We start from the raw sequence: 219973 nt of genomic DNA, 5'->3' as shown, positions 1-219973 counted from the left end.
GCCTCGGCACCTTTTGCATCGGCCTGCTGCCTACCTATGAGCAGATCGGCATCTGGGCGCCGATCGCGCTGATCTTTATCCGCGTGCTGCAGGGCTTCGGCGTCGGCGGCGAACAGGCCGGCGCGGTGCTGATGACCGCCGAATACGCGCCGCCGCCGCGGCGCGGTTTCTACGCCAGCTGGGTGCAGATAGGCGCGCCGGCCGGTTTCCTGCTGCCGTCCGGGCTGTTCGCGCTGCTGACCGCCGTGCTGTCGCCGTCGCAGATGCTGGACTGGGGCTGGCGCATTCCGTTCCTGCTCAGCCTGCTGCTGGTGCTGGTCGGGCTGTTTATTCGCCTGAAGATCGACGAGTCGCCGGTGTTTGCCCAAATCCGCGCCACCAAAGCGGTGGAGAGCCGGCCGGTGGTGGAAGTGGCCCGCCGCTATCCCGGCCTTATCGCCAAAGGGGTGTGCGCCAAGCTGATCGAAGCCTGCGCCTTCGCCATGTTCACCGTGATCGTGCTGGCCTACGGCAAGGCCAACCACCTCAACGAAAGCATTTTGCTGGAGGCGATGATCGTGGCGGTGCTGCTGGAGATTTTCGCCATTCCGCTGATGGGCCGCCTCTCCGATCGGCTGGGGCGCAAACCGGTTTACATCGCCGGCGCGCTGCTGCAGGTGGTGTGCATCGTGCCGTTCTTTATGGCGATCAACCTCGATAATTTCTGGGTGACGCAGATCGCCATGATCGTGGTGCTGACCTTCGGCCACAGCATGTGCTACGCGCCGCAGGCCTCCTACTTCCCGGAGCTGTTCCCCACCCGCGTGCGCTGCAGCGGCATCGCGCTGATCTGGCAGATCGGCTCGCTGATCGGCAGCGGCATTCTCGGGCTGCTGGCGGTGAAGATCCTGCAGGTGACCGGCGGCCATTACTACGGGCTGGCCGGTTACATGATGGTGCTGGGCGTGGTGTCGGCCCTCGGCCTGAGCCTGATGCCGGAAACCGCGCCAGAGCGGCGCAAGCAGGAATATCAGGATTGGCATCACTGAGTTCCCCTGCCTGGCGGGTGGATTTATCCCCCCGCCCTCAACCAATAATCTGCTAGTATGGTGGCATTCGAACTCCAGCCAGATGCCTGATTGTCGCCATGTCTGAAACGTACAGTCTCACCAACAACGTCCCGGTCAACCAGCAGATCTATCGCTTTCTGCGCAAAGATATCGTCGATTGCACCATCCCCCCCGGCACCCTGCTGTCCGAGAAAGAGATCTCCACCCGCTTCAACGTTTCGCGCCAGCCGGTGCGCGAAGCCTTCATCAAGCTGGCGGAGGCCGGCCTGGTGCAGATCCTGCCGCAGCGCGGCACCTTCGTGATGAAGATTTCCGCCAAACGCGTGGCCGACGGGCGCTTTATCCGTCAGGCGGTGGAATGCGCCATCGTGCGCCGCGCGGCCGAGCGCGCCACTCCGGCGCAGCTGATGACGCTGGAGCATAACCTGCACCGTCAAGAGCTGGCGGCGCAGAACGGGCAAACGCGCGAATTTTTGGCGCTGGACGACGAGTTCCACCAGCTGCTGACCCTGTTTGCCGACTGCCCGCTGGCGTGGGAGACCATCGAAACCATCAAGGCCACCATGGATCGGGTGCGTTTCCTCAGCCTGAGCGAAGTCTCGCCGCCGGAGAGCCTGATCAAGCAGCACTACCGCATCTACGAAGCGCTGAAAGCGCGCGATGCCGAGGCGGCGGAGCGCGCCATCCACGATCATCTGCAGGAGATGATCTACTCCATCACCCCGATCGCCCAACAGAATACCGCGTGGTTCGAGATCGAATAATCAATCGCTTAGCGCGCCGGGGGCGATCGCCCCCGCGTATTTGGCCACGCAAATGGCATTTCCTCTCAATCGCATCTATTGTTTGTCCTTGCCGGAGCAAGTTCGGTAGCATCGCTTTACAGCTTCAATCACCGCTTTTTACTGCGCCGGTGGTCAAAAACCCTTGCATTGCCGGTGTATGAAGAAGCTTAATCGGGAGTGAATCATGACTGATATTGTGCAGTTGCTAGGAAAGGAAGCGGAAGATCTGCTGCAACACCGCTGTACCACTATCCCCGCCGAGAATCTCTACCTGCCGGGCGCCGACTTCGTCGACCGTGTAATGATCGATAACAACCGCCCCAACAGCGTGCTGCGTTCGATGCAAACCCTGTTCAACCACGGCCGCCTGGGCGGCACCGGTTATCTGTCTATCCTGCCGGTCGACCAGGGCATCGAGCACTCCGCCGCCGCCTCGTTCGCCGCCAACCCGCTGTATTTCGATCCGAAGAACATCGTCGAGCTGGCGATTGAAGCCGGCTGTAACTGCGTCGCCTCCACCTACGGCGTGCTGGCGTCGGTATCGCGCCGCTATGCGCATAAAATTCCGTTCCTGGTCAAACTCAACCACAACGAAACGCTGAGCTATCCGACCCAGTACGACCAGACCCTGTACGCCAGCGTCGAGCAGGCGTTCAACATGGGGGCAGTGGCGGTCGGCGCCACCATTTACTTTGGTTCAGAGCAGTCGCGCCGCCAGATCGAAGAGATCTCGATCGCCTTCGAGCGCGCGCATGAGCTGGGCATGGTCACCGTGCTGTGGGCCTATCTGCGCAACCCGGCGTTCAACAAAGACGGCGTGGACTACCATTCCAGCGCCGATCTGACCGGCCAGGCCAACCACATCGCCGCCACCATCGGCGCCGACATCGTCAAACAGAAAATGGCGGAAAACAACGGCGGCTACCGCGCGGTGAAATTCGGCTATACCGACGACCGCGTCTACACCAAGCTGACCACCGATCACCCGATCGATCTGGTGCGCTACCAGCTGGCCAACTGCTACATGGGCCGCGCCGGGCTGATCAACTCCGGCGGCGCCGCCGGTGAGAACGATCTGCAGGAATCGGTGCGCACCGCGGTGATCAACAAACGCGCCGGCGGCATGGGCCTGATCCTGGGGCGTAAAGCCTTCAAGAAATCGATGAAAGACGGCGTGGCGCTGATCAACGCCGTGCAAGATGCCTATCTGGACAAGAAGGTCACCATCGCCTGATGTGACGGACCGCCTGTCCCAAAGCCCGGTTCGCCGGGCTTTTTTGTGCCCGTTCCCCTTAACCCGACGCTGCCAACCTTCTCTTTCTTTCACTTTAAACTTTCAAAATAAAATATTTATCTTTCAAATTGTGATCCATTTAAAACAAATAGCCCAACAAAGTGACTACTGTAAGGCCCATGGCGACAGAGCCGCCGTTCGCTCCAGGCCATAACAGTCCATTACAGGAGAACATAATGATTGAGCTAATCACCCACGGCGCCGAGTGGTTTATCGGCCTGTTTCAGAAAGGCGGTGAAGTGTTTGTCGGCATGGTGACCGGCATTTTGCCTTTGTTGATCAGCCTGTTGGTTATCATGAACGCGCTGATCAAATTTGTTGGCCAGGAACGTATCGAACGATTGGCGCAGCGCTGCGCGGGCAACCCCGTTTCGCGTTATCTGCTGCTGCCGCTGATCGGCACCTTTGTCTTCTGCAACCCGATGACCCTCAGCCTGGGGCGCTTCATGCCGGAGAAATACAAGCCGAGCTACTACGCGGCGGCCTCCTACAGCTGCCACTCGATGAACGGCCTGTTTCCACATATCAACCCCGGCGAGCTGTTCGTTTACCTCGGCATCGCCAGCGGCCTGACCACCCTCGGCCTGCCGCTCGGCCCGCTGGCAGTGAGCTATTTCCTGGTGGGGCTGTTCACCAACTTCTTCCGCGGCTGGGTCACCGATCTGACCACCAGCCTGTTCGAACGCAAGATGGGCATCCGTCTGGATCGCCAGGTGCAACTTTAATTCGTGGAGTGCAGCATGAGTGCTTATATCCGTATTGAAAAAGGCGCCAGCGGCTGGGGTGGCCCTTTGGAACTGCCGATCGAACCCGGCAAAAAAGTGGTGTACATCACCGCCGGCACCCGGCCTTCCATCGTCGATCGCCTCAGCGAATTGACCGGCTGGCCCGCCGTCGACGGTTTCAAAGAGGGCGAACCGCCGGCGGAAGAGATCGGCGTGGCGGTGATCGACTGCGGCGGCACCCTGCGCTGCGGCCTGTACCCGAAACGCCGCATTCCGACGGTCAATATCCATGCCACCGGTCAGTCCGGCCCGCTGGCGCAGTTTATCCTCGAAGACATCTATGTCTCCGGCGTGCGCGACCACAACATCAACCGAATCGAAGCGGCAGATAGCCAACCCGCCGCCGCCGTTGCCGCGCCGCCCAAGGCGCGCGACTACGACACCAGCAAGAAGATCACCGAGCAAAGCGACGGGCTGCTGGCGAAGGTCGGCATGGGCATGGGATCGGTGGTGGCGGTGTTCTTCCAGGCCGGGCGCGACACTATCGACACCGTGCTGAAGACCATTCTGCCGTTTATGGCATTCGTCTCGGCCTTGATCGGCATCATCATGGCCTCCGGCCTCGGGGACTTTATCGCTCACGGCCTGACGCCGCTGGCCAACAGCCCGATCGGCCTGGTGACGCTGGCGCTGATCTGTTCATTCCCGCTGCTGTCGCCGTTCCTCGGCCCCGGCGCGGTCATCGCCCAGGTGATCGGCGTGCTGGTCGGGGTGCAGATCGGCCTTGGCCATATTCCGCCGCAGCTGGCGCTGCCCGCGCTGTTCGCCATCAACGCGCAGGCCGCCTGCGACTTTATTCCGGTCGGCCTGTCGCTGGCGGAAGCCAAACAGGACACCGTGCGGGTCGGCGTGCCTTCAGTGCTGGTTGGCCGCTTCCTGACCGGCGCGCCGACGGTCCTGATCGCCTGGGCCGCCTCGGCCTTCATTTATCAATAATGTGATCCCCAGGGAGACGTTTATGCACACCATTTTTCACACCACCATCACGCAGATCGGCGGCTGCGCCCGCGACGCGTTGCTGGACAACATGCTGATCACCTTCCGTGAAGGCGCCCCGGCGGATATCGAAGAGTTCTGCTTCATCCACCGCCACGGCGCAACCGCCGGCGAGCTGCAGGTGGGCGGCGTGATGGAACTGGCGCAGCGGCGCTACGCCATCACCGCCGTCGGCAGCGTCGCCACGCAGAATCTGCGCGAGCTGGGCCATATCACCGTGCGCTTCGACGGCGAAGCCGAAGCCGAATTTCCCGGCTCGATCCACGTATCCGGCCCGACGCCGACCGATATCCCGTTGGGCAGCACGCTGTCATTTATCGCATAAGGAGTAGACCATGTCTGAAGTAGCTGTAGTGATTGGCGGCGGCCAAACGTTAGGCGCCTTTTTGAGCCACGGGCTGGCGCAGGCCGGTTATCGGGTGGCGGTGGCCGATCTGAACGCCGACAACGCCAGTCTGGTGGCACAGCAGATCAACGAAGAGTACGGCACAGGCAGCGCCTGCGGTTTTCAGGCCGACGCCACCGACGAGCAGAGCGTGATCGCGCTGGCGGCGGCGGTTGACCGGGCGTTTGGCCAGGCTAATTTGCTGGTGTACAGTGCCGGCATCGCCAAGGCGGCGCCGATCACCGATTTCCCGCTGGGCGACTTCGACCGCTCGCTGCAGGTGAACCTGGTGGGCTATTTCCTCTGCGCCCGCGAGTTCTCGCGCCTGATGATCCGCGACGGCATCGCCGGGCGCATCATCCAGATCAACTCCAAGTCCGGCAAGGTCGGCAGCAAGCACAACTCCGGCTACAGCGCCGCCAAGTTCGGCGGCGTGGGGCTGACGCAGTCGCTGGCGCTCGATCTGGCGGAGTACGGCATCACCGTGCATTCGCTGATGCTCGGCAACCTGCTGAAGTCGCCGATGTTCCAGTCGCTGCTGCCGCAGTACGCGCAAAAACTGGGCATCGCGCCGGATCAGGTGGAGCAGTACTACATCGACAAGGTGCCGCTGAAGCGCGGCTGCGACTACCAGGATGTGCTGAACACCCTGCTGTTCTACGCCAGCGACAAGGCCTCTTACTGCACCGGCCAATCGATCAACATCACCGGCGGCCAGGTGATGTTCTGACGCCAATCGATGCCCCCTTCAGCAGAGGGGGCTAAGGAGAACGCCATGACACAAGCTTTGATCGCCTTCGCGCTGCTGGCCTGGCTGCTGCAAATCGCCTTCGGCTGGTGGCAACTGCAACGTTTCAACCGCGCCTTCGATGGTTTATGCCAGCTGGGCGCCGTGGGCGTCGGCCGTTCCGGCGGCCGTTTTCGCCCGCGAGTGGTGCTAGCGCTGGCCTTCGACGCCGACCGGCGGGTGTGCGGCAGCCTGTTGCTGCGCGGCCTGACCGTTTTCGCCCGGCCACGCCCGCTGCCTCATTTACACGGGTTGCATCAGCGGGATTTGCGCCCGGATGTGATCTTCCCCGAGGATCGCGCATGCCAGTCTGCACTATCGTTAGCGATTGAACCCAAATCGTGATATTTTCACATTAAAAGACATTACCTTTCATAGTGAATTATTCAGCGAGGGGAAATGCCCAACTCTTGTGAACGGGAATCGCGATGAAACCAAAGCAGCGGCAGGCCGCTATCCTTGAATATCTGCAGCGACATGGCAAAACGGCAGTGGACGCCCTGGCCGAGCATTTCTCCACTACCGGCACCACCATCCGCAAGGACCTCACCCTGCTGGAAGAAGAAGGCGAGGTGATCCGCACCTACGGCGGCGTGGTGCTCAGCCGCGACGACGGCGATCAGCCGATCGACCGCAAAACCCATATCAACACCGAGAAAAAACGCCAGATCGCCAGCGCCGCCGTGGCGCTGATCGCCGACGGCGACTCGCTGATCTTCGACGCCGGCAGCACGGTGCTGCAGATGGTGCCGCACCTGGCACAGTTCAACAACATCACGGTGATGACCAACAGCCTGACCATCGTCAACGCGCTGGTGGAGCTGGACAACGATCAGACCATCCTGATGCCCGGCGGCACCTACCGCAAGAAGTCGGCCTCGTTCCACGGCAGCCTGGCGGAATCGGCGTTTCAGCAATTCAGCTTCGACAAGCTGTTTATCGGCGCGGACGGCGTCGATCTCAACGCCGGCGTCACCACCTTCAACGAAGTGCACAACGTCAGCAAGGCGATGTGCGAAGCCGCCAGCCGCATTATTCTGTTGGTAGACTCCTCGAAATTCGGCCGCAAGAGCCCGAACGTGGTGTGCGAGCTCAGCGCCGTCGATACGCTGATCACCGACCGAGACATCAACCCCGATTATCTCGCCGCCCTGCAGGCGAAAGGCATCAATATTATTCTGGTAGGAGACCCCGATGAGTAACGCCAACGCCCTGCTCGCCTTTGCCCGCGAAACGCTGGAGATCGAGCTGACCGAAGCGCAGCGCCTGCTGGCGCGCCTGGATGACAACTTCGTCTGCGCCTGCGAGCTGCTGCTGAACTGCCGCGGCAAAGCGGTGATTTCCGGCATCGGCAAGTCCGGCCATATCGGCAAGAAGATCGCCGCGTCGCTGGCCAGCACCGGCACGCCGTCGTTCTTCGTGCATCCGGCGGAGGCGCTGCACGGCGATCTCGGCATGATCGGCGCCGACGACGTGGTGGTGTTCATCTCCTATTCCGGCCGCGCCAAAGAGCTGGATCTGATCCTGCCGCTGCTGGCGGAGAACGGCATTCCGGTGATCGCCATCACCGGCGGCAAAGAGTCGCCGCTGGCGCTGGCCGCCGCCTGCGTGCTGGATATCGGCGTCGAGCGCGAAGCCTGTCCGATGGGGCTGGCGCCGACCTCCAGCGCGGTCAACACCCTGATGATGGGCGACGCCCTGGCGATGGCGCTGATGCGCCAGCGCGGTTTCAACGCGGAAGACTTCGCCCGCTCGCACCCGGGCGGCAGCCTGGGGGCGCGCCTGCTGAACCGCGTGCATCACCTGATGCGCACCGGCGATCGCCTGCCGCGCGTGAGCGAAAGCGCCAACGTGATGGAAGCGATGCTGGAACTGAGCCGCACCGGGCTGGGGTTAGTGGCGGTCTGCGACGCGCAGCAGCGGGTGGTGGGCGTATTTACCGACGGCGACCTGCGCCGCTGGCTGGTGAAGGGCAATAGCCTGCAGGATCCGCTCAGCCCGGCGATCACCCGCCCCGGCTATCGGCTGCCGGAGCAGTGGCGCGCCGGAGAGGCGCTGGAAGCGCTGCACGAACAGCACATCAGCGCGGCCCCGGTGGTCGATATGGACGGCGTGCTGGTGGGGGCGCTCAACCTGCACGATCTGCATCAGGCCGGCATCGGCTGATCAACGCCGGGGGCGCCGGCAGCGGCGCCCCCGGTCAGATTATTTCCAGTCGGGATTGTTCTCGAACTGCTGCTTCAGCAGCGCCTTCATGTCTTCATCCGGCTTGCCGAGCCACTGGTACTTAGCATATTTCTTCGGATGATCGACGGCTTCCGGCCGATCTTCCACCTCGACCCGCACGCCCCAGGCCTGGGATTTATCCGCGCTGAACGCCACGATCAAAAAGTTGTTGCCGCAGTCGTGCGGTTTGCACAGATTGCCAACCAGATACTCTTTGCCCTTCCAGCTCAGATTTTGCGCCGGTGTAGAGGTGCCAACGCCCTTGCGCGCCCAGCCCGGCATCCGCGCCTGGCCTTTGACCATGTTTTGCCAGCTGGCCTGATACCCCGGCTGCTGAATCAAATCCGACGTGGTGACGATCTGCTGGGCAAAGCTGCCCGCGCTGAAGCTGAGCAGTGCGCCGAAGAGGGCGCAACGCAGCGCCTGGTGTCCCGTCATAGTCCTTCTCCCTAGGTTAAATCAGGTTTCGCCCATAAAACCGGGCCTGAACTAGTCAGACCACGGTTGCGGCAAAAAGTTGGCTCACCACCAGGCGTGAAAATGATGCACCGGCCCAATGCCGTGCCCCACTTCCAGCGTATCCGCCTGTTGCAGCGCTTGTTGCAGGTAGTCCTTGGCGGCGGCCACCGTAGCCGCCCAGTCGGCATGGCGCGGGCGCAGCGCCGCCAGCGCGGCCGAGAGCGTGCAGCCGGTGCCGTGGGTATGGCGGGTGGCGACGCGCGGCGCGGTAAAGCGCTGCTCGCCTTCGGCGGTAAACAGCCAGTCCGGGCTCTCGCTTTCGCTCAGGTGGCCGCCCTTCATCAGCACCGCCTGGCAGCCCATCGCCAGCAGCGCCCGCCCCTGCTCGCGCATCTGCGCTTCATCTTCCGCCGGCGCGCACGCCAGCAGCGCCGCCGCTTCCGGCAGGTTCGGCGTAATGATCGACACCAGCGGCAACAGCTCGCGCCGGATAGACTCTACCGCCTCCGGCGCCAACAGCGGATCGCCGCTTTTCGCCAGCATCACGGTATCCAGCACCACAAATTCCGGCCGGTAATGGCGCAGACGTTCGGCCACCGCCTGCACGATGTCGGCATTGGCCAGCATGCCGATCTTGACGCTGTCGATGCGCACGTCGCTGAACACCGAGTCCAGCTGCGCGGCGACGAACGCCGGATCGATGTAATACACCGACTGCACGCCGCGGGTATTCTGCGCTACCAGCGCGGTGATCACCGAAGTGCCGTAGGCGCCAAGCGCCGAGAAAGCTTTCAGATCGGCCTGAATGCCGGCGCCGCCGCTGGGATCGGTGCCGGCGATGGTCAGCGCGTTAATACGTTTCATCACAGATCCTCCCCGCGCAGTTGATACAGGGCGTCGAGGAACGCCGGCGTAAAGCTGCCCGGCCCGGCGGCCTGCCTGGCCGCGAGGCCGCCGCAGTGTGACATCACCCGACAGGCGGTCGCCACGTTGTCCAGGCGATCGCCCGGCAGGGCGCAAAACGCCGCCGCCACCGCCGACAGCGCGCAGCCGGTGCCCACCACCCGCGTCATCAGCGGGGAGCCGCCTTCGATCGCCCAGTCGCGTTGGCCGTCGGTGACGTAATCCACCGCGCCGGTGACCGCCACCACCGCGCCGCTGCGCCGCGCCAGCTCACGCGCGGCGGGCAATGCCGCCAAGGAATCGTCGCCGCTGTCCACGCCGCGGCCGCTGGCCAGCAACCCGTTGAGCGCCATGATTTCCGAGGCGTTGCCGCGTATCGCCGCCGGTTGCTCGTCCAGCAGCTGTTTAGCGAAGGCGGTGCGGTAGGAGAGCGCGCCGACCGCCACCGGATCTAGCGTCCAGGGCTTGCCGGCCTGATTGGCGGCGGCCACCGCCGCCCGCATCGATTCGGCGCGCAGCGCATTGAGGGTGCCGACGTTGATCAGCAGGCCGTCGGCCAGCGCGCTGAACTGCGCCGCCTCTTGCGGCTCCACCACCATCGCCGGGGAGGCGCCGAGCGCCAGCAGCACGTTGGCGGTCAGCGATTGCACCACTTCGTTGGTCAGGCAGTGGATCAGCGGAGGCCGCTGTTGGAATTGGGTCAGGCAGGCCGCGGCGCGAGCGCCGGGTAGTGCATCAGGTCGAGCGATCATATTCCTCCCAACCGGCGTTCAAGAAGGCGGCGCCGGCTGGGCGGCCGTGACTTCCCTACGCTGGCATTATCCAGATCAGGTAATACGGGTATTTCTCAGCCTTCACGCAGAAGGGCACCCCGAGTCATGAAAATCAATAGGTTGTGATCAACGTTGCGTTAATCCCTGAGCGGGATCATGCCAGCGCCGGCGCGGACAAACAAGCGATTAAATTGGCTCGCGCCTAAGCGATGCTTCCCTCTTTTCCCGCCAGATACAGGCTCAGCACGCCGGGCAGCTCCGCCAGGGTGAACGCCACGCTCTGCGGCGCCGTTTTGAAGATGTGGTGCAAGGTGCCGGCCACCAGGCTTTGCAACAGCCGGGTTTGCTGCAGGATCTCCGCTTCGGCGGTCTCGGGGCGGCGCAGCTGCAGCACTCGGGCGATCAGCGCCAGGAAGCTGGACTTTTCATCCGGCAGGTTCATTTCCCGCATCACCGGCAGGTAGTCGGCGTGCTCGCGCAGGTACTGCGCATAGGGAGAAAACAGTCGCTGGATCACCTCTTCAGCGGAGAGGCGCCTCCACTCGTCGTCGCTGGCCAACGCCATGTCGCGCACCAGCGCCTCGATCGATTCGGTGTGCCGATCCGCCAGCGCCTTGATCACCACGTGGCGATCGGGAAAAAAGTGATACATCGAGCCGATGGAGGTTCTGGCGTGCTTGGCGAGCCGCTGCATGCTGAGCGCCGCCAGCCCGTCCTGCGCCACGATCGCCGCCGCCGAATCCAGAATGGTTTGTACGCGTTGCCGCCCTCTTTCCTGCTGCGGCTCTCGCCCGGTGATGTGTTCGTCGATTTGCATATTCGTTTCTGCCCGCTGTCATCAACGTATTATACCCATTTGCCGCCGCGAAGGCAGGGTGACACAAAAAACTAGATTAATCCCTCTAGTTTAGAGTAGAGTATTTATTCTAGTTTCTCCTTGCGCAAGCGTAGGGAAGACAAACAGTGACCTCACTCACTGAAAAAGAGTCATTCCATTCGGCCCGTCGACCAAGCCAATCGCCAGAGAAAGCCCTATGCCCGACAAAAAACTGCTTATCACCTGCCTGACCGTGCTGCTGCTCACCGGGTGCTCACCGGCACCGTCCATGGTGGTGTTCGGCGCTTCGTTCCCCGACTGGCTGTTTTGCCTGTGCGGCGGCGTGGCGGGCATGGTGGCGATCCACCTGCTGCTGCGCACCCCGGAAAAACGCGCCTGGCTGGCGCCGCAGCTGCTGACGTATCCGGCGCTGACCGCGCTGATCGCCATGCTGACCTGGTTACTGGTTTTCCCCCACTGAGACTGACGCCATGACCCAACCACAAACCTCCAACAAGCGCAGACTGCTGGTGCTTACCATCCTGGCGTTGACGCTCATCGTGGCCGCCGTCGTCGTCTGGCGGGTGGAAAACGCCCCCACTACCGACGATGCCTACGCCTATGCCGACACCATCGACGTAGTGCCGGAGGTGAACGGCCGCATCGTCGAGATGCCGATCCGCGACAACCAGGAAGTGCGGCAAGGCGATCTGCTGTTCCGCATCGATCCGCGCCCTTACCAGGACGCGCTGGCGGCCAGCGAAGCGCGCCTGATCACGCTGAATGAACAGATCAAACTGACGCAGCGTTCGGTCAACGCGCAGCAGTACAACGCCGAATCGATGAACGCCATCGTCAAACGCTCGCAGGCGCTGGTGGCGCAGGCGACCGACACCCTCAACCGCCGGCAGAAGCTGCTCGGCAAGAACTACGTTTCGGCGGAAGAAGTGGAAACCGCCCGCACCTCCCAGCGCTCGGCGCAGGCGGAACTGCAGGCCGCATTGCTGCAGGCGAAACAGGCGGAAGCCGCCGTCAGCGGCGTCGAAGCCCTGGTCGCGCAGCGCGCCGAAGTGCAGGCCGACATCGCCATCGCCAAGCTGAATCTGGAATTTACCGAGGTGCGAGCGCCGTTCGACGGCCGCATCGCCTCCCTGAAAACCACCGTCGGCCAATATGCCTCCAGCGCCAAACCGGTGTTCACGCTGATCGACACCCGCCACTGGTACGTGGTCGCCAACTTCCGCGAAACCGATCTGAAAGGCGTGCATCCCGGCGTGCCGGCCACGCTGTATTTAATGAGCGACGCCGGCCAGACCTTCAGCGGCAAGGTGGAGTCGGTCAGCTACGGCGTGCAGCCCGACGACGGCGGCAGCGTGCTGGGCGGGCTGCCCAACGTGTCGCGCAACATCAACTGGGTGCACGTTTCTCAGCGCTTCCCGGTCAAGATCGCGGTAGAGGCTCCCAACCCGGCGCTGTTCCGCGTGGGCGCTTCGGCGGTGGCCAAGCTGAACCTGCGCCATGAAGAATAAAACGATGTCTCGCGGCTGGCTGTCCCAGTTGATCGACGAGCTGCGCCCTTCGGACAGCCGCATAAACCTGGTGATCCGCGCCCTGCTCTCCAGCGCGATCGCCATCGTGATCTCGCAGACGCTGCAGGTACCGTGGCTGGCGCTGTCGCTGATCGCTGTCTTCTTTATCACGCAGTCCAATATCGTGATCACCCGCGCGATCGGTATCCTGTTTTTCGTCAGCTCCACGCTGGCGATCGGCGCCGCTATCCTGGTGCTGAAGTTCACCTACGACTACCCGATGCTGCGCATCTTGCTCTCCAGCGCGCTGTTTTTCCTCAGCGTGTTCCTGATGCGGGTGACCAAGGTTGGGGTGCTGTTCTTCCTGATGGCGCTGGTGGTGATCTACACGCAAAGCTTTGTCGATCTCACTCCGCAGGCGGAAGTGGTGATACGACTGGTGCTGTGGGTATGGGTGGCGATCAACTACGCCATCCTGCTCACCCTGATCGTTAATACCCTGCTGCTGCCGGCCGAACCGCTGAAACAGCTAAAGGGTCGGATGAACGCGGTGTTGGACGAAACCCGCGCTATGTTGACCAACGGCGGCGAGACGCGCGATCTGAGCGCCATCTCCCAGCACGCCACCGAGCTGCATAAGCTGCTGCGCTTTTCGGTGATGCGCAGCGATCGCTGCCGCGCCAACGAGCCCGGTTATCTGGCGCTGATCACCCTGGTGTTGCAGCTCAATATCCTGGCCTACCAGCTGCCGCCGGCTTTCGGCGCGGCCGCGCGTCAATTGGCGCAAGAGATAGATGCCGCCTGCCGCGCACTGCAAACCGCGATAAGCCACGAAAGCGCACTGCGATTTTCCGTCGCGATCGCCGGCAGCGACGATCCGCAGGTGCCGGCGCCGCTCAATGAAATGGCCAGCCTCCTGCAGGTCTACGCCAACCGCAGCGACTACGCCGACGCCCTGCAGGCCGCACCGCCGCCGAAAGTGCCCTTCTTTACCCCCGACGCCCTGACCAACCCGGTTTACATCCAGTTTTCGTTGAAAACGCTGCTGACCGTACTGGTCGCCTACGTGTTTTATACCGCCGTCGATTGGTCCGGCATTCATACCATCATGCTGAGCTGCCTGATCGTGGCGCAGCCCAGCCTCGGCGCCACACAGCGGCGGGCGCGGCTGCGTCTCGGCGGCGCGGCGATCGGCAGCCTGCTGGCGCTGATCTCGGTGGTGTGGATCATGCCTCACCTCGACAGCCTCGTCGGCTTGCTGCTGCTGACGCTGCCGGTGATCGCCCTCTCCGCCTGGATCGCCGCCGGCTCCGAGAAAATAAGCTATGCCGGGGTACAGATCCTGTTCACCTTTTCCCTGGCGCTGCTGGAAAGCTTCGGCCCGGTCACCGGGCTGACCGAGATCCGCGATCGCCTGATCGGCATCGTGCTGGGGGTAGGGTTCGCCACCTTCATTCACGCCACGCTGTGGCCGGAATACGAAGGGGAGTCACTGCGGCAGCAGGTTGCCAACGTGCTGCGGGAACTGTCGCGCTTCCTCGGCGGCGAGAACACAAACGCCATCGGCATCTGGCAAAAGATCGAGGGCTGCGAAGCGGTAGTGGCCCGGGTGACGCTGGAGCCCACCTGGCAGCTGGCGGACGATAACCATGAAAGCTTCACCCGGCATATCCAACTGATCTTTAACCAGACGCGCAGCCTGTTGCTGACCAGCGAAAAGCTCAACACCTATCTGGCAGGCAGTGGCGCGGCGCTGTCCGCGCAGGAACGCCAGGCGCTGTTCGAGGTGCAACGTCAGGGCGGGCGCGTTCTCGCCGAGTATGCGGCGCAGCTTTCCCGTGCGCCGCAAGCGTTGCGGGCGCCCGACTTTCATCCACCGTTGGCCGCCCTGCACGCCGACACCGTGCGCCACCTGGCTCAGGAGCTGAGCGACGGGGTCAATCGCCTGCCCGCCTGGGGCGACGCCTAGCATTTTCCGTTTGCGGCCATGCACGCCCGGCGCCATGCGCTATAGTGAGCAAAAACCACCGGGAGATGCCATGCAAATAAGACCTTACCAAGAGGCCGATCGCCCCTTCCTGCGCACGCTGTACCTGGCGTCGCGCAAGGCGGCGTTCGGTTGGCGCGATACCTCGAACTATCAGTTGGAAGATTTCGACCGCGCGACGCTGGGCGAAGCGATTTGGGTGGCGGAAGACGGCGGCGTGCTGCTGGGATTCGTCTCCATCTACCGCGAAGACAACTTCATTCATAACCTGTATGTCGAGCCCCATCAGCCGCCGCGCGGCGTCGGCAGTGCGCTGCTGCAAGCGGCGCAAGCCACCTTCACCGCCACCGGCTCGCTGAAATGCCTGGTGAAGAATGAAAAGGCGTTGACGTTCTACCGCAAACACGGTTGGCGCATCATCTCCACCGGCAACGACGGCGAAGAAGATTATTACCTGATGCACTCACCGGCACGCTAGCTCTTACCCGCGGCATCCGGCATGCCGCGCAGCGTCAGCCGCCAAAACAGCAGTGCGCTCAGGCTGACGCCCGCCCCCAGCCAGCAGACGCCGCTCCAGCCCGCCCAGGCGTACATATGGGTGCCGGCAAAGGCGCCCAGCCCGCTGCCGACGGCGTAAAACAGCATGTAGCAGCCCACCAGGCGACTGTGCGACTGCGGGTGGGCGCTGAAGATCATGCTCTGGTTCAGCACGTGGATCGCCTGGCCCGCCAGATCCAGCAGCACAATGCCCGCCACCAGCCAAACCAGGCCGCTGCCGAGCAAACCGAGCGGTAGCCAGGCCAGCGTCAACAGCAGCAGACACGCGCCGCTGGCCACCTGCCCCAGCCCGCGATCCGCCAGATGCCCGGCGCGCACCGCCGCCAGCGCGCCCACCGCGCCGACCAGGCCGAACGCTCCCACCGCGGCATGGGTGAAGTTGAACGGCGGCCGGCTCAGCGGCAACACCAGCGAACTCCAAAAGAGGCTGAAAGCGCCGAACATCAGCAGCGCCAACATGCCGCGAATTTGCAGCGTGCGGTCACGCCGCAACAGGCTCAGCATTGAACGCAGCAGCGCGAGATAACTCAGCGTGCTGGGTGCGGTGCGCGGCGCAGGCAGCAGGCGCGACAGGATCGGCAGCAATACCAGCGTCACTCCGGCTGAGAAGAAGTACACCGTGCGCCAGCCGCCGACGTCCGCCAGCGCGCCGGAGAGAGTGCGCGCCAGCAACAGCCCCAGCACCACCCCGCCCTGCGCCGCGCCGACCACCCGCCCGCGCTCCTGCGGCGCCGCCAGGGCCGCGGCGAATGCGATCAGCCCCTGCGTCATGGCGGTGCCCAGTAGCCCCACCAGCAACATCCCCGCCAGCAGCCAGGGCGCGCTGTGCGCCCAGCCCACCAATAGCAGCGCGCCGATCAGCCCCAGCTGTTGCCCCGCCAGCAATCGATGCCGGTTCAACCGATCCCCCAGCGGCACCACCAACAGCAACGCCAGCGCGCAGCCCAACTGAGTCACGGTGATCACCATGCCGACCGCCGCCAGGCTGATGGAAAAATCGCGGGCGATGGCGTCCAGCAGCGGCTGCGCATAGTAAACGTTGGCCACGCTAAAGGCGCTGGCACCGGCCAACAGCAGCACCAGGGCGGCCGGCAGACGCCCCAGCGCCGCACAGGGAGGATCCAGCAGTTTGTCGCTCATCGCACACCTCAATCTGGTTTCATAATTAAACCCAATGAACTTTAGATGCGGAGGTTTTATAATGCAACCAGAATATGTCGCTGGAGATAAACGCCGTGAAACGTAAAAGCCTGGAAGACGCGCCCTGCCCGGTGGCGCGCACGCTGGATGTGATTGGCGACTGGTGGTCGCTGCTGATCGTGCGCGACGCCTTCGACGGCGTCACCCGTTTCAGCGAGTTTCAAAAAGGACTGGGGATGGCGAAGAACATTCTTGCCACCCGGCTGCGCGCCCTGGTGACGCACGGCGTGCTGGAGATCGTGCCCGCCGCGGACGGCAGCGCCTATCAGGAATATGTGCTGACCGAGAAAGGCCGCGCGCTGTTTCCGGTGATCGTCGGCCTGCGCCAGTGGGGAGAGGATCATTTGTTCGCCGAGGGAGAGGCGCATTCGACGCTGGTGGAAAGCGACAGCGGCCGCCCCGTGCCGCGCCTGACGCCGACCGGCAGCGCCGGGCAGACGCTCACCCCGCTGAATACCCGAGTGGTGAAGGTGGGGGAACGGTGATGAGAGTTAGTGGCGGAGCCCGCAGCTCACCCGCTGAAAAACCTGGCGGATAAAGAGCCATTCCAGACACCCGGCCAGCAGATAAACCGCGCCAAAAACGAGCGCACCAAACCATTCCGTATCGTTAAAATGGAAAAAACCACTGGCGTCAATCAGCCAAGCGGTTTGATTCTGGTTTAGCCTAGGTACAGGAAAAAGCTTTATTGTCAGCACAGCCAGCCCAACAACAGCCAATACGTTAGCGAGCAACAGGGCAAATTTTTTCATAGCCTTTCATTCTACAACCTAACGAAGTCCAACAAACTGAACCTAAGAACATGCGTTAATGGTTAACCCTCAGGTTGCCCCGTTCGTCGGAGACAACCATGAATGCGGCGGTAATCAAATGCGAACCTTCGGGTGTCTGTATATCGTAGGCGACGGAATAGCGCTTCCCTGGCCGAAAAGCATAGTCGAATACCGGCATGCACCTCCCCGGCTCAATGAAGAAAACGTCATTATCGATAACTTTAATGAGCTTATCGCCTGATTCGCTATAAATCTGAACGAAGCGGATATTATCCCCCGCCTTCATAGAAGAAAGAATGCAGACATGGTTATCTTTGGCTGTGACGACAGCGGGGAAGCGCGGAGTCAGCTTATCGCCAGGCCCCGGACAGCCGACCAGGAAGCAGGCCGTGAATAGAACCACATATTTTTTCATGCTCCCTCTCATCCCTTAATAATTTTTTGATAAAGTGCATGAATGTCACGCAAACTATCGGTTCCCCTGTACTTACCTACTCGTCCAGGACGTTGATAATAACGCCACGTTTCAATACCATAAACCAACAGCAGCCAGTAATCAGCAAAAATCGAAGCTTGTTGCTCCAGCGAGTAATCAGTAATTTTATTCTTATCAAGACGATAGTTGTACTCAGCCGCCCAACTAAACAACCCACGCATTCTTACCCATTGTCCATGCTGATGCTGCCATACATGCCCCAACTCATGGATGAAAAGATGTTTTTCTTCTATCAGAACCGTGTTATCAGAAAAATCGTCTTTATAGAGTTCCCTCCGTAACCATAACTCGCCATTAGGTGCCATGGCATAACTTCTGTTTTGTAAGCCAAACGGGAAATAGCTATCACAGTGTATCCATACACGACCATATATAATTGAGCTTCCATATATATGGCGAGCCAATTTAATTTCCCCCATGGTCATACGTCGTAACGTCCCTTCCTCGACTAATGCGTTCATTTATCCCTCCTTGAATTTATCAATATCCTAATGCTTTTCTAAAATGAATCTATACATGAACGCTTAAATGGTTTAATTTGGCACAATCCATTTATAACTTGAATAATTTGCAGAAAAACCCTCATCGATTTTCTATAATTAATTAAACGAAAAAAACATATTGCAAATACCTTTGTAGTAGCCGCGGTCAGGATACCCTTATCCAGCTCCCCCTGCATGATTCGCTTCGCAGCGTCATCCGGGTAATGTATAGTCCGCGTTTTACGGAGAACCCATGCTGACTAACTCATCCATTCGTCTGAACAAATACATTAGCGAGAGCGGCATCTGCTCACGCCGCGACGCCGATCGATACATCGAACAGGGCAACGTTTTCATCAACGGTAAACGCGCCACCGTTGGCGCCCAGGTATTTGCCGGCGATGTCGTGAAGGTTAACGGTCAGCTGATCGAACCGCGCAATGAAGAAGATCTGGTGCTGATCGCGCTGAACAAACCGGTCGGCATCGTCACCACCACCGAAGACGGCGAGCGCGACAACATCGCCGACTTCGTCAACCACAGCAAACGCATCTTCCCGATCGGCCGCCTGGACAAGGATTCGCAGGGGCTGATCTTTCTGACCAACCACGGTGACCTGGTCAACAAGATCCTGCGCGCCGGCAACAATCACGAGAAAGAGTATCTGGTGACGGTCAACAAACCGGTGACCGACGAGTTTATTCGCGGCATGGGCGCCGGCGTGCCGATGCTGGGCACCGTGACCAAAAAGTGCAAGGTGAAGAAAGAGGCGCCGTTCGTGTTCCGCATCACGCTGGTGCAGGGGCTGAATCGCCAGATCCGCCGCATGTGCGAACACTTCGGCTATGAGGTCACCAAGCTGGAACGCACGCGCATCATGAACGTCAGCCTGAAAGGGTTGCCGCTGGGCGAGTGGCGCGATCTGACCGATGACGAGCTGATTGAACTGTTCAAGCTGATTGAAGGCTCCTCGTCCGAGGCCAAGCCGGCGAAGAAGGCCCCGGCCAAATCCGCTGCGGCGAAAAAGCCGAGCGCCGGCGGGCCGAAAAGCGCCGACAAAGCCGCTGCGCCGGCCGGCCGCAAGCGCTTTACCCAGCCGGGGCGCAAGAAAAAAGGGCGTTAAACGCCTTCCCCCGTTCAGCCCGCCGTTGCGCGGGCTTTTTTATCGTGAAAGTCAGCCACAGGCCGCCACTGAGTTCTCACCATAAAAAAGGCCCGCATCATGCGGGCCCGTCGGTACCAGAGAAGTCTAGAGGGAAAATCAGAACGACCAGCGCAGGTTGGCGTTGACCGAATTAACGCGGGTATCGGCGCCGAATTGCCCCTGATAGCCGACATCCAGCGTCGCAGCGCGCGACAGCTTCACGCTCACGCCGATATCGCCCACCATCACGTTGTCATCCACGGCCTGGCCCTGCGTGACGAACGCGTCGCTGCCGGCAAACGCCATGCGCGATGAGGTGTTCTTATCGCCGTAGGCATGTTGCCAGCCGAGCGAGCCGTAAAGGCTGACGTTCTTCGGCAGTTCGGTCACGCCGCGCACCCCGAGCGTGGAGTAGAAGGTGTTCATCGTTTCATTGCGCACGCTCAGCGCTGCCGCGCCACCCGACTCCTGGAAGCTGTCGGTATGCAGTCGGATGTAGCTCAGGTTGATGAACGGTTCGACGTTCATCTCCGGCTGGCCGAAACGGTAACCCGCTTCGGTGAACGCCAGCAGCGAGTTGGCGTCGTAATCCGACTTCAGCCGATCCGAGAAGCCGCTGAAATCGACGTTGCGCTTGCCTTCAATCTTGTGCCAGGTGTAACCCAACGCGCCGCGCAGCGAGAACGCATCCTGCTGCCCGGCCGCATACAGGCCAAGGTGGTAGTTGTCGGTATCGGCTTTGGAGCGGCGGCTGTCGACATCATAGTCGCCGCGGCTGTAACCGAAGTAGCCGCCGATGCGCACGTTATGGTCCGCCAGTTTGCGATCCGCCCCCAACAGGAAGCCGGTGGTGTTGCCATCCAGCTTGCCCACGTTGCCGTTGCCGCTGTTTCGGCCCCAGGAACTGAAGGTCTGCCCCCAGACGCCGCTGTTTTGCGCCGGCGCCGGTTGCACCAGCGACATCGCCAACGGCGGTACCGGCAGACTGTCGTTGTCGAACAGGCGCAGCATGCGCTGGTTCAGCACATTGAACAGCTGGGTGCTGCCGGCGATCAGGTTAGACTGCATCGACGGATAGACTTCGCCGGATAGCTGATTGAACGCCTCGCGCGCTTCCGGCGCGCTCAGCAGCAGCAGCGAGTTGTACAGCGCCAGCGAAGGTCCGCTCTGCGTCAGCGTCGAGAGCGCGCCAGCGGTATTCCACTGGTTGCCGCTCTCGGCCACCGTTTGGAAAATGCCCGGCTTGCCGCTGCCTGGATTCTCGCCCCCCGGATTTTCCCCGCCTGGGTTTTCTCCGCCCGGGTTCTCGCCCCCAGGATTCTCACCGCCCGGGTTTTCTCCGCCCGGGTTCTCGCCCCCAGGATTCTCACCGCCCGGGTTTTCCCCGCCCGGATTCTCGCCTCCTGGATTCTCACCACCCGGATTTTCACCGCCCGTATCTTTCTGCGCGATGGTCAGATCCACGGCGTTGGCGCTGTGGTTCAGCGCCACATCGAGGAAGGCAGACTTGGAGACCGCCGACGCGAACTGGCCGTCAATGCCGCCGTCCGAGGTCAGAATGCGGTAGCTTTGGCCGGTTTTATAGCTGGTTTGCGGATCCAGCGCCGTCACCTGCACTTTGGCCCGATCGCTGATGGTGGTTTTGCCCGCCACCAGCAGCTGGTCGCTGCGGCCGTCGCCGGCGATATCAACGTCGTAGAAGGATTCGCCGATAAAGTTCAGGTAGCGTTTCAGCGTCAATGTGCCGATATTGCCGTCGCCGGGCGAGATATGACCGCCGGACTGGATCTCGGTCTGGCCCAGCGTGCCGTTGCCGCCCAGCGTGCCGCCGGCCTTGATCGAGGCGGCGCTGCTGTAACCCTGCCCGTTATTGACGTCGGAACCCGCCGTCGCGTTCAGGATCAGCGTGCCGCCGTTCTCGGCGCCGAGGGTTTGGATCTCGAAGATGTCGTCTTCTTTCTGGGTATTGATGTCGCTGGCGATGATGAGCTTGCCGCCGCGCGCGGTGACGTTCGCCTGCAACTCAGAGAGATCGCCGTTCAGCGTCGTGTGCCCGGCGCTGTTGATCACCTCGCCTTCGCCGCTCATCTTGTTGCTGAAAACGTAATTGCCGTCGGTATGGTTAAAGTACACATAGCTGCGGAACAATCCGCCCCGCAGGGCGATCGCCGTCTGGGCATCGATGGCTCCAGCAGCGCCCGCCGCGCCGAGCGTCGGCTCGGTCAACCCGGTGCCGGTGTCCATATTGCCGCGGCTGCCGATAATCAGCGCGCCGCGGTTCGAGCCGGAACCGGTCTCGCCCAGCACCACTTCGTTGCCGCCGGCGGAGAATGTCCCGCCGTCCATGACCGCCAACACGCCGTTGCCGTAATCGCCGACGTTGACGCTGCTGCCGCTGGTAAAGCGCGAGCCGTTGCCGGCGACCACCAGCTCAGCGGTTTTACGCGCGCCCGAGACACCCGCCACCTGGATGTTGCCGACGTTGACCGCAGCGCCGTTCAGCACGTCCAGATCGCCGTAGAGCGTGAGCGCGCGGCCGACGTTCCACTGGGAATTGGCCCCGGTGACCGTGGCTTTCGGGCTCAGCGTATCAGTCTCACCCGGTCCGCTGCCATTGCCGATGCGCGCGTCAAAGGCGGTGTTCAGCACCGCGCCGTCTTCGATCGCCAGCGTGGATCGTGCCCCTAAATCGGTGCCGACACTGAGAAAATTGCTGGTGACGCGAGAACCGGCGCCGGTGGCGATCAGGTGGCTGTCGTAGCCACGGGTGGTGCCGACCACGATCTCTTTCGCGCTGGCCAGCGCGCCGTCTTCAACCCGCAGGGTGCCCCGCCCCAGATTCAGGCCGCCGCGCAGCACGAACTGATCGTTCACCGCGTTCAGCTCGGCGTTCGGCCCGCGAACCGTGACCACGCTGTCGTGAATTTGGCCGTTGAACATCCGGCCGATATTGATGTTATAGGCGCTGATCTTGCCATTCTCGATCAGCAGGTTGCCGCTTTGATTACGGCCGACGTAAACGTCCCCGGTGTAGGCCAATGATTCGGTAATTTTTGAGTCGCCGTCAAAAATGGCATCGTCTGCGCGAGCGAGATCGGCGGGCGCCAGCATCAACAACGGCGCGGAAAATAGAGCGAGGTAAAGTTTGGAAAGCGGTGTTCTAACCGCTAAAGGGTGCGATGTTTTGTCATTCACGGGCTATCTCCGTACTCGTTAGCGTGATGTCGCGAAATTTATTGTTATAGGGAACTCAATACACTAGAGGAGAAGTGAGGCGTTATTTCGCGCACGCCGGTTTAGTGATCGTCGAAGCAAAAGCTTATTGCCCCCCGGCGCTGACGCTCCGACGATGAAAAACCAGGAAGCGGTAATACCGCCCCCAAAGCGAATTATTTATGCGTGACCACCGGTGTACAGGTCGGCGCGCTCAGCGACGGCGAGGAACCTAAAATTCCCGGCATCATCAGCGACGAGCAATCGAAAATGCGGCCTTTTTCCGTGGTGGCGCGATATGAAAGTTTTTGGCCGCCCAGCGCATCCGGCTGTGCGCCATTGACGTTGGTCACGGTAATTTCGTCCGACGATCCCAGCCCCAGCATTTTGGCGGTTTCCGCCTGCAGTAATGGAATGGCCTGATCGGTTTTCAGGGTGGAACAACCGGCTAGCATCATCGTAACGGTTAAAGCGATAAGTGGTTTCTTCATAAATTATCCTTTATAACCAATCAGTTAAAATTACCAATTGGCTTTATGTTTTCTCTTATCCAAATCCTCGAATAATATATTTCCCTTTCCTAAACGAAAAAACCCTCCTAAAGTAGGGAGGGTTGATAATAATTCATCAGACCTATCTGATATTTGAAGGCGAAAGGAGAATCCTTTGGGGCAGGATTATGCGTTGGTCGTTGATGACCATCCATTGGTAGCAAGCGGCATCGCCAATTTTCTCAGCACGCATTGCCGATTCAAACAGGCGCATGTGGTGACCAATGAAGAAAATTGCTACCGCCATATTAGGGAAAATGGCCCACCGCGTTTACTGGTGATCGATTTTTGGCTTTCTTCCGGTACAGCGTTGAAATTACTCAAAGAAGTAAAGCAACTTTACCCTCAGGTGCGGATCTTGGTGGTCAGCGGCGACGAGAATAACGATATCTGGCAGAAAGTGCACACTGCCGGCGGGCATGGATTTGTATTAAAAAACGAACCACCTGAATTATTCGCCAGGGCGGTTTTTGCGTTGAATAATAATCAGGATTGGTTCCCTGACGGTAATGAAACCTGCATTAAAAGCCATCATGAGCACTTAAATAAGTTCAATTTAACGCCGAGGCAAATCGACGTATTAACTATGATGCTGCGCGGCCTGCCAAATAAAAGAATTGCGACGCAACTGTCTATTTCCGAACCCACCGTCAAAGAACATATCAGCAATATATTGAAAAAGATCGGCGTCAACAGCCGGGTGGAAGCCATCACGCTGTTGCACGGCAAACGGGATCCGTCGTCATGAGGTTTTTCCAGCATTTACAAAATGATGGCATCTCCCCACGCGCGCAGATCCGCCTGCTGGACAACACCTTCATGCGGCTGGTGTTCAGCTTTACCGCCGTGCCTTTCGTCGGCATCCCTTTCGCCATCTGGATTTATTTGCTGGGTGATGAACTCGGCCCAACCATTGCCTGGATCATGGTTTACCTGCTATGCGCCGTGGCGATCCGAATATGGCACCGTCGCTACCTGCATGAGGCCAAAGAAAATGATGAAGACACCGTGCTGCGCCGCTGGCTGCCGCGCATTAATAAGGTGGCGTTTATTCACGGGCTGGGGATCTCATCACTCTATTTAATTACGCCGCAGACCCATAACTTTGACTTTTTTCTGCTGCTCAATATCAGCATCGCCGCGATCGTCGCCGCCAACGCAACGCACCTGACGCCGGTCATCAGCACCTTTACCCGCTTTTTCTTCGCCTCCTGGGGGCTGCTGAACCTCGGCATCATCTGGCGGCTGGAAGACGTGATGTTCATCGTGCTGATGCTGAACTTGCTGTACGGCTTCGCCATTTACCGCCACGCGTTAACCTCGCATGCGTTCTTTATTCAGCAGGCGCTGCTCGAAGAACAAAGCTCGCGCCTGGCGGAGCAGTTCCGTCAGGCCAAAGAAGAGGCGGAACAGGCGCTGCTGGATAAGAACCAATTCCTGACCACCGCCAGCCACGATCTGCGTCAGCCGGTGCACGCCATGGGTTTTCTGATCGAGGCCATCATCCACAAAAACCGCGACGACAGCCTGACGCCGCAGCTGCTGGATCTGCAGCAGAGCGTGCGTTCGGTGCATTTGATGTTCAATTCGCTGCTCGATCTCAGCAAGATCGAATCCGGCAACGTGCGCACCGCCGCCACCCATGTGGATATCGGCGCCCTGCTCGACTCGGTGGTCACCCTGTTCCGCGAAGAGGCCAACAGCCGCGCCCTGGCGCTGCGCACCTGGCGCCCCAGACGGCGTATCAGCGTGATGGGCGATCCGCTGCTGGTGCGGCAATCGCTGATCAACCTGATCCAGAACGCCCTGCGCTACACGCAACGGGGGGGCGTGCTGATCGCCATCCGCCCGCGCGGCGCCGAGTGCCTGGTGGAAGTGTGGGACACCGGCGTGGGCATCGCCGACGAAGAGAAAAGCAAAATCTTCTCCCCTTACTACCGCCCCGAGCTGGCGTGGAAAATCGACAGCGCCGGCCACGGGCTGGGGCTGGCGGTGGTGGCGCGCTGCGCCAAGCTGATGAAGGTGAAGTACGGCATGCACTCCGTCGAAGGCAAAGGCTCACGCTTCTGGATGCGCTTCACGCAATACATCGGCGAAGATAAAGCGCCGGAAACCGCCGCCGCCTACGACAACACCGCCACGCCTACCCGCTATGCACCGCTGCGCGGCGCCTGCCTGGTGGTGGACGACGATCCCTTGGTGACCTCCGCCTGGGAGAGCCTGATGAGCACCTGGGGCATCACCGTGCGCTGCGCGGCCTCCGCCGAGGAAGCCTTCGCCATTGTCGACGGCGGCTTCACGCCGTTCGCCGTGCTGTGCGACCAGCGCCTGCGTTCCGGCGAGAGCGGCTTCGACATCCTGCAGGCGCTGTTCGAACGCCTGCCGGACGTGAGCGGCGCGATGGTCAGCGGCGAGTTCAATTCGCAAATATTGCAAGAGGCCGAGCAGGAAGGCTATCTGGTGCTGCGCAAGCCGCTGGAGCCGGCCAGGCTGCATGCGCTGCTGACGCAGTGGGGGGCCGGCTAGCGCATATTGAGGGCTATCAGGCCATGATTAAACGCTTAAACAGCAGCTGCTGGATATCCGGCCGATGTGACAATGGAGTCAATACAGCGCCTTACGGTACGCGTGTACTCCAAGGCCACCCGCTGTTCCATTGCAATCCCTTAATGCTGAGCACTGTAGTGCTTAAAGCCCATCCAACAGCGGTTCCTTCGAGAATACGCGCCCTTCCGCTTTATCCTTCTCTGACAGCGTCAGCAATTTCAGCAGAGCAATGGCGTTCTCTCGCTCCTGCTGCTCATAGGATTCTATAACGTAGTTGATGGTCTCTACTTTCATTATGCCCCCTGGTGCTACCAATCATACCAAGGTCCGAACATAGGCCATATTTAGACCACAAACAATAATCTGCTTTACCCATGACTGGAACCAGGCGGAAAAGATATGGCCATATAAAGAAAAACCCTCTGTAAAAACAGAGGGCTTTAGTCACTAAGGCCTGGTTACTAACAGGCTGCAGGAAGTGTTAAATCACTCCCACTCAATTATTTACAACAACAATAAGCTATTGATTTTATTGATTGATGTAATGGTATTTAAATCTTCATACCGACTTTAATACCGTCACCAGAAAAACCAGCTCAGTTTTTGCACGCCTCATTGGCAGCTACCAGCTCTCTTTCGTAGCCTATCCTCTGGTGTCGCTCAGCACGCAGCGCTCGCATCTGGACGTCGATAGTAGCACCGATAGGCAACTGGTCAACAGCGAACGCCGGGCGCGCAACGTCTGCCGTTTTGCACGGCACGGCGATCGGGACTTTTACTTCAACATATGACGGCGCCGGCGGCACGTTCGAGCAGCCGGCCAATGCCAGGGCGGAAACCATGAACAGACTCTTCATTGTGCACGTTCCCGGCGCAGCTCTGCGTCAAACGCAGCAGACGCCGCTGCACACACCTCGCCAGTGGTTCGCTCTGCCATCACCGCATTGGCCTTTTCATAATCGCCACGGGCCTGCTCGCGGGCTTTTTCCTGATCAGCCTTGGCCTTGGCCTCTCTCTCGGCTTGTTCACGCTGCAGTGCCGTTATGCCAGCGTTCTGGCTGTCGATCGTCGCCGCCTGCTGCCTGCCGGTATCGCGGCATTGCGTCAGCGCATCGTTGAGCCGGTCAATCGTTGGCTGGTAGTGTCGAGCTGCCAGCCAGGCGCCAGCGCCGGCAATGGCTGCCAGCGCCAGCAGGATCACCACCGCAGATGTTATTTTGCCAGACATAACGTGCGCTCCTTGTCACGGCGGATTACCAGGCCGTTGAGCTTTACGCCGCCGGCGTATACCCAGCGCGGGAACTGATCGCAGGCGGCCACAGTTTCCCCCTGGCGGAACAGCCGGAACATCGTCGATTTCTGCATCGTCGCGCAACCAGCATTAAACGTGATGCTCACCGCCGCATCGAATGCACCCTGCCGCAGCTTGTCACCGGCGGCGTAGCGAGTAACACACCGCTCAGCCACAAGGATGTTCTTTTGCCAGTCCTCGGCGATCTGCTGCTCTGTCTTGCGCACGCCTTGTTTAACGCTGTGCGTGTTGCCGATGCCATCCGTCCACACATCAGCGGGACATTTGTACGGGTCTCGGCGGCAGCCCTCTGCATTGCCGATCAGCTCAAGCCCAGCGTGGCTGGTCTTCACTTCGCCACTCGACAGCACCAGGCCGATGATTACCGCTACAGAACAGACGGCACCGGCGGCACCGGTTTTATTCAGCTTGCTCATCGGCAATCCTCCCCATGCGTTCGCGGCGGCGATCCTCGCGAATCTTGAAATACAGGTTCATTAGCCAGGTAAGAAATGCGAAAAACAATCCGCCCAAAACTCCAATCGCGGCCCATTGCTCAGGCGAGTATCCATCAAGCAGCTTGGTAAACCAGAATGCAGCGCCACCACCGGAGGCGCCATAAGAAATACCTGTCGTGATTTTATCCATTTTCATGGCTCCACCCCGCTTTCGCGGTAAATTAATTACCGTCGGTAATGTAAGCCCAGTGAGATAACTGCTCTCTACCTTCATCGCTGAGCGCCCACTCCACCGTGGCTGTTGGGGTTTCTTCATATGCGATCAGCATTTTGTATTTCACATAAATTTTTTCTGGCTTCCCATTTTCAACAGTGGGGAGTTTGTCAGAAAACGAAATCCAATCACGGTTGTCAGTCGCGCTAATATCTGAATATTCAGTCATGATTAATCCTGTTAATAAAAACGATTAGATGTCGTTACAGCGTTTAGCGTCGCCCCGCCTTGTGCCAGCGGAATCGCCCCCTCACAGCCCACCCACGTTGATATTGCACCGCCTGAAGATGGTTCAGCGTAAACAGTCGGCTGCCCAGTCGACGAGTTATTCAATATGTAGTAGTTGGAGCATGCAGACTGGTTTGAAGAAATCTGCATGACGGGCCGGGTCGCAGTGGACAGATTTGATAAATGAGCAGAAGACGGAGCACGGCCGCCAGGGCGAACCCAAACAGCCATTCCGTTGATGTTGTTACAGGTTATAAATCGAATGGCGCTTTTTGCGCGCTGTTCAACAAAAACCCCCGATCCTGAGCTAGAGCCTGAACCATTTATGCGGATCTCGCCGATTGACGCATTAGCATTTCGAATCTGGCACGCTGTATTCCCAAGTGGGATATTGGCGTTATTGAAAATAATCCTGTTGATAGAGCAGCCGGCACCAGGCTCGATATACATGCCGACGTGAAGTGAGTTGTTCACAACAAAATCGCCAACCGTTGAGCCAACGGTATTAATGTTTAAACTCAACTGCTCTTTGTGACAGTTGTTTAGCTCTGCATAATCTAACGTGTGGCGCTCTCCACGGATAAACAGAACACCGTAGGCGGATTTTTTTGATGTGATTCGACCAATGTGATTTCCATTGCCGTTGTATATGGCGACATACGGCTTGTTTCCCTGCACCAGCGGGCTATCGTCTTCAAAAATACTCTCGCCCAGCTCGATCTCACCAACGCTGCAGTTATCCCCAGAGAAGCCGACACCCAACGAAGACCACTGATCTGCCTTGTAGTATCCAACCCGGTTATTGCTGCCGAGTGGGTCACCGTCAACCGGCGCACCGAATATGACGCACCCACCGCAGATGTATCCTGGCTCTGGGTTGCTCCCAGGCAAACCCGCCTTTTTAGCATGGCACCATTCGACGCTGTTATAGTTCCCCTTCATCAGCAATGTGTCACCGCCAGAGTGGCCAATGTTCACTCGCCCGATTTGGTTGTACAGGCCATACGTCGCCACAGGGTTATCGCGGACGTTGTCAAAGAACAGATCTCCACCGTGCCCTGCGTACCCCCAGAACTGGGTGCCGTCGCATGAGATATCCGTCATCTCAATGTTGTAAATGCTGCTGTGATCGCCGGCAGGGAATCCAACGAAGTTTTTCCCCTGCTCATATACAGTGTCCACGCTGCCAATGCTGCGAATTTTCCCCGGGCCGACAATGTGGTAATACGAAATTGCTGGCGACTCGAGCGGCGCCGGCGATCGGAATACCGGCTGCATGTGATTTGCGAAAATAGTTGCGCCGTTGAAAACGAATTTCAGGCGCTGCATGTTGTTCGAAGGCATGTAGATCGTACCGTCGCAGCGATACTCCTTTCCGGCCATCAAATGGACTTCGCGCATTGTCGCCACGGCGGCGGTAATCTGTGGAGTCCAGTCCCCGTCATCAGGCACGCCAAACATTTCAGGGGTCACGTAGCCGATTACATCGCGCACGGTGCTCTGCCCCATGCCAATGCGGTCAGCGCCATCTGCACCAGCCAGCACAATCAGAACGTCTGATGCTGAACCGGATTCAGGCAGCACGGTAATAGGGTTTCCGAAGTCATCAAACGCCAGGAGCTGGCGCCTGCGGCTGCCGATTGCAGGGATAACACGAACGTAATTTTCAGGAACCCGTAGCGTGCGCTTAAAATACCCATCGCCAACCGCATCAACATAACCCTTTGTGGCAGCATCCTGCTGGCCAATAGGATCGGCCATGTTTGCAATGCGATTCCCTTTCGCGTCGTAATATTTTGCCAGCCAGTTAGGCTTCCTGAGCGCCAATCCAAATTTACTAAGTGCCTGCTGGATCAGCATGGTCAGCTTATCCCATGCATCCTCATGCACTTCAGGGAAGAAGTTGCCCTGGTTGCGAACGTCAGCTTCTTGGGTGACAGGAAGCTCTCGCTCGATGCTGATCTGCCAGTTGCTGGCCAGCGCACTGACAAGCTTTACCTTGCCTCCGTTACGACTGCCGGCGCCGGCAACCGTGTAATCGGTATTTAGCACCAGTGTGCGGATGTTTTCTGTTGTGTCCGCGACAGTAACAACAAGCTCATCCGCAGAAAACACACGGAAGCGATAGTCAAAATCTGTCGTCACCCCGTTGCCGGTGTATTCCTCTCGGCTTACCTCTGTTGATACGGTCATCTCTCTAATCCCATTTGCTCACATAAAGAGCATTCTAGCGCCTACCAATCCATACATGAATTTAATTATGTGTTATATTTAATTTTGTTACCTTAATGGTAATTCAAGTTACGCATATTGCTAAACTAATCATTTTTATATATGGTTATTTATACAGTAGTTACAGGCTGAGCGAGGTGCATTAAGCAATGAAGAAGTACAGCTACCCGGCCAGCAGGATGCTGGAGAAAAGCGTTAATACGCGCGAAGGGATCGCGGGATTAGCTAAGGCTTCACTACTGGAAACGCTGCTGAAGGAACTCGATGATGACGGTTCAGAGATCGGCGGTGCTATGCTGGAACTGAATGCCCTAGTGAACTATGTCACACAAAATGAAAAAATGAAGGAACAAATCAAAACACATTCGCAATTTATTACTCACCAGTTGTGCTTGTAAAAAAGCCCCTTAAGGGGGCTTTTAAATATCATCATTCCTCTTTACCAATCCAATCAATAATCTATATATTCTTTTTGCGGGCGTTATTATCAAATATACCAGAGCCATAGAAAAAACAAAAAAAGCAAGTTGTAATACAAAGAAAACGCAACGAACAATAGACTTTAACAAAGAAAACGCATCACCAAGCAACGTCCTGTCACTGTAGACAAGGTCCTTAGTAATTGCATCTGAAATCAGGTTCGTTCCAATTGCCGTCGATATGAATGGGAATATATATAAAAACGCTGCACCTTTTAATGAGAAAGTTTTGACAAACCCTTCATCTAGCTGGATTGTTTTAGCCTCAACAACAGTATCATTAAATGAGTTAATCAAATAAAAAAGACAAAGTGAATTGGCAATAAGCATAACCCCAGAAAAAATCACAGAGTATCTTGACGAACTCTTACGCACGCCAAGAAGTACAATCGCAGTGAATATTACAGATGCAATAATTAAAAAATCTTGCATGGCAGAAATGCCAGCCTGAAAGCTCTCTTTATCCATGTTTTAATACCAAAAATACATTAACTAGATTAATGATATATCATCCTTACAAATTAAAAAATAACCAAACAGGTAATGACACGATGGCATTATTGATAACTAGTTACCTTAATGGTACATTTACATCTTCGCTAAACTGCGCCATAGTGATAGCGCATCAGCAAAATCTGATGCCGGGATTGGCGTCCCGAAACCTACTAAACGGCGCACATGACACGCGCACAGCGTGTTTTTTTGTTTGTGCGGCACGGCTACACCCTTCAATGGTGGGCTGGGCAGGGGCATCGAAAGATGCGCCGGTATCCGTTTAGGCCGGTACGCCAACCTTGTTCAGCTCACCACCAGGCAATTGGCGTTGCCGGCGGTGATTACACTACTAAACGGAGTAATCGCTATGACCATCACACTTCCAACCTCTGCCCCTGAAATTTCTGTTATCCACGGTAAACCAGTTACTACCTCCATGGGCGTATCCTCATTCTTCGGCAAACGCCACGACAACGTTTTGCGCAGCATCGATAACCTGGAATGCTCAGGTAATTTTCGCGCCCTCAATTTTGAGGAGACATCAATATCCGTCTCACAGCCGCGTGGCGGCAACCGTGAAGTGCAAGCATTCAACATGACCAAGAACGGCTTCGTCTTCCTGGTGATGGGCTTCACCGGCAAGAAGGCGGCGCAGTTCAAGGAAGCGTATATCGCGGAGTTCGACCGGATGGAGAGCGAGTTAGCCAGCCAGCACTATGGCCACAACACGCTTGGCGATCTGACCGGCACCGCTAACCTGTCTGCCCTGGTCGACAAGCTGCAGCAGATCATCCATGAAGGCGAGTTCATCCCCGCGGGCAAGCGGCCGAACTACAGCCTGCCGGCGAACCGGAAGCACGAAGCGACAATCATCCGCGACTTCCTGAGCAAAGATGACAGCAGCACCCTGCTCACTCTGCTGGAATGGCTGCGCGCCGATGGTTTCGATGTGTCGGCAGCCGATCGGGAGCTGAACATTATCCGCGGTTACGTCGGCGGTATGCGCCGCGCGCTGGGTGACATCCAGACCCACGCCCGCTACATCGACCACGCGATCGGGAAGATGTGAACCACGCCGCGCCGGTGCTCTGCCGGCGCTCAAACGCTCGCTTTCCCGTTGTTGTGTCAGATACCTCAAGGTATGAATTCGCGTTGCATATTTATCGCTCAGGCTATACAGTAGTAGTATTCGATTACCTTTTTGGTAATGCGATTTTGAAAAGATGTAACTATACAAGAGGTTTACCATGGCTACTCTCAAAGCAAGAGCTACGAGAAATCAAGAAGATGCGATTAAATGCTGGGATGAAATCGGCAGCGTTATCCTTGGTCGTGCCAATAAAGATTCTGCTGGCGATATGGCATACCGTCCTGGTACGTCGTTTGACGACTTTAAGGCTGCCTTTCGCTCAAAGAGGTAACAACCTTAAGGGGTAGCATTGAAGTTCAAGGCAAAAATCGCTGAAGGGTTCAAGCACGGAAACAGCAACACTGATTTTGCAGTAGACGGTCCACACCTTACTGATGATGAAATCAGAGTAATTCAGAAATTCATGGAAGATATTGCCCAAGGAAACCCATTAAGAGGCAAGAACAAACCTTCATGGGTTGATGATGATCATAACTTCATTCCTGGTACCGAAGGTTACAGAGAAGAAAACTACTGGCATTATCACTGCGGCCCAGCTTGGAAGAAGTTTACATTCAGGGGTTTTACATATGATCTGAAATTTAACCCTGGTGGTGAACACTCAAAAGAGTGCATCCATTATGCGAAAATATCTGAAGACCAGATTAGTATAGTTGGTTATTCAAGGGATCATCTACCATTCAAGCTTTCAAGACACAAAGATAATCCATTCTTCTCAGAAGAAGATGATGATGAATAAGCCCGCGTTGCGGGCTTTTTTTGTTGCCTATTGAATTATTTCAGGATGAATAAATGGCCGCCTCATTATTAGAATTAGTTATTCCTGCATCGGTATCTGTCGTTGTTGCATGCGGAACTGTTATATGGACGGTAAAATCAAATAGAAAATTAGAAAATGAAAAGCATTTAAAACAAAAAAAGGAAGAGTTATTTACATTTTATCTTGACTCTTTATCTATCGCTTATGATTTATATCAAGCCTGCCATGACGAGACGAAAGTAACCTCCATTGCTAATGGTGTAAGAGAGACTTTAAAAAACAACTTATTGAAAATTAAAACCCTGTCAACTCTGTATTTCCCATCGCTGGATGGGATTGTTCTTCAGGACGCATCAACATATACCCATCGCTTGATAAAAGACATATGCGAAGGCAGATCGCCAGAAGAAAAAAGATACAATGAAGTATTGCGCTATATGAACAAGTTACATGAAAAAATACTTTCTTTAAAATGGTGATAAGATGGACAGCACACTTCTCGGGGCGTTGATTGCTGCTACAATTGCGGCATTGGTATCGTGTGGGGTTGCATTATGGACTTCAAAACAAAACAGGGATCTAGAGAATAAAAAAATTCTAGCCATTAAAAAAGAAGAGCTATATAGAGCATGCATTGATTTTCATCACTCCATGCTATTATATCTAAATGCCACTCTATCTCCTTTGCACAGAGAAAGGTCTCTGTATGATAAGGCGGGTGCCCTTAAAGAAGAATCAAACGGAAAGATTGAAATAATTATCAATATTTATTTTAATTCAATTGATATATCTACAGTGAAAAAACTGGCAGCTGAATTCGAAGGAAGATATGTATCCCTTGCCAGAAGGCATTTTGAAGAGAAAAATAAAGATAAAGACACTCCTGACAACCCGTTATTAAATGATATTAAATTTTACGACAACGCATCCAATGCTTATGATAAGCTGGCGGAATCAATAAAAATATTAAAAAAATCAGTTAGAGAAATAAAAATATTTTAATTTCCCATTTAACAAGCCCCCTAGCGGGGCTTGGTGGGTTAGTTATTCAGACAGCTCATTATACTTGGCATCGTCATAGCTCTTACCGAATTTTGACCAGCAGTATGAGTTCAAACTTTCTTTGTACTTAGCTGCTTTTCTTGCATTTAAAATCCAATTCACCCCACAACCTAGCAAAGCTAAGATTATGAAAACAGTTTCAAAATCAATAAAAAAACCAACAAAAACCATGTAAGCGACAAGCCCAACGGCAACTAAAACTGTTATTGACCTTCCATTTCTTGCTGACGTTTCCACTCGATTTAATTCCGAGTTAAATAATTTTGCTTGTTCTATATCCATATGCGCCTACTTTAGTTGTTCTTCTACCCGGTTCAAAAGCGGGGATATGTAAAACAGGTTTTGATATGGTAGCAACTTCCTGACCGCATGTGTCTGCTTGTCGTCAAATTCTCCGTTGAGCACACCATTGGCGATCACTGCCCCATCGCCGGCCATGTCGAACGTTGGCCCCAACAGAGCGCCGATTGCGTTACGACTCTGGAAGCGGGATACCGGCGGCGCGCCAAACATGGCGCCAAGGCCGAACCGGCCGCCGCTGAGATTCTCCACGGCGTTCAGCGGTTCTGACAGCCAGCCGATCATGCCGGCGCGGTCGACACCCTCTTTCACCAGGTTGTTAGGGCTGTAGTCGATATCACGGCCGCTAAGCTTTTGCTTCATAACGTAGACCATTGCGCCGAGCGCTATAGTCCCCATGGCGCCGAGATAGAACGATGCATCGCCCTGCTGGATGCCGGAGGCAATCACGCGGTTGTGCTGCGCGAAAATGAACGTCTTGAACTGCAGGATCATCTTGCCTACTTCATTGCTCATCATCAACGGCGTATCGCCAACGCCTGGCGTTACAACGGTAGAATCAACATCTTTCAAAACGGCAGACTGGAAAGCCTCACGCACTGCTCGATCGTCCCACAGGTGGCTATGGCCAGTCAGAAGCCCATCCATATCCTCACCATGTTTCGCAAACTGATCACCAATACGGCGCAACATGCTCTGATCGATGCCAACTTGGGCCATCTTTCTGATTTCCTTCTGCGGAACTTCCTTCCCAGTTGCCAACAGCTGTGCATTGTCCAGGATACGGGACTGAACGATAAGGCCGGACCATGACTTCAGGACGCTATTCCACTGGTTCATCAGCGTCCAGTTACCAAATTTCTGCGTCCCCCAGTTAAGCCCACGCTCAAAAGCAGAGCGCCGGCTGTATGGATCAGTGAGATCAGCAATGGCCTTCGTTCTGGTAGACAACACATAATCCAGGCCGACAGCCATTTCACGCAGGTCTTTGGTTGCCACTTTCACCGCGGCCATGTTTCGGAGCATGGCGCCCATTGGCCGAAGTGATTTGCTTAAACCGTGCTGCATGACAGGACGCATCAAATCGGTGGCGGCCGATATTGTCATTCCACCCAGCAGGCGCAGGAAGTTGACGTTTCGCGCGACACGGCCAGCACGAACAAAGAAGCTTCGCGGGTCCTTTGGCGCCCCATACGTACCGATCAACCTGTCTCGCATTGCCTCAATGTCGCGAAGGTCAGCTTCACGTTGCTTCTCCAGTTTCGCACGTTCCTTCGGCGTCTTGGCATCTTTGATCAGTTGAGTGTATTCCTCAGATACCTGTCGGATCTGCTCACCCATATCCTTGCTACCGAATTGCGCGGTTAGTTCGATCTCCGGACCAACCTGGCGCAGATAGCTTTCCATGACGTGGTTGATGTCAGACTCCAAAAAGTCCTCAATCCGTTCGTCTGGGATAAGCAGGCTTCGGCTCTTAGTGAAGCCAGCTCGGCCGATTATTTTTTCAGGCAGCAGCTGAGCGGGAACCAGGCCAGAAGGAGCGCCAATAATCTTGTTGACGATTTCATCTGCGGCATCCTCTGCTTCCTCTCGTGAAAGAGGCTCCATTGCCTTCAGCGCGCGCTCACGGCTTGCATTCAGTCTGGTCGTGGAGTTGGCCTTCTTTTGCAGCTTGCGCAGCTCTGAGCGGTGCTTGCGTGGATTATCCAGCAACTCAAGATGGCGCTGCAGGGTTGGAAGCTCCTCCTTTGCCCTGGCAACGTCATCCAGCTTGGTGCGCAAGTCAGAAACCTCTTTGTTAATCCGGGTGATCAGCTTCTGATTTCTGGCTGTGGCCAGTTGCGCCTGTTGCTTCTCCAGCCTGGCTGTTAAGTCCTGCTCCTGGCCGATCAATTTAGTCCTGTTGCCAACCTCATCCATAAGTTCAGTTTTACGGCCAGACCATGACTCTGCCGCGGCAATTTCATCAGCCAATGCTTTTGCGCGCGGCTCGGCTTCTGCAGCAGCAGACAGACCTGAATCGATCTTCTCAATGCGCGCGCCGGCAGCATCCGCACCTTTTGCACTGATGCCCTGAATCCAGTTGGCAATGCGCCCTCGGAACTCAGTGCGATCAGAGAGAATTTTGTCGAACTTATAAATGCGAGGCAGGTAGCTTTGCGCCGTTGATACGTCGACATCCTCAGGCAGAATGCCAAGTTCCTGCATGCGAACCTTTGTCGCTTCGAACATTGGCCGAATCTGAGCAGCAGCCTGTGCCACTTCAGGAATGTCACTCTGATCGCCGCGGCGCATCGCCATGCCAACGGCCTCGTTGAAATCAACAAAGTTCATTCGCTTACCGCCGGCGGCGCGGATGTTTTTGCTGTATGCCTGATATGCGTCCTTGGTAGACTCCATCTGCTTATACAGCATGGCATCATATTGCTTGATCTTAGTTTCTGCCGCGGTGAACGTTGCCAACCCTTCATCGTTCTTCGCAAAGAAATAGTTGTTCTCTGCCAGTTGCTGATTGATTGCCCGCGACGCGCGGGATGGCGATTGAGCCAGGCGGCCGCTAGGATTAACACTCAACGTTTTGTTGATTAACCCAACACCTGCAAGCTGTTCCTGATCCAGCGTTGTGTTGAAAACCTGCGCCGCGCCGATGCTCTGCGGCGAATCATTACCACGTAGGTTACTGGAAACCGCTTGAAATACCGCGGTACGCTGTCCGGCACCGGCAAGCAACTGCGCCCCAGCCCCGAGTATTCCGCCAACCATAGCGTCAACGGCAACGTTAGCTGCGCTCTCATCCAATGTCCGAGTTTCCTGGGTGGCGCTAAGCGCAGCCTCGGACGCGATACCGCCGACGGCATTGGCAAGGGCAAACCTACCTGCAGTAGCCGCAACCTCACCGCCGCGCACCACCGCGCCGGCAGGGACAAACATCGACGCCAGGTTGATAGGATCGATAAGCCCCATCGCCAAGCTTGATATTGTCCCGGCTCCGCCAGTTTCTGAAAGGTATTGCCTGTCCTGCATCTGCTGATCGATACGCTGCTTTATAGCGCGCGTCTCGTCAGGAGAGCCGGCATCAATGAATGAGTCTGCGTAATCCTCATATCCTTTAATATCGGCCGCATTATTGTCGAAAGGGTTATACCCATCAACCTTGTCAAACTGGCTGAATGGCGCAGTGGCAATGAAACTTCCCAGGGAGTTATCAATTCGGAAGGCCGCATCACGACCGCGCTGAACCTGCTGATTATCGGTGAATGGATTCAACGCAGAAAGCAATGACGGCGTTTCCATATATGCAGAACTATCATCAGGCTGAGGTATGCTCTGTACATCAGCAGACAGCAGATCATCAGGCTTCATCTCATACGTTGGCATTACTGACCTCCTGCGGTGATGTTGCTCGGCAGTTGGTTGGCAATGCCGGCGCCAAATGGTTTAGTAAAATCAGGCGGTGTATATCCTTGCTGGCTTGTGAATGCCGGCTGTTTTTCTTCCTGCCGAGCAGCGCGCGCCGCATCAACCCTATGTTGCTGGATATCTATAGTTTGCTTGTACATAGGCGAGGTTTTTTGCTCTGGCCTGAATCGCAACGGCATGCCATTTTCGCCGTAGTACGGGCGAACATCGTCATAGCCTTCTGCGTTCTTCTGGCGAACCATAACGCTGTAACTCTGATCGCGTGGCGTAACAGCATCGGGAACCAAAACCAAATCGGTATCATCGCGCGCGCCGCCAAACGCGGAACTTTTCAAAGCTTTTTTCTCTTCCTCCCACTGGCCTTTGATCCAGTTACCTGAACCGTTAGTCACACCATAAACAGCTTCGGGCGCATACTTCATTATTTCTTGCTGCCCATTGATGGTAGAAACCGCCCATACCTTACCAATCATGGCATTAGTCATGGCTTTGGCTTGATCTGCATCACCGCCGGTTTGTGCAAAATTCGCATCGTAAATGGCTAAGTAGTCACGCTGGTAAAGCTGGTTGGCTTTTCCTGGATCAGTTAATGTTGGCGCGCCTATGCCTTGCCAATTTGGAGACATGTTATCGATATTGTCCTGTGCAGCTTTGGCTCGGTTCTTGATGTAATCTTTGTCCCGCACCTGTTGGCTAATCATCTGCTTCAAGCGATCGTCCTGTTGATAGACCTGGTTGTAGGCCATATCGACCGCTTTATCTGCAGGCACGCCGGCGCGGTCATAGGCATAAACTTTCGAGTAAAACGCCATCGCGCCTTTATCAACTCCTGTGGCCGCAGCCGGATTGTTGTCAAAAATCTGTCCGTACATCTTGGCCATAGGAACAACGACAGCAGGATCGCGCGATGTTGCCCCAGCGGTGAGCATCGTCTTGATCTGCGTCGGCAGCATGCCAGATTTAGTCGTTATCTCTGCAACCTGGTTCAAGCTGTCGGCGTTGTTGATATTGAAACCGGGGGCAACCTTTTGATCAAAGTAATGATCAGCTGCTGCCTGATTGTTTTTGTCGTTCGGGTCAAGGGGGAAATTATTTTGCAAGGATGAAGAGAATCGCGCGCTCCCCTGGTTCTTTTCCCATTCCGCATCGAGCTGCTTAAACTTCGCCTGCATCTTGTCCCAGCGCTGCTGGTTTGCTGCAAAATTCGATGCATTCGGATCCGTTGGTCGCAATTGCTGAAGCAGGTCATCACGCGCGCCAGGAGTCATGTTTTTAGCAGCGGCAATCGCAGCGCCATAGCGCAACTGATCCTGCATGTCCTGCCACTTACGCAGTCCAACCTCAGGGGTCTTTGCCGAATTGATAAAAGCCTGCTGACTTGGGACGTAATCCGGCTGCAAGCCCTCGTCAGTTGCGGAATAAATATTTTTTACCTGTTGGTCAAGCGCATCAGATTGCTGCGCCCGGTATTGATTCTGCATTGCCTGCATCTGGCTAAGGTAGGATGCTTGATCGGCAGGACTTGAAATATCGAACGCCAGATCACCAGTGCGTCGCTTTGAGTTCGGAAGAGCCGTGATGCCGATAGCGGCACGGACTCCGGCACCAATTTGTTCGTCGGTATAAGGTTGGCTGCCGTTCTCATGATTCACAATGCCGGCACAAAGCGCTGCCAAGGTGCGTGGGTTGGTAACATCTATTTGCTGGTCTGCAGCAACGCCGAGCTGATCACAAATGGCTTTAATATAAGCATCCGTTTTGTTCTCCTTTGGGGGCGCCCAGCGGGTAATAATTTCGCCAACAGTATCTAATCCGTGTTTCTGGTAATAAGTAAGAAGGTTCTTACCCAGCGCCCTGATCCCATGCTCCGGCGTCTCAAACTTGGCAAAGCGTCCATCGCTGCCTGTCTGCCCTTCCCATGGATTTTTATCACTGGCCTCAATGTTGCCAGGGTTGTTATTTCGCAGACCTCGCGCAGCAGATGAACTTCCATGCGCAGTGAATCGAGACACACCGCCAAGGTCTGACGGCTCCCCATTACGATCAAGGTATTGTTGGAACTTTCCAGAAGCTACACGCGCACGAAGAACTCCACGCCCCAACCCTTCACGATATTCATTCCAGTTGGCTTCAATCTCTTCCGGGCTTTGCCCATGGGCCTGTCCGTAAGAAACTATCTGATTGCCACCAAGAGTTAACGAACTACCGATAATCTCCTGATTGTCATAATTATCACTGCCCTGCCTTTGCAGATTAGACAGCATTCCAGTCTGCTGATTTGCCTCAAACTGCTGTCGTTGCCCTACTTCGTATTGCCGAGCGCGATTAGCCAGAGGCTGGCCAGCTATTTGGAACTGATTTCTGAATCGCTCTTTAACCGGGCCGTTTGGAATCGAGTCAAAGGCAGCGCTGGCCATCTGGCTTAGTTGTGCGGCCACCTGCTCACCCTGCCCAATAGCATTAGCGCCCTGCTTAGTGATCAGTCCGGTCTGTGGGTTATTGATCAGGTCATCAGCATCTTGCTGATACTTCAACATGGCATCTTGCGCGAACGCTAGATCCTCACGCTCACGCTGCTGCTGATAAACATCCAGGGCATTGGCGCCTACATCTGCCAACGCTGTAAAAGCGTTGTCTTTGGGGATACGCAAATCTTGCGTGTTAACTGGCGCCGCTTGAGATTGCGATTGGCGCTGATATACCGGTACTGTAGGCATCATTCCCCCTTAAAACGTGAATGCGTTAGAGCCGTAGCGACTGCTGCGGGCATTGCTAAACATGTTGTTGCTGGAACCACTACCGGCTTTGGTAGCTGGCTTATCAAGCGCGCCAGAAGATTTATAAGCACCATATGCGGTAAGTGAGGAATTCAGGATTGTCGTTGCCGCGCCAAGGTTTGCCGCGTTGCGGTCGATCTGCCCCTGGGCGCGACTAACACCAGCCTGGAAGTTAAGGCCAGCAGCCTGGCGCTCTGCGTTATTGACGGTGGTCAGAGCATCAAGCTGGCCGCCGGCCGCTGTATCGCCGAAGATATTCAGCGCACTTCCGCTGGTCATGTCAGTTCCGCCGGCGCCGAAGGCTGCAGCCTGCTGCCCCTGTAGCTGGCGTGTCTGCTGGCGCTGCTGTGCAGCCTCCGCATTGCCCGCATTAATCGTGTCGCGCGCGGCGATCTCTTGCGCATCTGCGTTGGCGTTGGCGATCTTGGCCTGCTGCCGTCCCTGCTGAACTTGCCCGTATGCACTCACTGCCGCCAAGGCAAGAGAGGCACCTGCGATAATCGTGGTTGGCTCACACATGATCACCTCGTCTCATTTCAAATCTGTGGAATGGAAGCCCGGCGCGGCCAACGGGCTGCGCTTCATGGATGGAGAACCCTAGCCAGTGCAGCCAGCATTTAGCCGTGGTGTTGCGCGCGTCGACGTAGTTTTCCAGCTCTGGATAATGCTGCAGGAAAAGACGCAGAACTGGCCGGCACCGGCGGAGGAAAGTGGCCTGGTATCGTTCAATCAGGTCAGAACCCACCAGCCACGGAACCCCAGAGCCGGTAATCATTGACCGCGGTGCCACGCCGAAGATGGTCACCACCTCGCCATTGATCAGCCCAGCGAAGGCAAATGCCGAAGTGCGCAGCGCCAGCTCAAGAACCTGCGCCGGCGTCTTGCCGCTCATCGCCTCGAACTCATCAGCGTCAGCCTGGCGAACGTGCGGCAGAAGTGCCGCAACGTGTTCAATAGTGGCCTCGACAACTTCAACATTGCGCACTAAATTCCTCCTACGGTTACGCGCGGGATAACTGCGAGAATGGTCATCGGCAGCGGGTCGTTCTGTTCCACAATCAGCCGGCCGTTCTTGCTCCAGTTGGCATCCAATTGTAATTCAATGGTTCCCGTCTTCGGTTCGACCGGGTCATCATAAAATTCGTCATAGCGCTGGGCGTATTCGTACATATCGCCGCCTGGAGTACCGGCAAACACACCGCGCGATTCATTCACCAGCAACGATGCGGCCGTGAAGAGTTTCTTCTTATCCAGCAGTGTTTCGTTGCCGTTAAGGTTAACGTCTAGCGTTTCAATGACCGCGGCGATCGGCAGTCCTGCATGCACTACAGCGCCAGCCTTCTCCAGCGTAATGGCGCCAGCATTGACAACCTTCTGCGGCTCAACGTTGGCATCTGACAAAATGCTCACGGCCTGGCCTTCGAGATGGTCAAGCCCTAAGAATGACGCGCGCGCCATGCTCCAGTCGCTGACCGGGACACCACGGAACTGCGGAGGCACATTTCGGTTACTGGTAACGGTTGCCTGGTTTCCACTTGCGACCGAACGGATCAGTAACTTCAGCACCTTGCTTACATCATCCTCGACATAAGGCATGTGGATTTCACTGCCAACATCACCTGCCATGAAGTAACTGGCGCCGGCCACCGTCAGCGTCATCTCTTCGTCGTATGGCCAGTCACCTGCACCACCGGTCAGAGTCATAGTTTTGCTGGCATCACGGTTCCTGCCGTCATATGTCAGGCCACAGTCAACGAAAAAGGCATCGTCCATAACATCGTATAGGCGGCTCTGCATGCGCTCGATATAGCGTCGTTGTTGGCCATTGATGGTGCGATCAACCACGCAATAGAGCGCGTCTTCGTTTCCTTCGGCAATGCTGCACACTGATTCATAGCGGCCGGCGCCCGGGTGTAAGTGCCATGCTGCTACCTGCTGATCGCGGAGGTAGGTTAATCCCAACAGCGCGCCGTCATTGCGCGTACACCAAACTATCGACATAGGCGTGATGGAGAACGCCCAATCGGTAATCTGGTATCCGATAAAGAAGTGGTTAGCGAGGATAGTCAGGTCAGAACCCTGGAATCCGTCGACGTCGAACGAGTAGGCCAGGTCGCGCACCGCGCCGCCCTTCTGCTGGATGAATAGCGCGACGTTGCTGATCGCAATAGGCTGCACGTGGCTGGCGCCATTCTGCCCCTGGCTGGAAAACTGGAATGCCGACGGGGTTAGCGTTCCTTGCTGGTTGCCGTTCACCTTGTACTCGCCACCGCTGGTTAGCGCGACGAGGGATCCGACATCGATCAGATGACGAATTTGGTTGAGCTGGCGCCCGGCGTAGGTATAGGTGATCGCATCATCATCAACGGTTGGATTTGATGTACCGAAATCCTTATAGTCGCCGCTGCGGCTGGTCCACACGGTTTGCGGTTGACTGCGTGAACCGGCAAACATCAAGCGCTGCTGGAAGTACACGACGGTGCCAGGGTAGCCGGCGTCACCATTCCAGGCATAATGCGCCCACTTGTATGTTGCTGACTCGGCGCCCACCACCTGACCAGGTAATTCAATCTCTCCATCCTTACGGATCACTACTTCAGCGGTGGCGGTCATCCCGTCGCCGCTTACGGAAGTAATTCGGCAAATGCCTCGGCCGGAATGCAAGTAACGCCATTTGACGCCATAGGCATCAGAACCGGCTACAGCCCAGCCGTCCCAGCTATCACCAGTTGTATGAGTTGGCGCCACCGGGCCAGTATGTCCTCGCTCGCCAGCATCAACGCAACGATAATAGTTCTCCTGGTATCGGCAGATATTCCCAACGCTAACCTGCTCACCGGTAACCCAGCGTCCGACCGTGTCGACATTCTTCTGCTCCATGTAGAACAGCTTGCCAACATGCCAGCTTTTGAAGATCGATGCACTGGCTGTAAGGTCTACCGTTCCGCTTGTCGCGCTGGCATAGACAGTGATCGACTCGTCAATGTTCACGTTAGCGAACGGACCGCTGACTGTGGCCACCTCTGCAGTGCGCCAGTCATCGTGCGCATAGCGTTGGATTTCCATGGGTGGGTAGTTCGGGTGGCAAACTGTCATCACGTCTGCACTCTGCGTATACTTCAGCAGATCGATATCTGCAGCGGCCCACGGCGTCGTTACGTCGACAGGCTGGCCGGCACTGGCGCCGGATGAGTAGACAACCTGCGCGCCATCCATAAACACGCGGAAGTAATGATCGCCGACCTCGAGCACATAGGTCTGCTCAGTGTTGAACTGGAACGGGATCAGGCGACACTTGCGATCGGGAAACTTTGCCGGCGCCACATAGCGAGTTCCCGGCCGGTTCTCAACGCCGCCATATTGGCGCACGATGAAGTTACGGCAGCGGCGCAGTGAAGTCTGATATTTCTCCAGGTCGACGCGGCCGTAAAGGCTTGGCGATACCTCGCCACCGGCAAAGGACGGTTGAATTAGGCTGGTTGTCATTATGATGCCCTCGCGTCGGAAACCTCAGACCACGGCGCCGGCGGCTCCTGGGTTTCATTCATGCTCAGCGTTGAAGCAGATGAAATAGTGAGTTGGTATTTCTGCTCGGCACGATTACCGAGACTGGCATCGCCAGTGATCTGCATGTTGATTTCGGCGGCCAGGCGCCAGCTAAGTGCGTCGCGGAACTCTGCGTCAAACATGTTGGGGTCGGTGACGCGTGTCACGTAGCGCAGCCATGCTTTTGGCAGGTCAGTCAATATCAAACGGCCAGTGCCATTCTCATCAGAACCAACTTCATACGGCACGCGCTTTTCTGGCGTAATAAAGCGCGTGCCGTCTGGAGAGACGATCGCAACAATGCGCAGGCAGTCCACTGGGTAGCGGTAGCTGAATTGCCAATCAGGCTGTTCGATATCCAGATCGGCGAGCGCCACGCGCTTTGTGGCGAACCTCCACGGAAAATCAGCCAGCACCGCATCGCGGCAGTCTTCATAAAACAGCGAGCATACCGCCGCTTCTTTGCTCTTTTCCGTCAAGCTGGCAATAACTCGGCTGTTGCCAAGCCGACCAAGCGCCACGTTGCAGATCTGGATAACGGATGCCATCACTCGCCTCCCGCATCGCCATAAAGTGTGTCAGCAGCAGAACGCTGCGGCGCGGCCGCCGGCTCGATGCCAATATCGGTGAACTGCAGATCAACACTGCTTTCCGCTTTATCACCTTCTGTGCGGGTGGAAACAGACAGCACTTTAGCCAGGCCGCCAATTGTCAGTGATTCGCCAACCTTTGGCAGTGGGATCCCCAGCTTTTCCAATGTGTCATTGTTCAGCGTGAAGCGAAGCCCCCACGGATATTCGTCGCGAGTCTCCGGCTTTCCGCCTTCGCTTTCGTATGTGTCTGTGCCGATCTTGAGGTTTACGGTTTTCATGCGAGGACTCCAGGAAAGAAAGGGGCCGAAGCCCCTTTTTTAGTTGATGCCTAACTCTTTGCGCTTGGCTTCAATTTCTTCTGACAATTTGGCGATACCCGCTTTGTGGTGCGGCTTGGTGCCAAAGATTTCTTCATACTGCTGCTGCAGCGCGGCCAGCTTAGCGCTGTCGTCGCTGTCGCCGCCGCCCTCTTCCAGCAGATTGCCATCACCATCGATCAGCTGCAGGTTGTCGCCAGCCCTGCCGCCGTATTCGATTGTGTCGCCCTCTTCCAGCAGATGCCCGTTGATGAATGACTTCCGTGTGACGCGGTACATTTTCAGTTGTGACATGTCACACCCCGTTAAACAGTGATGTTGAAGGCGCTTGCATAGTTGCGTTGTGCATCAGCATCCAGAAGCAGGCCAGCAGTGAAAGTACCTGCGGTCAACGGGCCAGTAGCCACGGTGTAGTTGACGCGCAGATAACGCTGCACACCATGTGGAACAGTGGCCACATAACGATAACCAACCTTCAGATCAGCAACTGCGATTGCACCGGTCTGCAGCAACGTGGTTGCACTGGCGAAATCGCTGGTCTTGGAGGTTTGCAGACTGATCGTTACGGTTGCGGAACCGCCAGCCGCGGCAGTTGAAGCCACCTGGGCGATAAACTCAACCGGGTAGCCAGGGCCGATATCGCGCACATCATTGCCGGCATACAGCGGGCCGAGGTCGATTACGTCAGTAGAAGGCGCGGTTGCCGTAACAGCCTGCGCCTGCGAGAACATATTCAGATAGTCGAGGATCATTTTGTCTCTCCATCAGTAAGAAAGGAGAGCCGCACCCGGCGGCTCAGCCGGGATTATTGAACCTGAGATTCGGTGCTCAGCAGAGCATCGCATGTACGCACTGGCACGCCGCGGAACGAAGTCCACCACACGCCTTCGGTTTCTTTAACGCTGATCGCCAGAGAAGCTTTTTCAGTTGCCTGAATGTCCAGGTATTCAGCCGCATCGCGGTTCATATAGAACACAGCCTTACCCATCTGCAGGTTAGGGATGCGATGCAAAGCCTGCACCATCAGCTTGGCCAGATTCGGGCCGTCGTCGGCGCCCAGCTTGGTGGTATCGATGTTGGCAATGCGAACGGCATAACGCCAGTCGCGAACAGTCAGGCCATTGTCCCACTTGTAATGGGTTCGATAGCCTTGATACTGACCGCCATTCGGATCTTTCAGGGTTTGCTCGCCAAGGTCTTGATGGTTAAGACCTGCTTTCTGCCCTTTGGGGAAAATTCCATGAACGGTATTGCTACCCCAAACCACCAGCCATACAGAGGTCAGGTTTGACCCGGTGCCGCCGGCATCAACGATGTTTTGCGCGTTCTTGGCAGACTTGTCGTTATAACGTGCCGACAGGCCGGTGAATCGCTGAGGGTTAATACGGGTGTCACCGTAGAAGATGGTTTCTGCCATCGTCTGATTCATTGCCTCCAGGAAGGCATTATCTTCAGACAGGCGAAACTCTGCCGTATTGCCATTCAGATCAGCTAGGGCTTTATCGATCTCAGCATAGGTTTCCAGCATGCCAGTGCTGTCTGTTACCTGTGCCGTGGTGGATTTGCTGGATGGAACGCCGTAGTTAAGCAGGCGCCAGGTTGCTGCAGGCAGACCGGTGCGCACGGTGGTACGGTGGCCAGTTGGAAGGTTGCCTTCAACAAACAGCATATCGGTCAACACAGGGTTGGTTTGCGACAGCAGTTCTACGATGGTTGGCACTTTACCATCAGGATCAGTGCGCTTTGCCCAGTCTGCCAGCGTCAGCGCGTTGGTGCTTTTAATAGCCATTCGGTGTTACTCCTTCTTGCCGTAGAGAATGTCGGCCGCGCTACGCTGACCGCCTTGATTTGGCACGACGAAGGTATCTTCAGCCATCGCCTTGCCGACTTTTGCACAGAAGCGAACCAGTGCCGGGTGATTACCCAGGCCGCTCGCATTCAGGTATTCGCGCAACTCTGGGTTGCCGAACTGATCCAGCGCGCGCTGCGCGGCGCCTACACTGGCGTTGAACTTGTCGCCGCCGATTTCTTTGTCGGCCTTGACCTGCTCACCCCAATCAGCAACTTGCTTGCTCCAGGCTTCCGCCTGCTGATGCTGGATCTGCGGATAGATGTCGACCAGCTTTTGCGCCTGCTCTTGGCTCAATCCCAGCTCTTTGGCGATCGGCTCAAACACAGCCAGAGCATTGGCGTCCAGTTCCTGGCCTTCCGGCGAAGTGAACTCGTATTTCTCAGGCGCTGCAGGTTTCTTTTCCTTCTCCGCTTTTTCCGCAGCTTCCTTATCGGCTTTCTCTTTCGCTTCTTTTTCTGCCGCGAGTTCTTCGGCCGTCTTGCTGCCTTCCTGTTTTCCTTCGCCTTCCGGGTTATCACCTTCCCCCGGATTCGGATTAGCAGCATTGTCAGCTGCTGCCGGGTTATCGCCGGTTGCTGCAGGAGCTGCGCCACCATCACCACCTTCCGGCGGAGCTTCAGAGCACAGGCGGCGATACATCAAACGTTCGAACAAGTTCATGCGTTGCCTCTTAAGCCACGATCCCCGCGGCCTTCAACTTGGCCAGCAGAGCGTTAAAGTCAGTTACCAACCCAGCCACATCTGTTGCGGTTGAGTTAGCTTGTGTTGCAGCCTGCTTGACGCCGCCGACTACCGAAGCGGTTGCCGCCGGCGGTGCAAATGTGGTTGGTTTACCGGTGATATCACCCCATGCAACGGAGGAACCGCCGCCGCTCAGAACCTTAACGACTTGCACGCCGCCGTCATTCCGGATCACTTTCTGGCGTTGTGTTGCCATGATTAGCCTCTCTGTCTTTCTCGGCCTCGGCGGCCATCTTTAAATACAAGTCCGGGCAGATGCCGAACACGTCATTGAACAAAGCCAGTCCTGCGTTACGATTACCTTCAAGAAACATCGTGGTGTTTGTGTCTGTACGGAACGTGGTTTGAAACACGCCGGCTTGTTCAAGAAGCCCCCACACAAAACGGCGGCCACTCTCTGTTGCCATCACCTTCTTTACGTCGTCAGCGTGGCGTTGCTGAAGCTGCTCGCGAGTCATCATTGCTGCGCCCCCTGGCCTTGCTGCATAGCCTGCTGAATGCTGGTCAGTAAGTTAGGGTCTGCTGTTCCTGATTGACTGAGAGTCTTCGCGATATCCGCGGCACCGGCTCCCATCTGCAGGCTCTGTGCTGCCTGCTGCTGCTGCGCGCGCTGCTCGCGCTCTGCCTGCACCTGCTCGTCGGACTTGGTGATCGTCGTAGGAACGCCAAGCATGTCGCCGTACTCATCGATCGCCTGGTCAACGTCAAGTTTGTCAGCGGCCTGCTGGAACCCTGCTGCAGCCATATTCCCGATGAAACCGACAAAGCGCTCAATAGAGCCGATGCCAACAGACTTCTGCGCCTGCGCCATCACGCTGGTGTATTCCACACGCAGAGGCTGCCCCTGCAGTTCATCCGGTGGCGGTGGCAACATGCCTCGGCGCATCATGATGTTGAAAATCCGATCGATAGCCGGGTCCAGTAGTTCATCATTCAGGCGGTCGAGCACCGGCCCGATCTGCAGCATCTTCTCGTCGCGCATCTCGTTGACCGCTTCGATCGGCATGCTGCGGGTGTTTACGTTGCTGAACATGTTGAACAACGGAACGAAGTAGCACTCATTAACAAGCTGACGCCCGTCTTGAATGCTGCCGAGCAGTTCCTGAATGCGGGGGTTAATCTCGTAAACCGGTTTGAATCCTGCCGTATCGCCGGCGCCGTTGTAGTAGGAAACATCGCCAGGCAGCAGCGACAGGCGTTCATTCTTCATCGAACTTGGCGCCATCATTGGTGGATTAACCAGCTTGTCGATCGCCTGGTCTTTACGCTTCTGCTGAAGCTGCAACGCTTTAACGCCGCCCAACGCAAGAATGCCAGGGCATGATGAGCCATATGCATCCTCGCCGTTGATGTCCCAGCGCGGCACCAAGATAGGCATTTCATCGAAACCAGACTCGCTCAGCAGCTTGTCTCCGGAGCCGCCTGGTTCGTAATAAATCGAGCTGAAACGCTTGTTCTTCGCGTTCAGTTTTCCAGTGTCCCGGTTGGTGTTCGGCAATACGGCATGCACGACTTCGAACCACGTTTCAAACGAACCGTTATCCCAGGCGGATGCCACGGCATCGCTCACGTTCTCCTTTCCAAACTTGGTCACCAGCTGGCGGCAGGTCATGGAGAATTTGCGGAATACAGTGTCGACCTGCAGGCGATCGCTGTTCGAGATGTAGTAGCTGCCGATTGGCAGCACGTGCGTGCGGATCACATCCTCTTCATCTTCCAGGATGGAAATCGCACCAGTGGCAAACGTGCCAAGGTAGCGATAGAGAACGGTCAGGGACTGATACCAGTTGGATTTGTTCATCACGTCGTTCATCAATTCGACGACCTGAGATAGCCACATCTTGACTGGCCAGCTATCCATCAACTGTTTGTTCGGAGTGTTCAGTGAGAACCACGGGCGCGTCGGGCTGGTGATGCCTGACAACATGCCAGATTCAAGAGTGCGCGATGCAAGCCCGCCGGTAGGGTCAACAACCTTGGTGTTGCGCTTGTTGCGGCCAGCATCGGTTGTAAGGAATCGCCCGCAGTTTGGCAGGATGAAATCGCTCAGCTCTTTCCAATGCGAGTCATACGACGCCCGCGCGGTTACGAGTTGAGACAGCTGCTTTTCCAGAAACTGCTTGCGGGATTCCTGCTCAGCCATGATCAGCCACCCAACAGAGTTTTGCCGGTGGTGCTGGCTTGGCCGGTGGCGCCCTGCGCACCAGTAAGGATTGTCGACTGTTGGCCAGCGGCTGCACGGCGTCGAGCCTTATCCTTGTCGGCAGCATCAATCACTGCAGCATCCTGCGCTTGCGGCGCTGCCTGTGGCTGCGGTGGCGTTGAAACCTTCGGCGTACTCATGCACATGCGCGTAACCCCCAAATAATTACCAATTAAACCACATGAGAATTATTTTGACTAATTTGTTGACGTTAAAATCAAAACAAATTACCTTTATGGTAATTATTGAGAGCGTAAGCCGGGCCAGCTTCTATCACTCTACACAGAGTAAAACTGGTATCGGTGCTCTCGATGAGCTATCGCGAAGCATCATCCGAACTTAATCAGGTGCAAACACTTGTAGGGGGTGTCGGAACTTGGTGGATGGTGTTTCACGATAGCCGCGACCGTTATCACCCTGGAATGCTGTGTGTAGGATTTAGCCCGCCTTGAGCGGGCATTTTTTTATGTACAAAAACATATTGTTACCTATAATCATGCGCACACACAGTTAACTAAAAATGATAACCATGCTTGATTTTATCAAAGACATACTTTCCGCTTTTAGACAATCCTCTATTGAGAGAATAAAGAATCCATTTGTAGGTGCATTTGTTTTCTCTTGGCTTGGGTTCAACTGGCAAGTTCTTGCAATAATTCTATTCAGTAAAAAAGATGTTATAGAACGAGTTGACTACATCAAAGAACACTATGATGTTGGACACTTCATTTTAGCCCCTGCGCTAACAACGATAGTTATATGCATCATATTGCCTTTGGCAAATAAAGTATTTACAAAATTTCAAAGCAAGCCAATTAGTGAAACCACTGATATTCTCATGCAGTCAAAAATAGACATAGCAGAAAAACAACTACAGATAGCTGACATCGAGGCAAAAAAAAAGCTAGCCATAAAAAGAGAGGAAAAATATATAGAGCAAAACATATATGAGATAAGAGATAAACACTCAAGATTAGAGAGAACAGCAGAAGAAATGACAATTGAACTAAAGAAGGTTAAGGGTGCCCTAGCGGCTTCAGTAAACGAAAACGCCCAAATAAAAACCGAAAATTCGTCATTAAAAGAGGTTTATAAAATTAGAGAAACATCGCTTAACGAGCAAATTGAATCCCTTAGAAAAAGCATCTTATCACTAGAGAAAAAAGAAAAAGACTTACATAATAAAATAAAAAAATCTAGGGAAAAGAATGACGAGTACGATAAGTTTATTTCCGAAAACCCTGACATACTTAATAGATTCTTCCAGTTTGGGCTGGTAACACAGCCCAACCTACACGCAAGCAAATTAAGAGAAGCAAATAATTATAATAATAATGATGAGGAATCACTTTAATAAACAAACCCTCTATTTAATTTAGCTGTGACGCCTCCAATTTTTGGAGGCATTCAATCAAATTGAATACGGGTCATATTCAGTAACAACCCCACCGCGCTTCTCCCCCGGCAATGCGTGCTGTCGTTTCGTCACCGGATAGGCGAACGTGAGCACGAAGGCATCACCACAACCCGGGGAGCGACCGAGTCGCTCCTTAATGTCTTCCTTCGGCTCCAGCACTATCTTGCCATCCGTCCTAACTTTGTACTCGGCCGCAGACAAATCCTCTGCCGTCTCGCGCTCATCCAGCGCCCCACCAAGCTTAAGCCAGGTCTTAGCGTTGTTGTACATCTCACCGCGCTTATTCAGCATCTGCGGGTCGCTCGATGCGCTACCAAATGGCACCAGTGTCCATGAGCGCCCCCAGCCGCTACCGATTGAGTGCAGGCCAGTACCATAGCCAAAGTCGATATGCACAGCATCGGCGTGATACTGGTCTTCGAAGTCGGCAATGCGTTTGGCCATGATCAGGTCATCGGTAGTTTTATTGCCACGCCAGAGAAGCTTTGCATGCAGCCCGCGACGCATGTAGATCACCGCGTCGTCGGCGCCGGAGTATGCCGGGTCGACACCGATGATTGTCGGCGCGTGCGCCACATCGCGCTCGGTAACCACCCGCGCCAACGCTGCATCAGTGAGTCCGGTGGGGATAAACTGCGTCTCCGAGGCATCCGGGAATATCCCGCGCACGCGCACTTTGAAGAAGTCGCTATCCTCGCCGTTGTCCTCTTCCCATTTGGCGATCTGCTCTTTGTTAGTGCCTTCGACGGTGCGGCTATCAATTTGCTTACCCTTCCAGCGGTGGCGATACTTGCGGAAGCACTCACGGAATCGCCCCATGTTGCGCGTCGGGTTCCCGAACGCTACCCAGATAATCTCTGTTCCTTCATCGGTCAGCGCACCCTCAGCAACCTCCCACACCAGATCTGCAATGTTGGATGCTTCATCGAAAATCAGGATGATGCGCTTGCCTTTGTTGTGCAGGCCGGCGAATGCCTCGGTATTGTTCTCTGACCACGGCACAGCATCAGCGCGCCACGATTTCGCGTGCGCTGGGTCATTGGCATAGATAGCGGTAGCAGTGCAGTTAAACCAGTCGCTGGTGATAGATAGGCGTTGCCATTTGGCGATCTCCGGCCAGGTCTTGGTGCGTAACTGGTTCTCGGTGTTTGCGGTCACCACTACCTTGCAGTCTTCGCAGGTGTCCATGCCCCACTTCACCAGCATTGAGATCCAGGCAGACTTGCCGATGCCATGGCCTGAAGCGCGGCAGATTAGCAGAGGTTGGTGCCTGGTAGCTGGGTTTTGAAGGTGGGCGCCGATCTCTTCAAATGCCTCACCCTGCCATTGACGCGGCCCGGCGGAGTCGTGCAGCTCTGTTCCCTCCTCTCCCCACGGGAAAGCATAGAGCGCGTATCCGTGAGGGTCATGTGTGAAGCTGGCGATATCCTCAACAAGCTGCTGCTCGAGTAACTCTTCGTCATCACTCACTTGGTGTTTTTCTCCAGTGCGCGCCGGCGGGCGTTGGCCATACGATCGGCCAGGGTCACGTTAACATTGACGTCCACCCGGTCTTTGAATGCCTGCACATCGACATGCTTACCGATCAGTTCGAGGTTCTTCACCTTGTCAGGCCATTTAACTTTCTGCAGGGTAGATTCAATATCGTCGTCCCCATCTTTACCTGCCATGCGGATACGGTTGATATCCATTGCGCTTAATGATGTTCGCCAAACCTTTGGCCAATCACTGATAGGCTTAAGTCCGCCGTCATCATTCAGTATGTCCAGCACGTCCATCTGATCGATTTCAATCAGCCGGTTAAGCACATAGTCAGCGCTGATCTTCGTTCGCTTGTTGCGTTGCTTCATCAGCTCCGCGATGCGTTCTTGCACCTTCGGGTTATCCATATTGCGCGACGCCGACACGGCCGCATTCTTATAGCCGGCAGCCGCCGCCGCGGCGGTCTGGTTGTTAGGGTTCTTGATGTATTCCTGGCAGAAGCGTTCCATCTGCGCGTTAAGCTTACCGTCTCTCGCCATAAAAATTACCTCCTGGGTAACATCATAACACGCAGTGAAAAACCGCCAAGCGGCGGTTTTATCGTGTGTGACCTTGTTTCATTGTCACGCTTTATTGTGTGACACGTCACACCAGCTCGAAGTCATCATCAAATGTCGGCGAGTTGCGCTCTATCGCCATTATCACAAGGATAAACTGGATGCCCTCGTTAAGCGAAACCGGCCGCTCATACTCGATCATGAAGACATTCTCGTATGTCCTGCCAAGCCAATAGCCACCGCCATATTCGATATTACGTTGAAAGAAAACCCATCCACCTGGAACAAATTTCTGCAGCCACTCTCCCCTGTAGACCACCTGATAAATGTCTGCTTTCTTGCTCATAACCCACCTGCAAATACTGTATGCATGAACAGTAATATTTTAGACCAGATGAGTCAAATTTTCCGCTGCCGGTTACAGCGTCTTGAGCATCAGCTCTCGCCAGATCTGTGTCTAACCGCACGCCGCTTCTCCGTTGCGGTAACATCCGCCGGCAGGTCCAGGCATGGATTCACCGCACTGGCATTTATGGCTGGCCAGTTCCGCAAGCTGGCGCTTCAGTTGATTGATGTCCTGCACCGCCAGTAGTTCGAAATATTCATCAACGCTATACGGATCTTTGCCAGGACGCCGTGCCACGCAGTTAGCCTTGATCTGCTCGAAGATATGATCGCTAACCTCGAACGTAATCCGGCGCCGGCCGCTTACAGCGGCGCTGCTCGCCGCTTCTCTTTCGCGTTGACGCTGGGCGCGCTTGCGGTCGCGCGCGTCAGCCTTGCGTTGTTCGTCGCTCTTAGCTATTCCCACCCTCCGGCGCTGCTGCCAGCATTGCGCGATACGCTTTCGCGCTATAAACCCCAGACTCACGATATGCGGCTCGCAGCATTTCGTCCGTCGGCTCGATCGGAACCAACTTGTAACTATCTGAAATAATTGGGATGCTGCTTGTAGCGGCTACGCTTTCCAGCATTGCGGCGCGGCAGGCGTTCCAACCATTCATAAACCCAAGGTCGAACACATCAGCATCCGGGATCCACACGTAACACAAAAGAATGTCTACCAGAGGATATAGCGCTATAACATTCTATTAATCTGCTCAAAGTTTGTATGTGCTATTTTTTTTATCATCCACAGGCATACAAGCTGAACTCCAAGTACAAATTTTTCTTTGCTTGAATAGTTTCGCTCCATCAACCTAGGGGCCCTGAAGTAGGGTCTAAAATATTTATCCGTCAAAAAAACATACTCATCGCTACTAATTTCTCGCCCAGTAGAATGTTTTATTGGCTCTGATTCTTCTAAATCAATAACTTCGAGTATATCGAACTCTTTAACAATTTCCTTCACATTAAATATTTCATTTAATTTAATATTCCCTATTTTTGAGCGAGCATCCTCATTGTCAAAGTTGAAGTCCTGAATACAATGAGCTGATGTATTCCTGATATTCCCTATATTTGCCACAGCCAGTGACACACACTCCTTCATCATTCCCAATGACAAAGACAGCAGTCTTTTCCTGTCAAAATCCAATTTCAACTCATTCACATGGCTAACAAAATCACGATTTCCATTAATTTTTCCCAATGCAGCTTCAATGCTCATATCAACACAGATTTCTACATAAGCAGCACCAAGAATTGCAACCTCTCTATCTGGGTATTCTCCTAACAAATCTAACTGCTCAGATAACTTCAATAAATTCACATCTTGACGAATTAAAGTTTTCTTTTTCATCCAAACCTCAACAAGCTCAGCCTTACTATATAATAATGCACATTATTATACTTTACTCACAGCTTAACGTTAATTTTTAATATTCATTAGGTAACAGCGCGCCACCTATTCGTATTTTGGCCAGCATCGACCAGCTAATGAACCGACAGCACCGGCGATGCACACTGCTGAACCGCTATTAGCCAAATGCTCATAATGCTTTCTCCTGGGCCTCGGCCCGCTGCTTAATCCGCTGGCTTTCTTCCCCGGCTTCAAATGCGGCCTTTAAATCGATGCGAAGGCGGTCAGATGGAAATCGGTTTTCTGATTCAAGCCATTGATCGAACGTAAGAGGCTGCGGTCTGTTGCTCTTACGCTTACCCACGCTCCACCTCCATAGCGCTGCCACTGGCCAGTTTCGGGGGCCCGTCATAAACCTCTGACAGATGTCCCCGTATCTGCATGCGGCGCAGTGCGCTGTACATGTAATCGCACTCAGCCTGCTTGTTGGCGCGGAACGGCTTGTTCTTGTTGGTGCACCACATCGCGTTACCCGGCCAGCCCCAGACCTTAAAGACGCGACCGCCTTTGACGTTCAGCAATCCCCAGCCTTCAGGCAGCTCCTCGATGCGGATCAGCCCCGGTTCGCAGATGAAGAAGCGCCAATCCCCCATGCCGAGCTCAGGTTGAATGCGGAACCGCTTTTTCCGGTCTGCAAGGAAGTCACTGCGTGAGCACTTGGCTTCGATCAAGCAGGATGCCAGATTACGGAAGCCGATTGCGTCAGGCTGTTCGCCGGTGGAGACAGCGGCAACAAAGCGATCATGGAAAGCGACTGAGAAACCGTTATTGCGCAGGAACCGCTCGGCAATCAGGCAAAGTTCGCTGTGTGTCAGCGCGGGCTTCAGTTCATTTGCTGGCATCACGCACCTCTCCATGAACAACCAGCGTCCAAACGATGTTATTGCCATGGTTATTTTTTGATTTCAGTAATCCGCGCAACATCATCCCACGAAGGTGATCGCGAATTTCTTTCGTTACGATGTGGAACCCTGGATATGCAGCTTTGACGAAGTTCTTTATTCGCCAGGTTGCCATGCTAAAGTTGCCGTTCCAGTCCTGGTGGTAGTCGCTCGATATGGCATCAAGCATGTTGTTGTCCGTGGGAGTGAATTTTACAATCACTGGGCGCTCTTTCATTTGGCCTCCCGGAGCGTGCTGGCGAAGTGACGAGCAAGGCCAACTTCGTTCTGATAGCAGTGCTGTCCGTCGATCGGTGAATCAAGGAAGTCTGCGAACTTCTCCACTCCCCGAGCTTCGATAGCTGCAAGTGCTGCGGAGGTGGCTGGGGTTTCGCCTTCGTCTTCAATAATCTCCGCTACAACGTCATCGTGGTATGTGTCGATGTCACACCAATGGACATCAACGAAATACCCATCAACGGTGGATTCATGCCCCCGCAGATAGCCAAGATTGAACAGTTTTATACTGCGAGCCTTCAGCGCCGCATTCTCCACAGCCAGCGCATTAACTCGCTGCAATGCTTCCTGCTCACCCCAGATGGCATTTCCAAGATTTTGAGCCAGCATCTCAACCCGTTGTGCCAGCGCATCACGCTCAGCCTTCAGCGCCTCATAACTCATAGGCAACGGCTTATCAGTTTTTATACCTTGATTTTCAACGATATTTTTCATTATCAAATCCTTACCTGTGTGTACGCTGGTTCAGTTCTTCCAGCTCTTTGCAGTCGATGCAGAGCCGGACGCCTGGCACGGTTCTGCGCCGTGCTTCTGGGATTTCTTCGCCGCACGCGTCGCATTCATGCGCCGCCGGCAGTGATGACTTTTTGGTTACTGCATCGATCTGCGCCTGCAGGTATGTGGCTGCGCGCTCGTTTGCATCGTCGATGTTGTCCATGGTTACTCTCCGATTCCGTGGCGGGCGATGAGCAGCGCGTCGGCTACGGCCTGGCCTTTTGCTTTCTGGTCGAGGATCCGCAGTGACGGGTAAAGCTGAATTGCCCGGCTGCGCGCCGCGTCCTTGTCGCTACCGATCAGGCCGGCTGTTTTCTTCCAGGCTTGCGGGGTTACCAAGCTGTATGGAATAAACAGCCCCTGCAGGATCCCTTCGACTACGCCAGCGGCGTGGCCAAACGTGAACATGCTGCTAACTCCCTGGCCAGGCATGGCGCCGACTTGTTCTAAAAAAGCCTTTGATTCAGTTAGGTCAAACGAACGCAGAAACGACGCTATGGCAGCTCCGTTAACGCGTGACTTAGTGCCAACCTTGACCGTTGGCATGCAAATCGAGTCCTGATACACGCCGCAGTCATCCAGAACTACAATCGCTCCTGAACACCCTGGGTCTATACCGATGATTACGTTGCTCACTGCCCGCTCCTTAAATCACCATTCAGGTAATCACTACCAATTAGGTAATTATTTGAAACTAAAAAATAGCGATTACTCTCACAAATCGCACATGCGCTAAAACTCTCTGTACGGGCCTACAATCGATTTTATTGCCTAACCCATCTCGTTACATGCCATTAAGGCACTTAACGCAATCTACCCACCGTAGCCGCAGGAATTTCAGAATTTCAATTCGTATTCGGTTTTCCGCTTCGCAATCTTGCCAACATTTCCATCGCTGCTGAATGGCCAGCACCAGGTGCGCCGCGTTTCCGCGAGGATGCTTTTTCAGAGAGCAGTGGAACCGGATCAGGGATCGATTCTCCAGCCTGCACTTTGGCGCCCCAAGCATTCAGTTTTTTCTTTGCCAATTTCTCCAGCTCTCCGCTGGTTAGGTTTTTTTGGATCATCTCAGAACGAAGGTCACAGCATATCCAGTAGAAAACCGGATGCTTCCACGGATATGTTTCAGCGCAGCTGTAGCGGCTTCGGTTCTTGCAGTAGGCGTTAAACTCCTGCATCACCTCGTCGACGTCGATTCCAAGGCCATGCTTTGTGCTGCTGACGTATGCCAAGAAGTCGGACAGGTCCGGTGCGAACTTATTTCCTTCAACCAGACACTGCCTCATGCACTCACCTATGCCAGCTTTGATCTGAGCGTCAGACAGCTTTCCAATCGCGTTGATCCAGAGTGATGACGGGGTCAGTCCGTTCCGTCTGGTCCATTTGTCCGAATACAGTTCCACCATGCGATCCCAAATCCTGATTGTTCTGTCCAGGGCTTGTGAGTCCGTATTGCTCTCGCATCCTGGCTGTTGCTGCGTGAACTGCTTCGACTGCGTTGCCTTTGTAATCAGGTCCCGCACCATATCGCCCGCCTGTCTCATGGTTGCCTCCGGTCTTAAGTTCAAATAACCCATGCCAACTATTGGCCATACTTTGCTTGATGATTTCTGCCTGCACCTGCAGATCTCCACCTGACAGCTTCAACAGATTCGTGATTGCCGCCCCTTCGCTTCTTGGCGTTGGTGCATACGCCTTGATCTTCAAATCACGTCGATACTGCTTCCACTCCTCCCAGGCGGATACGTTCAATCCTTCCGGATAGGGATAAGCTTGTTTTTGCTTTGGGGGAGTAAGAGGGGGATCTTTATCTTTTAGATCTTCTCTTCTCTTCTCTTCTCTGGTCGTCATTTTGTCCGCTTGCGATGCGGACATTTTGCGGACGCTTCTTTTTCTCGCTGCATCCTGCGCGCGACGCTTGGCAGACTGCCCGTTATGCTCGTCAAATCTGGGCATTACGAGGTTTTCGCCGTCAACTTCCAGCCAGCCAACAGCCATCATTGCGCGAGAAAATCCAGGAAATCCGATCATGTCGTCGAGCGTTTCAGGACTGTAACCGTCAAGGAATCCGTCAACAGAATGGACATCAAAAAGACACCATGCGGAATGTAGTCCGCCAACAATCCGAAGTCTGTCCGCTTTCAATGCGGACGCCATGCGGACAATTTTCGGATGCGTGTGAAGGTCAGAACGCATTTTTATCCAGTCGCCGGCCATCAGCTCACCTCCGCTACTTTTGCCCTGGCGTCGTGGATCAGTTTCTTGATGTGCTTGCGGTAAGCGGATGAGTGTTGCGCGGAACATTCCACGCAAACGCCGTTACTCGTAAAGCGCTCAGAGTAGTGACCATTACGGCAAGGCTTGCCGGTATAGAACCGGAGTTGACCGAGATTTATGGCCTCGGCCCGGGTAACAATTTTCATTCATAGGCCTCTTTTACTGTCTACTGTCGTCAGTGATGTAAGAATGCATGCAAAGCAAAAATAGATCAACCATAAATAGATTTTTATTACCCAGAACCATGGGGCAATAAAAAAGGGCCGCATGAGCGACCCTTGATATGGTGGTGTTAATCAGTAGAAGAACAGCACTAGCTCCTGCTTTGTTAACTCCGGCTTTCTTTTCTTGCACGCCTTAAACAGCTGATCAATTAACTTTTTCTTCGGCATTCGCGTCTTCCTTTGCGTATGCGTCATGATGTAAAGCGCGGTGGTGCCGGCTTCTTCTGCAAACGCATCACGCTCATCTTTGCTCATCCCCAGCCAGAATTGTTTGAAGTTAAACGGCTCCATATCCTGCCTCATTTCAATGTTTGATCGTGCAGATAATTACCTAAATGGTGCCATTTCGCAAGTTTGTTACCTTTCCGGTTCGTTTACCATTTAGGTAATTTTGTTTTAAATACATGCAACAACCTATTCAAGGGACTGTGAAACCACTATGAAAAGCATTAACGACATCCGCCGCGAGAACCTCCGCGACATCATCAACCGTGATTTCGATGGCCGACAAGTACGCCTGGCGGAACGGCTGGAGATTAATGCCAACGTGATCAGCCGTTGGCTGAAGCCGGCGACAGACAAAAACCACAAGACGATCGGCGACTCAGTGGCGCGCAAGCTCGAGATTGCAGCGAATAAGCCTAAGTTTTGGTTGGACCGCGATCACATGATGGCAATGGCCGCTGGCGCCGAAGCAGTGCAAGAGGAAACCGAAGTCGGAGCCATTGTGGCGAGCAATCTGGAATTGTGGATGAGCAACAACCGCGAGCTTTCCAGCCAGGCTAAAGTTGGCGCCGCCGCCGGCGTTGGCCAGTCTACTGTTAACCGGGTGCTGAGCCGTGAAGGCAATATCACTATCAACAGCCTGGAAGCGATCGCCGGTGCGTTCGGGCGCCGCGGATATGAGCTGCTGCTGAAGCCAAAAGACCCCACCCTGATTAATTATGATCGATCACAATACGCGCAGTTGCCGGCCGAAGATAAAGCCAAGATAGAATCATTCATTGAGTTCGTAATGCAGCAGGCGCGAATCTAACAAGAAAATCCCATTTCATGACAAAAAGTTACCGCCACGCGGCGGTTTCTCACGCCAACAATAATTACCTTATTGGTAATTTTTTCTATTACTGACTATTGACAGCAACCCTTTTACGGTCGATTATCACCCCAAGAAGTTACCAATCTGGTAATGATGCTCTTTAACAATCAGGCAGGAATTGAGGCACCGCGATGATGCGGTGAAACAGCACGGATTCCGTGCATTCCTTCGACCTTAATAGTTACCAAATAGGTAACCTAAAGAGATAGGGATGATTTCTCAAACCATCAACGGGATTTTCTGCGTGACCGTCTGCGGCTGTGTCAGTTGGCGGTTTGCAGATTTCAATGAAGCCCTGCACTGGGCATTTACAACACGGTTAGCGATCGATACTGCCAACCGGATCGGAGCGTAACTATGAACACACAACAGGCTATCGATATTGAAAAGATCGTTGCCGGCTTCACGGAGCATGACAACGAAGCAGTTTATGCAGAGGTTGAAACGCTGGATAAGAAGGTGCCGATCCACGGCTTCACCGCTTTTATCAGCAAGTACCTACCGCAGGACTTTGACCAAGAGGCTTTAGCCCTTGGCACCGACTCAACCGAGTATCAGGAGCTGGCAGGCGCGGCAATTTGGGATTGCATAACGGAGCTGGTGAAGCGACAGCGCGCAATGGAGATCTACCGCCGGCGCCACCAGTTCGATGAGGTGGCGTGATGAATCAAGGTATCTACAACGACATTTCAAATGAGGATTACCACGCCGGCGACGGCGTGAGTAAGTCGCAATTGGATATGGTCGCCAAGAACCCGGCTCTGCTGCAGTGGATCAAGTCGGCACCGGTCGACACTGAAAAGCTGAAGGCGCTGGACATGGGAACGGCGCTGCATTGCAAGTTGCTTGAGCCGGACGAATTCAGCAAGCGGTTCATCATCGCGCCGGAATTTAACCGGCGCACCACGGCAGGCAAAGAAGCGGAGGTGGCATTCCTGAAGGATTGCGAGCATACAGGGAAAACGGTCATGGACGCTGAGCAAGGCCGGAAACTTAACCTGATGCACGATAGCGCGATGGCCCACCCGGCGGCGCGGTGGTTGCTGGAAGCAGAAGGCCATTGCGAATCATCGTTCTACTGGACTGACCCGGAAACAGGTGAGTTATGCCGGTGCCGGCCGGACAGGTACCTGAGTGATCACCCAGTGATTGTGGACCTTAAAAAGGTTGCAGATATGGACCGGTTCGCACGCCACCTCGAGGAATTCCGCTATCACGTCCAGGATGCCATGTACCGCGATGGATTCCAGCAGGTCACCGGCGAAACTCCCGGATTTTTCTTCTTGGCTGTCAGCGAGACGATCGACTGCGGCCGCTACCCGGTACGCGTTTTTGAACTCGACGCAGCAGACGTAGACGAGGGTCACCGACTCTACCGCCGGGATCTAAATACCTATCACCAGTGCCGCATCACCAATGAATGGGGCGGCGTCGAAAAAATCCAGCGCCCGGCATGGGCCAGAAAACAGGATCAATATGCATGAGCAACGAACTAATTGAAGTAAACAACCAGCCATCAACCATGACCGCCAGCAACGCGGTATTTAACCCTCAGGCGCTGGGCCAATTGACATCCTTTGCCAACCTGATGGCGGATTCAGTTGTGAGTGTCCCCACGCACTTTGTTGGTAAACCAGCCGATTGCATGGCCGTGGTAATGCAAGCGATGCAATGGGGCATGAACCCATACGCTGTGGCCCAGAAAACGCACATTGTAAACGGCACCCTTGGTTATGAGGCTCAACTTGTTAATGCCGTCGTTACCAGCTCAAACGCTGTTCGCGGCCGATTCCATTACGAGTACACCGGGGACTGGTCAAAATGTACCACCTCTAAAGAGGTCACCGTTAAAAAACCCGCCAAAGGGGGCGGAACTTACGACAAGGTTGAACGTGTTAGGGGGTGGGGTGATCAAGATGAAGTTGGATTAAGCATCCGCGTTGGCGCGGTATTACGGGGAGAAGAAGAAATAACCTGGGGTGAGCCGGTTTATCTTTCAAGCGTTGCAATTCGAAACTCACCTCTGTGGGCGACAAATCCAAAACAGCAGATCGCCTATCTGGCAGTTAAATACTGGGCGCGCCTGTACTGCCCAGAAGTGATTCTCGGTGTGTACACGCCGGATGAATTCGACGCGCCGCAACCACGCGTTGAACGCGACGTAACTCCACCCGCAACCAGCGCCGCCGGCGTAAATAACCTGATCAACGGCAAGAAGCCGGAAAAAGAGATCAAGGCCGTGAACCAAGATGAGCGGTCGCCTGACGATCTGCTGGCTGCATTTACCGAAGCGGCAAACAAAGCCGCAAACGTGGAAGAACTGGACAAAGCCTATAAATACGGCGCCCACGTTCTGGCGCCACATGAAGAACAGTTACAGGCAGCTACCGACGTCTACAACATCCGTCGCGATGAGTTGAACGAAGTCCCTATGTAACCAAACGCCGCGGGGCTACTGCCCCGCCAAAGGAGAAGCAATGAAAGCAGCAATTCGAAAAACACAACTCCTGGCGATGGTTCCCATGTCGGAATCACAGATCACCAAACTGGAAAAGGCAGGAGAGTTCCCGCAGCGATTTGCACTTACCAACCGCACCGTGGCCTGGAACTTGGATGAAGTAGAAGCCTGGCTCGATAAGCAACAGGCCGAAAACACCGGCCGCACGCCGGATTATTCCCCAGATGTCCGCAAACGAGTAACCCGTCCGATGTTATCTGTCCGATAGTATTATCTCGTCACTAAATCAATCAAGAAGTTTCTTCATTTCATGAAGAAACTTATCACTCTCTCCGGAAAAATTTTCAAAGTCACTCTCGATTTTTTTTGCTTGTAAAGCATACGAGGCCAATACAGATAATGCCATTGCTTTTGACTCTAAGTCAGAGGCTGCGAATGAAGTGTCAATAAAACGCCTATATTTCTTTTTCAGGCCTTCTGTGATTGCGGGTCTTCCATTTTGAAGTTTATAATGAATTTCCCTAATTCTTAGAAGCTCATTCGAACTAAATTCAATGGTCAAAAAATCCTCATCAATAACTTTTTCAAGTCCACTATTTATGTATATAAGAGACATAACACCATAAGCTCTACCTAATTTTTTATCGCCAAAAAAATCATCCAAAAAAGAATTAACCCCCGCCACGCAATGCATAACCCGTGGCAATCTCTTATCATACCAATCACTAGTCGGGATAAAAAGAGTACTTGCTGATTTAAATAAGCTTTTGCCAATATTTTGGGTTACTCTTTTAATGTTTTTTGACTCATCGGAGAAACCAAGAGCTTCACACAACAAGCCAACCCTTTCCGAGAAGGCTAACAAGCAAAGCATTATCTTCATACTGCACCTATCAGCCCAAGCCTCTAATAATCTGTAATCATTTACATCACCATTTGGAATGTAATTGTGATGATTTACATAATGGGCTAATTCATGACTTACGATAGATGAAATAAATATGAAATCTTCAAAATTATTTATTTTCATATCACAAAATTCCGGGCTAAATCTTAGATAGCATAGATCACCCCTTCCTTTTATTGAGGCATGCATAGCACTGTTCGTATTATAAAGTTCATATCTAACTTTGAAATTGTATTTTTCATCGTAGAACTGTTCAAACTCTTCTACTAAAATTTTTGTCAATTCACCAGAATTCACTTTAAATGTTCCTTTTTAATCCATCTATCGACCATATTTGCCCACTGCTGCAGCATATCACGCCGTTGTTCAGCATACTCAGCCTTGTTATATACCGCACGCACGCCGCGTTGCTCGTGGGCCAAACACTTCTCAATCCAGTCTGTATTAAATCCCTCTTCATGCAACAGCGTGCTGGCAGTTCTGCGCAGATCGTGAACTGTGAAGTGCGCTATTTCTTTTCCTTCTTCCCTGATTTTTTCGTTTGTCGTATTGATCACCCGGTTAAGCGCTGAATTGGACATAGATTTTCGTGGATTATATCTGGCCGGAAGGATGTAATCGGAACCACACGCTGCCACTTGGAGAGCAACCATAATGTCAATCGCCTGCTGGGACAGATAAACAACATGCGGACGCCCAGCCTTCATCCGCTCTGCTGGTATCGTCCAGCGCGCTGAAGAAAAGTCGACTTCCTTCCAAGTAGCATCTGTCAGCTCCCCCTTGCGCACCATCGTGATCAGTATCAGCTTCAAAGCCAGCTTTAGTGAAGATGCGGCACCGGTAGAGTTAAGTGCATTGAAGAACAGCCCGATCTCATAAGGTTCAAGCGCGCGATCGCGTTCTTCGAATGTGGCAATGCTGGAAGCTTTGATATTTGCCGCCGGGTTTGGCACTGCGTGGCCACGGTCAATAGCATGGGTGAAAACGGCACTGACAATTTCCCGCACCTGGATCGCCGTCGCCCTGGCGCCGCGGTCGACTATCTTGTCGCACAGTGTGCGGAGCATTGGCGTTGTGATTTCATGCAGAAGCTTTTTGCCCAGCGTTGGTAGGATGTCTCTGTCGATCACTGCCTGTTTCATAGCCCGAGTGCTATCCGCTAGGCGGACGTGTTTCATATAGGCGACGGTATAATCAGAGAAATTTTCCGCCCCCTTTATTTGCATGATACCGTCGCGCTTTGCTGCAGCCGGCGACTGGCCTGTATCCACCATCTTTTTGGCGGTATTGAGTTGTTCGCGCGCTTCAGCCAGTGTGATACCGTCAGAACCATACCGGCCGATAGTCAGCGTCTCACGCCGGCCATTAATTCGATAGTCATATCGGAAGGAGACTGATCCGCTTGGTTGCACGACAACATAGAGGCCATCGCGATCGGTGACCTTGTATAATTTCTCTCTTGGCTTCAGGTTTTTAAGTTTTGTATCTGTGAGCATGCCGGCTACTCTCTGCTGTGGTTGATACCGTCAATATTTACCAAAAAGGTGGTGAACGGATTAGGCCGAGAGTACAGCGGAAATGGATATACCGTCAAAGATACCGTCAAAAATTGAATGCTTTCACGAATAGTAATTGATAGTCAGAAAGAGAAAACCCCCGGACAGCAGAGCCATAACGGGGGTTTTTAAATAATCACTGATAGTCAGTAATTAGCTGTTCATCATTCCCACTCAATCGTCGCCGGCGGCTTGCCGCTGATGTCGTACACCACGCGGGAGATGCCGTCCACTTCGTTGATGATGCGGTTGGAGACGCGGCCGAGGAAGTCATACGGCAGGTGCGCCCAGTGCGCGGTCATGAAGTCGATGGTTTCTACCGCACGCAGGGAGACCACCCAGTCGTATTTGCGGCCGTCGCCCATCACGCCGACCGAACGCACCGGCAGGAACACGGTGAACGCCTGGCTGACTTTGTTGTACAGATCGGCTTTGTGCAGCTCTTCGATGAAGATGGCGTCGGCGCGGCGCAGCAGATCGCAGTACTCTTTCTTCACTTCGCCCAGCACGCGCACGCCCAGACCCGGGCCCGGGAACGGGTGACGGTACAGCATGTCGTACGGCAGGCCCAGTTCCAGGCCAATTTTGCGCACTTCGTCTTTGAACAGCTCTTTCAGCGGCTCGACCAGGCCCAGCTTCATCTCTTTCGGCAGGCCGCCCACGTTGTGGTGCGATTTGATCACGTGCGCTTTGCCGGTGGCGGAAGCGGCGGATTCGATCACGTCCGGGTAGATGGTGCCCTGCGCCAGCCATTTCACCTGCTCTTGCTTGCAGGCTTCTTCGTCGAACACTTCAACGAACACGCGGCCGATGATTTTACGCTTGGCTTCCGGCTCGTCGACGCCCGCCAGCGCGGTCAGGAAGCGGTTTTCCGCCTCGACGTGCACGATGTTCAGGCCGAAGTGGTCGCCGAACATTTCCATCACCTGCTTGGCTTCGTTCAAGCGCAGCAGGCCGTTGTCGACGAACACGCAGGTCAGGCGTTTGCCGATGGCGCGGTGCAGCAGCATCGCGGTGACGGAGGAGTCAACGCCGCCGGACAGGCCGAGGATCACGTGGTCCTCACCCACCTGCTCGCGGATGCGCTCAACTGCATCTTCAATAATGGTGGCCGGCGTCCACAGGGCTTCACACTGGCAGATGTCCAGTACGAAGCGCTCCAGCATGCGCTGGCCCTGACGGGTGTGGGTCACTTCCGGGTGGAACTGCACGCCGTAGAAGCGTTTTTCTTCGTTGGCCATAATGGCGAACGGGCAGGTGTCGGTGCTGGCGACGGTCACGAAGTCGGACGGGATCGCGGTCACTTTGTCGCCGTGGCTCATCCACACGTCCAGCAGCGGTTTGCCGGCCGGGCTGATGGCGTCTTCGATGTCGCGCAGCAGCGCGCTCTCGTTGACGATTTCCACCTGCGCGTAGCCGAACTCGCGTTCGTTGGAGCCCTGCACATGGCCGCCCAGCTGCATCGCCATGGTCTGCATGCCGTAGCACACGCCCAGCACCGGCACGCCGGCGTTGAACACGTAGTCCGGGGCGCGCGGGCTGCCGGCTTCGGTGGTGCTTTCCGGGCCGCCGGACAGGATGATGCCGCTTGGGTTGAATTCGCGGATCTGCGCTTCGCTAACGTCCCAGGCCCACAGTTCGCAGTAAACGCCGATTTCGCGCACGCGGCGGGCGACCAGTTGGGTGTATTGCGAACCGAAGTCCAGTATCAGGATGCGATGCTTATGGATATTTTGTGTCATGTGAGGCGAATTCCAGCAACAAGAGAAAAAGAGCGAAAATGTGTGTTTCGGGATGGGGCTTGGCGCCCCACCCCGGCCTCTCACTCAGGAGAGGTTAAGGCATTAGCCCATGCGGTAGTTCGGTGACTCTTTGGTGATGGTCACGTCGTGCACGTGGCTTTCCTGAATGCCGGCGCCGCTGATGCGCACGAACTCCGCCTTGGTGCGCAGATCGTCGATGGTGGCGCAGCCGGTCAGGCCCATGCAGGAGCGCAGGCCGCCCATCTGCTGGTGCACGATGGCTTTCAGCATGCCTTTATAGGCCACGCGGCCTTCGATACCTTCCGGCACCAGTTTGTCCGCGGCGTTATCGGTCTGGAAGTAACGGTCGGAAGAGCCTTTGGACATCGCGCCCAACGAGCCCATGCCGCGGTAAGATTTGAACGAACGGCCCTGATACAGCTCGATTTCGCCCGGAGATTCTTCGGTGCCCGCCAGCATGGAGCCAACCATCACGCAAGAGGCGCCCGCGGCGATCGCTTTGGCGATATCGCCGGAGAAGCGGATGCCGCCGTCGGCGATAACCGGAATGCCGGTGCCTTCCAGTGCTTCCACCGCGTCGGCGATGGCGGTGATCTGCGGCACGCCCACGCCGGTCACGATGCGGGTGGTGCAGATGGAGCCAGGGCCGATACCCACTTTCACCGCGCTCACGCCGGCTTCAGCCAGCGCTTTGGCGCCCGCGGCGGTCGCGACGTTGCCGCCGACGATCTGCAGATCCGGGTATTTGGCGCGGGTTTCGCGAATGCGCTGCAACACGCCTTCGGAGTGGCCGTGCGAGGAGTCGATCAGCAGCACGTCAACGCCTGCCGCCACCAACGCGTCGACGCGCTCTTCGTTGCCGGCGCCGGCGCCGACCGCCGCGCCCACGCGCAGACGGCCGTGCTCGTCTTTACAGGCGTTCGGCTTACGTTCCGCTTTCTGGAAGTCTTTAACGGTGATCATGCCCAGCAGGTGGAAGCTGTCGTCCACCACCAGCGCTTTTTCTACGCGCTTTTCGTGCATCTTCTGCAGCACCACGTCGCGCGCTTCACCTTCTTTCACGGTGACCAGGCGATCTTTCGGCGTCATCACCGCAGTGACCGGCTGGGTCAGATCGGTCACGAAACGCACGTCGCGGCCGGTGATGATGCCGACCAGCTCGTTGTCTTCGGTAACGACCGGATAACCGGCGAAGCCGTTGCGCGCGGTCAGCTCTTTCACTTCCTGCAGCGTGGTGGCCGGAGTAACGGTCTGCGGGTCGGTGACTACGCCGCTTTCATGTTTCTTCACGCGGCTGACTTCTTCAGCCTGGCGCTCGATGGACATGTTTTTGTGGATGAAGCCCAGGCCGCCTTCCTGCGCCAGCGCGATGGCCAGGCCGGATTCGGTAACGGTATCCATGGCTGCGGACAGCATAGGGATGTTCAGGCGGATGGTTTTGGTCAGTTGAGTGCCGAGCTCTGCGGTGTTAGGCAGAACCGTGGAGTGGGCTGGAACCAGGAGGACGTCGTCAAACGTCAGAGCTTCTTTAGCGATACGTAGCATGGGCAATATCTCACCAGGGTGGGCTGTGAAAAAGATAAAATATTGCCGCGGCATTATACAGAGCGGAATCGGTTGCCTCCAGCACTTTCTTACAAAAAGTCTTGATTACCTTTTTCAGCCATGTAGTATCGACCAATTAAGTGATTGTTTTGAAATTTGATCTGGGTCACATGTCGCTACCTGTTTCGCCTTCCATTTTTACCGTAAGCCGCCTCAATCAGACGGTTCGCCAACTGCTGGAAAGGGAAATGGGGCAGATTTGGCTCTCCGCCGAGATCTCCAACCTCTCCCAGCCCGCCTCCGGCCACTGGTATTTCACGCTGAAAGACGATCGCGCCCAGGTGCGCTGCGCGATGTTCCGCAACAGCAACCGCCGCGTCACCTTCCGGCCGCAAAACGGCCAACAGGTCCTGGTGCGCGCCAGCATCACTCTGTATGAACCGCGCGGCGACTACCAGCTGATCGCCGAGAGCATGCAGCCCGCCGGCGACGGCCTGCTGCAGCAACAGTTCGAGCAGCTGAAACAGCGCCTGAGCGCCGAAGGGCTGTTCGATCAGCAGTTCAAGCAGCCGCTGCCCGCGCCGGCCAAACGCGTCGGGGTGATCACCTCCGCCAGCGGCGCGGCGCTGCACGATATTCTGCAGGTGTTGCAGCGGCGCGATCCGTCGCTGCCGATCGTCATCTACCCCACCTCGGTGCAGGGCGCCGAAGCGCCGATGCAGATCGTGCGCGCCATCGAGGCCGCCAACCGCCGCGATGAATGCGACGTGCTGATCGTCGGCCGCGGCGGCGGTTCGCTGGAGGATCTGTGGAGCTTCAACGACGAACGCGTGGCGCGAGCGATCTTCGCCAGCCGCATTCCGATCGTCAGCGCCGTCGGCCATGAAACCGACGTCACCATCGCCGACTTCGTTGCCGACCTGCGCGCGCCGACCCCATCCGCCGCCGCCGAACTGGTGAGCCGCAATCAGCTTGAGCTGTTGCGCCAGCTGCAGTCGCAGCAGCAGCGGCTGGAGATGGCGATGGATTACTACCTGGCGCAGCGCCAGCAGCAGTTCACCCGCATTCACCACCGTTTACAGCAGCAGCATCCGCATCTGCGCCTGGCGCGTCAGCAGACGCTGCTGTTCAAGCTGCAGCGCCGGATGGAAGACGGCATGCAGCAACAGCTGCGCCTGGCCGCCCGCCGCAGCGAGCGCGCCCAGCAGCGGCTGGCGCAGGTGCAGCCGCAGGGCCGCATTCACCGCTACCAACAGCGCGTGCAGCAGCAGGAATACCGTCTGCAGCAGGCGATGGAGCGGCAGCTCAACGCCTACCGCCAGCGCTTCGGCGTGGCCTGCAGCCAGCTGGAGACCGTCAGCCCGCTGGCGACGCTGGCACGCGGCTACAGCGTGACGCAAACTCCGCGCGGCGAGCTGCTGAAAACCACCAAGCAGGCGCAGGTCGGCGAACTGCTGAAAACCCGCCTGCAGGATGGTTGGGTGGAAAGCGAGGTGAAAACCATCACCGTCGCTAAAAAGCCGCGCAAGAAGCGCGCGGCCGAGTAAGCCCTACTCCAGCGTAAAACGCTCGCCCGGTTCGCCGTTCACCCACAGCGCGCGCGTTTCGCCTTCCGGCAGGCTGAGCGTCAGCGTGCGCCAGGCCGGACGAAAACGCCCTTCCGTCGCGATGTCCAGCATGATGCGCTGATGGTCGCAGCGCATTTCCCAGCGCAGCCACAGCGCATCGCCCTGCCGCCAACCGTCGCTTTCGCCGTCGTCCTCAAACAACAGCCCGCTGCTCACGCCGCCCCCCTTGAGCGGAAACAGCCGCAGCTCGCGCCGATCGTCGGCGGCCACGTCCACATGCGCCAGCCGCTGCGACAGCGGCAGCGCCGCCCCGGCGCGCACCAGCAGCGGCAGACGCTCCAACGGCGCCGCCAGCGTCACCGTCTGCCCGCCGCCGAACCACTGGCCGCTGTAGAAGCAGTACCAGCCTTCGCCATTATCCGGCAGATATACCGAACGGCGACGTTGCCCCGGCTCCACCACGCTGGCCACCAGCAGATCGCGGCCGATCAGAAAATCGTCGTTTTCGCCAAAGGTGCGCGCATCCTGTTCGTGATCGAGAAAAGTCGGGCGCAGCATCGGCTCGTCGTCGGCGCAGGCCTGCCACAACAGGGTGTAGAAATACGGCAGCAGCCGGTAACGCAGGTTGATCGCCTCGCGCACCGCCGGGGTAGCGGCCGGGTACATCCAGGGCTCATTGACCGTGGCGTCGTCGTTCCAGGAGTGAATGGTGAAACGCGGATGCATCACGCCGTTTTGTACCCAGCGCACCAGCAGCTCCGCGTCCGGCTTGTCGCCGGAGAAGCCGCCGACGTCGTGACCGAGGTTATACAAGCCGGACAGGCTCATGCCCAGCCCCATGCGAATGTTGTAGCGCAGCGTCTGCCAACTGGTGCGGTTGTCGCCGCTCCAGGTCTGCACATAGCGCTGCATGCCGGCGCAGCCGGAGCGCGAGATCAGGTACGGGCGTTTCTGCGGCGCGAAGCGCTGCTGGGCCTCCATCGAGGCGCGCATCATCAGCAGCGGCATCACCGGGCGGATATGCTTGATGGCGATCGGCCACCCGAAGCCGTGACAGCGCGCTTCGCCATCCCACACTTCGTACTCGTTGTTGTCGTTCCAGGTGGAATCGATGCCCATCTCCAGCAGCTGTTGCGTGACGCCCTGCTGCCACCAGCGTACCGTCGCCGGGTTGGTGAAGTCGAGGTGCGATCCTTCATCGTCCCAGAAGCTGGAGCGTTCCGGCGCGTCGCTTTGCGAATCGCGGATAAACAGCCCCTGCGCCGCCACCTCTTGATACTGCGGATGATCCTGCAGCAGGCACGGCTTGATGTTGGCCGCCAGCCTGAGGCCGGCGTCGTGAAACGCCTGGCTGAGCAGCTTGGGCTGCGGCACCTTGTCGTAGTTCCAGTTGAACACGTAGCGTTTGTGGTTGATCGAGGTGTAGCCCGACGACAGCTGGAAGGAGTCGCAGGGAATGGCGTGCTGGCGGCACAGCGCAATGAACTGCTGCAGCTGCTGCTGGGCGTCCGGCGCGTCGGTATAATGCATGGTCGAGCCGCTGTAGCCCAGGCTCCACTTCGGCCCGAAGTGGGTGCGGCCGGTCAGGCGCGCGAAGGCCTTGGTGACGTCCAAAACCTTCGGCCCGAGGAACAGGTAGTAATCCAGATCGCCCGCTTCGGCCTGATAGCGGCGATAGGCCGCGTGGTAATTGTCGATCTCGTTGCCCAGATCCAGCCAGCAGCTGCTCAGGTTGTCATAGAACAGGCCGAAGCTCGCCTCCGGCCCGCGGGTGATGGTGAACGGAATGTGTTTGTACAGCGGATCGGTGCTGGCGGCGTTGTACCCCATGGCGTCCAGGTTGCGCATCTCGAAGCGGCGGCCGGTGCGTTCCAGATCGCCGGCTTTCTCCCCCAGGCCGTAATAGCGCTCATCGGCAAAACGCCGCTGGTAGTGCGCCACGCCGTCGCCGTGCGCATTGAGCAGGTAGGCGCTGGTCGGCCGATCCGCCGCCAGCGGCCGCCACTCGCCGGCGGCATTGCAATGCTCCCATTCCAACCACAGCGGCTGATGCACCGTCACGCGCAGCAGCGGCGTGCTGACCACCAGCCGATCGCTCTCCTGGCGCAGCTGATAGCCCGGCAGGCTGAAACCGGCGACGCTGAGCCGATCGCGCCCCTCCCAGGGCACATCCTCCTGCGGCGCGATGCTCCAGGTGCGATCCAGCGCCAGCTCGCCCTCACGTTTGATCAACACGCGGAACAGACCGTCTTCCAGCACGTACAGGCAGAAACGGTGGCGTTCATCGACCAGCAGCTCGACGTGGTGGGCATGCTGCGCCGCCAGCGTCCAATTTTTCAAGGTTTTCATACATATTCCACTTAGCTGTGTGAAGGGGTTTTCTTACCGCCGCGCTCGGCGATCAGGGCAATCAGGAACACAGCGCCGATCAGATCGAAGAAGCCCATGGCAATAAACAGCGGGTTGAAGCCGATGGTGTCGGATACCGCGCCGATCAGCAGCGTGAACAGGAAGCTGGCGATCCAGGCGCTGGAGCCGCGCATGCCGTTGACCGTCGCCATCTGGTTTTTATCGAACGACTCCACCACCAGCGCGCTGAGCATGCAGGAGATCACCTGATGGCCGAAACCGCCGATCGAGATCAGCGCGATCGCCACATAGGGATCTTGGGTGATCGCCACGAACGCCAGCGACACCATCAGGAAAGCGCCGGTCACCGAGCTGGCGACCACCGAGTTGACGCGGCTGCAGCCGAACCATTTGCGGTACAGAGTGGTGAGATAGCCGCTGGCGACGCTGCCGATATCCGCCGCCAGGAACGGCAGCCAGGCGAACATCGCGATCTGCTTCAGATCCATGCCGCGTTCGGTGGCCAGGTACAGCGGCACCCAGAAACTGAAGACCGCCCAGGCCGGCTCGGCGAGAAAGGCCGGGATGGCGATGCCGTAAAACTTCTTGTTCTTGCACAGGCTGGCCAGCGAAGTGAAAAACGGCAGCTTCGGCAACACCGGCTCGTTGTCTTCGCGGATCAGATCCAGCTCTTGCTGGCTGAGGTTCGGGTGCTGCTGCGGGGAGTGGTAGAACAGCCACCACAGCACGACCCAGATCAGCGCCAGCCCGCCGGAGAACAGGAACGCCCCCTGCCAGCCGAAGGAGACGTGAGCGATGACGATGATCGGCGGCGCCAGCATGGCGCCGATGGAGAAACCGACGCCCGCCCAGCCGGCGGCGATCGGCCGCTCCTTTTTCGGGAACCAGTCGGAGATCGCCTTGGCGTTGGCCGGGGTGGCCGCCGCCTCCGCGCCCCCCATGAAGAAGCGCAGAATGGCCAGTTGCAGCCAGCTGCCGGCGCCGGCGTGCAGCATGCATACCACCGCCCAAATGCCGGCGCAGATCAGAAAGCCCATCTTCAGGCCGATGACGTCGATCAGCCAGCCGCAGATCGGCTGGAACACCGTGTAGGCCAGCTGGAACGACGCCACCACCCAGGCATATTGCTCAGTGCTCATGTTCAGGCTGGTTTTCAGCTCCGGCGCCAGAATGCCCAGCGAGTTGCGGGTAATGTAGTTGACCGTGACGCCCAGCAAGAACAGCGCCAGCATCCACCAGCGCAGCGATTTGAACTTGCGTCGGCCGCTCTGCGCGACCGCCTGATTGATCTCCACACTCATCAGTTCTCTCCCCGCGGCCGCCTGTGACAGCGACGCGCGCATTGGTAAGGTACGTTGCGCTATCAAAAGGGGACGGTGAACACAGGCCAACGCTCGCATAACAGACCGGCAGTCCATCACAACCCCATGATTTATTTTTTGTTTTCTTTTTCGCACACCGTTAAAATTGGACTGACATGTCCCAAAATTGGTGTACCAATGCAGACTACTCAGCGATAGCGCACAGCGAAACGGGGTTTTTTGCAAAGATTTTCACAAGCGGGTGAAAAAATAGTCATAATGGCCGATAAATCCGGTCAAGACGCTGAAAATCCGCAGTGAAAATATTCTCATGGACGAATTTGAAGGAGATCACAAAATGAACGGAAAGCTGAAAATCCAGGAGATCGCCCGCCAAACCGGGCTGTCGATCAGCACCGTTTCCCGCGTGCTGGCCGGCAAGGCCAACACCAGCGCCGAGGCGCGCCGCAAGGTGCTGGACTGTGCGCAGCAAAACGGCATTCTGCAGGGCATTTCCAGCGGCCGGCTGATGCTGAACAACGTGATGGTGTTCGCGCCGCAGCGCGCGTTCGACGTGCGCACCGATATCTTCTACTACAAGGTCATTCAGGGCATTGCCGCCACGCTGATGGAGCACGAGGTGCGCATCCGCTACTGCGGGCTGGAAGAGCAGCGCAGCGACGGCGCGCTGTTTCTGGAAAAGATGAGCGATCCGCACACCGAAGCGGCGCTGATCATCGGCATCGACGACGAGCATATCCACACCCTGGCGGCCGATCTGCACAAACCTTGCGTGCTGATCAACTGCAGCGATCGGCAGATGCGGCTGGACAGCGTCTCGCCGGATCATCAGTTGATCGGTGATTACTCCGCCAGCTACCTGTTCCAGCAGGGGCACAGCCATATTCTCAACCTGCAGTGTCTGCGCCGCCACACCATGGAGCTGCGGCTGGCGGGCATCCGGCAAGCCTACGCCCGGCATCATCTGCCGTTCGACGACAGCCGACATCTGGTCACCACCTCCGGCTTCGGCAGCGAAGAGGCCGAGCAGGCGCTGACCACCTATCTCGATGGCATCCACGGCCACGCCCCGCTGCCGACGGCGATCCTGGCCGGCGGCGATTACATGGCGGTCGGGGCGGTCAAGGCGCTCAACAAGCGAGGGCTGAACGTGCCGGGCGACGTGTCGGTGATGAGCACCGACGGCTTCAACCTGGCGGAAATCCATGACGTGCCGCTGACCTCGGTGCAGGTGCCGCGCGACGAACTGGGTTACGAGGCGATCCAACTGCTGCAGCGGCGCATGCTGCGCGCCGACGCGCCGCCGTGCAATCTGCTGCTGCACGGCCGGCTGGCGGTACGCGCCTCGGTGCGGCGCATCAGCCCGCACAAGACTGCGCCGGCGGTGAGCACGCATGACCACAGGCTTTATGACGAGTAGGCTACACTTAGGCACAGTGCATTCATTCGATGAGGTAAAATTTTTGCCTAAGGAGAGCCACTATGCCAGCCCAGCGCATGCGTTCCGTCATTCCTCCCTACATGCTGCGCCGCATCATTGAACACGGCAACGCCCCGCAGCGCGACTGCGCGCTGCACACCCTGAACCACGTGCAAAGCCTGCTCGGCAACAAGCCGCTACGTTCACCGACCGAGAAAAACGCCCGAGCCGGCGAAGCGCTCCGCGATATCTACGACGCCCAGAACGGCACCCAACTGCCCGGCAAACAGGTGCGTAAAGAGGGCCAGCCCAGCAACCACGACGTGGCGGTGGACGAAGCCTACGACTACCTCGGCGTCACCTACGATTTCTTCTGGCAGGCCTACCGCCGCAACTCACTGGATAACCAGGGGCTGCCGCTGGTCGGCAGCGTACACTACGGCAAGGAGTACCAGAACGCTTTCTGGAACGGCCAGCAGATGGTGTTCGGCGACGGCGACGGCGAGATTTTCAACCGTTTCACCATCGCCATCGACGTGGTCGGCCACGAGCTGGCGCACGGCGTGACCGAGAGCGAAGCCGGGCTGATCTACTACCAGCAGTCCGGCGCGCTCAACGAATCGCTGTCCGACGTGTTCGGTTCGCTGGTCAAGCAGTTCCACCTGCAGCAAACCGCCGATAAAGCCGACTGGCTGATCGGCGCCGGGCTGCTTGCCGAGGGCATCAAAGGCAAAGGGCTGCGCTCGATGTCGGCGCCCGGCACCGCCTACGATGACCCGCTGCTGGGTAAAGACCCGCAGCCCGCCAGCATGCAGGATTATATCCAGACCAAGGAAGACAACGGCGGCGTGCACCTCAACTCCGGCATCCCCAACCGCGCCTTCTACCTGGCGGCGACGGCGCTGGGCGGCTTCGCCTGGGAGAAAGCCGGCTACGTCTGGTATGACACGGTATGCGACAAAGCGCTGCCGCAAAATGCCGATTTCGCCACCTTCGCCCGCGCCACGGTGAAACATGCGCAAGCGCGTTTCGACCAGAGCGTGGCGGACAAGGTGCAGCAAGCCTGGCATCAGGTGGGGGTGGAATAATGAAACCGCTGCCGACGCTCAATCAGGATACGGTCATTGAGCTGGCGCGCGAGGGAGGCTTCGCCTACATTCCCAAACTGGCGGGCCAGCGCCGCATCGCGCTGGCCGATATCACGCCGGAGCAGCGGCAGCGCCTGAATCAGCTGCTGAACCAGACGCTGCCTTATGCGCAGGAAGAAGGCCAGCCCAACTCCCCCGGCTGCGGCGACCAGCGCTACTACCGCATACAGATCAACTACACCAGCCCCACCCTGAGCACCGAGATCGTGCTGTTAATCCCGGAAAGCAGCGCGCCGCAGGCGCTGGTGGATCTGTGGAAAACCGGCCAGGTGGATGAGTGAGGGCTTACAGCGGCTGATAGCTGAAATTCACCCGCTTTTTGGAGATCAGCCCGTGCCCGTTCTGGCACAGGTAATCCACCGCCCCGCAGGCTTTCAATTCTTGCAGCGGCTGCCCGCACTCCGGGCAGCTCGCCAGCTGCCGATAATCGCGCTGACAGGCGGCACAATGGTAGTGACCCGCTACCCAATTCATGGTCTGACGACAGTGCGGACAGTGCGCGTCCATAACGACTCCCAGGTTAAATCGCGCCCCATGAGCGCAAAAAATAGATCCCCAACGCGGTGGTGAAGAACGAACCGACGGTGGTGATGGCGATAATATTGGCCGCCAGCGTGGCGTTGCCGCCCATGGCGCGCGTCATCACATAGCTGCCCGAAGCGGTCGGCGTGGCGGAAAACAGGAAGATAATGCCCAGCGCCGCGCCCTGGAACCCGCACAGCCAGCCGGCCAGCGTCATCAGGCACGGCACCAGAAACAGCTTGGCCGCCGACGACAGCGCCGCCACGTTGGACGAACGGAACATGGCGCGAAAATCCAGGCTGGCTCCGGTGCAAAGCAGCGCCAGCGGCAGCGACAGCGCGGAGATATAGCTGCCGGTTTGGCGGATCACGGCCGGGATCCCCAGCCCGGTTTGCGCATACGCCAGCCCGCACACCAGACCGATGATCAGCGGGTTGGTGACGATGCTGCGCAGCAGCGACAGGTGGCTGATTTTCTTGCCCTGCCCGCCCTGCAGACTGCGCGTGAGGGTGATGACCGACAGTATGTTGAACAGGATCACCGTCACCGTCAGGTACAGCGAGGCGAGCGCAATGCCTTCGCTGCCATAGGCGGTCATGGCGTAGGCCAGGCCGACGATGGCGGTATTGGCGCGGAAGCCGCCCTGCACGAACACCCCGCGCTCACGCGGTTCTTTCACCAACCACTTGGCCGCCAGCTCCAAAAGCAGGAAGGTCGCCAGCGTGCCGACCGCGCCGAACAGCACCAGCGGCAGGTTGCCGAGCAGCTGCGGATGGTTGGTGGCAATGCTGAAAAACAGCAGGCATGGCAGCGCCAGATTGAACACCAGGCGGGTCGCACCGTCGACGAAGCGGTCATCCATCAGGCGCCAATGGCGCAGCAGGATCCCCAGCAGCATCATCAGCAGATTCGGCACGGTGACGTTAAACGCAAAACTCCAGGTTTCCCAGGACATGGTGTTCCTTCAGGCAGGCGAGGTAATCTTCAGATAATAAAACGATTTCGGGCCAATAAAAAAGGGCGCGGCATCACTGCCGCGCCCCTCATAAGCGATTACTTGCTCTTTTTCAGGTGGCTCATCAGGCGCTTGCGCTTACGCATCTGGGTTGGCGTCAGCAGATTGCGTTTGCCGGCGAACGGGTTGTCACCCTCTTTGAACTGGATGCGGATCGGCGTCCCCATCACATTCAGCGAGCGGCGGAAGTAGTTCATCAGATAGCGTTTGTACGAATCGGCCAGATCGCTGACCTGGTTGCCGTGGATCACCACGATCGGCGGGTTGTAACCGCCGGCATGGGCATATTTCAGCTTCACGCGGCGGCCGCGCACCAACGGCGGCTGGTGATCGTCAACCGCCATCTGCATGATTTTGGTCAGCATCGAGGTGTTTACGCGGCGGGTTGCGCACTCGTAGGCTTCCTGTACCGATTCGAACAGGTTGCCGACGCCGCTGCCGTGCAGGGCGGAAATGAAGTGCACGCGCGCGAAGTCGACGAAGCCCAGACGCAGATCGAGCATCTCTTTCACGTGCTCGCGATCTTCTTCGCTCATGCCGTCCCACTTGTTGACCGCAATCACCAGTGAGCGCCCACTATTGAGGATAAAGCCGAGCAGAGAGAGATCCTGATCGGAAATGCCTTCACGCGCGTCGATCACCAGCAGCACCACGTTGGCGTCTTCAATCGCCTGCAGGGTCTTGATCACCGAGAATTTCTCGACGGTTTCGGTCACCTTGCCGCGTTTGCGCACCCCGGCGGTGTCGATCAGCACGTATTCGCGTTCGTCGCGCACCATCGGAATGTAGATGCTGTCGCGGGTGGTGCCCGGCATGTCATACACCACCACGCGCTCCTCGCCGAGGATGCGGTTAGTGAGCGTAGACTTACCGACGTTCGGGCGGCCGACGATCGCCAGCTTGATCGGCAGATCCTGCGGATTGAACGCTTCTTCCGGCTCTTCGTCTTCTTCGCCTTCCAGCGTTTCGCCGTTTTGCTCGGCCCAGTAAGCGGCGTTGGCCTCTTCCTCGGTCAGCTCGACGTCTTCCGGTTTTTCCGGCACGAACGGCACCAGCACGTGTTCAATCAGCTGGGTCACGCCGCGGCCGTGAGAAGCGGCGATAGCGAACACTTCACCCAGACCGAGCGAGTAGAAATCGGCGGTGGCGGTGTCCGGATCCAGACCGTCGGTTTTGTTGGCCACCAGGAAGGTCGCCTTCTGGCGGCTGCGCAGGTGCTGGGCAATGCCCTGATCCGCCGGCATCAGGCCGGCGCGGGCGTCGACCATGAACAGCACGATGTCCGCTTCTTCGATCGCCAGCAGCGACTGACCGGCCATGCGCGTTTCGACGCCGTCTTCGGTGCCGTCAATGCCGCCGGTATCGACGATGATGAATTCATTGCCTTCGATTTCAGCACGACCATACTTGCGGTCACGCGTCAGCCCCGGGAAATCCGCCACCAGCGCATCACGCGTATGGGTTAAACGGTTGAACAAGGTGGATTTACCCACATTCGGGCGCCCGACCAGCGCGACGACAGGTATCATTGTTGAAGCCTCATTACTTAATAATCAATGCGTTACTGCACTGTGGATAGACACCAGCGGTGCAGCTTATAAAATACGAAACGGCCCCTGAACACTCAGGAGCCGTTTTCCCCTTCATCTTTCGCGCCACAGCGGCGTTGTCTGCGCACCCTCGCCTCGGTCACTCAGTTCACTGAGCTCCCGAGGACTCATGCGCTTGCCGCCTGGCTGCAACCCGAAAGCTTTCGGGTGCAAGAAGGGTCACGACGAGCGGCGTTAGCGGGTGAAAGCGTAAACTTTCCCGCCGCGAGCCTGGATGATCAGCTTGTCGCTGGCCACCATCGGCGCAGACAGGAAGCCGGAGCTGTCCACTTCCTGCTGGGCGACAAAACGGCCATCGGTGGTGTTGATCCAGTGCAGATAACCTTCGGCGTCACCGGTCACCAGATAACCATTATACATCACCGGCGGCGTCAGGTTACGGTGCAGCAGATCGCTCTGCGTCCACACGGTCACGCCGCCTTCGGTGCTGAGCGCCACTACGCGGTCGTTCTGATCGATCAGGTAGATGCGGCCCGCGTCGACGATGAAATCATTCACCGAACCCAGCTCGCGTTTCCAGATAATCTGGCCGGAACGCAGATCCAGCGCCGTCAGGTTGCCGTTGTAACCCAGCGCGTAGACCACGCCGTCAACGATCACCGGCGTGGTGTCCACGTCGTTCAGACGATCGATTTCGGTCGCGCCGCTCGGCTGAGAAATACGCTGTTGCCAGATAATCTGGCCCTGCTGCATCAGCACCGCACTGACGCGGCCGTTGTCACCGCCGACGATGGCGGCGCCAAAAGCGACGGCCGGCGCGGATTCACCGCGCAGCGACAGCGAAGGCATGTCCAGGTTAACCGTCCACTTCACCGCGCCGTCGGCTTCGTTCAGCGCCTGCAGCATGCCGTTGGAGGTGTGCACCAACACCATGCCGTCGCTGACAACCGGACGGGAGATCGCTTCGCCGGCCACTTTGGTCTGCCAGGCGATGGCGCCGTCGGCGGTGTTCAATGCGTAAACCACCGCTTTTTCGCTGCCGACGTAAACCTTGTCGCCCGCAACCGTCAGGCCGCCCGACAGCAGCGCAGACAGGTTGCTGGAGAAGAAGCCGGTCTTCTCGGAGAGATTGACCTTCCACTTCTCGTTGCCGCTGTCGGCGTCCATCGCTTTCACGATGCCAAAGCGATCGGCGGCGTAAATGGTGCTGTCCTGATAGGCCGGGCGCAGGTGGGAGTAATACTCACCGATACCGTCGCCCACCGAGGTGCTCCACGCCTTGCTCGGCGTAAACTGATTTTCAACTTTCGGCAACGGCGACATGGTAACCACGTCTTCTTCGCTGTTAAACAGCGAGCAACCACTCAGCAAGGCAGCGGAAACCAGTCCGACCAAGAGTGTTTTACGCAATTGCATGGGAATTCCCCTTAGCTGGACAAGTTATTCAATTTCATGCGCAGCAGAACCTGCAGCGCCTGAGAAGCATTGGACTCAATGCCTTTGCTGTAAGCTTCGCGCGCGCCCTTGGCGTCGCCCTTGGCCAGCAATACATCGCCGCGCACATCCTGCATCATCGCCGCCCAGCCTTCGCCTTTCACGCCATCCAGCGTTTTCAGCGCTTCATCCAGCTTTTTCTCCTGCAGCTGGACGCGCGCCAGACGCAGGTTGATCATCGCCAACAGGTTGTCGTCTTTGGTCTGGCCCTGCGCCAGCGCCAGCTGCTGCTGCGCCTTGGCGAAATCATTCTGTTCGACAAAGTGCTTGGCCAACTGCAGCGCGGCCAGTACGCCGTAGCTGTTGCCGTTGGCCTGGACAAATTTCTCTGCGGCAGCCACGTCATCCGGCTTGCCGGCCGCCAGACGATCGCTGGCTTCCTGATAGGATTGCGATGCCGCCATCATGTTGGAGTTTTCATGGCTCTGCCAATAACGCCAGCCAACCAGGGCACCAATTCCGAGCACCACGCCCACCGCCAGCGCTTTGCCGTTCTCGGCAAAGAACCGACGCAGTGCGTCGACTTGTTCGTTTTCAGTGGTATAGACTTCCACGGTGTCCTTCTCCTTAACCTAACATCAAAGCCAGACGCGCAGCGACTTCGCTTTGCGCCAGCGTTTCTTGTTCACCACTGCGCAGGTCTTTCACCACCACCTGCTGCGCCGCCACTTCGCTCTCACCCAGGATCAGCGCGATGCGCGCGCCCCATTTGTCCGCACGGGTGATCTGCTTCTTGAAGTTGCCGCCGCCGTAATTGGTCATCAGCTTCAGCTGCGGCGCCGCGTCGCGCACCTGTTCAGCCAGCCGCATTGCCGCACTCTGGGTGCCCGCGCCGGAAGAAATGACGTACACGTCGATAGCCGACGGCGCCTTGAATTCCGGGTTGACCGCCTGCACCAGCAGCACCAGACGCTCCAGGCCCATGGCGAAACCGACCGCCGGGGTGGCGCGGCCGCCCAGTTGCTCGACCAGGCCGTCGTAACGGCCGCCCGCGCAGACGGTGCCCTGCGCGCCCAGGCTGGTGGTCACCCACTCAAACACGGTGCGGTTGTAGTAATCCAGACCGCGCACCAGGCGCTCGTTAACGGTATATGGGATACCTGCCTGCGCCAAAAGTTCACACAGACCGGCGAAGTGAGCACGGGATTCTTCATCCAGGTACTCGGACAGGCGCGGCGCGTCGTTCAGCAGCGCCTGCACCTCAGGATTTTTGGAGTCCAGCACGCGCAGCGGGTTGCTGTACATGCGGCGTTTGCAGTCTTCGTCCAGCACCTCGACGTGCTGCTCCAGGAACGCCACCAGCGCGTCGCGGTAGTTGGCGCGCGCCTCCAGCGAACCGATGGAGTTCAGCTCCAGCGTGACGTGCTCGGCGATGCCCAGCGCTTTCCACCAGCGGGCGGTCAGCAGGATCAGCTCGGCGTCGATATCCGGGCCTTGCAGGCCGAACACTTCCGCGCCCAGCTGATGGAACTGACGGTAACGCCCCTTCTGCGGGCGCTCGTAGCGGAACATCGGGCCGATGTACCACAGACGCTGTTCCTGATTGTACAGCAGACCATGTTCGATGCCGGCGCGCACGCAGCCGGCCGTCCCTTCCGGACGCAGCGTCAGGCTTTCGCCGTTGCGGTCTTCGAAGGTATACATCTCTTTTTCCACGACGTCGGTCACTTCGCCGATCGCGCGTTTGAATAACGGGGTCTGCTCTACAATCGGCAACCGGATTTCGCTGTAACCGTAGCCGCCCAGCACCTGCTTGAGGGTGCCTTCAATACGCTGCCATAATGCCGTTTCTTCCGGCAGGTAGTCGTTCATGCCGCGAATGGCTTGAATGTTCTTTGCCACGTGAGTTCTCTGTCCGTTGTCTGTAAAAATGAACCCGATTATAGGGACTTTGCCGCCCGGTATTCAACGCGGATGCGGTTTTCTGCCCTTCAGGCTCATAAACAAGCGGGCCAACAGGCCCGCCGTGTAGCGATAACGCTTATTTTTCCAGCAGGTTGACCGTGATGCGTTTGCTTTCGTCCATCATCGCGGCCTTGGCGCGAATTTTCGCTTCCAGCTGGTCGATCATCTGTTCGTTGTCGAAACGCTCTTTCTGGCGCACGCCGTCTTCATAGAAGCCGCTCTTCTTGTGGCCGCCGGTTACGCCCATGGTGGACACCAGCGCTTCGCCCGGGCCGTTCACCACGCAGCCGATGATCGAAACGTCCATCGGCGTGATGATGTCTTCCAGGCGCTGCTCCAGCGCGTTCACCGTGCCGATCACGTCGAACTCCTGACGCGAGCAGGTCGGGCAGGCGATGAAGTTGATGCCGCGCGCGCGGATGCGCAGCGACTTCAGGATGTCGAAACCGACCTTCACCTCTTCGACCGGATCCGCCGCCAGCGAGATGCGCAGGGTATCGCCGATGCCTTCAGACAGCAGCATGCCCAGGCCGATGGCCGATTTGACCGACCCGCTGCGCGCGCCGCCGGCTTCGGTGATGCCCAGGTGCAGCGGCTGATCGATGCGCGACGCCAGCAAGCGGTAGGATTGCACCGCCAGGAACACGTCCGACGCCTTGACGCTGACCTTAAACTGGTCGAAGTTGAGGCGATCGAGGATGTCGACGTGGCGCATGGCGGATTCCAGCAGCGCTTCCGGCGTAGGTTCGCCGTACTTTTCCTGCAGGTCTTTTTCCAGCGAGCCGCCGTTGACGCCGATGCGAATCGGGATGTTCTTGTCACGGGCGCAGTCCACCACCGAGCGAATGCGCGATTCGTTGCCGATGTTGCCCGGGTTGATGCGCAGGCAGTCTACGCCATATTCGGCCACCTGCAGTGCGATGCGATAATCGAAGTGGATATCGGCGACCAGCGGCACGTTGACCTGCTGCTTGATCAGTTTGAACGCCTCGGCGGCGTCCATGGTTGGAACCGAAACGCGGACGATGTCGACGCCCACGCGCTCCAGCGCTTTGATCTGATTAACCGTTGCTTCAACATCGGTGGTACGGGTGTTGGTCATCGACTGCACGGCAATCGGCGCGCCATCACCAATAGGCACCTTGCCGACGTAAATGCGTGTAGATTTTCGACGGTTGATGGGCGCTTGGTTATGCATTACTTACTCTCCATTGCTGCTCTGACATCACGACCGGTGCCGCGCGATTACTGCGCGGCGACGGTCAGGCGAGCAACACGGTTTGACTTAACGAACCGGCTTAAATCAACCGGTTTACCCTGATACTGGATCTGAACTGCCGCCGGCGCACCGATGGTCAGTTTATACGGCGCAGTGCCGGTCAGGTTCAGCTTGCCGCCTTGCTTCTGGGTGCCGCTGAACAGCGTTTTACCGCTCGCGTCGGTCACCTGCAGCCAGCAGTCGGCGGAGAAATCCATCACCAGCGCGTTCGGATCGGCCGCCGGCGCAGCCACGCCCGCATCGGCGGTCGGCAACGGCGCTTGCGCCGCCGGCGCGGTTTCCGGCAGGGTGGTCTGGCTTGGCGACACCACGGCAGGCTGCTGCTGAGCCGCGCTCGGCGCCTGGGCGGTCGCCGCCGGCGCCTGAGCCGCTGCGCCGGTATCGGCCGGCGCGGCGCTGTTGTCGGTCAACGGCACGTTGGTGCCGGCGTCGGCATTGCCGTCGGTCAGCGGCACGGACTGCCCTTCGTTATTCTGTGAAAGCTGCGCCGAGGATTGATCGGCCATGGTGGCGATCTCTTCCTGCTGCGCCTTGTGGTTTTGCCACCACCAGGCGCCGGTAAGGCCGATCACCACGAACACGATAAGCCAGGTGAAGCTCATCAGCCAGCCGTCGCGTTTCTTGCGACGCTTGCCCAGCGAGAAACTTTGCATCGGCGCCACTTTCGCCATCTTCAACGGCGCCTGCTTGGCCAACATCGGCAGCAGTTCGTCTTCCGGCAGATGCACCAGCTTGGCGTAGGAACGGATGTAGCCGCGCACGAAGGTGGACGCGAGGTCAGCGGACACGCTGTCTTCCTCGATATCGCGCACGGTGGACATTTTGAGACACAGGCGTTCTGCAACGGTCTGTTGGCTCAGCCCGAGTTGCTCACGGGCCTGACGCAGGCGCTGGCCCGTCGTCATGGATACGGTTTTATCTTGGGAGGCTTCAGTATTCATTAGCTAAGAACTGCTGGTACTGTTTGGATTGTGGAAAACTTCGCGCTAGCTGCTTGCCATAGCGTTGAACGCTATCCTGGCGGCCGGCTAACGCGGCGAAACGAATCTGTAACCATAAGCTGCTGGCGCTGGCCGGCAGAACATGCTGATAAACATCCAATAAAAGTTGCGACTGGGCGCGCTTCCCTTCTCCAAATTGCTTTTCGGCCTCCGCCAGCAGCGGAGTGCCTTTGTCCGGATCGACTTTCAGCGCGCGGCTCAACAGCGTGCGCGCTTCGTCGTTTTGTCCGGCCTTGAGAAAACAGTAACCTGCGTTTTCCAGGCTGTCGGCGACCTGGCCATAATCGGGCGCCAGCGCCGCAGCGCTAAACTGCTGTTGCGCCGGTACATACTGCCCTAAACCGCAAAGAAACGCACCGTAATTATTCAGTACGGTGCCATTGCCCGGCGCAAGTTTGAGCGCTTGCCGATAACGCTGTTCGGCCTCGGCGTTTTCACCGCTGCGCTGCGCGTAGAGCGCCATGCCCAACTGCGTGCGGTAATCCTGCGGGGCCGCGTCCAGCGCCTTTTCCAGGTTCTGGCGCGCGGCGTCCATGTCGCCTTGCTGCAGGTACTCCAGCCCCAGCTGCAGGCGCGTCTGGCCCGCCTCAGAGACCTGTGCTTCCTTTTCCGGCGCTGAACCGGAACACCCGGCCAACAACCCGGCCGCCAGCCACATACCCCACAGTTTCAGCTTCATGCCCGCATTCATTTCCTTATCGGCCGTCAGCTAACGCCCGCCAGCGACACGCTTTCGCATAACAGGCTGTTAGATAACAAAAAATGGTGCTATAGGATTCAGACCGCCCGTACGTTGATAGGTTCCCCGGCCATTTTCTTCTTCAGGGTACGCTTGGTACGGTCGATCACTTCACCCGCCAGTTGCCCGCAGGCGGCGTCGATATCGTCACCACGGGTTTTACGAACAATAGTCGTAAAGCCGTATTCCATCAACACCTTGGAGAAACGATCCACCCGGCTGTTGGAGCTGCGGCCGTACGGAGCGCCCGGGAACGGGTTCCATGGGATCAGGTTGATCTTGCACGGCGTATCTTTCAGCACTTCCGCCAGCTGATGCGCGTCGTCGGTGCTGTCGTTGATATGATCCAGCATCACGTACTCGACGGTAACGCGGCCCTGGTTGGCGTTGGATTTCTCCAGGTAGCGACGCACCGCGGACAGGAAGGTCTCGATGTTGTACTTGCGGTTGATCGGCACGATCTCATCGCGGATGGTGTCGTTCGGTGCGTGCAGCGAAATGGCCAGCGCCACGTCGATCATGTCGCCCAGCTTGTCCAGCGCCGGCACCACGCCGGAGGTAGACAGGGTCACGCGGCGTTTGGACAGGCCAAAGCCGAAATCGTCCAGCATGATTTCCATCGCCGGCACCACGTTGTTCAGGTTGAGCAGCGGCTCGCCCATGCCCATCATCACCACGTTGGTGATCGGGCGTTGGCCGGTCACCTTCAGCGCGCCGATGATCTTCGCCGCGCGCCACACCTGGCCGATGATTTCCGACACGCGCAGGTTGCGGTTGAAGCCCTGCTGCGCCGTCGAACAGAATTTGCACTCCAGCGCGCAGCCTACCTGCGAGGAGACGCACAGCGTCGCGCGGTCGGCTTCCGGGATATACACGGTTTCGACCTGCTGATCGCCCACCTTGATCGCCCACTTGATGGTGCCGTCGGCCGAACGCTGTTCTTCCGCCACTTCCGGCGCGCGGATTTCCGCTACGCGCTGCAGCTTGCCGCGCAGGACTTTGTTGATGTCGGTCATCTGCTCGAAATCGTCGCAGCAGTAGTGGTAAATCCACTTCATCACCTGATCGGCGCGGAACGGTTTTTCGCCCATTTCGGCGAAGAACTCGCGCATTTGCTGGCGGTTCAGATCCAGCAGGTTGATTTTGGCCGCAGCCGGTTGCTCCACGTTAACGGAGGGGGTAGTCAGCGAATTATTTTCAGACACGGTGTGCTCGGACGTGATGGGTTCTAACATAATGATCTCTGGCCTCGTTATTACACGTTATGGCGCTAAAGAATGGAAAGTAAGTTGTGCATTTCAGCCCGCATGATTCGGGTGGCGGCACTAAAAACACGCCCCTGACAAGTCGTCTTATCAGGGGCGCGGCATTGTACAAATTTTAGTAGCGGGTTTCTATGGCTGAAAGGCATTCAGGGCATTTTTATTGTTTCAGCCGGTGAATACCTGGTTATCAGCAACGGCACGATTAACGTGCGCAGATTTCGCTTTCGTTGAAGAAGTAAGCGATTTCACGCTGTGCGGATTCAACGGAGTCGGAACCGTGAACGGCGTTAGCGGTGAAGCTGTCCGCGTAGTCGGCGCGCAGGGTGCCGGCCAGTGCGTTGTCCGGGTTGGTTGCGCCCATGATGTCGCGGTTGCGCTGCACGGCGTTTTCAGATTCCAGAACCTGCACCATGATTGGGCCGGAGGTCATGAACTCAACCAGACCGTCGAAGAATGGGCGGCCTTTGTGCTCAGCGTAGAAGCCTTCAGCTTGCTCGCGAGTCAGACGCAGCATTTTAGCGGCGATGATTTTGAAACCGGCGCGCTCGAAACGCGCGTAGATAGCGCCGATGTCGTTGTTGGCTACAGCGTTTGGTTTAACGATGGAAAAGGTACGTTCTACGGTCATGATGGCCTCTGTATGACTTCCAAAACAGGCCGGTCTGCAATGTTGCCGGCCTTCTCAAGTGGCGCAGATTATATGTGCGCCGTTAACGCTTGCCTACGGGAAAATCAACATTTCATTAAAAAAATATGATCTTCATTCGCCACTTTCAGCGGCGCACCGACGTTATTGGGTCTTGTCGGTAGACGGGATCACATTGCGCAGCCAACTGCCCCAGCGGCGCTGATAAAACGGCTGCGTATGGGCGATCAGGTAGTGGCTGATGCCCCGCTCTTTCTCCGATACCAGGCAGAAATCCACCGGTTCGTCATTCGGCGCCGTTTCGCTGGCGACGCTGCCGGCCTCGTTGATCAACGCCTCGATCTCCGCCGGCTCGGCATCCACTTCCAGCCCGATCAGCAGATTCGGCTTCTCGTCCGCCGCCTGGTCGTGCATCAGCGCCAGAAACGCGCGGCGCACCGGCTTGCGCTGGCTGAACAGCGTGGTCAGCGCATCCACCATCGCCGACGGATACTCTTCGGGCTGCCCCAGCAGGATTTGGGTCTCTTTGTCGACGTAATGCTCCACCGGTTTGACAACGCCGCCGGTCGCCAGCAGCATCGCCACCTCTTCCGGGTAGAACTCTTTGCCGTATTCCGCCTTCGGGTTGAGGAACAGATCCGCGCCCTGGGTGATTTCAAACAGCACCCGCGCCGGCATGGCGATGAACGGCTGTTCATCCTCAACGGCCTTCTGCAGCGCTTCCAGCGAGGTGAAGAACGGAATAATGCTGCCGCCGTCCTGTTTTTCCCAATGCTGGATATTGACCGGCGTATCCGCGTTCAGCGTAATGTCGCCGTCCTGCTGCACCTGCTCGCTGTCGCCGAGGATCAGCACCGTGGCCTCGAGCAGTTCACGGAAGAACGCCGGGCGGTGGGCCGGCTCCGTCACCGCCAGCTTCAACAGGCGTTCAAGTTCGTTCTCGCTCGGGGCGGCATCGTGATGATGGGCACTCATGGCAAACTCCAGGGATCAAATAGCGAGGCCCAGCATGCTGGGCCCCGAAGATAATGCGCATTCTAGCGCCCGACGCGGCGGGCGTTCAATTATTTGGCTTTGCTCAGCAACAGGTTGGCCAGGGTGCGCACGCCCAAACCGGTCGCGCCGGCCGACCACTGATCCACCGCGCCTTTGCGGTAGGTGGCGGAGCAGTCGATGTGCAGCCAGCCCTGTTGGTAATTCTTGACGAAGTGCGACAGGAAGGCCGCCGCAGTGCTGGCGCCGGCGGTGTAGGCCGGGCCGGCCACGTTGTTCAGCTCGGCGAAGTTGGACGGCAGCTGGCTGCGATGGAACTCGGCCAGCGGCAGACGCCAGAACGGCTCTTGCTCGGCGGCGGCGCTGCTCAGCAGCTCCTGCGCCAGCGCATCGTCGAAGCTGAACAGCGCGTGGTAGTCGTTGCCTACCGCCGTTTTCGCCGCGCCGGTCAGGGTGGCGCAGTCGATAATCAGCTGCGGGTTCTGCTCAGAAGCGTCGATCAGGCCGTCGGCCAGCACCAGGCGCCCTTCCGCATCGGTGTTCATCACCTCAACGGTTTTGCCGTTGCGGTAGCGAATGATGTCACCCAGTTTGAAGGCGTTGCCGCTGACCATGTTGTCGGCGCAGCACAGGTACAGCTTCACGCGCTGCTTCAGGCCGCGCGCCGCCGCCAGCGCCAGGGCGCCGGTGATAGTGGCCGCGCCGCCCATGTCGGATTTCATCGAATCCATAAAGGCGCTTTGCTTCAGGCTGTAGCCGCCGCTGTCGAAGGTGATGCCCTTGCCGACCAGGCATGCGAACACCGGCGCATCCGGGTTGCCGGTCGGGTTGAAGTCCAATGCCAGCAGCACCGGCGGGCGCTCGGAGCCGCGGCCGACGGTGTGGATGCCGGCATAGTTCTGCTCGCGCAGATCTTCGCCCTTGGTGATGCGGTAGCTGACGGCATCGCAGCCGACGTCGCACATCAGATCGACGGCGCGGGTCGCCAATTGCTCCGGCCCCAGCTCTTCCGCCGGCATGTTGATGGTGTCGCGCACCCAGTCGACGATCTTCAGGCGCTTATCCAGTTCCTGACGCGCGGCTTCCGGCAGCTCGGCCCATTCGACGTTGCGCTGCCCTTTCGGCCCGCGATAGCCTTGCCAGAACGCCCAGCTGTTTTCCAAATCCCAACCGTCGCCGGCCAGCTTGACGTTTTTGATGCCCTGGCCATCAATTTTGCGGCCCGCGCGCTGGATCGCGCCCAGCTTGTCGGCGCCGGTCAGGTGAATGGTCATCCCTTCGCCGTTGGTGCTCAGCAGCGCTTTCTCGCCCCAGCGGGCGTCGGCAGGTTGTTGCGACAGCGTGACCTGCATGAATTCTGTTGTCATAGCCTTCTTACTCCGGATTATTCTTTTATTAATCTTGTCGGATACAAAATAAACGGGCCGCCCATGGCAGCCCGTTACGCTATTTACTCCGCTTCATCTAACCAGACCAGCAGGATCGCTTCCAGTATTTTTTCGTTGGAAGCCTGCGGATCGTCATCGAACTCTTCCAGATCGCAGATCCACTGATGCATGTCGGTAAAACGCACGGTTTTCGGATCGGTGTCCGGGTATTGGTCGTACAGGGCTTCGCCGATTTCACGGCTGTCGGTCCACTTCAGTCCCATTATGATCTCCGGGTTGACGCTGCGGCTAACAATTAATGCTCACGCGCGTGATTGACGGTGTAGCGCGGCATTTCGACCACCAGATCTTCGTCGGCGACCAGCGCCTGGCAGCTCAGACGGCTTTCCGGCTCCAGCCCCCACGCTTTGTCCAGCATGTCGTCTTCCAGCTCGCTGCTCTCTTCCAGCGAATCGAAGCCTTCACGCACGATGCAGTGGCAGGTGGTGCAGGCGCAGGATTTCTCGCAGGCGTGCTCGATTTCAATGCCGTTGCGCAGCGCAACGTTGAGGATCGACTCCCCTTTTTCGGCTTCCAGAACCGCCCCTTCCGGGCAAAGATCTTGATGGGGCAGGAAAACAATTTTAGGCATGGTTAAACCTCATCCACAGAATGGCCAGCCAGCGCGCGGCGAATGGAAGCGTCCATGCGGCGCGCGGCAAAATCTTGCGTTTGTGCATCTAATGTTTTGATGGCGTCTTCGATAGCGGCGGGATCTTCACCCTGCGCCGCCAGCTGCAACGCCTGGGTCGCGGCGGCGATCGCCTGGCTTTCCGCCTCGCTCAGCAGCGCGGCGTCGGTGGCCAGCGCGCCCTGCAGGCTTTCCAGCACCCGCGCAGCTTCCACGCGTTGCTCCGCCAGCTTGCGCGCGCCCACGTCGCTTTGCGCATTGGCCATCGAATCCTTGATCATGCCGGCGATTTCACTGTCCGACAGGCCATACGACGGCTTGACCTGGATCGAGGCTTCAACGCCGGTGGATTTCTCCATCGCGGTGACGCTCAGCAGGCCGTCGGCATCCACCTGGAAGGTGACGCGAATGTGCGCGCCCCCGGCAGGCAGCGGCGGCAGGCCGCGCAGCGTAAAGCGCGCCAGCGAACGGCAATCCTGCACCAGCTCGCGCTCGCCCTGCAGCACGTGGATCATCATCGCGCTCTGGCCGTCTTTAAAGGTGGTGAACTCCTGCGCGCGCGCCACCGGGATAGTGGTGTTGCGCGGGATCACTTTCTCCACCAGGCCGCCCATGGTTTCGAGGCCCAGCGACAGCGGGATCACGTCCAGCAGCAGCATATCGCTGTCCGGCTTGTTGCCCACCAGGATGTCGGCCTGGATCGCGGCGCCGATGGCGACCACTTTATCCGGATCGATCGACGTCAGCGGCGTGCGGCCGAAGAAGGCGCCCACTTGCTCACGCACCAACGGCACGCGGGTGGAACCGCCGACCATCACCACTTCCAGCACCTCGTCGGCGGCGACGCCGGCGTCTTTCAGCGCCCGGCGGCAAGCCATCAGCGTGCGTTTCACCAACGGAGCGATCAGCGCTTCAAACTGGGCGCGGGTCACCTCGCCCTGCCAGCCGGCCACCTCGACGCGCACGCTGTCGGCATCGCTCAACGCGATTTTGGCGGCGATGGCGGCATCCAGCAGTTGACGCTGCACGCCGTGGTCGCTGCGATCGGCCACGCCGGCCTGCTCGCGCAGCCAGTCGGCCAACAGATGATCGAAGTCGTCGCCGCCCAGCGCGGAATCGCCGCCGGTGGCCAGCACTTCGAACACGCCGCGGCTGAGGCGCAGAATGGAGATATCAAAGGTGCCGCCGCCCAGATCGTAAACCGCGATCACCCCTTCCTGGCCGGAATCCAGCCCGTAGGCGATCGCCGCCGCGGTCGGTTCGTTCAACAGGCGCAGAACGTGCAAGCCGGCCAGACGCGCTGCGTCTTTGGTGCCCTGGCGCTGCGCGTCGTCGAAGTAGGCGGGAACGGTGATCACCACGCCATCCAGCTCGCCTTCCAGCGCCGCTTGCGCGCGCGCGGACAGGGCCCGCAGGATATCAGCGGAGACACCGACCGGGTTAACCGGGCCGGCGGCGGTGACGATCAGCGGCAGGCCGTTGTCGCTGGCCTGAAATTGATACGGCAGGTTCGGGTAACGTTGCTGCACATCCGCCAACGAGCGGCCCATCATGCGTTTGATGGAGCTGACGGTATTGGCCGGATCCTGCGCCGCCTGTTGGCGCGCCTCCCAGCCGACGCGCTGCGCGTCCGCCTGATAATGCACCACCGAAGGCAGCAAATGGCGCCCCTGTTCGTCGGCCAGCGTTTCCGCCTGCCCGCTGCGCACCGTGGCGACCAACGAGTTGGTGGTGCCTAAGTCGATGCCGGCGGCCAAGCGTCGCTGGTGCGGCGCGGCGCTGAGGCCAGGCTCACTAATTTGTAATAAGGCCATGTTGAAGCTTCCACAATCAGAATCAGAAGGTGTTACTCAAAACCCAGCAGTTTTTCTTCGAGTTGTTCAACCTGTTGCTGGAGTTTGTCCAAAAAGCGCAGCTTGCGCACGGTGTCGGCGGCGTCCGCCCACTGCTCACTGTCCAACTGCTGCAGCATCAGCGCGCTGCGCTGTTTGATGGAGACGGCCAGCCGCGCGCCGAAATCGGCCAGCAGGCTTTCCGCCTCCGGCTTGCGCTCAATGGCGTCGAGCTCTTCGCGCAGTTCCAGCTGTTCCATCAGGAACGCGGTGTCGCGCATCGTATGCTGTTCGTTGCCCAGATCGAAGCCGTGCAAAGATAGCATATACTCCGCGCGTTTTAACGGGTGCTTCAGCGCCTGGTAGGCTTCGTTGATGGTCGCCGCCTGCTGCAACGCCATCAGGCGTTCGCGCTCCGGCTGGTTGGCGAAACGATCGGGGTGGAATTGGCGTTGCAGATCCTGGAAGCGGGACGCAAGCAGGCTGCCGTCCACGGTGTAGCGAACTGGCAGCCCGAATAAAGTAAAGTAATCCATAGCGTGCTCTGGGCGTTAGCGGATGAAGTTCCCCCGCCGAAACGGGGGAGCACGATGGACTGTCAGACGTTGAAACTCTCGCCGCAGCCGCACTCGCTTGAGACGTTCGGGTTGTTGAACTTGAAGCCTTCGTTCAGGCCTTCCTTAACGAAATCAAGCTCGGTGCCGTCAAGGTAGACCAGGCTCTTGCCGTCGATGATCACCTTGATGCCTTTGTCTTCAAACACGATGTCGTCATCGTTGGCTTCGTCAACAAATTCCAGCACGTACGCCATCCCGGAGCAGCCGGAAGTTCGCACTCCCAGACGCAGGCCGAGACCTTTGCCGCGGTTCGTCAAAAACGCCTGAACACGCTGCGCAGCGCTGTCGCTCATGGTAATAGACATCACAACCTCACACTTCACATCAAAGCCCGGCGCGGCCGGGCCGACTCAGACAAATTACTTGGCGCTATGCTTGCTCTTATAGTCGGCAATCGCTGCTTTGATGGCGTCTTCAGCCAGGATCGAGCAGTGAATTTTGACCGGCGGCAATTCCAGCTCTTCGGCGATCTGGGTGTTTTTGATCGCTTCAGCCTGATCCAGCGACTTGCCTTTCATCCATTCGGTCACCAGCGAGCTGGAGGCGATGGCGGAACCGCAGCCGTAAGTTTTAAAGCGCGCGTCTTCGATGATGCCTTCATCGTTAACCTTGATTTGCAGCTTCATCACGTCGCCGCAAGCCGGCGCCCCTACCATGCCGCTGCCGACGGTAGGATCTTCGTTGTCGAAAGAACCCACGTTGCGCGGGTTTTCATAATGATCGATTACTTTTTCGCTGTAAGCCATGACCTTGCTCCTGAAACCTGAGAATTAATGATGCGCCCATTCGATGCTGTTGATGTCCACGCCCTGCTTGAACATCTCCCACAGCGGGGACAGATCGCGCAGACGGCCGATGGATTTACGCACCAGTTGAATGGTGTAGTCGATCTCTTCTTCCGTGGTGAAACGCCCCAGGGAGAAACGGATCGAGCTGTGCGCCAATTCATCGCTCATGCCCAGCGCGCGCAACACGTAGGACGGCTCGAGGCTGGCGGAGGTACAGGCTGAACCGGAAGAAACTGCCAGGTCTTTCAGCGCCATGATCAGCGACTCGCCTTCAACGTAGTTGAAGCTGACGTTCAGGATGTTCGGTGCGCCGTGCTCCAGATCGCCGTTCAGATACACTTCTTCCATATCTTTCACGCCGTTCCACAGACGGTCACGCAGGGTGCGCAGACGCGCCATCTCTTCGGTCATCTCTTCTTTGGCGATGCGATAAGCTTCGCCCATGCCGACGATCTGGTGGACAGGCAAGGTGCCGGAACGCATGCCGCGCTCGTGACCGCCGCCGTGTACCTGCGCTTCGATGCGGATGCGCGGCTTGCGACGCACGTACAGCGCGCCGATGCCTTTCGGGCCATAGATTTTGTGGCCGGAGAACGACATCAGGTCGACTTTCAGCTTGCTCAGATCGATAGGCAGTTTGCCCACGCTCTGGGTGGCGTCAACGTGGTAGATGATACCGCGCGCGCGGCACATTTCGCCGATCGCTTCGATGTCCTGCACCACGCCGATTTCGTTGTTGACGTGCATGATGGAGACCAGAATGGTGTCATCGCGCATCGCGGCTTCGAGATCCTGCAGGCTGATGATGCCGTTGCTCTGCGGCGCCAGGTAGGTCACTTCAAACCCTTCGCGCTCCAGCTGACGGCAGGTGTCGAGCACGGCTTTGTGTTCGGTTTTGCTGGTGATGATGTGCTTGCCTTTTTTCTGGTAGAAATTGGCAGCGCCTTTGATCGCCAGGTTGTCGGATTCGGTCGCCCCGGAGGTGAAGACGATTTCGCGCGGGTCAGCACCCACCAGTTCGGCGATTTGGTTACGGGCGATGTCTACCGCCTCTTCCGCCTGCCAACCGAAACGGTGGGAACGGGAAGCCGGGTTGCCGAAAGTGCCGTCCAGGGTCAAAAACTGCATCATCTTCTCAGCAACGCGCGGGTCAACCGGCGTCGTTGCTGAGTAATCCAGATAAATCGGTAATTTCATTGCTCTTGTGCTCCGTACATCACTTCCAAAAACTAAAATAATTTCGCCAGCTGCTTATGCGCGCAGATTAACGTTGATAGTTTCTTGCGGACGGCCGTTGGCCGTGCGGCGCGTATCGTTGTTTTGACGATCCGCCACCACCAGCACTTCCTGGTTGTTGACCAGTTCTGCCAGCGTAATATTGTTCAGGAACCCGCTGATGCGCTCGCTCAGATCGCGCCACAGGGCGTGGGTCAAGCAGCGATCGCCGCCCTGACAGCCTTCTTTGCCCTGGCAACGGGTTGCATCTACCGATTCATCGACAGCAGTAATGACAGCGCCAACGGCGATCTCACCCGCGTCTTTACCCAGCAGATAACCACCGCCCGGACCGCGCACGCTGGCCACCAGGCCATTCTTGCGCAGACGGGAGAATAATTGTTCCAGATAAGAGAGCGAAATACCCTGGCGTTCGGAAATGTCCGCCAGTGGCACCGGCCCTTCCTGAGAATGCAGCGCTACGTCGAGCATAGCGGTTACGGCATAACGGCCTTTGGATGTCAGTCTCATAGCTCAATGGTTACCTGTTGGTCAAATATGGCCGAAAGTCTGACATTCCCGAGTAAAACAGTCAACTATTTAACCCAGTAATTAACTCAAGTATTAGCACGTTTTGAACTTAGCAAGAACAAAGGTATATAAAATACATGTTATAACCTTTGGATAACTAATACTATTGTCGCCCACCGTGATGCCACATCAATTAATTACCTTGATGTTTATCCTGTTTCTCGATCGACGTCAGCATGCCGCGCAGGATATTCAGCTCCTGCCCTTCCGGGCGCGCGCGGGTGAACAGCCGACGCAGACGGTTCATCACCTGGCCCGGATGCGACGGGCGAATGAAACCGGTGCGCTGCAGCGTCTGCTCCAGATGCTGATAGAAACGCTCGAGGTCGTCCACCAGCGGATACGGTGTCTCTTCCAACTGCGGCGCGCCCGCCTGTTGGCGATCGAGGTAAGCCACGCGCACTTCGTACGCCAGGATCTGCACCGCCATCGCCAGGTTCAGCGAGCTGTAGTCCGGGTTGGCCGGAATGGCAACGTGGTAGTGGCACTTTTGCAATTCATCGTTGGTCAGCCCGACGCGTTCGCGGCCGAACACCAGCGCCACCGGCGCGTGCTCGCCTTCGTGCACCGCGCGCACGCCGCATTCGCGCGGCTCCAGCATCGGCCACGGCAAGGTGCGAGAACGTGCGCTGGTACCCACCACCAGGCTGCAGCCGGCGATGGCGTCATCGAGGGTATCGACGATAGTGGCGTTGCCGATCACGTCGCTGGCGCCGGCGGCCAGGGCGATGGCCTGAGAATCGGGTTTGATCAGCGGATTAACCAGATAAAGGTTGGTTAAACCCATGGTTTTCATGGCTCTGGCGGTCGAGCCCATGTTGCCGGTATGTGAAGTCTCTACCAGAACAATGCGGATATTGTGCAGCATACAAACTCTGAGCGTGGCGGAAAATCGCAGCATCTTAACACAGCCGTAGGCAATTTGCCGAACAGCTGCTATACTTCGCGCCGTTTCCTGTTCTTTAACATCCTAGTTGGAAGATACCCATGCATCCGATGCTGACTATCGCCGTGCGCGCTGCGCGCAAGGCCGGTAACCTGATTGCCAAAAACTACGAAACCCCGGACGCTGTAGAAGCGAGCCAGAAAGGGACCAATGACTTCGTCACCAACGTCGATCGCGATGCAGAGCATCTGATCATCGACGTCATCCGCAAGTCTTATCCGCAACACAGTATCGTGAGCGAAGAACGCGGTGAGCTGATCGGCGAAGATCGCGATGTGCAATGGGTGATCGATCCACTGGATGGCACTGCAAACTTCATCAAACGCTTCCCTCATTTCTCCGTTTCCATCGCCGTACGCATCAAAGGCCGTACTGAAGTGGCCGTGGTTTACGATCCAATGCGCAACGAACTGTTCACCGCCACGCGCGGCCAGGGCGCACAGCTCAACGGTTACCGTCTGCGCGGCACCAACGCCAAAGATCTGGATGGCACCATCCTGGCGACCGGCTTCCCGTTCAAAGTCAAACAGCACGCCACGCCTTACATCAACATCGTCGGCAAACTGTTCACCCAGTGCGCGGACTTCCGCCGCACCGGTTCCGCTGCGCTGGATCTGGCCTATGTCGCCGCCGGCCGCGTGGACGGTTTCTTCGAAATCGGCCTGAAGCCGTGGGACTTCGCTGCGGGCGAACTGCTGGTGCGTGAAGCCGGCGGCCTGGTCACCGACTTCGTCGGCGGCCACAACCACTTCAGCTCCGGCAACGTGGTCGCAGGCAACCCGCGCGTGGTGAAAGCCATGCTGGCCACCATGCGTGAAGAACTGAGCGAAGCGCTGAAGCGTTAATCGCCAGAAGCGAACCGAAAAAAAAGCGCTGCCGATGCAGCGCTTTTTTTATGCCCGTTAGCGGGAGAAGGGGCGGATGCCGCCGCCGAATTCCGGCTGCGCGCTGACGTACAATAGCAGCCCGGCGGCCAGCAGGATCAAGCCACCGGCCAGCGCCAACGCCCCCCAGGCCACCGCGCTCCAGGCGGCGGGCGCGCGCGAACGGCTGAGGCGCACCGCCAGCCGGCGGCTGTAATGCACCAGCAGCGCCAGCATGGAGATGGTCAACGAGGTGCCGAACGCCATCGCCAGCGCGGAGATCACGCCCCAGCCAAACACGCCTATCACCTTGGAGAACAGCAGCACCAAAATCGCCCCCGAACAGGGACGCATGCCCATCGCCAGCACGATGGCGGCCTGAGTGCGCCAATCGCTTCCCGCCTGCAGCTCGCTGTCGCTCGGCAGATGCCGGTGGCCGCAGCCGCAATTGGCGCTGTGGACATGATCCGCCGCCAGCGGCGTCAGGCTGTTGATGCGCAGCGCCGGTGCCGGGCGCATCGCCTTGATCGCCGCAAACAGACGTTTCAGCGCGCGCCAACTCAGCAGTACGCCAAGCAGCATCACCAGAATAAAACTGCCTTTCTCCAGCCAAAAGCTGCTTTGGTGCAGCTGGCGCGAAGAGAGCTGCAACACCACCAGCACCAACGTGACCAGCGCGATCGCCACCAGCCCCTGCACCAGTGACGCGGCGAAGGTCAGCTTCAGGCTGCTTTTCAGCCGCGCCGGGTGGGTAGCCAGATAGGTGGCGATCACCACTTTACCGTGGCCGGGCCCAAGCGCATGCAAAACGCCATAACCGAGGCTGAACAGCATCAGCGCCAGCCCGGCCTGCTGCGGCGCGGCCTTCACCTGCTGCAACAGCCCCGCCATCTGTTGATGCAGCGCTTTTTGCCATACCACGCTCTGCATCAGCAGCTGCGGCCAGTAGTGCCACGCCAGCAGCGCGGCGGCCGCCAGCACCAGCGTGAACGGCAGCAGCGGCCACAGGCCAAAGGCCCAGTGGCGTCGGCTTGTCGTCGGTGGCGAGAAATTTAGCGACATTGCAGCGTCACCCGCTGGGCAAACTGTTGCCCCAGCGCCAGGTCTTCGCCGGGCGAGTCGTTCTTGTCGAGCGACAGCGCATAGGCCTGCAGCGACGCATTCGGCTTCGGCGTCATCAGCTTGTAGCTGCACAGCTGCGCCATCTCCGGCGGCAGATGCAGCGCATTTTGGTCTTTATAGGTCATATCCACGAAATAAGTCGGATCGTAAGTAGAAAGCTCGAACGGCTTGCCCGCCAGCGGCTGCGGCTCGGCCAACGGCAGCACGAACTCCAGCACCGCCTGGTTGCCCTGGCGCGACAGGTGATATTCGCTGGGCAAGTTCAGGTATTTCACCGGCTTGCCGTCGCGGTAAAGATCGGTGAAATAGTGCTGCCCCAGCACGTTGGCCATCACTTCCGCCGCCAGCTTTTTCCACACTTCCGAATCGCTCTTGGCGTTTTTCGCATCGTAGAGCAGATCCGCCGAGGTGATTTCATCCATCACCCACACCATTTTCAGGCCAACCAGCCGCTGGTCTTTGGCGACGAAGGTGGTGTTCATGTCGATAAAGCTGTGCGGATGAGCGGCCGCTCCAGCGCTGAACACGGCGCCGAGGGCAGCCAAAAGACGACGTAACTTCATCATTATCCTGTCTTACCTGCATTTGTTATAACGTAACACAAATAACTACCGAACGGCCCGCCTCTCCCGGCGATATTTGTGACGAAAGTTGTAAGCCGAAGTAAAAGCCACGCTGTCATCCTGACGTTACAAAGCCTTTTGCTATGCTTAGGCATAATCGCAACCCTTATGCCGGAAGGTGATAATGAGCCTGGACACCTCTCCCGTGCCCGAGCTCTCCGGACAACAACGGCGCTGTCATCTGCTGCTGATGCTGTACACGCCGGAGCCCGAGTTACAGCTGGAGACCTTAAGCCGAATCAATGGCGTCGCCCCCCCGATAACCCGGCAAGATATAGCCGAGGTGGCCAGTGAAATCCAGCGTTTCCACCATCTGGAGATCGCCGTCGATCCCGACCATGGCTACCAACTGCGGGGCAGCGCGCTCGACCAACGCCTGTGCCTGATCCATTGGCTGCGGCGGGCCCTGCGCTGCAGCCCGCAGTTCGTCGAAAGCGACTTCGCCCCGCGCCTGCGGCTGGCGCTGGCGGCCGATGCCGGGTCGGCGTCGCAGCTGGCTCAAGTGATAGATGCTTGCGAGCCGCTGCTCAACCACCACTTCGACGCGCGCGACCGCCAATTCCTGCAGCATTATCTGCTCTACTGCGCCTGGCAAAATCGCCTGCAGCGCCATCCGCGTTTCGACGCCGTTCAGCGCGACTGGCTGCGGCAAAAGCCGGAACAGCAAGCCGCCGCCTGGCTGCATCAGGCCTGCAACCGGCTGTTTAACCAGCCGCCGCAGGCGGACGAGCGCGATTTTTTAGCGCTGACCTTCACCCTGTTGAAAAATCACAGCTACCACAGCAATGACTCGGCGCAAGAGCAGAGATTGATGGCGGCGATCGGCAGCATGGTCGAGCGTTTCCAGCAACTTTCCGGCATGGCCTTCAGCAGCAAGGCCGAGCTGGTCAGCCAGCTGTTCGCCCACCTGGCGCCGGCGCTGGAGCGCTGCCGTTTCGCCATCGGCATCGACAATATGCTGCTGGAAGACGTGGTGCGCAAATACCCGCGGCTGATGCGCACCACACAGGAAGCGCTGATACCGCTGGAGCAGGAGTACGGCGTGCATTTTTCCAACGAGGAGGCGGGCCTGGTGGCCATCAGCTTCGGCGCCTGGCTGATGCAGGACAACGCGCTGCAGGAAAAACAGGTGCTGCTGCTGACGCTGGACAATCCGCAGCTGGAAGAGGAAGTGGAATATCAGATCCGCGAGCTCACGCTGCTGCCGCTGAACATCAAGTATCTGCCGCTGAGCGACTATCTGTGCGGCGGCGCGCCGCAGGGCGTCACGCTGGTGATCACCCCCTACGCGGCGGTGCACAGCGCTCCGCACCCGCCGCTGATCTATACCGAACTGCCGCTGGAAAACCGCCAGCGCCAGGCCATCCGCGCGCTGCTGGAAGCCCCTTAATCACCGGCTGACGCTGACCGCCGGCGGCCGGATGAACAAGGCCGGCACCGCGACCGCCGCCATCACCCAGAACACCCCGCCCTGCCAATGTTCGAACAGGAACCCGGCAATGACCGTCATGACGGCGATACCGCCGCCCATCGCCAGCGCCGAATACACCGCCTGCAGTTGGATCACCTCTTGCCCCTGGCGCGCGGCGATAAAGCGCATCGCCGCCAGATGGCAGACGGTGAAGGTGCCGCAGTGCAGGGTCTGGATCAGCAGCAGCCAACCCAGCTCGGTGCTGTAGGCCATCAGGCTCCAGCGCAACACGCCGCAGCAGGCGGAAAGCAGCAGCAGGTTGCGCGCATTCCAGCGGCGGAACAGCACGTTGCTGCTGGCGAAAATAATCACTTCCGCCACCACGCCCAGCGACCACAGATAACCGATGGTCGAGGCCGAATAGCCCGCCTCCTGCCAGTAAATGGAGCCGAAGCTGTAGTAACCGGCGTGCGCCCCCTGCAGCAGCGTGACGCACAGCAGGAAGCGCCAGACCGGCCCTTCTTTCAACAGCGCCCACAGCGAACGTTCGGCCCCGCCGTGCGTACGCGCTTCGCCCTGCGGCATCACGCTCGGCTTCAGCAGCATGCCCAGCAGCATCGCCAGCACGCTGAAGATCAGGCTGTAGAGAATGGCGTTATGGCCCCACACCGCCACCAGTTGCCCGGTCAGCGCCGAGCCGATGACGAACGCCAGCGAGCCCCACAGCCGCACCCGGCCATAGTCCATGCGGATCTGCTTTTGCCAGGTGGCGGCCAGCGCGTCGGTCAGCGGCACCAGCGGTGAGAAGAACAGGTTGAAGCCCGCTATCACCAGCATCAGCCAGCCCCAGCCGTTGCCGAAGCAGAAGCCAACCGCGAAAGCCAGGGTCAGCAGCGCCAGCAGGCGCAGCGCGGAAACCAGATGAGAGGGATCTTTAACGCGGGGAGCAATCAGTAAACTGCCGAGGAAGCGGGCCACCAAACCGGCGCCGAGCAATATGCCGATGGTTTCGGGCGCGATGCCCTCGCCTTTCAGCCACACGCCCCAGAACGGTAAGAAGATGCCGTAGGAAAAGAAGTAGGTGAAATAACTGAGCGCGAGCCAACGCGTGGATTGCAGAACCATGATCCCTCCGGTGTGAGGGCAATACTTTGACAGAGCTCACACCGGCCCGCAATCTTCATTCCACTTCAATGCGTTAGAGTGCCAGGCAGCTCACAGTTTGCCGCAAGCGGCCATAAAAAAACCCGCCGCAGCGGGTTTTGTCAGGCGAAAGCGGGATTAGGCGTAAACCGGCAGGCGGGCGCAGATATCCAGCACTTTCTTCTTGGTGCGTTCGATGGTGGCTTCATCGTTGATGTTGTCCAGCACATCACAGATCCAACCGGCCAGTTCGCGCACGTCGGCTTCTTTGAAGCCGCGACGGGTCACGGCCGGGGTGCCGATACGCACGCCGGAGGTAACGAACGGGCTCTTCGGATCGTTCGGCACGCTGTTTTTGTTGACGGTGATGTTGGCGCGGCCCAGGGCGGCGTCAGCTTCTTTACCGGTCAGGTTCTTGTCGACCAGATCCAGCAGGAACAGGTGGTTATGGGTGCCGCCGGAGACCACTTTATAGCCGCGCTGCAGGAACACTTCCACCATCGCCTTGGCGTTGACCGCCACTTGCTGCTGGTAAACCTTGAACTCAGGCTCCATCGCTTCTTTCAGCGCCACCGCCTTGCCGGCGATCACGTGCATCAGCGGGCCGCCCTGGCCGCCAGGGAACACGGCGGAGTTCAGCTTCTTGTACAGCTCTTCGTCGCCGCCCTTCGCCAGGATCAGGCCGCCGCGCGGGCCCGCCAGGGTTTTGTGGGTGGTAGTGGTGACGATGTGCGCGTGCGGCACCGGGTTCGGGTACACGCCGGCGGCGATCAGGCCGGCCACGTGCGCCATGTCGACGAACAGATAAGCGCCGATGCTGTCGGCGATTTCGCGCATTTTGGCCCAGTCAACCACGCCGGAGTAGGCGGAGAAGCCGCCGATGATCATTTTCGGCTTGTGGGTTTGCGCCTGTTTGGCCAGATCGTCATAGTCGATTTGACCTTTGTCGTCGATGCCGTAAGGCACCACGTTATACAGTTTGCCGGACAGGTTAACCGGGGAACCGTGGGTCAGGTGGCCGCCGTGCGCCAGGTTCATGCCCAGAATGGTGTCGCCCGGCTGCAGCAGCGCGGTGTACACGGCGAAGTTAGCCTGGGAGCCGGAGTGCGGCTGCACGTTGGCGTAATCGGCGCCGAACAATTCTTTGGCGCGGTCGATAGCCAGCTGCTCAACGATATCCACGTATTCGCAGCCGCCGTAGTAACGCTTGCCCGGATAGCCTTCAGCGTATTTGTTGGTCAGCTGGGAACCCTGAGCCTGCATTACGCGCGGGCTGGTGTAGTTCTCAGACGCGATCAGCTCGATGTGCTCTTCCTGACGCACCACTTCCTGCTCCATGGCACGCCACAGTTCCGCATCGTAATCGGCAATGTTCATTTCACGCTTTAACATCCGGCATCTCCTGACTTAAATCAGCTAACTAAAAAATCACCAAATAACTACCCGTTTGGGGTCTGGGCCACAGTGTAAACCGTTTCGCCCTACCGAAGATAGGTCTTGACAGAGGTTTTTACGCAAACGATTGGCATAAGGCGGCGCAAGGCTTTGATCCGCGAAACGCTGCCGTTTATCAACGGACATTTCCTCATGCGAACAATGCGCTTTTTTCATGTTCTGTGAGCGCGATCGACGCTCGAAGAACACCGCAACGAAAACAAGGGTATTTACAAGCGGCGCGGAACCCAATAAGATGCATTTAAAATGCATCATTAAAATTCTCGTCAAGATCCCAACCCAAGGAGCGCTCCCATGCTGGATAGCCAAACCATCGCCACCGTGAAATCCACCATCCCCCTGCTGGCAGCAACCGGGCCGAAGCTGACCGCCCACTTTTACGATCGCATGTTCGCCCACAACCCGGAATTGAAAGACATTTTCAATATGAGCAATCAGCGCAACGGCGATCAGCGTCAGGCGCTGTTCGACGCCATCTGCGCCTATGCCGCCAACATCGAGAACCTGGCGGCGCTGCTGCCGGCGGTGGAGCGCATCGCGCAGAAGCACACCAGCTTCAATATCCAGCCGGAGCAGTACAACATCGTCGGCGGCCACCTGCTGGCGACGCTGGACGAAATGTTCAGCCCGGGTCAGGAAGTGTTGGACGCCTGGGGCAAAGCCTACGGCGTGCTGGCCAACGTGTTTATTCAGCGTGAAGAGCAGATTTATCAGCAGAGCGAAACCGACAACGGCGGCTGGCGCGATCTGCGCGCATTCCGCATTCTGAAGAAGCAGCCGCAGAGCGACGTGATCTGCAGCTTCGTGCTGGCGCCGGTGGACGGCGGCCGGGTGGCGGACTTCAAACCGGGGCAATACCTGGCGGTCTACATCAAGCACGACAGCCTGGAACATCAGGAAATTCGCCAGTACTCGCTGACCACCTCGCCGAACGGCGAGTTCTACCGCATCGCGGTGAAGCGTGAAGATCAGGGTAAAGTGTCCAACTACCTGCACCAGCAGGCGCAGGAAGGCGACGTGATTGACATCGCCCCGCCGCACGGCGACTTCTTCCTCGACGTGACGCCGACCACGCCGGTGGCGCTGATCTCCGCCGGCGTCGGCCAAACCCCAATGCTCGGCATGCTCAACAGCCTGCACGACAGCCAACATCAGGCGCAGGTCCACTGGCTGCACGCGGCGGAAAACGGCAGCGTGCACGCCTTTGCCGATGAAGTGGCGGATATTGCCGGGCGCATGCCGAATCTGAGCCGCCATGTGTGGTACCGCGAGCCGGGCGCCGATGACGTGGAAGGCCGCGACTACCACAGCCGCGGATTGATGGATTTGAGCGCGCTGCAAGGCAGCCTGGCCGATCCGCAAATGCACTATTACTTCTGCGGCCCGGTGGCCTTCATGCAGTTCGTGGGCAAACAGCTGTTGGAGATGGGCGTAGAGGCCGAACGCATCCACTACGAATGCTTCGGCCCGCATAAGGTGCTGTAATGCGTGCGGAGCGCGGCCGTCAGACCGCGCTCCCCCTTCATTTCTCCTGCAGTTGGCGCGCGTCCTGCACCTGCTGCACCGTCACCGGCGCCGCCTGGTTGCCCCAGCTTCCCCGCAGATAGCTCATCAGATCGGCCGCTTGACGATCGTTCAACGCCCAGCCATAAGCCGGCATGTCGAACGCCATCGCCTGCTGCGTGATCGGCGTATGCGCCCCTTCCAGCACCACCCGCAGCGCGGTCAGCGGATTATCCGCCGTTACCGTGGCATTGCCCGCCAGCGCCGGAATGGCGAAGTCGGTGCCTTCACCTTGATTGCCGTGACAGGTCGAGCAGTACATCGCATAGGTCGCCTTGCCGCCCGAATTATCCGCCTGCGCAGCAGATGAGGCAGGTTTGGCGGCGGTGTCCGGCGCCAGGCTGCGCAGGTACACCGCGATGGCGTTCAGATCGCCGTCGCTGAGGTACTGCGTGCTGTGGGTCACCACCTCGCTCATTGGCCCGGCGACCGCCGCATGGCGGCTGCGGCCGGTTTTCAGCAGCGCCGTCACCTCTTCCGGCGGCAGGCCGCGCAGATTGGAGGCGTACCAGCCGTCCAGCTCGGCGCCGCTCAGGAACACCGGCTCCTTACCGTCCAGGCCCTTCTCCTGCATCGCCCAGCCGCGCGGCGTGTGGCAGCTGCCGCAATGGCCTGCGCCTTGCACCAGATAGGCGCCGCGGTTCCACTCGGCGCTTTGCTGCGGATCCGCCTGATACGGCTGGTCGTCGTGGAACAGCTGATTCCACACCGCCAGCGGCCAGCGCATCGACAGCGGCCAAGTGATGTCGCTGTCGCGGTTGGCGACGTTCTGCGCCGGCACCTCGTTCATCAGATAGTCATACAGCGCGCGCATGTCTTCCGTGCTCATTTTGGCGTACGAGGTGTACGGCATCGCCGGATAAAGCCGGTGACCGTCTTTGGCGATCCCCTGACGCATGGCGCGATCGAACTCTTCGAATGAGTAAGCGCCGATGCCGTGCAACTTGTCCGGCGTGATGTTGGTGGCGTAGATAGCCCCGAGCGGCGTCGGGAACTTCATGCCGCCCGCCAATTCGGCGCCGCCCGGCGCGGTATGGCAGGCGGTGCAGTCACCGGCTTTGGCGACGTATTCCCCGGTCGACATCGCCTGGGCCGAGCCGCCGGCGGCCAACAGGCTCAACAGGTACAGCGAACGCAGACTCATGCTCCCTCCTTGGCGGCAACCTTGCCGTAGGCCAGTTCGTTAACCGCGCGCCACGCCTGATCGATCGCCGAGTTGGCGTACGGGCTCCAGTCGGCATCGGAGTTGGCGATAGCGATCTTGCCGATCGGCTGCCGCGCCGTTTCGATGATTTTCTTGGCTTCGTCTTCGTCGTCAAACAGCCCGTTGAGGAAGTAGGAGTAACCGTGCGACCAGCGGTTGACGGTGATCGCCTGAATGTCGCGCTGATGATCGAAACCGGCCTCGCCCAGCATGCCCTGCAGCTGTTCGCGGATCATCTGTTCGTGCACTTCGAACGGCGTGCCCAGCAGCAGCGCGCGCCCTTTACGCGACTGTTCGCGCGTGCTGAGGCCGCTGCCCGGCAGCGTCGGCACATACACCATATGCAGGCCGATCGGCCGATCCGGATCGCGCGGGTGCTGATAGCCGCCCATGCTCACCGGATAGTCCAGCTTCACGCGGCTGTACGGCGCGGCCGGCGAATAAACCTCGTGCACGCCCAGCTTGATGAACGGCTGCCAGTTGCGGATCACCACCTTGCTGTACACCAGCGGCGCCTTGACGTTCTGCTTCAGCGCCTCCTGCTGCTCGTGCGCCATCTCCGGCACCAGATACGGGATCATCATGTTGTAGCCGGCCATCACCACCTGCCCGGCGCGCACTTTGGTCATCTTCTCGCCGGTCATGTAGGTGACTTCCACCTTGTCGCCGACGTTGGCCGCGTGCAGCCCGGTGCTGTTCAAACGCAGCTTCACCGGCGACTCCGGCCGATCGAGCTGGCTGTAGTCGAATTTAGCCAGCACCACATCGTTCATGTCCTTGCCGGCCGGCGCCACCGCCGGGATCAGCTGGCGCACCATCAGGCGCGCCAGCGTGGCGTTGCCGTCCGGGAAGTGGAACACGTAAGGATCGTCGAGATCCGCCTGCGACTCTTCGTCCAGCGGCGGCAGATTCATGCCGTCAAGGCCCGGCAGATCGCAGATGCGCGCATCGCTGCACGAGGTGCCGTCGATGCCCACCGCCTGGAAGTCGTTGGTGGTCTGCTGGAAATAGCGGATCGCCAGTTCGCTCAGGCCCACCTTCTCGCGCAGGAACTGGGTATAGCTGTGGGTATCGAGCCATTCGACCTTCTGCTCCAGCGTCATCTCCGGCAGATAATCCTTCTCCACCGTGTGCAGCGCGATCAGCGCCTGGCGATCGCTTTCCGGCAGCGGGAAATCGCCGATGAACGCTTCATAAGAGCGGCCGTTGAGGCGATCGCGCGGAATGTCGTCCGCCACCGTGCGCCCCGGATCGCCGCTCACCACCTTGTCGACGCCGAAGTTTTTGCGATCGAAGTAAACGCCGCGGCTCAAATTCAAATCCGGGTAGAAGGTGGTGTCGAAAGCCTGTTCCAGTTGGTCGATATCGACGCCGAGCTTGCGCAGCAGCCCCATCGCCACCGGGCTGAAGTTGGAACGCGGCGACTGCAACGATTCGCTGCCGCCGTAGCCGAGCAGCATGCCGTCGTCGCTGTTGAACTCGTTGCGCTTGGCATGGCCGCCGAAGTCGTCGTGGTTGTCGATCAAAAGAATGCGCTGCCGCTCGCCTTTCAGCTGCTGCCAGAAACAGGCGGCCGCCAGCCCGCTGATGCCGGCGCCGACCACCACCAGATCGAACTCTTCAACGGCGGGCACGCTGCCGAAATCAAAGGTTTTGCCGTCGCGCCCCAGCTGGTGCGCATGCTCGAACGAGCCCGGATGGTTACCCCGCAGCCCGGTCAGCGCCGGCGGGTAGTACAGGGTTTGATTGGCGGTTTGCGGTGACGCGCGCAGAATTTGCAGCGGCGTCAACCCGGCGGCGATGGTGATCGCCACCCCGTTGAGAAAATCGCGTCTGGTGATACCCATATAGGCTTCCTTTCAATTTTTATTATCATCGGCCGGCCGGGGCCGGCCCAAAGGCCGCGCTATTGTGCGGATAATTATTGTAAAATCAATGTTTGAACATCACATGACGAATGGCCGTGTAATCCTCCAGCCCGTACATCGACATATCCTTGCCGTAGCCGGACAGTTTCTGGCCGCCGTGCGGCATCTCGCTTACCAGCATGAAGTGGGTGTTCACCCAGGTGCAGCCGTATTGCAGGCGGGCGCTTAAGCGATGCGCACGGCCCACGTCGCGGGTCCACACGGACGAGGCTAATCCGTAGTTGGATTCGTTCGCCCAGGCCAGCACCTGCTCTTCGTCGTCGAACGGCGTCACCGTCACCACCGGGCCGAACACTTCGCGCTGCACGATCTCATCGTCCTGGCGCGCGCCGGCCAGCAGCGTCGGCTGGAAATAGTAGCCCGGCCCCTTCACCTTCTCGCCGCCGGTGACCACCTGCACATGCGGCAACGCTTTGGCTCGCTCGACAAAACCGGCCACCCGCTCCAGATGCTGGGCGGTAATCAACGGCCCCAGCTCGGTGCTCTCGTCGTCCGGCGCGCCGATCTTCAGGCTGGCCACCGCCTCGCCCAGCCGCTTCACCAGCTCGGGATAAATGCTTTTCTGCGCGTAGATGCGGCAGGCGGCGGTGCAATCCTGGCCGGCGTTGTAGAACCCAAAACCGCGAATGCCGTCCACCACCTGCTGCAGATCGGCGTCGTCGAACACCAGCACCGGCGCCTTGCCGCCCAGCTCCATATGGGTGCGTTTAATGCCGGCGGCGGTGTGGGCGATGATGTGCTCGCCGGTGGCGATCGACCCGGTCAGCGACACCATGCGCACCTTGTCATGCCCGGTCAGCCGATCGCCGACGCTGGCGCCGCGCCCGAACAGCACATTGAGCACGCCCGGCGGGAACAGCCCGGCGGCCAGTTCGGCCAGTTTGAAGGTGGTCAGCGGCGTCTGCTCCGAAGGCTTGATCACCACGCAGTTGCCCGCCGCCAGCGCCGGCGCCAGTTTCCAGGCCGCCATCATCAGCGGGTAGTTCCACGGCGCGATCGAGGCCACCACGCCGAGCGGATCGCGGCGGATCATCGAGGTGTGTCCGGCCAGATACTCACCGGCCGCCATGCCGGTCAGGCAGCGGCTGGCGCCGGCGAAGAAGCGAAATACGTCGGCCACCGCCGGCAGCTCGTCGTTCAGCACGCAGTGATAAGGCTTGCCGCAGTTGAGCGACTCCAGCCTGGCGAAGGTCTCGGCATGCTCGTCGATCAGATCCGCCAGCTTGAGCAGATGCTCGGCGCGCTCCTTCGGCGTGGTTTGCCCCCAGGCGGCGAACGCGGCGTCCGCCGCCAGCACCGCACGATCGACCTGCTCCGGGCTGGCCTCCGCCACCTGCGCGATCACTTCGCCGGTCGCCGGGTTATACACCGGCTGGGTCGCGCCCTGGCCATTCACCAGTTGGCCGTCAATCAACAGTTGGCTTTGCATAGGGTTATCCTTTTGTCAGAGGTCGGGTAAGGAAATTATTTGCCGCTGCCGGCGACGCTTTCCCCACCTTTGGTCAGGTAGTAAGCGCCGAGGATCGGCAGCATGGTCAACAGCATCACCGACAGCGCCACCACGTTGGTGATCGGCACGTCGCGCGGGCGACCGAGCTGGTTCAGCAGCCACAGCGGCAGCGTGCGCTCGTGGCCGGCGGTAAAGGTGGTCACGATGATTTCATCGAACGACAGTGCGAACGCCAGCATGCCGCCGGCCAGCAGCGCCGAGCCGAGGTTCGGCAAGATCACGTAACGGAAGGTTTGCCAGCCGTCGGCGCCGAGATCCATCGAAGCCTCGATCAGGCTGTACGAGGTGCGGCGGAATCGGGCGATGACGTTGTTGAACACGATCACCACGCAGAACGTCGCATGGCCGACGACGATGGTCAGGATGCCCGGCTCGATGTTCAGCGCCTTGAACGCCGCCAGCAGCGCCAGGCCGGTGACGATCCCCGGCAGCGCGATCGGCAGCAGCAGCAACAGCGAAATGCTGTCTTTGCCGAAGAAATCGCGCCGATACAGCGCCGCCGCCGCCAGGGTGCCGAGCACCAGCGCGATGGCGGTCGCCAGGCAGGCGATCTGCGCCGACAGCAGCACCGCATCGAGGATGTCCTGCCGCCCGGCGGCAACGTTGAACCAGTGCAGCGTAAAGCCCTTCGGCGGGAAGCTGAAGGCCGCGTCCTCGGTGTTGAAGGCATAGATGGCGATGATCGCCAACGGGAAATGCAGGAAGACAAGTCCGCCCCAGGCGGCCAGCTTCAGCCCTAAGGGCGCGCGTTCAGAGTGCATCGAAAGCCCCCAGACGTTTGACGATGGAAAGGTAGATGGCGATCAGGACGATCGGCACCAGCGTAAAGGCCGCGGCCATCGGCATATTGCCGATCGCGCCCTGCTGGGCGTAGACCATGCTGCCGATGAAATAGCCCGGCGGCCCCACCAGCTGCGGCACGATAAAGTCGCCCAGCGTCAGCGAAAAGGTGAAGATCGATCCGGCGGCGATGCCCGGCACCGCCAGCGGCAAAATGACGTGGCGGAAGGTCTGCGCCGGCCGGGCGCCCAGATCCGCCGAAGCGTGCAGCAGCGAAGGCGGCAGGCGCTCCAGCGCCGCCTGGATCGGCAGGATCATGAACGGCAGCCAGATATAAACGAACACCAGAAAACGCCCCAGCCCCGAGGTCGACAGCGTGTTGCCGCCGACGCCGGGCACCGTCAGCAGCGAAGCCAACAGCGGCTCCAGCCCCAGGTGCTGCAGGAACCACTGCGCCACGCCGTCTTTCGCCAGCAGCAGGGTCCAGGCATAGGCTTTGACGATATAGCTGGCCCACATCGGCATCATCACCGCGATGTAAAAGAACGCCTTGACGCGGCCGCTGGTATAACGCGCCATGTAATAGGCGATCGGGAACGCCAGTACCGCGCTGGCCAGCGACACCAGCACCGCCATGGTCAGCGTGCGCAGGATGATGTCGTAGTTGGCCGGGTTGAACAGCGCCGCCAGGTTGGCGAAGGTCAGATCCGGCGTCACCGCCATGGTGAAATCGTCGAAGGTGTAGAACCCCTGCCACAGCAGCGTCAGCAGCGAGCCGAGGTACACCGCGCCGAACCACAGCAGCGGCGGCACCAGCAGTAACAGCAGATACAGCGTCGGCCGGCGATAGAGCCAGGTCGACAGCGCGCGCACGCTACCGCCGCGCGCCGGGGGGGAATCGATGCTCATGTCCATCTCACCTCTCCTCCAGCAGCGGCACCATCGCCGCGCGCGGCCAGCAGGCGACGATCGGCTGGCCGATCTGACGCTGTTGCCCTGCGGCGATCCACTGTGGATTGGCCTGGCTGACCAGCAGCTTTTCGCCGCCGTTCAGCGCGATCTCATAGCGCGTGGCCGCGCCCTGGTAGTGGATTTCCTGCAGCGTGCCCTGCACCTGGATTTCGTCCTGCGCCGCGCCGCCTTGCTCCAGCAGGCGGATATGTTCCGGCCGGATCGAGAAGGTTCGGCTTTCGCCAAGCAGGCGCTGCGCCAGCTCGCTGCGCACCACGTTGGAGGTGCCGACGAACTCGGCGACGAACGGCGTCTTCGGCCGCATGTAAAGCTCGCGCGGCGTATCCACCTGCTCGATGCGGCCGTTATTGAACACCGCCACCCGATCGGACATCGACAGCGCTTCGCTTTGATCGTGGGTGACGAAGATAAAGGTGATGCCCAACTGACGCTGCAGCTTCTTCAGCTCGCCCTGCATCTGCTCGCGCAGCTTGAGATCCAGCGCGCCGAGCGGCTCGTCCAGCAGCAGCACCCGCGGCCGATTGACCAGCGCGCGCGCCAGCGCCACGCGCTGCCGCTGGCCGCCCGACAGGTGCGCCGGTTTGCGTTCGGCGACGAAACCGAGCGCCACGCTCTCCAGCGCCTCTTGCGCCCGCGCCAGCCGCTCGCGTTTGGCGACGCCCTTCACCATCAGGCCGTAGGCGACGTTTTCCAGCACCGACATGTGCGGGAACAGCGCGTAATCCTGAAACACGGTGTTCACGTCGCGCTGGTACGGCGGCAGGTTGGCGGCTTCCTGGCCGTGAATGCGAATAGAGCCGGAAGTCAGCTGTTCAAAGCCGGCGATCAGGCGCAGGCAGGTGGTTTTGCCCGAGCCGGACGGCCCGAGCATGGAGAAGAATTCCCCGTCCTGAATGTCGATGGATACCCGATCCACGGCGCGAACATCGCCGAAAGTCCGCGAAACATCGATGAATTGCACGGCAATGGTCATTTTCTGTGCTCCATTCTGATGTAATTCGGGCGCAGCGGGCTGCGCCCCGCGGCTTAGCGGCCGCCCATGATGGCGATGTAATCCTGGGTCCAGCGGCTGTACGGCACGAACTTGCCGCCCTGCGCCTGCGGCGTTTTCCAGAAGGCGATTTTGTCGAACTGGTTGAAACCGTTGGTTTCGCAACCCTTCTCACCCAGCAGCGCGCTGGCCTTGCAGCCCGCCGGTGAAGCCGGCACCGACCCGAACCAGGCCGCCACGTCGCCCTGCACCTTCGGCTCCAGCGACCAGTTCATCCACTGGTAGGCGCAGCTCGGGTGTTTGGCATCGGCATGCAGCATGGTGGTGTCCGCCCAGCCGGTCACGCCCTCTTTCGGGAACACGGTGGCGATCGGCTGTCCTTCGCCCTTCAGGGCGTTGGCCTGATACGGCCAGGCGCTGGAGGCCACCACGCCTTCGTTTTTAAAGTCGCTCATCTGCACCGAGGTATCGTGCCAGTAGCGGTGGATCAGCGCGTGCTGGCTACGCAGCAGCTTCAGCGCCGCCTGATACTGCTCTTCGTTGAGCTGGTAAGGATCGCTGATGCCGAGCTGCGGCTGGGTGGCCTTCAGGAACAGCGCCGCGTCGGCGATGTAGATCGGGCCGTCGTAAGCCTGCACCCGCCCCTGGTTGCTCTTACCGTCCGGCAGGTTCTGCTGCTGGAAGATCACCGCCCAGCTGTCCGGCGGCGTCGGGAAGGTTTTGGTGTTGTACATCAGCAGGTTCGGTCCCCACTGGTACGGCGTGCCGTAAGTTTTGCCGTCCACGGTATACCAGGCGCCGTTCAGCAGGCGCGGATCGATGTTCTTCCAGTTCGGGATCAGCGCGGTGTTGATCGGCTGCACCCGCTTGCCGAAGATCAGGCGTAGCGAGGCGTCGCCGGAGGCGGTCACCAGATCGTAGCCGCCCTTGGCCATCAGGCTGACCATTTCATCGGAGGTGGCGGCGGTCTTCACGTTCACCGCACAGCCGGTTTGCTTTTCAAACTGGGTGACCCAGTCGTAGTTTTTGTCGGACTGGCCGCGTTCGATGTAGCCGGGCCAGGCGATGATGTCCAGCCGGCCTTCGCCTTTGCCCAGCGACTGCGGCAGATCGGCCGCCTGGGCCAGGCCGCACAGCACGGTGAGACAGAGCGCGGAGACGGTGGTGGTGACTGCGGTAGTTTTTCCCATCGTAATTACCCCTGTGTTGCTTATCGGTATGCGGCAGGGAACGGCTGCCGCCTGATTTTTCTTGATATAACCGTTAGAAGCTGGCTTTGAACTTCGCCATTACGTGCCTGACAACGCTGTAATCCTGCAGCGAATCGCTGGACAGATCCTTGCCGTAGCCGGAGCGTTTCAGGCCGCCGTGCGGCATTTCGCTCGCCAAGGTGAAATGAGTGTTGATCCAGGTGCTGCCGTACTGCAGATGGGCGGCAATGTGCAGCGCCCGATCGATATTTTGCGTCCACACCGACGAGGCCAGCCCGTATTCCGAGTCGTTGGCCCAGGCGACCGCCTGCTCCAGGTGTTCGAAGCGCGTGACGCTGACCACCGGGCCAAACACCTCACGCTGCACGATCTCGTCGCTTTGCAGGCAACCCGCCAGCAAGGTCGGCTGGTAGTAGAACCCCGGCCCGGAGTGCGCCGCGGCACCGGTGATCAATTCGATATGCGGTTGGCTGAGCGCCCGCTCGACAAAACTGGCGACGCGATCGCGCTGGCGGGCACTTATCAACGGGCCGATCTCGTTGTCCTGATCGCGCTTGCGGGCGAAGCGCAGGCTGGCGACCGCTTCGCCCAGCGCGTCCACCAGTTTGGGATAGATGCCGGCCTGCGCGTAGATGCGGCAGGCGGCGGTGCAGTCCTGGCCGGCGTTGTAATAGCCGTAGGTGCGAATGCCGTTGACCACCTCGTCGAGATCGGCGTCGTCGCAAACGATCACCGGCGCCTTGCCCCCCAGCTCCAGATGGGTGCGCTTGACGCTTTTAGCCGCCGCCTGGAGGATTTTTTGCCCGGTGACGATATCGCCGGTGACCGACACCAGCCGCACCTGCGGGTGCCCCACCAGCTGGCTGCCGACCCCTTCACCGCCGCCATAGACGATGTTCAGCACGCCCGGCGGCAGGATCTCTTGCAGCGCAGGCACCAACGCCAGAATGGTCAGCGGCGTATGTTCGGAGGGTTTAAACACCACGGTATTGCCCGCCGCCAACGCCGGCGCGATCTTCCACGCCGCCATCATCAGCGGATAGTTCCAGGGGGCGATCGAGGCCACCACGCCAATGGGATCGCGGCGGATCATCGAGGTGTGGCCCGGCACATACTCACCGGCCAGTTGCCCTTGCTGCGTGCGCACCGCGCCGGCAAAGAAGCGGAACACGTCGACCGCCGCCGGCAGATCGTCATTGAGCGCCTGATGCAGCGGTTTGCCGCAGTTGAGGGCCTCCAGCTGCGCCAGCTGCGGCGCCTGCCGCTCAATGGCGTCGGCGATACGCAGCAACAGCGTGGCGCGCTGGGCCGGCGTAGTGCGCGACCAATGGCCAAACGCCTGCTGCGCGGCTTTCACCGCGCTGCCGACCTGTGCCGCAGAGGCTTCGGTCAGGGCGATCAGCGTCTCGCCGTTGGCCGGATTGACGATGCACTCCTGCTGGCCTTCGCCGTCGATAAGCTGACCGTTAATGAACTGCTGACAGGACAAACCTGAGAGAACCTGCACATCCGCCATCGCCTGACGCCCCTAAGTGACAAAAACGTTAACCAAATGTGAATAAGTTAGTTTTAATCAGCCTAAGCGAGCCTCTGGCGGGCAACAAATTCTAAATACTGAACGACGCGTTCGATTAAATCGAATGCTTAAGCCCGGCGGCATGTTTGCTGCCGTTCTCGCGCGCGATGGTGAGGAACGGCGTCACCAGCTCCGGCCGCGCGCTGCCGCGCCGCCATGCCAACCCGATATCCAGCGGCTCCAGCAGATCGTCCAGCTTGCGCGCCTCGATCATGTTGCCCTCCAGCGACCAGGCGCGGTACGCCATATCCGGCTGGATGGAGACTCCCATCCCCGCCGCCACCAGGCTGCGCACCGCCTCGGTCGAGGCGGTCTTCATGGCGATCTCCGGCTTCAGCCCGGCGCGCGCCCAGATGCGCCGCGCGTGCACGTCCATTTCATCGGCGTTGAGCTGGATCAGCGGCTGTTTGGCCACGTCCGCCAGGCTGATGCTCTCGTGCTCCAGCAGCGGGTGCAGCGGCGGCAGCCACAGGCGATACGGCGAGTGCATCAGCACCTCGGTCTGCAGCGCGTCGCGGTCCTCGATGTTCGACAAGATCAGCACGCCGATGTCGATCTCGCCGCTGACCAGCAGATGCTCGATGTACGGGCGTTCGTCTTCAACCACCTGCACGGTGACATTGGGATAAGCCGATTTAAAGCGCGTGAGCAGTTCCACCAGGAAGTAACCGGCCACCAGGCTGGTGACGCCGATGGTCAGCTTGCCGGTCAGGCTTTCGGTGCCGATCTGCAGGCTGCGCTTGGCGTTGTCCACCGTCGCCAGGATCAGATACGACTGGCGCAAGAATTGGTGCCCCTGATGGGTCAGCGTCATGCCCTTGGCGTGGCGATCGAACAGCCGCACGCCGATCTCGGTTTCCAGCTGCTGGATCGCCAGCGTCAGCGAAGACTGGGAGACAAACACCGCCTGGGCGCCGGCGGAGATCGACCCGGTTTCCGCCACGGCGATGAAGTGGCGGATTTGGCGTAACGTCATCATGGGGGTGATTCCTCAAGCAAAAACATTGCGTTGAGTGTAGACGCCAGCCGTGAAGCGATCGGGAAAAGTGTCAAAAACGCGATAGCGTTCGCTTTTTTAGAATGCCCGCAGGCAAAAATGGGGGAAACGGCGAGGCGAAGAAGTGTGATGTACGGGGAGCAGAAATGACAAGGGCGCAGCATGCTGCGCCCTCCTGATGGCCGATGAACCTGCGGAGGATCAGATCGCTTCTTCGTCCTGCTCGCCGGTACGGATACGCACCACGCGCGCCACGTCGAAGACGAAGATTTTGCCGTCGCCGATCTTGCCGGTCTGCGCGGTTTGCATAATGGTTTCCACGCAGGTGTCGACGATGTCGTCGGCAACCACGATCTCGATCTTCACCTTAGGCAGAAAATCGACCATGTATTCGGCGCCGCGGTACAGCTCGGTGTGGCCCTTCTGGCGGCCGAAGCCTTTGACTTCGGTGACCGTCATGCCGGTGATGCCCACTTCGGCCAGCGCTTCGCGGACGTCATCCAGTTTGAACGGCTTGATAATCGCGTCGATCTTTTTCATCTTCTTTCCTTTTACCAATTTTTGCGGCCAAAACCGGATGTGATGGGGTAGCGGCGGTCTTTGCCGAAGTTACGGGCGGTGATGCGCGGCCCGACGGCGGCCTGACGCCGCTTGTATTCGTTGATGTCCACTAGGCGGATCACCTTGCGCACGATCGCTTCGTCGAACCCTTCGGCCACCAGATCGGCGACCGACTTGTCGCGCTCGACGTAGCCTTCCAGGATCGCATCCAGGATATCGTACGGCGGCAGGCTGTCCTGATCGACCTGATCCGGCGCCAGCTCGGCGGACGGCGGGCGATCGATCACCCGCTGCGGGATCACGTAGGAGACGGTGTTACGGTATTCAGACAGCTTGAACACCAGCGTTTTCGGCACGTCCTTCAGCACGTCGAAACCGCCGGCCATATCGCCGTACAGCGTGGCGTAACCGACCGCCATTTCGCTCTTGTTGCCGGTGGTCAGCACGATGCTGCGGCGCTTGTTGGACAGCGCCATCAGCACCACCCCGCGGCAACGCGCCTGCAGGTTCTCTTCGGTGGTGTCGCGCTCGGTGCCGGCGAACATCGGCGACAGCTGGCCCATAAAGGCGTCGAACATCGGTTCGATGGAGACGATATCGAACTCCACGCCGAGGATTTCCGCCTCTTCCTTGGCGTCGGCGATGCTGATATCCGCGGTGTAGCGGAATGGCATCATCAGCGCCTGCACCTTGTCTTTGCCCAACGCATCCACGGCGATCGCCAGCGTCAGCGCCGAGTCGATGCCGCCGGACAGCCCCAGCACCGCGCCTTTAAAGCCGTTTTTGGTCACGTAGTCGCGCACCGCCAGCACCAGCGCCTGATACACCTGCGCCAGCTGCGGCAGTTCGGCGGCCGGATCGGCCATCGGCACCACATCCAGCTCGTTGAATGCCACGCGAGTGACCTGCTCGTCGAAGGCCGCCAGACGGTGAGTCATGGTGCCGGCGGCGTCGAAGACCTTGGAGCAGCCGTCGAAGATCAGCTCATCCTGGCCGCCGACCTGGTTGAGGTACACCAGCGGCAGCTGGGTGCGCTGGCAGTGGCCGGCCATCAGCGTTTTGCGGATATACGGTTTTTCGCGATTATACGGCGAGGCGTTGATCGACAGGATAATCTCCGCGCCGGCCGCCTTGGCGGCGTCGATCGGCTCAGGGAACCACAGATCTTCGCAGATCAGCAGCCCCAGACGGTAGCCTTTCAATTGCACCACGCAGGTGTCGTTGCCGGCGTGGAAATAGCGCTTCTCATCGAACACGCCGTAGTTCGGCAGCTGCTGCTTGAAGTAGCGGGTCAGCAGGCGGCCTTCGGCGAACAGCGACAGCGCGTTGTACAGCTTGTCGCCTTCGCGCCACGGGTGGCCGACCAGGATCGCCGTCTCGGCGGAGGCCTGCTGCAGGCGCAGCAGCTGCGCATCGCAGCGCTGATAGAAATCATTGCGGTACAGCAGGTCTTCCGGCGGGTAGCCGGACAGCGCCAGTTCGCTGAACATGACCAGATCGGCTCCCGCCTTCTGCTGCTCCTGCACGATTTGCAACATGCGTTCGGTGTTGCCTTCAATGTCGCCGACCAGCAGGTTCAGCTGGGCCAGGGCGATGGAAAGTGATCTGCTCATTTGTGTACGATCCCGCTTAATACGTTCCATGGTGCTCTACGCCGGGGCGCGCCGCGGCAAAGAGAACGGAGTGTAAATCATTCCGCCGGATTTGTTGAGAACCTGCGTGGCAGGCGCCGGCGGGAAACTGTCATTCTTTAAAATCGTTGGCGTCCAGCTCGTGGCGCGACAGCAATTTGTAAAACTCGGTGCGGTTGCGGCCCGCCATGCGCGCGGCCTGGGTCACGTTGCCCTTGGTGATCTGCAGCAGCTTGCGCAGGTAATGCAACTCGAACTGGTTGCGCGCTTCGGCAAAGGTCGGCAGCGCGGTATTTTCCCCTTCCAGCGCCTGCTCCACCAACGCTTCGCTGATCACCGGCGCAGAGGTCAGCGCCACGCACTGCTCGATGACGTTGACCAACTGACGCACGTTGCCCGGCCAGCTGGCGGTCATCAGCCGCTTCATGGCGTCGGTCGAGAAGCTGCGCACGAACGGCTTGTGCCGCTGAGCCGCTTCGCGCAACAGGTGATTGGCCAGCAGCGGGATATCTTCGGCGCGCTCGTTGAGCGCCGGGATCTTGAGGTTCACCACGTTGAGGCGGTAGTAGAGATCCTCGCGGAACTCGTTCTTCGCCATCGCCTTTTGCAGATCGCGGTGGGTGGCGGAGATGATGCGTACGTCAATGTCCAGATCGCGATTGCTGCCGAGCGGCCGCACCTTGCGCTCCTGCAGCACGCGCAGCAACTTCACCTGCAGCGACAGCGGCATATCGCCGATCTCGTCAAGGAACAGCGTGCCGCCCGCCGCCGCCTGGAACAGCCCTTCGCGGCTGCTGACCGCACCGGTAAAGGCGCCCTTGGCGTGGCCGAACAGTTCGGACTCCAGCAGCTGCTCCGGCAGCGCGCCGCAGTTGATGGCGATGAACGCCTTGCTGGCGCGCGGGCTGGCCGCGTGGATCGCCTGCGCCACCACCTCTTTACCGGTGCCGCTCTGGCCGTTGATCAATACGCTGACGTCCGACTGCGCCACCATTTTCACCTGCTCCAGCAGGCGCAGCATCAACGGGCTGCGGGTGACGATGTCTTCCCGCCAGGCATCGTCGCCGGCCGGGCTGGCCGACAGCGCGAGCGCCTCGTCGATGGCCTTGTACAGCGCATCGCGATCCACCGGCTTGGTGAGAAAGCTGAACACCCCCTGCTGGGTGGCGGCCACCGCATCGGGAATCGAACCGTGCGCGGTGAGAATGATCACCGGCATGCCCGGCTGATGTTTTTGGATCTCGGCGAACAGCGCCATGCCGTCCATCTCATCCATGCGCAGATCGCTGATCACCAGATCGATCTGTTCGCGCGCCAGCAGGCGCAGCGCTTCCTGGCCGCTTTCGGCGGTGGTGACGTGAAAACCTTCGCTGGTCAGGCGCATGCCCAGCAGCTTCAGCAGGCTGGGATCGTCGTCAACCAATAACAGGTTGGCCGGTTTGCGTGCGGTCATTGCGCGTGGGACTCCTTATTGGCAGGGTGCGGCGTATAGGTGTCTTCCGGTTCAACCGGCAGCGCAGTGCCCTTTTCCGGCTCGTCCTGCGGCTCAGCCCCTTTCGCGGCCGCGCCGTTTTTACCGGCGGCTTCGCCCTTTTGCGAGCCTGTGCCGTTGTCCGGTATTTCCCCTTGCAGCTGCTTGCGCGATGAGAGCTGGCGCTCGATGTCGGTCAGGTTTTCCAGCTTGCGCGAGGTGTCCTGCAGCTGCGATTGCAAGCGCGCCTGGCTCTGGCGCAGCGAATCGATCTGGCTGTCGCTGCTTTCCTGCAGATGCTGATAACGCGCTTTCTCATCGAACAGCGTGATCTGCAGCATCTGCTGCTGGCGCCACAGCTGCGTCAGTGGACGCAGCGAACCGGGAAACTCCATCCGGTAGCTGTTGATCCTGTCGATCATCTGGCGGCGTTCGCCGGAGGTCGGCTGTGCGCTCCCCAGCAGGATGCTCTGTTTGAAAACGCCGGACCAGCTGTCGCCAGGCACCGTTTTCGCCAGCGCGCGCGCCTGGGTTGAGCCGATGCGATCGGCGCAGTCCATCGCACGCAGCCAGTAGAGCGCGTTATCCAGCGCGTCCTTGTCGTCCAACTGCCACAGGGTATCGCAGGCCGCGGTGCGGTAATCGATCACCTTGGTATCCGGGATCGCTTCTTGCTGCTGAGCGCTCAGGCCGCCGCTGACCGCGCGATCGACGCAGCCCGCCAGCAACAGCGGCATAAAGAAAACGGCGCCCAACCAGCTGATCGGGCGTTTGCCGAGCGGCGCTCTGTGCGTGGCACGCGGTGAACGTTCGGTCTGCGAAAGACGAAGGCGTTTAGACCATGTGTACATTATTTATTCATTCTCGGCGGTTAACGGCAGTTCAATGCGGAAGCAGACGTCTGCACCGGCGACCGTCGCCAGTTGCAGCTCACCGCGCATGCGACGGATACAGTCCTGAGCGATGCTCAACCCCAGTCCGCTTCCTTTTACCGCCCCTTTTCGCTGGTGACTACCCTGGAAAAAAGGCTCGAAAATCATGGCTCTTTCAGCCTCGGGGATCGGCGTGCCGGTATTGGCGACGTCGATTTGCACCCGTTGTCCAACCTGACGGCTGCGGATCCAAATGTTACCGGATTCCTTGCCGTAGTGCACCGCATTGGAGTAGAGATTATCCAGCACGCGCATTAATAGCGTAGGCTCTGCCCAGCAGATTTCCGCCTCCAGCGCGATTTCGGTGGAAATCATCTTCGCCCGCGCCGGCAAACTGTGCGCGGCGACCACCAAATCGACCATCTCGCGCAGCTCGACGTTCTCGTGTTCCGCCGGGCCGTCGGCCAGTTTGCGGTTGTAATCCAGCAGTTGTTCAATCAGCTGCTGCAGGTGGCGACTGCTGTTGTCGAGGATCGCCACCACCTCTTTTTGATCGGAGGTCAGCGGCCCCGCCACTTCGTCGGCCAGCAGTTCGGTGCCTTCACGCATGCTGGCCAGCGGCGTTTTCAACTCGTGCGAGATATGGCGCAAGAACTCGTGGCGCTGCGATTCCAGCCACGCCAGCCGCTCGCTCAGCCAAATGATGCGCTGCGCCAGCGAACGCAGCTCGCGCGGCCCTTTGAACGACGCGGTGCTGCCCAGCGCGCGCCCTTCCCCCAGGCGATTGATCATCCGTTCCACGGCCTTGACCGGCCCGATGATCATGCGGGTGAACAGCACCACCAGCAGCACGCTGACCAGGAACAACAGCAGCGCCTGCCAGCCGAAGAACTGGCCGCGCTCGGCGATGGCTTGCTGCAGCTGCTGGCCGCGCGAGAACACCACCGCGCGCGTGGCCTGCACCATTTCGGCGTTGGAACGGGAGAACGATTCGAGCAGGGCCGAAGCCTCTTGGTCCGGCCCGCTGTTATGGCATTTGATCGCCGCCAGCTGGGTCAGCAACTGACGCAGCGTTTGGTAGTAGCGCTCGTCCGGCAGGATCGGCGCGTGGGCGTCCAGCATCTGCGAATACTGTTTGCGCTGGTTCTGGTACAGCTTCTGCAGCGTAGGATCGACCAGCACGCAGTACTGACGATAGCTGCGCTCCATCTCCAGCGCCACGCTGGTCATCGCCTCGCTGCGCCGCGCGTCCACCAGCGTGGTGCGGTTGATGTCCGCCGCCTGCGCGCTGAGGTGATCCAGGCTCTGGTAGGCTTGATAGGCCAGCACCAACAGCGGCAGCAGCACCAACAGGAAGGCCAGCAGCACCAATTGCCGCAGCGAACGGGGGAATAAACGCCATTTTTTCAACGAAATCATCTCATTCTCTCAGCTCTGTCACGATGCTAACTGACTCGCCGGAAAGAGAAAAGCCCGGCAGGGGAGAATCCTGAACGCGCAAGGAAAAAGCCGCGGGATCGGCGAAGCGCGCCCATGGGCCTGGCCTGCCGACGGCATGCGGCCCCGGTAACATCAACCGGCGCGAAAACGAGAGTGTGGGGATAGCGTCTGCGTTCGAGGGCATAGGCAACGAAACGGGCATAGCGCAGCGTTGAGAATTGACATCGGGGCAAGAAACTTGCCCCAACGCAAGGAAAGTGTGGATGCCCTTAAACCTCGTCCCCAGGGTGATGTAGCGCAGCGGCTGGCATCGAACAGGACGAATAGCATCCGTAAGTATCCAGGATTGATGAACCCTTCATCACAGTTGGATACAGGCGGTGCCTCACTCCACGTGTCGCCCGATGCTTGATAAAGCCGCTTGCGCGGTCTGTTATCGGTTTGGTTGGACGATAGGCACCATTTCTTTGGCATCATTCGGAGGCTTATGAGGCGATTTGCCGTCTAATTACGGCGCCGTCATAAAAAGGTGAATGAGCAGCCGCCAAGAATAATGCACGTAGCGTGCCAACTTTGCAATAAAAATAATAACACAATGATTTTATTTAAAAATAAAATTACATCAGCAAATTCCCCCACCCATTACGCACTGATGAGCGATGAAAAAAACGCCGTGCTGTCGCCAAATGCAGACAACTAAAGTCAAACCTGCTTACCTACAATAAAATCAATTAGTTAAACGTCTCCATTTGGCGACAGGGGAAATAGCGCTTGTCGCAAAATGCAGACACTGCCGCCAGACGGCGAACGCCGGCCATAAAAAAGGGCGCAATTGCTTGCGCCCTCTGTACGGTGGTGACCGTTTTTAGCCCAGCTGCTTACGGGCGTTGCGGAACATACGCATCCACGGGCTGTCCTCGCCCCACTCTTCCGGGTGCCAGGAGTTGCTGACGGTGCGGAACACGCGCTCCGGGTGCGGCATCATCACCGTGGCGCGCCCGCTGGCGCTGGTCACTGCGGTAATGCCGTTCGGCGAGCCGTTCGGGTTGGCCGGATAAGCTTCCGTCACCTGACCGGCGTTGTTGACGAAACGCAGCGCCACCAGGCCGTGGCTTTCCAACGCCGCCAGATGCGCCGCATCGCGCACTTCGACGTGCCCTTCACCGTGGGAAACGGCGATCGGCATGCGCGAGCCGGTCATGCCCTGCATGAACAGCGACGGGCTGGCCGCCACTTCCACCAGGCTGAAGCGCGCCTCGAAGCGATCCGACAGGTTGCGCACGAAGCGCGGCCAGTGTTCGGCGCCCGGGATCAGCTCACGCAGGTTGGACATCATCTGGCAGCCGTTGCACACGCCCAGCGCCAGCGTCTGCGGACGGTGGAAGAACGCTTCAAACTCGTCGCGCACCCGCTCGTTGAACAGGATAGACTTCGCCCAGCCTTCGCCGGCGCCCAGGACGTCGCCGTAAGAGAAGCCGCCGCAGGCCACCAGCGTGTGGAAGTCCTGCAGATCGCGGCGCCCGGCCAGCAGATCGCTCATGTGCACGTCCACGGCGTCAAAGCCGGCGCGGTGGAACGCCGCCGCCATTTCAACGTGGGAGTTCACCCCCTGCTCGCGCAGCACCGCCACTTTCGGGCGAGCGCCCTTGGCGATGTACGGCGCAGCGATGTCTTCCTCAGGTGCGAAGGTCAGCTTCACGTTCAGGCCGGGATCTTGTTCATCCTGCTTGGCCTGATGTTCCTGATCGGCGCACGCCGGGTTGTCGCGCAGGCGCTGCATCTGCCAGGTGGTTTCCGCCCACCAGGTGCGCAGCGTATTGCGGCTTTCGCTGTACAACACCTTGCCATGTTGGTTGATGACGAAACGATCGCCGGCCTGCGCGCTGCCGATCTGATGCACGTTGTCGGTCAGCCCATGCTGAGCGAACGCCTGCTTCACCTCGTCGAGACGTTCGGCGCTCACCTGGATCACCGCGCCCAGCTCTTCGTTGAACAGCACCGCCAGCGCATCGTCGCCGAGGCCATCGAGGTTAACCTCTACGCCGCAGTGACCGGCAAAGGCCATCTCCGCCAGCGTCACCAGCAGGCCGCCGTCGGCGCGGTCGTGATAAGCCAGCAGCGCGCGATCGGCCACCAGCTGCTGCATGGCGTTGAAGAAGCCCGCCAGCTGCGCGACATCGCGCACATCGGCCGGTTTGTCGCCCAGTTGGCGATAAACCTGCGCCAGCGCGGTAGCGCCCAGCGCGTTATGGCCGTTGCCCAGATCGATCAACAGCAGCGCGCTGTCGCCCTTATCGGTGCGCAATTGCGGCGTCACGGTGTGGCGCACGTCTTCCACGCGGGCAAAGGCGGTGATGACCAGCGACAGCGGCGAGGTCATTTCGCGCTGTTCGTCGCCTTCCTGCCAGCGGGTTTTCATCGACATGGAGTCTTTGCCCACCGGAATGGTGATGCCCAGCGCCGGGCACAGCTCTTCGCCCACCGCTTTCACCGCTTCGTACAGGCCGGCGTCTTCGCCCGGGTGGCCGGCGGCGGCCATCCAGTTGGCGGACAGCTTCACGCGCTTCAGGCTGCCGATTTCCGTGGCAGCCAGGTTGGTCAGCGCTTCCCCGACCGCCAGGCGGCCGGAGGCGGCGAAGTCCAGCAGCGCCACCGGCGCGCGTTCGCCGATCGACATCGCCTCGCCGTAATAGCTGTCCAGGCTGGCGGTGGTGACCGCGCAGTCGGCCACCGGGATCTGCCACGGGCCGACCATTTGGTCACGCGCCACCATGCCGGTGACGGTGCGGTCGCCGATGGTGATCAGGAAGGTTTTCTCCGCGACGGCCGGCAGATGCAGCACGCGCTTCACCGCGTCGGCCAGCGTGATGTCCCCACGCTGCACCGCCTGGCCCTGCGCCTGCAGACGGGTGACGTCGCGGGTCATCTTCGGCGTTTTGCCGAGCAGCACGTCCAGCGGCATGTCGATCGGTTGGTTGTCGAAGTGGCGGTCGTTCAGCGTCAGGTGCTGCTCTTCGGTCGCTTCACCGATCACCGCATAAGGCGCGCGCTCGCGGCGGCAGATCTCGTCGAACTGCGCCATCTGCGCCGGGGCGATCGCCATCACGTAACGTTCCTGCGATTCGTTGCACCACACTTCCAGCGGGCTCATGCCCGGCTCGTCGTTGAGGATGTCGCGCAGTTCGAAGCGGCCGCCGCGGCCGCCGTCGCTCACCAGCTCCGGCATGGCGTTGGACAGGCCGCCGGCGCCGACGTCATGGATAAACAGGATCGGGTTCTGGTCGCCCAGCTGCCAGCAGCGGTCGATCACTTCCTGACAGCGGCGTTCCATTTCCGGGTTGTCGCGCTGCACCGACGCGAAGTCCAGATCGGCATCGGACTGGCCGGACGCCATCGAGGACGCCGCGCCGCCGCCCAGGCCGATATTCATCGCCGGGCCGCCCAGCACCACCAGCTTGGCGCCGACGGTGATTTCCCCTTTCTGCACGTGATCGGCGCGGATGTTGCCGATGCCGCCCGCCAGCATGATCGGTTTGTGGTAGCCGCGCAGCTCGACGCCGTTATGGCTGTTGACGCGCTCTTCATAGGTGCGGAAGTAGCCCAGCAGCGCCGGACGGCCGAATTCGTTGTTGAACGCCGCGCCGCCCAGCGGGCCTTCGGTCATGATGTCCAGCGCGGTGACGATGCGTTCCGGTTTGCCGAAGTCCTGCTCCCACGGCTGTTCAAAGCCGGGAATGCGCAGGTTGGACACCGAGAAGCCCACCAGGCCGGCCTTCGGCTTGGCGCCGCGGCCGGTGGCGCCCTCGTCGCGGATCTCGCCGCCGGAGCCGGTCGCGGCGCCCGGCCACGGCGAAATCGCCGTCGGGTGGTTGTGAGTTTCCACCTTCATCAGGATGTGCGCGTCTTCCTGATGATAATCGTACGTGCCGTTCTCCGGCGCGGCGAAGAAGCGGCCGACCTGCGAACCTTCCATCACGGCGGCGTTGTCTTTATACGCCGACAGCACGTAGTCCGGCGTCTGCTCATAGGTGTTTTTGATCATCTTGAACAGCGATTTAGGCTGCTGCTCGCCGTCGATGATCCAGTCGGCGTTGAAAATCTTGTGGCGGCAGTGCTCAGAGTTGGCCTGCGCGAACATATAGAGTTCGATATCCGTCGGGTTGCGCCCCAAACCGGTAAAGGCATTCAGCAGGTAGTCGATCTCGTCCTGCGCCAGCGCCAGGCCGAGCCGGACGTTGGCTTGCTCCAGCGCAGCGCGCCCTGCGCCCAGCACGTCGACCGACTGATACGGCGCCGGCTGATGGTGCGCGAACAGCTGTTCAGCCTGTTGCAGCTCGCTGAAGACGGTTTCCATCATGCGATCGTGCAACAGTGCGGCGAGCTGGCGCCACTGGGTTTCCGTCAGCTCGGGCGCCTTGACGTAGAACGCCAGGCCGCGCTCCAGGCGCAGCACCTGTTGCAAGCCGCAGTTGCGGGCGATGTCGGTGGCTTTGGAAGACCAGGGAGAAATGGTGCCCGGACGCGGCGTAACCAGCAACAACCGGCCTTCGGGAGCGTGTTCGGCGAGAGAAGGACCGTACTTGAGCAGACGCTGAAGCTTGGCGTGTTCTTCGGCACTTAGCGGTGCGCTGACATCGGCAAAGTGGACGTACTCGGCGTAGATATCACTGACGGGCAGGTGAGCGTCCTGGCAGCGGGACAGCAGTTTGGTAATGCGAAAAGCCGATAAAGCGGGCGAACCACGCAGAATTTCCATAATCAAAGTTCTCTCGTCTTCGAAGCGAAGGATAAGACGCTTCATTGGGCGCAACAGGGGAAAACGCGCGTCATTATAGAGAATCCTCGGCGCCGACGAAACCGTTTGCGTAGGGATTATTGATAAAAGCATGCCGCACCGTCGAATTGTCATAACGTGTCAATAAAGTTGCACACTGGCGTTTTGTTGCGCAAAATGCCCCCCGCACTGGTGATTTAACCATGAGAAAAGTCGCGGTTGTCGTCGCCGGTGTACCTGTGCCACCACTGGATAACTATTTGAAACGTCTTAAAATAAACTACATCCTCATCGGCGTTGTCACTCTGCTTCTGGCTCTCGCGCTGTGGCCCAACATCACCTGGCGCAGCGGCCAGGGCGGGCAACTCCAGGAGATCATTTCCCGCGGCGAGTTGCGTATCAGCACGCTGAATTCACCGCTGACCTATTTCAACACCAAGCAAGGGCCGGGTGGGCTCGACTATGAACTGGCCAAGCGCTTCGCCAACTACCTCGGGGTGAAGCTGGTGGTGATCCCCCATCAGAACATCAATGACCTGTTCGACGATCTGGACGACGACGACGCCGACCTGCTGGCGGCGGGCCTGATCTACAACCAGGAGCGCCTCAGCCGCGCGCGCACCGGCCCGGCCTACTACTCCGTTTCCCAACAGCTGGTGTACCGGCTGGGCACCCCGCGGCCGAAAAGCTTCGCCGACATCAAAGGCAAGCTGGCGGTCGCCTCCGGTTCCGCGCACGTCAGCACGCTAAAACAGCTCAAGCAGGATAAATACCCGGATCTCGCCTGGGAGTCCTCCAGCGATCTCACCTCCAAAGAGCTGCTGGAACGGGTTGCCGACGGCAAGCTGGATTACACCCTCGGCGATTCGGTGACCATCGCGCTGCTGCAGCGCATCCATCCGCAGCTGGCGGTGGCGTTCGACGTCACCGACGAAGAGCCGGTCACCTGGTACCTGAAACGCGACGGCGACGACAGCCTGTACGCGGCGATGCTGGATTTCTACAGCCAGATGGTGGACGACGGCACCCTGGCGCGGCTGGAAGAGAAATACCTCGGCCACGTCGGCAGCTTCGACTATGTGGACACCAAAACCTTCCTGTCGGCCATCGATTCGGTGCTGCCCAACTTCCGCCCGCTGTTCGAGAAGCACGCCAACGAGATCGACTGGAAGCTGCTGGCGGCCATCGCCTATCAGGAATCGCACTGGAATCCGCAGGCCACCTCACCCACCGGCGTGCGCGGCCTGATGATGCTGACCCGCGCCACCGCCGACGGCCTGGGGGTCAACGATCGCCTCGATCCGGAAGAGAGCATTCAGGGCGGCGCCCTTTACCTGCAGCGGCTGATGGCCAAGGTGCCGGACAGCGTGCCGGAAGACGAGCGCATCTGGTTCTCGCTGGCGGCCTACAACATGGGATGGGGCCATATGCTGGACGCGCGCAAGCTGACCAAGACGCAAAAAGGCAACCCGGACAGCTGGGTCGACGTCAAACAACGCCTGCCGATGCTCAGCCAAAAGCGCTACTACCCGCAGCTGACCTACGGCTATGCGCGCGGGCGTGAAGCCTACAACTATGTAGAAAACATCCGCCGCTATCAGGTCAGCCTGGTGGGCTATCTGCAGGAAAAAGAGAGAAAGGCGGCGCAGGCGGCCGCCGAGCAGGAAGCGTTGGGGAAAGGCTACCCGACGGTGATGCCGGAACTGGCGCTCAACTACTGATTATTCCGGCTTATCCGCCGCCCGCTGCGCCAGCCTGAGCGCTTTTTTCTGTTCGCGGCGCAGGCGGAAGAAATTGCTCAGGGTGGCGGCGCATTCGTCCGCCAGCACGCCTGAGACGATCTCCACCTGATGATTCATGCCCGGATGGCGCAGAATGTCCACCAGCGAACCGGCCGCGCCGGTTTTCTCGTCGGCGGCGCCGTACACCAACCGGCGGATGCGGCTGTGCACCATCGCGCCGGCGCACATCACGCAGGGCTCCAGCGTGACGTACAGCGTGGCGTTCAGCAGGCGATAGTTTTGCAGCACCGCGCCGCCCTGGCGCAGCGCCATGATCTCGGCGTGCGCGGTAGGATCGTGGCGGCCGATCGGCCGGTTCCAGCCCTCGCCGATGACCTGATTGTCCAGCACCAGCAGCGCACCCACCGGCACCTCGCCCTCTTCCTGCGCGCGCAGGGCCAGCTGCAATGCCTGACGCATCCAGTACTCATCGTTATATTCAGTCATCGCATAATTCCTCGTGCGCTTTTGCGGCGGGCATTATACACACTAGCCTCCCTTTGTCGTAGCCGCCCGCCAATGGCTATACTGGCCGAATCAGCATGTGATTCAGGGACAAGAAGCATGAAGCTCAGTAAAAAGAACGCCGTCGTGGTGCGCAAGGCGCTGGACGGCTGGGTTGGGGAAGGCGCCATGACGCCCGAACAACGGCAGCAACTGCTGCAGCATGTGGACGTGCAACCTTTCGACTGGCGGCGGCTGGCGCGCTATGCGTTTCTCGCCGCGCTGGCCTCGCTGCTGATCGCCGTCACCAGCCTGTTCGCCGACAGCGAACTGCTTGCATGGCTGAGCGGACTGTTCCGCTTCGACGCGCCGGTGCGCATGGCGATCGCCGGCGTACTCGCGGCGCTGGCCTATGTCTGGGCGCTGCGCCGCCGCCAACGGCACCCGGAAAAACGTTACGGCAACGAGGCGGCATTGTTTGTCGCCGTGTTGCTTACCGCCTGCGCCTTATGGCAGCTGGGGATCTGGCTGGATAACGGCAGCGGCCGGGTTTCCGTGCTGCTGCTGGTCGCCGCGCTGCTGTACGGCGCGATCGGCTGGTTCAGCCGATCCGGGCTGGTGTGGTGGTTCGCCCTGCTGTCGCTCGGCAATGCCTTCGGCGCCGAGACCGGCTACCTGTCCGGCTGGGGCGCCTACTGGCTCGGCATGAGTTATCCGATTCGCTTTATCGCCTTTGGCGCGGTGCTGATCGCCGCCGCATTGCTGCTGCGGCCGCTCTTGGCGCAGCGCGGCCTGCAGCGGGTGTCGCTGGCGATGGGGCTGCTGTACCTGTTCATCGCCCTGTGGCTGCTGTCTATCTTCGGCAACTACGGCGATCTCGACAGCTGGTACCGCGCGCGCCAGATCGAGCTGTTCCACTGGAGCCTGCTGTTCGGGCTGGCCGCCCTCGCCGCCATCTGGCTGGGGCTGAAGCATGACGACGCCATGCTGCGCGGTTTCGGGCTGACCTTCCTCGGCATCAACCTGTATACCCGTTTGTTCGAGTTTTTCTGGGACAGCATGCCGAAGACGATTTTCTTCGCGCTGCTCGGGCTGAGCCTGTGGGCGTTGGGGCACTATGCAGAAAAGATTTGGCAGCTGGGGCGCAAGCCGCACGACGTGAGCGACGACTGATCGCGGTACCGATAAAAGCAACCAAGGGCGGAATTCTCCGCCCTTGGCTTATTCCAGCTGCTGCAGCTCGCCCTGCTTGCTCACCCGCCAGCGGTGCTCGCAAAAGAACAGCAGCGGATTATCCTGCTTGCTATCGCTGTAACCGCTGTACAGCTTCAGCGGCGCGCCGAGCCGCTGTTCCAGCTGCACCACTTTCTGCGCCCCCAGGCAGCGCAGGGTCAAGACCCAACCGCCGCAGCGGCGCGTGATGCGGCTGCCGATCAACCGCACCCGCGGCAGAAACGCCGAATCCCGATACACCTGCTCCACCAGTTGCTCCGGCGAGCCGGTAATCAGCCACACTTCGGCATCGTGCTCCTCCAGATACTGCCGCAGCCGCATTTGCACCACCGGAAACGCGGTCACCTTCTGGCGGAAAGCCTCGATAAACTGCCGCTCCAGCGCCTTCAGCGTCGCTTCAGAACGCCCGAAAGTAATCGCCCACAGCAGCTGGCTCATCGGCCAGCGCGCGGCGCGCCCCAGCAGCAGCAGCGCCAACCCGATCGGCGGCAGCAGCGGTATTACCAGCAGCAGGTTCAGCGGTAGGCGGCGCAGCAGAAAGCGCAAGAAACTGCCGAACATATCCTCCTGATGCAGAGTGCCGTCCAGATCGAAAAAGACCACGCGGCGCCCTGCTGCGGCCGACGGTTGCTGCTTGTCGTTCAAACGCTACTCCTCGGGATCGTCGAACCCCATCATCCAGGTGAAGAGAAAACCGGCGATAATCGTAATCAGCATCCCCGCCAGATACAACATCACCTTACCTGAGACGATGGTCAACGCCAAAGGCAGCCCCGAAATGCCGAAGGTGATGACCGTCGCCACCTTCCAGTAGCTGATCAGCGCGCCGCCTACCGCGCCGCCGAGGCAGGCGCCGATAAACGGCCGGCCCAGCGGCAGCGTCACCCCGAAGATCAGCGGCTCGCCGATGCCGAGAATGCCGACCGGCAACGCCCCTTTGATCACCTTCTTCAGCCGCGCGTTGCGGGTTTTCAGCAGCACCGCCAGCGCCGCCCCCACCTGACCGACGCCGGCCATCGCCAGGATCGGCAACAGCGGATTGGAACCGTGCGCCTGCACCAGCTCGACGTGGATCGGCACCAGCCCCTGGTGCAAGCCGGAGAGCACCAGCGGCAGGAACAGCCCGGAGAGCAGCGCCCCCACCAGCAGCCCGCCCTTGTCGATCGCCAGATTGGCGCCGTGGGCGATGGCATCGGAAATGGCGCCACCGATCGGCTGCAGGATCAGGATCGCCAACGAGGCGGTGACCAGCGTGGTCAGCAGCGGATTGAGGATCAGTTCGACCGACTCCGGCAGCAGCGTGCGCAGGCGTTTCTCCACCCAGCACATCAACGCCACCACCAGCAGCACGGCGATCACCCCGCCGCGCCCCGGCTGCAGCGCCTCGCCGAACAGGGTGATCTGCGCCAGCGCCGGACTGGAAAGAATGCCGGCCATCACGCCGCCCATCGCCTGTGAGCCGCCGAATACCCGCGCGGCGTTCACCCCGACCAGAATGTTCATAATGGCGAATACCGCGCTGCCGAAGATCGCCAGCAGCCCCAGCGCGTTCGGGTAGTCCAACGCCAGCTGTCCGGCGATGTCGGGCCGCTTCAGCAGGTTGATGATGCCGGTGATCAGCCCCGAGGCGATAAACGCCGGGATCAGCGGAATAAAAACGTCGGCCAGCTTTTTCAGCGCGCCGCTCATCGGCGCAGCGTATTTTTGCTTGGCCTGCGCCTTGGTGCGGGCGGCGTCACCGACGGCGGCAACGGGCTGCGCATCACCGCTCAACAGCCCGCGCATGGCGTCCACCACCTTGGCGGCGGCGCCCGGGCCGACGATAAACTGATGCTGTTCACCCTGCTTGATATAGCCCTTCACCCCCGGCAGCTGCTTGAGGGCGGCCAGATCCAGGCGCTGCTCATCGCTGACCTCGACGCGCACCCGCGTCATGCAGTTTTCCAGTTTGAGGATATTGCCCTCGCCCCCCACGCCCGCCAGGATCTGTGTCGCCAATGCCGTTGTCTTGTCCATCGCCGCCCCCACCGTGAATTAACGCGCCAGCGCCGCGCGCAGGTAGCCATCGTGCCGCTGCAGCCGCTGCTGCGCCTCATCGGCGCTGACGCCGGCTAAAATCATCAGGATCGCCGGTTTAACCTCAAAACCGGTCTGCGCCAGCGCCGCCTCCGCCTGAGCGCGTTCGGCGCCGGTGGCCTCCATCACGATGCGGCAGGCGCGATCCACCAGTTTGACGTTGGTGGCCTTCACGTCCACCATCAGGTTCTGGTAGACCTTGCCCAGTTTGACCATCGCACCGGTCGACAGCATGTTGAGTACCAGTTTCTGCGCGGTGCCGGATTTCAGGCGCGTTGAGCCGGTCAGCGCCTCCGGCCCCACCACCGGCGAAATCGCCACCTGTGCTTCGTGCGCAATCGGCGAATCCGGGTTGCAGGAGATGGCCGCCGTCGGGCAGCCCAGCCCGCGCGCATAGCGCAGTGCGCCGATCACGTAGGGCGTACGCCCCGAGGCCGCCAGCCCCACCACCATATCAACGGCGGTGAGGTTCAGCGCCCGGAGATCGGCTTCACCCAGGGCCTCGTCATCTTCCGCCCCCTCCACCGCTTTGAGCAGCGCGCCCGGCCCGCCGGCGATTAGCCCCACCACCACGCCGTGCGGCACGCCGAAGGTCGGCGGACACTCGGAGGCGTCCAATACGCCCAGGCGGCCGCTGGTGCCGGCGCCCAAATAAATCAACCGCCCACCGGCCTTCAGCGCCGCCGCGGCCAAATCGACCGCCTGCGCGATCGCCGGCAACACCTGTTCAATCGCCTCCGGCACCTTGCGATCTTCCTGGTTAAAGCAACGGACCATGTCCAGCGTCGACATTTCATCCAGCCCCATGGTGGCCGGGTTGCGGGTTTCCGATACCAGTGCGCCTAAGTTCATCTGTTCACCTTTGAATTTTTAATTCACAAAATTAAATCAATATTTGAATATTTTATTCAACAAAGCGAGCGCTATTTGCTATTTTAACGGTGAGCTCACAAAAATTTTCACCGCGCGTTTTCGCCCTCTGCATGGCAAAATGGCCGCTGGTTTCCAGGGAAAGAACAATGAGTACCCTTCTGCGCATTCGCCAGATGTATCCGACACTGGCGCAAAACGACCGCAAGCTGGCGGACTTTCTGCTGAATAACGCCGAGCAGGCGCGCCATCTCAGCTCGCAAAAGCTGGCTCAGTTGGCCGGCATCAGCCAGTCGAGCGTGGTGAAGTTCGCCCAAAAGCTGGGCTATAAAGGCTTTCCAGCGCTGAAGCTGGCGCTGAGCGAGACGCTGGCCCAACCGCAGGCCGAGCCAGTGGTGACCGTTCACAACCACATTCTCAGCAGCGATACGCTGAAAATCGTCGGTGAAAAGCTGCTGGCGGAAAAGCAGGCGGCGCTGCGCGCGACGCTCGACATCAACAGCGAAGAGCGGCTGCACCAGGCGCTGGACATGCTGCGCCAGGCGCGCCGGGTGATGCTGATCGGCATCGGCGCCTCCGGGCTGGTGGCCAAGGATTTTTCCTTCAAGCTGCTGAAAATTGGCGTGATGGCGGTGGCCGAAGCGGATATGCACGTCCAGCTGGCGGCGGTGCAGGCGCTGGACAAACGCGATCTGCTGCTGGCTATCTCCTTCAGCGGCGAGCGGCGTGAAATCAATCTGGCGGCGGAAGAAGCGCGCCAGGCCGGCGCCAGGGTGCTGGCGCTGACCAGCTTCTCGCCCAACGGCCTGCAGCAACGCGCGGACCACTGCCTCTATACCATCGCCGAAGAACCCCACACCCGCAGCGCGGCCATCTCCTCCAGCACGGCCCAGTTCGCCCTTACCGACCTGCTGTTTATGGCGCTGATCCAGCACGACCTTGATCATGCCCGCGATCGCATCAAACACAGCGAACAATTGATGAAAAAGTTGGTTTAACCGGTATAATCGCCGCTGCGAAAAATACCCCTGTTAATAATGAGAGATACGTCATGGCCCTGCTAATCACACGCAAATGCATCAACTGCGACATGTGCGAGCCGGAATGCCCGAACCAGGCAATTTCGATGGGCGATGAGATCTACCAGATCGATACCGAGCGCTGCACCGAGTGCGTTGGCCATTACGATACGCCGACCTGTCAGCAGGTCTGCCCCATCGACAACACCATCATCACCGATCCGCAGCATCGCGAGACTAATGAGCAGCTGTGGGACAAGTTCGTGGTGTTGCACCACGCCGATCGCATTTAATCCGCCGCAGGACTGACAAGGGCGCCATAGGCGCCCTTTCTATTTTCAGCTTTCGACGATCACCGTCGCACAGGCATAGCGCCGTTCGTCGGCCAGCGAAACGTGGATCGCGGTGACCCTCATCTCCCCCGCCAGCTCGGCGGCGCGGCCGTGCAAACGAATATTCGGCTTGCCCAATGCATCGTTGAACACCTCAAACTGGTTGAACGCCAGGCCGTTGCGAATGCCGGTGCCGAACGCCTTGGCGGCGGCCTCTTTCACCGCGAAACGTTTGGCCAGAAAGCGAATCGGCTGCTGGTGCTGCTGATACAGCGCCCATTCGGCGTCGCTCAGCACGCGGCGCGCCAGACGATCGCCGCTGCGCTCCACCACCGCTTCGATACGCGCCATCTCGACGATGTCGGTACCCAGCCCGAGCACCGCCATTACCGGCGCGCTTCCCGCATCAGCACTTTCATGTCGGCAACCGCGGCCGGCAGCCCGCTCATCACCGCCTGGCCGATAATCGCATGGCCGATGTTCAGCTCGTGCATTTCCGGCAGCGCGGCGATCGGCTGCACGTTATGGTAGGTCAGGCCGTGGCCGGCGTTGACCTTCAGCCCCTTCTCGGCCGCGTAGGCGGCGGCGACCGCGATGCGGTGCAGCTCGGCCTGTACCGCCAGCTCGCCCTGCGCTTCGGCGTAGGCGCCGGTGTGGATTTCGATATAAGGGGCGCCCACCGCCACCGCCGCGTCGATCTGGCGATGATCGGGATCGATGAACAGCGAAACCAGAATGCCCGCCTGCGCCAGGCGCTCGACCGCCACGCTCATTTTGTCCAGCTGGCCGGCGACGTCCAGGCCGCCTTCGGTGGTCACTTCCTCGCGTTTTTCCGGTACCAGGCAGCAAAAATGCGGCTGCAGCTCAATGGCGATGTCCAGCATCTCGTCGGTCACCGCCATCTCCAGGTTCATGCGCGTCTGGATGGTCTGGCGCAGCAAGCGCACGTCGCGGTCGGTGATGTGGCGGCGATCTTCGCGCAGATGCACGGTAATGCCGTCGGCCCCCGCCTGTTCGGCAATGAATGCCGCCTGAACCGGATCCGGGTATTGGGTTCCGCGCGCGTTACGTAACGTGGCGATGTGATCGATATTGACGCCCAGCAGCAAATCAGCCATGACAACCTCTAAATACGATTTTCAGTGCCAGCAGTTTACACGCGGGCGCAGGGCGGCAAAAGGGGAAAAGGTCAGGCGTCGTCAACCGGCGTATTCGGCTGTTTGCGCACGAACTGGCGGAACAGTTCGCGGCTCTTCAACGGTTTGCCGCCGAGGTAGGGTTTCAGCGCCATGCGGGTGAAACGCTTGGCGGCGCGCAGCGTCTCGGCATCGGGAAACTGCCGCTCCGCCAGCGCGCGCAGTTCACGCCCGGTGAAGCTGTAGTGATCCACCACCAGGCTGGCGATAAAGCCTTTCTCTTCGCGGTAACGGTAGGTCATGGCGTCATCCACCGGCAGGCCGCTGCCGGCGCAGTGCAGGAAATCGAGGCCGTAACCCAGGTGCTGCAACAAGGCCAGCTCGAACTGACGCAGCGCCTGTTCCGGCGAGCTGTCTTCCGCCGCCAGCGCCTGCAGGCATTGCAGGTAGTCGAAGAACAGCACCGAGTAGTTGGTTTCCTGCTCCAGCACGCGCGCCAGCAGTTCGTTCACGTACAGGCCGCTGTAAAGCATCATGCCGCTGAGGGGTAAACCGAGAGAGACCGCTTCGGCGTTGCGCAGCGTTTTCACTTCGCCGCGGCCGCCCCAGCGCACTAACAGGGGGGTAAAGGGCTGCAGGCAACCCTTCAGATTGGAGCGGCGGCTGCGCGCGCCTTTCGCCAGCAAGCGCACCCGCCCATGACCTTCGGTAAACAGATCCAGCATCAGACTGGTTTCACTGTACGGCCGCCCATGCAGGACGAAAGCGCGCTCCCAGCCGTCCACGGATCGTTACTTCAGATCGTCAACATAGCCCAGGCTGCGCAGCGCACGTTCGTCGTCCGCCCAACCGGATTTCACTTTCACCCACAGCTCGAGATGCACTTTGGCGTCGAACATCTGTTCCATGTCCTGACGCGCTTCGATGCCGATGGTTTTGATCTTGGCGCCCTTGTTGCCGATGACCATTTTCTTCTGGCCTTCGCGCTCGACCAGGATCAGGCCGTGCACATCGTAGCCGCCGCGATCGTTAGCCACGAACTGTTCGATTTCCACCGTCACTGAGTACGGCAGCTCTTCGCCCAGGAAACGCATCAGCTTCTCGCGGATGATCTCGGATGCCATAAAGCGCTGGGAGCGATCGGTGATGTAATCTTCCGGGAAGTGGTGTTCCGCTTCCGGCAGCAGCTTGCGCACGATGCCGGCGATGGTGTCGACGTTCATCCCTTTCTCGGCGGAGATAGGCACCACGTCGAGGAAGTTCATCTGCTGGCTGAGGAACGCGATGTGCGGCAACAGCTTGGATTTGTCGGTAACGTTATCGACCTTGTTGATCGCCAGCAATACCGGGCAACGCAGGCTGCGCAGCTTGTTGACCACCATTTCGTCGTCGGCGGTCCAGTTGGTGCCTTCGACCACGAAGATCACCAGCTCAACGTCGCCGATCGAGCTGCTGGCCGCACGGTTCATCAAACGGTTGATGGCGCGTTTTTCTTCGATGTGCAGCCCGGGGGTATCGACGTAGATCGCCTGATAGGCGCCATCGGTGTCGATGCCCATGATGCGGTGACGGGTCGTCTGCGGCTTACGCGACGTAATGGAAACCTTCTGCCCCAGCAGTTGGTTCAGCAACGTCGATTTGCCCACGTTCGGGCGGCCGACGATGGCGATAAACCCGCAGTGTTGTTTTACTTCGCTCATTCAAGCTCCAGCTTTTTCAGCGCTTGTTCCGCTGCCGCCTGCTCGGCTTTACGGCGGCTCGAGCCGGTGCCCACCACGGGCTCGCTCAAACCACTCACCTGGCAGTGGATGGTAAACTCCTGGTCGTGCGCTTCACCGCGAACCTGCACCACCAAATAAGAAGGCAACGGCAGATGACGCCCCTGCAAAAATTCCTGCAAACGGGTTTTCGGGTCTTTCTGCTTATCACCGGGGCTGATTTCGTCCAACCGGCTGCGATACCAGTCCAAAATCAGACGCTCGACGGTCTGGATGTCGCTGTCCAGGAACACGCCGCCGATCAATGCCTCCACCGTATCCGCCAGGATTGACTCGCGGCGGAACCCACCACTTTTCAATTCGCCCGGCCCAAGCCGCAGACATTCGCCCAGGTCAAACTCGCGCGCCATCTCCGCCAGCGTGTTGCCGCGCACCAGCGTGGCGCGCATGCGGCTCATGTCGCCCTCGTCTACGCGAGGAAAACGGTGATAGAGCGCATTGGCGATGACAAAGCTCAGAATCGAGTCACCCAGAAACTCAAGACGTTCATTGTGTTTACTGCTGGCGCTGCGGTGAGTCAAAGCCTGCAGTAAAAGCTCCTGCTGTTGAAAAGTGTAGCCCAGCTTCCGCTGCAGCCTGTTTATTACGATGGGGTTCATGAGTTACCAATAGATCAAGAATGCGTCAAAAACTTGCAGCACACGGAACAGGCCTGCTTCGCCGAAAGCCGATCCAAAGCTGTTTCGTTTGCAGTGGCTCCCAGCAGGAGCCAACTTTTATCGCTCGAGAAGGTATTCTACAACGAGTGGAAACATAATGCTGTGTTTATATCCTCTTAATCTTTCACGCCGCAGTAGGCTGCGGCGTGAAATTGACAGGGAATAAATCAGCGATTAATGAATGCCGCCGATCCGGCTGAAACGCACGCCGGTAGGCCACTCGCCTTCCTGTTTTTCAAAGCTCATCCAGATGGCCGTGGCTTTGCCCACCAGATTCTTCTCCGGCACAAAGCCCCAGTAACGGCTGTCCGCGCTGTTGTCACGGTTGTCGCCCATCATGAAGTAATGCCCGGCCGGCACCACCCACTCCGCCAACGGTTTGCCCGGCTGTTGGTAGTAAGCGCCCACCCGATCCTGCGCGTCCGGCACGGTCAGGATGCGGTGCGTGACGTTGCCGAGGCTTTCCTGGCGCTCACGCATGCGAATGCCGCCCGACGGCACGCTATCGTTCAGCGGGATCTGGTAGAAGCCGTTGCTGGCCTCGCCCATGCCGCTGCGGCTGAACAGCTGCACGAAGTCGCTCGGCTGCGCATCGGCGTAGGTCACGGCCAGCGCGGTATCACAGGACTGCCCGCTGTTGCAGGACGGCTGCACCGTGACGCGCTTATTCACCGGATCGTAAGTAATACGGTCGCCCGGCAGGCCAATCACGCGCTTGATATAATCCAGTTTCGGATCCAGCGGATATTTAAATACCGCAATATCACCACGCTTCGGATGGCCGGTTTCAATGAGCGTCGTCTGGGTAATCGGATCTTTAATGCCGTAGGCATATTTCTCCACCAGAATGAAATCGCCAATCAACAGCGTCGGCATCATTGAGCCGGACGGGATCTGGAACGGTTCGTAAATAAACGAACGCACCACAAACACCAGCAGCAACACCGGGAAGACCGATGCGCCGGTCTCCACCCAGCCTGGCTGCTTCGCCACTTTCGCCAGCGTTTTATCGTCTACGGCGCCCGCGGTCTGCTCGTTGACCGCCGCAATCTTCGCGCGGCGGGCCGGCGCCCATTTAAAGCGCTCGAAGCACCAGATGATCCCGGTGACCAGGGTGGCCAACGCCAGGATCAGGGCAAACATATTCGCCATGCAAACTCCCTCGTTTCGCGAACTCGTCGCGGTTACTTGCCGTCTTTACCGACGTGCAGAATGGCCAGGAACGCTTCCTGCGGCAGCTCGACGTTGCCGACCTGCTTCATGCGCTTCTTACCGTCTTTCTGCTTCTGCAGCAGCTTTTTCTTACGGCTGACGTCACCGCCGTAGCATTTCGCCAGCACGTTTTTACGCAGCTGCTTCACGGTGGAGCGCGCGATGATGTGCGTGCCGATCGCCGCCTGAATCGCGATGTCGAACTGCTGACGCGGGATCAGATCTTTCATCTTCTCCACCAATTCACGGCCGCGGTACTGCGAGTTGTCGCGGTGAGTGATCAACGCCAGCGCATCCACGCGCTCGTTGTTGATCAGCACGTCCACGCGCACCATGTCGGAGGCCTGGAAGCGCTTGAAGTTGTAATCCAGCGACGCATAACCGCGCGACGTGGACTTCAGGCGGTCGAAGAAGTCGAGCACCACTTCCGCCATCGGGATTTCATAAGTCAGCGCCACCTGGTTGCCGTGGTAGACCATGTTGGTCTGCACGCCGCGCTTCTCAACGCACAGGGTGATGACGTTGCCCAGGTATTCCTGCGGCATCAGCATGTGACATTCGGCGATCGGCTCGCGCAGTTCCTGGATGTTGTTCAACGGCGGCAGCTTGGATGGGCTGTCGACGTAGATCACTTCCTTGCCGGTGGTTTCCACTTCATAGACTACCGTCGGCGCGGTGGTGATCAGATCCAGATCGTATTCACGCTCCAGACGCTCCTGAATGATCTCCATGTGCAGCAGACCGAGGAAGCCGCAGCGGAAGCCGAAGCCCAACGCGGTGGAGCTTTCCGGTTCGTAGAACAGGGAGGCGTCGTTAAGGCTCAGCTTGCCCAACGCATCGCGGAAAGATTCATAGTCGTCGGAGCTGATCGGGAACAGACCGGCGTACACCTGCGGCTTCACTTTCTTGAAGCCCGGCAACGCTTTATCCGCCGGCTGACGCGCCTGCGTCAGGGTATCGCCCACCGGCGCACCGAGGATGTCTTTGATCGCACAGACCAGCCAGCCCACTTCGCCGCAGTTCAGCACGTCGCGATCGACCTGCTTCGGCGTGAAGATGCCCAAACGATCGGCGTTATACACCTGGCCGGTGCTCATGACCTTGATCTTGTCGCCCTTGCGCAGCGTGCCGTTCTTGACGCGCACCAGCGACACGACGCCCAGGTAGTTATCGAACCAGGAGTCGATGATCAGCGCCTGCAGCGGCGCATCCGGATCGCCCTGCGGCGCAGGAATGTCGCGCACCAGGCGCTCCAGCACGTCGGGCACGCCGACGCCAGTTTTGGCCGAGCAGCGCACCGCATCGGTGGCGTCGATGCCGACGATGTCTTCAATTTCCTGCGCGGCGCGATCCGGATCGGCGGCCGGCAGGTCGATTTTGTTCAACACCGGCACCACTTCCAGATCCATTTCGATCGCGGTGTAGCAGTTGGCCAGCGTCTGGGCTTCTACGCCCTGGCCGGCATCCACCACCAGCAGCGCGCCTTCGCAGGCCGCCAGCGAGCGGGAAACTTCATAGGAGAAGTCAACGTGGCCGGGAGTGTCGATAAAGTTAAGCTGATAGGTCTGCCCATCCTGCGCTTTATAATCCAGCGTCACGCTCTGCGCCTTGATGGTGATGCCGCGCTCGCGCTCCAGATCCATGGAATCGAGCACCTGCGCAGCCATTTCACGGTCGGTCAAGCCACCGCAGATTTGGATAATGCGGTCAGACAGCGTCGACTTACCGTGGTCAATATGGGCAATAATGGAGAAATTTCGTATATGCTTCATTATAAAAGTTTTTCTGCCTTGGTATTTCTGAATTACTCGCCTATAGAAACCCGCATGGACCTAAAGCGACAGTGAATGGGTGAGGCCGTCTTGCACCTGAATCGCTGCATTCTACATGCCACACCACTGAAAACCTAGCGATCGGTGCAGTGAAGGCATTCTATTATGCGCCGCTAAATGTTACAGGGCGCCCCGGCGGGTGAAAACAGATGTTAACGCGGACGATGCGGCCTGAACCCAAGGCTTGCCGGTGCTTCGTGGCCGTCAAACTTCGGCGCTAATACATAACCGGCCACAGCGCAATAAACCCTCTCCGAAATTATAAAAAAAGAATATTTGGATCAACCTCTTAGAATTCCATTTTGCCCCACTTCCTTTAGGAAAAACCCCATATACGCCACCACCGTCCCTCGGATAGAAAGGGCATGAGCTCCGCGACAAAACATTATTCAGGGCACTACATCGGCAGCCCACCGGGGTTCACCAGCATATCTGCGTACGTTGATTGGAAGGTGCATTATGATCGATAAAGGGCAAATGCTGAGCCGGCACGATTTTTCAAAGGTCAACTGGGGCATACTGGCGGCGGCGGCGCTGCTGTTTAGCGTGGGGGCGGCGCTGTTGGTGCTGCCGCTGCTGAGCAGCATTGACGAGAGCCAGGTCATCACGCTGTTGCAAGCCGGCGCGGGCACGATTTTACTCGGCTGTACGCTGCTGGCGCTGCGGCATTATCTGCGTCCGACGCTGACCTATCGTCTGTACGAGCACGGCGTGCGGGTCTTTGACAGCCACCATCACAAAGAGCGTTTTATCCCGTTTGAGAAGATCGGCGACATCTATCGCTTTCGCGGCGGCCAGGCTTTTGGCGGGCTGTTTGACGTTACGGCGTTCCGCGCCGGTGCAGATCAGCCCTGGTGCACGGTTTTCAGCAACGTCGCCCACTCGTGGCGATTGGCGGACGTGATCGTCGACCAACAGCTGCAGCAGCGCGGGCCGCTGGCGCTGAATGCGCTCTATCAGGGGGGAACGGTGTCGTTTCACACCATAGAGGGCGACGCGCGCTGGCTGTGGCAGTTGCTGCTCGGCAAGCAGCAAGGCACGCCAACCGAAACGCTGCGGCTGAGCGCCACCCTGCTGACGACGGAACGGGGAAACGTGCCTATCGAACAGATCCGCGCGTTGGAAAATCATCCGCAGCGCGGCATCCGCTTATTCGACGGCCAGGGAAATGTGCTGTTCGCAATTAACTACGATTCGCTGCTCAGCGCCGATCTATTCATCGCGCTGTTGGAGCATATGATCCACAACCGCATCCCCGCCTATCACAACCCGGCGATGACGCGGCCATCGGTTTAAATCAGCGGGGAGTTTTCCGCCTGCATGCGCATCGCGGTAGGCGGCAACCCAATTTGCAGCACCACCGGCTGGTAATCGGCCTGCTCGCCCAGACGTCGGGCCAAGCGGCGAGCCAGCATAAAGGCTGCACCGCCGCCCAACACGGCGCCGACTGCCGCCGAGGCGTCGCTGCCGAAACAATATTGCAGCAGCGTGCCGCCCACCATCATACCCAGCAGCGGCGTCAGGTAAACCAGCATGGCGGAGCGCAGCAGGCTGCCTTCCGCGATGCCGACCTCGACGCGCTGCCCCGGTTCAAGCGGCTGATCGATATGTACCTGCAGCTGATGCTCGGTTTCCGGCACCAGCTCGTTCAGCGCACGCGCGCCACAGCCGGAGCGCGCGGTGCAGCTGCCGCAGCCGGCCTTGGGTTCACAGCGCAGCAGCGCTACGCCCTGTTGCCACGAAACCACCGTGGCCCACTCTTTCATCATTACGGCGATACCTTGAAAGAAATGCTGTCGGCGATGCGCTTGGCCGTCGCCGGCGGCAATTCGCCCACAATCGTGATTTCGTTGCCCGCACGCACTTCGGTCTGAATGGTGCGGCGCCCCTGACGGTAGTACTGCTGCCCGGCGCCGCTGCCCGCCGGGCTGACGTTGACCGAGAAGCTGAACAGGCCGTCGCTGTAGAGCCGGGATTCCACCGGCACGGCGACGTTCGGCAATTTGCGGCGATTGCGCGCCACCTCGTCCACGCCGGCCGGCAGCCAGCCGGTGCTCCAGCTGAGCTGGACATTTTCCACCGCCGGCAGCGACAGCAGCGGCGGCAGGTTGGCCTTGAGCAGCCCCTGCATCGCGCCCTGCACCTCGGCGCCGACCGCGAAGGAGATCACCCGATATTGCTCCAGCGTTTCGCCGTCGCGATCGAGCAAATCCACCCGCAGCGGCAGCTTGGTGTCTTCGTCCATCCAGACGATGTAGCTGTAGCGGGAACCGTCGCGCGCCACCACGCGCAGCACTTCACACGGCCGATCGGCGATGCGGGTGCTGCCCACGGAGATGAAGTCGTAATACTTCGCCAGACGGGTGAAATCGGCATAAACGATCGCCGGCAGCGCGTCGACGATGTGATCGCCAGTGAGCGTGAACGGCTCCAGACCGGGTTCGAAGTAGCTGATCCCGCCGCCGCGCTGCAACACTTCGCGGCGCGGGCCATCCATATGCAGCAGCTGGCCGAGCGGCACGTTGCCGATCACCGCATGGCGATAGCGCAACGACTCGATTCCCTGCTTGCTGACGCTGATGTAGGCGAGCTCGTAATTGAGAGAACGGCTGGCGCTGCTCATCTGTTGCAATAACGCCCCGGACGCAGTTGGCTGCGCCGGGGCGATGCTGGAATAGAGCAGGCTGCCCGTCAATAAACAAACGGAGAACCAGATTTGCTTCATTACTGCTGTTGCATTCCTAAAGACTGAGTTCCGGGAACCTGAATGGCAGCCTGTTGCGGGTTGCCTTGCTCAAGCTGCAGCTGATCCGAATGCAGGCGACGTTGCAGTTCATAGTCCTGCAGCATGGCGTTGATACGCTTGCGCTGTTCCTGCACCTGCTGCTGTTGGCCGCTGCCGGTGGAGAAACTGTCGGCAGGAACGCCCAGGCTGACCGGCGAGGCCTGCCCCATGATCGGCAGCGTGGTGAAGGCCGGCGATTCGGACGCGTTCGATGTCGCAGAAGGCTGGTTGTAGTGCTGCACGCCGACGATCACCGCCAGCGACACGCAGGCCGCCATGCCGATTTGCGTAATCTGGCTCGCCCAAGGACGCACTTTGTCCCAGAACGGCATTTTCTGCCAGGTGTGAGGCTGCGGCTGAGATTCCTGAACGGCGGAAGGCACCAGCCGGGCGGGTTCTTTCTCAAGTGCAGCGGCGACGCGATCGGCGATGTCGAGATGCATCACTTGTCCGACATCACCTCGCAGTGTGTCACGTATCAGGTGATAGCTCTGCCAGCTTTGTTGAAGCGTTCGATCTTGCGACAGAGAACTCAACAGCTCGCTGTCGAACGATTCACCATCCATCAGAGCGGAAAGCTTTTCTTTCTGCATGCCTAAGTACCCTTCCTGTGCCCGCCATTGCTAACGCTGGATCAGCGGTTGAACTTTATTATCGATAGCTTCCCGGGCGCGGAAAATACGCGAACGTACGGTTCCGACCGGGCAATCCATGATGGCGGCTATTTCTTCGTAGCTTAGACCATCCAACTCCCGTAGGGTAATCGCCATGCGAAGATCCTCAGGGAGAGACTCAATGGTACGGAAAACTATCTGTCTCAGCTCTTCTGACAACATTAAGTTCTCAGGGTTCGAAATTTCTTTCAGTGCGCCCGCACTTTCGTAATTTTCCGCATCGTTGGCGTCCACATCACTGGATGGCGGACGGCGCCCCTGAGCAACCAGATAATTCTTTGCCGTGTTCACGGCGATTCGATACAACCAGGTATAAAAAGCGCTGTCGCCACGGAACGATTCCAGTGCGCGATAGGCCTTGATAAACGACTCCTGCACCACATCGGGCACATCGCCCTGCGGCACATAGCGGGAAACGAGACTCGCCACTTTATGCTGATAGCGCACTACCAGTAGGTTAAACGACTTCTGGTCGCCCTTTTGGACCCGCTCGACCAGAACTTGATCCGTTAACTGCTCGCTCATCCGAGGTAAACTCTCCCCAAATCCGTCTCCACGCGTAAAATTGTACTGCCAGCCATACATTATTTTCCTGAGCAAGCACTCGCTTGGAGTTCATATAGAACACGAAGTTCCATATCGCCATTGTTTTTTCTGTTGATGTCACCCTATCCGTGGCTTTTGCCCGGACAGTTAGGCTAACATGAAATTCACTCTTCTTCTGCACACATCATACGTTATGCAACCATCATCTGAACATGTTAGCGATGTACTGATCGTCGGCAGCGGCGCTGCGGGCCTGTCACTGGCGCTGCGCCTGGCGCAGCATTGCAAGGTTACCGTTCTCAGCAAGGGGCCGCTCAGCGAGGGAGCCACCTTTTACGCCCAGGGCGGGATCGCCGCGGTGTTCGATGAGACGGACAGCATTGCCTCACACGTTGATGACACTTTGATTGCCGGTGCCGGCCTGTGCGACAAAGAGGCCGTCGAATTCATCGCCGGCAACGCGCGCCACTGCGTGCAATGGCTGATCGATCAGGGCGTGCTGTTCGACACCGAGGTCAACGCGCAGGGCGAGGAGCATTATCACCTCACGCGCGAAGGCGGCCACAGCCATCGCCGCATCCTGCACGCCGCAGACGCTACCGGTAAGGAAGTAGAGACCACGCTGGTAGGGAAAGCAAGCGCTCACCCCAATATTTGCGTGATGGAACGCCGCAACGCGGTTGACCTTATTACCTCGAACAAAATCGGCCTGCCGGGCACCCGCCGAGTGGTGGGCGCTTACGTCTGGAACCGCGAGCTGGAGCGGGTGGAAACCTTCCGCGCCAAAACGGTGGTGCTGGCCACCGGCGGCGCGGCCAAGGTATACCAATACACCACCAACCCGGACATCTCCTCCGGCGACGGCATCGCCATGGCCTGGCGCGCCGGCTGCCGGGTCGCCAACCTGGAGTTCAACCAGTTCCACCCGACCTGCCTGTTTCACCCGCAGGCGCGCAACTTCCTGCTGACCGAAGCGCTGCGCGGCGAAGGCGCCTACCTGAAACGCCCGGACGGCAGCCGCTTTATGCCGGATTTCGACCCGCGCGGCGAACTGGCCCCGCGCGATATCGTCGCCCGCGCCATCGACCATGAAATGAAGCGCCTGGGCGCCGACTGCATGTACCTGGACATCAGCCACAAGCCGGCGGCGTTCATCACCCAGCACTTCCCGATGATCCACGAAAAGCTGCTGACGCTGGGCTTCGATCTGACCCGGCAACCGATCCCTATCGTCCCGGCGGCGCACTACACCTGCGGCGGCGTGATGGTCGATCAGCACGGCCGCACCGATCTCGACGGGCTGTACGCCATCGGCGAGGTCAGCTACACCGGCCTGCACGGCGCCAATCGCATGGCGTCGAATTCGCTGCTGGAGTGCCTGGTTTACGGTTGGTCGGCGGCGGAAGACATTCTGCAGCGCCTGCCCTTCATCCGGCAGGCCAAACAGGTGCCGCACTGGGATGAAAGCCGGGTGGACGATGCGGACGAACGGGTGGTGATCCAGCACAACTGGCACGAGCTACGGCTGTTCATGTGGGATTACGTCGGCATCGTGCGCACCACCAAGCGCCTTGAGCGCGCCCTGCGCCGCATCAATACGCTGCAGGCGGAAATCGACGAGTACTACGCTCACTTCCGCATCTCCAACAACCTGCTGGAGCTGCGCAATCTGGTGCAGGTGGCCGAGCTTATCGTGCGCAGCGCCATGGCGCGCAAAGAGAGCCGCGGCCTGCACTACACGCTGGACTACCCGGATTTGCTGCCGGAAGCGCTGCCGACCATTTTGCAGCCTTAAACTCTGCGACAGGGCGCCTTATCGGCGCCCTTTTCTTTTTAGTAGAACAGGTAGAAGTCGGTGATCAACCGGCGGAAATCGTCGGTATAGCTGCCGTCGGCCTGTTTGATCGCCAGCGCCTGCTCCCGCAGCGGCGTTTCCTTACGCGTCAGCGCCAGCAACACCCGGTGCCGCGGCGTATCGGCCCGATCGCTGACGTTCACTTTCGCCGCCGTGTGCCAACCGCTTTGCTGCGCCAGGCGTTCGAATTCGGTGCCGATGTCGTGCGGCAGCACCACGCAGAACGTACCCTGTTCCGCCAGCAGCTGTACTGCACAGGCTAACAGCGCCTCGTGCGTCAGGGTTTCGGTGTAGCGCGCGTTGTGGCGCGCCCGATCGCGGCAGGCCACCGCCGGCTCAAAATAAGGCGGATTGCTGACGATCAGATCATACTCAGCGGCATGCTGCTGCGCATAATGATGAATATCCTGCGCATGCACGCGGATGCGCTGCGGCCACGGCGATTCCGCCGCGTTTTCGCGCGCCTGGCCGGCGGCGGCTTCGTCCAGTTCCACCGCGTCGACGGTCACCTCGTCGCCGCTGCGCTGCGCCAGCATCAGCGCGATCAGCCCGCTGCCGCTGCCGATGTCCAGCACCCGGCGCGCCTGCCCCAGCGGCGCCCAAGCGCCGAGCAACACCCCGTCGGTGCCCACTTTCATGGCGCAACGATCGTGGGCGACAAAGAATTGTTTAAAGGTAAACCCCCCGCGGCGCGGGGTAAAATCGGCTTTCGATCGCTTGCTCACACTCACCACCTGGCTATAAAACTGGCGTAGCATAAGGCAATCTGATCGGCGGGAAAAGAGCGGCTTTCCGCTTAAATAGGTGAAGATCGCGGCCAACCCGTCTATAATCGGCGCCCCAAGTAGAGGTAGACCATGACAGCAACCACTTTTTCCGAACTCGAACTCGATGATCGCCTGATCGACGCGCTGCGCGACAAAGGCTACGATCGCCCCACTGCCATTCAGGCCGCTGCGATCCCGCCGGCGATGGACGGGCGCGACGTCTTAGGTTCGGCTCCGACCGGCACCGGCAAAACCGCCGCCTTCCTGCTGCCCGTGTTGCAGCACCTGCTGGACTTTCCACGCAAGAAATCCGGCCCGCCGCGCGTGCTGATCCTGACGCCAACGCGTGAACTGGCGATACAGGTCGCCGACCAGGCGCGTGAATTGGCTGCTCATACCTCGCTGGATATCGCCACCATCACCGGCGGCGTCGCTTACATGAACCACGCGGAAGTGTTCAGCGAAAACCAGGACGTGGTGGTCGCCACCACCGGCCGTTTGCTGCAATACATTAAAGAAGAGAACTTCGACTGCCGCGCGGTGGAAACCCTGATCCTCGACGAAGCCGACCGCATGCTCGACATGGGCTTCGCGCAGGACATCGAAACCATCTCCGCCGAAACCCGCTGGCGCAACCAAACGCTGCTGTTCTCCGCCACGCTGGAAGGCGAAGCGATCCGCGAATTCGCCGAGCGCATCCTGAAAGAGCCGGTGGAAGTGGAAGCCGACCCGTCGCGCCGCGAACGCAAAAAGATCCTGCAGTGGTACTACCGCGCCGATGACGTGCAGCACAAAACCGCGCTGCTGATCCACCTGCTGAAACAGCCGGACGTGCAAAAATCGGTGATCTTCGTGCGCAAGCGCGAGCGCGTGCACGAACTGGCCACCTGGCTGCGCGAAGCGGGCATCAACACCTGCTATCTCGAAGGCGAAATGGTGCAGGCCAAACGCAACGAAGCGGTCAAACGCATGATGGATGGCCGGGTTAACGTGCTGGTGGCCACCGACGTTGCCGCGCGCGGCCTGGATATCCTCGATATCACCCACGTATTCAACTTCGACATGCCGCGCACGGCGGATACCTACCTGCACCGTATCGGCCGTACCGGCCGCGCCGGGCGCAAAGGCACCGCCATTTCGCTGGTGGAAGCGCACGATCATCTGCTGCTGGGCAAAGTGGGCCGTTACCTGAACGAACCGCTGAAAGCGCGCGTGATCGACGAACTGCGGCCGAAAACCAAGGTGCCAAACGAGAAGAGCAACGGTAAACCGTCGAAGAAAGTGCTGGCAAAACGCGCGGAAGAAAAAGCGAAAAGCAAAGAAAAAGCCAACAAGGTGAAAGTGCGCCATCGCGACGCCAAAAACGTCGGCAAACGCCGTCAGGCGAAGGCCAAACCGGCCGGCGACGCGCAATAACCGCCACTGTTCAAGAAAAAACCGCCTTTACAGGCGGTTTTTTTATGGGCGTTTACTGCTGCGCGTAATGCGTGGCCAGGCGGTGCCCCTGCAGCCATTTATCCAGCTCGCGGAACTGCGCCTTCAGCTCATCATTCTGCAAATGCGCCGGCGTTTGCGAGAAATAAAACTGGAACGCAAAACCCTGCTGATTGCGCGCCCGGGCATCGGCCCCGGCCTGCAACAGCAACAGCGCCAGATGCGGCGCATTAATCTTCGCCGCCAGATGCAGCGGGGTATCCCCCAGCCGATCGCTCAGGGTGGTGTCCGCCCCGGCCGCCAGCAGCAGCCGCAGCTGCTCCTCACGCCCGGCCAGCACCGCCGCCGCAAGCGGTGTGGCGCCGGTAACAGCATTGCGCACGTTCACCTGCTTAACCTTGGCCAGCAGCAACCGCAGGTACTGCGCATCGTGCAATATCGCTGCGGTGTGCAGCGCACTGTTGCCGTCCAGCCCCGCCGCCGCCGCATCGGCGCCGAGATCCAGCAACGCCTGCACGCTGGCCGGCTGCTGAGAAAGCACCGCCCACTGCAACAGCGTGACCTGCCGATCGCCCCGTTCGCGCAAACGATCCTGCGTAGCCTGCGCATGGATACCCTGCGTATCGCCGCGCGCCACCGCCTGAGCCAGCGCCAGATTGCTGCAGCCGTCAAACGGTGAAATCTCCTGCCCCATCTGTTGCTCCTTAGCCATCATCAGTAAACCGGTCACCGCGACCAGCGCCAGTAAGGCTATCGCCAGCGCCCGCCGCAAGCGACGCCCTTCAGGCATTGGCCTTCGCCTCCCACGGCTTTTGTTCCGCCATCGAGCTTATCACCTTGTCGATGCCGTGCGCCGTCAGGCTGCGATCGAGATGTTTGCTCGGCCGCCAGTCATCGATACCGGTCAGGGTATCGCTGTTGGCCAGGGTGATGTTGTGGCCAATGGCGTCCGGGATCAGCGAAGTCGACTCCTGGGTGCTGGTCAGCATGTCATATTGCTCGCTGTAGCGACGGATGCCGCCGGCTTCGGCATCTTTCTTCGCCGCCGCCGGATCGATACCCAGGCGATTCAGGGTGTAATCCGACACCCCGGCCGCATTGAAGGTGACCGCGACGGTGCCGGTCGCCAGCGCCGCCGTGGCCGCCAGACCGCCGCCGAGCGAATGGCCGGCGATCACCAGCGCATCGCCGAAGGCCGCCTTGGCGCTTTTGGCGGCGGCAACCGCCTGATTGTACTGCACATCATCATAACCCGTCGCCTGCCGCACGTTGCTCAGCCAGTCGCGCCAGTCGTTGGTGCCGGCGAACGCCAACACATACTGCTTGTCGTTACTGTAAACCCCGGCCTGGAAACCGCTCCCCGCGTCGTGCAGGCTGGCGGGATCGATGCCGAAACCGAGCAGTGCGTTGTCGCTCAGACGGTTGAACCCGGCGGCGCCCTGGCCGTTCAGCGAGTAAACGTCCTTGGCCAACAGCGCCAACGCATAATCGCCCTCTTGCGATTGCTGCCCCCGGGTCACGCCCGGCGCAACCGCCGTCGGCGCCGCCGCGGAGATATCGCCGACCAGCGTATTCAACAGATTCTGCGCGTTCAGCGTATTCTGAGAAGGGGTGGCCACCGGCGCCGGATTTGCCGGCGCTGCCGCAGGCTGCGACGCCGTCGCCGTTTCGGCAGCGGCGCGAGGTGTAGGGATCGCGGCCACCGGGGATACTGCAGAGGTAAAACTTAAAGGCATACTCATGCCGACTCCTTGTCGATAGTCTTTTTATTCAGCACCTGAATAGGTGCTGACTTAGCTATCGGCAGGTCGGATGAGTTCTGTATAAGGAATGCTTATCTTTGTGCAGAATGTGATCCGCATTCCGTTTTCGGCCGCCAAACACAAAAAAGGGAGCCGAAGCTCCCTCATTACTACGATTGCGCCGCCGATTACAGACTTTCGGTAAAGGTGCGGGCGATAACGTCGCGCTGCTGTTCCGGCGTCAGGGAATTGAAACGCACCGCATAGCCGGACACGCGGATGGTCAGCTGCGGGTATTTTTCCGGATGCTTGACCGCGTCTTCCAGTGTTTCACGGCGCAGCACGTTGACGTTCAGGTGCTGACCGCCTTCCACACGCACGGTCGGCTGCATTTCCAACGGCACTTCACGGTATTCGATCTGACCCAGGTCGCTCACCGCGACAACCTGATCTTCCGCGTAGTTAGCCTTGGCGCACACGCAGCGGGCTTCCGCTTTTTCATCGTCCAGCAGCCAGAAAGAATTCACCAGCGCCTGGTCGTTCGCTTTGGTAATTTGAATACCGGTAATCATTATGATGCCTCCGTACAAGGGCGTAAAAATTCACATCGTGAGAAAACCCAATTCTGGTTTCGGCCATTTGGTAAAACCATTGTTGTCTTGTTGTTCTGTATACCAGCCTGACCGGGCCAGTTCTTTGATTAAAGTCAATTTTTACCGGGTAGGCACAAGGCATGAAGGGGCAAATTTATGTTTTATATCAATTTTCCCGTCGCGCTAAAAAACAATTATTTTTGTAAATTTTCAAAAATAATTGCATTGCAAACGGCGGCGAGAAATGAAAAGCGGGTTTCGCTGCGCGGGCCGACACGGTAAGCTATAGCCCATGAATTGCTAAAGAAAACAAAGGAGAGCGTTTATGGCCACCTCCCTCACCTGGCATGACGTGATCGGCAAAGAGAAAGAGCAGCCCTATTTTGTTGAAACGCTCGCCTTTGTTGCCGCTGAGCGCCAGGCCGGTAAGACCATTTATCCACCGCAGAAAGACGTGTTCAACGCGTTCCGCTTTACCGAGCTGGCGGACGTCAAAGTCGTCATCCTCGGCCAGGATCCGTATCACGGGCCCAATCAGGCGCACGGTCTCTCTTTCTCGGTGCGCCCCGGCGTGCCGGCGCCGCCGTCGCTGGTGAATATGTATAAAGAGCTGGCAACCGACATTCCCGGTTTCGAACGCCCGGATCACGGCTACCTGCAAAGCTGGGCCGAACAGGGGGTGCTGCTGCTCAACACCGTGCTAACGGTGGAAGGCGGCCGCGCGCACTCGCACGCCAATTTGGGCTGGGAAACCTTTACCGATAAAGTGATCGCCGCCCTGAACGAGAACCGCGAAGGCGTGGTGTTCCTGCTGTGGGGCTCGCACGCGCAGAAGAAAGGCAACTTTATCGACCGCAACCGCCACCATGTGCTGAAAGCGCCACACCCATCGCCGCTTTCCGCCCACCGCGGTTTCCTCGGCTGCCGCCACTTCTCGCAGGCCAATCAGCTGCTGGAGCAGCAAGGGCTCACGCCGATCGACTGGATGCCGCGCCTGCCACAGGCGTAGCCCAGAGACAAAAAAGGCACCCTTGGGTGCCTTTCTTTATATCGTTGCCGGGGCGATTACGCCTTGGCCTTGGAGACCGCGACCATCGCCGGGCGCAGCAGGCGGCCGTTCAGCGTATAGCCTTTCTGCATCACCATCATCACGTGGTTCGGCTGGTGATCGGCGGATTCCATCATGCTCATCGCCTGATGCACTTCCGGGTTGAACGGCACGTTGACGTCGCCGACGATTTCGATGCCATACTTGCGCACCACGTCCAGCAGCGATTTCAGCGTCAGCTCGATGCCTTCAATCATCGCGGCCAGTTCCGGATTGTTTTTATCCGCCAGATCCAGCGCGCGCTCCAGGTTGTCGATCACCGGCAGCAGATCGCCAGAGAATTTCTCCAGGGCGAATTTGTGCGCTTTCTCAACATCCAGTTCGGCGCGGCGACGGATGTTTTCCGCTTCCGCTTTGGCGCGCAGCAGGCTGTCGCGCTCGTGCTGCTGAGCTTCCGCCAGTTGGGCTTCCAGTTCGGCGATACGCGCATCGCGCAGATCGACGCCTTCCGCCGCTTCCGGCAGCGTATCCTCGTGATGAGCGTGTTGTTCCATTTCTTCCGAGACTTGCTCGTTTGGCGTCTTCTGTTCTTTACTACTCATGAATATCTCCGCGTTTTAGCATTAATCTCGCAACTTGGCTTATTATGGGGATCAAAACCGGGGTTTCAAGTCAACCGGTCACAATGTGGGGCATAAACGGATCCCGGTGAGGAAAATCACAGCAAATGAATAAAAAATTCACCTGTATTGGCATTGTTGGCCACCCGCGTCACCCTTCAGCGCTGGCAACCCACGAGATGCTGTTCCACTGGCTGGTCGCCCGCGGCTATTCGGTGATGGTCGAACGCCAAATCGCCCATGATTTGGGGCTGAAAGACGCCGTGACCGGCAGCCTGGCGGATATCGGCCAGCGGGCCGACCTGGCGGTGGTGGTCGGCGGCGACGGTAACATGCTCGGCGCCGCGCGCGTGCTGGCGCGCTACGACATCAAGGTGATCGGAGTCAACCGCGGCAACCTCGGCTTCCTCACCGATCTCGATCCCGACAACGCCCTGCAGCAGCTGGCGGACGTGCTGGAAGGCGAGTACATTGACGAACAGCGTTTCCTGTTGGAAACCATCGTGCATAAAGAGCACCAGCAGTGCCGCATCAGCACCGCCATCAACGAAGTGGTGCTGCACCCCGGCAAAGTGGCGCACATGATCGAATTCGAGGTGTACATCGACGATCGCTTCGCCTTCTCGCAGCGCTCCGACGGCCTGATCATCGCCACCCCGACCGGCTCCACCGCCTACTCGCTCTCCGCCGGCGGGCCGATCCTCACCCCGTCGCTGGAGGCGATCGCGCTGGTGCCGATGTTCCCGCACACCCTTTCCGCCCGGCCGCTGGTGATCAACGGCGACAGCACCATCCGCCTGAAATTCTCGCAGATCGGCAGCGATCTGGAGATCAGCTGCGACAGCCAGATCGCGCTGCCGATCCAGGAAGGCGAAGAAGTGCTGATCCGCCGCAGCGATTTCCACCTGAATCTGATCCATCCGAAGGACTACAGCTATTTCAACACGTTAAGCACCAAGTTGGGCTGGTCGAAAAAATTGTTCTAAAATCTGCGCCGGCCACTTTACTGTATATAAAACCAGTTTATACTGTATGAAACTACAGTTATGTGTTTATACACAGGAAGGTTCCCATGCTGGCGCAATTAACCATCAGCAACTTTGCTATCGTTCGTGAGTTGGAAATCGATTTTCAACCGGGCATGACGGCGATCACCGGTGAAACCGGCGCCGGCAAATCCATCGCTATCGATGCGCTGGGGCTGTGCCTCGGCAACCGCGCCGACGGCAACGTGGTGCGCCTGGGAGCGGCCCGCGCCGACATCTGCGCCCGCTTCTCGCTGGCGGATACCCCGTCCGCGCGCGAATGGCTGGAGCAGAACCAGCTGGACGACAGCAACGAGTGCCTGCTGCGGCGGGTGATCAACGCCGACGGCCGTTCGCGCGGCTTTATCAACGGCACCGCCGTGCCGCTGTCGCAGCTGCGCGAGCTGGGGCAACGCCTGATTCAAATCCACGGTCAACACGCCCATCAGTTGCTGCTCAAGCCGGAGCACCAAAAAGCGCTGCTCGACGCCTACGCCGACGAACCCGCCCTGCTGGCGGCGATGAGCCAGGCCTACCAACGCTGGCACCAGAGCTGCCGCGAGCTGGCGCACCATCAGCAGCAGTCCATCGAGCGCGAAGCGCGCAAGCAGCTGCTGCAATACCAATTGAAAGAGCTGAACGAATTCGCGCCGCAGGCCGGCGAGTTCGAGCAGACCGACGCCGAGTACAAGCGCCTGGCCAACAGCGGCCAGCTGCTGACCCTCAGCCAGCAGACGCTGCAGCTGCTGGCCGACAGCGACGAGAACAACATGCTCAGCCATCTTTACAGCGCCAAACACCTGCTGCTTGAGCTGGCCGGGTTGGACGATAAGCTCAGCGGCCTGCTGGACATGCTGGAAGAGGCCTCTATCCAGATCAGCGAAGCCAGCGACGAGCTGCGCCATTACGCCGATCGCATGGATCTCGATCCCAACCGCCTGCACGAGCTGGAACAACGCCTGTCGCGCCAAATCAGCCTGGCGCGCAAACATCAGGTCGCGCCGGAGGAGCTGCCGCAGCTGCATCAGCAGTTGCTGGATGAACAGCAGCTGCTGTCTCAGCAGGAAAGCGACCATGAACACCTGAACGAGGCGGTCACCCTGCATCACCAGCAGGCGCTGGCGCTGGCGGAAGAGCTGCACCAGAAACGCCTGCACTACGCCGCCGAGCTGACCACGCTCATTACCGACAGCATGCAGGCGCTCTCCATGCCGCACGGCAAATTCAACATCGACGTGCGCTTCAAACCGCAGCATCTGAGCGCCGAAGGGGCCAGCCGTACCGAGTTCTGCGTCTCCACCAACCCGGGGCAACCGCTGCAACCGCTGGCGAAGGTCGCCTCCGGCGGCGAGCTGTCGCGCATCGCGCTGGCCATTCAGGTGATCACCGCCCGCAAGATGGAAACCCCGGCGCTGATCTTCGATGAGGTGGACGTGGGCATCAGCGGCCCGACCGCCGCCATCGTCGGCCGCCTGCTGCGCCAGCTCGGCGAATCCACCCAGGTGATGTGCGTCACCCACCTGCCGCAGGTGGCCGGATGCGGGCATCAGCACCTGTTCGTCAGCAAGCAGACCGACGGCACGGTTACCGAAACCCAGATGGCGCCGCTGGATAAACGCGCCCGGCTGCAGGAGCTGGCGCGCCTGCTCGGCGGCAGCGAAGTCACCCGCAATACGCTGGCCAACGCCAAAGAACTGCTGGCCGCATAAAAAAGCTCAACTTTTTCACTTTCCTGCGGTCTGACAGTGACGCTGTTGGCCCGAGAAATATCTAAAGTGCGGCGCGGCGGTGATCCAAAGCCATCTCAACGGCCTGAAAAAGGCCAAGCGCTTGAGGTGCTAAAGGAAAGCCAATGCGTCGCAACGTGAAAGATGAAGGGTATAAAGGTTTCCAACTGCCGCAAGGTCTATTATCATCGGCATCCTATGCCCTAAAGGAATGTGATTACTATGCGCTGTAAAACGCTGACTGCCGCCGCTGTAGTTCTTGTGATGCTGACTGCAGGCTGTTCTACTTTTGAAAAGGTGGTTTATCGTCCTGACATCAACCAGGGGAACTACCTGACGTCGACCGACGTGGCGAAAATCCAGAAAGGGATGACCCAACAACAGGTCGCTTACACATTGGGCACCCCAATGCTGCAAGACCCGTTCGGGACTCAGACGTGGTTCTATGTGTTCCGTCAGCAGCCTGGCCATGAAGACATAACCCAGCAGACGCTGACGCTGACCTTCGACAGCGCAGGCGTGTTGACCGATATCCAGAACAAACCGGCGCTGACCAAGTAATTGGTGCCGCCCGCTCTTCCGGCCCATGAGGGGGCATGATGTTCCTCATGACAGTCGCAGGCTGCAACGCGGAAGAAAAAGTCAGCTTCAGATAAAAAAATAAGGCGCTATAAGCGCCTTATTTTTTTGCCTTTTCTGCCCGTTGCCGGCGCAGCTCTTTCGGATCGGCTATCAAGGGCCGGTAGATCTCCACCCGGTCGCCGTCGTTCAGCGTATCGCCCAGCTTGGCCGGGCGGCTGTAGATGCCGATTTTGTTGCTCTTGAGATCGATATCCTGGCGCAGCTCCAGCAGGCCCGAAGCCTGGATCGCCTGCTCGACGCTGCTGCCCTCGGCCAGCTTCACCTTGCGCAGGTACTGCCGCTCCGGCAAGGCGTACACCACCTCGACCTGGATGTCAGACACTGTAGACCTCTTTCGCCCGCTGGGTGAATGCCTGCACCATGCTGCCCGCCAGCTCTTTGAACACCTTGCCGAACGCCAGCTCAATCAGTTTGTTGGTGAACTCGAAGTCCAGGTGCAGCTCCACCTTGCAGGCCTCTTCGCTCAGCGGTGTGAACTGCCAGCCGCCCATCAGCTTGCGGAACGGGCCATCAACCAGCTGCATATTGATGCTCTGGTTATCCAGCAGCGTATTGCGCGTGGTGAAGGTCTTGCTGATACCGGCCTTGGCGACGTCCACCGCGGCGGTCATCTCGTTGGAGGTAGCGTTAAGCACCCGGCTGCCGGTGCAGCCTGGCAGAAAATCGGGGTAAGAATGAACATCGTTAACCAACTGATACATCTGCTCGGCGCTGAACGGCACTAATGCAGACCGACTGATCTGGGGCATATCATTTCCTGTAAGACATAAAACGTACAGATAATACCATTTATCTGGCGGCAAACAAAAAATCTGCTCAGGGATGAGGGCACCAAAAATGCGAAAAATTGCGCAGGTGCTGAACGGGAAAGGATTTCTTTCGCTGAAGCATCCAGTATAATGAACGCACTATGACAAAGAAAAAAGCACACAAACCCGGTTCCGCCACCATTGCCCAAAACAAGCGCGCACGTTTCGAATACTTCATTGAAGAAGAGTTCGAGGCGGGCCTGTCGCTGCAAGGGTGGGAAGTTAAATCGCTGCGTGCAGGCAAAGCCAACCTCAGCGACAGCTACGTGACGTTCCGTGACGGTGAAGCCTACCTGTTTGGCGCCACCATCACCCCGCTCAACGTGGCTTCGTCGCATGTGGTGTGCGATCCGACGCGTACCCGTAAACTGCTGCTGAACCGGCGCGAGCTGGACACCCTGCTCGGCCGCGTCAACCGCGAAGGTTACACCGTGGTGGCCTTGTCTCTGTATTGGAAAAATGCCTGGAGCAAGATCAAGATCGGCGTAGCCAAAGGCAAGAAAGAGCACGACAAACGCGATGACATCAAAGATCGCGAATGGCAGACGGCGAAAGCCCGTATCATGAAGCACGCCAATCGTTAAGCCGCTGGCTTATCGAGGTAAACTTCTGGTATACTGCACAAAGTTACTTGGGGCTGATTCTGGATTCGACGGGATTTGCGAAGCCCTAGGAGCATGCCGAGGGGCGGTTGGCCTCGTAAAAAGCCGCAAAAAAATAGTCGCAAACGACGAAAACTACGCTTTAGCAGCTTAATACCCTGCTTAGAGCCCTCTCTCCCTAGCCTCCGCTCTTAGGACGGGGATCAAGAGAGGTCAAACCCAAAAGAGATCGCGTGGACGTCCTGCCTGGGGCCGAAGCGTTAAACTCAATCAGGCTAGTCTGTCAGTAGCGTGTCCATCCGCAGCTGGCCGGCGAATGTAAAGATTGGACTAAGCATGTAGTGCCGACGGTGTAGTAATTTCGGACGCGGGTTCAACTCCCGCCAGCTCCACCAAATACGTCGCCAGTGAACCAGATAGACCCGGCGATAATAGCGAAAAAGCCCACAACTTCGGTTGCGGGCTTTTTTGTTTTTGTATCTGTCCCAGGGCACCTAGTTAAGTTCAGAGAAGGAGGAAAAGCATTCTCAAATTGGTAAGACCTGCAAGCTTAGTGATGAAGATTAAGATGATAAGTAGTGAGCCCTTATTCCCCAGGGGCTAGCGAGATATCTGTTATTTCACAACAAACCGAATTCTGGGGTTACCCCATAGACTCTTTTTCTAAGGTTGATCCAACACGAGCAGCAACCAGACTCAAGTTGCGCGGTTTTTATGCCGAGCACGAAGCGATTAAGGCGGCATGAACTTAACCTAACACTCTTTCCTCATCTCTCTGATGACTTGACCAGTTGTTGCATAAGGATTACATTTCAATATTATATTTTCCTATATTGAGAGATATAGAATGATTCTCATCATAACCTCCAGCTTCGATAAAACCGTTGACTATATCGAAAAAAAACATAATGTTAAAAATTTATTTAGATTTAATATAAATGATTTTTCTAGCTATCAAGTAAGTTATGATAGCGATGGTTTTAAAATTGTTGACAGGAACTTTAAATCATTAAAAGAAAAAGACTGTACATCTATATACTATCGAAAGCCAACACCAGAAGATTTATTATCGTCCGGTATTGCAAAAGAGTATCACCCTCACATATACAGAGAGGTCTTCACTCTCATTGATGGAATTGTTGATTCCTTTGAAGGTATTTGTTTATCAAAACCATCAATTATTAGAAGGGCTGATAATAAAATTAGCCAAGCAAAATTGGCAAAGAAAATTGGATTCACTCTCCCTGAACTTGTGATAACAAATCACTTTCCATTTATTGAGCAAAAATTAACCCACCCTATAATTAAACCTCTGTCATCGGGAGTCGTAGAGACAAGTAGCCGAAAAGAGTTTGTGCAAACAAACCTTGTTGATAGAAAAAAAGAAACAACAAATTTAAAATACTCCCCCTCTTATTTTCAGGAGTATCAAGATAAAGATTTTGAAGTGCGAGTCACAATAGTTAAAAACTCATTCTTCCCTGTCAGAATAGACTCCAAAGATAAAATTGATTGGCGTAAGAGTGACAATCAAATTCTGTATTCCAACACTGACATCCCTGATGAAATCAAAGATAAGTGTCTCATGTTCATGCTGGCGTTCGGTATAGAGTATGGTTGTTTTGACTTTATTGTACATAATGAAACATGGTATTTTTTAGAAATGAATGCTAACGGCCAATGGGCTTGGCTAGATGCTGAGTTAAACATGAATATCTCTGGTGCAATATTGGAATATCTCAATCATGAATAAACTAAAAATAGTCTCAGCTAAGCTTTTAAATTTCTCCCTATTTCTACACGTGTCTGATGACGAAAACTACGACACTATTGAACAATGCAAAATAGATAGTGACACTCATTTTAGATTTAGCTTTTTGTACATCCCATTAGGGGATAAGTTATTATATTTTTTCACATTTAAAAGAGAAATCAAATCATCTAAGAGTAATTTATCATTCAAACTTATTCACGGAATTAAATTTGACGAAAAGCAAACCAGAGAAACTCAAAGTACTATTGAGAGTGCCGTAATAAAATATGAAGAGGACACATTAAAAAAAGTCACCAAACATAGACTTCGTCAGCAAGAAGAATTCATGAAGCTCAGGATTGCAGAGCGTGAGAACTCAATGTCTACAATGTACAATAAAATAAATTATCATATAAGCATCATGTTAGCCTTTTCAGCAGCACTTGTTTTTATTTACTCTAAAATACAAGAAATTGCCAGCATAGACTATCTATGGTGTTTAATATATTATCTTCTACTAATAAACTTTTTTGACACTTTAAGTTTGGGGATTTTTTTACGTAAGAGCATTCAAGTAAAAGGTTTCTATCGTTCTAGTTTTAAAGAGTTAAGAACATCAGAAAAGGATTATGCACTCGCTAAATCACTTTACAGGGATTGGTATGCTGGAAACAGTGACGCATCTTATTTTTCTGGCATGACAAGAAACTCAGAAAAACTTCTATTCAGAGTAATTCTGAATGGATTGATTATTTTACTATTTGTTCTACTTTTCACGGGAAAACATGATAAAATAAATAAAAACACACCATCCATTATACAATACTCTGACAATTACATATTATACAGACAAGGAAATACCAATGAAACCATATATCATGCTTTATAGTGAGTCCTTCGAAAAAATAGCAGCTCAGTCACTTACAACTGACTCTACAATAAGGACCTTCACTATTGAATCTAATGATAAAGACTACCTAAACTTTTCTTTATCCACTGAGATAACTAAAGTTAGCGAAGCACTCGATCATGATTCGATGACTTTATCAACTTATGAGACGAGAGTAATTGAAAATAGTGATAATGAACAAATTCATATGGGAACAATGTTAACAGAACGAACTGAAAACAACGATGATGATTACTTAACATTCGGAACTATTGTTACCAATGTTACAGAATCAAATGATAACGATTATATTTTACAGTAATCCATTCAACTACATAATAGACAAGCAGCTCCAGCGGCTTGTCTATTACCCTATAATTAAATATACATTCGAATTTGTAACGGATATTCAAGACCGCTACTGAAATACCTGGTAGAATGCTAGAATAGGCTTTATTTTTAGCGTTACCCCGAAAAATAATCATTACATCAAGTGCCTTTTTCGTATCTGTAACGCATTAAATTGTACAAAAAACATATAGCGGTTCTCAATGATGGCTCGAGCTTGTTGGATGAGCACTAATCCACTACAGAAGCCAATAATGTTGTAAATAGACCCACTTTAGTTCCACACACTTTTGAGCTCCTGACCAGATGATATTTTCTCATTTAGGGGAAGCCCCACGGCCCGGGCTCCCCCGGGCCGATGCAGGCTAGTGGTCCAGATAGAGGTAATGCAGCCAGCTGGTCATGCGCAGCAGCACTTTGCGCATCACGGAGACGTGCTCGAAGTGCCCGGTATAGACCGCCGCCTGGGCGCTCACGCCGTCGGGCAGATGATCCAGATCCGGGTTGGCTGCCAGATCGATCATTACGTACACCCCTTCCCGGCCCGGCGTGGCGCTCAGGCCCTGCAGTGCGCCACTGGCCTGGTAGCTGCCGTCCGGTATCGCCGGCAACACCCGGCTCACGGTGCCGCCATAAACCTGTCCCGGCAAGCCGTTGAACACCACTTCAGCCTGATCCCCCTGTGCCAAGCGCAGGATGGCGTTCTGGCGGAACACCGCCACCACCTGGCGCTTTTGCTGCGGGATAAAGATCATCACCGGTTTGAACGGCAGGCGAACCGCCGCCGTGCCCGGCCGTGCCAGCACCTGCGTGACATAGCCATCGCTCGGCGCACGCACCACCGTTTGTTCCAGGTTGTAACGCGCTTCGGCTATTTGCGATTTCAGGCTGGCTATCGTGGCGTCTTCGCCGTCATAGCGCCCGGACAACCGCGCCTGTTCCTGCTGGAACTGGGCTTTCGCCGCCTGCAGCGCGGCGGATTGCGCCTGGTACTGCTGCTGCGCATGGCTTACGTCCTGCTCCGAGAACGGGTTGACTGGCATCGCCGCCCCTTTCGCATAGCGCTGGTAGTCCTTGCGGGCACGCTCGTACTCCGCATTAGCCCGCTGCACGTTGGCGGCGGACTCGCTGAGCGCCGCCCGGTGCGTTCTGATCTCCGCCTCTGCCCCGGCCAGATCCGCCTCCAGCCTGGTGAGCCGCGCGCGGTAGCGGCTGTCGTCGAGCCGGAACAGCACCTCGCCTTTGCGCAGCAGCACGTTGGTTTTCTCCGTCACCTCAACGATCATGCCCGAGACCTGCGGCACCATCGGCACAGAAACGGCAATTTTCTGCGCCCGATCGCTGTACGGATGGTTGTAGTTCATCGTCAGAATCAACGCGCCGACGATAACGATCCCGCCGAGCACGGCGGTCGGCACGGTCCATTTATTAACCGGAATGCGGAACAGTTTAAATACGCCGTAGCTCAGCGCCACGTAGCTGAGAATAATGAGCAAATCCATAGGCTACGCTCAACTTACCGTAGGGCCGGAAACCGCCGTCGGCTTTTCCTGCAGGCGTTGTAATTCGGTTTCGAGCAGTGCGATGCGCGCCTGCAGATCCGTTGAGGATTCCGGCCTTTCACTCATGCCCCAGCCACGTTCCGGCCGATAGAGCGTCGCCCAGATCCACAGCAGTGGCCAAATGGCGTGTAGCGTAAACAGGCTGACCCAACCGGCAACGTGAATCGCATCCTGATGCGGGTGCCGGCGTTTTTTCGCCAGCAAATAAGGAATGTCATGAATAATAATGACGCCGTAGAATAATATCAGGAATACCGCAATCAGTACGCCTAACGCAAAATAGTTAAGAAACATGTAAAGTCCTGGTTGAGAATAATGGAAATAAATAATCTCTATAGCGTGTTATATTGTCTGATGTCGTTGGCGATGGTATCGATGGCGTTCTTCACGTCGGTGACTTTAAGCTGTGCTTTCTCATTATTAAGATTTTCTCCCGAAGCCTTACGCACCACTTTAATCACCGGCTGGTTGGTCGCGGCATCGATAAACTCGCCTTCCATATAGACCGCACTCTCCATAGTGCGGTGCCCGGTTACGCTTTGCGTCGCGGCGATCAGCAGCGTGATCGGCAAGACTTCATAGATCTGCAGCCCTTTCTTCTGCGTGTCGATCGCCGTGATGGCGCCGCGGAAAATCAGGGTATGCTCGCGCGGCATATCCACCAGCGTAAAGTGGGTACCCATCGCCTGTTTAAACTGCTGGTTGGTGTAATTCAGGATATTGTCGAGCGCGCGTTGGCTGACCATTTCGCTCGGTTTCGGCCGCGGGAAATAGATCATCGGTTGATAAACCAGATATTGATAACGGGAAAAATCGACGTTCTTATCCTTCCAATATAAAACGTCTTTGCCGGACGCGGATTGACCTTTGTTAATATCGTTATAATTGGTCAAAAAGGTCGAGTACTTTTCTTTTTCGGTCACGGCGGAAGAACACGCGGCCAGTAATAACAGCGCAGGCAAAATAACCGCTCTTGTCACTTTCATTGACGGGTTTCTCTTTATTTTGGTGGATAGCAAATAATCAAATCGAATGATACCCACCCGTCCACGATAAGTCATATGACAATGCCGCCAAAGGTGTATATCATTTTTGATATACAAACTCACAAGAGCCGGCCAGTGAAAGAGAAAGACTTCCGCATTGAAGAACTCAGGATTGTCCGCATCATTGCCGAAACGGCAAGCGTCAGCAAAGCGGCGCAGCGGTTGGATATGCCGCAGTCTAACGTGTCGCGCGCCCTCACCGCGCTGGAACGGCGGCTCGGGCTGGAACTGTTCCTGCGCGGCCCGCGTACCCTGGCGCTGACCGAATTCGGCGAGCAATTCTTACGGCGCGCCTCGCAGTTGCTGGACGAACACAGCGATCTGCTCGATATGTCCGGCACCTATAAACGCAGCCTGAGCGGCATGGTCACGCTCGGCGCGCCGATAGGCATCCACGCTTTCCTGGCCCGTTATTTACTGCCGCCGCTGCTGCACGCTGCGCCGGCGTTGACTGTCGATCTGGTGACCCGCAACCCCGACGAACGCGAGAAAAAGTACGGCGCAGTATTCGACAGCGACTGCGATTTGCTGATCAGCTTTTTCCAGCCGCAAAACGAAAGCCTGATCGCCAGGCCCTTCACCCGCTTTCGCGTCGGGCTGTTCGCCGCGCCGGATTACATTGCCCGCTCGCCGCTGACAGCGCTGGATGAACTGCCGCAGCATCGCTGCATCACCTTGCGCATGCTGGGCGGCATCCGCAATACCTGGAGCGGCTACAATGCGCAGGGGGAATTGGTACAGGTCGAGATCGGCGGCGCCAGCGTCTGCGATAACATTCTGCCGGCGATCGAGCTGGCCAAACAGGGCCTGGGCATCGTCTACGCCCCGTACTATTCCGTCGCCGCCGAGCTGGATGCCGGCACCCTACAGCCCTGCCTGGCGCGCGAGCGCGGCATCGATATGCAGGCCTACCTGATCTACCGCCGGCGCGGCGTGTTGCCGCACCGCGTGCAGGTGACGATGGACAGCATCATGGAGAGCGTTAAGCTGCACGCCCACCGGCTGATATAACCAAGAAAAACCCCGCCGCAGCGGGGTTGAACGCTTCATGTCGGCGCAAAATACCTCACCGCCCCTCTTTCTCCCCCAGGAAGAAATACCACAGCGGAATGGAAAGCAGCAGGGTGAACACCAGCGTATACAGCAGCACCATCAGGCTCTGCATGATCACCATCTGGGCACTCCAGGCGCCGATCGGCAGTTGGAATTGCTCAACGGTGCCGCCGAGGATCGCTCGGCCCATCACGCAGCCGACCGCTACCGCCACCGTCGCCACCGCCGCGCGGAACTTACGCACCTCGGCGCGGCGGGCAGCCGCTTCCGGCGCTTCGTCCCGGTGGCTTTGCCGTTGGCCGCGCCAGCGCCACACGTCCACCAGCAGCAACGCCGCGAGGCTCACGCCCATCACCGGCAGGCAATACCCCAGTGCGGAAGCCACCAGCAGCGAGACGGCACGCGCCGGCAGGGAAAGCGCCAGCCAGGCGGCAATCAGCGTATGCACCGGATGCTGCGCCCCCGCCGCCGGGCGGCGACTCCACCACATGCGGTAACCCAACGCGACCATCAAGCACAGCCCAAGGCCGAACGCCGCCAGCAGCAGCTGATTCGGTAAGCCGAACAGAATACCCATGTGGGCGTCGATGCCCCAGCGGGTCAGCTTGGCGATCAGCGGGAAGGTGTCGAACCGCACCTGGTCGACGACGGCGAAGCTTTGCGGCGCGATAGCAACCGCGTCCACCTGCGTTGGCCAGCTGCGATCCACTTCGGTTACCGTCCAGGCCTTGCCCTCGCCTTTCGGCTGGCGCAGCTCGACCTTGGCGGCATCTATTCCGGCGGCGCGTGCAGCGTGCAACGCCCGATCCCAGTCGCCGTTCAGCGCATTGCTCTGCGCGGCAGGGCCCATCTTCATGCCCGGCATCATCCCGCGGTGCTCGGCATGCGGATCGGCCGGCGTCTGCGGCGCATCGGCCTGCAGGCTGGTGTTGACCTGCGGCGTCAGCCAGCCCAGGTTGGCCCGCAGCGCGTCGATGTTGCCGCCGGCCCACTGCGACCAGGTCAGCCCGGTAGCCGAGAAGAACAGCAGCCCGGCCAGCAACGCCACACCCAGCGTGATATGCCAATGGCGGCTGGCGGCGAAGCCCCCTTTCGCCCTTTTCAGCTTGCGCTTCGGCCGCGTCGCCAGCCACAGCGCCACGCCGCCCAGCGCGGCCACCCACAGCCAGGAGGCCGCCAGCTCGCTGTAGTTGCGCCCCAGATCGCCGAGCAGCAGGCTGCTGTGCAACTTATCCAGCCAGGTGCGCAGCGGCAGCACGCCGGAGGTGCCGTACACCGTCATATCGCCCTTGATCGCCAGGGTATAAGGATCGACAAACAGCGCGCGCGACTCGGAAGCGCCCAGATCGGCGCCCGCGAACTGTACGCGCGTGGTGTCCATTGCGCCGGGTGCCGGGCGCACGGCGTAAATGCGTGCCTCGTCACCCACCGCGCGGCGGGCGGCGGCGATCTGGTCAGCCAGCGATCTCGCCTGCCCGTGCGGTTCGGTGAAAAGCGCATCGCGATACAGCGCCTCTTCAAGCTGCGGCGTCAGCACATACAGCGTGCCGGTCAATGCAGCGACCAGAATAAAAGGAGCGACCAGCAGGCCGATATAAAAATGCAGCCGTCTGATCAGGTTCAGCATCGCGCCACGCGGCGATGCGGCAGGTGGAGTTTTGGTTATTGAAGACATGGCCTTTCTCGTTTTTCAAACTGTGCGCGCAGGCAAACCGTCCGCAGCGATACGGACGGCGTTACCCATGATCAAGCAATAGGGAAAAACGGTTGGCCGGGCGGCCCGCGCGGGCTCGGCCGCAGAATAAGGCGCCGAATGGGCGGAGAAACGATGCGCGGCGCGCAAGGCAGGCGCGCGATGCGCGCCATCAGCCACAGCAGCGGGACGAATGTCCACAGCAGCAGCGGCACGTGGATCAGCAGCTCGCAATAGCCGCAGAAAATCATCTCCGCAGGATCCATGCCGTGGTGGCCGGCATGCTCGGCGGCGGGCATCGCCATCCCATGCATGTCATGCGGCATGGCGGCGTCCGTTTGCATCATGCCGCCCATCATCGGGTGGTGCATCAGCGATTTCGACACCACCGGCGCAACAAACAGCAACAGCACCGCCATAACGGCGATGCAGGCGGTAAAGCGTTGCGGTAGCTGGCGTGGCACTCTCATCGCGGCGGCGAATTAACCCGGTCGGTGGCGAACAAGCGGCCAGTGTAACCCGCTCTACCTCCGGGGTGAACGAAAAAACGTTTCATTTCTCGCGGCATTCACCATGCCTAACTACATCTCTTGCTTATGCAAGGCGTCTGATTTTCATCCAAATCACTTCACCGTCAGCGTCACCGCATCCTGCTTGAAGCCATAGCGGCTCAGCGGCGTGATGACAACCGACGTCGGCTGCCCTTCCACCGCCAGCGTCTGCGTCTCGCCCGCCATCAGGTAGTAGTTCTGCAGCGTCACCACCTTGCCCGACGGCTGCAACGTCAGCTGCGGCGCCAGCCGCACCACGTGCAACCCGCCGTTGGTGAGCGTCAGCCGACCGGCTCCCGCGCTCAACCGCAGGTCGTCCCACGGCGTCTTGCTCACCGCCACCGCTTTCGGCTGCAGAATCAGCCCGATGCTCTGCCGTACCGGCATCCGCGCGCTGTTGTCCACCGCCTGCCCTATCCCCTCGAACGACGCCTTCAGCATCACCTCGTGCGGCAGCGCCGTACCCGGCTTCAGCACAAAGTTCACCTGCTGGCTCTGCCCCGCCTCGATGCGCGCTATCGGCGGCGACAGCAGCACCGCCTTGCTGAACCCTTTGCCATCCAAATCCTCCACCTTCGTCGCCAGCAATATCGGCTCCGACGAGCTGTTCCTGATGCTGAAGCTCACCCGCCCCGGGTTCTCCTCCAGCACGATGCCCATGCTCTCCAGCTGAAACGACGCCCCGGCGGAATGCGCCAACCCCAGCGTCAACCACAGCCCGCCCAGCAGTTGCGCCAGTCTCCGTTTTATCGTCATGATTGCTCCTCTCTTCTCATCCATTATCGGACGAGCCGCCCGCCGCACGGCAGACGCCATCGCCCTCTTCGTACAACACCGACGGGTCGAACGCCGCCGGCACCGCGTAACTCACCACGCATTCGTTCATGTTCAGACGCCGCACCCGCAGCGCCTTGCCGATATCGTCGTTCACCAGCATCAGGTTGCCTTCGCCTATCAGCGTGCCCAACAATTGGCCCTGTTCATCGTACACCGACGCCCCAGTCGGCAGCGGAGCGCCGCTTTCATCACGCAAAGTCAGCAGCAGCTGGCGCACTTCGGTCACCCGAAAGCGCCTCTCCGCCACAGTGCCGCGCGCCAGCTCAAGCGCCGCATCCGTGCTGTCCAGCCGTAGGTTCAGCGGTAGCGACAACGTATCGACCTGAGCACGCAGCGGCATGTAGGGCATCAGCACCGGCAGCAGCGCGTCACCGGCGAAATCCGTGACGCCATTGCCGCTGCCCGATATTTTCACACCGGACTGTCCTGGCACCGTCATCACCGCGAAGGTGTCGCCGATGCGCTGCGGCGACGTCACCCAGGTGCCGTTGGCCACCCCCAGCCCTCCCGACGACGACAGCGACAGCGATGTGCTACCTTGCCCGCTGCGCGAGGCGCCTAACCCAAGCCGGGTATAGGGCGTCTCGCCGTTCAGGTTGCCGGCGCTCTGATAGTCACCGTCCGCGTCCCGCGTCACGTCCAGATAGCCATTGAGCCGTTCGCTCAACGGCCCCTGCCAACTGCCGCCCAGCGTCATTTGCTTGTTACGCCGCGCCTGCAACCGGCTGCTAACGCTGCCCGCCCCCCAAGGCAGACTCAACCCGGCATAGACCGCAGCACGATCATAAGCGGAAGACTGTAGGTTAACGCTTAACGTCGCCCGCCCCAGGCTCGCACCATATGCCAGTGCATGCGTCCAGCTGCGCCGGCTGCCGCGGTAATAGCGTTCATGCGACAGTGAGTAAGCCAGCACGCCGGCGTTCAGGGCCCGCCAGGAAAGTGCCAGCCCGCCGCTGTAGCGCAACCGTGCCGTCTCTGCCTCTACTGAGGACGGGTTTAGCAGCCCTTCGTCCGCCTCCCGGAAGCCTTCCGTGCGGTACTGTGACGACAGAGACAGCGCCAGACTCCGCCCCATAGCCACCTGCCCTTGGGTCTCCAGCTGCGCGCCAGGCTGCCGGCCACGGGTGAAAATAGCACTGCCCGATAACCAGTTGCCGCCGTCGTCTCCCAAACTGCCCTGCCAGCCCAGTCGTTTATAGGTATGAGCCAACAAACCGCCCACCGTTATCTGCCCCTGGCCGAGACGGAACGCCTTCTCCCCCAGCAGCAGCGCTGGCGGCGATGCCCCATAATGGTCGCCCCCGTAGGGCTGATAACGCCCTGCCGCCAAACGATAGCCGCCCGATCGATCCGCTGGGTCGCCTGTATCGGGCGTGACCGTAAAGCGTTGCCGCCGCCCGTCGGTTTCGATAACGGTGACCTCTGCCTCCACCCCGGCCATCACCGGCCCCAACTCGCTCAGCGAAAACGGCCCGGCTGGTAGCAGGGTGCGGAATATCAGTTGCCCGTGCTGTTTGACCTCTAACGTCGCCGGGTTCACAACGCTGCCCTGCAGCGGCACTGTCAGTGCAGCGTTGTGTCCTCCGATATCCACGGACGCCAGTTGCCCACCGCTCAGCGGCACGTTACCACTTAGTACGCCGCCGGCACTGAATTCGCCGAGCTGCACAAACGCACCCCAGCCAGGAAAATCTTTGCTCGCCGAGGTTTCGTACACCTCGAGCCGGCTACCGTTCTCGTCGTTGCTGTAGCTCGAACGGTTGCGCAGTACCCAGTTGCTGAGGTTGATGCCCGGCTCCAGCATCGCCTGCAGCGTCTGCTGATTGCCGTAGCGCCCCTGGCGGCGGTTGGCGTAAAGATCGTAGTTCAGCAGCAGCGCATGGCCACCTGACTGCTCGGTACGCAATTTATCCGGGTCGAACGCCACCTCCGGCAGGGTTATTTCCACCCGAAAGGCGCCGGGAAATACCCTCACCACCGCCTGCGGCCAATACGTCTCAAGACGTTCGCAGCGGCCTGGAGGCGACGCAACCCGTAAACGCAGCGTCTGTGCTAGCCGTTCATCCAGGCATAACTCACCTTCAGAGTCGAAGCGCACCTCCTCCTGGTAGCGCTGCGCCGCGTTGACCTCCAGCATCACCCGGTGTACGCCCGGCAAAAACCGAGCGGTATTGAAAAAGGCAGCGATGTCCGCGTTATACCCCAGTTGCGCCAGGGTTTTGACATCGAATCCGGAGGCAGCAGTTTTCGTCATCGGCCAGACCAACAGAAACAGCAGTGCCGATGCGCTTTGCCTGATAGACACGTCATCTTCTCTGGGTTAATTCAGGGAGTGATAGATTCAGAAAAAGGGGGAGAGAGCTCCCCCTGCGCTATCTATCCGGTATTACAGCCCGAAGCCGAACTCCAGCGTGGTAGACCCATCCAGACTAACGTCTTCACTCACCCCGCCGTGCATATCGCCGCTTTTGGCCAGGAAGGCTTCAACCAACAGCTGAGCGGTGAAGTTTTTACCGATAGCTAGCGTATTGCCTGAAGCTGAGGCCCAACCCACACGCTTACCGTGCTCAAGATTAACCACGGTTTGAGGTGAAGTGATCGACGTGTCTGAAGTAACGAACAATCTGCCAGTCACCCCATCAATCTGAGGGAAATAGGCCTGAATCGAATAGAACCCCAGCTTACCGGTAGTATTGACGTTACCGAGGCCAAAGGTTTTTCCTGTCTCACTGGCGCTGCCCAGACGGTTGTCGATAACGTTAAAAGTCATCGGTGTTTCAGCATCGCATTTCACCTCCATGGTACTGCCGCCTTTAACTCCCAGGCTAACCGGCTTGTCCTTGCTGATTCTCGTATGGCTGATGCTGCCATAATCGAAAATGCCCTCGTTAGGGAGTTTGACCTCACAGGTCGGCGCTATCAGTTCACCCACTACTTTAATTTCCGCGCTCGGGCCGGCGGCCAAACTCCCCCCGGTAACAAGCAGCGTGGCAGCTACCATCATGCGCAACGCAATTTTATTCATTAGTCGACATCCTTATATCGCTACAATCCAAATAACTTTTTCAGGCACTCAGATGCCGTACGCAAAATTAAGGGTGGAAGATCCATCCAGTTTTACGCTATCGGTAATAGGACCGTTCATGTCTTTAGAAGAAGCCAAATAAGGTTCAACCTCCAGCATTACGGAGAAGAGTCTTCCGCTGTTTTGAACATTACCCGACTTTGCCCAACCCGTGACGTTGTTTTTATCGACATAGGCCGAACTGACGGTAGAGAATGTCGTGGCGCCTTTCTGAACGCTGTACAGTGCTGAAGAAACGCCGTTAACTGCGGCATTAAGGGCATTGACTTTATAATAACCGAGTTTGCCGGAGCCATTGACACCACCCAGGCCAAAGTTGGCGCTGCCCGTTACGCTGGCAGTGCCTTCGCGGTTATCGACCACGGTGAAATTCAGAAAGGTTTCGGCTTCACAGTCAACGACCAACTGTTTTTGCGATTTAGCCAGCGCGGTGGCTGTCGTGGAGCTCACCAACGCATTGGACAGCTTGCCAAGATCGAAAACGCCATCGTTAACAATGGATACCTGACAAGACGGTACCGCCATTTGCCCTTTGACCTTCAGCTCTGGTGACATAGATGCCGCAGAAACCTGATTCGCCATCATCAAGACTGCGGCGATGCTTGCAGAGATTACTGTTTTTTTCATCATGAATATCCATACTCATAGTTAATATTATCCTGTTCAAAAAAGATGGCAGGATGTTAAACGAGGATAAATCCTCTCTTGCTCAATCAAATTCGTTGTCTTCACCCGCACAGGCGTAAAAACCAGGTATGAATTTGACACTGCGCATTTATTGCTTTATTCAGAGCCCAAAAACAAAATTCAACGTTACCGAACCGTCCAGCTCCACTTTATCGGCAGTGGGAATGTCGGCAGCCAGAACCGGCGTCACCGAAATATCCATGGTATAAGTACGACCAAAGGCTCGCGTCGAATCCGCCAGCAACCAATCGGTACGCTCACCGGAAATCAACGCCACTTCGCTACCTGGTGAAGTCCCGGCCGCATTATGTGCGCGCAAAGCTGCCGGAACACTGTTCACCGTGGAACGAGACAGGCCCAACATAAAATACCCAATGGAGTTCCCATCGGACGCATTACCCAGCCCGAAACGACTCAGGTCCGACCCGTTGCGGCTGGCAGAGCGGTTATCCATCGGAATGAGCGTCAGGTAAGCATCGCCCTCACAGCGCACCTGCCAGGTTTGTTTCAAGGCCGGCAATCTCTGTACCTTCCCCCGGGGGCCTTCCCGCACGGTGCCAAAATCATAAACGCCATCGTTACCGGCAATAACGGTGCATCCTGAATGCTTTATTTTCCCGGACACTTTCAACTCAGCAGCAGGCGAGGCAATAAGTTGACCGGAAAAAAACATCAACAGGCTAAATACGCTTATTGGCCATAATTTATTTTGCAACAGTCTCTTTTTCATCACAGTGTGGTTTCCGTTCCCATTAGTCCATACCCTTTTAATCACACAAACCATTGACGAAATAAATACTTATTCATTCCAATGCGGAGGCGAAAAAAACATTCTCTCATTAGAGAGTCATCAATTTATTTTTCGAGGTACAGCTCAGTCGCGTCGTTTTCGCCACCGATACAGTAAGCGCTAATCTAGCGTCCCAGAGCGGGGATTAAAATATAAACCTATACACCATCAACAATTCAGAACATAAGGTAAAAAAAATAGGTAAAAATAGATAAAAAGACATGAGAGCAGAAAAAAAACAACAATACAGCAGACAAACACCCATGATAATTATGCATAATTACCCAGCACAGATGTCAGTTAATGACATAAACAAAGCATTAAACTCAAATGAAATAACCAAGATGAATCTTTTCATTAGTTTCAATACAATAGCGAATAATATACCGTCAGTCAGACGCTCCCAATTCAGATTCAAAGAAAAAACGGCTCGCTTCTCCGCGTGCCGTTTTTTCCGTTGCAGATAATAAGCTGAATCTTGGTAAACAGCGGATCTGTTTACAGCACCCGCGAATAGACCCGCGAGGCCTCGCCCCAGGGGTGATAGCCGAGCCCGTTATAAACGAAACCGCTGCGCTCGTAGTAACCCTCCAGATCGGTGCACAGGTGCAGCTGCGGGAAGCCCAACCGGCGAGTTTCCGCCGCCACATGCTCAATCAGCTTGGCACCGCAGCCCCGGCCGCGCTGCGTTTCCTCTACGTAGAGCGCACACAGCCAGGGATACAGCTCACCGCGGCTGATAAAGTCGTTGGTAATCAGCCCTGCACAGCCGAGGATCCGGTCATTTGCCATCAGCAGGTACCACTGCGGCAGCGGGTTGGCGGCGCCGAGGCTGCGGTTGATAGCGTCTTCATACATCATCAGCGTCTCTGCCGTGGCCCAGTGCCGCTGAAAATATGCAATGGCGCGCGGCGCCAGCTCGGGCGCTTGCCGCACCGAAATCATGTCCATCGTCATTCCCGTTATTCATGTTGTCAGCGTAGAATTATGCAGCAATATGCAGAGTATGGCAGCGGCATTCCGCCGCCGTCATTCATCCCAAGGAGTCATCATGACGCAAAACATCTATGACAATCAGGCCTTCTTCGACGGCTACGCGCAGCTCAGCCGCTCGCAGCACGGCCTGGACGGCGCGCCGGAATGGCCCGCCATCCGCCGCATCCTGCCGGACTTGCAGGGCAAAAGCGTGGTCGATCTCGGCTGCGGCTACGGCTGGTTTTGCCGCAGCGCGCGCGAACAGGGCGCAGCCAGCGTGCTGGGGCTGGACGTCTCGGAAAAGATGCTGGCCAAGGCGCGGGAGATGACCGCCGACGCGGGCATCGAGTACCGCCGGCAAGATTTGGCGCAGCTGCAACTGCCGCCGGAAAGTTACGATCTGGTCTACAGCTCGCTGACGCTGCACTACCTCGAGGATCTGGCCGCGCTGTTCGCCACGGTTTACGCCGCGCTGAAACCCGGCGGGCAGTTCATCTTCACCGCCGAGCACCCGATCTACACCGCCCCGGCGCAGCAGGGCTGGCTGACCGACGGCAACGGGCAGAAATCCTGGCCGGTCAACGGCTACCAGCGGGAAGGCCAGCGCGTCTCCAACTGGCTGGCGGAGGGCGTCATCAAGCAGCACCGCACGCTCGGCAGCTATATCAACCCGCTGGCGCAGCAAGGATTTATCATCCAGCATTTGAACGAATGGGGCCCCAGCGCGCAGCAAATCGCCGCTACCCCGGCGCTGGACGAAGAGCAGGAACGCCCGATGATCTTTATTCTCGCCGCCCGCAAACCCGCCTGATTCTGATCTGATTCACCCGCAGTAAACCGTTCACACCACCACAGTTGGGGAGGCCGCCTCCCCCCAACGGCTATTGCGCCGGCAGCGCCTCCCCGTGCGCCGCGAAGTGCGTCAGCGCCTCGCCCTCCATGCGATAGCGCACCCACTCGCCCTGCGGCTGCGCGCCGATGCTGAGGTAAAAATCGATGGCCGGCTGGTTCCAGTCCAGCACGCTCCACTCCAGGCGGCCGCACTGCCGCTCGCACGCCAACTGAGCGATGTGCCGCAGCAACTTTTTACCGGCGCCCGCGCCGCGATGCTTCGGCGCCACGTACAGGTCTTCCAGATAGATGCCGTTTTTACCCAGCCAGGTTGAGTAACTCATAAAGAACACCGCATAACCCGCCGGCTCGCCGTTCACCGTACAAATCAGCGCTTCGGAACAGGCGCCAGGCCCAAACAGGCTGCGTTCGATATCTTCCACGCTGGCCAGCACCTGCTCGCGCGCCTTTTCGTACACCGCCAGCTCGATAATCATATCCAGAATCAGTTTGGCGTCGCTTTTTTGCGCCGGGTAAATCTCGATGGTCATGGCAAATCCTGAGTGTGTTGATGACTGTGCTTGCCAGCATATCGCGCCTCAAATACTGTATGAACTGCATTTTCATCAACAGGTAATGAATATCATGCATCTGGATTTGAAGCGCCTCGATCTCAACCTGCTGCTGGTGTTCGAAGCGATCTATCGCCTGCGATCGGTGACGCGCGCCACGGCGGAGCTGACCCTCAGCGCGTCGGCGCTGAGCCACGCGCTGATCCGGCTGCGTAAGGCGCTGGCGGACGAGCTGTTCTACCGGGTCGGCAACGACATGCACCCGACGGTGTATGCCGACAGCCTGGCCCCGACCGTCAGCGAAAGTCTGGCGCTGCTGGCCAAAGGGCTGCATCCGCGCCCGCGCTTCGTTCCCGCCGAAAGCCGGGAGAGCTTCACCTTCGCCATTACCGATTACACCGCCTTCGCGGTGTTTCCCGCGCTGATGGCGCAGATGCAGCGCCTGGCGCCGGGGCTGTCGTTCCAGCTGCGCTATTCCGAGCGCAAGGTGGCATTGAACGATCTGTTGGCGGGGCGCATCGACTTCGCGCTGGGCTTTACCGAAACCGACGGCGAAAGCTACCCGGAGATCGACGAGGTGAGCTGGCTGGAGGATGAGTATGTGGCGATTTGTTCACCCGCCTTCAGCGTAAAATACGGCGAACTGACGCTGGAAAACTATCTGCGGGCGCGCCATCTGGTGGTGACGCCGTGGAACGAACAGCGCGGCGTCATTGACTACCAGCTCGATAAGCTGGGGCTGCAGCGCGATATCGCCATCCGCACGCCTTCGCTGCTGGGAGCGCCGTTCATCGTCGCCGACAGCGAACTGGTGATGAGCATGCCGCGCTACGCCGCGCAAAAATTGCGGCAGGCGGCGGCGCTGGATATCCACCCCCTGCCGTTTCCGGTGCCGCCGTATCAGATTAAAATCTACCTGCACCGCAAGAACGGCCGGCCGGAGGCCTGCCGCTGGTTGCGGCAACAGCTGCAGGCGCTGGCGGCGTTATAACGCGGGTTCGCCAATCGGCAGATACCCCTGCCACAGCGGCCGGGCCGGTTTGCCGTGCGGGTTGGCCCGCAGATGAACGTGATAACCCTGCAGCGCCTGCAGCAGCAGGCAGTCGTCCACCTCGGCCAGGTCATCCTTGTGCTGCTTCGCGCTATCGGTCAGCAGCGCCCGTTTGGCTTTGTCTTTCGCCTCGTCGGCGGAGCGCGCCACGAACAGGCCGAACTGGTGCAGTTCCGCCAGCTCATCGCTGCGGTAACCGCCCACGTTAACGAAAAACAGCTTCTCTTCACCGGCGAACGGCGCAGGCTCCAGGCTCACGTCGTAACCGTCCGCCCAGTCGATGCGCGCATAGCCGTCGACATGCACCTTGCGCTTATCGCCGAACCACTTTTCACGCAGCAGCGGATACGCCTCATCCGGCCGATCCGCCGCCGCGAACTGCACGTCGTGCAGCTCAATATTGGCGCCCGGCGCCGTACCGCCCACATAAAACATCAATAATCCCGGCATGTTAGTCTGCTCTCCCTGATGATAATCGCTGTGTAAGTTAATACATAACGAAACATCTGCCAACGGTAGCGCCATTCTGTGTTATCAATAGGTGAGGTTTAATCTGTTGTGGAGGAACGCATGGCATTCAATATCGGTGATTTTGTACAACGCACCACCGGCGGCCCAAAGATGACCGTGGTGGCGATCGACGGCGAAACCCTGGTTTGCAGCTGGAATGAACTGGGTAAAGAGCAGCGCACGGAGGTGCAGGCCAGCGAGGTGGCGCTGTACCACGAAGACGGCGATTTCGGCGTCTGCTGAACGCTCGGGGCGCGCCCCGCGCCCCGTTATCGCCTCAGGCGCGAATGTCCTGATAGGCTGGCGTGGTATCAAACTCATGCTTGGCGAACGGGCACAGCGGAATGATTTTGCGCTGCTCCGCGCGCATTTTCTCCACCACCAGCGCCACCAGCTTTTTGCCGACGCCCTGCCCCTTCAATGACTCATCCACCCAGGTGTGATCGATAATGGTCAGCTTGTCACCGCTCGGCACGAAAGAGATCTCGGCGATCAGCTTGCCGTGCTCGTCATTGATATAAAAACGCTTGTCGTCCGCCAGTATTTTATGATCCATATTATTTCTCCCTATATTTCAGTGCGCCGCTGGGGCAAGTATCGATAACGCGTTTCACTTCGGCCACGTCGGCATTGTCCGGCATAATCCACGGGCGGCGATTCAGGGTAAAAATAGCCGCGTTGCCATGCACGCAGTTGGCGGAATGGCGGCAAACTGCACTGTTAAAATAAACGTCAATCTTATCACCGGAATAACGGCGGTAACCGGCGGCGGTCAATTCCTCATCCATCATGGCCTCACATTGCCTGTTTTATTGTTTTTGCTCCAGAGTCAAGTATAGGCAATACCGCCGGCTTCACCACGCGTCTCGCCCATCGAAAAAAGTGGCGCAACCGCCCGTCGCCGCTAGAAAAAAACGTAAATTGTTCTAATCTTTATACAGTAAGACAACATAATTCCGACAGTGGCTAAGGAGTTCGAAATGGGTGATAGCTCAAAAGACGGCGTAATTCTGCTGTCCCGCATATTGCTGATGATTCTGTTTATCATTTTCGGCTGGATGAAACTGGTCAACTTCGGTGCGACCGTCACGGCGATGGAAGGTTACGGCACGCCGATGCCTTATTTGGCGGCGATCGTTGCCGTGGTGGTGGAGTTTATTTTCGGCATCGCGCTTATTCTCGGCCTGTTTACTCGCCCTATCGCGGTCATTTTCGCCCTCTATGTTTTGGGCACCGCGTTTATCGGCCATCCATTCTGGAAAATGACCGGTATGGAAATGATGGGCAACGAAATCAACTTCTTTAAAAACATCAGCATCATTGGTGGTTTGCTGTTGCTGGCGGTGACCGGCGCCGGCCGTTATTCGCTGGACTATAAAATATTTAATAAATAATTCATCGATGGCCGGCGATATTCGCCGGCCATTTTATTTCGGCAATCCTTTCAACGGCTGCGCTTGGCGTGGCGCTCAAAGTTTTCCGCCCTGGCCTGCGCCGATTTACGCAGCGTGACGTAGCAGGCGCCCTCGCCGCCGTCGCGCGGTAAGGCGCGGCAAAACGCCTGCACCTGTTCAAACTGCGCCAGCCATTTGGCGACGTAACTGCGCACGATATTCGGATGGCTGTCGTTCTGCCGCCCATGGCCATGCACGATCAGCAGCGAACGCAGGTTTTGCGCCTCCGCCTGCACGATGAAGCGAAACAGCGCCTGCCGGCTGGCTTCAACCGGCTGACGCAGCAGGTTCAGCGACGCCTGCGGCGGGTAACGCCCGTTGCGCAGCTTGTCCAGCACGCCCTGCTGAATGCCTTCCCCTTTGAACTCCAGCGGCTGTTCGCAGGGGATCACCTCGAGAAAATCGGTGCTGAGGAAGTTTTCCTGCCGCAGCCGCTGTGCTTCGCGCCGCGCGCTTTTGTCCACCGTCTCCTGCGGCCGGAGGTGCAACGTCTGCCGCCCGTTCGCCAGCGGCACCACGTCCGCCATCGCCTGTTCAAAAAAGTCTTTTTCCTGCTCGCTCATGTTCCACCTCTCTTGAACGGCAGCCTTTACGGCCGGGAATGGGGTCGATTGTAAGACGCCTTGCCACGGTTGCAAGCCGGGAATTGTCAGTGGCATGTGTCTCATTTGTCGTCAACGGGTGAGCTTGCGAACAGTTTTCGCTATACTGCTAAGCCATCATTGAGTGCCGCAAAGGATCGAGCCCATGACAATGCGCGAGCTGGAAATCCAGTTTCAAAATGCGATGAATGAGTTGCAGAGCAGCTTCGAACGGCAACACCGCGAATGGCAGCAGAGCTACCAGGCGCTGCAGCAACTGCTGGAAGAAGCCAAACAGCGCGAAGCCGCGCTGCGGGCGCAGAATGAACAACTGGCGCGCAAACTGAGCACCGCCAGTTCGGTGCCGGAACAACATGCGCTGGTGAAGCAGATCAAAATGCTTGGCGCCCATCTCGACGCGTTGGCCAAAGACGCGGCCACCTTTAACCACCATCTGCGCCAGCAGAGCGCGGTCGGTAATTTCAGCGGCGAACAGCATTGATAGCGGGCGCTGTCGCACAGCGCCTCTCCCTCTTCTGGCGTATTGAGAGTGTAATAAAGCCTAAATGACCTGGATCATCCTCGCCGTCCTGATCGTCGTATTTATTATCGGTTACCGCATTCTGACGTCCGACGCCCGCAAAGCCATCGATTCGCTGGCCCATCTGCTGAGGGTCAAACCGATGCTGATCGAATCGATGATCCAGGAAATGGGCGGCCGCCAAAGCCAGACCTTTATCCGCATACTGAACAACGGCTACACCGAAGAGATGCACCAGGCCGCTTACCTGCTGTTCATCTATCTGACGTTCATCAAACAGGCGGACGACGAACAGATTGCCCTGTGGCGCGACGTGCTGCTGCGCGCCGGGCTGTCGCCGGAGCTGCACGCCGAGCACACCGAAGCGGCGCTGTTTTACTTCGCCGAGCTGGATATCGATGCATTTGAACTGGCGCAGTTCCGCCGCGCCTACAATGAGCGTTTCAACCGCGAAGCGTTGGCCCACGGCTGATCGCGTCCCCCGGGCGGGGGACCGATTACAGGAACATGCTGTAGAGGTAGCGCGACAGCGCTTCGCGCGAGCTGAAGCCGTGTGCGATGCCGTAACGCAGGTTCGGGGCGTCGCTGCTTAAATCCAGGGGAAACTCCAGATACTGCTCGCTGGTGCGCACCGGGGAGGTCGGCGTGGCGAAATGCACGCTTCTCTCTTTCAACGCCGGGTGGATCACCAATGCGGTTCTGCCCATCCGCGCTTCGCGATTCACATACACATAATGCGTACCCTTGCGGTAGCCATAGGCCTGATCGGTGACATAATCACGCTCAAAGCCGGTATTCTCCAACACTTTAGCCACTTCATCCGGCCGTAAATACATCGATTCCTCCTCTCATTCTGGACCGCTGAGCGACCTTACCGTAATCATTCACCGAAACAACGATTTTCTGGGGAGGAATCCGGGTTTCGGACTATTCCTGAATCAGCGCCGGCTGCGCTGCAGCAGGCGCAGGGTGAGCAGCACCCCGAGCGCCACCAGCAGTGCCGCCGCCAGATAGATCGACGGCACGCCCGCTTGCCCAATCAGCAGCCCGGCCAGCGGGCCGGTGATGCCCAACGCCAGGTCGAGGAACGCCGAATAAGTGCCGAGCGCCGTGCCCTGGTTCTGCGGCGGCACCTGTTTCACCGCCTCAACGCCCAGCGCCGGGAACACCAGCGAAAAACCGGCGCCGGCCAGCAACGCGCCGGTTTGCACCATCCAGGGTTCGCCGGCCTGCCAGATCAACAACAGCCCGACGATCTCGACCAGAAACGATGCCAGCGTCACCTTCAACCCGCCGTGGCGGTTGATGACGTTGCTGAAAATCAGGCGGATGCCGACGAAGGCGCAGCTGAACAGCGTCAGCGAAAACGCCGCGCCGCTCCAGCCCTTGTCGGCGTAGTAAAGGGTGATGAACGTGGCGATGACGCCGAAGCCGACGGTGCCCATAGCCAGCCCGAGACCATAGGCCCAGATGCGGCCGAACACCGCGCTAAAGGCGATGCGTTGCCCGGCGGCGATCGAGACGTCCGGCTTGCCGCTCGCCAACAGCAGCGCCACCGCGACCGCCAGCACGATCAGCGCCGCCACTCCGGCCAAGCCCCACTGCTGATTCAGGTACACGCCGAGCGGCGCGCCGGCCGCCATCGCCCCGTAGGTGGCGACGCCGTTCCAGGAAATCACCCGTGCGGTGTGCATCGCCCCGACCCGGCCGATGCCCCACAGCGTGGAACCGGTGCTGGCGAAGCTTTCGCCGACGCCGAGAAACACCCGCCCCACGCACAGCAACAGCAGGCTGAGCCACGGATAACCGTCAACGCCAAACGCCAGCGCGTAAAACAGCCCGCTGGCGCCGCAGCACGCCAGGCCGAACAGCACCACCTTCTTCGGCCCCAGCTGATCGGCGTAGCGCCCGGCATGCGGGCGGCTGAACAGCGTGGCGAAGTACTGCGCGCTAATGATAAGGCCCGCCAGCACCGAGTTGTAGCCCAGGTGGTCATGCACAAATCCCGGCAGCACCGCCAGCGGCAGGCCGATGGTCAGATAGCAGACGAAGGTGAACATCACCACGGACAGAATGCGTCGGTTCAGCTGGAAGTTATTTTCTGCGGTCATCGAAGGTGGCTCGCATCGGACGAGGTAGACGAAGCCCTCCAGCATACCCCGATGAGATTTGATGATAAATGAGAGAGTGATAACGAATTATTATTTCGCTAACGGTTTGCCGCCACCCGCACGCGCAGAAAATCGATAAACGCCCGCACCTTCTCCGGCACATGGCGGGTATTCGGGTAGAGCGCATAGATGCTCTGCTCGGGGAAACGGTGATCCGGCAGCAACCGCTGCAGCCTGCCGGCGTCGATCTCGGGCTGCGCCAGCCACGCCGGCAGCAGCGCCACGCCGCCGCCATGCAGGGCGAACGCCAGCAATGCCGCAGCGCTGTCGCCGGTGAGCATCGCGGCGTCCGCCACCTTGAACAGCACCGCTTCGCGCTGCGGCGTGACCACCTGCCAGCTGAGCGGCGAACTGAGCCGGCTGTGGGCAATCCACTGCGCCTGCGCCAGATCCGTCAGCGAATGAATCGGCCGGTCGGCCAGATAATCCGGCGCCGCCACCGGAAAAATGGCGAAGCTGTCGATCAAGGCCGCGCGGTGGCTGGAATCCGCCAGCTGGCCCAGGCGGATCGCCACGTCGAAGCGCTCCGAAATCAGATCGGCATGATAAGAAGAAGAGACATGCTGGATGCGCAGGCGCGGATGCTGGCGCGAAAAAGCCACCAGCGCCGGCGCCACCACCTGCGTGCCGTACTCCGGCGTGCTGGTGATGCGCAGCACGCCGCTCAGCCCGTGATGATCGCGGCGCACGTCGTCGAGCACGTTCTCCGCCTCCTGCAACAACTGCAGGCTGCGCTGGTAGAAGCGTTCGCCGGCATCGGTCAGCGATAATCGGCGGGTGCTGCGCGCCAGCAGTGACACCCCCAGTTCGTTCTCCAACTGCTTGACGTTAAAGCTCACCACCGCCTTGGTTTGCCCCAGCGCCACCGCCGCTGCGGTAAAGCTGCCCGCCTCCACCACCGCCGCGAAGATCGCCAGGCGCTGCAAATTCAGCATTTCGCTGCCCTTATTGTCAAAATCATTTTGACAGTGTAATCGCCCGCCGCCGATTTATCCGCACTTTTCCCCCCGCTACACTGCTCGCCTTCAACCGGAGGCACCATGTCTTATCGCAGCAAAGTGGCAATCGTCTATCTGCTCGGCTTTTTCGTCGATCTGATCAATATGTTTATCGCCAACGTCGCCTACCCCGCCATCGGCCAGGCGATGCGAGCATCGGTCAGCCAGCTGGCGTGGGTCAGCAACGGCTATATTCTCGGCCTGACGCTGGTGATCCCGCTCAGCGCCTGGCTGGCGCAGCGCATCGGCGGACGGCGGGTGTTTCTGCTCTCGCTGGCGCTGTTCATGCTGGCCACCCTCGGCGCAGGCAACGCCGACAGCATCGGCGCGCTGATCGGCTGGCGCACCCTGCAGGGCATGGGCGGCGGCTTGCTGATCCCCATCGGCCAGACGCTGACCTATCAGCTGTATCGCAGCCATGAACGCGCCGGGCTGTCGGCCGCCATCATGTTGGTCGGGCTGCTGGCGCCGGCGCTGTCACCGGCGCTGGGCGGCTGGCTCGTCGATCGGTTGGACTGGCGCTGGGTGTTTTTCGCCAACCTGCCGCTGGCGGCTCTGGCCCTGGCGCTGGCGGCGCTGTGGCTGCGCGCGGAAGCGCCGACGGCGGCGCGTAAACCGCTCGACGCCACGGGGCTGCTGAGCGGCTGCGCGGCGCTGACGCTGCTGCTGCTCGGCCTGACCCGGCTGAGCGAGGCCGGCCATCAGGTTTCCGGCGCGGCGCTGCTGGCCGCCGGTCTGCTGGTGCTGGCCTATTATTTGCGCCATAGTCTGCGCACCCCGCAGCCGCTGCTGAACCTGCGGCTGGTCGGCGATCCGCTGCTGCGCAACGCCATGACGATTTATTTGTGCATTCCCGGCCTGTTCATCGGCGTCAGCCTGGTGGCAATGCTGTATCTGCAAAACCAGCTGGGGATGCCCGCCGCACAGGTTGGCGGCCTGATGCTGCCCTGGGCGCTGGCATCGTTCCTGGCCATCACGCTGACTGGCAAAACCTTTAACCGCCTCGGCCCGCGGCCGCTGCTGATCGTCGGCTGCCTGCTGCAAGGCGCCGGCATGCTGACGCTGGCGCAGATCGATCAGGCCGGGCAGCACGCGTTGCAGATCGCCGCCTTCGCCCTGATGGGGTTCGGCGGCAGCCTGTGCAGCAGCACCGCGCAGAGCAGCGCGTTCCTGCAGATCCCCGACGCTCAGTTGGCGGACGCCAGCGCGCTGTGGAACATCAACCGCCAACTCAGTTTTTGCCTCGGTGTGGCGCTGCTCAGCCTGCTGCTGAATCTGCTGCTGGCCGTGTTGCCGCCCGCGGCGGCTTACCGCACCTGCTTCATTCTGGCGGGCGCCAGCGTACTTATCCCGCTGCTGCTGTGCCTGCGCCTCGCCAACCGCGCCATCGTGCGCCAATTCAACGCTCAACAGGATGCTTTATGAACCCGTATTTTACCGAAGTGATCGACGCCCACATCGCCATTGAACGCTGGCTGGGCAAAGGGGCCGGAGAAGAGCAGGCGCTGCTGGCGCGCTTTACGCCGGATTTCAGCATGATCGCGCTGAACGGCGCCCCGCAGGATTTCACCGCGCTGTGCGCTTTTTTCCGCGCGCATCGCGCCGCCAAACCGGGACTGGAAATCGAGATAGAAGAGATGAAGCTGGTGGCCGAATGGCCGACGGGCGCGGTAGTCAGCTACCGGGAAAAACAGAGTCTGCCGGGACAAAGCGCTACGCTGCGCTACTCCACGGTGGTGTTTGAACGCCAGCTCAACGCGCTCGGCTGGCGGCATTTGCATGAAACCGCCGCGGCGCAATGATCACAGGAAGCTGCCGGCCAAAAACAGTTCCCAACCGACGATCACCCCGCACAGGGTTACCGCGCTGAAAATGACTTCAAACAGATAGCGATTGATCATCGTGCGTCGCCTCAAAAGAAGACACCCGGAAGAACCGGGTGTCTGGAGTACGGACTGGAGCGTGCGGAACCTTTCGGTTCCGCAAACATCACTTAATTATGCTTTTTTACCGGCTTTTTTGTGGTGTTTTTTAGCGGCCTGAGCTTTCTGCACTGGCGCTTTTTTGTGGTGCTTTTTAGCGGCCTGGGCTTTCTGAGCCGGCGCTTTTTTGTGGTGCTTTTTAGCGGCCTGAGCTTTCTGGGCTGGCGCTTTTTTGTGGTGCTTGGCTTTCTTGTGGTGCGTCGCTTTAGCTGGCGCTTTTTCAGCAGCCGCCGCTGGCGCAGCGGTAGTGGTGGTGGTGGTCGCAGCTGGCGCGGTGGTGGTAGCCGGAGCAGTAGCTGCAGTATCAGCAGCGAAAGCAACAGAAGACAGACCCATAGTGGCAGCAACGATCAGCGCTAATACTTTTTTCATCTTTAAATCCTCAGAGTGTTGTTTCGGTAAGCTCCGGTGGAGCCGTTGAAACAGATACTAGTGGAATCAAACCGCCGCTTCCGTGAGTGATTGGTTTCGCCGAGTAACCAAATGTACAAAGCCCAGGCGCCGGCAAACACCTGCGTGACGGCGGTTTTTTTCCGTGATCGGCCACGCAAATCTCGACATGGTCTACACTTAAAAGACATGTGTCGAAATGGAGAGCTGAATGTTTAAGAAAGCGGAAAGAACAGAACGCGACATCGATCAGGACGTCACTCTGTTGGCCGATACGCTGGATGAAGTGTTGCGCGAGTCCGGTGACAAGACCAAAGAGGAACTGAAAGAGCTGCACAGCAAGGCGAAAGGCGTGTTGCGCGACGCCCGGGCGCGGTTCAATGGCTCCACCAGTCTGACACAGCATGCGCGCGACGCGGTCGATCAAGCCGACAGCTATGTGCGTGACAAACCTTGGCAGGGCGTAGGGATCGGTGCCGCTGTCGGCATCGTGCTCGGCGTGCTGCTGGCCCGGCGTTAACACCCCTGCAGTCATAAAGATAAAACAGATGTGCGTCTGGCCCGCGGAAATCGCGGGCCGTTTAATTTGCGTGTTTAAACAGCTGCGCTAGCCCCTGCACCGCCCGCTCCGCCTCCTCTCGCCGGCTGAAATTGGCGAACCCCAACAGTAACCCCTGCCCCGCCGGACTGTCGATGCGCCAGTCTGAGAGCGCCTGCACCGCCAGCCCCTGTTGCCACGCCTGCGCCGCCAAGGGCGCATCCGCCATGTCGTCGCACAGCCGGGCCAACAGCTGAATGCCCCCTTGCTGCGGCACCACCGTCAGCCACGCCTCCAGTCGCCGTTCCAGCGCCTGCGTCAGCCACTCGCGCCGCTGGCGGTACAGCGGCCGCATGCGTTTCAGGTGGCGGTAGAAATGCCCTTGGCGGATGAAATCCGCCACGCTTGCCTGCAGCAGCGGTGGGCAGCCGCAGCCGCGCAGCCGGCTGCTGCGCGCGAATGCCGCCGTCAGACCGGCGGGCACCACCAAATAAGCCATGCGCAGCGCCGGGAACAGCGTTTTGCTGAAAGTGCCGGCGTACAGCACCCGCCCCTGAACGTCGAGGCTTTTCAGCGGCGGCAATGGCCGCCCGTGATAGCGAAATTCGCTGTCGTAGTCATCCTCGAGGATCCAGGCCCCGCGCTGCTGCGCCCAGTCGAGCAGCGCCATCCGCCGCGCCAGGCTGAGCGAGACGCCGAGCGGGCTCTGATGAGTCGGCGTGACCACCGCCAGCCGCGCCTCGGGCTCAGTCAGGATCCCGGCGGCGATGTCCATGCCCTGTTCATCCACCGGCACGGCGACCGGCCTCACGCCGGCGGCCCGCAGTAGCGGGCGCGTAACCGGATAACCGGGATCTTCAATCCATACCGCGTCACCGGCATGCAACAGCGTCTCCACCACCCAGTCCAACAGCGCCGGGTAGCCGGCGCAGAGGAAAATCTGCTCCGGCTGGCAGCTGATGCCGCGCGACAAATGCAGATAATGGGCGATCGCCTCACGCAGTTCAGGCAGGCCGCCGGCCGGCGGCAGCGCCAGGGAAGCCACCGTAGAACCGCGCAGCTGGCGGGCGACAATGCGCTGCCACAGCGCACGTGGAAACGCATCCAGCGCCGGCACGCCCAGTTGGAAAGGCTGCAGCATGCCCTGCGGCTGCAGCGGATCGGGCGCCACCGCCGGCAGCGGCGGTTCAGCGGATGCCGCCCCCTGCATGGGCGGCAACTGCGGCGAGACATAGGTGCCTGCCTGCCCCCGGCTCAGCAAGAAACCTTCGGCGATCAGTTGAGCATAGGCGCTTTCCACCGTGGCGCGCGCCACGCCAAGATCGCTCGCCAACCCGCGCACCGAAGGCAGCCGGCTGCCCGCCGCCAGGTTGCCCTGGGCGATGGCGTCTTTGATTCGCAGATAAATCTGCCGGTACAGCGGTTCGGCGAGCCGGCTGTCCAAACGCAGCGAGGTCAGGAAAGTTGGCATCATGGCCCGGTTAAATAATCATTTTATGGCCCTATAGCATAGACCATAAGGCCGCTAAAGTAGCGGCATGATTTCGTTACTATCGATTGAGGTTGACCATGATTAAGCCACGTTTGAATTACGCCGAGCTGGCGCCCGCCCCGTACAAAAATATGGTGAGCGCGCTGATGGCGCTGGAGAAAGGCGCTCTGGACAAAGCGACCATCGAGTTGATGTTTATGCGCGTTTCGCAGATCAACGGCTGCGCCTACTGCCTGGACATGCACGGCAAAGCGCTGCGCGAAAGCGGCTTCGGCCACGCCAAACTCGATACGCTGGCGGGCTGGCGCGTCAGCCATGAATTCAACGAGCGTGAACGCGCGGCGCTGGAATGGGCCGAGTCGGTGACGCTGATCGCCGCCACCGGCGCGCCGGACAGCGCTTTTGAGGCGCTGAAAGCGCACTTCAGCGATACAGAGATCGCCGATCTGACCTTCGCCATCAGCATCATGAACGCCTTCAACCGGCTGGCCGTCAGCATGCGCCAATAATGCGTTCGCCTCCCCCTCTTCTCTGAGAGGGGGGAATTTCCCACCCGCAAAAAAATTTTCCCCTCGCCTTCCCAGCTCCGACGCGGTCTGCGCGCAAAACCCGACAAAACACCATATATAGCGTGGTTGATAAAACAGATATCAACATATAGTATTTTATAGGTCAGCCGCAGGGAATGTCGTTCGGTTGATAACGCCGTCAGAAACGCCAGGAACGATGCTCCGTTATCTGACTTGTCCGCCTTTCCTTCAGCCTAAAGGTAAATGCGAATCATGAGCATTATTATTTACAGCAAGCCGGACTGTGTCCAGTGCAACGCCACCTATCGCGCATTTGATAAGCAGGGGATTGATTATCAGGTGATCGATCTCACCCAGGATCAGCAGGCGCTGAACCACGTTAAATCATTAGGTTATCAGCAGGTTCCGGTGATTATCGCCGGTGACGATCACTGGTCCGGTTTCCGTCCGGACAAAATCGGCGCGCTGGCGCTCACCTGCTGAGGCTCGACGATGAATCCGCTGGTCTATTTCTCCAGCAGTTCGGAGAACACCCACCGATTCGTTGAGAAACTGGGCCTGCCGGCGATCCGCATTCCGATCGCCGGCGCCCGCAGCAAATTGCTGATGGAACAACCCTATATCTTGATCGTGCCCAGCTATGGCGGCGGCAGCGCCGTCGGCGCGGTGCCGATCCAGGTGATCCGCTTTCTCAACGTTCCGCAAAACCGTTCATACCTGCGCGGCGTCATCGCCGCCGGGAACACCAACTTCGGCGCAGCGTACGGCATCGCCGGCGACATCATCGCCAAAAAATGCCAGGTGCCTTTTTTGTACCGCTTCGAGCTGCTCGGCACCGCGCAAGACGTTGAAAACGTTCGACAGGGAGTAACCGCATTTTGGCAACGACAGAACTGACCAGGCCCGAGACGGGCGCGCTGGATTACCATTCGCTCAACGCGATGCTCAATCTTTACGATGCGGAAGGCCGGATCCAGTTCGACAAGGATCGGCTGGCGGCGCGGCACTACTTCCTGCAGCACGTCAACCAAAACACCGTGTTCTTCCATAACCTGGAGGAAAAGCTGCGCTATCTGGTGGAAGAAGGCTACTACGAGCCGCAGGTGCTGGCGCAGTACGAGTTCCCGTTTATCAAGCAGCTGTTCCAGCAGGCCTACGCCAAAAAATTCCGCTTCGAGACCTTCCTCGGCGCCTTCAAGTACTACACCAGCTATACGCTCAAAACCTTCGACGGCAAGCGCTATCTGGAACGCTACGAAGATCGGGTGTGCATGGTGGCGATGACGCTGGCGGCGGGCGATACCGCCCTGGCGCAGGATCTGGTGGAGGAGATGATTTCGGGCCGCTTCCAGCCGGCCACGCCGACCTTCCTCAACTGCGGCAAACGCCAACGCGGCGAACTGGTCTCCTGCTTCCTGCTACGCATCGAAGACAATATGGAATCGATCGGCCGGGCGGTGAACTCCGCGCTGCAGCTGTCGAAACGCGGCGGCGGCGTGGCCTTCCTGCTGAGCAATATTCGCGAAGTGGGCGCGCCGATCAAGCGCATCGAGAACCAGTCTTCCGGCGTCATTCCGATCATGAAAATGCTCGAAGATGCCTTCTCCTACGCCAACCAGCTCGGCGCACGCCAGGGAGCCGGCGCGGTATATCTCAACGCCCACCACCCGGACATTCTGCGTTTTCTCGACACCAAGCGGGAAAACGCCGACGAGAAGATCCGCATCAAAACGCTGTCGCTGGGGGTGGTGATCCCGGATATCACCTTTGAGCTGGCGAAGAACAACGAGGAGATGTACCTGTTCTCGCCCTACGACGTCGAGCGGGTGTATGGCGTGCCGTTTTCGGAGATTGCCGTCAGCGAGAAGTACCGCGAGATGGTGGACGACAAGCGCATCCGCAAGTCGCGCATCAATGCGCGCGAATTCTTCCAGGTGCTGGCGGAGATCCAGTTCGAATCCGGCTACCCGTATGTCATGTTCGAGGACACGGTCAACCGGGAGAACCCGATCGCCGGTCGCATCAACATGAGCAACCTGTGTTCGGAGATCCTGCAGGTCAACCGCGCCAGTACGTATCATGAAGATCTGAGCTACGATCGCATCGGCAAGGACATCTCCTGCAACCTCGGCTCGCTGAACATCGCCAAAACCATGGACGCGCCAGACTTCGGCAAAGCGATCGAGACCGCGATCCGTGCGCTGACCGCGGTGGCCGACATGAGCGACATCCGCTCGGTGCCGTCGATCGCCGAAGGCAACCGCAGCGCCCGCGCCATCGGTCTGGGCCAGATGAACCTGCACGGTTACCTGGCGCGCGAGCGCATCTTCTACGGCTCGGAAGAAGGCATCGACTTCACCAATCTCTATTTCTATACCGTGGCCTATCACGCCATCCGCGCCTCGAACCGACTGGCGATCGAACGCGGCGGCGCGTTCGACGGCTTTGAGCACTCACGCTATGCCAGCGGCGAGTACTTCGACAAATATACCGAACGCGACTGGCTGCCGCAGACCGAGCGGGTGCGCGAGCTGTTCGCCGCCGCCGGCATCGCCATTCCGGGGCGCGACGAGTGGCGCGCGCTGCGCCAGTCGGTGATGATGCACGGGCTGTACAACCAGAACCTGCAGGCGGTGCCGCCGACCGGCTCCATCTCGTACATCAACAACGCCACCTCCAGCATTCATCCGATCGTTTCGCGCATCGAGATCCGCAAGGAAGGCAAGATCGGCCGCGTTTACTACCCGGCGCCTTACATGACCAACGACAACCTGGCGTATTACCAGGATGCCTACGAGATTGGCCCGGAGAAAATCATCGATACCTATGCCGCCGCCACGCAACACGTCGATCAGGGGCTGTCGCTGACGTTGTTCTTCCGCGATACCGCCACTACCCGCGACATCAACCGCGCGCAGATCTACGCCTGGCGCAAAGGCATCAAGACCATTTACTACATCCGCCTGCGCCAGATGGCGCTGGAAGGCACCGAGGTGCAGGGCTGCGTGTCCTGCTCGCTGTGAGGCAACTTATGACGACCGTAACATCGGCGCCGCTGGTGCGCGCCATCAACTGGAACATCATCGAAGACGACAAGGATCTGGAGGTGTGGAACCGCCTGACCTCCAACTTCTGGCTGCCGGAGAAGGTGCCGCTGTCCAACGATATCCCCTCCTGGGCCACGCTGACGCCGAAGGAGCAGCAGCTGACCATTCGGGTGTTCACCGGGCTGACGCTGCTGGACACCATCCAGAACACCGTCGGCGCGCCGGCCCTGATCGCCGATGCGCTGACGCCGCACGAAGAGGCGGTGTACTCCAACATCAGTTTTATGGAGGCGGTGCACGCCCGCTCTTACAGCTCAATCTTCTCCACCCTGTGCCAAACGCCGGACGTGGATGACGCCTATCGCTGGAGCGAGGAAAACCGCGCGCTGCAGAAGAAAGCCGGCATCATTCTGGCGCACTACCGCAGCGACGATCCGCTGTTGAAAAAAGTCGCCAGCGTGTTCCTCGAGTCGTTCCTGTTCTATTCGGGCTTTTACCTGCCGATGTACTGGTCCAGCCGCGCCAAGCTGACCAACACCGCCGATCTGATCCGCCTGATCATTCGCGACGAAGCGGTGCACGGCTACTATATCGGCTATAAGTTCCAGAAAGGGCTGGAGAAGGTGGACGCCGCGCGGCGCCAGCAGGTGAAAAACTTCGCCTTCGATCTGCTGCAGGATCTGTACGACAACGAGGTGCGTTACACCGAGGAGCTGTACGACGGCGTCGGCTGGACGGAAGACGTGAAGACCTTCCTGCACTACAACGCCAACAAGGCGCTGATGAACCTCGGGTATGAAGCGCTGTTCCCACCGGCGATGGCGGAGGTCAACCCGGCGATCCTGTCGGCGCTGTCGCCGAACGCCGACGAAAACCACGATTTCTTCTCCGGTTCAGGGTCGTCTTACGTCATCGGCAAGGCGGTCAACACCGAGGATGAGGACTGGGATTTCTGAGGACATGACAACGATACCGGTCTTTCAGGCCGGTATCGTGCATTCAATACCCTTGTTCTTTCTGACTGCGGATCGCCAGAACAAATGCCGTATCGATATCAGGGATATATTTGTAGAGCGCCAAATAACCGCGAGCTTGCTGCCCAATAATCAATTCACGCAGCCCTGCGCCAAGGGACCGTCCGATCAATGGATTATGTTCCAATACCGCAACCGCCTGGATGATTTCCTGAATGCGCCGCCCTGAATCCGCGGCAGCATACTGAGCCAAATGAGCGAGAATACGTTCTATATCATCCCTGACCTCTGGCGCCAACTCGACATTTGCCATCAGCGCCCCAGTTTTTTAACGGCAGGTTTAACCGCAGCGGTGTTACCCGCAGCGTAATTTTCCAAATAACCGCGCATCTCTTTCCAAGAAACCGTCTCTCCCGTCGCAATTATCTTGGCATAGCGTTTTTCCGCTTCATTCTCAAAGTCGCGGCGCAACTCTTCTTGCTGCGTTTTCTCCGTTATTGCCTGCAAAATAAAGCTGTGAGACGTCACGCCAGTCTGCTCGGCGACGGCGGCCACGCGGGCTTTAAGCTCATCTGGAATACGGATGGTCGTCGTAGACATAAGCGCTCCCAACGTCGGTCTGTTACATGTAGCTCAATTGTGCTACACGAAGTCTGACAGCGCAATAACACTGAGGATTATTTCACCCATTGACGCAACTCTAGCCGCCGCCAAATAGCGCGTTTCTCCGTGTCGCTGGCGGTCGGCCAGGCGGCGATCTCCGCCCGCGTGCGCCGGCATCCGCGGCACTGCTGGGTTTCGTCGTCGATCCGGCACAGGCTGACGCAGGGCGATCTGACGCCAGGATAGGATTGCTGAGTGTGGCCCGCCATACGTTGCCCTTGATGTGATATGTTCCGCCACAGGATACCCGATCCGGCGGCGGCGCGTCGCCAATCAGATGATGCCGCCGTTGGCGCGTAAGGTTTGGCCATTGATCCAGCCGCCGTCGGCCCCGGCGAGAAAAGCCACCGCCGCGGCGATATCCTCCGGCGTGCCCAGGCGCTCCAGCGGCGCCATCTTCGCCAGCCGCTCGATAAGCTCCGGGGTTTTGCCGTCGAGGAACAAGCCGGTGGCGGTCGGCCCCGGCGCGACGGCGTTCACCGTGATATTGCGGCCGCGCAGCTCTTTCGCCAGCACGCTGGTCAGCGCTTCGATCGCCGCCTTGCTGGCGGCATACATGCCGTAACCCGGCTGCAGCAACCCCACCACGCTGGAAGAAAAGTTGATGATGCGGCCGTTGTCGCGCAGGCGCTTCGCCGCCTCGCGCATCGCATTGAAGCTGCCTTTCAGGTTGATGTCGAGCAGGCGATCCGCGTCTTCATCCTTCATGTCCGCTATCGGCGCCAGCGCGATCACCCCGGCGTTATTGACCAGCACGTCGACGCCGCCAAACGCCTGTTCGGCGCTGTCGAACAGCCGGGTGACCGCAGCCGCATCGCTGACGTCGGCCTTGACGCTCAAGGCGCGGCCGCCGCGCTGTTCTATCTTGCGCACCAGCTCATCGGCCGGCGCCGGGTTGCCTGAATAGTTGATGATGACGGTAAAGCCATCGGCGGCCAGACGCTCGGCAATGGCCGCGCCGATGCCACGGGATGCGCCGGTGACGATGGCGACAGGAGGCGTTTTCTGGTTCATCGGGAGATCCTTAAAGAAAGCAACGGGCAGAGCGTTAATCATGCACTGTTTATCACGGCGAATCAGCCCCGCTTTTCTGGCATCATAATCCCAAATTATCGAACAATGCCGCTGGGCTCTATTCGATGGCCGCCCAACGGGCGGCCATGTCCATTACAGCGCGCCGTAATTCAGCGGCACCCAGGTGTAACCGTCGCCCTGGCGGTTCAGATACCCCAACCCCGGGAACGACAGGTGTGCGCCGCCGACCAGCTCGTTCTGCCGCGCGCTGTCGCCAAATATCCGCAGCCGCTGAGCGACCGCCGCCTTAGCGTCGCTGTCAAAGCTGATAGCCACCTTAGGATGCGGCAACTGCACCGCCGCCACGTGGATCAGATCCCCCAACAGCAACAGCTTCTTGCCCTGGCTGGTCACCTGATACACGCTGTGCCCCGGCGTATGGCCGTGAGCGGCGAAGGCGGCAATGCCCGGCGACAGTTCGCCGTCGCCGCTGAACGGCTTAAAGTGGCCGGTCGCCTGGTACGGCTTGATCGCCGCCTGGGCCCGTTCGAAGTTGCTTTTACTCTCTGCTTTGGCCTGTTTCAGTTGGTCCGCGCTCAGCCAGAAGTCCGCGTCCTGGCTGGCGGCGCGCACCACCGCATTGGGGAATGCCGCCTTGCCGTCGTGCGTCAGGCCGCCGAGGTGATCCGGGTGCATGTGGGTCAGGTAGATTTCATCCACCTGCTCCGGCTGGTAGCCCGCCGCGCGCAGGTTATCCACCAGCTTGCCCAGGCCGTCGCCCAGCAGTTGGCCGGCGCCGCTGTCAATCATCACCAGCTTGTCGCCGGTGTTGATCAGATAGGCATTGACCGAGGTGACCACCGGCAGGCTTTGATGCCGCTCGGCCAACCCGGCGGCGATCTGCTGCGGCGTACTGTTCAGCAACAGCTTGTCCGCCGGCAGGCGAATGATGCCATCGGACAACGCGGTCACTTCAAAACTGCCCAGCATGATGCGGTAGAATCCCGGCGTCGGGGTTTTGGCCTGCGGCGCGGCGGCCCCGGCCTGTAATGACATAACGGCCAGCGCCGCGCCCAGCAGACAACGTTTCCAGAACATGATGACTCCTTGCGAGAATTGAACAGCGCTAAGTATTGACGCAAAAAGCCCGATGCGCCTGTTTAATAAATGCCTTTGATAAATATATAAATAATATATTTATTGTGAATAATTTTGTTTGCCGCCCCACACAACCCCAATCAATATTTTCTCGTTCGCCACTTGGTTATTTTCCTTACTCCCTAAACCACGAGTAAGGAAATAACATGAGCTATCAATTCGAAAACCTGGTCTTTGAAGGCGGCGGCGTAAAAGGCATCGCCTATGGCGGCGCGCTGGAACTGCTGGAAGCCAAAGGCATCATGCCGCAGATCAAGCAAACCTCCGGCGCCTCGGCGGGCGCCATCGCCGCGCTGCTGGTCGGCCTGGGCTGCAGCTCAGCGGACGTCACCAAAATTCTGTCGGCGATGGATTTTAAAAAATTCCTCGATTATAACGGCGGCTTTTTCGGTACGATCCAGGACGCCTATCGCCTGTTCAATCAATACGGCATCGCGCCCGGCGATTATTTCTATCAATGGTCGCGCGATATTATCAAGCAATATACCGGCAACCCGGATATTACCTTCGAGCAGTTCGAAGCGATGAAGGCGGCGAAAGGGTTCAAGTCGATTTACTTTATCGGCGCTAACCTCAACAGCGGCCAACGCGAAGTTTATTCGCACCGCACTACGCCGCGCATGAAAGTAGCGGACGGCCTGCGCATTTCGATGTCGTTCCCGTTCGCCTTCGTAGCGAAGAACAATACCCTGGGCGATCTGTGCATCGACGGCGGCATGATCGACAACTATCCGGTGCGGCTGTTCGACTATGACTTCTCCGCCACGCCGCCTTACATCGACAGCGCCAGCCAGCGCATCAACACCCGCACGCTGGGCATTCGCCTCGACTCCGCCAACGAAATCGCCCAGGCCGCCGGCCAGGCCGGCCCGCGCACGCCGGTCAACAACCTGTTTGATTTCACCCTGGCGGTGGCCAACGTGATGCTGGACATCCAAACCAAGGTGCATCTGGACAGCGATGATTGGAAACGCACCGTGTATGTCGACACGCTCGACGTCGGCACGCTGGAGTTCGGCATCAGCGAGGAGAAGAAACGCGCGCTGATCGAATCCGGCCGCCGCGGCGTAGAGCGCTACTTCGCTTGGTACGACACCGCCATGAAACAGGCGGCATAACCGGCGTTTCCCCTGCCCGCGCGTCTGGCCGGCGCGCGGGCAAAAAAAATCCCCGCGGGGGCGGGGAAAGGCAAAGTAACGCTAAGGATTTATAGGAGTTATACGAAGAACTTGGCCAACACCAGCAGCGACAGCGAGACGTTGATAGCGCCACCGATACGGGTTGCGATCTGGGCGAACGGCATCAGCGACATGCGATTGCCGGCGGTGAGGATCGCGACGTCGCCGGTGCCACCCTGCCCGCTCTGGCAACAGGAGACGATCGCCACGTCGATAGGGTGCATGCCGATTTTCTTGCCGACGAAGAAACCGGTCGCCACCAGCGCGCTGACGGTCGTGACGATCACGATCAGATTCTGGACGGTGAACGCATCCACCAGCTCCTGCCACGGCGTGATGGCCACCCCGACCGCGAACAGGATCGGATAAGTCACGGCGGTGCGGAAGAATTTGTACACCATCTGCGAACCTTCCTGAATGCGCGGCGACACCCCGTGCGCCAGCTTCACCGCTACGGCGGCGAACAGCATGCCCACCGGCGCCGGCAGGCCGATCAGACGGTGCAGCAGCATGCCCACCATATACAGCAGGATAGCCAGCAACGCGCCGCAGGCGATGGTGCTGACGTCCACCTTGCCGCTGATTTTTTCCACTGCGTTCATGTTGCTGTCGCCCTGCTTGCTCGGCATCAGGTTGCCTTCGCCGGTCAGGTGCGGATAACGCTTGCCCAGCTGGTTGAGCAGGCCGGCGATGACGATAGCGGTCAGGCTGCCGAGCATCACGATCGGCAGAATGCGCCCCAGCGCCACGCCCTGCTCCATGTGCAGGATCGCCGCGTAGCCCATCGACAGCGGGATCGCCCCTTCACCCACGCCGCCGGCCATGATCGGCAAGATCAGGAAGAAGAAGATCTGGAACGGCTCCAGGCCCAGCGCCATGCCGACGCCCATCCCCACCAGCATGCCGACGATCTCGCCGCACAGCATCGGAATGAAGATGCGCAGGAAACCCTGGATCAGCACCTGGCGGTTCATGCTCATGATGCTGCCGACGATGATGCAGCAAATGTAGAGATAAAGAATGTTGGTCGATTTGTAGAACTTGGTGGTCGACTCCACCACCACGTCCGGCAACAGGCCATAGTGCACCAGCGCGGAAGGAATAAAGGTGGCGCAGATCGCCGCCGCGCCCATTTTGCCGATCAACGGCAGGCGTTTGCCGAATTCGCCACAGGCGAAACCGAAGAACGCCAGGGTGGCCACCATCACCACGATATCGCTCGGCAATTTGCCTTCCAGGCAGTCGAGCAGAATCAATACGCCGGCCAGAATAAAGAACGGTAACGGAATAATCCCTACTTTATAATTGTCCAGTATCCGCCACCATTTCTCACGCAGAGGAATATCGGCGGTCTTGTCTTTGGCTACGAGGTAAGAATCATCTGTTGTGCTCATAATCTGGCCTCTTATTAGTTTGTTCAGCCATCATAGAGAAGCGCACGGATTATCTGCTGTGATTATGTTCAAAGTTAAAAAGGGTTTTTAATGGTGGTTATGGTTTCTATGGGGTTAATTAAGATTATGTAAAAACTGGCGTGGTTTTAATGGTGTTAATACCGTTTTTATTTTAAAGCTTATCAATTTTATCGCAGGCGAACAATTCTCGTCCGATCCACTCTAATCCCGTGTGAAGGATCACAAGTTGATCGGGCGCAATATTACAGACCCCGCTTCTCGTGATAGGGTAAGGCTTCAGGATCTCTTTACGGTGAAGCTCCGCCATGCGCCTCAAACTCTCATTTCAAATCAAGCTGTTTCTGTGCCTGGTGGCCTTCTCCTGCCTGCTGCTGACCTGTATCGGCGCCTACACCTATTACCAGTTGGATGCGCAGCTGCACCGCGATCTCGGCGCCCGCGCCCAGGTGCAGGCGCGGGAAATCGCCCTCATTCCTTCGCTGGTGGACGCAGTGGAAAAACACGACGCAGCCAGAATTGCCGCGCTGATGAAAAAAATCCGCGCCAGCAGCGACGCCAGTTATATCGTCATCGGCGATAGTCATGCCCGCCACCTTTATCATTCCGAATACGAAGGCCGCTTGGGCACGCCGATGATCGGCGGCGATAATAAAGAGGTGCTGGAAGGGAAAAGCATTATTTCCATTCGCAAGGGCGGCATTGGCGTTTCATTGCGCAGCAAGGCGCCGATCCTGGATGAAAATAATCACGTGATCGGTATCGTTTCCGTCGGCTATTTGAAATCGCACATAGATAATTTAAATGCCAGGACGTTGACGCAAATTATCGGCTCCATCGTCCTGCTGCTGATCGCCCTGTTCGTCTTTTCCTGGCTGCTGTCGAAAAACCTCAAGCGCCAGATGTTCTGGCTGGAACCGAAAGAGATCGCGCTGCTGGTGCGTCAGCAAAAAGCGCTGCTGGAAGCCATTTATGAGGGCGTGATCGCCATCGATCCACAGCAGCGGATCATCACCATCAACCATGCGGCGCGCGAGCTATTGGATCTGCACCAGCCCGCCGCCAGTTTGCTGGGCCGGCCGATCGGCGACGTGATCCAGGCGCAGCCTGACTTCTTCGCCGCCGCGCAACTGGGCCAGGATACGCACGACGAGGTGTGCCGCTTCAACCACGTGCGGGTGATCGCCAGCCGGGTGCGCATCATGCAGGAGCAGGAGCTGCAAGGCTGGGTGATCAGCTTCCGCGACAAGAACGATATCAATACCCTGAGCAGCCAGCTCAGTCAGGTGAAACGCTATGCCGACAACCTGCGCATCATGCGCCACGAGCAGCTGAACTGGACCGCCACGCTGGCCGGGCTGTTGCATATGCAGCGCTACGACGAGGCCATTCGCTATGTGGAAGCCCAGTCCGAGGGCGCACAGGAGATCCTCGATTTCATCTCGCAGCGCTTCAGTTCGGCGGCGCTGTGCGGCCTGCTGCTGGGCAAATATTCCAGCGCCAGAGAAAAAGGCATCGAGCTGCGCTTCGATCCGGCCTGCCAACTGCGGCAGATCCCGGCGGCGCTGAATGAGACCGAACTGATGTCGATCGTCGGCAACCTGCTGGATAATGCGGTGGAAGCGACGCTGCACTGCCCGGCGCCGCACGACGCGATCGAACTCTATATCAGCGATGGCAGCGACGAGCTGGTGATCGAGGTGGCGGATCGCGGCACCGGCATCGCCGAGGAGATTCGTGATACGCTGTTTGAACAGGGCGTCACCACCAAAGCGGATAAAAGCGACCACGGCATTGGCCTGCATCTGGTCGCCAGCCATGTGGCGCAGGCGCACGGCAGCATAGAAGTGTCGGACAACGAGCCGCACGGCGCGATATTCTCTATATTTATCCCTAAATAAAACCCATAACCCGATTTTTTGAGCACCCGATTATGTCACACCTAACACTGGACGTTCTGATCGTGGAAGACGAGCCGCAACTGGCGACGCTGCACGCGGAGTTCATCGAGAAAAATTTCAACCTGCGGGTGGTGGCTTACGCCGCCACGCTGGCCGAAGCGCGGGCCAAAGCCAACGAGCATCAGCCTCGGCTAATCCTGCTGGATAACTTCCTGCCGGACGGCCAGGGCATCGAGTTGATGGAAGAACCGGCGGTGAAGAATCCCGCCTGTTCGGTGATCTTCATCACCGCCGCCAGCGACATGCATACCTGCAGCCAGGCGATCCGCAACGGCGCCTTCGATTACATCATCAAACCGGTGTCCTACAAGCGGCTGCGCAATTCGCTCGAACGCTTCATGCAGTTCGTGCAGACCCAGCGCACCTTCAAGATCATCGATCAGGACAACGTCGATGCGCTGTATAACCTGCAGTCGAAACAGTTCTCCAGCGAGCCGAGCGCCAAAGGCATCGAAACCAACACGCTGGAGCTGGTGCAGGCGCTGTTTATCGCCCAGCCGGCGGTGGCGCATGCGGTGGAAGACGTGGTTGAGCAAGTCGGCATCAGCAAGACCACCGCTCGCCGGTATCTGGAATATTGCGTCGCCACCCAGTTCGTGCGGGTGGAGATGCTGTACGGCAATATCGGCCATCCGCGGCGGCTGTATCGCAAGGCCTGAGGCTGCCATCTGGCTGTCATACTCAGGCGATAACATGACGCTCGACGATATCCCCCTCGATATCGGCACCTGTCGTTAAAACTGATGAAATACTGATGACTTTTACCCGGCCTCTGGTCGGGTTTTTTATTATCCGAACGGCAGGCGCGGCGCCAAAATATCTCTCTGCGCCACACCGTATTATTTTCCCAAAAACCAAACCATTATGCCGAATAATGACCGTCAATTTTGAGTCACGGGCCAAATTACCATAACTAATTAAAACCTTGATGTAAACCACTAATATCCCATTTAAATGACATTGAGGGTTGTCTCAGATATTCACTGTGTTAGGGTAAAAAGCTCTTTTATTTTGCTAAGGACAGCCCATAACGCGTTAATTAAACCAGAGGAAACAGCAAATTGCATGGCAATTAAACTCGAAGTAAAGAACCTGTATAAGATATTTGGCGAACACCCGGAACGCGCATTCAAACTGCTGGATAAAGGTCTGACAAAAGATCGGCTGTTTGAAAAAACCGGCTTATCGCTCGGCGTAAAAGACGCCACTCTGGCCATTGAAGAAGGCGAGATATTTGTCATCATGGGGCTCTCCGGTTCCGGCAAGTCCACCCTGGTACGCCTTCTCAATCGTCTGATAGAACCCACTCGCGGTCAGGTGCTGATCGACGGTGAGGACATCGCCAAAATATCTGACACCGCGCTGCGCACCGTGCGGCGAAATAAGATCAGCATGGTATTTCAGTCATTCGCGCTAATGCCGCACATGAATGTCCTGAATAACACCGCTTTCGGTATGGAATTAGCCGGCATACCGCTGCAGGAGCGCCAGGAAAAAGCGCTGGATGCCCTGCGTCAGGTCGGGCTGGAGAATTATGCGCTGTCTTATCCGGATGAATTATCCGGCGGTATGCGCCAGCGCGTGGGATTAGCCCGCGCCCTGGCCAATAACCCGGATATATTATTGATGGACGAGGCCTTCTCGGCGCTCGATCCGTTAATTCGTACCGAAATGCAGGATGAGCTGGTGAAATTACAGGCCCGGCATCAGCGCACCATCGTGTTTATTTCCCACGATCTGGACGAAGCGATGCGCATTGGCGATCGCATCGCCATCATGCAGGGCGGTGAGGTGATCCAGGTCGGCACGCCGGACGAGATCCTGAACAACCCGGCCAATGACTATGTGCGCACCTTCTTCCGCGGCGTGGACATCAGTCATGTATTCAGCGCCAAGGATATCGCCCAACGGCGCCCGGTGACGCTGATCCGCAAAACCCCCGGTTTTGGCCCCCGCTCGGCGCTGCAGCTGCTGCGCGATGAGGACCGTGATTATGGTTATGTTGTTGAACGCGGGAAGAAATTTATCGGCGTGGTGTCGATAGAGTCGTTGAAAAAGGCGCTGTCCGCCAATCAAACGCTGGACGATGCCCTGCTCGAGGCCCCCGCCGCCGTGCCGGCCGACACGCCGCTCAGCGATCTGATTTCCCTGGTCGCCCAGGCGCCGTGCGCGGTGCCGGTAGTGGGCGAAGAACATAACTATCTCGGCATCATCTCCAAGGCCATGCTGCTGCAGGCGTTGGACAAGGAGGGCTCAACCAATGAGTGATACCACGCAAACCCAAGATCCCTGGGCTACCGCACCGGCCGATACCGGCGCCGCACCTGCCAGCGATGCCGCCGCCAACGCCGGTGACGCCTGGTCCAGCGCGCCGCCGCCGGCCGCACATGACGCCGCCGGGCAAAGCGCCGATTGGCTCAGCGGCGCCCCGGCGCAGCCGGAGCACTTCAGCCTGCTCGATCCGTTCCACAAAGCCTGGGTGCCGTTCGACACCTGGGTCACGCAAGGCATCGACTGGCTGGTGCTGCACTTCCGCCCGCTGTTCCAGGGCATCCGCGTGCCGGTGGACATGATCCTGAGCGGCTTCCAACAACTGCTGCTGGGCATGCCGGCGCCGATCGCCATTCTGGTGTTCTCGCTGCTCGCCTGGCAGGTCTCGGGCCTCGGCATGGGCGCCGCGACGCTGCTCTCCCTGATCGCCATCGGCGCCATCGGCGCCTGGTCGCAGGCGATGGTCACGCTGGCGCTGGTGCTGACCGCGTTGTTCTTCTGCATCCTTATCGGCCTGCCGCTCGGCATCTGGCTGGCGCGCAGCAAGCATGCCGCCAAGGTGATTAGACCGCTGCTCGACGCCATGCAAACCACTCCGGCCTTCGTCTATCTGGTGCCGATCGTCATGCTGTTCGGCATCGGCAACGTGCCGGGCGTGGTAGTGACCATCATCTTCGCACTGCCGCCGATCGTGCGTCTGACCATTCTCGGCATCAAGCAGGTGCCGGAGGATCTGATCGAGGCCGCCGAATCCTTTGGCGCCAGCCCGCGCCAGCTGCTGTTCAAAGTGCAGCTGCCGCTGGCGATGCCGACCATCATGGCCGGCGTTAACCAGACGCTGATGTTGGCGCTGTCGATGGTGGTCATCGCCTCGATGATCGCCGTCGGCGGCTTGGGCCAGATGGTGCTGCGCGGCATCGGTCGGCTGGACATGGGCCTGGCCGCCGTCGGCGGGGTCGGCATCGTGATCCTGGCGATCATTCTCGATCGCCTCACCCAATCGCTGGGGCGCGATCGCCGCAGTAAAGGCATCGGCCGCTGGTATCGCCGCGGCCCCATCGGGTTACTGACTCGCCCGTTCATCAAGCAAGCCTGACGCTTTTCCCGCCGGCGGCTGCGGCCCCGGCGGGCTATGACACCACCACATCGAAAGAGGGGAAACACTATGCGCACCACGGGCATCTGGGCTCTCGCCCTGACGACGCTGATTGGCTCACAGAGCGTGAGCGCGGCAGATTTACCCGGCAAGGGGATCGCGGTACAGCCGGTGCAAAGCACCATTTCCGAAGAGACTTTCCAGACGCTGCTGGTCAGCAAGGCGCTGGAAAAATTGGGTTACGACGTGAAAGAACCGCGTGAAGTGGATTACAACGTCGCCTACACTTCGATCGCCTCCGGTGACGCGACCTTTATCGCGGTCAACTGGGATCCGCTGCACGCCGATCAGTACAAGGCCGCCGGCGGCGACGCCAAGTTCTACCGCGAAGGCGTCTACGTCAACGGCGCCGCGCAGGGCTACCTGATCGACAAGAAAACCGCCGAGCAATACCACATCACCAACGTCGAGCAGCTCAAGGATCCCAAGATCGCCAAGCTGTTCGACACCAACGGCGACGGCAAGGCCGATCTGACCGGCTGCACCCCGGGCTGGGGCTGCGAAGCGGTGATCAACCACCACATCAAGGCCTATGGCCTGAGCAACACCGTCGAGCACAATCAGGGCAACTACGCGGCGATGATCGCCGACACCATCACCCGCTACAAAGAGGGCAAACCGGTGCTGTATTACACCTGGACGCCGTACTGGGTCAGCGATGTGATGGTGCCGGGCCGCGACGTGGTCTGGCTGCAGGTGCCGTTTTCCTCCCTGCCGGGCGAGCAGAAAAACGTTGACACCAAACTGCCTAACGGCGCCAACTACGGCTTCCCGGTCAACACCATGCGCATCGCCGCCAACAAGCAGTGGGCCGCAGCCAATCCGGCGGCCGCCAAGCTGTTCGCCATCATGAAGCTGCCGATCGCCGACATCAACGCGCAAAACCTGCGCATGCATGAAGGCCAGGCTTCGGAAGCCGATATCCAGAACCACGTTAACGGCTGGATCAAGGCTCATCAGGCCACCTTCGACGGCTGGGTGAAAACCGCCGCCGCAGCGGCGAAGCCGTAACCGTTCAGGGGCGCCGCCTTTGCCGCGCCCCTACCCCGCCATATCGATGCCGCTGAACTGTAAAAAACGTGCGGCGGCGTTCGACAAGGGCTGCGGCCAAATGCAATACACCTGGCGCCGCGGCCCGTCTTCAATCGGAATCGACACCAACGCGCTTAAGCGTTGCGCGGTCGAGACAGGTACGATACCCGCCGCCAACCCGCGCCGCACCAGATTCTCCAGCCATTCGATATGATCGATCTCAAAACTGACGTGCCGGCGGATGCCCGCCGCCAGGAAGGCGCGATCGGTTTGGCGCCGCGCGCCGGTGCCGCTGTAGAAATCCACCAGCGGCACTTCCGCCAGCGCTTGCAGGTTGACCCGCTCACGGTTGGCCAGCGGGTGCTGCGGCGCCACCAGCGCCACCAGCGGCTCATCGGTCAACTGCCGGTGCGACATCGGCAGTAAATCGACATCGCCGGGCCAGATGCCGACGAACGCCATATCACACTTCTGCTGACGCACGTCCTCCAACAGGGCTTCGCTCATGCCAACGTAAAGGCGGATGTTCACCGCCGGATAGTGGCGATGAAACTTGTCGAGCTTTTCGGTCAGATCAATCGCGTTTATGGTTGAAATCGTGCCGATGGTCAGGGTGCCGGACACCGCATCGCCGGCGGCGGTCACCTCTTCCACCAGCGCCTGCTGCGCCGCCAACAGCCGCTGCGCCGACGGAATGAAAGCCTGGCCGGCCGGGGTCAACCGCACCCGGCGCGAGGTGCGTTCAAACAGCGTACAGCCCAGCTCTTCTTCCAGTTTGGCGATCTGGTGGCTGAGCGCCGACTGCACCGTATGGCAGCGCTGCGCCGCCCGGGTGAAACTCTGTTCTTCCGCCACCGCCAGCGCATAGCGGATCTGTTTCAGGTTCATGGCATCTATCTTGAAATGAGATAAATCAAATGAAAATTATACATTGGTTTCCGCAGACGCGTTGCCGGATACTGCGCGCTATCTTCTTCCCGTGATGAAAAAATCATGACCCCAAAAAACGCCCATCCGGGCCTCAGCCCGGCGCTGACCGTGCTGATCGCCATCGCCACCGGCCTGGCGGTCGCCAGCAACTATTACGCGCAACCGCTGCTGGAAACCATCGCCACCAGTTTCAACCTGTCGGTCAACCAGGCCGGCTTTATCGTCACCGCCGCGCAGCTCGGTTACGCCACCGGCCTGCTGCTGCTGGTGCCGCTCGGCGACATGTTCGAGCGCCGCGGGCTGATCGTTTTCATGACGCTGCTGGCCGCCGGGGGCATGCTGATCACCGCCACCTCCGCCACGCTGCCGATGATGATCCTCGGCACCGCGCTCACCGGGCTGTTCTCGGTAGTGGCGCAGATCCTGGTGCCGCTGGCCGCCACGCTGGCCCACCCGGAAAAGCGCGGCAAGACCGTCGGCATCATCATGAGCGGCCTGCTGCTCGGCATCCTGCTGGCGCGCACCGTCGCGGGCGCACTGGCGTCGTTCGGCGGCTGGCGCACCATCTACTGGGCCGCCAGCGTGCTGATGATCCTGATGGCGCTGATCCTGTGGCGCGCGCTGCCGCGCTATAAGCAACACTCCGGGCTGAACTACCCGCAGCTGCTGGCCTCGATCTTCAGCCTGTTCTGCCGCACGCCGCTGCTGCGCACCCGCGCCATCCTCGGCGCCCTGTCGTTCGCCAACTTCAGCGTGCTCTGGACCTCAATGGCCTTTTTGCTCGCCGCGCCGCCGTTCAACTATTCCGAGGGGGTGATTGGGCTGTTCGGCCTGGTGGGCGCCGCCGGCGCGCTGGCCGCTTCGCGCGCCGGGCATCTGGCGGACAAAGGCAAGGCCGGGCTGACTACCACCGTCGGCCTGGTGTTGCTGCTGCTGTCCTGGATCCCTATCGCGTTCGCCAAACAATCGCTGTGGGCGCTGATCGCCGGCATCCTGATCCTCGATCTGGCGGTGCAGGCGGTACACGTCACCAACCAGAGCGTGATGTACCGCATCATGCCGGACGCGCGCAACCGCCTGACCGCCGGCTACATGACCAGCTACTTTATCGGCGGCGCGCTCGGTTCGCTGCTCTCCGCCTCGGCCTATCAACATGCCGGTTGGTACGGCGTGGCCGCCGCCGGCGGGGTGTTATGCCTGCTCAACCTGCTGACCTGGTGGCTCGGCAAGCACCACGATCCGCAGGGGCCGGCAGCAATCTGATTATCGTGCAAATAGTCACTAAAGAAATTTATTAGCGGTGCAGGGTATAAACATTACTTACTCTCTGGTAATGTTCTGGGCATAAACTATTGAAGTCCTATCTACCCTGCGATCCACAACCATGCAAAGCCAAGCTGCAGACAGCCTCAATCCGCCCGCCGTCAGCGCCACCTTCGCCAACGGCGTCGTCGACAGTTTGCCGATCGTCATCGGGTATGTCCCGGTGGCGTTCGCCTTCGGCCTCAGCGCCGTCAAACTGGGTTTTTCCCCGCTGGAAAGCATTTTCTTCTCCTGCATCATCTACGCCGGCGCCAGCCAGTTCGTGATCACCGCCCTGCTGAGCGCCGGGATGTCGCTGTGGGTCTCCGCATTGACGGTGATGGCGATGGACGTGCGCCACCTGCTGTACGGCCCGGCGCTGCGTCACCGCATCGTCTCGCGCATGTCGCCCGGCAAAACGGCGATATGGGCCTTTGGCCTGACCGATGAGGTCTTCGCCGCCGCCACCGCCAGGCTGATGCGCAATAACCGCAGCTGGAGCGAAAACTGGATGCTGGGCATCGCGCTCTGTTCCTGGCTCTCCTGGGTGGCCGGCACCGCGCTCGGCGCGCTGTTCGGCAACGGCCCGCTGGAGCAGTTCCCGGTGATCGAGGCCTCACTGGCCTTCATGCTGCCGGCGCTGTTTCTCAGTTTCCTGCTGGCCGCCTTCCGCCGCCCGCAGAGCCTGACTATCGCCGCCGCGCTGGCCGGCGCGCTGCTCGGCGTGGTGCTGTTCTCCATTCCGGTCGCCATTTTGGCCGGCATCGGCGCCGGCTGCATTGCCGCCCTGTTCCAGCCAGCTCCGGCGGAGGCCAGCCATGAACACTGATGTGCTGGTGATCGGCCTGGTGGTGGGCTGCGCCAATTACCTGTTCCGTTATCTGCCGCTGCGGCTGGCGCCGGCGCGCGCCCAGCCCGGCCTCAAACGCGGTAAAGCCGCCCTGTTGCTCGACAGCATCGGCATCGCCTCGATCTGCGCCCTGTTGGTGGTCTCCAGCACGCCGGTGGTGATGCGCGAACCGGACAAGCTGCTGCCGACGTTGGTGGGGTTCGCCGCGCTGGCACTGTGCTTCTACCGCAGCAAAAGCATCATTCTGTCGACGCTGCTCGGCGCAACGGCCTTTGGCGTCACATTAAAACTGTTAATGCTTTTCGGTGCAGGCTGACGCCGCTCCCGATCGTTTGGCTTCACACTGGCGTTTTCAGGCGCCACATCTTTACAAACACTGACAAATGACACGAATTGCTAAATTATCCGCACGGCTGAACATTTACATTATTTGTCACCGTCGTTACTATCTCGAACGAAATTAATGAGGCCCTAAATTATGGAAAGCTCGTTTGCCCCCATAGAACAAATGCTGAATTTCCGCGCCACGCGGCAGAAAGATTTCCCTTATCAGGAAATCCTGCTGACCCGCCTGTGCATGCACATGCAAGGCAAGCTGCTGGAAAACCGCAATAAGATGCTGAAAGCGCAGGGGATTAACGAAACACTGTTTATGGCGCTGATTACCCTGGATGCGCAGGAAAGCCACAGCATCCAACCTTCTGAGCTAAGCTCTGCCCTGGGCTCCTCGCGCACCAATGCAACCCGCATCGCCGACGAGCTGGAGAAGCGCGGCTGGATCGAACGCCGGGAAAGCGACAACGATCGCCGCTGCCTGCATCTGCATCTGACGCCGCAGGGGGAAGAATTTCTCAGTCAACTGCTGCCGCCGCAGCACCAATGTCTGCATTTCCTGTGGTCCACGCTGACCGACGATGAGCAAAAACAGCTGGAACAGCTGACGCGCAAATTGCTGGCACGTCTGGATCAAATGGAAATCACAGAACAGTTACCCTAATTCACAATTTCTGTTCAGGTACCTACTTATGCGATCCCCATTTCACTGGAGATTCACCCCGCTGTTCGCCGTGTTGCTGCTGGCCGGGTGTGCTTCGACCGATAATATTGCCCCGCAATCCACGCTGATGGATCCGCAGAGCCTGCAGTTGGCTCAGCCGAAAGTCAGTTCGCTGGCCGTCAGCCCGCAGTGGTGGCGCGCCCTCAAGGATCCGCAGCTGGACGCCTTGATGACGCAGACGCTGCAAAGTTCGCCGACCCTGCGTCAGGCCGCCGCCCGCGTGCGCGAAGCGCAGAGCGTGGTAGGCGAAGCCAGCGCCGCCAACGGGCCGAACCTGGATCTGAACGCCAGCACCCAGCGCCAGCGCGTGCCGCAGAACGTCAATATGGGGCTGGGGTATCCGCATAAGCCGATCTATTCAAGCTCCAACTCGCTGGGGTTGAACCTGGCGTACGAGTTCGACTGGTGGGGCAAATACCGCAACCAGGTGAACGCCGCCAAGGCGCAAGTGAACGCAGCGCGCGCCGAGCAGGAACAGGCGGCGTTGACGCTGACCAGCTCGGTGGCGTCCGCCTACTACCAGCTGCAGAGCAATCTGGCGCTCGAGAAGCTGCTGCAGCAGGAAGTGAACAACAACGAGCGCCTGACCGCGCTGCGCCAACAGCGCTATCAGGCCGGCCTGACCGGCGTCGACGTGCCGCAACAAACCCAGGCGCAGTCCGACGTCGCCAAACAGCAAATTCTGCAGCTGCAGTCGCAAATCGAACAGCTCAGACACCAGCTCGCCGCGCTGGCGGGCCAGGGGCCGAACGCCATGCAGCACCTGCGTCAGGTGCCTTTGCCCGCAGACAACCTGATGGCGCCGCAGGGCGAGCTGACGGCGGATCTGCTGGGCAAACGCCCGGACATCGCCGCGCAACGCCAGCTGGTGGAGTCTTACAGCCAGCGCGTCAGCGCCGCGCGTAAAGAGTTTTACCCCAGCCTGACCATTTCAGCCTTCGCCGGCCTGATGACCACCAATACCAGTGGCACCAGCCCGAATCTGTTTGAAGCGGCCAGCCAGGCCTGGAACGTGATGCCGGCGATCTCGCTGCCGATCTTCCACGCCGGGGCCCTGCGCAGCAAGCTGGGCGAGGAATCCGCGCTGTATGACGAAGCGGTGGAATCCTACAACCAAACCATCCTGAATGCGGTACAGGAAACCGCCGACGCCATCACCATCCAGCAGAGTTCTGCGCAGCAGCAACTGCAGGCGGCGTCCGCGGCCCAGTCGATGCAACAGGTGTATCAGGTCGCCAACGCCCGTTACCAGGCAGGGATTATCGGGCGCGACGATCTGTTGACCAGCCAGACGCAGCTATTGCAGCAGCAACAGGCGGAGTTGAATGCCAGCAGCAATTTACTGCAGGCGAAGATAGGACTGATCCGCGCGTTGGGCGGTGGCTATCAGGCCCCGGCCGCAGCGGATTCGAAAGCATAATAATATAAGGCTTGGAGAACACCATGAGCGCAAGCGCGGAAACCCAAAACCCGCAGCAGCCGAGCGGCAAAAAGAAGCAGCGCAAATTTTGGCTGCTGTTGCTGACGGTTATTTTCATTGTTATAGGGGTGGCTTATTTAGTGTATTGGTTCCTGGTGCTGCGTCATCACCAGGAAACCGACGACGCCTACGTCTCCGGCAACCAGGTGCAGATCATGGCCCAGGTGTCCGGCAGCGTGAACAGCGTCAACTTCGACAACACCGACTACGTCAAGCAGGGCGACGTGCTGCTGACGCTCGATCCGACCGATGCCGAGCAGGCGTTTGAACGCGCCAAGACCGGCCTGGCCAACAGCGTGCGTCAGACCCACCAGCTGATCATCAACAGCAAGCAGTATCAGGCCAACATCGCCCTGCGCAAGACCGATCTGAGCAAGGCCGAGAACGATCTGAAACGCCGCGTGGTGCTGGGCAGCGTTGACGCCATCGGCCGCGAAGAGCTGCAACACGCTCGCGATGCGGTCGACAGCGCCAAAGCCGCGCTGGAAGTGGCGGTACAGCAATACAACGCCAACCAGGCGATGGTGCTGAACACCCCGCTGGAACAGCAGCCGGCGATCCAACAGGCCGCCGCGCAGATGCGCGACGCCTGGCTGGCGCTGCAGCGTACCAAAGTGATCAGCCCGATTACCGGCTATGTCTCGCGCCGCAGCGTGCAGGTCGGCGCGCAGATCGCCGCCGGTTCGCCGCTGATGGCGGTAGTGCCGGCCGATCACATCTGGGTTGACGCCAACTTCAAGGAAACGCAGATCGCCAATATGCGCATCGGCCAGCCGGCGACGGTGGTCAGCGACGTCTACGGCGACGACGTGGTGTATCAGGGCAAAGTGGCCGGTATCGACATGGGCACCGGCAGCGCCTTCTCGCTGCTGCCGGCGCAAAACGCCACCGGCAACTGGATCAAGGTGGTGCAACGCCTGCCGGTGCGTATTGAGCTCGACGCCAAGCAGGTGGCCGATCATCCGCTGCGCATCGGTCTTTCGACGCTGGTGACCGTCGACACCGCCAATTTGGACGGCCGCGTGCTGGCCGACGTGGTGCGCGACAAACCGCTGTATCAGAGCGACGCGCTGGCGTTGAATCTGGCGCCGGTTAACCAGCTGATCGCCGACGTGATCCATGCGAACGCCGGCTAAGCGCGCGGGAGGCCATCTTGCCACAGAAACCGCTTGAAGGTGCCCAGCTTGCCTGGATGACGGTCGCGCTCGCCATGGCGACCTTCATGCAGGTGCTGGACTCCACCATCGCCAACGTGGCGATCCCCACCATTTCCGGTAACCTCGGGTCTTCCAACTCGCAGGGCACCTGGGTGATCACCTCGTTCGGCGTGGCGAACGCCATCTCGATTCCGATCACCGGCTGGCTGGCGAAGCGTTTCGGCGAAGTGCGGCTGTTCCTTTGGTCCACCGCGCTGTTCGCCATCGCCTCCTGGCTGTGCGGCATCTCCAACAGCCTTGGCATGCTGATCTTCTTCCGCGTGATCCAGGGCGTGGTGGCCGGGCCGCTGATCCCGCTGTCGCAGAGTTTGTTGTTGAACAACTACCCGCCCGCCAAGCGAGCGATGGCCCTGGCGCTGTGGTCGATGACCGTTATCGTCGCGCCAATCTTCGGGCCGATCCTCGGCGGCTACATCAGCGACAACTACCATTGGGGCTGGATCTTCTTCATCAACATCCCGATCGGCGTCTTCGTGATCGTGGCGGCGATGGCGACGTTGAAGGGGCGGGAAACCAAAACCGAGATCAAACCGATCGACACCGTCGGCCTAGTATTGCTGATCGTCGGCATCGGTTCTCTGCAGATCATGCTCGATCAGGGCAAGGAGCTGGACTGGTTCAACTCGACCGAGATCATCACGCTCACCGTCGTGGCGGTGGTGGCGCTGCTGTTCCTGGTGGTGTGGGAGCTGACGGACGACCATCCGGTGGTGGATCTGTCGCTGTTCAAGTCGCGCAACTTCACCATCGGCTGCCTGTGCATCAGTCTGGCGTACATGCTGTACTTCGGCGCCATCGTGCTGCTGCCGCAGCTGTTGCAAGAGGTGTACGGCTATACCGCCACCTGGGCGGGGCTGGCGTCGGCGCCGGTCGGGCTGATCCCAGTGTTGCTGTCGCCGATCATCGGCAAGTTCGGCAACCGGCTCGACATGCGCCGGCTGGTGACCTTCAGCTTCATCATGTATGCCGTGTGCTTCTACTGGCGCGCCTATACGTTTGAACCGGGCATGGACTTCGGCGCATCCGCCTGGCCACAGTTCGTTCAGGGCTTCGCCATCGCCTGCTTCTTCATGCCGTTGACCACCATCACGCTGTCCGGCCTACCGCCGGAACGCATGGCGGCGGCATCGAGCCTGTCGAACTTCACGCGAACGCTGGCGGGCTCGATCGGTACCTCGATCACCACCACCCTGTGGACGCAGCGCGAATCGCAGCACCATTCGCAACTGACGGAGTTCGTCAACCCGTACAACCCGCAGTCGCAGGAGATGTACCGGCAACTGGAGCAGCTCGGCATGAGCAAGCAGCAGGCGTCGGCGTATATCGCCAACGAGATCACCGCGCAGGGCCTGATCATCTCCGCCAACGAGATATTCTGGCTGTCGGCCGGGGTGTTCCTGGTGTTGCTGGTGCTGGTGTGGGTGGCGAAACCGCCATTCAGCTCCGGCGGCGGCGGGGGCGGCGGCGCTCACTAAGCTTCAATAAACGAAACGGGCGCCCTGGGGCGCCCGTTTTTTTATCCGACGTAGAAAATTACGCCTGATTCTGACGCCACCAGTCCGCCAGCAGAATGCCGGTCGCCACGGAAACGTTCAGGCTTTCCACCTTGCCGGTGCCGCCGATGGACACGTTCATATCGCCCTGCTGCCAGGCGCTGTCGCTCAGACCGTCGCGTTCCTGGCCCAGCACCAGCACCATCTTGGCCGGCAGCTTGGCCTGCGCCAGCGCGGTGCCTTTGTGGCTGGAGGTGGTGACGATGGTGTAACCCGCCTTGCGGAAGGTATCCAGCACCGACAGGAAATCATCGGCGTTGATCGCCTTGATGTGCTCCGCGCCGCCTTCTGCGGTGCGCACCGCCGCGCCGGATTCCAGCAGCGCCGGATCCTGCAGCAGCACGCCGTTGACGCCGAAGTGGGCGCAAGAACGAACGATGGCGCCCAGGTTATGCGGGTTGCCCACTTCTTCCAGCGCCAATACGCAGTCGGTCGCCGGCGCGCTTTTCAGGTAGGTCTGCGCATCCAGGCCCTGACGCTTTTTGATCAGGAAGCAGACGCCGCCGTGGTGCTCGGTGCCGGAAGCCTTGGCCAGTTCTTCTTCATCCACCACGTGGTAAGCTTTGCGGTTAGCCGCCATCCAGCGCAGCGCTTCGCGGAAGCGCGGGGTGACCGACTGCACGAACCAGGCGCGCACGATCGCTTCCGGACGGCTGGCGAACAGCGCCTGACAGGCATTTTCACCGTAAACGCGGGTTTCTTCCGCGCGCTGGCGGCGCAGCTGCTCAGGATCGATAAAGCTTTTGCCGCTGATGCCGCCATGATCGAACGCCGGCTCTTCATTCGGCGCGCGCGAGACGGTTCTCCACGGCGACTCATTGCCACCGCGATCTTCAGAGCGCGCCGGACGGCGAGGACGATCGCTTTCACTGCGGCGGGAGTCGGCGCCGCGGCGATCGTTGCCGCCGCGCGCCTTGTCTTGACCGGTGCGGCCCGATCGCGCACCGTCAGCCGGACGGCCTTTGCCGGCCGGACGTTTATTCTTGTTACGGTCGTCGCCGTTGTCGTCGTCACTGCGGACGTACATCACTTTGACTTTACCGTTCTTGCCACTAAATGAATCGTTCATTGTCTTCTCCACCAACGCGCAGGGCGCGAAGATTACCTGATGTTGGTGCACGAAGCCACCAACTTGCGCTAAAAGCTCCCAACTATCACATCCATTGAACAAACCTCATTGTTCACGCGCCGGGTTTTGCCGATAATTGTCAGCATTAAAGAAACATCTCCGCAACCGCGTTGCGGGGACCATGCTTTCTCTGTACCCGAGGTCAACATGAATACAGTTTGTGCAGCTTGCAATGCCACCAACCGCGTGCCGGAAGAACGTCTGGCGGACAATGCGAAATGCGGCCGCTGCGGCCATGAGCTCTTCGACGGTGAAGTGATCAACGCCACCGCCGCCACGCTGGACCAGTTGCTGCAGGACGATCTGCCGGTCGTGGTCGATTTCTGGGCGCCGTGGTGCGGCCCGTGCCGCAGCTTTGCGCCGATCTTTGAAGACGTGGCCGAAGAGCGCGCCGGCAAAGTGCGCTTCGTGAAAGTGAACACCGAAGCCGAGCCGGAGCTGAGCGCCCGTTTCCGCATCCGCAGCATCCCGACCATCATGGTGTTCCGTCAGGGCAAGATGGTCGACATGCTCAACGGCGCGATGCCGAAAGCGCCGTTTGACAACTGGCTCAACGAGTTAGTGTGATTCGGCAAGTATAGGCCGTATCCCGCCATTGCGCGCGAACGCCCCCGATCGAGCCCGCCCCTCCCGGCGGGCTTTTTTCTGCGTTACAATAGCGGTTTTTCCCCAGGATCGTTATGACCGACAACGCCGTACTTCGCCTGCGCCAATTCCGTTTAGACCGCGCCACCCGCCCTTTTTTGGCGCGCGGTTGCCGGGTGGCGCGTTGTCAGGGTTGCCTGCTGCCGCATAAAAACTGCCTGTGCGACACCATTCGCCCACAGCAGGCCGGCAGCCGTTTCTGCCTGATCATGTTCGGCGCCGAGCCGCTCAAGCCCAGCAACACCGGCCGCCTGATCGCCGATATCCTGCCGGACACCCAGGCGTTCCTCTGGTCGCGCACCGAGGTCGATCCCGCCCTGCTGGCGGCCATCAACGATCCGACACGGCAGCCTTATGTGGTGTTCCCCGCGTCCTACGCCGACGCCGAACGGCCGGTGTTCAGCGCACTGCCCGTCGGCGGCAAACCGCCGCTGTTCATCATGCTGGACGGTACCTGGGCGGAGGCGCGCAAAATGTTCCGTAAAAGCCCGTATCTCAATCAATTCCCGGTGTTTTCCCTCAACGTCGACGCCGCATCGGACTACCAACTGCGCGAAGCCAGCCGCGCCGAGCAACACTGCACGGCGGAAGTGGCCGCCGCCCTGCTGCAACAGGCGGGCGATCTGCCGGCCGCCGAAGGGTTGAATCAGCATTTTCGCTATTTCCGTCAACAGTATCTGGCGGGAAAACCGACCCGGCCGGAGGCATCGGTCACAGCAATGCAGCCATAAAGCGCCTAAAATCAGGCATAACGTTGCCAAAAGGAGCCGTGCATGAGCCAGCGAGGGTTAGAAGCGCTACTACGTCCCAAATCGATCGCCGTGCTGGGCGCTTCGCAGCAGCCGGGCCGCGCCGGCAACCTGATGATGAGCAACCTGCTGGCCGGCGGTTTCGGCGGCCCCATCCTGCCGGTGACGCCGCGCTACAAGGCGGTATGCGGCGTCATGGCCTATCCCGACGTCGCCAGCCTGCCGCTGACGCCGGATCTGGCGATCATCTGCACCCACGCCAAGCGTAATCTGGCGCTGCTCGACGCGCTGGGGCAGCGCGGCTGTAAAACCGCCATCGTGCTCTCTTCACCGCCAGAACAGTTCGCCGAGCTGAAAGCCTGCGCGCAGCGCTACGCCATGCGGCTGCTGGGCCCCAACAGTCTGGGACTGCTGGCGCCGTGGCAGGGCATTAACGCCAGCTTCTCGCCGGTGCCGATCCAAAAAGGCAAGCTGGCGTTTATCTCGCAGTCCGCCGCCGTCGCCAACACCATTCTCGACTGGGCGCAGCAGCGCGAAGTCGGCTTCTCCTATTTCATTGCGCTGGGCGACAGCCTGGATATCGACGTCGACGATCTACTCGACTTTTTGGCGCGCGACGGCAAGACCAGCGCCATCCTGCTGTATCTGGAAAACATCAGCGACGCACGGCGCTTTCTCTCTGCCTCGCGCAGCGCCTCACGCAATAAGCCCATTCTGGTGATCAAAAGCGGCCGCAGCCAACAGGCGCAATTACTGCTCAACAGCCAGCAAGGGCTGGACGCCGCCTATGACGCCGCCATCCAGCGCGCCGGCCTGCTGCGCGTGCAGGATACCCATGAGCTGTTCTCAGCGGTGGAAACCCTCAGCCATATGCATCCGCTGCGCGGCGAACGGCTGATGATCGTCAGCAACGGGGCGGCGCCGGCGGCGATGGCGCTGGACGAGCTGCTCGGGCGCAACGGCAAGCTGGCGACGCTGAGCGAGGAGAGCCTGGCGAAGCTGAGCGATGCGCTGCCGGATTTCATTCGCGCCGGCAACCCGCTCGATCTGCGCGACGACGCCACGCCGCAGCGCTACCTGGCGGCTATTGAAGCGCTGCTCGACAGCCACGACTATGACGCGCTGCTGCTGATCCATGCGCCGAGCGCGGCGGCGCCGGGCACCGCCACGGCGCAGCGGCTGATCGACGCGCTGCACCGCCATGCGCGCGGCAAACGCATCACCTTGCTGACCAACTGGTGCGGCGAATACTCTTCTCAAGAGGCGCGCCGGCTGTTTACCGAGGCCGCCATTCCCACCTATCGCACGCCGGAAGGCGCTGTGACCGCTTTTATGCATATGGTGGAATACCGCCGCAACCAGAAGCAGCTGAAGGAGACGCCGGCGCTGCCGGTCGGCCTGACCGCCAATACCGCCGACGCCCACCGCCTGATCCATCAGGCGCTGGCCGAAGGTGCCACCCAGTTGGATACCCACGAGGTGCAATCCATTCTGCAGGCCTACGATCTGAGCACCCTGCCGACCTGGATCGCCGAAGACAGCGCCGAAGCGGTACATATCGCCGAACAGATCGGCTACCCGGTAGCGCTGAAGCTGCGTTCGCCGGATATCCCGCACAAGTCGGAAGTTCAGGGCGTGATGCTCTACCTGCGCACCGCGACCGAAGTGCAGCGCGCGGCGGAGGCGATCCTCGACCGCGTGAAGCGCACCTACCCTCAGGCGCGCATCCACGGCTTGCTGGTGCAGAGCATGGCCAACCGCGCTGGCGCCCAGGAGCTGCGCATCGCGGTAGAGCAGGATGCGATTTTCGGCCCGCTGATCATGCTGGGCGAAGGCGGCGTAGAGTGGCGCCAGGAAAATCAGGTGGCGGTCGCGCTGCCGCCGCTGAATATGGCGCTGGCGCGTTATCTGGTGCTGCAGGCGGTGAAAGGCGGCAAGATCCGCGGGCGCAGCGCGCTGCGGCCTTTAGATATCCCCGGGCTAAGCCGCTTGCTGGTGCAGGTCTCCAACCTGATCCTCGACTGCCCGGAGATCGCCCGGCTGGATATTCACCCGGTGCTGGCTTCCGGCAGCGAATTCACCCTGCTGGACGTGTCGATGCAGCTCGCGCTGTTCAGCGGCGATCCGCAGGCGCGGCTGGCGATTCGGCCTTATCCGCATGAGCTGGAAGAGACCATCGCGCTGAAAGACGGCAGCCAATGCCTGTTCCGCCCTATCCTGCCGGAAGACGAGCCGGCGCTGAAGCATTTCATCGACCGGGTGACCAAGGAAGATCTCTATTATCGCTACTTCAGCGAGATCAATGAGTTTACCCATGACGATTTGGCCAACATGACGCAGATCGACTACGATCGAGAAATGGCCTTTGTGGCGGTGCGCGCAGACGAGATCATCGGCGTGACCCGCGCGCTGTCCGATCCGGACAACACCGACGCCGAATTCGCCGTGCTGGTGCGTTCCGACCTGAAAGGCCTGGGCCTGGGGCGTCAGTTGCTGGAGAAAATGATCGCCTATGCGCGCGCGCATGGCCTGACTCGTCTGAGCGGCATCACCATGCCGAATAACCGCGGCATGATCGCGCTGGCTCAGCGGCTGGGCTTTGGCATCGAGGTGCAGCTTGAGGACGGCATCGTCAATCTGACGCTGCCGCTGCGGGCCGACGGCGCGCAGTGACCTGCGTCGCAATGCGCTACGAATCCACCACTTAACGCCAAAACATACGCACAATCGGGGCAACTAATGGTATTATCGCCCGATTATTCGGTTTATTGTTTTTATGCCTGTGGCGTTCTGGCCATCAATCATGAGAGAAGAAACGCACTGTGATGTTGTCAAAATTTAAACGTAGCAAACATCAACAACACCTTGCACAACTGCCCAAACTCCCCCAGACGGTTGCTGATGTTCGTACGTTGTACGCGCCGTCCGATTTTCGCACCACGCTGCTGGACGCCATCGCCAACGCCACCCAACGCATCTATCTGGTGGCCCTGTATCTGGAGCATGACGACGCCGGGCGCGAGATCCTCAATGCGTTGTATCAAGCCAAACAGCGGCGGCCCGAGCTGGAAATCTGCGTACTGGTCGACTGGCACCGCGCACAGCGTGGGCGCATCGGCGCCGCCGCCGCCAATACCAACGCCGACTGGTACTGCGCCATGGCCAGCCAACATCCGGAACAGTCGGTGCCGATCTACGGCGTGCCGGTCAATACCCGCGAAGCGCTGGGCGTATTGCATCTGAAGGGCTTTGTGGTCGACGATACCGCGATCTACAGCGGCGCCAGCATCAACGACGTTTATCTGCATCAGCATGAGAAATACCGTTACGATCGCTACCAGCTGATCACCAATGAGGTGTTGGCCGATACCCTGATCGATTACATCAAGCAGCATCTGCTCACCGCCGGTGCCGTACAGCGCCTCGATCGCAGCGATCGGCCGAAAAGCCCGGAGATCAAAAACGAGACCCGTCTGTTCCGTTTCGCCCTGCGCCGCGCCGGTTATCACTTCCGCGGCAAAGCCGGCAACGATGAGCTGGCGGTGACGCCGATGGTTGGGCTAGGCAAACAAAGCGTGCTGAATAAAACCATTCATCACTTGATGTCGTGCGCCGACCAGAAACTGACGCTCTGTACCCCCTACTTCAACCTGCCGGCGCTGCTGGTGCGCAACATCATTTATCTGCTGCGACAGGGTAAGCAGGTGGAAATCATCGTCGGCGATAAAACCGCCAACGACTTCTATATTCCTGAAGACCAGCCGTTCAAAATCATCGGCGCGCTGCCCTACCTGTATGAGATCAACCTGCGCCGCTTCCTGAGCCGCTTGCAGCGTTACATCGACACCGGCCAACTGATCGTGCGGCTGTGGAAGGATGGCGATAACAGCTATCACCTGAAAGGCATGTGGGTAGACGAAGAGTGGCAGCTGATTACCGGCAATAACCTCAACCCGCGCGCCTGGCGGCTGGATCTGGAAAACGCCATTCTGATCCACGATCCCAAGCAAGAGCTGCGCGAGCAACGGCAGAAAGAGCTGGAATGCATCCGCACCCACACCACCGTGGTCGGCCACTATCAGGAGCTGCAAAGCATTCAGCAGTACCCGATCAAGGTGCGCAAGCTGATTCGCCGTCTGCGCCGCATCCGCATCGATCGGCTGATTAGCCGTATCCTGTAAGCGGTATGCTGACCCCGGCCAAGGCCGGGGTTTTTATTACAGCTGTATCTCCTTGCCTTTGCGATGCAGTCGGAGTGAAACCAGCAACGCCAGCAGGCACATGCCGGAGACATACCAGAAGAAAGCGTTCTCCACGCCAAACGATTTAAGCGACAGCGCGACATATTCCGCCGAGCCGCCGAACATGGCGTTCGCCACCGCATAAGACAAGCCCACCCCTAACGCGCGCACCTCCGGCGGGAACATTTCGGCTTTAAGCAGCCCGCTGATCGCGGTGTAAAAACTGATGATGAACAGCGCCAGCACGATCAGGCCAAACGCCATAAAGGGGTTGGTCACCTCTTTCAGAGCGAACAGGATCGGCACCGTCAACACCGTGGCGAAGGCTGAGAAGATCAGCATCGAGCTGCGACGGCCGATTTTGTCCGAAAACGCGCCTACCGCTGGCTGCAGCAGCATAAAGACGAACAGCGCGACGGTCATGATGGCGCTGGCCAGCTTGGCGTCCATACCGGCGGTGTTCACCAGGTATTTCTGCATGTAGGTGGTGAAGGTGTAAAAGGTCAGTGAACCGGCGGCGGTAAAGCCCAGCACCATCAGGAACGCCTTGCGATTTTTCCACAGCCCCGTCAGCGAACCGGCATCCTCGTGGTTACGCGTCTTCGCATCGGAGGTTTCATTCAGCGAACGGCGCAGGTACAGCGCGACTATCGCCAACACGGCCCCCAGGGCAAACGGAATGCGCCATCCCCAGGCTTTCAGCTCTTCAGCGGGCAATATCTGCTGCAGGATCACCAGGACCAGCAGCGCCAACAGTTGCCCGCCGATCAGCGTGACATACTGAAACGAGGCGTAGAAGCCACGCCGCCCCTTGATCGCCACCTCGCTCATGTAGGTGGCGCTGGTGCCATACTCGCCGCCCACCGACAACCCCTGGAACAGGCGGGCGATCAGCAGCAACGCTGGCGCCCAGCTGCCGATCGATTCATACGTCGGCAGGCAGGCGATCACCAGCGATCCGGCGCACATCATGCAGACTGAAAGCAGCATGGAGTTTTTTCTGCCATGCTTGTCGGCAATATAGCCGAACAGCCAGCCGCCGATCGGCCGCATAAAGAAGCCGGCGGCGAATACCCCGGCGGTTTGCAACAGCTGCGTGGTGCTGTTGCCCGCCGGAAAGAACGAGGCGGCAAAGTAAATGGAACAGAAGGAATAAACGTAAAAATCAAACCACTCCACCAGATTGCCTGATGAAGCTCCGACGATAGCGAAAATGCGTTTCTTGTTATCCAGCGCCCCCTGTTCGACGCCGTGCTCATCCCCAAGAGCCGAGGTTGTTTCTGTCATGATATTTTCTCCGAGCCATAGCAATGATGAAATTCGGCTTCCTGCCGCCCTGGTTGTTACTTTATTGTTATTTATAAGTTAACAGCCAAACTTAATAGCGGACGAAGAATATCTGACATTCAGAGAAACAATGCGTTGGTTTTGTGATGAATATTAAACAGTACGATGAAAGCTGAAGCGGATTACAACGGGGATTTTCCATTTTTCCCATAGCAAAAAGCCCTGAACGTCAGTTCAGGGCTTTCGGCTTTATTTGATGCCTGGCAGTGTCCTACTCTCGCATGGGGAGACCCCACACTACCATCGGCGCTACGGCGTTTCACTTCTGAGTTCGGCATGGGGTCAGGTGGGACCACCGCGCTATTGCCGCCAGGCAAATTCGTTTCATTCCAACCGCTTCACTCTCGTGTCGCCATCAGAACCAATCTCGGAACTTCGCTGAAAATCTCTCTAAAAAC

Annotated in this window: 233 protein-coding genes, 1 rRNA gene, 1 other RNA gene, 1 pseudogene and 1 riboswitch (1 of these 237 cut by a window edge); of the genes and pseudogenes, 86 read left to right on the top strand and 150 right to left on the bottom strand. The window is 58.8% G+C overall.

Translation table 11 applies throughout. From position 1 onward, the window contains the following. The 10 genes from AC2CGQ_RS01180 to gutQ all read left to right on the top strand — a co-directional run. On the top strand, positions 1 to 1028 hold the 3' portion of the coding sequence (locus AC2CGQ_RS01180; protein WP_021504436.1) for an MFS transporter. Its footprint begins 304 nt before the window's first position; 1028 of the gene's 1332 nt are visible here — the last part of the coding sequence; the start codon falls outside the window, past its left edge; it ends in the stop codon at positions 1026 to 1028. Positions 1029 to 1126: 98 nt separating this feature from the next. Continuing rightward, the gene (locus AC2CGQ_RS01175; RefSeq protein WP_015378748.1) at positions 1127 to 1813 is read left to right on the top strand and encodes a GntR family transcriptional regulator; all 687 of its coding nucleotides are present in this window, start codon (positions 1127 to 1129) and stop codon (positions 1811 to 1813) included. A 205-nt stretch (positions 1814 to 2018) separates the two neighbouring features. Next, positions 2019 to 3068, top strand: coding sequence for a class I fructose-bisphosphate aldolase (gene fbaB / locus AC2CGQ_RS01170; protein ID WP_015378749.1), 1050 nt, complete (start codon positions 2019 to 2021; stop codon positions 3066 to 3068). Between the two features lie 236 nt (positions 3069 to 3304). Further along, positions 3305 to 3853, top strand: a complete 549-nt coding sequence (srlA, locus tag AC2CGQ_RS01165) for a PTS glucitol/sorbitol transporter subunit IIC (RefSeq protein ID WP_004941528.1) — start codon at positions 3305 to 3307, stop codon at positions 3851 to 3853. A gap of 15 nt (positions 3854 to 3868) precedes the next feature. After that, a complete protein-coding gene (gene srlE, locus AC2CGQ_RS01160; protein ID WP_015378750.1) occupies positions 3869 to 4849 on the top strand; it encodes a PTS glucitol/sorbitol transporter subunit IIB in 981 nt (326 codons plus the stop codon). A gap of 22 nt (positions 4850 to 4871) precedes the next feature. After that, positions 4872 to 5234: a PTS glucitol/sorbitol transporter subunit IIA gene (gene srlB / locus AC2CGQ_RS01155; protein WP_021504438.1), complete on the top strand. Its 363-nt coding sequence runs from the start codon at positions 4872 to 4874 to the stop codon at positions 5232 to 5234. A gap of 10 nt (positions 5235 to 5244) precedes the next feature. Next, complete coding sequence (gene srlD, locus AC2CGQ_RS01150; protein WP_015378751.1) at positions 5245 to 6024, top strand: sorbitol-6-phosphate dehydrogenase; 780 nt, start codon at positions 5245 to 5247, stop codon at positions 6022 to 6024. Between the two features lie 45 nt (positions 6025 to 6069). After that, the gene (gene gutM, locus AC2CGQ_RS01145) at positions 6070 to 6426 is read left to right on the top strand and encodes a transcriptional regulator GutM (protein ID WP_048325245.1); all 357 of its coding nucleotides are present in this window, start codon (positions 6070 to 6072) and stop codon (positions 6424 to 6426) included. 83 nt (positions 6427 to 6509) lie between these two features. Then, positions 6510 to 7283, top strand: a complete 774-nt coding sequence (srlR, locus tag AC2CGQ_RS01140; RefSeq protein ID WP_099981706.1) for a glucitol operon DNA-binding transcriptional repressor SrlR — start codon at positions 6510 to 6512, stop codon at positions 7281 to 7283. Continuing rightward, a complete protein-coding gene (gutQ, locus tag AC2CGQ_RS01135; RefSeq protein ID WP_080491409.1) occupies positions 7276 to 8247 on the top strand; it encodes an arabinose-5-phosphate isomerase GutQ in 972 nt (323 codons plus the stop codon). The genes srlR and gutQ overlap by 8 nt, the downstream gene beginning before the upstream one ends. Before the next feature lie 39 nt (positions 8248 to 8286). Here the strand turns inward: gutQ and AC2CGQ_RS01130 are convergent, their stop codons facing one another. From AC2CGQ_RS01130 to AC2CGQ_RS01115, 4 genes are all read right to left on the bottom strand, one after another. Next, on the bottom strand, positions 8287 to 8745 hold the full coding sequence (locus tag AC2CGQ_RS01130) for an inhibitor of vertebrate lysozyme family protein (RefSeq protein ID WP_015378753.1): 459 nt from the start codon (positions 8743 to 8745) through the stop codon (positions 8287 to 8289). A gap of 84 nt (positions 8746 to 8829) precedes the next feature. Then, on the bottom strand, positions 8830 to 9630 hold the full coding sequence (gene thiD / locus AC2CGQ_RS01125; RefSeq protein WP_044030678.1) for a bifunctional hydroxymethylpyrimidine kinase/phosphomethylpyrimidine kinase: 801 nt from the start codon (positions 9628 to 9630) through the stop codon (positions 8830 to 8832). Further along, complete coding sequence (gene thiM, locus AC2CGQ_RS01120; protein WP_015378755.1) at positions 9630 to 10421, bottom strand: hydroxyethylthiazole kinase; 792 nt, start codon at positions 10419 to 10421, stop codon at positions 9630 to 9632. Before thiM ends, thiD begins: the two co-directional genes overlap by 1 nt. Before the next feature lie 35 nt (positions 10422 to 10456). Next, a riboswitch (TPP riboswitch) is annotated at positions 10457 to 10553 on the bottom strand. A 91-nt stretch (positions 10554 to 10644) separates the two neighbouring features. Further along, positions 10645 to 11259, bottom strand: a complete 615-nt coding sequence (locus AC2CGQ_RS01115) for a TetR/AcrR family transcriptional regulator (protein WP_484593426.1) — start codon at positions 11257 to 11259, stop codon at positions 10645 to 10647. Positions 11260 to 11476: 217 nt separating this feature from the next. On the opposite strand from AC2CGQ_RS01115, the gene AC2CGQ_RS01110 reads away from it, so the two are divergent. The 4 genes from AC2CGQ_RS01110 to AC2CGQ_RS01095 all read left to right on the top strand — a co-directional run bounded on the left by AC2CGQ_RS01110 (position 11477) and on the right by AC2CGQ_RS01095 (position 15253). Continuing rightward, a complete protein-coding gene (locus AC2CGQ_RS01110; protein WP_484593425.1) occupies positions 11477 to 11740 on the top strand; it encodes a YtcA family lipoprotein in 264 nt (87 codons plus the stop codon). Positions 11741 to 11750: 10 nt separating this feature from the next. Next, complete coding sequence (gene mdtN, locus AC2CGQ_RS01105) at positions 11751 to 12788, top strand: multidrug transporter subunit MdtN (RefSeq protein WP_015378757.1); 1038 nt, start codon at positions 11751 to 11753, stop codon at positions 12786 to 12788. A 4-nt stretch (positions 12789 to 12792) separates the two neighbouring features. Next, entirely contained in the window at positions 12793 to 14757 is a 1965-nt protein-coding gene (locus AC2CGQ_RS01100; RefSeq protein ID WP_075684614.1) for an FUSC family protein, read from the top strand. Between the two features lie 70 nt (positions 14758 to 14827). Further along, positions 14828 to 15253: a GNAT family N-acetyltransferase gene (locus AC2CGQ_RS01095; protein WP_099981708.1), complete on the top strand. Its 426-nt coding sequence runs from the start codon at positions 14828 to 14830 to the stop codon at positions 15251 to 15253. On the opposite strand, the gene AC2CGQ_RS01090 is transcribed toward AC2CGQ_RS01095, so the two are convergent. Next, on the bottom strand, positions 15250 to 16473 hold the full coding sequence (locus AC2CGQ_RS01090) for an MFS transporter (protein WP_438807842.1): 1224 nt from the start codon (positions 16471 to 16473) through the stop codon (positions 15250 to 15252). The two genes, AC2CGQ_RS01095 and AC2CGQ_RS01090, sit on opposite strands and share 4 nt — an antisense overlap. Positions 16474 to 16568: 95 nt before the next feature. Between AC2CGQ_RS01090 and AC2CGQ_RS01085 the strand changes: the two genes are divergently transcribed. After that, on the top strand, positions 16569 to 17018 hold the full coding sequence (locus tag AC2CGQ_RS01085; RefSeq protein ID WP_072627200.1) for a winged helix-turn-helix transcriptional regulator: 450 nt from the start codon (positions 16569 to 16571) through the stop codon (positions 17016 to 17018). 6 nt (positions 17019 to 17024) lie between these two features. On the opposite strand, the gene AC2CGQ_RS01080 is transcribed toward AC2CGQ_RS01085, so the two are convergent. The 3 genes from AC2CGQ_RS01080 to AC2CGQ_RS01070 are packed head-to-tail and all read right to left on the bottom strand — an operon-like array spanning position 17025 to position 18263. After that, entirely contained in the window at positions 17025 to 17285 is a 261-nt protein-coding gene (locus AC2CGQ_RS01080; RefSeq protein ID WP_048325223.1) for a DUF1158 family protein, read from the bottom strand. Positions 17286 to 17340: 55 nt separating this feature from the next. Next, complete coding sequence (locus AC2CGQ_RS01075; RefSeq protein WP_351005675.1) at positions 17341 to 17721, bottom strand: putative T6SS immunity periplasmic lipoprotein; 381 nt, start codon at positions 17719 to 17721, stop codon at positions 17341 to 17343. 8 nt (positions 17722 to 17729) lie between these two features. After that, positions 17730 to 18263 (bottom strand): type IV secretion protein Rhs, encoded by a 534-nt coding sequence (locus tag AC2CGQ_RS01070; RefSeq protein WP_277496979.1) that lies wholly within the window; start codon positions 18261 to 18263, stop codon positions 17730 to 17732. A 274-nt stretch (positions 18264 to 18537) separates the two neighbouring features. Between AC2CGQ_RS01070 and rluF the strand changes: the two genes are divergently transcribed. Further along, on the top strand, positions 18538 to 19407 hold the full coding sequence (gene rluF / locus AC2CGQ_RS01065; RefSeq protein ID WP_021504493.1) for a 23S rRNA pseudouridine(2604) synthase RluF: 870 nt from the start codon (positions 18538 to 18540) through the stop codon (positions 19405 to 19407). 138 nt (positions 19408 to 19545) lie between these two features. Here rluF and AC2CGQ_RS01060 read toward each other — a convergent pair whose 3' ends face one another. Beyond that, positions 19546 to 22623: an autotransporter outer membrane beta-barrel domain-containing protein gene (locus tag AC2CGQ_RS01060; RefSeq protein WP_484593424.1), complete on the bottom strand. Its 3078-nt coding sequence runs from the start codon at positions 22621 to 22623 to the stop codon at positions 19546 to 19548. A gap of 194 nt (positions 22624 to 22817) precedes the next feature. Further along, on the bottom strand, positions 22818 to 23132 hold the full coding sequence (locus AC2CGQ_RS01055) for a lipoprotein (protein ID WP_004941478.1): 315 nt from the start codon (positions 23130 to 23132) through the stop codon (positions 22818 to 22820). Between the two features lie 175 nt (positions 23133 to 23307). On the opposite strand from AC2CGQ_RS01055, the gene AC2CGQ_RS01050 reads away from it, so the two are divergent. Both AC2CGQ_RS01050 and AC2CGQ_RS01045 read left to right on the top strand, forming a co-directional pair. Then, the gene (locus AC2CGQ_RS01050) at positions 23308 to 23940 is read left to right on the top strand and encodes a response regulator transcription factor (RefSeq protein WP_015378765.1); all 633 of its coding nucleotides are present in this window, start codon (positions 23308 to 23310) and stop codon (positions 23938 to 23940) included. After that, complete coding sequence (locus AC2CGQ_RS01045) at positions 23937 to 25718, top strand: hybrid sensor histidine kinase/response regulator (RefSeq protein ID WP_075684620.1); 1782 nt, start codon at positions 23937 to 23939, stop codon at positions 25716 to 25718. Before AC2CGQ_RS01050 ends, AC2CGQ_RS01045 begins: the two co-directional genes overlap by 4 nt. A 162-nt stretch (positions 25719 to 25880) precedes the next feature. On the opposite strand, the pseudogene AC2CGQ_RS01040 reads toward AC2CGQ_RS01045, so the two are convergent. From AC2CGQ_RS01040 to AC2CGQ_RS01010, 7 genes and pseudogenes are all read right to left on the bottom strand, one after another. Further along, positions 25881 to 26012: pseudogene (locus AC2CGQ_RS01040) on the bottom strand (type II toxin-antitoxin system Phd/YefM family antitoxin); the annotation flags it as partial. Positions 26013 to 26335: 323 nt separating this feature from the next. Beyond that, a complete protein-coding gene (locus AC2CGQ_RS01035; protein ID WP_033632351.1) occupies positions 26336 to 26596 on the bottom strand; it encodes a hypothetical protein in 261 nt (86 codons plus the stop codon). Beyond that, positions 26593 to 26967 (bottom strand): hypothetical protein, encoded by a 375-nt coding sequence (locus AC2CGQ_RS01030; protein ID WP_197667149.1) that lies wholly within the window; start codon positions 26965 to 26967, stop codon positions 26593 to 26595. Before AC2CGQ_RS01030 ends, AC2CGQ_RS01035 begins: the two co-directional genes overlap by 4 nt. Then, positions 26952 to 27467: a lysozyme gene (locus AC2CGQ_RS01025; protein ID WP_484593423.1), complete on the bottom strand. Its 516-nt coding sequence runs from the start codon at positions 27465 to 27467 to the stop codon at positions 26952 to 26954. The genes AC2CGQ_RS01030 and AC2CGQ_RS01025 overlap by 16 nt, the downstream gene beginning before the upstream one ends. Next, positions 27451 to 27684, bottom strand: a complete 234-nt coding sequence (locus AC2CGQ_RS01020) for a class II holin family protein (protein WP_033632348.1) — start codon at positions 27682 to 27684, stop codon at positions 27451 to 27453. Before AC2CGQ_RS01020 ends, AC2CGQ_RS01025 begins: the two co-directional genes overlap by 17 nt. Before the next feature lie 25 nt (positions 27685 to 27709). Beyond that, a complete protein-coding gene (locus tag AC2CGQ_RS01015) occupies positions 27710 to 27931 on the bottom strand; it encodes a hypothetical protein (protein ID WP_049234926.1) in 222 nt (73 codons plus the stop codon). Between the two features lie 11 nt (positions 27932 to 27942). Next, a complete protein-coding gene (locus AC2CGQ_RS01010; RefSeq protein WP_484593422.1) occupies positions 27943 to 30183 on the bottom strand; it encodes a hypothetical protein in 2241 nt (746 codons plus the stop codon). Between the two features lie 188 nt (positions 30184 to 30371). On the opposite strand from AC2CGQ_RS01010, the gene AC2CGQ_RS01005 reads away from it, so the two are divergent. Next, positions 30372 to 30620 (top strand): hypothetical protein, encoded by a 249-nt coding sequence (locus AC2CGQ_RS01005; RefSeq protein WP_147838760.1) that lies wholly within the window; start codon positions 30372 to 30374, stop codon positions 30618 to 30620. 21 nt (positions 30621 to 30641) lie between these two features. Here the strand turns inward: AC2CGQ_RS01005 and AC2CGQ_RS01000 are convergent, their stop codons facing one another. Then, on the bottom strand, positions 30642 to 31169 hold the full coding sequence (locus tag AC2CGQ_RS01000) for a hypothetical protein (protein ID WP_484593421.1): 528 nt from the start codon (positions 31167 to 31169) through the stop codon (positions 30642 to 30644). A 394-nt stretch (positions 31170 to 31563) separates the two neighbouring features. Here AC2CGQ_RS01000 and AC2CGQ_RS00995 point away from each other — a divergent pair, with 394 nt between their 5' ends. The 5 genes from AC2CGQ_RS00995 to AC2CGQ_RS00975 all read left to right on the top strand — a co-directional run bounded on the left by AC2CGQ_RS00995 (position 31564) and on the right by AC2CGQ_RS00975 (position 34108). Next, positions 31564 to 32265 carry a Rha family transcriptional regulator gene (locus AC2CGQ_RS00995; protein WP_484593420.1) on the top strand — a complete coding sequence of 234 codons (702 nt, stop codon included), beginning with the start codon at positions 31564 to 31566 and terminating at the stop codon, positions 32263 to 32265. Positions 32266 to 32443: 178 nt separating this feature from the next. Continuing rightward, entirely contained in the window at positions 32444 to 32617 is a 174-nt protein-coding gene (locus AC2CGQ_RS00990; RefSeq protein ID WP_175606869.1) for a hypothetical protein, read from the top strand. 18 nt (positions 32618 to 32635) lie between these two features. Continuing rightward, positions 32636 to 33085, top strand: a complete 450-nt coding sequence (locus tag AC2CGQ_RS00985; protein ID WP_484593419.1) for a hypothetical protein — start codon at positions 32636 to 32638, stop codon at positions 33083 to 33085. A gap of 53 nt (positions 33086 to 33138) precedes the next feature. Further along, the gene (locus tag AC2CGQ_RS00980) at positions 33139 to 33585 is read left to right on the top strand and encodes a hypothetical protein (protein ID WP_484593418.1); all 447 of its coding nucleotides are present in this window, start codon (positions 33139 to 33141) and stop codon (positions 33583 to 33585) included. Positions 33586 to 33589: 4 nt separating this feature from the next. After that, the gene (locus tag AC2CGQ_RS00975; protein ID WP_484593417.1) at positions 33590 to 34108 is read left to right on the top strand and encodes a hypothetical protein; all 519 of its coding nucleotides are present in this window, start codon (positions 33590 to 33592) and stop codon (positions 34106 to 34108) included. A 42-nt stretch (positions 34109 to 34150) separates the two neighbouring features. Here AC2CGQ_RS00975 and AC2CGQ_RS00970 read toward each other — a convergent pair whose 3' ends face one another. The 16 genes from AC2CGQ_RS00970 to AC2CGQ_RS00895 are packed head-to-tail and all read right to left on the bottom strand — an operon-like array spanning position 34151 to position 50063. Beyond that, entirely contained in the window at positions 34151 to 34450 is a 300-nt protein-coding gene (locus tag AC2CGQ_RS00970) for a hypothetical protein (RefSeq protein ID WP_414104817.1), read from the bottom strand. Between the two features lie 6 nt (positions 34451 to 34456). Continuing rightward, positions 34457 to 37846 carry a hypothetical protein gene (locus tag AC2CGQ_RS00965; protein ID WP_484593416.1) on the bottom strand — a complete coding sequence of 1130 codons (3390 nt, stop codon included), beginning with the start codon at positions 37844 to 37846 and terminating at the stop codon, positions 34457 to 34459. Beyond that, on the bottom strand, positions 37846 to 40605 hold the full coding sequence (locus tag AC2CGQ_RS00960) for a hypothetical protein (RefSeq protein ID WP_484593415.1): 2760 nt from the start codon (positions 40603 to 40605) through the stop codon (positions 37846 to 37848). Before AC2CGQ_RS00960 ends, AC2CGQ_RS00965 begins: the two co-directional genes overlap by 1 nt. Positions 40606 to 40614: 9 nt before the next feature. Continuing rightward, positions 40615 to 41184, bottom strand: a complete 570-nt coding sequence (locus AC2CGQ_RS00955; RefSeq protein ID WP_484593414.1) for a virion core protein, T7 gp14 family — start codon at positions 41182 to 41184, stop codon at positions 40615 to 40617. Continuing rightward, complete coding sequence (locus AC2CGQ_RS00950) at positions 41177 to 41650, bottom strand: hypothetical protein (RefSeq protein ID WP_484593413.1); 474 nt, start codon at positions 41648 to 41650, stop codon at positions 41177 to 41179. The genes AC2CGQ_RS00955 and AC2CGQ_RS00950 overlap by 8 nt, the downstream gene beginning before the upstream one ends. Beyond that, positions 41650 to 44151: a phage tail protein gene (locus tag AC2CGQ_RS00945; protein ID WP_484593412.1), complete on the bottom strand. Its 2502-nt coding sequence runs from the start codon at positions 44149 to 44151 to the stop codon at positions 41650 to 41652. The genes AC2CGQ_RS00950 and AC2CGQ_RS00945 overlap by 1 nt, the downstream gene beginning before the upstream one ends. Further along, positions 44151 to 44759: a phage connector family protein gene (locus AC2CGQ_RS00940; protein WP_484593411.1), complete on the bottom strand. Its 609-nt coding sequence runs from the start codon at positions 44757 to 44759 to the stop codon at positions 44151 to 44153. Before AC2CGQ_RS00940 ends, AC2CGQ_RS00945 begins: the two co-directional genes overlap by 1 nt. Continuing rightward, complete coding sequence (gene gp10, locus AC2CGQ_RS00935) at positions 44759 to 45082, bottom strand: capsid staple protein (protein WP_336062264.1); 324 nt, start codon at positions 45080 to 45082, stop codon at positions 44759 to 44761. Before gp10 ends, AC2CGQ_RS00940 begins: the two co-directional genes overlap by 1 nt. Positions 45083 to 45121: 39 nt before the next feature. After that, the gene (locus tag AC2CGQ_RS00930; protein ID WP_049234912.1) at positions 45122 to 45415 is read right to left on the bottom strand and encodes a hypothetical protein; all 294 of its coding nucleotides are present in this window, start codon (positions 45413 to 45415) and stop codon (positions 45122 to 45124) included. Positions 45416 to 45426: 11 nt separating this feature from the next. Beyond that, positions 45427 to 45873, bottom strand: coding sequence for a Bbp16 family capsid cement protein (locus tag AC2CGQ_RS00925; protein WP_484593410.1), 447 nt, complete (start codon positions 45871 to 45873; stop codon positions 45427 to 45429). A gap of 53 nt (positions 45874 to 45926) precedes the next feature. Continuing rightward, positions 45927 to 46910 (bottom strand): major capsid protein, encoded by a 984-nt coding sequence (locus AC2CGQ_RS00920; RefSeq protein ID WP_049234910.1) that lies wholly within the window; start codon positions 46908 to 46910, stop codon positions 45927 to 45929. Positions 46911 to 46916: 6 nt separating this feature from the next. After that, entirely contained in the window at positions 46917 to 47633 is a 717-nt protein-coding gene (locus tag AC2CGQ_RS00915; RefSeq protein WP_197667134.1) for a peptidase, read from the bottom strand. Positions 47634 to 47643: 10 nt separating this feature from the next. Then, positions 47644 to 47910, bottom strand: a complete 267-nt coding sequence (locus tag AC2CGQ_RS00910; RefSeq protein ID WP_053091965.1) for a head fiber protein — start codon at positions 47908 to 47910, stop codon at positions 47644 to 47646. Then, complete coding sequence (locus tag AC2CGQ_RS00905; protein WP_308331999.1) at positions 47876 to 48175, bottom strand: Bbp19 family protein; 300 nt, start codon at positions 48173 to 48175, stop codon at positions 47876 to 47878. Before AC2CGQ_RS00905 ends, AC2CGQ_RS00910 begins: the two co-directional genes overlap by 35 nt. Beyond that, complete coding sequence (locus AC2CGQ_RS00900; RefSeq protein ID WP_484593409.1) at positions 48172 to 49857, bottom strand: portal protein; 1686 nt, start codon at positions 49855 to 49857, stop codon at positions 48172 to 48174. Before AC2CGQ_RS00900 ends, AC2CGQ_RS00905 begins: the two co-directional genes overlap by 4 nt. Before the next feature lie 2 nt (positions 49858 to 49859). Next, positions 49860 to 50063: a hypothetical protein gene (locus AC2CGQ_RS00895; protein WP_033648882.1), complete on the bottom strand. Its 204-nt coding sequence runs from the start codon at positions 50061 to 50063 to the stop codon at positions 49860 to 49862. Positions 50064 to 50446: 383 nt separating this feature from the next. Between AC2CGQ_RS00895 and AC2CGQ_RS00890 the strand changes: the two genes are divergently transcribed. Then, positions 50447 to 51271 (top strand): zinc ribbon domain-containing protein, encoded by an 825-nt coding sequence (locus AC2CGQ_RS00890; RefSeq protein ID WP_484593408.1) that lies wholly within the window; start codon positions 50447 to 50449, stop codon positions 51269 to 51271. Positions 51272 to 51328: 57 nt separating this feature from the next. On the opposite strand, the gene AC2CGQ_RS00885 is transcribed toward AC2CGQ_RS00890, so the two are convergent. From AC2CGQ_RS00885 to AC2CGQ_RS00815, 15 genes are all read right to left on the bottom strand, one after another. Next, complete coding sequence (locus AC2CGQ_RS00885) at positions 51329 to 52804, bottom strand: terminase (RefSeq protein ID WP_484593407.1); 1476 nt, start codon at positions 52802 to 52804, stop codon at positions 51329 to 51331. Then, on the bottom strand, positions 52801 to 53355 hold the full coding sequence (locus AC2CGQ_RS00880; RefSeq protein WP_484593406.1) for a terminase small subunit: 555 nt from the start codon (positions 53353 to 53355) through the stop codon (positions 52801 to 52803). Before AC2CGQ_RS00880 ends, AC2CGQ_RS00885 begins: the two co-directional genes overlap by 4 nt. A gap of 106 nt (positions 53356 to 53461) precedes the next feature. Beyond that, positions 53462 to 53719 carry a hypothetical protein gene (locus AC2CGQ_RS00875; RefSeq protein WP_484593405.1) on the bottom strand — a complete coding sequence of 86 codons (258 nt, stop codon included), beginning with the start codon at positions 53717 to 53719 and terminating at the stop codon, positions 53462 to 53464. Between the two features lie 111 nt (positions 53720 to 53830). Next, positions 53831 to 54184: a hypothetical protein gene (locus AC2CGQ_RS00870; protein WP_484593404.1), complete on the bottom strand. Its 354-nt coding sequence runs from the start codon at positions 54182 to 54184 to the stop codon at positions 53831 to 53833. A gap of 267 nt (positions 54185 to 54451) precedes the next feature. Continuing rightward, positions 54452 to 55114 carry a hypothetical protein gene (locus AC2CGQ_RS00865; protein ID WP_484593403.1) on the bottom strand — a complete coding sequence of 221 codons (663 nt, stop codon included), beginning with the start codon at positions 55112 to 55114 and terminating at the stop codon, positions 54452 to 54454. 190 nt (positions 55115 to 55304) lie between these two features. Beyond that, a complete protein-coding gene (locus AC2CGQ_RS00860; RefSeq protein WP_484593402.1) occupies positions 55305 to 55478 on the bottom strand; it encodes a hypothetical protein in 174 nt (57 codons plus the stop codon). Next, positions 55471 to 56016 (bottom strand): hypothetical protein, encoded by a 546-nt coding sequence (locus tag AC2CGQ_RS00855; RefSeq protein ID WP_484593401.1) that lies wholly within the window; start codon positions 56014 to 56016, stop codon positions 55471 to 55473. Before AC2CGQ_RS00855 ends, AC2CGQ_RS00860 begins: the two co-directional genes overlap by 8 nt. Further along, positions 56003 to 56293: a hypothetical protein gene (locus AC2CGQ_RS00850; protein WP_484593400.1), complete on the bottom strand. Its 291-nt coding sequence runs from the start codon at positions 56291 to 56293 to the stop codon at positions 56003 to 56005. Before AC2CGQ_RS00850 ends, AC2CGQ_RS00855 begins: the two co-directional genes overlap by 14 nt. Further along, the gene (locus AC2CGQ_RS00845) at positions 56290 to 56787 is read right to left on the bottom strand and encodes a hypothetical protein (RefSeq protein ID WP_484593399.1); all 498 of its coding nucleotides are present in this window, start codon (positions 56785 to 56787) and stop codon (positions 56290 to 56292) included. Before AC2CGQ_RS00845 ends, AC2CGQ_RS00850 begins: the two co-directional genes overlap by 4 nt. 10 nt (positions 56788 to 56797) lie before the next feature. Next, a complete protein-coding gene (locus AC2CGQ_RS00840) occupies positions 56798 to 57010 on the bottom strand; it encodes a TraR/DksA C4-type zinc finger protein (RefSeq protein WP_049234891.1) in 213 nt (70 codons plus the stop codon). A gap of 2 nt (positions 57011 to 57012) precedes the next feature. Further along, entirely contained in the window at positions 57013 to 57483 is a 471-nt protein-coding gene (locus tag AC2CGQ_RS00835; protein WP_313795379.1) for a RuvC family protein, read from the bottom strand. A gap of 209 nt (positions 57484 to 57692) precedes the next feature. Then, positions 57693 to 58133 (bottom strand): replication protein P, encoded by a 441-nt coding sequence (locus tag AC2CGQ_RS00830; protein ID WP_484593398.1) that lies wholly within the window; start codon positions 58131 to 58133, stop codon positions 57693 to 57695. A 31-nt stretch (positions 58134 to 58164) separates the two neighbouring features. Beyond that, a complete protein-coding gene (locus tag AC2CGQ_RS00825) occupies positions 58165 to 59064 on the bottom strand; it encodes a DNA replication domain protein (protein ID WP_484593397.1) in 900 nt (299 codons plus the stop codon). Further along, on the bottom strand, positions 59064 to 59270 hold the full coding sequence (locus AC2CGQ_RS00820; protein ID WP_033632341.1) for a hypothetical protein: 207 nt from the start codon (positions 59268 to 59270) through the stop codon (positions 59064 to 59066). Before AC2CGQ_RS00820 ends, AC2CGQ_RS00825 begins: the two co-directional genes overlap by 1 nt. Positions 59271 to 59420: 150 nt before the next feature. Continuing rightward, on the bottom strand, positions 59421 to 59639 hold the full coding sequence (locus AC2CGQ_RS00815; RefSeq protein ID WP_484593396.1) for a hypothetical protein: 219 nt from the start codon (positions 59637 to 59639) through the stop codon (positions 59421 to 59423). A 148-nt stretch (positions 59640 to 59787) separates the two neighbouring features. Between AC2CGQ_RS00815 and AC2CGQ_RS00810 the strand changes: the two genes are divergently transcribed. The 6 genes from AC2CGQ_RS00810 (at position 59788) to AC2CGQ_RS00785 (ending at position 63173) form a co-directional block, all read left to right on the top strand. After that, complete coding sequence (locus tag AC2CGQ_RS00810; protein WP_049234886.1) at positions 59788 to 60384, top strand: helix-turn-helix domain-containing protein; 597 nt, start codon at positions 59788 to 59790, stop codon at positions 60382 to 60384. Between the two features lie 274 nt (positions 60385 to 60658). Then, on the top strand, positions 60659 to 60802 hold the full coding sequence (locus AC2CGQ_RS00805; protein WP_121513954.1) for a DUF2985 domain-containing protein: 144 nt from the start codon (positions 60659 to 60661) through the stop codon (positions 60800 to 60802). 2 nt (positions 60803 to 60804) lie between these two features. Continuing rightward, complete coding sequence (locus tag AC2CGQ_RS00800; RefSeq protein WP_484593395.1) at positions 60805 to 61110, top strand: hypothetical protein; 306 nt, start codon at positions 60805 to 60807, stop codon at positions 61108 to 61110. Next, positions 61110 to 61931 (top strand): PD-(D/E)XK nuclease-like domain-containing protein, encoded by an 822-nt coding sequence (locus AC2CGQ_RS00795; RefSeq protein ID WP_484593394.1) that lies wholly within the window; start codon positions 61110 to 61112, stop codon positions 61929 to 61931. Before AC2CGQ_RS00800 ends, AC2CGQ_RS00795 begins: the two co-directional genes overlap by 1 nt. After that, positions 61928 to 62884, top strand: a complete 957-nt coding sequence (locus AC2CGQ_RS00790; RefSeq protein WP_484593393.1) for a RecT family recombinase — start codon at positions 61928 to 61930, stop codon at positions 62882 to 62884. Before AC2CGQ_RS00795 ends, AC2CGQ_RS00790 begins: the two co-directional genes overlap by 4 nt. 40 nt (positions 62885 to 62924) lie before the next feature. After that, positions 62925 to 63173: a helix-turn-helix transcriptional regulator gene (locus AC2CGQ_RS00785; protein ID WP_484593392.1), complete on the top strand. Its 249-nt coding sequence runs from the start codon at positions 62925 to 62927 to the stop codon at positions 63171 to 63173. Between the two features lie 18 nt (positions 63174 to 63191). Here the strand turns inward: AC2CGQ_RS00785 and AC2CGQ_RS00780 are convergent, their stop codons facing one another. The 4 genes from AC2CGQ_RS00780 to guaB all read right to left on the bottom strand — a co-directional run bounded on the left by AC2CGQ_RS00780 (position 63192) and on the right by guaB (position 68676). Then, positions 63192 to 64109 (bottom strand): hypothetical protein, encoded by a 918-nt coding sequence (locus AC2CGQ_RS00780; protein WP_484593391.1) that lies wholly within the window; start codon positions 64107 to 64109, stop codon positions 63192 to 63194. Then, positions 64106 to 65308, bottom strand: a complete 1203-nt coding sequence (locus AC2CGQ_RS00775) for a tyrosine-type recombinase/integrase (protein ID WP_484593390.1) — start codon at positions 65306 to 65308, stop codon at positions 64106 to 64108. Before AC2CGQ_RS00775 ends, AC2CGQ_RS00780 begins: the two co-directional genes overlap by 4 nt. Before the next feature lie 224 nt (positions 65309 to 65532). Next, entirely contained in the window at positions 65533 to 67110 is a 1578-nt protein-coding gene (gene guaA / locus AC2CGQ_RS00770) for a glutamine-hydrolyzing GMP synthase (protein WP_015378768.1), read from the bottom strand. Positions 67111 to 67212: 102 nt separating this feature from the next. After that, complete coding sequence (gene guaB, locus AC2CGQ_RS00765) at positions 67213 to 68676, bottom strand: IMP dehydrogenase (RefSeq protein WP_004941460.1); 1464 nt, start codon at positions 68674 to 68676, stop codon at positions 67213 to 67215. A 170-nt stretch (positions 68677 to 68846) separates the two neighbouring features. Between guaB and xseA the strand changes: the two genes are divergently transcribed. Then, positions 68847 to 70223: an exodeoxyribonuclease VII large subunit gene (xseA, locus tag AC2CGQ_RS00760; protein WP_004941456.1), complete on the top strand. Its 1377-nt coding sequence runs from the start codon at positions 68847 to 68849 to the stop codon at positions 70221 to 70223. A gap of 3 nt (positions 70224 to 70226) precedes the next feature. On the opposite strand, the gene AC2CGQ_RS00755 is transcribed toward xseA, so the two are convergent. Together AC2CGQ_RS00755 and AC2CGQ_RS00750 are read right to left on the bottom strand one after the other, a co-directional pair. Next, positions 70227 to 72593 (bottom strand): glycoside hydrolase family 31 protein, encoded by a 2367-nt coding sequence (locus AC2CGQ_RS00755; protein WP_484593389.1) that lies wholly within the window; start codon positions 72591 to 72593, stop codon positions 70227 to 70229. Positions 72594 to 72604: 11 nt separating this feature from the next. After that, a complete protein-coding gene (locus AC2CGQ_RS00750) occupies positions 72605 to 73915 on the bottom strand; it encodes an MFS transporter (protein ID WP_015378771.1) in 1311 nt (436 codons plus the stop codon). Between the two features lie 358 nt (positions 73916 to 74273). Between AC2CGQ_RS00750 and AC2CGQ_RS00745 the strand changes: the two genes are divergently transcribed. From AC2CGQ_RS00745 to AC2CGQ_RS00735, 3 genes are all read left to right on the top strand, one after another. Beyond that, the gene (locus AC2CGQ_RS00745) at positions 74274 to 75356 is read left to right on the top strand and encodes a LacI family DNA-binding transcriptional regulator (protein ID WP_484593388.1); all 1083 of its coding nucleotides are present in this window, start codon (positions 74274 to 74276) and stop codon (positions 75354 to 75356) included. Between the two features lie 62 nt (positions 75357 to 75418). Further along, positions 75419 to 76444 (top strand): M4 family metallopeptidase, encoded by a 1026-nt coding sequence (locus AC2CGQ_RS00740; RefSeq protein ID WP_103086168.1) that lies wholly within the window; start codon positions 75419 to 75421, stop codon positions 76442 to 76444. Then, the gene (locus AC2CGQ_RS00735; protein ID WP_004941448.1) at positions 76444 to 76785 is read left to right on the top strand and encodes a protealysin inhibitor emfourin; all 342 of its coding nucleotides are present in this window, start codon (positions 76444 to 76446) and stop codon (positions 76783 to 76785) included. Before AC2CGQ_RS00740 ends, AC2CGQ_RS00735 begins: the two co-directional genes overlap by 1 nt. A 4-nt stretch (positions 76786 to 76789) precedes the next feature. Here AC2CGQ_RS00735 and AC2CGQ_RS00730 read toward each other — a convergent pair whose 3' ends face one another. The 22 genes from AC2CGQ_RS00730 to trmJ all read right to left on the bottom strand — a co-directional run bounded on the left by AC2CGQ_RS00730 (position 76790) and on the right by trmJ (position 96882). Further along, on the bottom strand, positions 76790 to 77011 hold the full coding sequence (locus AC2CGQ_RS00730) for a zinc ribbon domain-containing protein (RefSeq protein ID WP_004941446.1): 222 nt from the start codon (positions 77009 to 77011) through the stop codon (positions 76790 to 76792). Between the two features lie 13 nt (positions 77012 to 77024). Further along, positions 77025 to 77981 (bottom strand): AEC family transporter, encoded by a 957-nt coding sequence (locus tag AC2CGQ_RS00725; protein ID WP_166445324.1) that lies wholly within the window; start codon positions 77979 to 77981, stop codon positions 77025 to 77027. Between the two features lie 98 nt (positions 77982 to 78079). Continuing rightward, positions 78080 to 79570 carry a ribosome biogenesis GTPase Der gene (der, locus tag AC2CGQ_RS00720; protein ID WP_004941442.1) on the bottom strand — a complete coding sequence of 497 codons (1491 nt, stop codon included), beginning with the start codon at positions 79568 to 79570 and terminating at the stop codon, positions 78080 to 78082. A gap of 255 nt (positions 79571 to 79825) precedes the next feature. Next, positions 79826 to 81007: an outer membrane protein assembly factor BamB gene (gene bamB, locus AC2CGQ_RS00715; RefSeq protein ID WP_004941440.1), complete on the bottom strand. Its 1182-nt coding sequence runs from the start codon at positions 81005 to 81007 to the stop codon at positions 79826 to 79828. An 11-nt stretch (positions 81008 to 81018) separates the two neighbouring features. Further along, positions 81019 to 81639 (bottom strand): YfgM family protein, encoded by a 621-nt coding sequence (locus AC2CGQ_RS00710; RefSeq protein ID WP_082997540.1) that lies wholly within the window; start codon positions 81637 to 81639, stop codon positions 81019 to 81021. A gap of 13 nt (positions 81640 to 81652) precedes the next feature. Next, positions 81653 to 82927, bottom strand: coding sequence for a histidine--tRNA ligase (gene hisS / locus AC2CGQ_RS00705; RefSeq protein WP_004941437.1), 1275 nt, complete (start codon positions 82925 to 82927; stop codon positions 81653 to 81655). A 139-nt stretch (positions 82928 to 83066) separates the two neighbouring features. Then, entirely contained in the window at positions 83067 to 84188 is a 1122-nt protein-coding gene (gene ispG / locus AC2CGQ_RS00700) for a flavodoxin-dependent (E)-4-hydroxy-3-methylbut-2-enyl-diphosphate synthase (protein WP_004941434.1), read from the bottom strand. 47 nt (positions 84189 to 84235) lie between these two features. After that, entirely contained in the window at positions 84236 to 85210 is a 975-nt protein-coding gene (gene rodZ, locus AC2CGQ_RS00695) for a cytoskeleton protein RodZ (protein ID WP_004941432.1), read from the bottom strand. Continuing rightward, entirely contained in the window at positions 85200 to 85949 is a 750-nt protein-coding gene (gene pilW, locus AC2CGQ_RS00690) for a type IV pilus biogenesis/stability protein PilW (RefSeq protein WP_044031999.1), read from the bottom strand. Before pilW ends, rodZ begins: the two co-directional genes overlap by 11 nt. A 98-nt stretch (positions 85950 to 86047) precedes the next feature. Further along, positions 86048 to 87244 (bottom strand): dual-specificity RNA methyltransferase RlmN, encoded by a 1197-nt coding sequence (rlmN, locus tag AC2CGQ_RS00685; RefSeq protein ID WP_004941426.1) that lies wholly within the window; start codon positions 87242 to 87244, stop codon positions 86048 to 86050. 232 nt (positions 87245 to 87476) lie between these two features. After that, positions 87477 to 87902: a nucleoside-diphosphate kinase gene (ndk, locus tag AC2CGQ_RS00680; protein ID WP_004941424.1), complete on the bottom strand. Its 426-nt coding sequence runs from the start codon at positions 87900 to 87902 to the stop codon at positions 87477 to 87479. Positions 87903 to 88064: 162 nt separating this feature from the next. Continuing rightward, positions 88065 to 88895, bottom strand: coding sequence for an enhanced serine sensitivity protein SseB (sseB, locus tag AC2CGQ_RS00675; RefSeq protein ID WP_015378777.1), 831 nt, complete (start codon positions 88893 to 88895; stop codon positions 88065 to 88067). An 89-nt stretch (positions 88896 to 88984) separates the two neighbouring features. Then, positions 88985 to 90280 carry an aminopeptidase PepB gene (gene pepB, locus AC2CGQ_RS00670; protein WP_046897753.1) on the bottom strand — a complete coding sequence of 432 codons (1296 nt, stop codon included), beginning with the start codon at positions 90278 to 90280 and terminating at the stop codon, positions 88985 to 88987. Positions 90281 to 90363: 83 nt separating this feature from the next. Further along, on the bottom strand, positions 90364 to 90564 hold the full coding sequence (gene iscX / locus AC2CGQ_RS00665; protein ID WP_006327336.1) for a Fe-S cluster assembly protein IscX: 201 nt from the start codon (positions 90562 to 90564) through the stop codon (positions 90364 to 90366). A 32-nt stretch (positions 90565 to 90596) separates the two neighbouring features. Next, complete coding sequence (fdx, locus tag AC2CGQ_RS00660) at positions 90597 to 90932, bottom strand: ISC system 2Fe-2S type ferredoxin (RefSeq protein ID WP_004941417.1); 336 nt, start codon at positions 90930 to 90932, stop codon at positions 90597 to 90599. 2 nt (positions 90933 to 90934) lie between these two features. After that, positions 90935 to 92785: a Fe-S protein assembly chaperone HscA gene (hscA, locus tag AC2CGQ_RS00655; protein WP_088381857.1), complete on the bottom strand. Its 1851-nt coding sequence runs from the start codon at positions 92783 to 92785 to the stop codon at positions 90935 to 90937. A 32-nt stretch (positions 92786 to 92817) separates the two neighbouring features. Continuing rightward, positions 92818 to 93339 (bottom strand): co-chaperone HscB, encoded by a 522-nt coding sequence (gene hscB / locus AC2CGQ_RS00650; RefSeq protein WP_004941412.1) that lies wholly within the window; start codon positions 93337 to 93339, stop codon positions 92818 to 92820. A gap of 62 nt (positions 93340 to 93401) precedes the next feature. Then, entirely contained in the window at positions 93402 to 93725 is a 324-nt protein-coding gene (iscA, locus tag AC2CGQ_RS00645) for an iron-sulfur cluster assembly protein IscA (RefSeq protein ID WP_004941410.1), read from the bottom strand. A gap of 54 nt (positions 93726 to 93779) precedes the next feature. After that, entirely contained in the window at positions 93780 to 94166 is a 387-nt protein-coding gene (gene iscU, locus AC2CGQ_RS00640; protein ID WP_004941408.1) for a Fe-S cluster assembly scaffold IscU, read from the bottom strand. Between the two features lie 24 nt (positions 94167 to 94190). Beyond that, the gene (gene iscS / locus AC2CGQ_RS00635) at positions 94191 to 95405 is read right to left on the bottom strand and encodes a cysteine desulfurase (RefSeq protein WP_015378780.1); all 1215 of its coding nucleotides are present in this window, start codon (positions 95403 to 95405) and stop codon (positions 94191 to 94193) included. A gap of 54 nt (positions 95406 to 95459) precedes the next feature. Next, positions 95460 to 95954: a Fe-S cluster assembly transcriptional regulator IscR gene (gene iscR, locus AC2CGQ_RS00630; protein WP_004941404.1), complete on the bottom strand. Its 495-nt coding sequence runs from the start codon at positions 95952 to 95954 to the stop codon at positions 95460 to 95462. A 193-nt stretch (positions 95955 to 96147) separates the two neighbouring features. Next, the gene (trmJ, locus tag AC2CGQ_RS00625; RefSeq protein WP_015378781.1) at positions 96148 to 96882 is read right to left on the bottom strand and encodes a tRNA (cytosine(32)/uridine(32)-2'-O)-methyltransferase TrmJ; all 735 of its coding nucleotides are present in this window, start codon (positions 96880 to 96882) and stop codon (positions 96148 to 96150) included. Between the two features lie 119 nt (positions 96883 to 97001). Between trmJ and suhB the strand changes: the two genes are divergently transcribed. Further along, positions 97002 to 97805 (top strand): inositol-1-monophosphatase, encoded by an 804-nt coding sequence (gene suhB / locus AC2CGQ_RS00620; protein WP_004941400.1) that lies wholly within the window; start codon positions 97002 to 97004, stop codon positions 97803 to 97805. A 57-nt stretch (positions 97806 to 97862) separates the two neighbouring features. On the opposite strand, the gene AC2CGQ_RS00615 is transcribed toward suhB, so the two are convergent. Together AC2CGQ_RS00615 and AC2CGQ_RS00610 are read right to left on the bottom strand one after the other, a co-directional pair. After that, on the bottom strand, positions 97863 to 98885 hold the full coding sequence (locus AC2CGQ_RS00615; protein ID WP_484593387.1) for a nickel/cobalt transporter: 1023 nt from the start codon (positions 98883 to 98885) through the stop codon (positions 97863 to 97865). Next, a complete protein-coding gene (locus tag AC2CGQ_RS00610; RefSeq protein ID WP_131165066.1) occupies positions 98876 to 99511 on the bottom strand; it encodes a DUF1007 family protein in 636 nt (211 codons plus the stop codon). Before AC2CGQ_RS00610 ends, AC2CGQ_RS00615 begins: the two co-directional genes overlap by 10 nt. A gap of 181 nt (positions 99512 to 99692) precedes the next feature. Between AC2CGQ_RS00610 and csiE the strand changes: the two genes are divergently transcribed. Then, the gene (gene csiE / locus AC2CGQ_RS00605) at positions 99693 to 100958 is read left to right on the top strand and encodes a stationary phase inducible protein CsiE (RefSeq protein WP_484593386.1); all 1266 of its coding nucleotides are present in this window, start codon (positions 99693 to 99695) and stop codon (positions 100956 to 100958) included. On the opposite strand, the gene AC2CGQ_RS00600 is transcribed toward csiE, so the two are convergent. Both AC2CGQ_RS00600 and glyA read right to left on the bottom strand, forming a co-directional pair. After that, positions 100959 to 102104: a 3-phenylpropionate MFS transporter gene (locus AC2CGQ_RS00600; RefSeq protein ID WP_484593385.1), complete on the bottom strand. Its 1146-nt coding sequence runs from the start codon at positions 102102 to 102104 to the stop codon at positions 100959 to 100961. A 156-nt stretch (positions 102105 to 102260) separates the two neighbouring features. Next, positions 102261 to 103514, bottom strand: a complete 1254-nt coding sequence (glyA, locus tag AC2CGQ_RS00595; protein ID WP_004941389.1) for a serine hydroxymethyltransferase — start codon at positions 103512 to 103514, stop codon at positions 102261 to 102263. Between the two features lie 357 nt (positions 103515 to 103871). Here glyA and hmpA point away from each other — a divergent pair, with 357 nt between their 5' ends. After that, positions 103872 to 105062 (top strand): NO-inducible flavohemoprotein, encoded by a 1191-nt coding sequence (gene hmpA, locus AC2CGQ_RS00590; RefSeq protein ID WP_342579244.1) that lies wholly within the window; start codon positions 103872 to 103874, stop codon positions 105060 to 105062. Between the two features lie 37 nt (positions 105063 to 105099). On the opposite strand, the gene AC2CGQ_RS00585 is transcribed toward hmpA, so the two are convergent. The 15 genes from AC2CGQ_RS00585 to purL all read right to left on the bottom strand — a co-directional run bounded on the left by AC2CGQ_RS00585 (position 105100) and on the right by purL (position 127040). Beyond that, complete coding sequence (locus tag AC2CGQ_RS00585; RefSeq protein ID WP_075684918.1) at positions 105100 to 106284, bottom strand: c-type cytochrome; 1185 nt, start codon at positions 106282 to 106284, stop codon at positions 105100 to 105102. Further along, entirely contained in the window at positions 106281 to 108191 is a 1911-nt protein-coding gene (locus tag AC2CGQ_RS00580) for an NAD(P)-binding protein (protein WP_047025586.1), read from the bottom strand. Before AC2CGQ_RS00580 ends, AC2CGQ_RS00585 begins: the two co-directional genes overlap by 4 nt. An 85-nt stretch (positions 108192 to 108276) precedes the next feature. Further along, entirely contained in the window at positions 108277 to 109701 is a 1425-nt protein-coding gene (patD, locus tag AC2CGQ_RS00575; RefSeq protein WP_049186757.1) for an aminobutyraldehyde dehydrogenase, read from the bottom strand. Positions 109702 to 109736: 35 nt separating this feature from the next. Beyond that, on the bottom strand, positions 109737 to 110543 hold the full coding sequence (locus AC2CGQ_RS00570) for an ABC transporter permease (RefSeq protein WP_004941378.1): 807 nt from the start codon (positions 110541 to 110543) through the stop codon (positions 109737 to 109739). Beyond that, on the bottom strand, positions 110533 to 111477 hold the full coding sequence (locus tag AC2CGQ_RS00565; protein WP_021504515.1) for an ABC transporter permease: 945 nt from the start codon (positions 111475 to 111477) through the stop codon (positions 110533 to 110535). The genes AC2CGQ_RS00570 and AC2CGQ_RS00565 overlap by 11 nt, the downstream gene beginning before the upstream one ends. A 1-nt stretch (position 111478) precedes the next feature. After that, the gene (locus AC2CGQ_RS00560; RefSeq protein WP_019452336.1) at positions 111479 to 112507 is read right to left on the bottom strand and encodes an ABC transporter ATP-binding protein; all 1029 of its coding nucleotides are present in this window, start codon (positions 112505 to 112507) and stop codon (positions 111479 to 111481) included. A 53-nt stretch (positions 112508 to 112560) separates the two neighbouring features. Further along, the gene (gene ydcS, locus AC2CGQ_RS00555; RefSeq protein WP_019452335.1) at positions 112561 to 113715 is read right to left on the bottom strand and encodes a putative ABC transporter substrate-binding protein YdcS; all 1155 of its coding nucleotides are present in this window, start codon (positions 113713 to 113715) and stop codon (positions 112561 to 112563) included. A gap of 73 nt (positions 113716 to 113788) precedes the next feature. Then, entirely contained in the window at positions 113789 to 115252 is a 1464-nt protein-coding gene (locus AC2CGQ_RS00550) for a gamma-aminobutyraldehyde dehydrogenase (RefSeq protein ID WP_242141453.1), read from the bottom strand. Between the two features lie 115 nt (positions 115253 to 115367). Then, entirely contained in the window at positions 115368 to 116291 is a 924-nt protein-coding gene (locus tag AC2CGQ_RS00545; RefSeq protein ID WP_015378793.1) for a LysR substrate-binding domain-containing protein, read from the bottom strand. Positions 116292 to 116510: 219 nt separating this feature from the next. After that, complete coding sequence (gene glnB / locus AC2CGQ_RS00540) at positions 116511 to 116849, bottom strand: nitrogen regulatory protein P-II (protein WP_004847623.1); 339 nt, start codon at positions 116847 to 116849, stop codon at positions 116511 to 116513. An 11-nt stretch (positions 116850 to 116860) separates the two neighbouring features. Continuing rightward, the gene (locus AC2CGQ_RS00535; RefSeq protein WP_242141452.1) at positions 116861 to 118483 is read right to left on the bottom strand and encodes an NAD+ synthase; all 1623 of its coding nucleotides are present in this window, start codon (positions 118481 to 118483) and stop codon (positions 116861 to 116863) included. A gap of 130 nt (positions 118484 to 118613) precedes the next feature. Next, positions 118614 to 119954, bottom strand: coding sequence for a two-component system response regulator GlrR (gene glrR / locus AC2CGQ_RS00530; protein WP_004941361.1), 1341 nt, complete (start codon positions 119952 to 119954; stop codon positions 118614 to 118616). Next, complete coding sequence (gene qseG, locus AC2CGQ_RS00525; RefSeq protein WP_004941359.1) at positions 119951 to 120823, bottom strand: two-component system QseEF-associated lipoprotein QseG; 873 nt, start codon at positions 120821 to 120823, stop codon at positions 119951 to 119953. The genes glrR and qseG overlap by 4 nt, the downstream gene beginning before the upstream one ends. Before the next feature lie 3 nt (positions 120824 to 120826). Next, complete coding sequence (locus AC2CGQ_RS00520) at positions 120827 to 122263, bottom strand: sensor histidine kinase (protein WP_004941357.1); 1437 nt, start codon at positions 122261 to 122263, stop codon at positions 120827 to 120829. Between the two features lie 886 nt (positions 122264 to 123149). Then, entirely contained in the window at positions 123150 to 127040 is a 3891-nt protein-coding gene (gene purL / locus AC2CGQ_RS00515; protein WP_484593384.1) for a phosphoribosylformylglycinamidine synthase, read from the bottom strand. Positions 127041 to 127318: 278 nt separating this feature from the next. Between purL and mltF the strand changes: the two genes are divergently transcribed. Further along, entirely contained in the window at positions 127319 to 128779 is a 1461-nt protein-coding gene (gene mltF, locus AC2CGQ_RS00510; RefSeq protein ID WP_004941352.1) for a membrane-bound lytic murein transglycosylase MltF, read from the top strand. Here the strand turns inward: mltF and tadA are convergent, their stop codons facing one another. Beyond that, on the bottom strand, positions 128780 to 129286 hold the full coding sequence (gene tadA, locus AC2CGQ_RS00505) for a tRNA adenosine(34) deaminase TadA (RefSeq protein WP_015378796.1): 507 nt from the start codon (positions 129284 to 129286) through the stop codon (positions 128780 to 128782). 117 nt (positions 129287 to 129403) lie between these two features. Here tadA and AC2CGQ_RS00500 point away from each other — a divergent pair, with 117 nt between their 5' ends. Beyond that, a complete protein-coding gene (locus AC2CGQ_RS00500; RefSeq protein ID WP_166445331.1) occupies positions 129404 to 130456 on the top strand; it encodes a DUF2157 domain-containing protein in 1053 nt (350 codons plus the stop codon). 48 nt (positions 130457 to 130504) lie between these two features. On the opposite strand, the gene yfhb is transcribed toward AC2CGQ_RS00500, so the two are convergent. From yfhb to murQ, 3 genes are read right to left on the bottom strand one after another with little or no spacing between them, the layout of a single operon-like run. Beyond that, positions 130505 to 131161 carry a phosphatidylglycerophosphatase C gene (gene yfhb, locus AC2CGQ_RS00495; RefSeq protein ID WP_021504522.1) on the bottom strand — a complete coding sequence of 219 codons (657 nt, stop codon included), beginning with the start codon at positions 131159 to 131161 and terminating at the stop codon, positions 130505 to 130507. 3 nt (positions 131162 to 131164) lie between these two features. Beyond that, positions 131165 to 132532: a PTS transporter subunit EIIC gene (locus AC2CGQ_RS00490; RefSeq protein WP_021504523.1), complete on the bottom strand. Its 1368-nt coding sequence runs from the start codon at positions 132530 to 132532 to the stop codon at positions 131165 to 131167. Between the two features lie 18 nt (positions 132533 to 132550). Continuing rightward, a complete protein-coding gene (murQ, locus tag AC2CGQ_RS00485) occupies positions 132551 to 133444 on the bottom strand; it encodes an N-acetylmuramic acid 6-phosphate etherase (protein ID WP_004929182.1) in 894 nt (297 codons plus the stop codon). 167 nt (positions 133445 to 133611) lie between these two features. Here murQ and AC2CGQ_RS00480 point away from each other — a divergent pair, with 167 nt between their 5' ends. Further along, positions 133612 to 134460, top strand: a complete 849-nt coding sequence (locus AC2CGQ_RS00480) for a MurR/RpiR family transcriptional regulator (protein ID WP_004929178.1) — start codon at positions 133612 to 133614, stop codon at positions 134458 to 134460. A gap of 53 nt (positions 134461 to 134513) precedes the next feature. Further along, a complete protein-coding gene (locus tag AC2CGQ_RS00475; RefSeq protein ID WP_021504526.1) occupies positions 134514 to 134774 on the top strand; it encodes a YfhL family 4Fe-4S dicluster ferredoxin in 261 nt (86 codons plus the stop codon). A gap of 45 nt (positions 134775 to 134819) precedes the next feature. Here the strand turns inward: AC2CGQ_RS00475 and acpS are convergent, their stop codons facing one another. The 7 genes from acpS to lepA all read right to left on the bottom strand — a co-directional run bounded on the left by acpS (position 134820) and on the right by lepA (position 141370). Continuing rightward, complete coding sequence (gene acpS, locus AC2CGQ_RS00470) at positions 134820 to 135200, bottom strand: holo-ACP synthase (protein ID WP_166445332.1); 381 nt, start codon at positions 135198 to 135200, stop codon at positions 134820 to 134822. Further along, complete coding sequence (gene pdxJ / locus AC2CGQ_RS00465; protein WP_004929166.1) at positions 135200 to 135931, bottom strand: pyridoxine 5'-phosphate synthase; 732 nt, start codon at positions 135929 to 135931, stop codon at positions 135200 to 135202. Before pdxJ ends, acpS begins: the two co-directional genes overlap by 1 nt. 71 nt (positions 135932 to 136002) lie before the next feature. Next, positions 136003 to 136734: a DNA repair protein RecO gene (gene recO / locus AC2CGQ_RS00460; RefSeq protein ID WP_015378804.1), complete on the bottom strand. Its 732-nt coding sequence runs from the start codon at positions 136732 to 136734 to the stop codon at positions 136003 to 136005. Positions 136735 to 136740: 6 nt separating this feature from the next. Next, complete coding sequence (gene era / locus AC2CGQ_RS00455; protein WP_004929162.1) at positions 136741 to 137649, bottom strand: GTPase Era; 909 nt, start codon at positions 137647 to 137649, stop codon at positions 136741 to 136743. Next, positions 137646 to 138326 carry a ribonuclease III gene (gene rnc, locus AC2CGQ_RS00450; protein ID WP_004929158.1) on the bottom strand — a complete coding sequence of 227 codons (681 nt, stop codon included), beginning with the start codon at positions 138324 to 138326 and terminating at the stop codon, positions 137646 to 137648. The genes era and rnc overlap by 4 nt, the downstream gene beginning before the upstream one ends. Before the next feature lie 234 nt (positions 138327 to 138560). After that, the gene (gene lepB / locus AC2CGQ_RS00445; RefSeq protein ID WP_160125873.1) at positions 138561 to 139538 is read right to left on the bottom strand and encodes a signal peptidase I; all 978 of its coding nucleotides are present in this window, start codon (positions 139536 to 139538) and stop codon (positions 138561 to 138563) included. 32 nt (positions 139539 to 139570) lie between these two features. Further along, positions 139571 to 141370: a translation elongation factor 4 gene (gene lepA / locus AC2CGQ_RS00440; RefSeq protein WP_015378806.1), complete on the bottom strand. Its 1800-nt coding sequence runs from the start codon at positions 141368 to 141370 to the stop codon at positions 139571 to 139573. Positions 141371 to 141889: 519 nt separating this feature from the next. Here lepA and AC2CGQ_RS00435 point away from each other — a divergent pair. Next, positions 141890 to 142726 carry a hypothetical protein gene (locus AC2CGQ_RS00435; protein WP_015378807.1) on the top strand — a complete coding sequence of 279 codons (837 nt, stop codon included), beginning with the start codon at positions 141890 to 141892 and terminating at the stop codon, positions 142724 to 142726. On the opposite strand, the gene rseC is transcribed toward AC2CGQ_RS00435, so the two are convergent. From rseC to rpoE, 4 genes are read right to left on the bottom strand one after another with little or no spacing between them, the layout of a single operon-like run. Continuing rightward, on the bottom strand, positions 142723 to 143199 hold the full coding sequence (rseC, locus tag AC2CGQ_RS00430) for a SoxR-reducing system protein RseC (RefSeq protein WP_015378808.1): 477 nt from the start codon (positions 143197 to 143199) through the stop codon (positions 142723 to 142725). The two genes, AC2CGQ_RS00435 and rseC, sit on opposite strands and share 4 nt — an antisense overlap. Next, positions 143199 to 144155: a sigma-E factor regulatory protein RseB gene (rseB, locus tag AC2CGQ_RS00425; RefSeq protein WP_004929141.1), complete on the bottom strand. Its 957-nt coding sequence runs from the start codon at positions 144153 to 144155 to the stop codon at positions 143199 to 143201. Before rseB ends, rseC begins: the two co-directional genes overlap by 1 nt. Further along, on the bottom strand, positions 144155 to 144808 hold the full coding sequence (rseA, locus tag AC2CGQ_RS00420; protein ID WP_015378809.1) for an anti-sigma-E factor RseA: 654 nt from the start codon (positions 144806 to 144808) through the stop codon (positions 144155 to 144157). The genes rseB and rseA overlap by 1 nt, the downstream gene beginning before the upstream one ends. Positions 144809 to 144838: 30 nt before the next feature. After that, positions 144839 to 145414, bottom strand: coding sequence for an RNA polymerase sigma factor RpoE (gene rpoE / locus AC2CGQ_RS00415; RefSeq protein ID WP_004929136.1), 576 nt, complete (start codon positions 145412 to 145414; stop codon positions 144839 to 144841). A 214-nt stretch (positions 145415 to 145628) separates the two neighbouring features. On the opposite strand from rpoE, the gene nadB reads away from it, so the two are divergent. Beyond that, a complete protein-coding gene (gene nadB, locus AC2CGQ_RS00410) occupies positions 145629 to 147230 on the top strand; it encodes an L-aspartate oxidase (protein WP_172574894.1) in 1602 nt (533 codons plus the stop codon). A 38-nt stretch (positions 147231 to 147268) separates the two neighbouring features. Here nadB and trmN read toward each other — a convergent pair whose 3' ends face one another. Further along, positions 147269 to 148048 (bottom strand): tRNA(1)(Val) (adenine(37)-N(6))-methyltransferase TrmN, encoded by a 780-nt coding sequence (trmN, locus tag AC2CGQ_RS00405; protein WP_484593383.1) that lies wholly within the window; start codon positions 148046 to 148048, stop codon positions 147269 to 147271. Positions 148049 to 148147: 99 nt separating this feature from the next. Between trmN and srmB the strand changes: the two genes are divergently transcribed. Next, complete coding sequence (srmB, locus tag AC2CGQ_RS00400; RefSeq protein ID WP_484593382.1) at positions 148148 to 149473, top strand: ATP-dependent RNA helicase SrmB; 1326 nt, start codon at positions 148148 to 148150, stop codon at positions 149471 to 149473. A gap of 52 nt (positions 149474 to 149525) precedes the next feature. Here the strand turns inward: srmB and AC2CGQ_RS00395 are convergent, their stop codons facing one another. The 3 genes from AC2CGQ_RS00395 to grcA form a co-directional block, all read right to left on the bottom strand. Then, positions 149526 to 150281 carry an ankyrin repeat domain-containing protein gene (locus AC2CGQ_RS00395; RefSeq protein ID WP_099032724.1) on the bottom strand — a complete coding sequence of 252 codons (756 nt, stop codon included), beginning with the start codon at positions 150279 to 150281 and terminating at the stop codon, positions 149526 to 149528. Further along, a complete protein-coding gene (locus AC2CGQ_RS00390) occupies positions 150274 to 151233 on the bottom strand; it encodes a Tle-like phospholipase domain-containing protein (protein WP_484593381.1) in 960 nt (319 codons plus the stop codon). Before AC2CGQ_RS00390 ends, AC2CGQ_RS00395 begins: the two co-directional genes overlap by 8 nt. 188 nt (positions 151234 to 151421) lie before the next feature. Further along, a complete protein-coding gene (gene grcA, locus AC2CGQ_RS00385) occupies positions 151422 to 151805 on the bottom strand; it encodes an autonomous glycyl radical cofactor GrcA (protein ID WP_004929114.1) in 384 nt (127 codons plus the stop codon). Positions 151806 to 152151: 346 nt separating this feature from the next. On the opposite strand from grcA, the gene ung reads away from it, so the two are divergent. Then, positions 152152 to 152835 carry a uracil-DNA glycosylase gene (gene ung, locus AC2CGQ_RS00380; RefSeq protein ID WP_004929112.1) on the top strand — a complete coding sequence of 228 codons (684 nt, stop codon included), beginning with the start codon at positions 152152 to 152154 and terminating at the stop codon, positions 152833 to 152835. Positions 152836 to 152891: 56 nt separating this feature from the next. On the opposite strand, the gene grpE is transcribed toward ung, so the two are convergent. Further along, positions 152892 to 153476, bottom strand: a complete 585-nt coding sequence (gene grpE, locus AC2CGQ_RS00375; RefSeq protein WP_025159545.1) for a nucleotide exchange factor GrpE — start codon at positions 153474 to 153476, stop codon at positions 152892 to 152894. 125 nt (positions 153477 to 153601) lie between these two features. Between grpE and nadK the strand changes: the two genes are divergently transcribed. From nadK to bamE, 3 genes are all read left to right on the top strand, one after another. After that, positions 153602 to 154480: an NAD(+) kinase gene (gene nadK / locus AC2CGQ_RS00370; RefSeq protein WP_015378817.1), complete on the top strand. Its 879-nt coding sequence runs from the start codon at positions 153602 to 153604 to the stop codon at positions 154478 to 154480. An 86-nt stretch (positions 154481 to 154566) separates the two neighbouring features. Beyond that, positions 154567 to 156228: a DNA repair protein RecN gene (gene recN / locus AC2CGQ_RS00365; protein ID WP_484593380.1), complete on the top strand. Its 1662-nt coding sequence runs from the start codon at positions 154567 to 154569 to the stop codon at positions 156226 to 156228. Between the two features lie 240 nt (positions 156229 to 156468). Next, complete coding sequence (gene bamE, locus AC2CGQ_RS00360; RefSeq protein ID WP_004929101.1) at positions 156469 to 156807, top strand: outer membrane protein assembly factor BamE; 339 nt, start codon at positions 156469 to 156471, stop codon at positions 156805 to 156807. 118 nt (positions 156808 to 156925) lie between these two features. Here bamE and AC2CGQ_RS00355 read toward each other — a convergent pair whose 3' ends face one another. After that, positions 156926 to 157210 carry an RnfH family protein gene (locus tag AC2CGQ_RS00355; RefSeq protein ID WP_004929098.1) on the bottom strand — a complete coding sequence of 95 codons (285 nt, stop codon included), beginning with the start codon at positions 157208 to 157210 and terminating at the stop codon, positions 156926 to 156928. Further along, on the bottom strand, positions 157203 to 157637 hold the full coding sequence (locus AC2CGQ_RS00350) for a type II toxin-antitoxin system RatA family toxin (protein WP_004929096.1): 435 nt from the start codon (positions 157635 to 157637) through the stop codon (positions 157203 to 157205). Before AC2CGQ_RS00350 ends, AC2CGQ_RS00355 begins: the two co-directional genes overlap by 8 nt. 161 nt (positions 157638 to 157798) lie before the next feature. On the opposite strand from AC2CGQ_RS00350, the gene smpB reads away from it, so the two are divergent. The 5 genes from smpB to AC2CGQ_RS00325 all read left to right on the top strand — a co-directional run bounded on the left by smpB (position 157799) and on the right by AC2CGQ_RS00325 (position 161263). Then, positions 157799 to 158281 (top strand): SsrA-binding protein SmpB, encoded by a 483-nt coding sequence (gene smpB, locus AC2CGQ_RS00345; protein ID WP_004929094.1) that lies wholly within the window; start codon positions 157799 to 157801, stop codon positions 158279 to 158281. 49 nt (positions 158282 to 158330) lie between these two features. Beyond that, positions 158331 to 158694: a transfer-messenger RNA gene (gene ssrA / locus AC2CGQ_RS00340) on the top strand. A 452-nt stretch (positions 158695 to 159146) separates the two neighbouring features. Continuing rightward, positions 159147 to 160052: an MvdC/MvdD family ATP grasp protein gene (locus AC2CGQ_RS00335; protein WP_085337242.1), complete on the top strand. Its 906-nt coding sequence runs from the start codon at positions 159147 to 159149 to the stop codon at positions 160050 to 160052. After that, positions 160045 to 160941: a hypothetical protein gene (locus tag AC2CGQ_RS00330; protein WP_484593379.1), complete on the top strand. Its 897-nt coding sequence runs from the start codon at positions 160045 to 160047 to the stop codon at positions 160939 to 160941. Before AC2CGQ_RS00335 ends, AC2CGQ_RS00330 begins: the two co-directional genes overlap by 8 nt. Further along, positions 160916 to 161263, top strand: a complete 348-nt coding sequence (locus tag AC2CGQ_RS00325) for a hypothetical protein (protein ID WP_484593378.1) — start codon at positions 160916 to 160918, stop codon at positions 161261 to 161263. The genes AC2CGQ_RS00330 and AC2CGQ_RS00325 overlap by 26 nt, the downstream gene beginning before the upstream one ends. Positions 161264 to 161654: 391 nt before the next feature. Here AC2CGQ_RS00325 and AC2CGQ_RS00320 read toward each other — a convergent pair whose 3' ends face one another. The 3 genes from AC2CGQ_RS00320 to AC2CGQ_RS00310 are packed head-to-tail and all read right to left on the bottom strand — an operon-like array spanning position 161655 to position 163837. Beyond that, on the bottom strand, positions 161655 to 162791 hold the full coding sequence (locus AC2CGQ_RS00320) for an HlyD family secretion protein (RefSeq protein WP_484593377.1): 1137 nt from the start codon (positions 162789 to 162791) through the stop codon (positions 161655 to 161657). Between the two features lie 9 nt (positions 162792 to 162800). Beyond that, positions 162801 to 163145: a DUF3302 domain-containing protein gene (locus tag AC2CGQ_RS00315; RefSeq protein ID WP_274850797.1), complete on the bottom strand. Its 345-nt coding sequence runs from the start codon at positions 163143 to 163145 to the stop codon at positions 162801 to 162803. A 38-nt stretch (positions 163146 to 163183) separates the two neighbouring features. Further along, entirely contained in the window at positions 163184 to 163837 is a 654-nt protein-coding gene (locus AC2CGQ_RS00310; protein ID WP_041036393.1) for a DUF3313 domain-containing protein, read from the bottom strand. A gap of 135 nt (positions 163838 to 163972) precedes the next feature. Between AC2CGQ_RS00310 and AC2CGQ_RS00305 the strand changes: the two genes are divergently transcribed. Beyond that, positions 163973 to 164908 (top strand): LysR family transcriptional regulator, encoded by a 936-nt coding sequence (locus AC2CGQ_RS00305; protein WP_085337239.1) that lies wholly within the window; start codon positions 163973 to 163975, stop codon positions 164906 to 164908. A gap of 55 nt (positions 164909 to 164963) precedes the next feature. On the opposite strand, the gene AC2CGQ_RS00300 is transcribed toward AC2CGQ_RS00305, so the two are convergent. The 8 genes from AC2CGQ_RS00300 to AC2CGQ_RS00265 form a co-directional block, all read right to left on the bottom strand. Then, positions 164964 to 166625 (bottom strand): DUF2534 family protein, encoded by a 1662-nt coding sequence (locus AC2CGQ_RS00300; RefSeq protein ID WP_176222028.1) that lies wholly within the window; start codon positions 166623 to 166625, stop codon positions 164964 to 164966. Positions 166626 to 166696: 71 nt separating this feature from the next. Next, complete coding sequence (locus AC2CGQ_RS00295) at positions 166697 to 167113, bottom strand: DUF2946 domain-containing protein (protein ID WP_274850796.1); 417 nt, start codon at positions 167111 to 167113, stop codon at positions 166697 to 166699. Positions 167114 to 167266: 153 nt separating this feature from the next. After that, a complete protein-coding gene (locus AC2CGQ_RS00290; RefSeq protein WP_274850795.1) occupies positions 167267 to 167950 on the bottom strand; it encodes a fimbria/pilus chaperone family protein in 684 nt (227 codons plus the stop codon). A gap of 16 nt (positions 167951 to 167966) precedes the next feature. Further along, the gene (locus AC2CGQ_RS00285; protein ID WP_274850794.1) at positions 167967 to 170336 is read right to left on the bottom strand and encodes a fimbria/pilus outer membrane usher protein; all 2370 of its coding nucleotides are present in this window, start codon (positions 170334 to 170336) and stop codon (positions 167967 to 167969) included. Between the two features lie 81 nt (positions 170337 to 170417). After that, on the bottom strand, positions 170418 to 171056 hold the full coding sequence (locus AC2CGQ_RS00280) for a DUF1120 domain-containing protein (RefSeq protein WP_021504965.1): 639 nt from the start codon (positions 171054 to 171056) through the stop codon (positions 170418 to 170420). A 48-nt stretch (positions 171057 to 171104) separates the two neighbouring features. After that, positions 171105 to 171746, bottom strand: a complete 642-nt coding sequence (locus AC2CGQ_RS00275) for a DUF1120 domain-containing protein (RefSeq protein WP_021504966.1) — start codon at positions 171744 to 171746, stop codon at positions 171105 to 171107. Between the two features lie 157 nt (positions 171747 to 171903). Continuing rightward, positions 171904 to 172533: a DUF1120 domain-containing protein gene (locus AC2CGQ_RS00270; protein WP_082997521.1), complete on the bottom strand. Its 630-nt coding sequence runs from the start codon at positions 172531 to 172533 to the stop codon at positions 171904 to 171906. A 558-nt stretch (positions 172534 to 173091) separates the two neighbouring features. After that, positions 173092 to 173544 (bottom strand): GNAT family N-acetyltransferase, encoded by a 453-nt coding sequence (locus AC2CGQ_RS00265; RefSeq protein WP_484593376.1) that lies wholly within the window; start codon positions 173542 to 173544, stop codon positions 173092 to 173094. 100 nt (positions 173545 to 173644) lie between these two features. On the opposite strand from AC2CGQ_RS00265, the gene AC2CGQ_RS00260 reads away from it, so the two are divergent. Further along, positions 173645 to 174379: a class I SAM-dependent methyltransferase gene (locus AC2CGQ_RS00260; RefSeq protein WP_004928990.1), complete on the top strand. Its 735-nt coding sequence runs from the start codon at positions 173645 to 173647 to the stop codon at positions 174377 to 174379. Between the two features lie 70 nt (positions 174380 to 174449). Here AC2CGQ_RS00260 and AC2CGQ_RS00255 read toward each other — a convergent pair whose 3' ends face one another. Next, a complete protein-coding gene (locus AC2CGQ_RS00255; protein WP_033632291.1) occupies positions 174450 to 174950 on the bottom strand; it encodes a GNAT family N-acetyltransferase in 501 nt (166 codons plus the stop codon). An 85-nt stretch (positions 174951 to 175035) separates the two neighbouring features. On the opposite strand from AC2CGQ_RS00255, the gene AC2CGQ_RS00250 reads away from it, so the two are divergent. After that, positions 175036 to 175962: a LysR family transcriptional regulator gene (locus AC2CGQ_RS00250; RefSeq protein ID WP_484593375.1), complete on the top strand. Its 927-nt coding sequence runs from the start codon at positions 175036 to 175038 to the stop codon at positions 175960 to 175962. Here the strand turns inward: AC2CGQ_RS00250 and AC2CGQ_RS00245 are convergent. Further along, positions 175957 to 176472: a DUF1543 domain-containing protein gene (locus AC2CGQ_RS00245; protein WP_033632288.1), complete on the bottom strand. Its 516-nt coding sequence runs from the start codon at positions 176470 to 176472 to the stop codon at positions 175957 to 175959. The genes AC2CGQ_RS00250 and AC2CGQ_RS00245 overlap by 6 nt on opposite strands. Positions 176473 to 176592: 120 nt before the next feature. Here AC2CGQ_RS00245 and AC2CGQ_RS00240 point away from each other — a divergent pair, with 120 nt between their 5' ends. Continuing rightward, entirely contained in the window at positions 176593 to 176775 is a 183-nt protein-coding gene (locus AC2CGQ_RS00240; protein WP_015378856.1) for a YodC family protein, read from the top strand. A gap of 34 nt (positions 176776 to 176809) precedes the next feature. Here AC2CGQ_RS00240 and AC2CGQ_RS00235 read toward each other — a convergent pair whose 3' ends face one another. After that, the gene (locus tag AC2CGQ_RS00235; RefSeq protein ID WP_033632287.1) at positions 176810 to 177088 is read right to left on the bottom strand and encodes a GNAT family N-acetyltransferase; all 279 of its coding nucleotides are present in this window, start codon (positions 177086 to 177088) and stop codon (positions 176810 to 176812) included. 1 nt (position 177089) lies between these two features. Then, the gene (locus AC2CGQ_RS00230; RefSeq protein WP_033633592.1) at positions 177090 to 177320 is read right to left on the bottom strand and encodes a (4Fe-4S)-binding protein; all 231 of its coding nucleotides are present in this window, start codon (positions 177318 to 177320) and stop codon (positions 177090 to 177092) included. A 192-nt stretch (positions 177321 to 177512) separates the two neighbouring features. Between AC2CGQ_RS00230 and AC2CGQ_RS00225 the strand changes: the two genes are divergently transcribed. Further along, positions 177513 to 177926 (top strand): DoxX family protein, encoded by a 414-nt coding sequence (locus AC2CGQ_RS00225; protein ID WP_004928980.1) that lies wholly within the window; start codon positions 177513 to 177515, stop codon positions 177924 to 177926. A 50-nt stretch (positions 177927 to 177976) separates the two neighbouring features. On the opposite strand, the gene smrA is transcribed toward AC2CGQ_RS00225, so the two are convergent. Then, entirely contained in the window at positions 177977 to 178549 is a 573-nt protein-coding gene (gene smrA, locus AC2CGQ_RS00220) for a DNA endonuclease SmrA (protein ID WP_075686641.1), read from the bottom strand. A 184-nt stretch (positions 178550 to 178733) separates the two neighbouring features. Here smrA and AC2CGQ_RS00215 point away from each other — a divergent pair, with 184 nt between their 5' ends. Next, positions 178734 to 179069 carry an MbeD/MobD family mobilization/exclusion family protein gene (locus AC2CGQ_RS00215; protein WP_004928976.1) on the top strand — a complete coding sequence of 112 codons (336 nt, stop codon included), beginning with the start codon at positions 178734 to 178736 and terminating at the stop codon, positions 179067 to 179069. A 64-nt stretch (positions 179070 to 179133) separates the two neighbouring features. Next, entirely contained in the window at positions 179134 to 179580 is a 447-nt protein-coding gene (locus AC2CGQ_RS00210) for a DUF1198 family protein (RefSeq protein WP_484593374.1), read from the top strand. 25 nt (positions 179581 to 179605) lie between these two features. Here AC2CGQ_RS00210 and AC2CGQ_RS00205 read toward each other — a convergent pair whose 3' ends face one another. The 3 genes from AC2CGQ_RS00205 to AC2CGQ_RS00195 all read right to left on the bottom strand — a co-directional run bounded on the left by AC2CGQ_RS00205 (position 179606) and on the right by AC2CGQ_RS00195 (position 182214). Further along, complete coding sequence (locus AC2CGQ_RS00205; RefSeq protein WP_004928971.1) at positions 179606 to 179944, bottom strand: DUF2002 family protein; 339 nt, start codon at positions 179942 to 179944, stop codon at positions 179606 to 179608. Between the two features lie 102 nt (positions 179945 to 180046). Beyond that, positions 180047 to 181219, bottom strand: coding sequence for an MFS transporter (locus AC2CGQ_RS00200; RefSeq protein WP_171454613.1), 1173 nt, complete (start codon positions 181217 to 181219; stop codon positions 180047 to 180049). A gap of 98 nt (positions 181220 to 181317) precedes the next feature. Next, complete coding sequence (locus tag AC2CGQ_RS00195) at positions 181318 to 182214, bottom strand: LysR family transcriptional regulator (RefSeq protein WP_484593373.1); 897 nt, start codon at positions 182212 to 182214, stop codon at positions 181318 to 181320. 105 nt (positions 182215 to 182319) lie between these two features. Here AC2CGQ_RS00195 and AC2CGQ_RS00190 point away from each other — a divergent pair, with 105 nt between their 5' ends. Together AC2CGQ_RS00190 and AC2CGQ_RS00185 are read left to right on the top strand one after the other, a co-directional pair. Further along, positions 182320 to 183702 carry an MFS transporter gene (locus AC2CGQ_RS00190; RefSeq protein WP_484593372.1) on the top strand — a complete coding sequence of 461 codons (1383 nt, stop codon included), beginning with the start codon at positions 182320 to 182322 and terminating at the stop codon, positions 183700 to 183702. Beyond that, entirely contained in the window at positions 183699 to 184079 is a 381-nt protein-coding gene (locus AC2CGQ_RS00185) for a DUF4440 domain-containing protein (protein WP_033632281.1), read from the top strand. The genes AC2CGQ_RS00190 and AC2CGQ_RS00185 overlap by 4 nt, the downstream gene beginning before the upstream one ends. A 195-nt stretch (positions 184080 to 184274) precedes the next feature. Here AC2CGQ_RS00185 and asr read toward each other — a convergent pair whose 3' ends face one another. After that, entirely contained in the window at positions 184275 to 184631 is a 357-nt protein-coding gene (gene asr, locus AC2CGQ_RS00180) for an acid resistance repetitive basic protein Asr (protein WP_033632280.1), read from the bottom strand. 229 nt (positions 184632 to 184860) lie between these two features. Between asr and AC2CGQ_RS00175 the strand changes: the two genes are divergently transcribed. Further along, a complete protein-coding gene (locus tag AC2CGQ_RS00175; protein ID WP_004928950.1) occupies positions 184861 to 185169 on the top strand; it encodes an ElaB/YgaM/YqjD family protein in 309 nt (102 codons plus the stop codon). A gap of 61 nt (positions 185170 to 185230) precedes the next feature. Here the strand turns inward: AC2CGQ_RS00175 and pdxR are convergent, their stop codons facing one another. After that, entirely contained in the window at positions 185231 to 186661 is a 1431-nt protein-coding gene (pdxR, locus tag AC2CGQ_RS00170) for a MocR-like pyridoxine biosynthesis transcription factor PdxR (RefSeq protein ID WP_336956255.1), read from the bottom strand. 95 nt (positions 186662 to 186756) lie between these two features. Between pdxR and AC2CGQ_RS00165 the strand changes: the two genes are divergently transcribed. From AC2CGQ_RS00165 to nrdF, 5 genes are all read left to right on the top strand, one after another. Further along, positions 186757 to 187188, top strand: a complete 432-nt coding sequence (locus tag AC2CGQ_RS00165; protein WP_099982236.1) for a carboxymuconolactone decarboxylase family protein — start codon at positions 186757 to 186759, stop codon at positions 187186 to 187188. 273 nt (positions 187189 to 187461) lie between these two features. Beyond that, positions 187462 to 187692 (top strand): glutaredoxin-like protein NrdH, encoded by a 231-nt coding sequence (gene nrdH / locus AC2CGQ_RS00160; RefSeq protein ID WP_004928934.1) that lies wholly within the window; start codon positions 187462 to 187464, stop codon positions 187690 to 187692. A 9-nt stretch (positions 187693 to 187701) separates the two neighbouring features. Next, a complete protein-coding gene (nrdI, locus tag AC2CGQ_RS00155; protein WP_015378865.1) occupies positions 187702 to 188106 on the top strand; it encodes a class Ib ribonucleoside-diphosphate reductase assembly flavoprotein NrdI in 405 nt (134 codons plus the stop codon). Beyond that, positions 188088 to 190232 carry a class 1b ribonucleoside-diphosphate reductase subunit alpha gene (nrdE, locus tag AC2CGQ_RS00150; RefSeq protein ID WP_015378866.1) on the top strand — a complete coding sequence of 715 codons (2145 nt, stop codon included), beginning with the start codon at positions 188088 to 188090 and terminating at the stop codon, positions 190230 to 190232. Before nrdI ends, nrdE begins: the two co-directional genes overlap by 19 nt. An 8-nt stretch (positions 190233 to 190240) precedes the next feature. Next, a complete protein-coding gene (gene nrdF, locus AC2CGQ_RS00145; RefSeq protein WP_004928917.1) occupies positions 190241 to 191212 on the top strand; it encodes a class 1b ribonucleoside-diphosphate reductase subunit beta in 972 nt (323 codons plus the stop codon). Between the two features lie 43 nt (positions 191213 to 191255). On the opposite strand, the gene AC2CGQ_RS00140 is transcribed toward nrdF, so the two are convergent. The 5 genes from AC2CGQ_RS00140 to AC2CGQ_RS00120 form a co-directional block, all read right to left on the bottom strand. Beyond that, positions 191256 to 191543, bottom strand: a complete 288-nt coding sequence (locus AC2CGQ_RS00140; RefSeq protein WP_033632277.1) for a type II toxin-antitoxin system RelE/ParE family toxin — start codon at positions 191541 to 191543, stop codon at positions 191256 to 191258. Next, positions 191543 to 191830: a CopG family ribbon-helix-helix protein gene (locus tag AC2CGQ_RS00135; protein ID WP_033632276.1), complete on the bottom strand. Its 288-nt coding sequence runs from the start codon at positions 191828 to 191830 to the stop codon at positions 191543 to 191545. Before AC2CGQ_RS00135 ends, AC2CGQ_RS00140 begins: the two co-directional genes overlap by 1 nt. A 77-nt stretch (positions 191831 to 191907) precedes the next feature. After that, positions 191908 to 192102, bottom strand: a complete 195-nt coding sequence (locus AC2CGQ_RS00130) for a DUF1289 domain-containing protein (RefSeq protein WP_072010089.1) — start codon at positions 192100 to 192102, stop codon at positions 191908 to 191910. A 64-nt stretch (positions 192103 to 192166) separates the two neighbouring features. After that, a complete protein-coding gene (locus tag AC2CGQ_RS00125; protein ID WP_033632275.1) occupies positions 192167 to 192907 on the bottom strand; it encodes an SDR family oxidoreductase in 741 nt (246 codons plus the stop codon). Positions 192908 to 193060: 153 nt separating this feature from the next. Next, positions 193061 to 194005 carry an MBL fold metallo-hydrolase gene (locus AC2CGQ_RS00120; protein WP_033632274.1) on the bottom strand — a complete coding sequence of 315 codons (945 nt, stop codon included), beginning with the start codon at positions 194003 to 194005 and terminating at the stop codon, positions 193061 to 193063. A 206-nt stretch (positions 194006 to 194211) separates the two neighbouring features. Between AC2CGQ_RS00120 and AC2CGQ_RS00115 the strand changes: the two genes are divergently transcribed. Then, the gene (locus AC2CGQ_RS00115) at positions 194212 to 195183 is read left to right on the top strand and encodes a patatin-like phospholipase family protein (RefSeq protein ID WP_484593371.1); all 972 of its coding nucleotides are present in this window, start codon (positions 194212 to 194214) and stop codon (positions 195181 to 195183) included. Positions 195184 to 195281: 98 nt separating this feature from the next. On the opposite strand, the gene AC2CGQ_RS00110 is transcribed toward AC2CGQ_RS00115, so the two are convergent. Then, positions 195282 to 196637, bottom strand: a complete 1356-nt coding sequence (locus AC2CGQ_RS00110) for a 2-hydroxycarboxylate transporter family protein (RefSeq protein WP_172574911.1) — start codon at positions 196635 to 196637, stop codon at positions 195282 to 195284. Positions 196638 to 196963: 326 nt separating this feature from the next. On the opposite strand from AC2CGQ_RS00110, the gene AC2CGQ_RS00105 reads away from it, so the two are divergent. Continuing rightward, positions 196964 to 198556 carry an ATP-binding protein gene (locus AC2CGQ_RS00105; protein WP_044030620.1) on the top strand — a complete coding sequence of 531 codons (1593 nt, stop codon included), beginning with the start codon at positions 196964 to 196966 and terminating at the stop codon, positions 198554 to 198556. A gap of 32 nt (positions 198557 to 198588) precedes the next feature. Next, positions 198589 to 199275: a response regulator gene (locus tag AC2CGQ_RS00100; protein WP_033632270.1), complete on the top strand. Its 687-nt coding sequence runs from the start codon at positions 198589 to 198591 to the stop codon at positions 199273 to 199275. 22 nt (positions 199276 to 199297) lie between these two features. Here AC2CGQ_RS00100 and AC2CGQ_RS00095 read toward each other — a convergent pair whose 3' ends face one another. Further along, entirely contained in the window at positions 199298 to 199555 is a 258-nt protein-coding gene (locus tag AC2CGQ_RS00095) for a hypothetical protein (protein ID WP_126180864.1), read from the bottom strand. Positions 199556 to 199681: 126 nt separating this feature from the next. Here AC2CGQ_RS00095 and proV point away from each other — a divergent pair, with 126 nt between their 5' ends. From proV to proX, 3 genes are all read left to right on the top strand, one after another. Beyond that, positions 199682 to 200884, top strand: a complete 1203-nt coding sequence (proV, locus tag AC2CGQ_RS00090; RefSeq protein WP_085337228.1) for a glycine betaine/L-proline ABC transporter ATP-binding protein ProV — start codon at positions 199682 to 199684, stop codon at positions 200882 to 200884. Continuing rightward, entirely contained in the window at positions 200877 to 201983 is a 1107-nt protein-coding gene (gene proW / locus AC2CGQ_RS00085; protein WP_004928897.1) for a glycine betaine/L-proline ABC transporter permease ProW, read from the top strand. Before proV ends, proW begins: the two co-directional genes overlap by 8 nt. A gap of 69 nt (positions 201984 to 202052) precedes the next feature. Continuing rightward, entirely contained in the window at positions 202053 to 203054 is a 1002-nt protein-coding gene (gene proX / locus AC2CGQ_RS00080) for a glycine betaine/L-proline ABC transporter substrate-binding protein ProX (protein WP_004928894.1), read from the top strand. A 30-nt stretch (positions 203055 to 203084) separates the two neighbouring features. Here proX and AC2CGQ_RS00075 read toward each other — a convergent pair whose 3' ends face one another. Further along, positions 203085 to 203963 carry a LysR family transcriptional regulator gene (locus AC2CGQ_RS00075; protein WP_004928891.1) on the bottom strand — a complete coding sequence of 293 codons (879 nt, stop codon included), beginning with the start codon at positions 203961 to 203963 and terminating at the stop codon, positions 203085 to 203087. A gap of 105 nt (positions 203964 to 204068) precedes the next feature. On the opposite strand from AC2CGQ_RS00075, the gene AC2CGQ_RS00070 reads away from it, so the two are divergent. The 7 genes from AC2CGQ_RS00070 (at position 204069) to emrB (ending at position 211386) form a co-directional block, all read left to right on the top strand. Continuing rightward, positions 204069 to 205268, top strand: a complete 1200-nt coding sequence (locus AC2CGQ_RS00070) for an MFS transporter (RefSeq protein ID WP_021504985.1) — start codon at positions 204069 to 204071, stop codon at positions 205266 to 205268. Between the two features lie 121 nt (positions 205269 to 205389). Continuing rightward, positions 205390 to 206136: an AzlC family ABC transporter permease gene (locus AC2CGQ_RS00065; protein ID WP_004928884.1), complete on the top strand. Its 747-nt coding sequence runs from the start codon at positions 205390 to 205392 to the stop codon at positions 206134 to 206136. After that, entirely contained in the window at positions 206126 to 206473 is a 348-nt protein-coding gene (gene ygaH / locus AC2CGQ_RS00060; protein WP_015378874.1) for an L-valine transporter subunit YgaH, read from the top strand. The genes AC2CGQ_RS00065 and ygaH overlap by 11 nt, the downstream gene beginning before the upstream one ends. A 162-nt stretch (positions 206474 to 206635) precedes the next feature. Further along, positions 206636 to 207154, top strand: coding sequence for a transcriptional repressor MprA (mprA, locus tag AC2CGQ_RS00055; RefSeq protein ID WP_004928879.1), 519 nt, complete (start codon positions 206636 to 206638; stop codon positions 207152 to 207154). Between the two features lie 28 nt (positions 207155 to 207182). After that, entirely contained in the window at positions 207183 to 208634 is a 1452-nt protein-coding gene (locus AC2CGQ_RS00050; protein WP_004928878.1) for an efflux transporter outer membrane subunit, read from the top strand. A 23-nt stretch (positions 208635 to 208657) separates the two neighbouring features. Next, the gene (emrA, locus tag AC2CGQ_RS00045; RefSeq protein ID WP_015378875.1) at positions 208658 to 209830 is read left to right on the top strand and encodes a multidrug efflux MFS transporter periplasmic adaptor subunit EmrA; all 1173 of its coding nucleotides are present in this window, start codon (positions 208658 to 208660) and stop codon (positions 209828 to 209830) included. A gap of 14 nt (positions 209831 to 209844) precedes the next feature. Next, the gene (gene emrB / locus AC2CGQ_RS00040) at positions 209845 to 211386 is read left to right on the top strand and encodes a multidrug efflux MFS transporter permease subunit EmrB (protein ID WP_161800767.1); all 1542 of its coding nucleotides are present in this window, start codon (positions 209845 to 209847) and stop codon (positions 211384 to 211386) included. Positions 211387 to 211444: 58 nt separating this feature from the next. Here emrB and AC2CGQ_RS00035 read toward each other — a convergent pair whose 3' ends face one another. Continuing rightward, positions 211445 to 212533, bottom strand: coding sequence for a tRNA/rRNA methyltransferase (locus tag AC2CGQ_RS00035; RefSeq protein ID WP_015378876.1), 1089 nt, complete (start codon positions 212531 to 212533; stop codon positions 211445 to 211447). A 207-nt stretch (positions 212534 to 212740) separates the two neighbouring features. On the opposite strand from AC2CGQ_RS00035, the gene trxC reads away from it, so the two are divergent. The 4 genes from trxC to pssA all read left to right on the top strand — a co-directional run bounded on the left by trxC (position 212741) and on the right by pssA (position 218168). Continuing rightward, on the top strand, positions 212741 to 213160 hold the full coding sequence (gene trxC, locus AC2CGQ_RS00030; protein ID WP_004928868.1) for a thioredoxin TrxC: 420 nt from the start codon (positions 212741 to 212743) through the stop codon (positions 213158 to 213160). 113 nt (positions 213161 to 213273) lie between these two features. After that, positions 213274 to 213969 carry a tRNA-uridine aminocarboxypropyltransferase gene (locus AC2CGQ_RS00025; RefSeq protein WP_004928866.1) on the top strand — a complete coding sequence of 232 codons (696 nt, stop codon included), beginning with the start codon at positions 213274 to 213276 and terminating at the stop codon, positions 213967 to 213969. 42 nt (positions 213970 to 214011) lie between these two features. Further along, the gene (locus AC2CGQ_RS00020; protein WP_484593370.1) at positions 214012 to 216660 is read left to right on the top strand and encodes a bifunctional acetate--CoA ligase family protein/GNAT family N-acetyltransferase; all 2649 of its coding nucleotides are present in this window, start codon (positions 214012 to 214014) and stop codon (positions 216658 to 216660) included. Between the two features lie 152 nt (positions 216661 to 216812). After that, complete coding sequence (pssA, locus tag AC2CGQ_RS00015) at positions 216813 to 218168, top strand: CDP-diacylglycerol--serine O-phosphatidyltransferase (protein ID WP_176326476.1); 1356 nt, start codon at positions 216813 to 216815, stop codon at positions 218166 to 218168. A gap of 36 nt (positions 218169 to 218204) precedes the next feature. Here the strand turns inward: pssA and AC2CGQ_RS00010 are convergent, their stop codons facing one another. Together AC2CGQ_RS00010 and rrf are read right to left on the bottom strand one after the other, a co-directional pair. Then, the gene (locus AC2CGQ_RS00010) at positions 218205 to 219515 is read right to left on the bottom strand and encodes an MFS family transporter (RefSeq protein WP_076741034.1); all 1311 of its coding nucleotides are present in this window, start codon (positions 219513 to 219515) and stop codon (positions 218205 to 218207) included. A 258-nt stretch (positions 219516 to 219773) separates the two neighbouring features. Next, positions 219774 to 219889 (bottom strand): 5S ribosomal RNA (gene rrf, locus AC2CGQ_RS00005). Positions 219890 to 219973: the final 84 nt, after the last annotated feature.

This window comes from Serratia sp. DFXYC6, from assembly GCF_057196085.1.
Note: the sequence above shows the minus strand (reverse complement) of the source record. Positions and strands in the feature narration are given on the sequence as shown.

What these genes read in the sequence shown, in the direction of transcription:
- AC2CGQ_RS01175 (WP_015378748.1), top strand. Translation starts at nt 1,127, where the DNA reads ATGTCTGAAACGTACAGTCTCACCAACAACGTCCCGGTCAACCAGCAG.
- fbaB (WP_015378749.1), top strand. Translation starts at nt 2,019, where the DNA reads ATGACTGATATTGTGCAGTTGCTAGGAAAGGAAGCGGAAGATCTGCTG.
- srlA (WP_004941528.1), top strand. Translation starts at nt 3,305, where the DNA reads ATGATTGAGCTAATCACCCACGGCGCCGAGTGGTTTATCGGCCTGTTT.
- srlE (WP_015378750.1), top strand. Translation starts at nt 3,869, where the DNA reads ATGAGTGCTTATATCCGTATTGAAAAAGGCGCCAGCGGCTGGGGTGGC.
- srlB (WP_021504438.1), top strand. Translation starts at nt 4,872, where the DNA reads ATGCACACCATTTTTCACACCACCATCACGCAGATCGGCGGCTGCGCC.
- srlD (WP_015378751.1), top strand. Translation starts at nt 5,245, where the DNA reads ATGTCTGAAGTAGCTGTAGTGATTGGCGGCGGCCAAACGTTAGGCGCC.
- gutM (WP_048325245.1), top strand. Translation starts at nt 6,070, where the DNA reads ATGACACAAGCTTTGATCGCCTTCGCGCTGCTGGCCTGGCTGCTGCAA.
- srlR (WP_099981706.1), top strand. Translation starts at nt 6,510, where the DNA reads ATGAAACCAAAGCAGCGGCAGGCCGCTATCCTTGAATATCTGCAGCGA.
- gutQ (WP_080491409.1), top strand. Translation starts at nt 7,276, where the DNA reads ATGAGTAACGCCAACGCCCTGCTCGCCTTTGCCCGCGAAACGCTGGAG.
- AC2CGQ_RS01130 (WP_015378753.1), bottom strand. Translation starts at nt 8,745, where the DNA reads ATGACGGGACACCAGGCGCTGCGTTGCGCCCTCTTCGGCGCACTGCTC.
- thiD (WP_044030678.1), bottom strand. Translation starts at nt 9,630, where the DNA reads ATGAAACGTATTAACGCGCTGACCATCGCCGGCACCGATCCCAGCGGC.
- thiM (WP_015378755.1), bottom strand. Translation starts at nt 10,421, where the DNA reads ATGATCGCTCGACCTGATGCACTACCCGGCGCTCGCGCCGCGGCCTGC.
- AC2CGQ_RS01115 (WP_484593426.1), bottom strand. Translation starts at nt 11,259, where the DNA reads ATGCAAATCGACGAACACATCACCGGGCGAGAGCCGCAGCAGGAAAGA.
- AC2CGQ_RS01110 (WP_484593425.1), top strand. Translation starts at nt 11,477, where the DNA reads ATGCCCGACAAAAAACTGCTTATCACCTGCCTGACCGTGCTGCTGCTC.
- mdtN (WP_015378757.1), top strand. Translation starts at nt 11,751, where the DNA reads ATGACCCAACCACAAACCTCCAACAAGCGCAGACTGCTGGTGCTTACC.
- AC2CGQ_RS01100 (WP_075684614.1), top strand. Translation starts at nt 12,793, where the DNA reads ATGTCTCGCGGCTGGCTGTCCCAGTTGATCGACGAGCTGCGCCCTTCG.
- AC2CGQ_RS01095 (WP_099981708.1), top strand. Translation starts at nt 14,828, where the DNA reads ATGCAAATAAGACCTTACCAAGAGGCCGATCGCCCCTTCCTGCGCACG.
- AC2CGQ_RS01090 (WP_438807842.1), bottom strand. Translation starts at nt 16,473, where the DNA reads ATGAGCGACAAACTGCTGGATCCTCCCTGTGCGGCGCTGGGGCGTCTG.
- AC2CGQ_RS01080 (WP_048325223.1), bottom strand. Translation starts at nt 17,285, where the DNA reads ATGAAAAAATTTGCCCTGTTGCTCGCTAACGTATTGGCTGTTGTTGGG.
- AC2CGQ_RS01075 (WP_351005675.1), bottom strand. Translation starts at nt 17,721, where the DNA reads ATGAAAAAATATGTGGTTCTATTCACGGCCTGCTTCCTGGTCGGCTGT.
- AC2CGQ_RS01070 (WP_277496979.1), bottom strand. Translation starts at nt 18,263, where the DNA reads ATGAACGCATTAGTCGAGGAAGGGACGTTACGACGTATGACCATGGGG.
- rluF (WP_021504493.1), top strand. Translation starts at nt 18,538, where the DNA reads ATGCTGACTAACTCATCCATTCGTCTGAACAAATACATTAGCGAGAGC.
- AC2CGQ_RS01055 (WP_004941478.1), bottom strand. Translation starts at nt 23,132, where the DNA reads ATGAAGAAACCACTTATCGCTTTAACCGTTACGATGATGCTAGCCGGT.
- AC2CGQ_RS01045 (WP_075684620.1), top strand. Translation starts at nt 23,937, where the DNA reads ATGAGGTTTTTCCAGCATTTACAAAATGATGGCATCTCCCCACGCGCG.
- AC2CGQ_RS01035 (WP_033632351.1), bottom strand. Translation starts at nt 26,596, where the DNA reads ATGAAGAGTCTGTTCATGGTTTCCGCCCTGGCATTGGCCGGCTGCTCG.
- AC2CGQ_RS01030 (WP_197667149.1), bottom strand. Translation starts at nt 26,967, where the DNA reads ATGTCTGGCAAAATAACATCTGCGGTGGTGATCCTGCTGGCGCTGGCA.
- AC2CGQ_RS01025 (WP_484593423.1), bottom strand. Translation starts at nt 27,467, where the DNA reads ATGAGCAAGCTGAATAAAACCGGTGCCGCCGGTGCCGTCTGTTCTGTA.
- AC2CGQ_RS01020 (WP_033632348.1), bottom strand. Translation starts at nt 27,684, where the DNA reads ATGAAAATGGATAAAATCACGACAGGTATTTCTTATGGCGCCTCCGGT.
- AC2CGQ_RS01015 (WP_049234926.1), bottom strand. Translation starts at nt 27,931, where the DNA reads ATGACTGAATATTCAGATATTAGCGCGACTGACAACCGTGATTGGATT.
- AC2CGQ_RS01010 (WP_484593422.1), bottom strand. Translation starts at nt 30,183, where the DNA reads ATGACCGTATCAACAGAGGTAAGCCGAGAGGAATACACCGGCAACGGG.
- AC2CGQ_RS01005 (WP_147838760.1), top strand. Translation starts at nt 30,372, where the DNA reads ATGAAGAAGTACAGCTACCCGGCCAGCAGGATGCTGGAGAAAAGCGTT.
- AC2CGQ_RS01000 (WP_484593421.1), bottom strand. Translation starts at nt 31,169, where the DNA reads ATGGATAAAGAGAGCTTTCAGGCTGGCATTTCTGCCATGCAAGATTTT.
- AC2CGQ_RS00995 (WP_484593420.1), top strand. Translation starts at nt 31,564, where the DNA reads ATGACCATCACACTTCCAACCTCTGCCCCTGAAATTTCTGTTATCCAC.
- AC2CGQ_RS00990 (WP_175606869.1), top strand. Translation starts at nt 32,444, where the DNA reads ATGGCTACTCTCAAAGCAAGAGCTACGAGAAATCAAGAAGATGCGATT.
- AC2CGQ_RS00980 (WP_484593418.1), top strand. Translation starts at nt 33,139, where the DNA reads ATGGCCGCCTCATTATTAGAATTAGTTATTCCTGCATCGGTATCTGTC.
- AC2CGQ_RS00975 (WP_484593417.1), top strand. Translation starts at nt 33,590, where the DNA reads ATGGACAGCACACTTCTCGGGGCGTTGATTGCTGCTACAATTGCGGCA.
- AC2CGQ_RS00970 (WP_414104817.1), bottom strand. Translation starts at nt 34,450, where the DNA reads ATGGATATAGAACAAGCAAAATTATTTAACTCGGAATTAAATCGAGTG.
- AC2CGQ_RS00965 (WP_484593416.1), bottom strand. Translation starts at nt 37,846, where the DNA reads ATGCCAACGTATGAGATGAAGCCTGATGATCTGCTGTCTGCTGATGTA.
- AC2CGQ_RS00960 (WP_484593415.1), bottom strand. Translation starts at nt 40,605, where the DNA reads ATGCCTACAGTACCGGTATATCAGCGCCAATCGCAATCTCAAGCGGCG.
- AC2CGQ_RS00955 (WP_484593414.1), bottom strand. Translation starts at nt 41,184, where the DNA reads ATGTGTGAGCCAACCACGATTATCGCAGGTGCCTCTCTTGCCTTGGCG.
- AC2CGQ_RS00945 (WP_484593412.1), bottom strand. Translation starts at nt 44,151, where the DNA reads ATGACAACCAGCCTAATTCAACCGTCCTTTGCCGGTGGCGAGGTATCG.
- AC2CGQ_RS00940 (WP_484593411.1), bottom strand. Translation starts at nt 44,759, where the DNA reads ATGGCATCCGTTATCCAGATCTGCAACGTGGCGCTTGGTCGGCTTGGC.
- gp10 (WP_336062264.1), bottom strand. Translation starts at nt 45,082, where the DNA reads ATGAAAACCGTAAACCTCAAGATCGGCACAGACACATACGAAAGCGAA.
- AC2CGQ_RS00930 (WP_049234912.1), bottom strand. Translation starts at nt 45,415, where the DNA reads ATGTCACAACTGAAAATGTACCGCGTCACACGGAAGTCATTCATCAAC.
- AC2CGQ_RS00925 (WP_484593410.1), bottom strand. Translation starts at nt 45,873, where the DNA reads ATGATCCTCGACTATCTGAATATGTTCTCGCAGGCGCAGGCTGTTACG.
- AC2CGQ_RS00920 (WP_049234910.1), bottom strand. Translation starts at nt 46,910, where the DNA reads ATGGCTATTAAAAGCACCAACGCGCTGACGCTGGCAGACTGGGCAAAG.
- AC2CGQ_RS00915 (WP_197667134.1), bottom strand. Translation starts at nt 47,633, where the DNA reads ATGAACTTGTTCGAACGTTTGATGTATCGCCGCCTGTGCTCTGAAGCT.
- AC2CGQ_RS00910 (WP_053091965.1), bottom strand. Translation starts at nt 47,910, where the DNA reads ATGGCAACACAACGCCAGAAAGTGATCCGGAATGACGGCGGCGTGCAA.
- AC2CGQ_RS00905 (WP_308331999.1), bottom strand. Translation starts at nt 48,175, where the DNA reads ATGATGACTCGCGAGCAGCTTCAGCAACGCCACGCTGACGACGTAAAG.
- AC2CGQ_RS00900 (WP_484593409.1), bottom strand. Translation starts at nt 49,857, where the DNA reads ATGGCTGAGCAGGAATCCCGCAAGCAGTTTCTGGAAAAGCAGCTGTCT.
- AC2CGQ_RS00895 (WP_033648882.1), bottom strand. Translation starts at nt 50,063, where the DNA reads ATGTGCATGAGTACGCCGAAGGTTTCAACGCCACCGCAGCCACAGGCA.
- AC2CGQ_RS00890 (WP_484593408.1), top strand. Translation starts at nt 50,447, where the DNA reads ATGCTTGATTTTATCAAAGACATACTTTCCGCTTTTAGACAATCCTCT.
- AC2CGQ_RS00880 (WP_484593406.1), bottom strand. Translation starts at nt 53,355, where the DNA reads ATGGCGAGAGACGGTAAGCTTAACGCGCAGATGGAACGCTTCTGCCAG.
- AC2CGQ_RS00875 (WP_484593405.1), bottom strand. Translation starts at nt 53,719, where the DNA reads ATGAGCAAGAAAGCAGACATTTATCAGGTGGTCTACAGGGGAGAGTGG.
- AC2CGQ_RS00865 (WP_484593403.1), bottom strand. Translation starts at nt 55,114, where the DNA reads ATGAAAAAGAAAACTTTAATTCGTCAAGATGTGAATTTATTGAAGTTA.
- AC2CGQ_RS00855 (WP_484593401.1), bottom strand. Translation starts at nt 56,016, where the DNA reads ATGCCAGCAAATGAACTGAAGCCCGCGCTGACACACAGCGAACTTTGC.
- AC2CGQ_RS00850 (WP_484593400.1), bottom strand. Translation starts at nt 56,293, where the DNA reads ATGAAAGAGCGCCCAGTGATTGTAAAATTCACTCCCACGGACAACAAC.
- AC2CGQ_RS00845 (WP_484593399.1), bottom strand. Translation starts at nt 56,787, where the DNA reads ATGAAAAATATCGTTGAAAATCAAGGTATAAAAACTGATAAGCCGTTG.
- AC2CGQ_RS00840 (WP_049234891.1), bottom strand. Translation starts at nt 57,010, where the DNA reads ATGGACAACATCGACGATGCAAACGAGCGCGCAGCCACATACCTGCAG.
- AC2CGQ_RS00830 (WP_484593398.1), bottom strand. Translation starts at nt 58,133, where the DNA reads ATGAGGCAGTGTCTGGTTGAAGGAAATAAGTTCGCACCGGACCTGTCC.
- AC2CGQ_RS00825 (WP_484593397.1), bottom strand. Translation starts at nt 59,064, where the DNA reads ATGGCCGGCGACTGGATAAAAATGCGTTCTGACCTTCACACGCATCCG.
- AC2CGQ_RS00820 (WP_033632341.1), bottom strand. Translation starts at nt 59,270, where the DNA reads ATGAAAATTGTTACCCGGGCCGAGGCCATAAATCTCGGTCAACTCCGG.
- AC2CGQ_RS00815 (WP_484593396.1), bottom strand. Translation starts at nt 59,639, where the DNA reads ATGGAGCCGTTTAACTTCAAACAATTCTGGCTGGGGATGAGCAAAGAT.
- AC2CGQ_RS00810 (WP_049234886.1), top strand. Translation starts at nt 59,788, where the DNA reads ATGAAAAGCATTAACGACATCCGCCGCGAGAACCTCCGCGACATCATC.
- AC2CGQ_RS00805 (WP_121513954.1), top strand. Translation starts at nt 60,659, where the DNA reads ATGATTTCTCAAACCATCAACGGGATTTTCTGCGTGACCGTCTGCGGC.
- AC2CGQ_RS00800 (WP_484593395.1), top strand. Translation starts at nt 60,805, where the DNA reads ATGAACACACAACAGGCTATCGATATTGAAAAGATCGTTGCCGGCTTC.
- AC2CGQ_RS00795 (WP_484593394.1), top strand. Translation starts at nt 61,110, where the DNA reads ATGAATCAAGGTATCTACAACGACATTTCAAATGAGGATTACCACGCC.
- AC2CGQ_RS00790 (WP_484593393.1), top strand. Translation starts at nt 61,928, where the DNA reads ATGAGCAACGAACTAATTGAAGTAAACAACCAGCCATCAACCATGACC.
- AC2CGQ_RS00785 (WP_484593392.1), top strand. Translation starts at nt 62,925, where the DNA reads ATGAAAGCAGCAATTCGAAAAACACAACTCCTGGCGATGGTTCCCATG.
- AC2CGQ_RS00775 (WP_484593390.1), bottom strand. Translation starts at nt 65,308, where the DNA reads ATGCTCACAGATACAAAACTTAAAAACCTGAAGCCAAGAGAGAAATTA.
- guaA (WP_015378768.1), bottom strand. Translation starts at nt 67,110, where the DNA reads ATGACACAAAATATCCATAAGCATCGCATCCTGATACTGGACTTCGGT.
- guaB (WP_004941460.1), bottom strand. Translation starts at nt 68,676, where the DNA reads ATGCTACGTATCGCTAAAGAAGCTCTGACGTTTGACGACGTCCTCCTG.
- xseA (WP_004941456.1), top strand. Translation starts at nt 68,847, where the DNA reads ATGTCGCTACCTGTTTCGCCTTCCATTTTTACCGTAAGCCGCCTCAAT.
- AC2CGQ_RS00755 (WP_484593389.1), bottom strand. Translation starts at nt 72,593, where the DNA reads ATGAAAACCTTGAAAAATTGGACGCTGGCGGCGCAGCATGCCCACCAC.
- AC2CGQ_RS00750 (WP_015378771.1), bottom strand. Translation starts at nt 73,915, where the DNA reads ATGAGTGTGGAGATCAATCAGGCGGTCGCGCAGAGCGGCCGACGCAAG.
- AC2CGQ_RS00745 (WP_484593388.1), top strand. Translation starts at nt 74,274, where the DNA reads ATGAACGGAAAGCTGAAAATCCAGGAGATCGCCCGCCAAACCGGGCTG.
- AC2CGQ_RS00740 (WP_103086168.1), top strand. Translation starts at nt 75,419, where the DNA reads ATGCCAGCCCAGCGCATGCGTTCCGTCATTCCTCCCTACATGCTGCGC.
- AC2CGQ_RS00735 (WP_004941448.1), top strand. Translation starts at nt 76,444, where the DNA reads ATGAAACCGCTGCCGACGCTCAATCAGGATACGGTCATTGAGCTGGCG.
- AC2CGQ_RS00730 (WP_004941446.1), bottom strand. Translation starts at nt 77,011, where the DNA reads ATGGACGCGCACTGTCCGCACTGTCGTCAGACCATGAATTGGGTAGCG.
- AC2CGQ_RS00725 (WP_166445324.1), bottom strand. Translation starts at nt 77,981, where the DNA reads ATGTCCTGGGAAACCTGGAGTTTTGCGTTTAACGTCACCGTGCCGAAT.
- der (WP_004941442.1), bottom strand. Translation starts at nt 79,570, where the DNA reads ATGATACCTGTCGTCGCGCTGGTCGGGCGCCCGAATGTGGGTAAATCC.
- bamB (WP_004941440.1), bottom strand. Translation starts at nt 81,007, where the DNA reads ATGCAATTGCGTAAAACACTCTTGGTCGGACTGGTTTCCGCTGCCTTG.
- ispG (WP_004941434.1), bottom strand. Translation starts at nt 84,188, where the DNA reads ATGCATAACCAAGCGCCCATCAACCGTCGAAAATCTACACGCATTTAC.
- rodZ (WP_004941432.1), bottom strand. Translation starts at nt 85,210, where the DNA reads ATGAATACTGAAGCCTCCCAAGATAAAACCGTATCCATGACGACGGGC.
- pilW (WP_044031999.1), bottom strand. Translation starts at nt 85,949, where the DNA reads ATGAAGCTGAAACTGTGGGGTATGTGGCTGGCGGCCGGGTTGTTGGCC.
- rlmN (WP_004941426.1), bottom strand. Translation starts at nt 87,244, where the DNA reads ATGTTAGAACCCATCACGTCCGAGCACACCGTGTCTGAAAATAATTCG.
- ndk (WP_004941424.1), bottom strand. Translation starts at nt 87,902, where the DNA reads ATGACCGTAGAACGTACCTTTTCCATCGTTAAACCAAACGCTGTAGCC.
- sseB (WP_015378777.1), bottom strand. Translation starts at nt 88,895, where the DNA reads ATGAGTGCCCATCATCACGATGCCGCCCCGAGCGAGAACGAACTTGAA.
- pepB (WP_046897753.1), bottom strand. Translation starts at nt 90,280, where the DNA reads ATGACAACAGAATTCATGCAGGTCACGCTGTCGCAACAACCTGCCGAC.
- iscX (WP_006327336.1), bottom strand. Translation starts at nt 90,564, where the DNA reads ATGGGACTGAAGTGGACCGACAGCCGTGAAATCGGCGAAGCCCTGTAC.
- fdx (WP_004941417.1), bottom strand. Translation starts at nt 90,932, where the DNA reads ATGCCTAAAATTGTTTTCCTGCCCCATCAAGATCTTTGCCCGGAAGGG.
- hscA (WP_088381857.1), bottom strand. Translation starts at nt 92,785, where the DNA reads ATGGCCTTATTACAAATTAGTGAGCCTGGCCTCAGCGCCGCGCCGCAC.
- hscB (WP_004941412.1), bottom strand. Translation starts at nt 93,339, where the DNA reads ATGGATTACTTTACTTTATTCGGGCTGCCAGTTCGCTACACCGTGGAC.
- iscA (WP_004941410.1), bottom strand. Translation starts at nt 93,725, where the DNA reads ATGTCTATTACCATGAGCGACAGCGCTGCGCAGCGTGTTCAGGCGTTT.
- iscU (WP_004941408.1), bottom strand. Translation starts at nt 94,166, where the DNA reads ATGGCTTACAGCGAAAAAGTAATCGATCATTATGAAAACCCGCGCAAC.
- iscS (WP_015378780.1), bottom strand. Translation starts at nt 95,405, where the DNA reads ATGAAATTACCGATTTATCTGGATTACTCAGCAACGACGCCGGTTGAC.
- iscR (WP_004941404.1), bottom strand. Translation starts at nt 95,954, where the DNA reads ATGAGACTGACATCCAAAGGCCGTTATGCCGTAACCGCTATGCTCGAC.
- trmJ (WP_015378781.1), bottom strand. Translation starts at nt 96,882, where the DNA reads ATGCTGCACAATATCCGCATTGTTCTGGTAGAGACTTCACATACCGGC.
- suhB (WP_004941400.1), top strand. Translation starts at nt 97,002, where the DNA reads ATGCATCCGATGCTGACTATCGCCGTGCGCGCTGCGCGCAAGGCCGGT.
- AC2CGQ_RS00615 (WP_484593387.1), bottom strand. Translation starts at nt 98,885, where the DNA reads ATGTCGCTAAATTTCTCGCCACCGACGACAAGCCGACGCCACTGGGCC.
- AC2CGQ_RS00610 (WP_131165066.1), bottom strand. Translation starts at nt 99,511, where the DNA reads ATGATGAAGTTACGTCGTCTTTTGGCTGCCCTCGGCGCCGTGTTCAGC.
- csiE (WP_484593386.1), top strand. Translation starts at nt 99,693, where the DNA reads ATGAGCCTGGACACCTCTCCCGTGCCCGAGCTCTCCGGACAACAACGG.
- AC2CGQ_RS00600 (WP_484593385.1), bottom strand. Translation starts at nt 102,104, where the DNA reads ATGGTTCTGCAATCCACGCGTTGGCTCGCGCTCAGTTATTTCACCTAC.
- glyA (WP_004941389.1), bottom strand. Translation starts at nt 103,514, where the DNA reads ATGTTAAAGCGTGAAATGAACATTGCCGATTACGATGCGGAACTGTGG.
- hmpA (WP_342579244.1), top strand. Translation starts at nt 103,872, where the DNA reads ATGCTGGATAGCCAAACCATCGCCACCGTGAAATCCACCATCCCCCTG.
- AC2CGQ_RS00585 (WP_075684918.1), bottom strand. Translation starts at nt 106,284, where the DNA reads ATGAGTCTGCGTTCGCTGTACCTGTTGAGCCTGTTGGCCGCCGGCGGC.
- AC2CGQ_RS00580 (WP_047025586.1), bottom strand. Translation starts at nt 108,191, where the DNA reads ATGGGTATCACCAGACGCGATTTTCTCAACGGGGTGGCGATCACCATC.
- patD (WP_049186757.1), bottom strand. Translation starts at nt 109,701, where the DNA reads ATGCAAAGCCAACTGTTGATTGACGGCCAACTGGTGAATGGCCAGGGC.
- AC2CGQ_RS00570 (WP_004941378.1), bottom strand. Translation starts at nt 110,543, where the DNA reads ATGCACTCTGAACGCGCGCCCTTAGGGCTGAAGCTGGCCGCCTGGGGC.
- AC2CGQ_RS00565 (WP_021504515.1), bottom strand. Translation starts at nt 111,477, where the DNA reads ATGGACATGAGCATCGATTCCCCCCCGGCGCGCGGCGGTAGCGTGCGC.
- AC2CGQ_RS00560 (WP_019452336.1), bottom strand. Translation starts at nt 112,507, where the DNA reads ATGACCATTGCCGTGCAATTCATCGATGTTTCGCGGACTTTCGGCGAT.
- ydcS (WP_019452335.1), bottom strand. Translation starts at nt 113,715, where the DNA reads ATGGGAAAAACTACCGCAGTCACCACCACCGTCTCCGCGCTCTGTCTC.
- AC2CGQ_RS00550 (WP_242141453.1), bottom strand. Translation starts at nt 115,252, where the DNA reads ATGGCGGATGTGCAGGTTCTCTCAGGTTTGTCCTGTCAGCAGTTCATT.
- AC2CGQ_RS00545 (WP_015378793.1), bottom strand. Translation starts at nt 116,291, where the DNA reads ATGATGACGTTACGCCAAATCCGCCACTTCATCGCCGTGGCGGAAACC.
- glnB (WP_004847623.1), bottom strand. Translation starts at nt 116,849, where the DNA reads ATGAAAAAGATCGACGCGATTATCAAGCCGTTCAAACTGGATGACGTC.
- AC2CGQ_RS00535 (WP_242141452.1), bottom strand. Translation starts at nt 118,483, where the DNA reads ATGAGCAGATCACTTTCCATCGCCCTGGCCCAGCTGAACCTGCTGGTC.
- glrR (WP_004941361.1), bottom strand. Translation starts at nt 119,954, where the DNA reads ATGACCGCACGCAAACCGGCCAACCTGTTATTGGTTGACGACGATCCC.
- qseG (WP_004941359.1), bottom strand. Translation starts at nt 120,823, where the DNA reads ATGTACACATGGTCTAAACGCCTTCGTCTTTCGCAGACCGAACGTTCA.
- AC2CGQ_RS00520 (WP_004941357.1), bottom strand. Translation starts at nt 122,263, where the DNA reads ATGATTTCGTTGAAAAAATGGCGTTTATTCCCCCGTTCGCTGCGGCAA.
- purL (WP_484593384.1), bottom strand. Translation starts at nt 127,040, where the DNA reads ATGGAAATTCTGCGTGGTTCGCCCGCTTTATCGGCTTTTCGCATTACC.
- tadA (WP_015378796.1), bottom strand. Translation starts at nt 129,286, where the DNA reads ATGACTGAATATAACGATGAGTACTGGATGCGTCAGGCATTGCAGCTG.
- AC2CGQ_RS00500 (WP_166445331.1), top strand. Translation starts at nt 129,404, where the DNA reads ATGAAGCTCAGTAAAAAGAACGCCGTCGTGGTGCGCAAGGCGCTGGAC.
- AC2CGQ_RS00490 (WP_021504523.1), bottom strand. Translation starts at nt 132,532, where the DNA reads ATGGACAAGACAACGGCATTGGCGACACAGATCCTGGCGGGCGTGGGG.
- murQ (WP_004929182.1), bottom strand. Translation starts at nt 133,444, where the DNA reads ATGAACTTAGGCGCACTGGTATCGGAAACCCGCAACCCGGCCACCATG.
- AC2CGQ_RS00480 (WP_004929178.1), top strand. Translation starts at nt 133,612, where the DNA reads ATGAGTACCCTTCTGCGCATTCGCCAGATGTATCCGACACTGGCGCAA.
- AC2CGQ_RS00475 (WP_021504526.1), top strand. Translation starts at nt 134,514, where the DNA reads ATGGCCCTGCTAATCACACGCAAATGCATCAACTGCGACATGTGCGAG.
- acpS (WP_166445332.1), bottom strand. Translation starts at nt 135,200, where the DNA reads ATGGCGGTGCTCGGGCTGGGTACCGACATCGTCGAGATGGCGCGTATC.
- pdxJ (WP_004929166.1), bottom strand. Translation starts at nt 135,931, where the DNA reads ATGGCTGATTTGCTGCTGGGCGTCAATATCGATCACATCGCCACGTTA.
- era (WP_004929162.1), bottom strand. Translation starts at nt 137,649, where the DNA reads ATGAGCGAAGTAAAACAACACTGCGGGTTTATCGCCATCGTCGGCCGC.
- rnc (WP_004929158.1), bottom strand. Translation starts at nt 138,326, where the DNA reads ATGAACCCCATCGTAATAAACAGGCTGCAGCGGAAGCTGGGCTACACT.
- lepB (WP_160125873.1), bottom strand. Translation starts at nt 139,538, where the DNA reads ATGGCGAATATGTTTGCCCTGATCCTGGCGTTGGCCACCCTGGTCACC.
- lepA (WP_015378806.1), bottom strand. Translation starts at nt 141,370, where the DNA reads ATGAAGCATATACGAAATTTCTCCATTATTGCCCATATTGACCACGGT.
- AC2CGQ_RS00435 (WP_015378807.1), top strand. Translation starts at nt 141,890, where the DNA reads ATGATCGATAAAGGGCAAATGCTGAGCCGGCACGATTTTTCAAAGGTC.
- rseC (WP_015378808.1), bottom strand. Translation starts at nt 143,199, where the DNA reads ATGATGAAAGAGTGGGCCACGGTGGTTTCGTGGCAACAGGGCGTAGCG.
- rseB (WP_004929141.1), bottom strand. Translation starts at nt 144,155, where the DNA reads ATGAAGCAAATCTGGTTCTCCGTTTGTTTATTGACGGGCAGCCTGCTC.
- rseA (WP_015378809.1), bottom strand. Translation starts at nt 144,808, where the DNA reads ATGCAGAAAGAAAAGCTTTCCGCTCTGATGGATGGTGAATCGTTCGAC.
- rpoE (WP_004929136.1), bottom strand. Translation starts at nt 145,414, where the DNA reads ATGAGCGAGCAGTTAACGGATCAAGTTCTGGTCGAGCGGGTCCAAAAG.
- nadB (WP_172574894.1), top strand. Translation starts at nt 145,629, where the DNA reads ATGCAACCATCATCTGAACATGTTAGCGATGTACTGATCGTCGGCAGC.
- trmN (WP_484593383.1), bottom strand. Translation starts at nt 148,048, where the DNA reads ATGCTACGCCAGTTTTATAGCCAGGTGGTGAGTGTGAGCAAGCGATCG.
- srmB (WP_484593382.1), top strand. Translation starts at nt 148,148, where the DNA reads ATGACAGCAACCACTTTTTCCGAACTCGAACTCGATGATCGCCTGATC.
- AC2CGQ_RS00395 (WP_099032724.1), bottom strand. Translation starts at nt 150,281, where the DNA reads ATGCCTGAAGGGCGTCGCTTGCGGCGGGCGCTGGCGATAGCCTTACTG.
- AC2CGQ_RS00390 (WP_484593381.1), bottom strand. Translation starts at nt 151,233, where the DNA reads ATGAGTATGCCTTTAAGTTTTACCTCTGCAGTATCCCCGGTGGCCGCG.
- grcA (WP_004929114.1), bottom strand. Translation starts at nt 151,805, where the DNA reads ATGATTACCGGTATTCAAATTACCAAAGCGAACGACCAGGCGCTGGTG.
- ung (WP_004929112.1), top strand. Translation starts at nt 152,152, where the DNA reads ATGGCCACCTCCCTCACCTGGCATGACGTGATCGGCAAAGAGAAAGAG.
- grpE (WP_025159545.1), bottom strand. Translation starts at nt 153,476, where the DNA reads ATGAGTAGTAAAGAACAGAAGACGCCAAACGAGCAAGTCTCGGAAGAA.
- nadK (WP_015378817.1), top strand. Translation starts at nt 153,602, where the DNA reads ATGAATAAAAAATTCACCTGTATTGGCATTGTTGGCCACCCGCGTCAC.
- recN (WP_484593380.1), top strand. Translation starts at nt 154,567, where the DNA reads ATGCTGGCGCAATTAACCATCAGCAACTTTGCTATCGTTCGTGAGTTG.
- bamE (WP_004929101.1), top strand. Translation starts at nt 156,469, where the DNA reads ATGCGCTGTAAAACGCTGACTGCCGCCGCTGTAGTTCTTGTGATGCTG.
- AC2CGQ_RS00350 (WP_004929096.1), bottom strand. Translation starts at nt 157,637, where the DNA reads ATGCCCCAGATCAGTCGGTCTGCATTAGTGCCGTTCAGCGCCGAGCAG.
- smpB (WP_004929094.1), top strand. Translation starts at nt 157,799, where the DNA reads ATGACAAAGAAAAAAGCACACAAACCCGGTTCCGCCACCATTGCCCAA.
- AC2CGQ_RS00335 (WP_085337242.1), top strand. Translation starts at nt 159,147, where the DNA reads ATGATTCTCATCATAACCTCCAGCTTCGATAAAACCGTTGACTATATC.
- AC2CGQ_RS00330 (WP_484593379.1), top strand. Translation starts at nt 160,045, where the DNA reads ATGAATAAACTAAAAATAGTCTCAGCTAAGCTTTTAAATTTCTCCCTA.
- AC2CGQ_RS00325 (WP_484593378.1), top strand. Translation starts at nt 160,916, where the DNA reads ATGAAACCATATATCATGCTTTATAGTGAGTCCTTCGAAAAAATAGCA.
- AC2CGQ_RS00320 (WP_484593377.1), bottom strand. Translation starts at nt 162,791, where the DNA reads ATGGATTTGCTCATTATTCTCAGCTACGTGGCGCTGAGCTACGGCGTA.
- AC2CGQ_RS00315 (WP_274850797.1), bottom strand. Translation starts at nt 163,145, where the DNA reads ATGTTTCTTAACTATTTTGCGTTAGGCGTACTGATTGCGGTATTCCTG.
- AC2CGQ_RS00310 (WP_041036393.1), bottom strand. Translation starts at nt 163,837, where the DNA reads ATGAAAGTGACAAGAGCGGTTATTTTGCCTGCGCTGTTATTACTGGCC.
- AC2CGQ_RS00300 (WP_176222028.1), bottom strand. Translation starts at nt 166,625, where the DNA reads ATGTCTTCAATAACCAAAACTCCACCTGCCGCATCGCCGCGTGGCGCG.
- AC2CGQ_RS00295 (WP_274850796.1), bottom strand. Translation starts at nt 167,113, where the DNA reads ATGAGAGTGCCACGCCAGCTACCGCAACGCTTTACCGCCTGCATCGCC.
- AC2CGQ_RS00290 (WP_274850795.1), bottom strand. Translation starts at nt 167,950, where the DNA reads ATGACGATAAAACGGAGACTGGCGCAACTGCTGGGCGGGCTGTGGTTG.
- AC2CGQ_RS00280 (WP_021504965.1), bottom strand. Translation starts at nt 171,056, where the DNA reads ATGAATAAAATTGCGTTGCGCATGATGGTAGCTGCCACGCTGCTTGTT.
- AC2CGQ_RS00275 (WP_021504966.1), bottom strand. Translation starts at nt 171,746, where the DNA reads ATGATGAAAAAAACAGTAATCTCTGCAAGCATCGCCGCAGTCTTGATG.
- AC2CGQ_RS00270 (WP_082997521.1), bottom strand. Translation starts at nt 172,533, where the DNA reads ATGAAAAAGAGACTGTTGCAAAATAAATTATGGCCAATAAGCGTATTT.
- AC2CGQ_RS00265 (WP_484593376.1), bottom strand. Translation starts at nt 173,544, where the DNA reads ATGGACATGATTTCGGTGCGGCAAGCGCCCGAGCTGGCGCCGCGCGCC.
- AC2CGQ_RS00260 (WP_004928990.1), top strand. Translation starts at nt 173,645, where the DNA reads ATGACGCAAAACATCTATGACAATCAGGCCTTCTTCGACGGCTACGCG.
- AC2CGQ_RS00255 (WP_033632291.1), bottom strand. Translation starts at nt 174,950, where the DNA reads ATGACCATCGAGATTTACCCGGCGCAAAAAAGCGACGCCAAACTGATT.
- AC2CGQ_RS00250 (WP_484593375.1), top strand. Translation starts at nt 175,036, where the DNA reads ATGAATATCATGCATCTGGATTTGAAGCGCCTCGATCTCAACCTGCTG.
- AC2CGQ_RS00245 (WP_033632288.1), bottom strand. Translation starts at nt 176,472, where the DNA reads ATGCCGGGATTATTGATGTTTTATGTGGGCGGTACGGCGCCGGGCGCC.
- AC2CGQ_RS00240 (WP_015378856.1), top strand. Translation starts at nt 176,593, where the DNA reads ATGGCATTCAATATCGGTGATTTTGTACAACGCACCACCGGCGGCCCA.
- AC2CGQ_RS00235 (WP_033632287.1), bottom strand. Translation starts at nt 177,088, where the DNA reads ATGGATCATAAAATACTGGCGGACGACAAGCGTTTTTATATCAATGAC.
- AC2CGQ_RS00230 (WP_033633592.1), bottom strand. Translation starts at nt 177,320, where the DNA reads ATGGATGAGGAATTGACCGCCGCCGGTTACCGCCGTTATTCCGGTGAT.
- AC2CGQ_RS00225 (WP_004928980.1), top strand. Translation starts at nt 177,513, where the DNA reads ATGGGTGATAGCTCAAAAGACGGCGTAATTCTGCTGTCCCGCATATTG.
- smrA (WP_075686641.1), bottom strand. Translation starts at nt 178,549, where the DNA reads ATGAGCGAGCAGGAAAAAGACTTTTTTGAACAGGCGATGGCGGACGTG.
- AC2CGQ_RS00215 (WP_004928976.1), top strand. Translation starts at nt 178,734, where the DNA reads ATGACAATGCGCGAGCTGGAAATCCAGTTTCAAAATGCGATGAATGAG.
- AC2CGQ_RS00210 (WP_484593374.1), top strand. Translation starts at nt 179,134, where the DNA reads ATGACCTGGATCATCCTCGCCGTCCTGATCGTCGTATTTATTATCGGT.
- AC2CGQ_RS00205 (WP_004928971.1), bottom strand. Translation starts at nt 179,944, where the DNA reads ATGTATTTACGGCCGGATGAAGTGGCTAAAGTGTTGGAGAATACCGGC.
- AC2CGQ_RS00200 (WP_171454613.1), bottom strand. Translation starts at nt 181,219, where the DNA reads ATGACCGCAGAAAATAACTTCCAGCTGAACCGACGCATTCTGTCCGTG.
- AC2CGQ_RS00195 (WP_484593373.1), bottom strand. Translation starts at nt 182,214, where the DNA reads ATGCTGAATTTGCAGCGCCTGGCGATCTTCGCGGCGGTGGTGGAGGCG.
- AC2CGQ_RS00190 (WP_484593372.1), top strand. Translation starts at nt 182,320, where the DNA reads ATGTCTTATCGCAGCAAAGTGGCAATCGTCTATCTGCTCGGCTTTTTC.
- AC2CGQ_RS00185 (WP_033632281.1), top strand. Translation starts at nt 183,699, where the DNA reads ATGAACCCGTATTTTACCGAAGTGATCGACGCCCACATCGCCATTGAA.
- asr (WP_033632280.1), bottom strand. Translation starts at nt 184,631, where the DNA reads ATGAAAAAAGTATTAGCGCTGATCGTTGCTGCCACTATGGGTCTGTCT.
- AC2CGQ_RS00175 (WP_004928950.1), top strand. Translation starts at nt 184,861, where the DNA reads ATGTTTAAGAAAGCGGAAAGAACAGAACGCGACATCGATCAGGACGTC.
- pdxR (WP_336956255.1), bottom strand. Translation starts at nt 186,661, where the DNA reads ATGATGCCAACTTTCCTGACCTCGCTGCGTTTGGACAGCCGGCTCGCC.
- AC2CGQ_RS00165 (WP_099982236.1), top strand. Translation starts at nt 186,757, where the DNA reads ATGATTAAGCCACGTTTGAATTACGCCGAGCTGGCGCCCGCCCCGTAC.
- nrdH (WP_004928934.1), top strand. Translation starts at nt 187,462, where the DNA reads ATGAGCATTATTATTTACAGCAAGCCGGACTGTGTCCAGTGCAACGCC.
- nrdI (WP_015378865.1), top strand. Translation starts at nt 187,702, where the DNA reads ATGAATCCGCTGGTCTATTTCTCCAGCAGTTCGGAGAACACCCACCGA.
- nrdF (WP_004928917.1), top strand. Translation starts at nt 190,241, where the DNA reads ATGACGACCGTAACATCGGCGCCGCTGGTGCGCGCCATCAACTGGAAC.
- AC2CGQ_RS00140 (WP_033632277.1), bottom strand. Translation starts at nt 191,543, where the DNA reads ATGGCAAATGTCGAGTTGGCGCCAGAGGTCAGGGATGATATAGAACGT.
- AC2CGQ_RS00135 (WP_033632276.1), bottom strand. Translation starts at nt 191,830, where the DNA reads ATGTCTACGACGACCATCCGTATTCCAGATGAGCTTAAAGCCCGCGTG.
- AC2CGQ_RS00130 (WP_072010089.1), bottom strand. Translation starts at nt 192,102, where the DNA reads ATGGCGGGCCACACTCAGCAATCCTATCCTGGCGTCAGATCGCCCTGC.
- AC2CGQ_RS00125 (WP_033632275.1), bottom strand. Translation starts at nt 192,907, where the DNA reads ATGAACCAGAAAACGCCTCCTGTCGCCATCGTCACCGGCGCATCCCGT.
- AC2CGQ_RS00120 (WP_033632274.1), bottom strand. Translation starts at nt 194,005, where the DNA reads ATGTTCTGGAAACGTTGTCTGCTGGGCGCGGCGCTGGCCGTTATGTCA.
- AC2CGQ_RS00115 (WP_484593371.1), top strand. Translation starts at nt 194,212, where the DNA reads ATGAGCTATCAATTCGAAAACCTGGTCTTTGAAGGCGGCGGCGTAAAA.
- AC2CGQ_RS00110 (WP_172574911.1), bottom strand. Translation starts at nt 196,637, where the DNA reads ATGAGCACAACAGATGATTCTTACCTCGTAGCCAAAGACAAGACCGCC.
- AC2CGQ_RS00105 (WP_044030620.1), top strand. Translation starts at nt 196,964, where the DNA reads ATGCGCCTCAAACTCTCATTTCAAATCAAGCTGTTTCTGTGCCTGGTG.
- AC2CGQ_RS00100 (WP_033632270.1), top strand. Translation starts at nt 198,589, where the DNA reads ATGTCACACCTAACACTGGACGTTCTGATCGTGGAAGACGAGCCGCAA.
- proV (WP_085337228.1), top strand. Translation starts at nt 199,682, where the DNA reads ATGGCAATTAAACTCGAAGTAAAGAACCTGTATAAGATATTTGGCGAA.
- proW (WP_004928897.1), top strand. Translation starts at nt 200,877, where the DNA reads ATGAGTGATACCACGCAAACCCAAGATCCCTGGGCTACCGCACCGGCC.
- proX (WP_004928894.1), top strand. Translation starts at nt 202,053, where the DNA reads ATGCGCACCACGGGCATCTGGGCTCTCGCCCTGACGACGCTGATTGGC.
- AC2CGQ_RS00075 (WP_004928891.1), bottom strand. Translation starts at nt 203,963, where the DNA reads ATGAACCTGAAACAGATCCGCTATGCGCTGGCGGTGGCGGAAGAACAG.
- AC2CGQ_RS00070 (WP_021504985.1), top strand. Translation starts at nt 204,069, where the DNA reads ATGACCCCAAAAAACGCCCATCCGGGCCTCAGCCCGGCGCTGACCGTG.
- AC2CGQ_RS00065 (WP_004928884.1), top strand. Translation starts at nt 205,390, where the DNA reads ATGCAAAGCCAAGCTGCAGACAGCCTCAATCCGCCCGCCGTCAGCGCC.
- ygaH (WP_015378874.1), top strand. Translation starts at nt 206,126, where the DNA reads ATGAACACTGATGTGCTGGTGATCGGCCTGGTGGTGGGCTGCGCCAAT.
- mprA (WP_004928879.1), top strand. Translation starts at nt 206,636, where the DNA reads ATGGAAAGCTCGTTTGCCCCCATAGAACAAATGCTGAATTTCCGCGCC.
- AC2CGQ_RS00050 (WP_004928878.1), top strand. Translation starts at nt 207,183, where the DNA reads ATGCGATCCCCATTTCACTGGAGATTCACCCCGCTGTTCGCCGTGTTG.
- emrA (WP_015378875.1), top strand. Translation starts at nt 208,658, where the DNA reads ATGAGCGCAAGCGCGGAAACCCAAAACCCGCAGCAGCCGAGCGGCAAA.
- AC2CGQ_RS00035 (WP_015378876.1), bottom strand. Translation starts at nt 212,533, where the DNA reads ATGAACGATTCATTTAGTGGCAAGAACGGTAAAGTCAAAGTGATGTAC.
- trxC (WP_004928868.1), top strand. Translation starts at nt 212,741, where the DNA reads ATGAATACAGTTTGTGCAGCTTGCAATGCCACCAACCGCGTGCCGGAA.
- AC2CGQ_RS00025 (WP_004928866.1), top strand. Translation starts at nt 213,274, where the DNA reads ATGACCGACAACGCCGTACTTCGCCTGCGCCAATTCCGTTTAGACCGC.
- AC2CGQ_RS00020 (WP_484593370.1), top strand. Translation starts at nt 214,012, where the DNA reads ATGAGCCAGCGAGGGTTAGAAGCGCTACTACGTCCCAAATCGATCGCC.
- pssA (WP_176326476.1), top strand. Translation starts at nt 216,813, where the DNA reads ATGTTGTCAAAATTTAAACGTAGCAAACATCAACAACACCTTGCACAA.
- AC2CGQ_RS00010 (WP_076741034.1), bottom strand. Translation starts at nt 219,515, where the DNA reads ATGACAGAAACAACCTCGGCTCTTGGGGATGAGCACGGCGTCGAACAG.